The sequence below is a fragment of the Archangium primigenium genome (genome assembly GCF_016904885.1).
In the GTDB taxonomy this organism is placed as follows: Bacteria; Myxococcota; Myxococcia; order Myxococcales; family Myxococcaceae; genus Cystobacter; species Cystobacter primigenius.
In genome coordinates this window covers 6,521,734-6,749,786 of the sequence record NZ_JADWYI010000001.1, presented here as the reverse complement: position 1 = coordinate 6,749,786, position 228,053 = coordinate 6,521,734, and the positions used below count along the sequence as shown (strand labels likewise).

Annotated in this window: 189 protein-coding genes and 4 pseudogenes (2 of these 193 only partly in view); 102 read left to right on the top strand and 91 right to left on the bottom strand. The window is 70.4% G+C overall.

Going from position 1 to position 228,053, the window contains the following annotated elements:
• Together I3V78_RS27580 and I3V78_RS27575 are read left to right on the top strand one after the other, a co-directional pair.
• A pseudogene (locus tag I3V78_RS27580) lies at positions 1-3,511 on the top strand (alpha-2-macroglobulin family protein); it begins 1,209 nt to the left of the window's first position.
• A 7-nt stretch (positions 3,512-3,518) separates the two neighbouring features.
• Entirely contained in the window at positions 3,519-5,735 is a 2,217-nt protein-coding gene (locus I3V78_RS27575) for a SpoIID/LytB domain-containing protein (protein WP_204491696.1), read from the top strand.
• Between the two features lie 9 nt (positions 5,736-5,744).
• Here the strand turns inward: I3V78_RS27575 and I3V78_RS27570 are convergent, their stop codons facing one another.
• Entirely contained in the window at positions 5,745-7,049 is a 1,305-nt protein-coding gene (locus tag I3V78_RS27570; protein WP_204491694.1) for a pectin acetylesterase-family hydrolase, read from the bottom strand.
• A gap of 121 nt (positions 7,050-7,170) precedes the next feature.
• On the opposite strand from I3V78_RS27570, the gene I3V78_RS27565 reads away from it, so the two are divergent.
• From I3V78_RS27565 to I3V78_RS27545, 5 genes are all read left to right on the top strand, one after another.
• Positions 7,171-7,857, top strand: a complete 687-nt coding sequence (locus I3V78_RS27565; protein WP_204491691.1) for a hypothetical protein — start codon at positions 7,171-7,173, stop codon at positions 7,855-7,857.
• Positions 7,858-8,182: 325 nt separating this feature from the next.
• Positions 8,183-10,438, top strand: a complete 2,256-nt coding sequence (locus I3V78_RS27560) for a M4 family metallopeptidase (protein WP_204491689.1) — start codon at positions 8,183-8,185, stop codon at positions 10,436-10,438.
• Positions 10,439-10,588: 150 nt separating this feature from the next.
• A complete protein-coding gene (locus tag I3V78_RS27555; protein ID WP_204491687.1) occupies positions 10,589-13,129 on the top strand; it encodes an Ig-like domain-containing domain in 2,541 nt (846 codons plus the stop codon).
• A 268-nt stretch (positions 13,130-13,397) separates the two neighbouring features.
• Positions 13,398-13,811 (top strand): ribosome-binding factor A, encoded by a 414-nt coding sequence (locus I3V78_RS27550; RefSeq protein ID WP_204491684.1) that lies wholly within the window; start codon positions 13,398-13,400, stop codon positions 13,809-13,811.
• Entirely contained in the window at positions 13,808-14,965 is a 1,158-nt protein-coding gene (locus tag I3V78_RS27545; protein WP_204491682.1) for an RtcB family protein, read from the top strand. The genes I3V78_RS27550 and I3V78_RS27545 overlap by 4 nt, the downstream gene beginning before the upstream one ends.
• 10 nt (positions 14,966-14,975) lie before the next feature.
• On the opposite strand, the gene I3V78_RS27540 is transcribed toward I3V78_RS27545, so the two are convergent.
• Together I3V78_RS27540 and I3V78_RS27535 are read right to left on the bottom strand one after the other, a co-directional pair.
• The gene (locus I3V78_RS27540) at positions 14,976-16,412 is read right to left on the bottom strand and encodes a carotenoid oxygenase family protein (RefSeq protein ID WP_204491679.1); all 1,437 of its coding nucleotides are present in this window, start codon (positions 16,410-16,412) and stop codon (positions 14,976-14,978) included.
• 137 nt (positions 16,413-16,549) lie between these two features.
• Positions 16,550-17,002 carry a hypothetical protein gene (locus I3V78_RS27535; RefSeq protein WP_204491677.1) on the bottom strand — a complete coding sequence of 151 codons (453 nt, stop codon included), beginning with the start codon at positions 17,000-17,002 and terminating at the stop codon, positions 16,550-16,552.
• A gap of 90 nt (positions 17,003-17,092) precedes the next feature.
• Between I3V78_RS27535 and I3V78_RS27530 the strand changes: the two genes are divergently transcribed.
• The gene (locus I3V78_RS27530; protein ID WP_204491675.1) at positions 17,093-18,733 is read left to right on the top strand and encodes an MbnB/TglH/ChrH family RiPP precursor modification enzyme; all 1,641 of its coding nucleotides are present in this window, start codon (positions 17,093-17,095) and stop codon (positions 18,731-18,733) included.
• A gap of 10 nt (positions 18,734-18,743) precedes the next feature.
• Here the strand turns inward: I3V78_RS27530 and I3V78_RS27525 are convergent, their stop codons facing one another.
• Complete coding sequence (locus tag I3V78_RS27525) at positions 18,744-19,739, bottom strand: hypothetical protein (protein WP_204491673.1); 996 nt, start codon at positions 19,737-19,739, stop codon at positions 18,744-18,746.
• Positions 19,740-20,013: 274 nt separating this feature from the next.
• Between I3V78_RS27525 and udk the strand changes: the two genes are divergently transcribed.
• Positions 20,014-20,649 (top strand): uridine kinase, encoded by a 636-nt coding sequence (gene udk / locus I3V78_RS27520; protein ID WP_204491671.1) that lies wholly within the window; start codon positions 20,014-20,016, stop codon positions 20,647-20,649.
• Here udk and I3V78_RS27515 read toward each other — a convergent pair.
• A complete protein-coding gene (locus I3V78_RS27515; protein ID WP_338023767.1) occupies positions 20,646-21,578 on the bottom strand; it encodes an alpha/beta fold hydrolase in 933 nt (310 codons plus the stop codon). The two genes, udk and I3V78_RS27515, sit on opposite strands and share 4 nt — an antisense overlap.
• 118 nt (positions 21,579-21,696) lie before the next feature.
• On the opposite strand from I3V78_RS27515, the gene I3V78_RS27510 reads away from it, so the two are divergent.
• Together I3V78_RS27510 and I3V78_RS27505 are read left to right on the top strand one after the other, a co-directional pair.
• Positions 21,697-22,602, top strand: a complete 906-nt coding sequence (locus tag I3V78_RS27510; protein WP_204491666.1) for a hypothetical protein — start codon at positions 21,697-21,699, stop codon at positions 22,600-22,602.
• 260 nt (positions 22,603-22,862) lie between these two features.
• Positions 22,863-23,540 carry a right-handed parallel beta-helix repeat-containing protein gene (locus I3V78_RS27505; protein WP_204491664.1) on the top strand — a complete coding sequence of 226 codons (678 nt, stop codon included), beginning with the start codon at positions 22,863-22,865 and terminating at the stop codon, positions 23,538-23,540.
• A gap of 24 nt (positions 23,541-23,564) precedes the next feature.
• Here the strand turns inward: I3V78_RS27505 and I3V78_RS39490 are convergent, their stop codons facing one another.
• Both I3V78_RS39490 and I3V78_RS27500 read right to left on the bottom strand, forming a co-directional pair.
• Positions 23,565-24,323, bottom strand: coding sequence for a DUF5953 family protein (locus I3V78_RS39490; protein ID WP_239576649.1), 759 nt, complete (start codon positions 24,321-24,323; stop codon positions 23,565-23,567).
• 1 nt (position 24,324) lies between these two features.
• Positions 24,325-24,966 carry a DUF6310 domain-containing protein gene (locus tag I3V78_RS27500; RefSeq protein ID WP_239576648.1) on the bottom strand — a complete coding sequence of 214 codons (642 nt, stop codon included), beginning with the start codon at positions 24,964-24,966 and terminating at the stop codon, positions 24,325-24,327.
• 512 nt (positions 24,967-25,478) lie between these two features.
• On the opposite strand from I3V78_RS27500, the gene I3V78_RS27495 reads away from it, so the two are divergent.
• The 5 genes from I3V78_RS27495 to I3V78_RS27475 all read left to right on the top strand — a co-directional run bounded on the left by I3V78_RS27495 (position 25,479) and on the right by I3V78_RS27475 (position 30,297).
• On the top strand, positions 25,479-26,081 hold the full coding sequence (locus I3V78_RS27495; protein ID WP_204491659.1) for a Uma2 family endonuclease: 603 nt from the start codon (positions 25,479-25,481) through the stop codon (positions 26,079-26,081).
• 24 nt (positions 26,082-26,105) lie between these two features.
• A complete protein-coding gene (gene hutF / locus I3V78_RS27490; protein ID WP_204491657.1) occupies positions 26,106-27,488 on the top strand; it encodes a formimidoylglutamate deiminase in 1,383 nt (460 codons plus the stop codon).
• Positions 27,485-28,624, top strand: a complete 1,140-nt coding sequence (gene argE / locus I3V78_RS27485; RefSeq protein ID WP_204491654.1) for an acetylornithine deacetylase — start codon at positions 27,485-27,487, stop codon at positions 28,622-28,624. The genes hutF and argE overlap by 4 nt, the downstream gene beginning before the upstream one ends.
• Positions 28,625-28,820: 196 nt before the next feature.
• Positions 28,821-29,534, top strand: coding sequence for a DUF6310 domain-containing protein (locus tag I3V78_RS27480; protein ID WP_338023766.1), 714 nt, complete (start codon positions 28,821-28,823; stop codon positions 29,532-29,534).
• Between the two features lies 1 nt (position 29,535).
• A complete protein-coding gene (locus tag I3V78_RS27475) occupies positions 29,536-30,297 on the top strand; it encodes a DUF5953 family protein (protein WP_204491649.1) in 762 nt (253 codons plus the stop codon).
• 65 nt (positions 30,298-30,362) lie between these two features.
• Here I3V78_RS27475 and I3V78_RS27470 read toward each other — a convergent pair whose 3' ends face one another.
• From I3V78_RS27470 to I3V78_RS27440, 7 genes are all read right to left on the bottom strand, one after another.
• Positions 30,363-30,971 carry a hypothetical protein gene (locus I3V78_RS27470; RefSeq protein WP_204491647.1) on the bottom strand — a complete coding sequence of 203 codons (609 nt, stop codon included), beginning with the start codon at positions 30,969-30,971 and terminating at the stop codon, positions 30,363-30,365.
• 145 nt (positions 30,972-31,116) lie between these two features.
• Positions 31,117-32,985, bottom strand: coding sequence for an erythromycin esterase family protein (locus tag I3V78_RS27465; protein WP_204491645.1), 1,869 nt, complete (start codon positions 32,983-32,985; stop codon positions 31,117-31,119).
• 78 nt (positions 32,986-33,063) lie between these two features.
• On the bottom strand, positions 33,064-33,798 hold the full coding sequence (locus I3V78_RS27460; protein WP_204491642.1) for a hypothetical protein: 735 nt from the start codon (positions 33,796-33,798) through the stop codon (positions 33,064-33,066).
• Positions 33,799-33,969: 171 nt separating this feature from the next.
• Positions 33,970-34,704: a hypothetical protein gene (locus I3V78_RS27455; RefSeq protein ID WP_204491640.1), complete on the bottom strand. Its 735-nt coding sequence runs from the start codon at positions 34,702-34,704 to the stop codon at positions 33,970-33,972.
• A gap of 86 nt (positions 34,705-34,790) precedes the next feature.
• Positions 34,791-35,393 carry a DUF4276 family protein gene (locus I3V78_RS27450; RefSeq protein ID WP_204491638.1) on the bottom strand — a complete coding sequence of 201 codons (603 nt, stop codon included), beginning with the start codon at positions 35,391-35,393 and terminating at the stop codon, positions 34,791-34,793.
• A complete protein-coding gene (locus I3V78_RS27445) occupies positions 35,390-36,541 on the bottom strand; it encodes an AAA family ATPase (RefSeq protein WP_204491635.1) in 1,152 nt (383 codons plus the stop codon). The genes I3V78_RS27450 and I3V78_RS27445 overlap by 4 nt, the downstream gene beginning before the upstream one ends.
• Before the next feature lie 26 nt (positions 36,542-36,567).
• On the bottom strand, positions 36,568-38,673 hold the full coding sequence (locus I3V78_RS27440) for an outer membrane protein assembly factor BamB family protein (RefSeq protein ID WP_338023765.1): 2,106 nt from the start codon (positions 38,671-38,673) through the stop codon (positions 36,568-36,570).
• Between the two features lie 186 nt (positions 38,674-38,859).
• Between I3V78_RS27440 and I3V78_RS27435 the strand changes: the two genes are divergently transcribed.
• From I3V78_RS27435 to I3V78_RS27405, 7 genes are all read left to right on the top strand, one after another.
• Positions 38,860-40,977 carry an HTH domain-containing protein gene (locus I3V78_RS27435; protein WP_204491630.1) on the top strand — a complete coding sequence of 706 codons (2,118 nt, stop codon included), beginning with the start codon at positions 38,860-38,862 and terminating at the stop codon, positions 40,975-40,977.
• Positions 40,978-41,031: 54 nt separating this feature from the next.
• On the top strand, positions 41,032-41,949 hold the full coding sequence (locus I3V78_RS27430; RefSeq protein WP_204491628.1) for a HEAT repeat domain-containing protein: 918 nt from the start codon (positions 41,032-41,034) through the stop codon (positions 41,947-41,949).
• A 29-nt stretch (positions 41,950-41,978) separates the two neighbouring features.
• Positions 41,979-42,611, top strand: coding sequence for a hypothetical protein (locus I3V78_RS27425; RefSeq protein WP_239576646.1), 633 nt, complete (start codon positions 41,979-41,981; stop codon positions 42,609-42,611).
• Positions 42,608-43,933, top strand: a complete 1,326-nt coding sequence (locus I3V78_RS27420; RefSeq protein WP_204491625.1) for a homoserine dehydrogenase — start codon at positions 42,608-42,610, stop codon at positions 43,931-43,933. The genes I3V78_RS27425 and I3V78_RS27420 overlap by 4 nt, the downstream gene beginning before the upstream one ends.
• Before the next feature lie 117 nt (positions 43,934-44,050).
• The gene (locus I3V78_RS27415) at positions 44,051-45,052 is read left to right on the top strand and encodes a biotin--[acetyl-CoA-carboxylase] ligase (protein ID WP_204491623.1); all 1,002 of its coding nucleotides are present in this window, start codon (positions 44,051-44,053) and stop codon (positions 45,050-45,052) included.
• Positions 45,053-45,067: 15 nt separating this feature from the next.
• A complete protein-coding gene (locus tag I3V78_RS27410) occupies positions 45,068-45,838 on the top strand; it encodes a type III pantothenate kinase (RefSeq protein WP_204491621.1) in 771 nt (256 codons plus the stop codon).
• Entirely contained in the window at positions 45,835-46,992 is a 1,158-nt protein-coding gene (locus I3V78_RS27405; RefSeq protein ID WP_204491619.1) for a hypothetical protein, read from the top strand. Before I3V78_RS27410 ends, I3V78_RS27405 begins: the two co-directional genes overlap by 4 nt.
• Before the next feature lie 64 nt (positions 46,993-47,056).
• Here I3V78_RS27405 and I3V78_RS27400 read toward each other — a convergent pair whose 3' ends face one another.
• The 4 genes from I3V78_RS27400 to ald all read right to left on the bottom strand — a co-directional run bounded on the left by I3V78_RS27400 (position 47,057) and on the right by ald (position 51,874).
• Positions 47,057-48,793: a response regulator gene (locus I3V78_RS27400; protein ID WP_204491617.1), complete on the bottom strand. Its 1,737-nt coding sequence runs from the start codon at positions 48,791-48,793 to the stop codon at positions 47,057-47,059.
• Positions 48,794-48,975: 182 nt separating this feature from the next.
• Positions 48,976-49,803 carry an anti-sigma factor family protein gene (locus tag I3V78_RS27395; RefSeq protein ID WP_204491614.1) on the bottom strand — a complete coding sequence of 276 codons (828 nt, stop codon included), beginning with the start codon at positions 49,801-49,803 and terminating at the stop codon, positions 48,976-48,978.
• Between the two features lie 48 nt (positions 49,804-49,851).
• Positions 49,852-50,508, bottom strand: a complete 657-nt coding sequence (locus tag I3V78_RS27390; protein WP_204491612.1) for a sigma-70 family RNA polymerase sigma factor — start codon at positions 50,506-50,508, stop codon at positions 49,852-49,854.
• 232 nt (positions 50,509-50,740) lie between these two features.
• On the bottom strand, positions 50,741-51,874 hold the full coding sequence (gene ald, locus I3V78_RS27385; RefSeq protein ID WP_204491610.1) for an alanine dehydrogenase: 1,134 nt from the start codon (positions 51,872-51,874) through the stop codon (positions 50,741-50,743).
• A 135-nt stretch (positions 51,875-52,009) separates the two neighbouring features.
• Between ald and I3V78_RS27380 the strand changes: the two genes are divergently transcribed.
• Positions 52,010-53,314 carry a radical SAM family protein gene (locus I3V78_RS27380; protein WP_204491608.1) on the top strand — a complete coding sequence of 435 codons (1,305 nt, stop codon included), beginning with the start codon at positions 52,010-52,012 and terminating at the stop codon, positions 53,312-53,314.
• A gap of 10 nt (positions 53,315-53,324) precedes the next feature.
• Positions 53,325-54,773 (top strand): amidase, encoded by a 1,449-nt coding sequence (locus I3V78_RS27375; protein WP_204491606.1) that lies wholly within the window; start codon positions 53,325-53,327, stop codon positions 54,771-54,773.
• Between the two features lie 30 nt (positions 54,774-54,803).
• Here I3V78_RS27375 and I3V78_RS27370 read toward each other — a convergent pair.
• Positions 54,804-55,337 (bottom strand): annotated as a pseudogene (locus I3V78_RS27370) (response regulator); the annotation flags it as partial.
• Between the two features lie 573 nt (positions 55,338-55,910).
• Positions 55,911-56,408, bottom strand: a pseudogene (locus I3V78_RS27365) (response regulator); the annotation flags it as partial.
• A 141-nt stretch (positions 56,409-56,549) separates the two neighbouring features.
• On the opposite strand from I3V78_RS27365, the gene I3V78_RS27360 reads away from it, so the two are divergent.
• Genes I3V78_RS27360 through I3V78_RS27335 form a run of 6 tightly spaced genes read left to right on the top strand, consistent with a single transcriptional unit; the run spans position 56,550 to position 63,713 of the window.
• The gene (locus tag I3V78_RS27360; protein ID WP_204496817.1) at positions 56,550-57,032 is read left to right on the top strand and encodes a chemotaxis protein CheW; all 483 of its coding nucleotides are present in this window, start codon (positions 56,550-56,552) and stop codon (positions 57,030-57,032) included.
• On the top strand, positions 57,029-57,403 hold the full coding sequence (locus tag I3V78_RS27355) for a Frizzy aggregation protein FrzB (RefSeq protein ID WP_204491604.1): 375 nt from the start codon (positions 57,029-57,031) through the stop codon (positions 57,401-57,403). The genes I3V78_RS27360 and I3V78_RS27355 overlap by 4 nt, the downstream gene beginning before the upstream one ends.
• Positions 57,404-57,408: 5 nt before the next feature.
• Positions 57,409-58,635: a methyl-accepting chemotaxis protein gene (locus I3V78_RS27350; RefSeq protein ID WP_204491601.1), complete on the top strand. Its 1,227-nt coding sequence runs from the start codon at positions 57,409-57,411 to the stop codon at positions 58,633-58,635.
• A 59-nt stretch (positions 58,636-58,694) separates the two neighbouring features.
• A complete protein-coding gene (locus tag I3V78_RS27345; protein WP_204491599.1) occupies positions 58,695-61,001 on the top strand; it encodes a hybrid sensor histidine kinase/response regulator in 2,307 nt (768 codons plus the stop codon).
• A gap of 22 nt (positions 61,002-61,023) precedes the next feature.
• Positions 61,024-62,028: a chemotaxis protein CheB gene (locus tag I3V78_RS27340; protein ID WP_204491597.1), complete on the top strand. Its 1,005-nt coding sequence runs from the start codon at positions 61,024-61,026 to the stop codon at positions 62,026-62,028.
• Positions 62,022-63,713, top strand: a complete 1,692-nt coding sequence (locus I3V78_RS27335) for a CheR family methyltransferase (RefSeq protein WP_204491595.1) — start codon at positions 62,022-62,024, stop codon at positions 63,711-63,713. Before I3V78_RS27340 ends, I3V78_RS27335 begins: the two co-directional genes overlap by 7 nt.
• On the opposite strand, the gene I3V78_RS27330 is transcribed toward I3V78_RS27335, so the two are convergent.
• A complete protein-coding gene (locus tag I3V78_RS27330; RefSeq protein WP_204491592.1) occupies positions 63,714-64,034 on the bottom strand; it encodes a polyhydroxyalkanoic acid system family protein in 321 nt (106 codons plus the stop codon).
• 194 nt (positions 64,035-64,228) lie between these two features.
• On the opposite strand from I3V78_RS27330, the gene I3V78_RS27325 reads away from it, so the two are divergent.
• Complete coding sequence (locus I3V78_RS27325; RefSeq protein WP_204491589.1) at positions 64,229-65,374, top strand: DUF1015 family protein; 1,146 nt, start codon at positions 64,229-64,231, stop codon at positions 65,372-65,374.
• Here the strand turns inward: I3V78_RS27325 and I3V78_RS27320 are convergent.
• From I3V78_RS27320 to I3V78_RS27310, 3 genes are read right to left on the bottom strand one after another with little or no spacing between them, the layout of a single operon-like run.
• Entirely contained in the window at positions 65,371-66,495 is a 1,125-nt protein-coding gene (locus I3V78_RS27320; RefSeq protein WP_204491587.1) for a hypothetical protein, read from the bottom strand. The genes I3V78_RS27325 and I3V78_RS27320 overlap by 4 nt on opposite strands.
• Positions 66,495-67,331 carry a hypothetical protein gene (locus tag I3V78_RS27315; protein ID WP_204491585.1) on the bottom strand — a complete coding sequence of 279 codons (837 nt, stop codon included), beginning with the start codon at positions 67,329-67,331 and terminating at the stop codon, positions 66,495-66,497. Before I3V78_RS27315 ends, I3V78_RS27320 begins: the two co-directional genes overlap by 1 nt.
• Positions 67,328-68,236, bottom strand: coding sequence for an ATP-binding cassette domain-containing protein (locus I3V78_RS27310; protein ID WP_204491582.1), 909 nt, complete (start codon positions 68,234-68,236; stop codon positions 67,328-67,330). The genes I3V78_RS27315 and I3V78_RS27310 overlap by 4 nt, the downstream gene beginning before the upstream one ends.
• Before the next feature lie 256 nt (positions 68,237-68,492).
• Here I3V78_RS27310 and I3V78_RS27305 point away from each other — a divergent pair, with 256 nt between their 5' ends.
• The 6 genes from I3V78_RS27305 (at position 68,493) to I3V78_RS27280 (ending at position 74,376) form a co-directional block, all read left to right on the top strand.
• A complete protein-coding gene (locus tag I3V78_RS27305) occupies positions 68,493-68,684 on the top strand; it encodes a hypothetical protein (RefSeq protein ID WP_204491579.1) in 192 nt (63 codons plus the stop codon).
• A gap of 76 nt (positions 68,685-68,760) precedes the next feature.
• Complete coding sequence (gene hemB / locus I3V78_RS27300) at positions 68,761-69,735, top strand: porphobilinogen synthase (protein WP_204491577.1); 975 nt, start codon at positions 68,761-68,763, stop codon at positions 69,733-69,735.
• Positions 69,736-69,807: 72 nt separating this feature from the next.
• Entirely contained in the window at positions 69,808-70,392 is a 585-nt protein-coding gene (locus tag I3V78_RS27295) for a hypothetical protein (RefSeq protein WP_239576645.1), read from the top strand.
• Complete coding sequence (locus tag I3V78_RS27290; protein WP_204491574.1) at positions 70,389-71,033, top strand: RDD family protein; 645 nt, start codon at positions 70,389-70,391, stop codon at positions 71,031-71,033. The genes I3V78_RS27295 and I3V78_RS27290 overlap by 4 nt, the downstream gene beginning before the upstream one ends.
• A 3-nt stretch (positions 71,034-71,036) precedes the next feature.
• The gene (locus I3V78_RS27285) at positions 71,037-73,208 is read left to right on the top strand and encodes an ATP-grasp domain-containing protein (RefSeq protein ID WP_204491572.1); all 2,172 of its coding nucleotides are present in this window, start codon (positions 71,037-71,039) and stop codon (positions 73,206-73,208) included.
• Positions 73,209-73,935: 727 nt separating this feature from the next.
• Positions 73,936-74,376 carry a hypothetical protein gene (locus I3V78_RS27280; protein ID WP_204491569.1) on the top strand — a complete coding sequence of 147 codons (441 nt, stop codon included), beginning with the start codon at positions 73,936-73,938 and terminating at the stop codon, positions 74,374-74,376.
• 327 nt (positions 74,377-74,703) lie between these two features.
• Here the strand turns inward: I3V78_RS27280 and I3V78_RS27275 are convergent, their stop codons facing one another.
• Positions 74,704-75,576, bottom strand: coding sequence for an alpha/beta hydrolase (locus I3V78_RS27275; protein ID WP_239576643.1), 873 nt, complete (start codon positions 75,574-75,576; stop codon positions 74,704-74,706).
• Between the two features lie 152 nt (positions 75,577-75,728).
• On the opposite strand from I3V78_RS27275, the gene I3V78_RS27270 reads away from it, so the two are divergent.
• The 4 genes from I3V78_RS27270 to I3V78_RS27255 all read left to right on the top strand — a co-directional run bounded on the left by I3V78_RS27270 (position 75,729) and on the right by I3V78_RS27255 (position 80,518).
• Complete coding sequence (locus I3V78_RS27270) at positions 75,729-76,454, top strand: hypothetical protein (protein ID WP_204491564.1); 726 nt, start codon at positions 75,729-75,731, stop codon at positions 76,452-76,454.
• Between the two features lie 244 nt (positions 76,455-76,698).
• Positions 76,699-77,205, top strand: a complete 507-nt coding sequence (locus I3V78_RS27265) for a 2Fe-2S iron-sulfur cluster-binding protein (RefSeq protein ID WP_204491559.1) — start codon at positions 76,699-76,701, stop codon at positions 77,203-77,205.
• Positions 77,202-78,188, top strand: coding sequence for an FAD binding domain-containing protein (locus tag I3V78_RS27260; protein ID WP_204491557.1), 987 nt, complete (start codon positions 77,202-77,204; stop codon positions 78,186-78,188). Before I3V78_RS27265 ends, I3V78_RS27260 begins: the two co-directional genes overlap by 4 nt.
• A complete protein-coding gene (locus I3V78_RS27255) occupies positions 78,185-80,518 on the top strand; it encodes a xanthine dehydrogenase family protein molybdopterin-binding subunit (RefSeq protein WP_204491554.1) in 2,334 nt (777 codons plus the stop codon). The genes I3V78_RS27260 and I3V78_RS27255 overlap by 4 nt, the downstream gene beginning before the upstream one ends.
• Before the next feature lie 42 nt (positions 80,519-80,560).
• On the opposite strand, the gene I3V78_RS27250 is transcribed toward I3V78_RS27255, so the two are convergent.
• The gene (locus tag I3V78_RS27250; RefSeq protein ID WP_204491551.1) at positions 80,561-81,805 is read right to left on the bottom strand and encodes a hypothetical protein; all 1,245 of its coding nucleotides are present in this window, start codon (positions 81,803-81,805) and stop codon (positions 80,561-80,563) included.
• A gap of 105 nt (positions 81,806-81,910) precedes the next feature.
• Between I3V78_RS27250 and I3V78_RS27245 the strand changes: the two genes are divergently transcribed.
• Positions 81,911-82,960, top strand: a complete 1,050-nt coding sequence (locus tag I3V78_RS27245; RefSeq protein WP_204491546.1) for a family 43 glycosylhydrolase — start codon at positions 81,911-81,913, stop codon at positions 82,958-82,960.
• Between the two features lie 55 nt (positions 82,961-83,015).
• Positions 83,016-83,753, top strand: coding sequence for an endonuclease/exonuclease/phosphatase family protein (locus I3V78_RS27240; protein ID WP_204491534.1), 738 nt, complete (start codon positions 83,016-83,018; stop codon positions 83,751-83,753).
• 55 nt (positions 83,754-83,808) lie between these two features.
• Here I3V78_RS27240 and I3V78_RS27235 read toward each other — a convergent pair whose 3' ends face one another.
• From I3V78_RS27235 to I3V78_RS27225, 3 genes are all read right to left on the bottom strand, one after another.
• Positions 83,809-84,381, bottom strand: a complete 573-nt coding sequence (locus I3V78_RS27235; RefSeq protein WP_204491530.1) for a hypothetical protein — start codon at positions 84,379-84,381, stop codon at positions 83,809-83,811.
• Positions 84,382-84,546: 165 nt separating this feature from the next.
• Positions 84,547-85,401 carry an SDR family oxidoreductase gene (locus I3V78_RS27230; protein ID WP_204491528.1) on the bottom strand — a complete coding sequence of 285 codons (855 nt, stop codon included), beginning with the start codon at positions 85,399-85,401 and terminating at the stop codon, positions 84,547-84,549.
• Complete coding sequence (locus tag I3V78_RS27225; RefSeq protein ID WP_204491526.1) at positions 85,398-85,844, bottom strand: nuclear transport factor 2 family protein; 447 nt, start codon at positions 85,842-85,844, stop codon at positions 85,398-85,400. The genes I3V78_RS27230 and I3V78_RS27225 overlap by 4 nt, the downstream gene beginning before the upstream one ends.
• Before the next feature lie 75 nt (positions 85,845-85,919).
• Between I3V78_RS27225 and I3V78_RS27220 the strand changes: the two genes are divergently transcribed.
• The 5 genes from I3V78_RS27220 to I3V78_RS27200 all read left to right on the top strand — a co-directional run bounded on the left by I3V78_RS27220 (position 85,920) and on the right by I3V78_RS27200 (position 90,270).
• A complete protein-coding gene (locus tag I3V78_RS27220; RefSeq protein WP_239576641.1) occupies positions 85,920-86,894 on the top strand; it encodes an AraC family transcriptional regulator in 975 nt (324 codons plus the stop codon).
• A gap of 127 nt (positions 86,895-87,021) precedes the next feature.
• The gene (locus I3V78_RS27215; protein WP_338023764.1) at positions 87,022-88,338 is read left to right on the top strand and encodes a ligand-binding sensor domain-containing protein; all 1,317 of its coding nucleotides are present in this window, start codon (positions 87,022-87,024) and stop codon (positions 88,336-88,338) included.
• A 156-nt stretch (positions 88,339-88,494) separates the two neighbouring features.
• Positions 88,495-89,118, top strand: a complete 624-nt coding sequence (locus I3V78_RS27210) for a TetR/AcrR family transcriptional regulator (protein WP_204491521.1) — start codon at positions 88,495-88,497, stop codon at positions 89,116-89,118.
• Positions 89,119-89,278: 160 nt separating this feature from the next.
• Complete coding sequence (locus I3V78_RS27205) at positions 89,279-89,560, top strand: hypothetical protein (protein WP_204491519.1); 282 nt, start codon at positions 89,279-89,281, stop codon at positions 89,558-89,560.
• Positions 89,557-90,270, top strand: a complete 714-nt coding sequence (locus I3V78_RS27200; protein ID WP_204491517.1) for a Coq4 family protein — start codon at positions 89,557-89,559, stop codon at positions 90,268-90,270. Before I3V78_RS27205 ends, I3V78_RS27200 begins: the two co-directional genes overlap by 4 nt.
• A gap of 23 nt (positions 90,271-90,293) precedes the next feature.
• Here I3V78_RS27200 and I3V78_RS27195 read toward each other — a convergent pair whose 3' ends face one another.
• Together I3V78_RS27195 and I3V78_RS27190 are read right to left on the bottom strand one after the other, a co-directional pair.
• Complete coding sequence (locus tag I3V78_RS27195; RefSeq protein ID WP_204491514.1) at positions 90,294-90,668, bottom strand: terminase; 375 nt, start codon at positions 90,666-90,668, stop codon at positions 90,294-90,296.
• Between the two features lie 47 nt (positions 90,669-90,715).
• Positions 90,716-91,483: a helix-turn-helix domain-containing protein gene (locus tag I3V78_RS27190; protein ID WP_204491512.1), complete on the bottom strand. Its 768-nt coding sequence runs from the start codon at positions 91,481-91,483 to the stop codon at positions 90,716-90,718.
• A gap of 54 nt (positions 91,484-91,537) precedes the next feature.
• On the opposite strand from I3V78_RS27190, the gene I3V78_RS27185 reads away from it, so the two are divergent.
• The 3 genes from I3V78_RS27185 to I3V78_RS27175 are packed head-to-tail and all read left to right on the top strand — an operon-like array spanning position 91,538 to position 93,210.
• Positions 91,538-92,557 (top strand): LVIVD repeat-containing protein, encoded by a 1,020-nt coding sequence (locus I3V78_RS27185; protein WP_204491510.1) that lies wholly within the window; start codon positions 91,538-91,540, stop codon positions 92,555-92,557.
• Between the two features lie 9 nt (positions 92,558-92,566).
• On the top strand, positions 92,567-92,890 hold the full coding sequence (locus I3V78_RS27180) for a hypothetical protein (protein ID WP_204491508.1): 324 nt from the start codon (positions 92,567-92,569) through the stop codon (positions 92,888-92,890).
• Between the two features lie 11 nt (positions 92,891-92,901).
• Entirely contained in the window at positions 92,902-93,210 is a 309-nt protein-coding gene (locus I3V78_RS27175) for a hypothetical protein (RefSeq protein WP_204491505.1), read from the top strand.
• Positions 93,211-93,235: 25 nt separating this feature from the next.
• On the opposite strand, the gene I3V78_RS27170 is transcribed toward I3V78_RS27175, so the two are convergent.
• From I3V78_RS27170 to I3V78_RS27140, 7 genes are all read right to left on the bottom strand, one after another.
• On the bottom strand, positions 93,236-95,761 hold the full coding sequence (locus I3V78_RS27170) for a Bd3614 family nucleic acid deaminase (protein ID WP_204491503.1): 2,526 nt from the start codon (positions 95,759-95,761) through the stop codon (positions 93,236-93,238).
• 109 nt (positions 95,762-95,870) lie between these two features.
• Positions 95,871-99,674: a carbohydrate-binding module family 20 domain-containing protein gene (locus I3V78_RS39990; RefSeq protein ID WP_204491501.1), complete on the bottom strand. Its 3,804-nt coding sequence runs from the start codon at positions 99,672-99,674 to the stop codon at positions 95,871-95,873.
• Between the two features lie 148 nt (positions 99,675-99,822).
• Positions 99,823-102,135 (bottom strand): YfhO family protein, encoded by a 2,313-nt coding sequence (locus I3V78_RS27160; RefSeq protein ID WP_204491499.1) that lies wholly within the window; start codon positions 102,133-102,135, stop codon positions 99,823-99,825.
• Positions 102,136-102,151: 16 nt separating this feature from the next.
• Positions 102,152-104,233 (bottom strand): prolyl oligopeptidase family serine peptidase, encoded by a 2,082-nt coding sequence (locus I3V78_RS27155; protein WP_204491497.1) that lies wholly within the window; start codon positions 104,231-104,233, stop codon positions 102,152-102,154.
• A gap of 14 nt (positions 104,234-104,247) precedes the next feature.
• Entirely contained in the window at positions 104,248-104,592 is a 345-nt protein-coding gene (locus I3V78_RS27150) for a DMT family transporter (RefSeq protein ID WP_275583507.1), read from the bottom strand.
• A 24-nt stretch (positions 104,593-104,616) separates the two neighbouring features.
• The gene (locus I3V78_RS27145; protein WP_204491495.1) at positions 104,617-107,097 is read right to left on the bottom strand and encodes a GH25 family lysozyme; all 2,481 of its coding nucleotides are present in this window, start codon (positions 107,095-107,097) and stop codon (positions 104,617-104,619) included.
• A 79-nt stretch (positions 107,098-107,176) separates the two neighbouring features.
• Positions 107,177-109,342, bottom strand: coding sequence for a discoidin domain-containing protein (locus tag I3V78_RS27140; RefSeq protein ID WP_239576639.1), 2,166 nt, complete (start codon positions 109,340-109,342; stop codon positions 107,177-107,179).
• 349 nt (positions 109,343-109,691) lie between these two features.
• Here I3V78_RS27140 and I3V78_RS27135 point away from each other — a divergent pair, with 349 nt between their 5' ends.
• On the top strand, positions 109,692-111,236 hold the full coding sequence (locus I3V78_RS27135) for a CehA/McbA family metallohydrolase domain-containing protein (RefSeq protein ID WP_204491491.1): 1,545 nt from the start codon (positions 109,692-109,694) through the stop codon (positions 111,234-111,236).
• Here the strand turns inward: I3V78_RS27135 and I3V78_RS27130 are convergent.
• From I3V78_RS27130 to I3V78_RS27090, 9 genes are all read right to left on the bottom strand, one after another.
• Positions 111,219-111,764 carry a GNAT family N-acetyltransferase gene (locus I3V78_RS27130; protein WP_204491488.1) on the bottom strand — a complete coding sequence of 182 codons (546 nt, stop codon included), beginning with the start codon at positions 111,762-111,764 and terminating at the stop codon, positions 111,219-111,221. The two genes, I3V78_RS27135 and I3V78_RS27130, sit on opposite strands and share 18 nt — an antisense overlap.
• Before the next feature lie 13 nt (positions 111,765-111,777).
• The gene (gene upp / locus I3V78_RS27125; RefSeq protein WP_204491486.1) at positions 111,778-112,461 is read right to left on the bottom strand and encodes a uracil phosphoribosyltransferase; all 684 of its coding nucleotides are present in this window, start codon (positions 112,459-112,461) and stop codon (positions 111,778-111,780) included.
• Between the two features lie 26 nt (positions 112,462-112,487).
• Positions 112,488-113,684 (bottom strand): questin oxidase family protein, encoded by a 1,197-nt coding sequence (locus tag I3V78_RS27120; protein WP_204491484.1) that lies wholly within the window; start codon positions 113,682-113,684, stop codon positions 112,488-112,490.
• The gene (locus I3V78_RS27115) at positions 113,681-114,130 is read right to left on the bottom strand and encodes a DMT family transporter (RefSeq protein ID WP_204491482.1); all 450 of its coding nucleotides are present in this window, start codon (positions 114,128-114,130) and stop codon (positions 113,681-113,683) included. The genes I3V78_RS27120 and I3V78_RS27115 overlap by 4 nt, the downstream gene beginning before the upstream one ends.
• 3 nt (positions 114,131-114,133) lie before the next feature.
• Complete coding sequence (locus tag I3V78_RS27110; RefSeq protein ID WP_275583638.1) at positions 114,134-114,601, bottom strand: DMT family transporter; 468 nt, start codon at positions 114,599-114,601, stop codon at positions 114,134-114,136.
• Between the two features lie 18 nt (positions 114,602-114,619).
• Complete coding sequence (locus I3V78_RS27105) at positions 114,620-115,294, bottom strand: HAD family hydrolase (protein ID WP_204491477.1); 675 nt, start codon at positions 115,292-115,294, stop codon at positions 114,620-114,622.
• Positions 115,291-116,235 (bottom strand): pseudouridine-5'-phosphate glycosidase, encoded by a 945-nt coding sequence (locus tag I3V78_RS27100; protein ID WP_204491475.1) that lies wholly within the window; start codon positions 116,233-116,235, stop codon positions 115,291-115,293. The genes I3V78_RS27105 and I3V78_RS27100 overlap by 4 nt, the downstream gene beginning before the upstream one ends.
• 27 nt (positions 116,236-116,262) lie before the next feature.
• Positions 116,263-116,487 carry a tautomerase PptA gene (gene pptA / locus I3V78_RS27095; RefSeq protein WP_204491472.1) on the bottom strand — a complete coding sequence of 75 codons (225 nt, stop codon included), beginning with the start codon at positions 116,485-116,487 and terminating at the stop codon, positions 116,263-116,265.
• A 125-nt stretch (positions 116,488-116,612) separates the two neighbouring features.
• Entirely contained in the window at positions 116,613-120,578 is a 3,966-nt protein-coding gene (locus I3V78_RS27090) for an amino acid adenylation domain-containing protein (RefSeq protein WP_204491470.1), read from the bottom strand.
• A 453-nt stretch (positions 120,579-121,031) separates the two neighbouring features.
• Here I3V78_RS27090 and I3V78_RS27085 point away from each other — a divergent pair, with 453 nt between their 5' ends.
• Complete coding sequence (locus tag I3V78_RS27085) at positions 121,032-121,616, top strand: HD domain-containing protein (protein ID WP_204491468.1); 585 nt, start codon at positions 121,032-121,034, stop codon at positions 121,614-121,616.
• A 16-nt stretch (positions 121,617-121,632) separates the two neighbouring features.
• Here I3V78_RS27085 and I3V78_RS27080 read toward each other — a convergent pair whose 3' ends face one another.
• From I3V78_RS27080 to I3V78_RS27040, 9 genes are all read right to left on the bottom strand, one after another.
• A complete protein-coding gene (locus I3V78_RS27080) occupies positions 121,633-123,891 on the bottom strand; it encodes an adenylate/guanylate cyclase domain-containing protein (protein ID WP_204491466.1) in 2,259 nt (752 codons plus the stop codon).
• Positions 123,892-124,122: 231 nt separating this feature from the next.
• Entirely contained in the window at positions 124,123-125,337 is a 1,215-nt protein-coding gene (locus I3V78_RS27075; protein WP_204491464.1) for a glycoside hydrolase family 19 protein, read from the bottom strand.
• A 278-nt stretch (positions 125,338-125,615) separates the two neighbouring features.
• Positions 125,616-126,494, bottom strand: a complete 879-nt coding sequence (locus I3V78_RS27070; RefSeq protein ID WP_204491461.1) for a CheR family methyltransferase — start codon at positions 126,492-126,494, stop codon at positions 125,616-125,618.
• The gene (locus I3V78_RS27065; protein WP_204491459.1) at positions 126,491-127,009 is read right to left on the bottom strand and encodes a chemotaxis protein CheW; all 519 of its coding nucleotides are present in this window, start codon (positions 127,007-127,009) and stop codon (positions 126,491-126,493) included. The genes I3V78_RS27070 and I3V78_RS27065 overlap by 4 nt, the downstream gene beginning before the upstream one ends.
• Before the next feature lie 2 nt (positions 127,010-127,011).
• Positions 127,012-128,682 carry a methyl-accepting chemotaxis protein gene (locus tag I3V78_RS27060; protein ID WP_204491457.1) on the bottom strand — a complete coding sequence of 557 codons (1,671 nt, stop codon included), beginning with the start codon at positions 128,680-128,682 and terminating at the stop codon, positions 127,012-127,014.
• A gap of 26 nt (positions 128,683-128,708) precedes the next feature.
• A complete protein-coding gene (locus I3V78_RS27055; RefSeq protein ID WP_204491455.1) occupies positions 128,709-130,361 on the bottom strand; it encodes a chemotaxis protein CheA in 1,653 nt (550 codons plus the stop codon).
• 118 nt (positions 130,362-130,479) lie between these two features.
• Entirely contained in the window at positions 130,480-131,454 is a 975-nt protein-coding gene (locus tag I3V78_RS27050; RefSeq protein ID WP_204491452.1) for a sigma 54-interacting transcriptional regulator, read from the bottom strand.
• The gene (locus tag I3V78_RS27045) at positions 131,454-132,065 is read right to left on the bottom strand and encodes a cysteine hydrolase family protein (protein WP_239576637.1); all 612 of its coding nucleotides are present in this window, start codon (positions 132,063-132,065) and stop codon (positions 131,454-131,456) included. Before I3V78_RS27045 ends, I3V78_RS27050 begins: the two co-directional genes overlap by 1 nt.
• Before the next feature lie 50 nt (positions 132,066-132,115).
• Complete coding sequence (locus I3V78_RS27040) at positions 132,116-133,351, bottom strand: sensor histidine kinase (protein WP_338023763.1); 1,236 nt, start codon at positions 133,349-133,351, stop codon at positions 132,116-132,118.
• A gap of 275 nt (positions 133,352-133,626) precedes the next feature.
• Between I3V78_RS27040 and I3V78_RS27035 the strand changes: the two genes are divergently transcribed.
• Positions 133,627-134,097 (top strand): FBP domain-containing protein, encoded by a 471-nt coding sequence (locus I3V78_RS27035; protein ID WP_204491450.1) that lies wholly within the window; start codon positions 133,627-133,629, stop codon positions 134,095-134,097.
• A 27-nt stretch (positions 134,098-134,124) separates the two neighbouring features.
• Here I3V78_RS27035 and I3V78_RS27030 read toward each other — a convergent pair whose 3' ends face one another.
• The 4 genes from I3V78_RS27030 to I3V78_RS27015 form a co-directional block, all read right to left on the bottom strand.
• Complete coding sequence (locus I3V78_RS27030; RefSeq protein WP_204491447.1) at positions 134,125-135,993, bottom strand: acetyl-CoA carboxylase biotin carboxylase subunit; 1,869 nt, start codon at positions 135,991-135,993, stop codon at positions 134,125-134,127.
• A gap of 10 nt (positions 135,994-136,003) precedes the next feature.
• On the bottom strand, positions 136,004-137,629 hold the full coding sequence (locus tag I3V78_RS27025; RefSeq protein ID WP_204491445.1) for a carboxyl transferase domain-containing protein: 1,626 nt from the start codon (positions 137,627-137,629) through the stop codon (positions 136,004-136,006).
• A 122-nt stretch (positions 137,630-137,751) separates the two neighbouring features.
• Positions 137,752-138,195, bottom strand: a complete 444-nt coding sequence (locus tag I3V78_RS27020; protein WP_204491443.1) for a hypothetical protein — start codon at positions 138,193-138,195, stop codon at positions 137,752-137,754.
• The gene (locus I3V78_RS27015) at positions 138,192-138,461 is read right to left on the bottom strand and encodes a hypothetical protein (protein WP_204491441.1); all 270 of its coding nucleotides are present in this window, start codon (positions 138,459-138,461) and stop codon (positions 138,192-138,194) included. Before I3V78_RS27015 ends, I3V78_RS27020 begins: the two co-directional genes overlap by 4 nt.
• A gap of 206 nt (positions 138,462-138,667) precedes the next feature.
• Here I3V78_RS27015 and I3V78_RS27010 point away from each other — a divergent pair, with 206 nt between their 5' ends.
• Positions 138,668-139,948, top strand: coding sequence for an extracellular solute-binding protein (locus I3V78_RS27010; protein WP_204491439.1), 1,281 nt, complete (start codon positions 138,668-138,670; stop codon positions 139,946-139,948).
• Here the strand turns inward: I3V78_RS27010 and I3V78_RS27005 are convergent.
• Together I3V78_RS27005 and I3V78_RS27000 are read right to left on the bottom strand one after the other, a co-directional pair.
• On the bottom strand, positions 139,945-141,132 hold the full coding sequence (locus I3V78_RS27005; RefSeq protein WP_204491436.1) for an acyl-CoA dehydrogenase family protein: 1,188 nt from the start codon (positions 141,130-141,132) through the stop codon (positions 139,945-139,947). The genes I3V78_RS27010 and I3V78_RS27005 overlap by 4 nt on opposite strands.
• A gap of 13 nt (positions 141,133-141,145) precedes the next feature.
• On the bottom strand, positions 141,146-142,561 hold the full coding sequence (locus I3V78_RS27000; protein ID WP_204491434.1) for a carotenoid oxygenase family protein: 1,416 nt from the start codon (positions 142,559-142,561) through the stop codon (positions 141,146-141,148).
• Positions 142,562-142,660: 99 nt separating this feature from the next.
• Here I3V78_RS27000 and I3V78_RS26995 point away from each other — a divergent pair, with 99 nt between their 5' ends.
• From I3V78_RS26995 to I3V78_RS26980, 4 genes are all read left to right on the top strand, one after another.
• The gene (locus I3V78_RS26995; RefSeq protein ID WP_204491432.1) at positions 142,661-143,302 is read left to right on the top strand and encodes a TetR/AcrR family transcriptional regulator; all 642 of its coding nucleotides are present in this window, start codon (positions 142,661-142,663) and stop codon (positions 143,300-143,302) included.
• Between the two features lie 85 nt (positions 143,303-143,387).
• Positions 143,388-147,431 (top strand): PAS domain S-box protein, encoded by a 4,044-nt coding sequence (locus tag I3V78_RS26990; protein WP_204491430.1) that lies wholly within the window; start codon positions 143,388-143,390, stop codon positions 147,429-147,431.
• 36 nt (positions 147,432-147,467) lie between these two features.
• A complete protein-coding gene (locus tag I3V78_RS26985) occupies positions 147,468-148,802 on the top strand; it encodes a DmpA family aminopeptidase (protein ID WP_204491428.1) in 1,335 nt (444 codons plus the stop codon).
• 44 nt (positions 148,803-148,846) lie between these two features.
• Positions 148,847-148,960, top strand: a complete 114-nt coding sequence (locus tag I3V78_RS26980) for a hypothetical protein (RefSeq protein WP_002623709.1) — start codon at positions 148,847-148,849, stop codon at positions 148,958-148,960.
• Positions 148,961-149,010: 50 nt separating this feature from the next.
• Here I3V78_RS26980 and I3V78_RS26975 read toward each other — a convergent pair whose 3' ends face one another.
• Positions 149,011-149,502: a hypothetical protein gene (locus tag I3V78_RS26975; protein WP_204491426.1), complete on the bottom strand. Its 492-nt coding sequence runs from the start codon at positions 149,500-149,502 to the stop codon at positions 149,011-149,013.
• Positions 149,503-149,587: 85 nt separating this feature from the next.
• Between I3V78_RS26975 and I3V78_RS26970 the strand changes: the two genes are divergently transcribed.
• The 3 genes from I3V78_RS26970 (at position 149,588) to I3V78_RS26960 (ending at position 153,999) form a co-directional block, all read left to right on the top strand.
• Entirely contained in the window at positions 149,588-150,739 is a 1,152-nt protein-coding gene (locus tag I3V78_RS26970; RefSeq protein ID WP_338023854.1) for an AI-2E family transporter, read from the top strand.
• A gap of 76 nt (positions 150,740-150,815) precedes the next feature.
• The gene (locus I3V78_RS26965) at positions 150,816-152,414 is read left to right on the top strand and encodes a hypothetical protein (protein ID WP_204491421.1); all 1,599 of its coding nucleotides are present in this window, start codon (positions 150,816-150,818) and stop codon (positions 152,412-152,414) included.
• 109 nt (positions 152,415-152,523) lie between these two features.
• Positions 152,524-153,999, top strand: coding sequence for a S1C family serine protease (locus I3V78_RS26960; protein ID WP_204491419.1), 1,476 nt, complete (start codon positions 152,524-152,526; stop codon positions 153,997-153,999).
• 11 nt (positions 154,000-154,010) lie between these two features.
• On the opposite strand, the gene I3V78_RS26955 is transcribed toward I3V78_RS26960, so the two are convergent.
• The 5 genes from I3V78_RS26955 to I3V78_RS26935 form a co-directional block, all read right to left on the bottom strand.
• The gene (locus tag I3V78_RS26955; protein WP_204491417.1) at positions 154,011-154,601 is read right to left on the bottom strand and encodes a DUF4276 family protein; all 591 of its coding nucleotides are present in this window, start codon (positions 154,599-154,601) and stop codon (positions 154,011-154,013) included.
• Positions 154,598-155,833, bottom strand: a complete 1,236-nt coding sequence (locus I3V78_RS26950; RefSeq protein WP_204491414.1) for an AAA family ATPase — start codon at positions 155,831-155,833, stop codon at positions 154,598-154,600. The genes I3V78_RS26955 and I3V78_RS26950 overlap by 4 nt, the downstream gene beginning before the upstream one ends.
• Before the next feature lie 64 nt (positions 155,834-155,897).
• Positions 155,898-156,659: a response regulator transcription factor gene (locus I3V78_RS26945; protein WP_204491412.1), complete on the bottom strand. Its 762-nt coding sequence runs from the start codon at positions 156,657-156,659 to the stop codon at positions 155,898-155,900.
• Positions 156,656-157,939, bottom strand: a complete 1,284-nt coding sequence (locus I3V78_RS26940) for a sensor histidine kinase (protein WP_204491409.1) — start codon at positions 157,937-157,939, stop codon at positions 156,656-156,658. Before I3V78_RS26940 ends, I3V78_RS26945 begins: the two co-directional genes overlap by 4 nt.
• Positions 157,940-158,015: 76 nt before the next feature.
• A complete protein-coding gene (locus I3V78_RS26935; RefSeq protein WP_204491407.1) occupies positions 158,016-158,396 on the bottom strand; it encodes a hypothetical protein in 381 nt (126 codons plus the stop codon).
• A gap of 110 nt (positions 158,397-158,506) precedes the next feature.
• Between I3V78_RS26935 and I3V78_RS26930 the strand changes: the two genes are divergently transcribed.
• The 9 genes from I3V78_RS26930 (at position 158,507) to I3V78_RS26890 (ending at position 163,428) form a co-directional block, all read left to right on the top strand.
• Positions 158,507-159,253 carry a HesA/MoeB/ThiF family protein gene (locus I3V78_RS26930; RefSeq protein ID WP_338023762.1) on the top strand — a complete coding sequence of 249 codons (747 nt, stop codon included), beginning with the start codon at positions 158,507-158,509 and terminating at the stop codon, positions 159,251-159,253.
• A complete protein-coding gene (locus tag I3V78_RS26925; RefSeq protein ID WP_204491403.1) occupies positions 159,241-159,483 on the top strand; it encodes a sulfurtransferase TusA family protein in 243 nt (80 codons plus the stop codon). Before I3V78_RS26930 ends, I3V78_RS26925 begins: the two co-directional genes overlap by 13 nt.
• A gap of 4 nt (positions 159,484-159,487) precedes the next feature.
• On the top strand, positions 159,488-159,760 hold the full coding sequence (locus tag I3V78_RS26920; protein ID WP_204491401.1) for a MoaD/ThiS family protein: 273 nt from the start codon (positions 159,488-159,490) through the stop codon (positions 159,758-159,760).
• A gap of 6 nt (positions 159,761-159,766) precedes the next feature.
• The gene (locus I3V78_RS26915) at positions 159,767-160,378 is read left to right on the top strand and encodes a ThiF family adenylyltransferase (protein ID WP_204491398.1); all 612 of its coding nucleotides are present in this window, start codon (positions 159,767-159,769) and stop codon (positions 160,376-160,378) included.
• Positions 160,362-160,802, top strand: a complete 441-nt coding sequence (locus tag I3V78_RS26910; RefSeq protein WP_204491396.1) for a Mov34/MPN/PAD-1 family protein — start codon at positions 160,362-160,364, stop codon at positions 160,800-160,802. The genes I3V78_RS26915 and I3V78_RS26910 overlap by 17 nt, the downstream gene beginning before the upstream one ends.
• Before the next feature lie 165 nt (positions 160,803-160,967).
• The gene (cysC, locus tag I3V78_RS26905; protein ID WP_204491394.1) at positions 160,968-161,753 is read left to right on the top strand and encodes an adenylyl-sulfate kinase; all 786 of its coding nucleotides are present in this window, start codon (positions 160,968-160,970) and stop codon (positions 161,751-161,753) included.
• 82 nt (positions 161,754-161,835) lie between these two features.
• On the top strand, positions 161,836-162,720 hold the full coding sequence (gene larE, locus I3V78_RS26900) for an ATP-dependent sacrificial sulfur transferase LarE (protein ID WP_204491392.1): 885 nt from the start codon (positions 161,836-161,838) through the stop codon (positions 162,718-162,720).
• 168 nt (positions 162,721-162,888) lie between these two features.
• On the top strand, positions 162,889-163,053 hold the full coding sequence (locus I3V78_RS26895; RefSeq protein ID WP_204491390.1) for a ribbon-helix-helix domain-containing protein: 165 nt from the start codon (positions 162,889-162,891) through the stop codon (positions 163,051-163,053).
• Positions 163,054-163,263: 210 nt separating this feature from the next.
• A complete protein-coding gene (locus I3V78_RS26890; protein ID WP_204491388.1) occupies positions 163,264-163,428 on the top strand; it encodes a ribbon-helix-helix domain-containing protein in 165 nt (54 codons plus the stop codon).
• On the opposite strand, the gene I3V78_RS26885 is transcribed toward I3V78_RS26890, so the two are convergent.
• Positions 163,425-164,252, bottom strand: coding sequence for a tRNA pseudouridine synthase A (locus I3V78_RS26885; protein WP_204491386.1), 828 nt, complete (start codon positions 164,250-164,252; stop codon positions 163,425-163,427). The two genes, I3V78_RS26890 and I3V78_RS26885, sit on opposite strands and share 4 nt — an antisense overlap.
• 64 nt (positions 164,253-164,316) lie before the next feature.
• Between I3V78_RS26885 and I3V78_RS26880 the strand changes: the two genes are divergently transcribed.
• The 3 genes from I3V78_RS26880 (at position 164,317) to clpX (ending at position 167,501) form a co-directional block, all read left to right on the top strand.
• Positions 164,317-165,318 (top strand): AgmX/PglI C-terminal domain-containing protein, encoded by a 1,002-nt coding sequence (locus I3V78_RS26880; RefSeq protein WP_204491384.1) that lies wholly within the window; start codon positions 164,317-164,319, stop codon positions 165,316-165,318.
• Between the two features lie 68 nt (positions 165,319-165,386).
• A complete protein-coding gene (locus I3V78_RS26875) occupies positions 165,387-166,019 on the top strand; it encodes a hypothetical protein (protein WP_204491382.1) in 633 nt (210 codons plus the stop codon).
• A 204-nt stretch (positions 166,020-166,223) separates the two neighbouring features.
• Positions 166,224-167,501 carry an ATP-dependent Clp protease ATP-binding subunit ClpX gene (clpX, locus tag I3V78_RS26870; RefSeq protein ID WP_204491380.1) on the top strand — a complete coding sequence of 426 codons (1,278 nt, stop codon included), beginning with the start codon at positions 166,224-166,226 and terminating at the stop codon, positions 167,499-167,501.
• A gap of 100 nt (positions 167,502-167,601) precedes the next feature.
• Here clpX and I3V78_RS26865 read toward each other — a convergent pair whose 3' ends face one another.
• Positions 167,602-169,125, bottom strand: coding sequence for an Hsp70 family protein (locus tag I3V78_RS26865; protein ID WP_204491378.1), 1,524 nt, complete (start codon positions 169,123-169,125; stop codon positions 167,602-167,604).
• A 337-nt stretch (positions 169,126-169,462) separates the two neighbouring features.
• Between I3V78_RS26865 and I3V78_RS26860 the strand changes: the two genes are divergently transcribed.
• The 6 genes from I3V78_RS26860 (at position 169,463) to I3V78_RS26835 (ending at position 178,109) form a co-directional block, all read left to right on the top strand.
• Positions 169,463-171,733 (top strand): serine protein kinase PrkA, encoded by a 2,271-nt coding sequence (locus tag I3V78_RS26860; protein ID WP_204491376.1) that lies wholly within the window; start codon positions 169,463-169,465, stop codon positions 171,731-171,733.
• A 168-nt stretch (positions 171,734-171,901) separates the two neighbouring features.
• Positions 171,902-172,762, top strand: coding sequence for a S1 family peptidase (locus I3V78_RS26855; protein ID WP_204491374.1), 861 nt, complete (start codon positions 171,902-171,904; stop codon positions 172,760-172,762).
• 97 nt (positions 172,763-172,859) lie between these two features.
• A complete protein-coding gene (locus I3V78_RS26850; protein WP_204491372.1) occupies positions 172,860-173,321 on the top strand; it encodes a deoxycytidylate deaminase in 462 nt (153 codons plus the stop codon).
• A gap of 239 nt (positions 173,322-173,560) precedes the next feature.
• A complete protein-coding gene (locus tag I3V78_RS26845) occupies positions 173,561-174,244 on the top strand; it encodes a histidine kinase dimerization/phospho-acceptor domain-containing protein (RefSeq protein WP_338023761.1) in 684 nt (227 codons plus the stop codon).
• A 66-nt stretch (positions 174,245-174,310) separates the two neighbouring features.
• Positions 174,311-175,738, top strand: coding sequence for an enhancer binding protein Nla6 (nla6, locus tag I3V78_RS26840; protein WP_204491369.1), 1,428 nt, complete (start codon positions 174,311-174,313; stop codon positions 175,736-175,738).
• Positions 175,739-176,096: 358 nt separating this feature from the next.
• Complete coding sequence (locus I3V78_RS26835) at positions 176,097-178,109, top strand: ArsA family ATPase (RefSeq protein ID WP_204491367.1); 2,013 nt, start codon at positions 176,097-176,099, stop codon at positions 178,107-178,109.
• Position 178,110: 1 nt separating this feature from the next.
• Here I3V78_RS26835 and I3V78_RS26830 read toward each other — a convergent pair whose 3' ends face one another.
• Positions 178,111-178,575, bottom strand: coding sequence for a hypothetical protein (locus I3V78_RS26830; protein WP_204491365.1), 465 nt, complete (start codon positions 178,573-178,575; stop codon positions 178,111-178,113).
• 74 nt (positions 178,576-178,649) lie between these two features.
• Entirely contained in the window at positions 178,650-179,318 is a 669-nt protein-coding gene (locus I3V78_RS26825) for a tetratricopeptide repeat protein (protein WP_204491363.1), read from the bottom strand.
• Between the two features lie 97 nt (positions 179,319-179,415).
• Here I3V78_RS26825 and I3V78_RS26820 point away from each other — a divergent pair, with 97 nt between their 5' ends.
• From I3V78_RS26820 to I3V78_RS26810, 3 genes are read left to right on the top strand one after another with little or no spacing between them, the layout of a single operon-like run.
• Entirely contained in the window at positions 179,416-180,384 is a 969-nt protein-coding gene (locus tag I3V78_RS26820) for an acetyl-CoA carboxylase carboxyltransferase subunit alpha (protein WP_204491361.1), read from the top strand.
• A 15-nt stretch (positions 180,385-180,399) separates the two neighbouring features.
• Positions 180,400-181,098 carry a (d)CMP kinase gene (cmk, locus tag I3V78_RS26815; RefSeq protein WP_204491358.1) on the top strand — a complete coding sequence of 233 codons (699 nt, stop codon included), beginning with the start codon at positions 180,400-180,402 and terminating at the stop codon, positions 181,096-181,098.
• Positions 181,099-181,147: 49 nt separating this feature from the next.
• Positions 181,148-182,413, top strand: coding sequence for a glycosyl hydrolase (locus I3V78_RS26810; RefSeq protein ID WP_204491356.1), 1,266 nt, complete (start codon positions 181,148-181,150; stop codon positions 182,411-182,413).
• Between the two features lie 9 nt (positions 182,414-182,422).
• On the opposite strand, the gene I3V78_RS26805 is transcribed toward I3V78_RS26810, so the two are convergent.
• On the bottom strand, positions 182,423-182,914 hold the full coding sequence (locus tag I3V78_RS26805) for a GAF domain-containing protein (RefSeq protein WP_204491354.1): 492 nt from the start codon (positions 182,912-182,914) through the stop codon (positions 182,423-182,425).
• Positions 182,915-183,014: 100 nt separating this feature from the next.
• Between I3V78_RS26805 and I3V78_RS26800 the strand changes: the two genes are divergently transcribed.
• Positions 183,015-183,743 carry an NAD-dependent protein deacylase gene (locus I3V78_RS26800; protein ID WP_204491351.1) on the top strand — a complete coding sequence of 243 codons (729 nt, stop codon included), beginning with the start codon at positions 183,015-183,017 and terminating at the stop codon, positions 183,741-183,743.
• 12 nt (positions 183,744-183,755) lie between these two features.
• Here the strand turns inward: I3V78_RS26800 and I3V78_RS26795 are convergent, their stop codons facing one another.
• The gene (locus tag I3V78_RS26795; RefSeq protein WP_239576633.1) at positions 183,756-185,477 is read right to left on the bottom strand and encodes a serine/threonine protein kinase; all 1,722 of its coding nucleotides are present in this window, start codon (positions 185,475-185,477) and stop codon (positions 183,756-183,758) included.
• A 209-nt stretch (positions 185,478-185,686) separates the two neighbouring features.
• Here I3V78_RS26795 and I3V78_RS26790 point away from each other — a divergent pair, with 209 nt between their 5' ends.
• Positions 185,687-187,651: an ABC-F family ATP-binding cassette domain-containing protein gene (locus tag I3V78_RS26790; RefSeq protein ID WP_204491347.1), complete on the top strand. Its 1,965-nt coding sequence runs from the start codon at positions 185,687-185,689 to the stop codon at positions 187,649-187,651.
• Positions 187,652-187,672: 21 nt separating this feature from the next.
• Here the strand turns inward: I3V78_RS26790 and I3V78_RS26785 are convergent, their stop codons facing one another.
• The gene (locus I3V78_RS26785) at positions 187,673-188,761 is read right to left on the bottom strand and encodes a YXWGXW repeat-containing protein (protein ID WP_204491345.1); all 1,089 of its coding nucleotides are present in this window, start codon (positions 188,759-188,761) and stop codon (positions 187,673-187,675) included.
• Between the two features lie 105 nt (positions 188,762-188,866).
• On the opposite strand from I3V78_RS26785, the gene I3V78_RS26780 reads away from it, so the two are divergent.
• Complete coding sequence (locus I3V78_RS26780) at positions 188,867-190,111, top strand: dipeptidase (protein ID WP_204491342.1); 1,245 nt, start codon at positions 188,867-188,869, stop codon at positions 190,109-190,111.
• Here the strand turns inward: I3V78_RS26780 and lnt are convergent.
• Together lnt and I3V78_RS26770 are read right to left on the bottom strand one after the other, a co-directional pair.
• On the bottom strand, positions 190,093-191,748 hold the full coding sequence (lnt, locus tag I3V78_RS26775; RefSeq protein ID WP_204491340.1) for an apolipoprotein N-acyltransferase: 1,656 nt from the start codon (positions 191,746-191,748) through the stop codon (positions 190,093-190,095). The two genes, I3V78_RS26780 and lnt, sit on opposite strands and share 19 nt — an antisense overlap.
• Positions 191,745-192,302 (bottom strand): hypothetical protein, encoded by a 558-nt coding sequence (locus I3V78_RS26770; protein ID WP_338023760.1) that lies wholly within the window; start codon positions 192,300-192,302, stop codon positions 191,745-191,747. The genes lnt and I3V78_RS26770 overlap by 4 nt, the downstream gene beginning before the upstream one ends.
• A gap of 111 nt (positions 192,303-192,413) precedes the next feature.
• Between I3V78_RS26770 and I3V78_RS26765 the strand changes: the two genes are divergently transcribed.
• On the top strand, positions 192,414-193,292 hold the full coding sequence (locus tag I3V78_RS26765; RefSeq protein WP_204491336.1) for a hypothetical protein: 879 nt from the start codon (positions 192,414-192,416) through the stop codon (positions 193,290-193,292).
• Here the strand turns inward: I3V78_RS26765 and I3V78_RS26760 are convergent.
• Both I3V78_RS26760 and I3V78_RS26755 read right to left on the bottom strand, forming a co-directional pair.
• Positions 193,219-194,361, bottom strand: coding sequence for an SGNH/GDSL hydrolase family protein (locus I3V78_RS26760; RefSeq protein ID WP_204491334.1), 1,143 nt, complete (start codon positions 194,359-194,361; stop codon positions 193,219-193,221). The genes I3V78_RS26765 and I3V78_RS26760 overlap by 74 nt on opposite strands.
• A 140-nt stretch (positions 194,362-194,501) precedes the next feature.
• Positions 194,502-196,724, bottom strand: coding sequence for a sensor histidine kinase (locus tag I3V78_RS26755; RefSeq protein ID WP_204491332.1), 2,223 nt, complete (start codon positions 196,722-196,724; stop codon positions 194,502-194,504).
• Positions 196,725-196,823: 99 nt separating this feature from the next.
• Here I3V78_RS26755 and I3V78_RS26750 point away from each other — a divergent pair, with 99 nt between their 5' ends.
• On the top strand, positions 196,824-199,238 hold the full coding sequence (locus I3V78_RS26750; RefSeq protein WP_204491330.1) for a transglycosylase SLT domain-containing protein: 2,415 nt from the start codon (positions 196,824-196,826) through the stop codon (positions 199,236-199,238).
• A gap of 67 nt (positions 199,239-199,305) precedes the next feature.
• Here the strand turns inward: I3V78_RS26750 and I3V78_RS26745 are convergent, their stop codons facing one another.
• A complete protein-coding gene (locus I3V78_RS26745; RefSeq protein ID WP_204496972.1) occupies positions 199,306-199,443 on the bottom strand; it encodes a hypothetical protein in 138 nt (45 codons plus the stop codon).
• A gap of 194 nt (positions 199,444-199,637) precedes the next feature.
• Between I3V78_RS26745 and selA the strand changes: the two genes are divergently transcribed.
• From selA to I3V78_RS26690, 11 genes are all read left to right on the top strand, one after another.
• Entirely contained in the window at positions 199,638-201,035 is a 1,398-nt protein-coding gene (gene selA, locus I3V78_RS26740) for an L-seryl-tRNA(Sec) selenium transferase (RefSeq protein WP_204491328.1), read from the top strand.
• The gene (locus tag I3V78_RS26735; protein WP_204491326.1) at positions 201,029-201,628 is read left to right on the top strand and encodes an HNH endonuclease; all 600 of its coding nucleotides are present in this window, start codon (positions 201,029-201,031) and stop codon (positions 201,626-201,628) included. Before selA ends, I3V78_RS26735 begins: the two co-directional genes overlap by 7 nt.
• 75 nt (positions 201,629-201,703) lie before the next feature.
• On the top strand, positions 201,704-202,687 hold the full coding sequence (locus tag I3V78_RS26730) for a P-loop NTPase (protein WP_239576624.1): 984 nt from the start codon (positions 201,704-201,706) through the stop codon (positions 202,685-202,687).
• Positions 202,688-202,709: 22 nt separating this feature from the next.
• Positions 202,710-203,738, top strand: a complete 1,029-nt coding sequence (locus tag I3V78_RS26725; RefSeq protein ID WP_204491325.1) for a helix-turn-helix domain-containing protein — start codon at positions 202,710-202,712, stop codon at positions 203,736-203,738.
• A gap of 92 nt (positions 203,739-203,830) precedes the next feature.
• Entirely contained in the window at positions 203,831-204,094 is a 264-nt protein-coding gene (locus tag I3V78_RS26720) for a hypothetical protein (RefSeq protein WP_095981091.1), read from the top strand.
• Complete coding sequence (locus tag I3V78_RS26715) at positions 204,088-205,035, top strand: RluA family pseudouridine synthase (RefSeq protein ID WP_204491323.1); 948 nt, start codon at positions 204,088-204,090, stop codon at positions 205,033-205,035. The genes I3V78_RS26720 and I3V78_RS26715 overlap by 7 nt, the downstream gene beginning before the upstream one ends.
• A gap of 22 nt (positions 205,036-205,057) precedes the next feature.
• Positions 205,058-206,068 (top strand): NAD(P)/FAD-dependent oxidoreductase, encoded by a 1,011-nt coding sequence (locus I3V78_RS26710; RefSeq protein WP_204491321.1) that lies wholly within the window; start codon positions 205,058-205,060, stop codon positions 206,066-206,068.
• 125 nt (positions 206,069-206,193) lie between these two features.
• The gene (locus I3V78_RS26705) at positions 206,194-206,643 is read left to right on the top strand and encodes a hypothetical protein (RefSeq protein WP_204491318.1); all 450 of its coding nucleotides are present in this window, start codon (positions 206,194-206,196) and stop codon (positions 206,641-206,643) included.
• 132 nt (positions 206,644-206,775) lie between these two features.
• Entirely contained in the window at positions 206,776-208,245 is a 1,470-nt protein-coding gene (locus I3V78_RS26700; RefSeq protein WP_204491316.1) for an FAD-binding protein, read from the top strand.
• 176 nt (positions 208,246-208,421) lie between these two features.
• Positions 208,422-210,554: a galactose-binding domain-containing protein gene (locus I3V78_RS26695; RefSeq protein WP_204491314.1), complete on the top strand. Its 2,133-nt coding sequence runs from the start codon at positions 208,422-208,424 to the stop codon at positions 210,552-210,554.
• Positions 210,555-210,636: 82 nt separating this feature from the next.
• On the top strand, positions 210,637-212,022 hold the full coding sequence (locus I3V78_RS26690) for an FAD-dependent oxidoreductase (RefSeq protein ID WP_204491312.1): 1,386 nt from the start codon (positions 210,637-210,639) through the stop codon (positions 212,020-212,022).
• Between the two features lie 10 nt (positions 212,023-212,032).
• Here the strand turns inward: I3V78_RS26690 and I3V78_RS26685 are convergent, their stop codons facing one another.
• The 3 genes from I3V78_RS26685 to I3V78_RS26675 all read right to left on the bottom strand — a co-directional run bounded on the left by I3V78_RS26685 (position 212,033) and on the right by I3V78_RS26675 (position 215,944).
• Positions 212,033-213,355, bottom strand: a complete 1,323-nt coding sequence (locus I3V78_RS26685; RefSeq protein WP_204491310.1) for an HD-GYP domain-containing protein — start codon at positions 213,353-213,355, stop codon at positions 212,033-212,035.
• A 5-nt stretch (positions 213,356-213,360) separates the two neighbouring features.
• Positions 213,361-215,124, bottom strand: coding sequence for a HEAT repeat domain-containing protein (locus I3V78_RS26680; RefSeq protein ID WP_204491308.1), 1,764 nt, complete (start codon positions 215,122-215,124; stop codon positions 213,361-213,363).
• Positions 215,125-215,275: 151 nt separating this feature from the next.
• Complete coding sequence (locus I3V78_RS26675) at positions 215,276-215,944, bottom strand: hypothetical protein (RefSeq protein WP_204491307.1); 669 nt, start codon at positions 215,942-215,944, stop codon at positions 215,276-215,278.
• A gap of 1,804 nt (positions 215,945-217,748) precedes the next feature.
• Between I3V78_RS26675 and I3V78_RS26670 the strand changes: the two genes are divergently transcribed.
• Entirely contained in the window at positions 217,749-218,468 is a 720-nt protein-coding gene (locus tag I3V78_RS26670; protein WP_204491305.1) for a hypothetical protein, read from the top strand.
• A 162-nt stretch (positions 218,469-218,630) separates the two neighbouring features.
• Here the strand turns inward: I3V78_RS26670 and I3V78_RS26665 are convergent.
• Positions 218,631-218,753 (bottom strand): annotated as a pseudogene (locus I3V78_RS26665) (transposase); the annotation flags it as partial.
• A 150-nt stretch (positions 218,754-218,903) separates the two neighbouring features.
• On the opposite strand from I3V78_RS26665, the gene I3V78_RS26660 reads away from it, so the two are divergent.
• The gene (locus I3V78_RS26660) at positions 218,904-219,464 is read left to right on the top strand and encodes a pentapeptide repeat-containing protein (protein ID WP_239576622.1); all 561 of its coding nucleotides are present in this window, start codon (positions 218,904-218,906) and stop codon (positions 219,462-219,464) included.
• Positions 219,465-219,509: 45 nt separating this feature from the next.
• On the opposite strand, the gene I3V78_RS26655 is transcribed toward I3V78_RS26660, so the two are convergent.
• The 7 genes from I3V78_RS26655 to I3V78_RS26625 form a co-directional block, all read right to left on the bottom strand.
• Positions 219,510-221,918 carry an OPT family oligopeptide transporter gene (locus tag I3V78_RS26655; RefSeq protein WP_204491303.1) on the bottom strand — a complete coding sequence of 803 codons (2,409 nt, stop codon included), beginning with the start codon at positions 221,916-221,918 and terminating at the stop codon, positions 219,510-219,512.
• A gap of 18 nt (positions 221,919-221,936) precedes the next feature.
• Positions 221,937-222,827 (bottom strand): RNA polymerase factor sigma-32, encoded by an 891-nt coding sequence (locus I3V78_RS26650; RefSeq protein ID WP_204491301.1) that lies wholly within the window; start codon positions 222,825-222,827, stop codon positions 221,937-221,939.
• 372 nt (positions 222,828-223,199) lie between these two features.
• Positions 223,200-225,227: a transglutaminase TgpA family protein gene (locus I3V78_RS26645; RefSeq protein ID WP_204491299.1), complete on the bottom strand. Its 2,028-nt coding sequence runs from the start codon at positions 225,225-225,227 to the stop codon at positions 223,200-223,202.
• Entirely contained in the window at positions 225,224-226,111 is an 888-nt protein-coding gene (locus I3V78_RS26640) for a DUF58 domain-containing protein (protein WP_204496808.1), read from the bottom strand. The genes I3V78_RS26645 and I3V78_RS26640 overlap by 4 nt, the downstream gene beginning before the upstream one ends.
• A gap of 77 nt (positions 226,112-226,188) precedes the next feature.
• Positions 226,189-227,175, bottom strand: coding sequence for an AAA family ATPase (locus I3V78_RS26635; protein WP_204491297.1), 987 nt, complete (start codon positions 227,173-227,175; stop codon positions 226,189-226,191).
• A gap of 192 nt (positions 227,176-227,367) precedes the next feature.
• Positions 227,368-227,652 carry an STAS domain-containing protein gene (locus I3V78_RS26630; protein ID WP_338023759.1) on the bottom strand — a complete coding sequence of 95 codons (285 nt, stop codon included), beginning with the start codon at positions 227,650-227,652 and terminating at the stop codon, positions 227,368-227,370.
• 245 nt (positions 227,653-227,897) lie between these two features.
• A protein-coding gene (locus I3V78_RS26625; protein ID WP_204491293.1) for a transglycosylase SLT domain-containing protein crosses the window boundary here: on the bottom strand, positions 227,898-228,053 show its 3' portion. The gene runs 558 nt beyond the window's last position; only the last 156 of its 714 coding nucleotides appear in the window; its start codon lies off the right edge, out of view; the stop codon is at positions 227,898-227,900.

Here is a 228,053-nt window from a genome sequence, read left to right as displayed (position 1 = left end):
GGAGCTGCAGCCGGACAAGGAGACGGTGGTGCCGGGCGAGACGCTGCACGCCACCGTGCGCGCGCGGCGCTTCGCGGGCGGCGTGCCGGCGGGGGCGCGCTACGAGGTGTTCCTCTACCGCTCGCTGCTGGACTCGCCGGCGTGGGTGGATGACGCGGGCCTGGGCGGGCAGGGCAGCGCGGTGACGTACGGCAGCGCGTCCACCACCGAGGGTCGCCTGAGCGTGCCCGAGCGCCTGTACTCCACCGTGGTCGAGCGCGAGGCGTTCGAGGATCCGTGGGCGAGCGCGCCGGTGTTCGACGCGGAGGGCAACGCCGTCATCGACATCCCCGTGCCGGCGCTCGCCGAGGGCGAGGATCGGCTGCCCTACCGCTACACGCTCACGGTGCGCGCGCGGGACGATCAGAAGACGTTCGCCAACGCGAGCGCCGCCTTCTTCCTGTCCAAGGTGGAGGTGCTGGGCACGGCGCGCTTCTCGGCGGCGGTGGTGAAGAAGGGCGCCGAGGCGCAGCTGAACCTGCGCGCGAGCACCCTGTCGGGCAAGGTCTACGGGGCCACGCAGGGCCAGGTGGAGTTCGTGCTGCGCCGGGCGGACGGAAGCGAGAAGAGCCTGGGCACGCGGAGCTTCATCACGGCGGCCAACGGCGTGGCGCGCGAGAAGGTGCCCACCGCGGACGTGGGCACGGTGCTGGCGCGCGTGACGATCAAGGACAAGGGCGGCGGCGTTTGGAAGGGCGAGGAGCAGACGCTCGTCATCGGCAGCGCGCAGGAGCCCGTGGCCCAGGTGCCCACGCTGACGCTCTCCGCGCTCGCGGGCACGCTGGCGCCGGGAGACACCGCGCAGCTCGTGGGCCTGCTGCCCCAGGGCTGGGGTCCGGGCGGCAAGGACGCGGGCCCGGTGTGGGTGACGTTCTCGGGCGCGGGCCTGTATGGCACCCAGCTCGTGTCGCTCCAGGGCCGCACGCTCGTGCACGAGTTCCCCGTGGAGAAGCGCTTCGGTGGCGCCGTGTACGCCTCCGTCGCGTACCCCACGGCCACGGGCCGCTGGGAGGAGCGCACGGTGGGCTTCCGCATCGTCCCCACCGAGCGCACGCTCACCGTGTCCCTGCAGCCCCGCCGCGCCGAGGCCACGCCGCTCACCGAGCAGGTCATCGACGTGCGGGTGACGGACCACGCGGGCCAGGGCCTAGTGACGCAGCTGTCCGTGGGCGTCGTGGACAAGGCCGTCTACGCCATCCAGAGCGAGTTCCGTCCCAAGGTGCTCGACTTCTTCTACCCGCCGGGCCGCGACAACGTGGCCACCTTCTTCTCCGCCGAGTTCCAGGGCTACGGCTATGGCGAGGCCCTGGCGCGCAAGCTGTCGGGTCTGCCTGACCATGCCTTCGCCTCCATCAAGCCGCCCACGCGTCAGGCGCGGGACTTGGAGCGCGATACGGCCTTCTGGAGCCCCACCGTCGTCACGGATCGCGATGGCCGGGCCACGGTGCGCTTCAAGCTGCCCTCCAACCAGACGCTCTGGGTGGTGACGGGCGTGGCGGCGGACACGTCGGGCCGCTTCGGCGAGGGCACGGCGGAGTTCGCCACCCGGGGCGGTCTCAACCTGTACGCGGCGCTGCCCCAGTTCCTGCGCCAGGGGGACGAGGCGCTCGCGTCGGTGCGTCTGTCCGCGGGCGAGGCCTCCACGGGGGAGCAGCGGCTGGGCGTGCGGCTCGCGGCGGCGGGCGTGCTCGCGCCGGCCGAGGACAAGCGCCAGGTGACGCTCGCCCAGGGCGGCGAGCAGGTGCTGCCCCTCACCCTCAAGGCCCAGGGCGCGGGAGAGGCCGTGCTGTCGGTGGAGGTGACGGGCGGCAAGGAGCCCCTGCGTGACCGGCGCGGGGTGCAGGTGCGGCCCGGCGCGCTGGAGGAGCCGGTGCGGGTGTCGGCCTGGGGCGGCGGGGAGTTGTCGCTGCCCGTGGCGGCGAGCGCGCGCGTGGCCGGCGCGGAGCTGCTGCTCCAGCCCTCGCTCGTGGACGCGGCGCTCTCCAACGTGCGCGAGCTGCTGTCCTACCCGTACGGGTGCCTGGAGCAGCTCGTGTCCACCACGGTGCCCAACGTGGCGCTGTACCAGACGCTCCAGAAGGCGGGCTCGCTCGAGGCGTTGGATCCGGACAGCCAGGCGCTGCTCGCCGAGGCCCGCAGCCGCGCGGTGCAGGGCATGGCGCGCATCCTGGACCTGTCCGTCAAGGGCGGCGGTTTCACGTGGTTCAGCGGCTACAGCACCGCGGACGTGCCCATGACGCTCATCGCCCTGGACGGCTTGGCCTACGCGGTGGAGGCGGGGCTCGTGGAGCGCAACGACGCGCGCATCACCGACGGCCTGCGCTGGCTGGAGGCCCAGGAAGGCCTGCCCTTCGAGTGGGAGGCCACGCGCGCCTGGGTGCTCGCGCGGCTGGACGGCCCGCGGCAGGCGGCCCGGGTGCGCGCGCTGGTGCAGGCGGCGCCCGCGGGGGACCTGTACCCGCTGGCGCTCGCGGTGCTCGCGGCGGAGAAGGCGGACGTGATGAAGGAGCCCGCGCTCAAGGGCCGCATCGACGAGTTGGTGGCCCAGAGCAACGAGGGCTTCGTCACGCTCGCGAAGATGCCCGCGCCGAGCGACGCCCTGTGGCGCTACCCGCTGCGCCGCGTGGGCCTCTCGGCGATCCTCGCCCACGCGGCCTCCTTCGGAAAGCTGGACGTGGACAAGGCGCGCCGGCGGCTGCTGGAGGCGCTAAGCGAGCCGGACCTGTCCACCTTCGATCGGAGCACGGCGCTCCTGCACTCCCTGTGGCTCATCGAGCGCGACGCCAAGGCCTTCAAGAAGCTCACGCCGCCGGAGGTGACGGGGGCCGAGGGGCCGGTGCGCTTCGTGCCGCGGGGCATGGGCCTGGTGGCGGTGCTCGGGCCCGGCACGCGCGCGGTGCGGGTGGCGGACTTCCAGGGCGTGGCGACGCTCCGGGGCCAGGCGGCCACGCCGTTCGCGGACGTGAAGCCCGTGGCCGAGGGCATGAGCCTCACGCGGCGCTACTACGTGCTGCGCGAGAGCGGCAAGGTGCCGCTCGAGGCCGGTACGGGCGTGAGCCAGGGCGAGCACGTGTACGTGGAGCTGACGCTGGACGCCCAGGGCGACAACCGCAACCGCTCGGCCTACTACGTGGTGGAGGACGCGGTGCCGGCGGGCTTCGTGCCGCTCGTGGAGGACAAGGAGTTCCGCGGGCCGCCCCACGCGCTGCCGCTCGCGCCCGAGTCGCTCAAGCGCCGCGCGCTCAGCCCCGAGCGCGCCACCTTCTTCTTCGAGGAGCCCACGTGGTGGAGCGACAGCGCGCGCACGGTGGGCTACGTGATGCGGGCGCAGTTCGCGGGCAGCTTCGCGGCGCCGCCCGCCTTCATCGAGGACATGTACGTGCCGTCCATTCGCGGCCGCACGGGCGCGGACGTGGTGAAGGTGGTGTCGTCGGGCAAGGACGCGGATGGCGTGGGGCAGGGCGGTTGGTGACGAGGTGATGGGGTGGGCCGCCGTGACGGCCGTGCTGGTGGCGGCCACTCCCGTCTTCATCACCCGGGGAGATCTGACGCCCGAGGCCGCGCTGCGCGCCGAGGCGGACGAGGCCTGGCGGGCGCTGGAGGCCCGCTACGTGGCCGAGGCGGGCGGCGCGCCGGAGCGGGCACCGGCCACCCTCACCCTGCGGCGGGGCGAGGGGCTGTTGCCCTCACGCGACGGGCAGGGGCGGCCGGGCGTGGTGGAGCTGCGGCAGGGCTCGCCCGGGGTGCTGGACGCGCGGCTGCGCCGGGCCCTGCGGCACGAGCTGGCGCACCAGCTCTTGTGGTGGGCGTGTCCGGCCTCGTCGGAGGATCGGCTCTTCCACGAGGCCTTCGCGCTGGCGGTGAGCGGTGAGCTGGCCGAATGGCGCGAGGCCCCATACCAATCGTTGGCGAGCGCCACGGAGGTGCTCACGCGGCTGCCCGAGGTGGACACGCCCCGGGCGCGGCGGGCCCTGGCGCGGGTGCTCACCGAGGACACGGGCTTTCCCCGGGCGCTGACGCGGCGGCTGCGCCAGTGCCACCGGGGCACGCGCTGGACGGTGCCCCTGTCCGTGGAGGAACTGGCGGGCGTGGGCGCGCGCGCGGTGGCCTCGGCCACGGTGGTGCTCAGTCGGCACTCGGGCGAGGTGTTGCTGTCCGAGGGGGACGTGCGCGCGGCGATGCCCTACGGCTCGACGCTCAAGCCCTTCGTGGTGGCGGCGAGCCCCACGCCCCCGCCCGTGCTGCCCGCGCGCGGGGACGCGGCCGAGTGGGCCTGTGGCGAGGGCCGGCCCGCGCGTCTGGACGCACGCGAGGCCCTGCTGCGCTCCTGCAATGGGTACTTCCTGGACTGGGTGGGGAAGGGGAGCGCGCCCGAGGGTTTTGGCCCCTGGGGTCCGGTGCTCGCGGCGGTGGGCCTGTCGGGCGAGCCCCTGGACATGGCGGACGCCATCGGCCTGCGCTCGAGCCTCCACCTGTCGGCGTGGGGCCTGGCCCAGGCGTACCGGCTGCTCGCGGAGGCGCGTCCGGACGTGCTGGAGGTGCTCGGGGACAGCGCCGCGCGGGGCACGCTGGCGGGGCTGCCCGTGTCGGGCGCGCTCGGCGGGGTGGCGGCGAAGACGGGCACGGTGCGCGACGCGGAGAGCCGGCCGGTGCTCGGGTGGATCGTCGCGGTGGACGCGGACGTGGTGGTGGTGCTGGCGCGGCCGGGACGCATGCCCCGGGCCTTCGCCCAGGAAGTGCCCGACGTACTCGCCCGGGTGCGGCGGATGCGCGCGGGCCTGGAGGCCGCGCGGGTGCAGGTGCTGGGGTTGGTGGCGCCGGACGTGCTGGAGGCGCGCTGCCGGGGCATGGGCTTCGTCCTGGAGGGCGGGGTGCCCCGGACGGTCGGCGCGGAGTTCACCCGGCTGGCGCCGCTCGTGGCCCGGGGGCCCGCGGTCTGCCTGGGCAGCCCCTGGCGCGTGCGGCTGCCCGAGGCCCCCGAGGGGCGCGACTACGCGGGGGTGTTCTCGTGGTCCCCGCCGCCGCCCTACGTGCCCCCCGCGGGCGTGCCCACGAGCCCCTCGGCGCTCAAGGCGCGGCGAGGCTCGGACGTGCTCTTTCGCACCACACGCGCGCAGTACACGGCCGGCGTGGTGACGGCGGAGGACGCGGCGCTCAAGGGGGAGGCGCGCGTGGCGCTCGCGCGGGTGGTGGCGCACGACGAGCGCCAGGGAGACAGCCGCCATCCCGGTCGGCCCGTCTGCGACACGACGCACTGTCAGGCCTTCCGAGGCACCGTCCGGGTACAGCCCGAGGACGAGCGCGCCCTCAGGGCCCCGGCCTTGCCGTGGAAGGGCTGGCTGCCGTTCTCGCGGGGGGGCACGGCGCCCTGGCGGGAGGAGCGCTCGCGGGCCCAGGTGGAGGCGGTGCTCGGACGGGGGGCGACGGCGGTGCGCTTCGCGGAGGGCCGGGTGCACTTCCTGCGCACGCGCGGCGAGGGCGGTGCCGTGTTCGACGCGCCGGAGCAGCTGCCCTGCGAGGTGCTGCGCTCGGCGCTCAAGCTGCCCGCGTGTCCCCGGACGGCGGTGTCCGAGGGCACGCGGGTGGTGTTCGAGGGCCAGGGCCAGGGTCACGGCGAGGGGCTCGACGTGGAGGCGGCCAAGGCCCGGGGCTGGAGCCACGAGCGCCTGTTGGAAGACGCCTATGGCTCCCGGTGAGGCGCGGGCCTAGCCGCCGATGGCGCCGTTGATGAGGGGCGCGAGCACCTGCATGCCCGGGTCATCCTCGTTGTAGCCGTTGGCGGGCTCGTACACGCGCACGCGCTGGTTCTCGTTGATGAAGCGCTGCAGGAAGGTGGTCATGGACACCATCTCGCTGTTGCACTTCCAGTCCTGCCACGGCTCGGAGACGTACTCGTACCAGCGCTTCTTCTCCATCTTCTGGCAGGCGTGCGCGCCCACGAAGGTGATGATGGTGCTGCAGTGGCTGGCGTTGATCTGCCGCTCGTGGGGGATGAAGTAGCTGAAGTTGTTGTACTGCTTGAGCTCGTTGACGAACTTGTCCTGGTCCACCTTCCAGTTGGCGAGCACCGACTCCTTGTCGTTGGGCGTCATGAAACGCTCATAGGAGAAGCGCGAGTAGTTGTAGTCGCGCGAGTAGCCCGTGTAGGCGAGCTGATCGTTCGGGAACTCGAGCGCCACCATGCGGTTCATGGTGCCCATGTTGTTGCGATCGAAGGTCGCGGGGAACTGGCTGAACACCGAGTCCAGGTTCCACGACTGGCGGATCTTGTTGTGCAGCGGGCGCGAGAGATCGTTGACGCCGGCCATGTAGATGGGGCCCGAGTCATTGAGGAAGTAGCCGCGGGCCGGGTTGATGGCGCGGCGCACGAAGTAGTACGAGGCCGAGGTGGCGGTGCCGCCCGCGCTGTAGCCCGTGACGAGCAGCTTCTGCACGCGGGGGAACTGCTGCTTGGCGTAGTTGATGGCCGCGATCGAGTTGGTGTAGCCCGAGTGGCTCCAGGTCAGCGGCGGCTGCTGCCCCGTCTGATCCGGATAGACGGCCGTGTTGTTGCCCACGTGCACGTCACCCGTGCAGTAGGGCATGTAGACGATGTTCCAGTCCTTGGTCGCGAGGTCCGTGCGGCTGCGGAACGGCAGGCCCGGGTCCGCGCCATTGACGATGGGCGAGACATATTTGGCCGTGAACTGCTGCATGTAGTCGTCCGCGATGCCATTGGGGTTGGCCGCCCCGATGACGCCCGCGCGCCCGCTGCACGTGTCGTAGTCCCAACACGCGCCGCCGCCCTCGAAGAAGAAGAGCAGGTTCTGCGAGCCCGTGGTGCTGCGGTGCACGAAGAACTTGTACTGGGAGCCGTTGCCACACTTGGTGCCCGGCAGCGTCGTCTTCTCCCACGTATAGGTGTTGCCGCCGTCCACCAGCACGTCGACGATTCCACCCACCAGCACCTCGGCCTGGGCGGCCACCGGCGCCGCCACCATCATCAGACCCAACAGCCATTGCTTGTTCATGAATGCACTCCTTTGGGGGTAAGGGGGCGCGAGTCTATCGCCCTCTGGGGAAGAGCGGAGAGCCCGGAAAGCACCGGGGTATCCAGTTGCGAAACCTCGGGGGCTCGGATACTGCCGCCGCATGGGCGCCACTCCCCGCATGAAGCTCTCGCGATGGCTCGCCGCGTCACTCCTCGTCCTCGGGCTCGCCCTCGCCCTGGTGCTGTCCTGGCGAGCCCCCGAGGTGACGCCGGACCCGACGGATGCGGTGCGTCAGGCCCAGGCCCCGCGTCCTGCCCGTTCCGCCCCGCCGTCCTCGTCCGGGCCCGCCGCGACGCCCACGCCCGGGCCCGCGCCGCTGCCCGAGCCGGCCCGGACGTCGAGCCCCGCTGAGCCGTCCTCCGTGGAGCCCGCGCCCGCCGCGCACCCGGTGGACCTGGTGCGGCTGCGCGAGGTGATGCCCGACAACCTGTACTGGCGGCTGGGCGCGCCCACGCGTGACGAGGCGCTGCTGCGATGGCGCGAGGAGGAGACCCGGCGTTGGAACACGGAGTGGGGCAAGGTGCAGTCCAACACGGCCACCGAGCCGGAGATTCACGCGTACTTCGAGCACCGCCGCGCCGTGTCCGAGGACTTCCTCCAGTTCGCCCGCCGCGTGCTCGAGGACTACGGGCCCCAGCTGTCCGAGCAGGAGCGGGGGCTGTACGAGCTGAGCATCCGCATGCACACCACGCGCTTGGAGGAGATCCCCCGCCAGACGGAGGAGGCCCTCGCGGGCAAGCAGCGGCAGGACGGGTTGCGCGAGGCCTGGCGGGATCGGACGCCTTGATGAAAAACGGTTTTCATGGGACAGTCCGTGAAAGCCGTAAATGCCTGGATGTCATCCTGGACCCAGGTGTCGATGAACTGTCCTCTTGTAGGACAGGGTGCGTTCCTTCCGGCAAACCCGCGTGAAGACGGGCCTTCCCGCGTGGGGTGTCAAACCTCGTTACATCTCGGCATCGGATTGCGCGACCTCGCCGCTCCACCGCCGCGACTCCGAGTGGGCCCAACGGTTGGGATTCCAGTCATTTAGGGGAATGGCACGCATCCTGCTCTAGGTCCGCCCCGTAAGCGGTGACACCCCCGTCACCGCCCACGCGGAGGTTCCCCCTTTGGTTCGCAATCGCATTCTGGCCGCCCTGCTGGCCCTTCCCCTGGCTGCGTGCACCGTCGAGGACTCGGACACCCAGACGTCGGCGCGCGCCGATGACGTGGGCACGCTGTCCACGGCCGACATCAAGGCCGCGCTGAGCGTGGTGCCCAACGCGCAGGTGCTCGGCACCCACGCGGACGGCGTGCCCTTCCTCGTGCGCGGTGAGTTCGGCTCCACCGGCCAGTCCCTCAACGGGCTGGTGGCCCGGGATGCGCACTCCCGCCTGGCGGAGTCCCTGCAGCGCATCGCCCCCATCTTCCGCCTGAACGCCACGGACCTGGTGGTGCGTCGCACCTCGGTGGACGCGCAGGGCAACACCCACGTGCGCTACGCGCAGATGAAGCAGGGGCGGCCCGTGGTGGCCCATGAGCTCGTCGTGCACGTGAACGCCGCCGGCCTCGTCTATGCCGCCAACGGCTCGGCGCGTGACGGCGAGATGGTCGCCACCAAGGCGATGGTCGCCCAGGACGCGGCCTCCAAGGCCGCGCTCGTGTCCACCGAGGGCACGGGCCTGAAGGCCGAGAGCGCCCAGCTCGTCTACTACCGCGCCGAGCAGGACGGCCCGCTCAAGCTGGCCTACGAGGTGGTGGTGACGGGTGAGGGCGCCACGCTGCCCATCCGCGACCACGTCTTCGTGGACGCGGTGGCGGGCGGCGTGCTCGGCCGCGCCACGGACATCCACTCGGCGATCAGCCGCGCGGTGTACACGGCCAACAACAGGACGAGCCTGCCCGGCACGCTCAAGCGCTCCGAGGGTGGCGCGGTCACCGGCGACGCGCACATCGACGAGAACTACGACCACCTGGGCACCACCTACAACTGCTACAAGGAGAACTTCGGCCGCGACTCGTACAACAACGCGGGCGCGCAGCTGAAGAGCACCGTCCACTACGACAGCAACTACACCAACGCGTTCTGGAACGGCTCGCAGATGGTGTACGGCGACAGCAACGGCACGGACGCGGGCCAGCTGGGCAAGTCGCTGGACGTGACGGTGCACGAGCTCACCCACGCCGTGACGAGCTCCGAGTCCAACCTCACCTACTCCAACGAGTCCGGCGCCCTCAACGAGGGCATGAGCGACATCTTCGCCGCCTACTGCGAGAGCTGGACCAAGGGCTGGTCCGTGGACGCGCCCATCTGGATGATCGGCGATGACATCTGGACGCCCAACATCCCGGGCGACGCCCTGCGCTACATGGGCAACCCCACCCAGGACGGCTCGTCCAAGGACTACTACCCCGAGCGCTACACGGGCAGCTCGGACAACGGCGGCGTGCACTGGAACTCGGGCATCGCCAACCTGGCGTTCAAGCTGCTGTCCACGGGTGGCAAGCACCCGCGCGGCAAGACCACCACGGACGTGACGGGCATCGGCGTGCAGAAGGCCGGCGCCATCTTCTACCGCGCCAACGCCGAGTACATGACGCCCTCCACCACCTTCGCCCAGGCCAAGGCCTACACCGTGACGGCGGCCACGGACCTCGGCCACGACACGGCGGCGGTGACGGCCGCCTGGGAAGCGGTGGGCGTGGGCGGCACGGTGACTCCGCCTCCTCCGGCTTGCAGCACCACGGTGGTGCTGGCCAACGGCACGGCTCTCACGGGCATCTCCGTGGGCGCGGGCGAGTGGAGCTGCACCTACACGCTGACCGTCCCCGCGGGCGCCACGGGCCTCAAGTTCGACATGAGCGGCGGCACGGGTGACGCGGACATGTACGTGAAGTTCGGCTCCGTGCCGACCGAGTCCTCCTACGACTGCCGTCCGTACGCCTCGGGCAACACCGAGAGCTGCCCCGTCACCACCGCGCAGGCCGGCACCTACTACGTGAAGCTCAAGGGCTACTCGGCCGCCTCGGGCATCAGCCTCAAGGGCGCGTTCACCACGGGCGGCACCGGCGGCGGCGACGTGCTGACCAACGGCGTGGCGACGGCCCCGTTCTCGGGCGCCACGGGCTCGTGGACCTGCTACACGCTCGCCGTTCCGAGCGGCCGCACCTCGGCGACCTTCACCCAGGCCACCACCGGCTCGGGTGACGCGGACCTGTACGTGCGCCTCGGCTCCAAGCCCACCACCAGCAGCTACAACTGCCGTCCGTACAAGACGGGCAGCGCCGAGAGCTGCACCCTCAGCAGCCCCGCGGCCGGCACCTACTACGTCTGCTCGTACGCCTACAGCGCGTTCACCAACGTGACCCTCAAGGGCGCCTACTAGGCCCCTCGCGCTGAAGCCCTGAAGTTCCGGACGCCCGGGGGCCTCACGGCCCCCGGGCGTCTGTTTTGGGTGGAGCCGGACGCCCGGCCTTTTCACCCCCCCTGATCTCGGGGTGGTGGGGTGGGGCGGGCCAAGGGAGAGTGGGTCCCCATGCGTCCCACACCCACGACCTGGCTCCTGCTGCTCTCGTTCCTGCTCCTGGGGCTCGGTTGTCCGACGGCGAAGCCCGGCACGGGCCTGTCGGATGCGGGCACGGATCCCCAGGTGGACCCCGATGCGGACCATCCGCTCGCCGCCCGCTTCCTGCCCGCGAAGCTGCCCTGGAAGGCCTCGCGCCACGCGCTGGCCAACGACGCCTACCCGGTGCAGCTCAACAGCATCCCGCCCCAGCAGCTCTCCTGGCGCGAGCCGCGCTGGCGGCCGGTGATCCTCGACCGGGACACGGTGGCCGTGGTGTTCCCGCCCGAGGATCGCTCCGGGTTCGACATCGCCTGGGGCGGCTACGAGAAGCCCTGGCGGCGCGAGCCCCTGCTCGATCTGCGCCCCGAGCTCGTCGGCGCGCTGGACGTGGTGGCGGACGCCTCGGGCACGGTGTGGGTGGCCTTCCGGCCGCGCGAGCGCCACAAGCCGCTCAAGCTGGTGCGCTGGCGGCCGGGCGAAGCCGCCCAGGTGGAGGACGTGCCGCTGCCGTTGGGCATGGACACCCGGCCGCTCAAGTACCTCGAGGCCTGTCCGGATCTGACGCTCGGCAGCGCGCCGGATGGGGCGCTGGATCTCATCATGCGCGGCGATCCGTCCGTCTGGAAGCCGCTGCTCTTCCACGGCAAGCGCGTGTCCGGGTCCAAGGCGTTCGCCTGGAACCAGATCTCGGACTCCTCCCAGGGCGAGGGCTCGCGACCGGGGGTCGAGCAGATCTGGGACGTGGGCTGCCGCAACGCGCTCGCCTACGACGAGCTGGGCCACCGCGTGCTCTTGTCGATGATCCGGCCCGTCACCACGAGCTACGCCTCGCCGCTCAAGCACTTCGTGGAGGCGTTCCGCGAGGGCCGCGATGGCCGCTTCTGGCGCGTGGGCCACCCGGTGCTCTCCCTGCCGTCGGACCGGGAGAGCGGCCAGCGGGGCGTCTTCGATCTGCACGATCACCCCTCGGGCTTCCTCTTCGCCGGGCCCTCGCGGGAGATCCAGCGCAAGGCGGGCGAGCCCAACGGCGAGCTGCCGTGGGTCTACATGCGCGCCCTGTCCGACGTGCGTGACCCCCTCGCCTTCAATGCCCAGGAGCGCCGCCCGGACGAGTACCGCTTTCGCGCCATGGCCTCGCACTACCAGACGACCTTGGACCCGGGCGCGGGGGGCAAGCTGCTGGCGGACGGGTGTGGCAACTTCCGGCTCGCCGCGGTGCACTTCTGGGCGCTGGAGGCCGGGTGGACGGAGATGCCCCTGGGCGAGGTCTATCCCCTGTGCGCGCAGGATCCCGCGCCGGCGCCCGTGTTCCGGGGCCGCGAGGGCGGCAGCACGCAGTACCCGTCCTTCGCGCATGGCCGGAACCTGCCCTTCGAGCTGGGCGTGTGCCTGGGTTCGGACAACGGCCTGGAGGTCTGCCACGGAGGCCACGCCGCCGCGGCGGGAGAGGTCGCCTGGGAGCCGTTGGATCCCGCGTCCGGAGGCGGGCTGGCGCGGGTGGTCGCGACGCGGCCGGGCCCGGGCGAGCACGACGTGGAGCCGACCACGGAGGTGACGGTGACGTTCGACCGGCCCGTGGAGCGGCCCGAGTTCAGTGACGTGTCCCTGTGGAACCTGTCGCGGGCCGAGCGGGTGAACGGCCGATGGGAGCCCGTGGAGGGCCAGCCGGCCACCTTGCGCCTGCGGCCCTCGCGACCCCTGGCGGCGGCGCACCGCTACCGGCTGGTGGTCTCGCCCCGGCTCGTGTCGGCGCCCGGTGAGCTGCCCACGTGGAAGCTGCCCGAGGGCCGCAAGGGGGTGATCGACTTCGAGACCGCGGGCGACGCCGGCCTCCAGCCGGACCCCCGCGAGGCGCCGTACCAGCTCGAGTGTTACGGCACCCGGGACGACTCGGGCTGCACGCTGACCGTGGACGATGGCCAGTTCATCCTGCTGTCCAACAACGAGCCGCTGCGGCTGCGCACCACGGGCAGGGTGCTCCACGACTACGGCCGGAGCAACGTGCTGACGGGCCACGTGGAGGAGCTGGACGGCGGGGTGCGCCCGGACAGCGGCGTGCGGGTGGCGCTCAACGAGTCCTACATCGACGTGTTCCCGGGCCTGCCGCTGCAAGAGGAGCACGAGCTGCGCGTCGTCATTCCACCCGTGCACGACCGCTTCGGCCGGGAGTTCGAGGACACGCGGGTGCGCCTGCGGCTCGCCCACGGGCCCATCCGGGTCGTGGAGTTCCAGCCGGCCACCGGCGCGGAGCAGGTGCCGGTGACGACGTCGATCGCGGTGCGGGTGAACCGCCCGCAGTCGCCGCCCCAGTGGAACGCCACCTACTTCCAGCTCATCACCTACGACGCCAAGGGGGGCTCGGTGCAGGACTATCCGCCGATGGACCTCACGCTCGAGCCGCCCTCGACATACCGGCTGACGCCGCGCCAGCCCCTGCGGCCCGGCGCGTACCACGAGCTGCACGTGGCCTCGACGCCCAAGGTCCTCAGCGGCTTCTGGACGGCCCCGTAGCGCGCGGCACGAGGGGGGGAGCGCCGTTGTCAGGTTTCCGGGGGATTTACGTCCCTGTCGCCGACCAGGTCCGCGCGGGGCTTCGCGCGGCGGGAGGTGTGCCATGGGGTCTGTCCTTCAGGGTGTTTCGGATCGTTCCGCGTCGATGCGCGCCTGACCGGGTGTGCGCCGCTCCCCGCTGAAGTCGGGATGAACGGGCTCGCCGCCTCGGTGCGCGGGCGTCGCCGTGGAGTTCTGTCGAACTGATTCACGGGAACCGTTCCTCTTCATGACTTCTTCCAAGCACCCCCGCCGCCGCGCCTCGCGCGGTGAGGCGGAGCCGTCCTCGCTGTCTTCCGATCCTCTTCCCGCGCGTCACCTGCGCGTGCAGTCCGCCCTGTTCCAGGAAGTGGCCCGCCTCTTCCGCGGAGAGCTGTCCGACCCCGTGCTCGAGGGCGTCGCCGTGACGTCCCTGGCGCTCACCCCCGACGGGCGCAATGCCCGCATCGGCTTCACCTTGCCTCCCGAGGCCGCCCTGGAGGGGCCGCGTCCCGTGGAGGACGCCCTGGCGCGTGCCAGCGGCTTCATCCGCGCCCAGCTCGCGCAGGGCCTGGACCTCAAGCGGGTGCCCCACCTGCGCTTCGTCTACGTGGGCGTGGGCGCCCCGTGGGACGCGGGCGATGGGGAAGGGGGTGCGGAATGATGCCGCGCCGCCTCGACGCGCCTCCGGGCGCCCTGCCCATCCTCGCCTGGGCCCGGGACGTGCCCCCGGGCGCGGTGAAGCAGCTCCAGCACCTCGCGCTCCAGCCCTATGTCGTCGAGCACGTGGCCGCCATGCCCGACATCCACGTGTCCGAGGGCGTCGCCGTGGGGACCGTCTTCGCCACCGAGCGGCACGTCGCCCCGGGGGCGCTCGGCGGAGACCTCGGCTGCGGGGTGGGCGGCGTGCGCTTCGACTACCCCGCGGCCGCGCTCGACCGGGCGGCGCTGGAGCGGCTGCTCGCCACGTTCGCGCGGGCCGTGCCCGTGGGCGACGCGGTCCACCGGGGGCGGGGCGTGTCACCACCGGAGGCGCTCGCCGCCCCCGACCTGTCCACCCACCGGCTCCTGCGTGAGTGGGAGCGGCTGGCACCCCGGCATCTGGGCACGCTCGGGGGAGGCAACCACTTCCTGGAGTTGGACCGGGACGCAGCGGGGGACCTCTGGCTGCTGGTGCACACGGGCTCCCGGGGCGTGGGGGCCGCCATCGCCGGCCATCACGTGCGGGTGGCCGAGCGCCTCGGCGAAGGCAGCCTCCCGGCACTGCGCACGGACACACCCGAGGGCGCGGCCTGCCTCGCGGACACCGCGTGGGCCTGCCGCTTCGCGCGCGCCAACCGCGAGCACCTGCTGTCCCGGGCGGCCACGGTGCTCGCCGAGGCCTTGGGGCGGGAGCCGGACCGCGCGTCCCACGTGGACGTCCCCCACAACCACGTCGCGGCCGAGACGCACTTCGGCCGCGCGCTGCTCGTGCACCGCAAGGGCGCGGTGGGGCTGGCCGCGGGAGCGCGGGGCCTCATTCCCGGGAGCATGGGGACGGCGTCCTACGTGGTGATGGGGCGAGGGGAGGCGCGGGCGTTCCGCTCGTGCTCGCACGGGGCGGGGCGGGTGATGACGCGCAAGGAGGCCCGGGCACGCATCCGTCCGGCGTCCCTGTCACATGCCCTGCGGCGCGTGGTGTTCGACGGGGGCCGCGTGGCCTCGCTGGTGGAGGAGGCCCCGGCCGTCTACCGCGACATCACCGAGGTCCTGGAGGACGAGGCGGACCTGGTGACGCCGGTGCTGCGGCTCACGCCGCTCGCGGTCCTCAAGGGCTGAGCGGAGCCGCTCAACGCTTGGGCACCCAGGTGCCGTGGAAGGTGAAGGGGAAGACATGCTCCAGCACCACCCGGGCCACCGGGCCGGACTGGGGCGTCTTCGCGTCCAGCACCGCGATGTAGCTCTGATCCTGGGCGGCGTCGTAGCCCTGGATGAGCAGCCACCCGTCGTCCTCCGCCTTCCCGCCGGGGCGGGGGATGAAGAGCGGCTCGGAGGGGTGGTGCTCGTCGCCCAGGCGCACCACCGTCTCCGCGCCCGTGTCCATGTCCACCTTGATCACCGCGTCCTGGGGGCCTCGCCAGGTCTCGCGTCCCACGTGGCCGGCCAGGTACACGTAGCGGTGGCGGATGCCCGCGCGCAGCGGCGAGACGCCGGGGAACTCACAGCGCCGCTCGGACACCTGTTCGCAGTGCAGCGTGCCCGCCTTCACGTCCAGCGTCGCCCGGTGCAGCGTGCCGTCGATCTCCGTGTTCGCCCAGCCCTTCATCTGCTCGGCGAGCCACTGGTTGGTGCGGAAGTCCGGGTAGCGCACGAAGTCGATGTAGATGCGCCCGCCCTGCTCGAAGCCGTTGCCGAAGTGCCACGCGTGGAAGGGCTCCGCCTGGAAGCGCACCGCCTTGCTCGGCCGATCGATGGGGACGACGATCACCTCGGTGCCCAGCTCCGGCTTCCACTCGAAGTTCTCCGACAGGCTGCCCCGGCCCATCATCGTGCGAAAGAGGTTCATGCGCATGGGCGCCACCAGGAAGACCAGGTGGTTGGCCGTGGCGATGAAGTCGTGCACCAGCACGGTGCCCGGCAGGGGCAGGCCCCCCAGGTGCCGCACGGCGGGCTTGTCGTCGGGCAGCTCGTACAGGTCCAGCCAGGTGACGGCGCCGTAGCGCACGCCGAAGTTGTAGGACGCCTTGCGCGGCACCACCGGGTGGGGATGCGCGGAGAAGGCCGGCCCCACCAGGCCATCCAGATCCGTCTCGCCGAGCGTGCGCAGGTCATCCATCAACAGCTCGGTGGGGCGCGAGGCCTCCACCAGCGCGAACAGCCGCCCGTTCCACGTCATCGCCGAGGTGTTGGCCGCGTTCTTCACCCCACCGAACAGCCGCCGCCACAGCGTGGGGGCCGGCGTGCCGTAGTTGCTGAAGAGCACCTTGCCCGCGGTGCGCTCGGCCCGGATGCTCGGCGTCTCGATGAGCCGCGCCGCCGCGCGCGCCTCGCCGCCCCCCAGGCGCACCGCGAGCACGCCCCCATCCCCGTCGAACCAATGCCCGTAGCGCTGCTCGCCCACGCCGAACGTCACCGGCCCCACGCGCACCAGCGTGCCCTCCAGCTCCGGCGGCAGGCGTCCCTCCACCTTCACCGGTTGGAAGCCATACGTGTGCGGCAGATCGCGGAAGGCCTTCAGCCAGGACGGGGACGCGGGCGGACTCTGGGGAAGAGCGAGGCTCGGCATGGGGACAAACGATCCTAACCCCACCCTCCAGACGCGTCTTATAACTGGCGAGGTTCAGTCCATCTGTCCGATGGGGCAGGTATGACCCGGTGAAGTCGACCCCACTCCGGGTCATCTCCGACAGCCCCTTGGGAGGGCTACTCGGCCAGGGGCAGCTTGAGCTTGAACTCGCCGGGCTTGGACTCCACGGCGTGGCGGATGGCCTGCTCGAACTCCTTGCGGTTGGTGAAGGTGGGGATGCCGCCCAGCTTGATGCTGGCGAGCGACACGCCCATGAGCACCACCTTGGAGCCGAACAGCACGCTCAGGGTGTTGATGTTCGGCGCGAGCGGCACGGCGCGCTCGGTCATCAGCGTGCGCGCCTGCGTGGCGTACAGCTCCATCTCCTCCCAGTCATGGAAGATGTCCACGAGCGGCTCGGCGGCGACGATCTCCTCGATGGCGGACATGGCCAGGTGCGCCAGGTGGGCGTCGTACATGGAGCCCTGGAAGCGCGTCACGATGACATGCGACGCGGGCCTCCACAGTTGCAGCTCTCCGTTCGAGGTGGTCCACGTCTTGGCCCCATGCATCACAGGAGGAACGCGCATGGCGGCCGAGTTACGGCACTCGGCGGCGGGAAGCAAGAGTGGGCTGTCGGGCAGGCGGTGGCTTCGGGTCCACGCTAGGGTGGTGCGCACATGCGTGACCTGACCTGGCAACTGCCCTGGCGTGGCCTGGGGCTGAGCAGCAACCTGGACGCGGCGGAGTCGCCCCATCCCTACCGCCTGCTCGCCGAGGCGCCAGGCCTCTTCGACTTCGTGGAGTACAGCGCCCCCCTGTCGCTGGAGGAAACCCGCGCCCAGGCGTCGCTCTTTCCCGAGTTGTGGACGCGCCGCGGCGAAGTGCCCGTGCTCTTCCATCCGGTGCACCTCAACCTCTACGGCCCGGAGCTGGAGCCCGCCGCGGCGCTCCACGCCCTGGACGCGCACGCGCGCGCGGTGGACAGCGCCTGGGTGGGCAACGACGTGGGCTGGTGGCACGCCGCGGGCCAGCCCTTCCCCGGCTACCTCTACGTCACGCCGCCCTTCAGCGAGGCCGGCGTGCGCGACTGCGCGGCGCATGCCCTTCACGTGCAGTCCTACTTGAGCGTGCCGCTGGCGTTGGAAAACCCCGCCGTCTTCGCGCGCCGGGGCGAGCTGCACGTGTTGGACTTCATGGCCCGGCTGCACGCGCGCACGGGCCTGCCGCTGCTGCTCGACCTGGGGCACCTGCTCAGCTACCAGCTCGCGGCGGGGCTGCCCCTGGACGCGGGGCTCGCGGACTTCCCACTGGACCGCGTCATCGAGCTGCACGTGGCCGGGGGGGTCGTCACCCGGCGCGGGGCGCGGGGCCTCTACGTGGATGACCACACCCAGCCGGTGCGCGAGGAGTTGCTCGCGCTGGTGGAGGCGCTTGTCCCGCGCTGCCCGGCGCTGCGCGCGGTGACGTTCGAGGGGGATGGGCACCCGCTGGAGGTGGCGCTGCTCACGCTGCGGCGGCTGCGCCGGGTGGTGCCCGCGGGGCCCCGGCCCCCGCTGCCGCTCTCCGTGTCGACGCCCCCCGTGCCCGCGCTCGCGGCCGAGAGCGCGCCGTGGGCGCTGTTCTCCGTGGGGTATGGCGCGGCCCCGGAGCCTGGGGAGGACGTGGAGGGGGCGCGCGCGGAGACGGACTTCCGGCTCGCGGTGGTGGCCGAGCAACTGGACCGGGACTGGCCCCTGTCGCGGCTGCTCCTGGCGGGCACGCGCGAGCGGCTGCGCGACTTCACCGCGTCCCCGGAGTTCCGCGCGCTCTTCGAGTCCCCGGAGCGCGCGCCGGGCCATGCCTTCGCGGCCTGGAGCCGGCGCGTGCTGCGCGAGCACCCGGACGAGGGGCTCGCGGCGGTGGTGTCCTTCGAGACGTTCCTGCCCAACGCGTGGCGGATGAGCGCGCCGGGGCCGGGGCCCGGGCCGGGGCAGGTGGGCCTGGCCGAGGGGGTGCGCCTGGGCGGCTTCCCGGTGGATCTGACCGAGGCGGTGTTCGCCGCGCGCGCCCTGCGCCGTCACCTCGCGGGTCGGGCCTGGGCGAGCGAGGCGCTGGAGGTGAGTGGCCTGGACTCGCTCGCGCAGGTGGCGGGGCGTCCGGCGCCGGGCCCGTGGCGCTTCGTGCTGCGGCGCAAGGGGCGGGGACTGGAGGTGCTCACGTGCGCGCCCTCGCTCCTCGCGGGCCTCGAGGCCCTGGCGCGCGCGCCCGGGGCCGAGGCCGAGGTGCCGCCGCGTGTGCTCGCCGAGGGCCTGGCGCTCGGCCTGCTGCGTCGGGGGTGAGCCCCGCGGCTCACTTGCAGGCGCCGCAATCCGCCGCGCAGTTGTCGTACTCGGTGCCGGTGCCACAGGACTCGCTCACCTGGCAGACGCCGTCGCCGCACGTGTAGAGGTCCTCGGTGCGCAGCCGCGTGGTGAGCGCCGGGTAGGTGATGCCGTTGGAGGTACAGGACGCGTAGAAGCGCCCCGTGACGTCCAGGGTGCAGATCGCCGAGCAGTCCGAGTCCACGCGGACGAGGGGCTCGCACACGGGGGGGCCGGACTTCTTGATGGACAGGGCGCAGGCGCGCGGCGTGCTGTTGCGGTGGTTGAGGCCCCGGTTGTCGTTGCCGGCGTAGATGCCCTCGCCGTTGAAGAGGTTGCCGAAGAAGCAGCCCTCGCGCAGGGGAAAGCGCCAGGCCTCGTCGGAGGCCGTGGCGAGCGCCGCGCCCCGGGCGTCACGGCCCAGCACGGACATGGCCACCTGAATCCCGAACTTGTTGGCGTGGGCCGCCAGACACGCGGAGACCAGGCGCTGCTCGGTCAAGGTGGCCGAGGCGCCGTCGCTCCACGTGGGCGCCAGCCCCAGGCCGCCCGCCCACGTCCAGCTCCGTCCGTCCGCGGCCGTGTGGGTCCGCGTCTGGTTCGCCGGGACGGCACAGCGCACGACGTACTTCATCACCTGGGCATGCAGCTCGGCGTCCTCCTGGAACCACTGCGCGAAGGCTTCCGCCGCGAGCCCGTTGAGGGACAGGCCGTTGAGGGACAGGCCGTTGAGCGACAGCCCGTTGAGCGACAGGCCGTTGAGGGACAGGCCGTTGAGCGACAGCCCGTGCAGTGACAGGTCGGCGGCCGACAGCCCTCCGTGGGACTCCAGGGCCTGGGAAGACGTCGCCCAGAGCTCCTCCTCGGGCGGGGTCTCCAGCGGCCCACAGGCCCCCACCGCCAGCAGGGCACACATCCAGACACGGGACAGGATGGTGGACACGCGAGACAGACGACGGGTGCTCCCGGTCAGGACGTTTCTCATGTCTTCCTCCCCCCACTGCGCGAGACAAGGCCCGGATGATGGACTCCACCCCCGGGACAGCTGGCTGTCCGCCCCTGGAAAAGCAGGCGACCTCCCAGTCTTATAGGGTTAACGGGAGAGTCGGGGAATGCACGTGTTTACGCCGACCCCTCGCGCGTCGAGCTCCGGACAGGCCCCGGGTTGAGTGGGGCACGAAGCGGCCCGGAAGGCGCCCGAGATGTGGGGTACCGGACGGAGTCTTGCGCCCGCCCGCCCGCTGCGGTAGTTCGCGCCCATGTCGTCACCTCTCGTCGTTGGCATCGCTGGTGGGACCGCGTCCGGCAAGACCACGGTGGCCCGCAAGGTCCGCGATGCGCTGGCCGACTGCCGCGTGGCCTTCATCGATCAGGACTCGTACTACCGGGACCTGGCGGACCTGGACCTGGCGGAGCGCCGCGAGGTCAACTTCGACCACCCGGACGCCTTCGACACGGATCTGCTCGTCGCGCACATCCGCGAGCTCAAGGCCGGGCGCCCCATCGAGAAGCCCGTCTACGACTTCAAGACGTCCACGCGCCAGGCCCACACCGTCAAGGTGGACCCGGGAGACATGATCCTCCTGGAGGGCATCCTCGTGCTGCACATGAAGCCCGTGCGCGACGAGATGAACGTGCGCATCTACGTGGACACCGATGACGACCTGCGCATCCTGCGCCGGCTCGAGCGCGACATCCACGAGCGCGGCCGTGACTTCGATCACGTGGTGAGCCAGTACCTGCGCCACGTGCGGCCCATGCACATGGGCTTCGTCGAGCCCTCCAAGCACCACGCGGACATCATCGTCCCGCACGGCGGCAACAACGACATCGCCATCGGGATGATCGTGGGCGCCCTGCGCGGGCGGCTCCTGCACCCGCTGCCGTCGCTCTAGCCGCGCCGGCGCAGGAAGTCGCGCAAGGGGGCGTGCAGCCGCCGCGCCTCCGTCAAGAGCGCCCGGTGGGCGAAGGGCTCGGGCAGCTCGTGGTAGTGCGTGCGCAGACCCGCCGCGCTGAGCTGGTGGTAGGTGTCCCGCACCCGCGAGGGCGGGGCGAGCACGTCGTTGACCGCCGCGGCCAGCAGCACCGGCGCGCGCACCTCGCCCAGGCACTCGGACAGGTCCGCGCCCGCGTAGGCGGTGCACAACAGCGCCCAGGCGTGCGCGTCGAAGTGCTCGGCGAAGGCCTGGGCCTCGGCGTCCAGCGCCTGGTAGGCCCGGGCCTCGGCCTCGGAGGGCGCGTCACCGGGCGCCCGCACGAGCCCCAGGTACTCCAGGTACTGCTTGCGCAGGGCGCGCCGGGGATCCGCCTCCATGCGCAGCGTGTGCCGCACCAGCCCGAGCCGCTCGCGCAGGGACTCGGGCAGCACCTTGGCCGCGCCCAGCACCACCACCGAGCCCACCTGCTCCGGAAAGAGCGCCGCGAGCCGCAGCGCCACCATGCCCCCGAGCCCCATGCCCACCACCGCCCGGACGCGCTCCACCTTCATCCCGCGCAGCATCGCCGCCACCGCGCGCGCCATGTCCAGCACCGTCACCGTGGGCAGCGCCGCCCCGTAGGGCTGGCCCGACTGCGGGTCCACCGACACCGGCGACGTGGAGCCGAAGGGGCTGCCCAACAGGTTGGGCACCACCACGTGCAGCGCGGCCGGGTCCAACGGCCGCCCCTCGCCCACGAGCTCCGTGGCCCAGCCCCCGGGCTCGTACGCACCGCCCGTGACGGGCCCCAACGCCTGGTGCGAGTGCGCCAGGTCGTGCAGCAACACCACAACATTGTCGTCCGAGCGCTCGCCGTAGGTACACCAGGCGACGTGGGCCCTGCCCAACAGGCCGCCCTCCTCCAAGGGGAGTGCAACCGGCGACACGTAGCATCCGGTGGTCTGGTACACGCGAAGCAGGTCTCATATCACTAGAGCGGTCACTTCCAGGACAGGAGCCATTCGCTTGAAGCGTTATTTCGGAGTCGCCCTCGTCATCGTCGGCGCACTGCTCGCCGCGGTGATGACGTCCCGCGCCGCGGGCGCCCGGGCCACGGAGGCCCAGCGGGAGGCGGACCTCACGCACGTGCAGAAGGACTACCTCGAGCGCGTGGGGTGGATGCGCATCAACCCCGACGAGTCCGCCTACCGGCAGGAGCTGCCGCCCTTCTTCAAGAAGTACTTCGAGCAGGTCTCCGCCCACCAGGACCGCTTCAAGCTGGGCAAGGACTTCGACGCCTACCTCACCGAGCTCGCCGCGCGCGGTGACAAGGACGATCGCGCCGAGGACCGCAAGGCCTTCTACACGTACACGCGCCGGGTGTTCGATCTGATGCGCGAGGGCAAGTACAAGCCCCTGTGGACGGCCACCGACAAGGGCATGCGCCTGGACGTGGTGGACGCCGAGCTCGTCAAGGTGCTCGACAAGCCGCAGGTGCGCCTGCGCCTGGTGCTCTGGGGCGCCCAGCGCGAGGAGAAGACCGACGGGAAGATGAAGAAGATGATGACGAGCGCCTCCTTCAACACCCACTGGAAGCTCACCGACGAGCGCGGCAAGCTCATTGGCGAGATGAACGCGGACGACCCCGCCATGAAGGTGGACTTCCCCGAGCGCTTCATCGCCGAGTTCCCCCCGCAGATGGTCCTGGGCCACTACGACATGGACCTGATGCCCAGCGAGGTGAAGAAGATGGAGATCGCCTTCCAGGTGAGCTCCCGCGCGGCCTCGGGCGGCGACGCCACGGCCAAGTACCTCTGGAAGCTGGACGTCCCCTCGGATTGGCGGCTCGGCGCGGGCGAGAAGTGGGAGGGCGCCACGGTGTCCGAGCGTCCCGAGGAAGAGATCGATCCGGCCAAGGCGGCCCGGCGGTAATTCCCGGGAAACCGGACAGCCGCGCGGAGTAGGGTGGGGGCTCCATCTCTTGGATTGGAGTCCCCATGTCGAAGCGCGTGAGGCGGTGGTTGCCGGCATGACCTCTGTGCGCAGGCTTGCTGTCGCCTTGGCGGAGCGACCCCGACGAGCGCGCCACGCCGTGCAGTTCCTCTCCGACGCGAGCGGCACGGCGGCGCAGAAGAAGCGCGTGGTGGGCCAGGGAGGACGCCACCTGGCCCACGGAGGCCTTCCCCTTCGGCGTGTCGGTGGAGAACCCCAAGACGAACGGCGTGCCGGGCGCACGCGACGTGGTGTTCAACCGGGTGACGGCGCGCAACAACACGTACCAGAGCGCCGCGGCGGGGGACTACCAGAACGGGGATGGCTTCTCGCTGGAGCGCAGCGCGTCGCGCATCTCCTTCTTGAACTCGGCGGCGTACGACAACACGGACGGCGGCTGGGACGACAAGTCGCAGGCGGCCTACTACGAGAACTGCGTGGCGCTGCGCAACAAGCGCAACTTCCGCCTGTGGAACGACAGCCCCCAGCCCACCACGCTCAACAACGTGCTGAGCGCCTACGCCCAGAAGCACGACAACTACTCCACCGCGGGCCTGTGGTCGCAGGGCTATGTGGAGGTCTACGACTCCACCTTCTTCGGCAACGCGGGCAGCGAGATCGTCCTGGAGAACAACGCCACGCCGGCGGCGCGCGTGAAGGTGACGAACTCCATCCTCTCGGACGCCGGGCCGTGCGGCGCCGTGGTCTCCAAGGAGGGCGGCACCACGCTGGAGCTGGTCGACAGCGTCACCTGCGATGGCGCGGCGGGCACACCGGTGCAGTTGCGCGCGCCCACGAGTACCTGGACAGGCTCACCCGTGGACGCCTTCTCGCCCGTGAGCGCGGCGGTGACCCAGGGCTACCGTCCAGCGCCTTGAGGAATGTTTGGGGGCGGGGTCCCGTCAACTGGAAGCACGCCCTCCAATAAGGGGGAAGCGCTCGTAGGCCCGCCGCAGCGCTTCCAGATGGGCGGGATGGTCAAAATCGAGTGGCGTCTCCGTGAGCCGAACGACCCATCCCCCCGTCGCCGTGCGCCGTGCATGGGCGAGCCACTCCGCATCACAAGTGGGGTCGGGGAAACCGAGGGCGTGCGCGGTGGCAGCCGACCAGTAGTTCAGCCATCCCAGATGGTACGGAATGAGGGGAGACGAGAGGCGCCAAGGCGGCTTGAGCATGGGAAGCCCACGCGGTGAGAGCGCTGGTCCATGACTGGCATGCTGGAGCTGCCGCGCGAGCTCCGACCCGATGCTCTTGCGGGACGCATGTCCCCAGTAGGCACGGGCGCCTTCCGCTATTGCCTCCAACACCTGTGTTGCCGACGCGGCGCTCTCGGTATCGAGCGGCAGTTGCGCATGAACTTCGAGCAGGGGTTGACCGCCTGGACTCGAGGTCGCGGCGCGTCCTCGCCCGGAAATCATCACGGGGGCTCGCGCGTCGTTGTTGCAGAGGAGTGGAAAGCCTCCGGATTTCATCGACCGGACAAGCCATGCATCGCGCCCTGGCAATGCGACGAGCTGGTGCGCGTCGGAAACGGTCCACTCCAGACGAACCCCTGGACGCGCATGTTCCAGCCCTTGAACAATAGCCAAGGGGCGTACGTCTCCCTCCCCGAGCGCAGGCGAGTAGCTAATGATGCCTAGAGCATCTTCCAACTCGGGCATGTCAGCACCAGTCCATGACAACGACCCGAAGTGTGAAGTCTTCACGCTCGAGCAGCGCCTTGTGCGCTTGGGTGCGAACCCCCATGACGAAGTCATAGCCGCAAGCCGCCGCGAGGTCTCGCTCTCTTTGCGCCTCCTCGACCTGCTTTTCGAGCTCGGCCCGTTGAACGTACGGATTGTAGGCTTCTATGTTGGTGGTCTTGACCTCCCAAAGCGTCCGCGAGGCCACTTGGAGTGCATCGAAATTCTTGCCATTGACCCGGACATCTCCTCCGGAGAAACCGTTGTGGGGAACGTTGTCAGCACACTGATTGTGTAATGGATGGCCACCCCGGTGCGCTACTTTGACAGGCCTGCAATCAGGTTGATGCTCACCTACGGGCGCGTCGGGCGGATGGGGAGGCAGCCAGTCTTGACCCGAAGATGATGTCTGGGGTTTTGCCTTCTTGTCCGCCAAGGGGTGCTTGTCGGCAGACTGCGCTCCAGACTGAGTACTCGAGCTGCCGTCCTCGGGCCATACTCCCTTTAGTGCATACTCGCCGAGTTCCTGCTCAATGGCCACCGCCAGGGTCACCACGCCAATGACGACCACGGTCCCGACGATGACCTCGGGCGCCGCCAGGATACACATTCCGATCCCCATGACGGCCACACCTGCGGACGCGAGTGTTGTACATCGCCCTGTGAGATCATGGAAACGGACTCGCTCTTGGTCGAGCGCATGAAAGCACCGTTCCGCGACCACGGACCATGCTCGCGACGCTTCCCTGACCACGCAGCGCCCATCGTCTATCCAAGGCAGCGCAGCCGCTCGCTGAAGATTGGTAATTTTCTGATGAGGGGCGTCAAAAGTCCTTGGCGCCGGCGCCGATGTCGCGCAGGCCAAGAGAAGGACAAGAGGTAATAATACGTAAATTTGCATAGCCTTGTTTGTCTGCTGGGTGTGCGTAGCTAGTTGGTTTCTCGTGGATATTGCCTCTGTGTGGATGAAAATACCGGATGACGGCTTGGCCTCAATCAGGAAGTGGACCTATTCATTCGACGTCGGCCGCTGGTCGTAAACTTGCTTCTGTACGTACGCTCTCGGCATGTCGTTGCTACTCGTGACATCGGGTTGTTGCGCCAACGTTGGAAGTCATGCTGGAGTTTCTTCGCATGGATCCCCGAGACCCCAAGGCCGAGTCCACCGAGCGCAACGCCCCGTCCGTGGAGGCGGCCTTTCAAGCGGTTCCTCCCGAGCAGGTGGCGGAGATCGTCGCGGGTGAGCTCTACGTCAGCCCACGTCCCGCCCAGCCGCATACCCGGGTGGCCTCGCAACTGGGCGTCCTCCTGGGTGGACCCTTCTGGCTGGGGCGCGGCGGCCCCGGGGGCTGGGTCATCCTGGATGAGCCGGAACTCGACCTCGGCCCGCGTCCGGACAAGCTCGTGCCGGACCTCGCGGGCTGGCGGCGCGAGCGCATGCCCCATTCGCTAGAGGGCGAGGGCGCGCCGTCTCACTACGCGCTCGCCCCGGACTGGGTGTGCGAGGTGCTCTCGGCGCGGACGCAGCGCGTCGACAAGGGGCCGAAGATGCGCATCTACGGCCGGGATGGTGTCCGCCACGTGTGGCATGTGGACCCCCTCGCGCACACGCTCGACATCTTCCGGCGCGAGGGCGGCCACTGGCTCCTGGTGGAGTCCTTCTCCACCGAGGAACGGGTGCGCGCCGAACCCTTCGACGCCGTGGACCTCGAACTGGCTCTGCTCTGGGCCGGGTGAGCCGGCTGGCATAGGCTCGGGCGGGTGAACGCCACCACCGTCTATCAACCGGACGTCCTCTTCGCCGAGGGCCGGTTCCACGAGGGACGCGCGCTGACGGTCGGCGCCGACGGCCGCGTCCTGGCGGGGCCCGTGCCCGAGGGCGCCCGCGTCGTCCGCCTGCCCGGACGCGCGCTGCTGCCGGGGCTCGTCAACGGCCACTCGCACGCCTTCCAGCGCCTCATCCGCGGGCGCACCGAGTACGTGCCCTCGGGGGTCGGCTCGGACGACTTCTGGAGCTGGCGCGAGGCCATGTACCGCGCCGCCGAGTCCCTCTCGCCCGAGGAGGTGTACCTCGCCTCGCGCCAGGCCTTCCTGGAGATGGTGCTCGCGGGCATCACCGCCGTGGGCGAGTTCCACTACCTGCACCACCAGGCGGACGGCACGCCCTACGCGGATCCGAACGAGCTCGCGCACGCCGTCATCGGCGCCGCCCAGGACGTGGGCCTGCGCATCGTGCTGCTCCGGGTGGGCTACGCGCGCGCGGGCTTCCGCGTGGCGCCCAACCCCCGCCAGCGCCGCTTCATCGACCCCAACGTGGACACCTTCCTCGCCTCCGTGGAGACGCTGGCCCGGACGACGAAGGGACAGCCCGGGGTGAGCGTGGGCCTGGCGCCCCACAGCGTGCGCGCCGTGACGCGCGAGTGGCTCGCCGCCGCCGCGACCGCGCTGCCGGACCTGCCCCTGCACATGCACGTGGCCGAGCAGCCCCGCGAGATCGAAGCGTGCCTCGCCGAGCATGGCCGGCGGCCCGTGGAGCTGCTCGCGGACGTGGGCCTCCTGAGTCCGCGCTTCACCGCCGTGCACGCGGTGCACGTGACAGAGGCCGAGGCGCGGCTGCTCGGCGAGCGCGAGGCGCTGGTCTGCGCGTGCCCTTCCACCGAGCGCAACCTGGGCGATGGCATCGTCCCGGCGGACGTACTGCTCCAGGCGGGCGTGCGGGTGTGCCTGGGCTCGGACAGCCAGGCCACGGTGGATCTGCTGGACGAGGCGCGACAACTCGAGGGCCACCTGCGGCTCGCGCGGCTACGGCGCGCGGTGCTCGACCCGGGCACGGGCGCGGTGGACGGCCTGGCGGCCCGGCTGTTCGACATGGCCACCGCGCAGGGCGCGCGCTCACTGGGGCTCGACGCGGGGATGCTCGCGCCCGGCGCCCCGGCGGACTTCTTCACCGTGGACCTGAATCACCCCTCGCTCCTGGGCGCGAGCCCGGCCTCGCTGCTGGCCGGCATCGTCCTGGGCGGGGACAAGGCGGCGGTGCGCGACGTGGTGGTGGGGGGCCGCGCGGTGGTGACGGATGGCCACCATGCCCTCGCCGAGGCGTCCGGCCGGGCCTTCCACTCCCTCGCTCGGAGGTTGTACCCGTGAGTGACACCTTGCCCGCGCTGCGGGCTTCCCTGGCGGAACTCGTCGCGGTGGACACCACCTCGGCACGCACCAACCTGCCCTTCATCGAGCTCGTCCAGGCCCGACTGGAGGCCGCGGGCTTCTCCGCCCAGCGCCAGCGCTACACGGACGCGGCGGGCGTGGAGAAGGTGAACCTGCTCGCGCTCAAGGGCGGCGACGAGGGCCGCGCGGCGCTCGCGCTGGTGGGGCACTCGGACTGCGTGCCGTACGACTCGGAGTGGAAGGAGGCCCTGACGCTCACGGGCCGGGACGGCAAGCTCTACGGGCGCGGGGCGTGTGACACGAAGGGCTTCATCGCCTGCGCGCTGCACGCGGCCACGCGCGCCGAGCGCCTGCGCGCGCCCCTGCTGGTGGTGCTCACGGCGGACGAGGAGGCGGGGCTCATCGGGGCCAAGCACCTGGTGAAGGCGGGCCTGGGGCGGGCGCGGCACGCCATCGTCGGCGAGCCCACGATGCTCCGGCCGGTGCGGGCCAACAAGGGCTACTGCCTGGCGGAGGTGGAGGTGCTGGGCAAGGAGGGGCACAGCGCGTACCCGGCCACGGGGGCCTCGGCCATCTTCCGCGCGGGGCGCTTCCTGCAACTGCTCGAGGAGCTGGCGCTCGGCGCGCTGTGCGAGGACCGGGACGAGACGTTCGATCCGCCCTTCACCACGGTGAACGTGGGCCTCATCCAGGGGGGCAAGGCGAAGAACGTCATCCCCGGGGCGTGCCGCTTCACGGTGGAGTGGCGGCCCATTCCGGGACAGCCGGCGGAACGGGTGGCCAAGGCGCTGGAGCACATCCGTCAGGAGCTGATGCGGCGGGAGCCGGGCTTCGAGGCGCGGGTGAACGTGGTGCGCATGGACGCGGGTGTGGCCACGAGCGCGGACGCGGAGGTGGTGCGCTTCGTGTCGGAGCAGACGGGCAACGCGCCGGCGACGGTGTCGTTCGGCACCGAGGCGCCGCAGCTCACGGCGCTGGGGGCGGAGGCGGTGGTGTTCGGCCCGGGCGACATCCGGGTGGCGCACCAGACGGGGGAGTTCGTCCCCGAGGAGGACCTGGTGCGCTGCGAGCAGGTGCTCTCGCGGGCGATCACCCACTTCTGCGGCACGCCGTGAGGCCGGACGCAAAGCCATGCGCTTTCGCGTGTGCCTCACCCTTCTGCTCTATCTCTCCGCCTGCGCGACGTCCTCGCCAGGCCCGGAGGAGCCCGTAGACAGGGGTCCACGGCTCACCAACCTCCAGCGCGCGGCGGCCCTTCCCTGGACGGACGGCGGGCGGTGCGCCGTGCAAGAGGCGTCCCATCCGTGGCCCGTGCTGGCGGAGCGCTGCTATCCGGCCCTCGACCACGGCCAGGTCGAGTTTCACGACCTCACGGGACGGTGCTCCGTGGCTTCCGCCGGGGCCGTTGCCGTGGGCCTTGGGCTCTGCGTCCTGGCGGCACCGGAGCTTGTCGTGGGAGCGGTGGTGGTGACGGGCGTGGTGGTCGTGGGCTTCGCCATCAAAGAGGCGCTCGCGGCCTACGAGTCGAGGCAGGACCGTTCCGAGACAACGTCCCTGTCGCGGAACCTCTCGCTGCGGAAACGACCCAAGCCGGACTCAAAGGGGGCCGCCGGCCCTCCGCTGGAACCACCCGACACCTCGCAACGGGAGCGTCCTCGGTGCGAGCCCAATCCGGTGCCGTACCACCTGGGGGGCAATAAACCGCACGACACGTGCGCCGACAGGGGTCCGGGCAACAGCTTCCCTGGCGGAGATGTGTTCGTGAACGGGAAGAACTTCGACGCGCTCCAACTGGCCATGCGCACGCTGTGGGAGGTCAAGACCGACAATTTCGACACATATCCGCGCGACCTTCGCGGATTCGTGCTCAGTGAGCAGGTGCCGAAGTTGCTGATCGAGCGCGACCTCGCGCGGGCCTGCGGGTTTGACTTCCGAGTGGGCGTGCGCAGCGCCGCCCACAAAGCCGCTTTGGAATCCGCGGACCCCGAGCTTGAAGGACTGATCATCATCATGGACTGGTGCTGAAATGCCTGCCACGCAGCACGATGAACTGGCCATGATTGTCTATGCTCCTGGAAGCGTGGGCACCGATGGTCGCCCCATGGCCGTGGTTCATGGAATGGAGCGCACGTTCCCCGGCTTGCGCCTGGAGTGGACGACGTCCAAAGAGGGACAGCGCACCCTGTTGACGGAGCGCGATGCATGGCTCGCCCAAAAGAAGTGGGTCGGCGAATTTCCGCTCCTCCATAACGGCGACTTGAACGCCTACGTGTCGGTGGCTGGGTGGCAAAAACCGGCGCACAGCGCCCCAGGCGGTCAAGCCTGGTTCGAAGTCCATGCGGTGCTGCCTTTCGCAGCGGAGGGGATCGCAGCGGCTCCGGAGGTCTTGGAGGCTGTCGCGGAGAGTGCTCGCGCTTTCTGGGGGCTCACGACGCCCTTCAAAGCGAGCGTGGACATCGCGCGCCAGACGAAGAATCGGCCCGACGACCTGAGGCCGCCTCCTCGCGGACTGCCGGTGCTCAAGTCCCCCAGTGCCATGCCCTCGCCGGAGATTCCGCATCGCCTCGGGTGGCTGAACTATTGGTCGGCCGCCGCCGCACGGGCCCTCGGCTTTCCAGACCCGACGCGCGACGAGGACCTGCTCGCTCGATCACGGCGCACGGTGTCGGGGGGGTGGATTGTCCGGCTCACGGAGGCACCGCTCGACCTGGACAACCCCGCTCACCTGGATGCGCTCAAGCGGGCGTATGAACGCTTCCCCGAGATTGGCGGGCGTACGACCGCGTGAGCGCGTGAGGCGCCGGTAGGATCGTCGAGGCGCGAGACCCTCGACCGGCGCCTGGTGGGCGCGGCTCAGTAGAGCTGGGTGCAAATGCCCTGCATCTGATCGACGTAACCGCCCACCCGCACGTTGAGCGAGGTGACCACGAAGCCCGGCGAGCACCGATCCTCGAAGCTCGTGCCACCGCTGCTCCCCATCATGGAACCGGACTGGTTCTGCCAGTCGCCGTGCGCCATCCAGGGCGCGGGCGATGCGCACTGAAGGCTGATCGAATCGACGTAGGAGGAACCGCTGCCCTGGAAGCCCACGAGGAACTGCCCGGCCGGACACGCGCGCTCGACGTTGTTCCCGCCGAATCCGCCCTGCGCACCGGCGTAGTAGGTCGCGCCGAAACTGCCATCCGCGTTCAGGACGCGGCACAGCAGGCCCAGCCGGTCGATGTACGTCGCGGCGCGACCATGGAGGCCCACCGCCACGTACCCGCCGGGGCACTCGGTCTGGGTGGGAAAGCCCGTGGTGCCTCCGCGGGCGGTCAGCGAGTAGGTCGCCCCACCGAGGGCGATCGCCTGGCTCGTCTGGACGAGGTTCTCGGTTTCCATCGGGCTCAGGTCCTCACCACCGCAGGCGGGAAGGAAGGAGAGGCCAGCCAGCACCACGGTCATCCAGGCAGTCGTCTTCATGGGCGTGTTCCAATCTCGATTGAGTTGCTGTGGCGTTCGTCGCCCCAGTGAGGAGAACAGTGCCCTGGAGACCGCGCGGGGGCTGTGATGCGGCACACCGCCCACGTGTGCGCGCCGTCACACCCCTTCGGGAGCGCGTGAGGCGTCAGGGATTGGGGCGCGCCCGCGTGGTGCGCTCCACGAACACGAGGCCGTCGTAGCTCTCCAGGGCGCGAACCGAACTCAGCGACGGCGCGCCCTGGTCCGAGGCAACGAAGCCCACGTCGTGGGTGAGGTGGGTGCGACGCCACCACTCGTGGGCGGGGCCGCTCCGGGGCAGGGCGCGCAGGTCCACCGCCAGCAGGGGCCAGCCCACACGGGCGAGCACCTCGTCCAGCGAGCCCTCGGGCGAGGGCGGCACGGAGAACTCCACCATGCCCCGGCGCTCGGGGGGCGGGTTCGGATCCATGTTGAAGGCCTGGAACGCGCCCTGATGGAACGCGAAGCCGAACACGTAGAGTGCCGGGCCCAGCGTGCGCGCGAGGTGCCGCCCCATGGGCATGTCCTTCCACTCGCTCGGCCCCCGCATGACGTGCCCGTTGTGGGACCACACCGCCATGCGCGTCCCGGGCACCCACTCCAGCAGCCAGCGCACGTTGTCCGCCATGGCCTGGTCCCGCTCTCCGCCCGCCTCGTGGAGCACGTGGGCCAGGTACTGGCGCAGCACCCGGAGGTTCTGTCGCGCCAGGGTCCACGCCTCGGGGCGGGTGCGGCGGCTCCAGGCCTCGCGCTCGCGCTCGAAGCGCGCCGAGAGCGTGTCGAGCAGGTCTCGCACCGCCTCCTTCCGCTCCAGGGGCAATCGGAAAAAGGTGCGTGCGCTGGGCTCGGTCAGGGGGGCGAAGGGCTCGCGGAGCGCGGGGACCTGCGCGGGGTCCACCTGTTCCAGATAGGTCAGCACCCGGGCCACGGCCTCGGGCGAGTACTGCATGTCCATGCCCCAGATCCGGAGCTTCCGGGGGTGGGCCGGGTCCTCGTTGTAGCGGCGCATCCACCGCACGAGCGCCAGCACCTCCTCGGTGTCCCAGGTGTCGCCCTCGAGCAGCGCGGCGGGGTCCCCCTTCCCGGTGAGCACGTACTCATCCAGGGGGAGCATCTCGGCGAAGCTGCTCTCGAAGACGAGCGCGGTGAAGCCCAGGCGCGTGACGAGGAACTCGAAGAGGCGGTGCTTGAGCTGGAAGAACTCCCGGGTGCCGTGCGTGGCCTCGCCCATGGCCACCACCCGCGCATCCTGGAGCACGGGCCGCAGGGGCTCGAGATCCTCCACGCCGCGGCCGGGCTCCGCGGACGGGAGCTTCACCCCGCGCTGCTTCATCCAATCCACCGCCGCGCGTTGCATGGCCTCGTCCGCGACCCGCTCCAGACGCACCACGACGGGTGCATCCGGACGCGCCACCTGCTGCATCCGGGTCGTGAAGCCCGGTGCCGAGACGATGAGCCCGCATGCCTCCTCGGGCGGGGTCTCCAGGCGGAAGAGGCCCGGCGCCGAGTCCCCGGGGAATGCCACATCGTCGTAGGGCATGCCGGGCCGCACCACACGCAGCGCCGCGCTGGTGATGGGCACGTCCGCCTCGTCCACCACGGAGACCGTCCAACTGTCGCGCGCCTCGGGGAGCCTCAGTTCCGGGCGAGGAGGAGGCTCGCCCGCCTTCACCGCGAGCCGCGGGGAGAACACGATCGCGCCCTCTCGGGTGACGGCGGACAGGCTGTAGTTCCCGGGGGGAACGGGTCCGAACGCGAAGGCGCCCTCCGCGTTCGTCGTCACGAGGGCCACGGGCGCATCCGTCCGCAGGTTCCACGTGGGCACGAAGGGAACCAGCGCCACCCGAGCGCCGCGCAAGGGCGAGCCATCCGGTGCCCGGACATGGCCCTGGAGTTGGGGGCTGTCCGCATCGGTGGAGCGCGCAGGCGGAAGGACACGGGCCGAGCCGCAGCCGAGCCCCAACGCCAACAGCAGGACGCACGCGGAGGCGCGCATGGAGATGCCTTTCAGTGGAGGGGGAGATGCTGCTCGCGGCCTTGGACAGCGCACCGCACGGAAGGTTCCCGGCGGGTGTCAGGGCTGGACGGAGTTGGGCTCGGGGTCGGGCTTCTTCACGGCCACGTAGCACCGGCCTTGGTGTTCGGCTGTACCAGGAGGGCAGGGGGCGTCTTTCCGGTGGCGCACCCAACAGCCGCCCTGAACCTCGACTTCCGTTTCGGGCATGCAGGGTGGTTTGCGCTGCTCCTTGAAGGGCTTCTCGGGCATCGGGTAGGCGATAGCTGGAGCCGAAGGGCTCTGCCCATTCGTGAAAATAGGAGAGTCGTCGACGGGCCGGTGGAGTGCCGGCGTCGTGGCGGAGCGAGGCCAGAAGAGGAGGGCGAGGCCAGCGGCCAGGGCGATGCCCGCGCCCGTGAGACCCCAGCGCTTCATCCAGGGGCGTGCGCCAGGCTGGGGCTCGCGCTCGAAAGGCGCGCGGATGTCCTCGCGTCCGTCGATGCGCGCCAGGAGGCCCGCGAGGCGGATGAAGCCGAGGGTCAATTCGTGGAACGTGGGCAGCCGCCCCCCGGGCAGGCGCTTGAGGCGGAGGAAGAGGCCGTGGGGCTCGGTGCGGTTCGTGGCCTCCACGCTCCAGGGCGTGTACGTGCGCCAGTCGTCGCCCGTGCCGGGCATCAAGAGCAGCGCGGGCTCACCCGTTTCGACGTGACGTGCCTCATGAAGTCGGCCCTCGTCCTCCGGGATGCCTGGGTAACGCTCCCCGATCTCGTAGCCCCCCAACCGACGCCCCTTCCACTTCGTCGTATCACTCATGTCCGCGCCTCCCGTGTGTCTTCCTACCCGAGATGTCGGGCGGTTGTATAGACTCAAGAGGTCGTTCTTGGTCTATGTCCTGTGGCATACGTGCTTGCTGAGTGTAGATGCCAGCCTGTCTGTGATTGTGTTGTGCTTGGGTTGCTGAGACTGATGGATTGAATACTTGATTCAGTGCTGTATCGAGCGCGGTTGCGGGTCCGGCTTCTTCACGGGGACGTAGCACCGGCCCTGGTACTCGGCCGAGCGGGGAGGGCAGGGGGCGGACTTCTCATGCCGGATCCAACAGCCGCCGCGGACCTCGATCTCCAAGCCTTCGGCGCAGGGTGGCTTGCGCTGTTCCTTGAAGGGAGTCTCGGGCATCGGGTAGGCGATGGCGGGAGTCGACAGGTCCTGACCATCCGTGAAGAGCGGCGAGTCGTCGACGAAGCCGAAGGACGACGGAGGCGTGGTGGTCCGAGGCCAGAAGAGGAGGGCGAGGCCGACAGCCAGGGCGATGCCCGCGCCCATGAGGCCCCAGCGCTTCATCCAGGGGCGTGCGCCAGGTTGAGGTTCACGCTCGAAAGGAGCGCGGATGTCCTCGCGTCCGTCGATGCGCGCCAGGAGGCCCGCGAGGCGGATGAAGCCGAGGGTCAGCTCGTGGAACGTGGGCAGTCGACCTCCGGGCAGGCGCTTGAGGCGAAGGAAGAGGCCGTGGGGCTCGATGCGGTTGGTGGCCTCCACGATCCAGGGCGTGTACGTGCGCCAGTCGTCACCCGTGCCGGGCATCAAGAGCAGCGCGGGCTCACCCGTGTCGACGTGACGTGCCTCATGGAGTCGGCCTTCGTCCTCGGGGATGTCTGGGTAACGCTCCCCAATCTCATAACCCCCCAGTCGACGCCCCTTCCACTTCGTCGTGTCGCTCATGTGCACGCCTCCCGTGAGTCTTCCTTCCTACCCGAGATGTCGGGCGGTTGTATAGACCCCAGAGGTCGTGTTTCGACCGGACTCGATCAAACGTGCCGAAGCAGCGTCTGGATGAACCGTTCCGCGTGGGGAGAGGCCTGTCGCACCTTCGTGGGGTCGATGAGGGCCAGGATAGCGAAGCTGTGCTCACTCTTGGAGTAGTCGCCCTTGGTCTTGGTCTGACGGGTCGCCTTCTTCAATCCGTTGAGGACATCCAGCTTGGAGACCGTCTCGATGCGGGAGTTCTTGGGGAGCGCGGACTCCTGGAAGCCTTGCCCGAAGTACGTCTTCAACGCCGGGACGTCGGCGAGGAACCAGCTCTCCATGCACTGCACCATGAGATGCGTCTGGTCCTCCGAGACCTCCGGGATGGGCGCCCACGTGCCGCTGGCGATCAGGATGTGCCAGACTGTCTGATTCTCGGAGACCGGGCCCTCGGCATCGACGAGGAGGAAGATCTGGTCTCCGCGCGGATGGCGAAGGGCCGTGCAGAAGTCCTCGATCGCGTCGTTGCGGCTCCCGCAGGCGACGATCTTGGGTTGCTTCCCGGCGGGGAGACTCTTCTTGAGGAACTCGGCGAATCCACGTCGGCATTCGGTCCGCAGGGCATTGGAATCCCCCCCGCCTTCGACGTAGATGCGCACGCTCACCAGCGATTTCCTCCCAGCTCGCCCCGACGCCAGAGCTGTCCCAGCGTGTATTTACCGAGCCACTCCGACAGCTCCTCGCGCGTGCACCGGCGCATCACGGTGCTGCCCTGGTGCTTTTCACACACGAGGACGGCCTCGGGAGTGCTCGAGAGCGCATCGACCAGGGCATCCGAGTGGGTGGTGACGACGAGCTGCATGCGCTCGCTCGCCTCGCGCAGCAGCTTCGCGAGCGAGGGCATCAGGTCTGGGTGGAGGCCGATTTCGGGCTCCTCGATGCAGACGACGGACTGCGGCGCGGGGTTGAGGAGGACGGTGAGCAGGCTCAGCCAGCGCAACGTCCCATCCGAGAGACGGGTGGAGGGGATCACCCAGGTGTTCTCATGCAAGAAGACCTGGACCGTGCCGCCTTGCACGCTGACGTCGAAGTCGTGAATGCCGTCGTAGATCAGCCGCAGGTAGCTCAGCAGGGACTGCTTGGCCTCGGGACTGCGGCGGATCCGATTGAGCATCAGCCCCAGATTCCGCCCGTCCTCCATCAAGTAGTCGTTGGGCAGGTCGGCGGGCTGGGGCATTCGTGGCGGGAAGGTCCGGCCGAAGGTCCAGTCCCGGTAGAAACGGATCGAGCGCAGAAGTCCCGCGAGCTGGAAGATCTCGGGATAGCCCTCGGGGTCCTGCCGCTGGGACAGCACCGACTCGGTGGAATTGAAGTCGTGCGAATTCACCACCCGCAGCGACTCGCGATGGAGGATGTGGGTCAGGCCATTGAGCTCACCGAAGTACAGTTGCTGCGCATCCGACATGTGCACGAGCCGTTCCTCCAGCTCGCCCAGGCCTGGGCGCATGACATGGGGCCTCGCCGAGAGTTCGTAGCGCAGGGGGGTCGCGCCCTGGACGAGGGCCTCGAGCCCCGGCTTCGTCCCTTTCCGGTCGCCCTTCCACGACCACTCCTCGAGGCCACCTCCCGCGCGGAGGGCATCGCCCACGCTTCGGGGCGTGGCGGCGAGCAGTCCCAGTACTTCGATGAGGTTGGACTTGCCCGAGCCGTTGGGGCCGATGACGACGTTGAGCTCCCGGAGGGCGAGGGCCTCCGTATCGGGCCCGAAGGACAGGAGGTTCCGGGGCCGGAGGCTCTGGATGTGGACGGGCATGGCGGCAGGTTAGCGAAAAAGGAGCGTCACTCGCCCACGACGGCGAAGTGCGAGCCGAGCTTGTAGGCGGAGAGCGTGCCGAACTCGTCCAGGAAGTAGAGGTTGAGCCGCGAGTCGGCCTGGAGCGACATGAGGCCCACGCCGGCGCGCACCTCGGCGAGCACGTCGCCCCGGACGGGGTCCACCGCGCGCACGCGCTCGCCGGGCACCAGCACCACGCCGCGCGAGACGATGGGCGGCAGGGCCCGCGTGAGCTGCTCGCCCGCCGCGCCCACGCGCCAGTCCACCTCGCCCGCGTCGCTCACCCGCGCCGCCGCCCCCAGCGCGCTCGTCACCAGCACCGCGCCCGGCAGCCGCGCCAGCGCGAAGGGGCCCGGGCCCAGGTTCAACGGCCGCTGCCAGCGCGCCTGACCCGCCGCGTCCACGCACACCAGCACGCCCTCGCCCTCCAGCTCCCCGGCGATGTACAGCCGCTTGCCGCTGGGCAGCGGCGTGGAGGGCAGGGCGAGCGACATCTCATACGTCCACACCGACTCACCCGTGTGCGCGTCCGCCAGGAGCAGCGCCGAGTTGGAGCCCTGGCCCAAGAGCGCCACGAAGCGCTTGGCCCAGGGCACCGGCGCGCCGAGGAAGGGCAGGGACGCGCTCATCCGGAAGCGCACCTGGCCATCCGAGAGGCCCAACCCGTACAGGTAGCCCGAGTCCGTGGCCAGCAGGGCCCGGTGCGCGTGCACGCCCAGGTAGCCGCGCCGTGTGCGCGGAGGTGTCTGGCGCCACACCTCGCGGCCCGTGGCCTCGTGGATGGCGAGCGCCACGCGGTCATCCCCGAGCGTGTAGAGCATGCCGTAGTGGCGCAAGAGCCGCGGGCCGATGCGCATCGCCTCGTGGTCGCGCAGCCAGCTCGCGCCCGCGCCCTTGCCGGGAAAACCGCACAGGCGCACCGCGCTCGCCGCCAGCGTGTAGCCGTCCTCCGCGGCCGCCACGCCGTGGGACGCCGCGCGCCGCCACTGCTGCTTGCCCGTCTTGCGATCGAACCCGCACGCCAGGTCCGGGGACGAATACACGAGGCCCTTGGGGCTCATCATCAGCCGCCCCGCGTCCGCGTTGGCCAGCTTGCGCTGCTCCCACAGACTCTCGAAGCGCAGGCGGCGCAGGCGCCCGGGGACCTTCAGGGGCCGGGACGTGGGGGCCGCCGGCGCCGGGGCCCGCACGGGCGCGGCGCTGCCCTCGGCCTCGGGGCCCACGCCGTCGCGCAGGTGCGACAGGCCCTCGCGGCAGCGCTCGGTCAGCTCCACCAGGTAGGGGTTGGTCGCGAGCGCCCGCTCGTGCTCGGACAGGGCCACCGCGAGGCTCTGCCCCAGGTGGAAGAGGGCCGTGAGCAGCGCCTTGGCCCCGAGCGGAATGACCACCGGGCCCAGGCGCGTCTCGCCCGCCCGGAGGTCCAGGGACAGCTCGGGCCGGACGCCCGCGGGCTCGAAGGCGAAGCGCGGCTCGCCCACCTCCAGGGCCCGCGCCAGGTCCGCCGCCTGGCGCGTGAGCTCCAGGGTGGTGAGCAGCACGGGGCCCTGGGCGCGCCAGGCCACGGGCTTGTCGGGCAGCGCGAGCCACACCTCGCCCGGGCACAAGAGCGAGGCGAGGGCGGGTGCCTTGTCCTTCACCGCGCGGCGCAGCACGTCGTCCGGGTCCTCCAGCGTGAAGCCGAAGCCGGGCATGGCCGGGGGCTCCACCCGCAGGGCGAAGGGCTGGGGCTTGGGCTCGCGGCCGAGGAAGGTGGGGGACTCCAATTGCGCCAGGCTCCGCTCCAGGGCGTGTCCGGGCTCGCCCGCGCGCGTCTCCGGCCGCGCCTGGCCCAGGTCCTGGAGGAAGGACTGGCCGCATGCCCGGGCCGCCTCCGTCAGTTCATCCGCGTCCACGCGCAGGGGAGGGCGCAGGAGCCGGGCCGGGCGCGACAGGCTGGCCACCTGCACCTCGATGTCCGCTCCTGAACGTCTCAGGACCAGCTCCAGGTGGGCCTCGGTGAGGGAGACCTGGGCCACGCGTCGGGTGCCGCGGTGCAGCGCCGCCACCGCCTCGAGCAGCGCGGACACCCCCTCCACGAGGGGCTCCTCGACCGCGCCCGGCAGCAGATTCACGCCGTCGAGTTCCAGTGATACGGAATCGTGTGGCGCTCCCGCGGGTTCGCGCTTCCATCGATGTCCGATGCGAAAGCGGATCATCCCTTCCCCATTCGTTGACAAGCCAGAATAGCGATGGCTAGCATCCGCCGCCCATACGGACCTACATTTTTGTAACCGTTCGAAATTATTGGGGAATCGTCGATGACTTTTTATGAGGCCGCTCTCCGGGTGCTCGAGAGCGAAGGCCGTCCCCTCCATTTCCTCGAGATCACCGAGAGGTCGATCGCCCAGAACCTGCTGTCGCACGTGGGCAAGACGCCCGAGCTGACGATGTTGTCGCGGCTCGCGGCGATGGCCCGTCGCACGCGCGATCGCAAGGTGGTCGTCACCGCCAAGGACACCTTCGCGCTGACGGACTGGTCGCTGCCCGAGGACGCGGAGGCGCTGGCGCACACGGGTGTGATGGAGGCTCATCCCGAGGAAGGTCTGCCGCCCCTGCGGCCGACCGAGCGTCACCCGGAGTCGCGCAACGACAACGTGCGGGTGGCGGGACGGGGGAGCGAGCGCAAGCAGCGGAGGCGCGAGGACGAGGAGGAGGGCCGGGGTGGACGTCGGCGCCGCTTCCCGCCGCTGCCGGAGGTGGTGTTCGAGATCCTCAGCGAGGCGGACCAGTCGCTGCGGCCCGAGCAGCTCTTGGAGCAGGCGCGCACCAAGGAGCTCGCGGCGGAGGACGCCACGGTGGAGGCGCTGCTCACGGCGCTGCTCGAGGACAACCAGCGCCGCATCGACGCGGGCCGTCGGCCGCAGTTCTCCTTCTCTCCGGAGACGGGCGCGGTGACGCTCGAGCGCGCGGGCTCGCCGAGCGAGGCGCCGCCCCTGGAGCTGCAGGCCGCGTTCGCCGCGGCGCTGGGCATTCCGCTGGAGGACGGGCGGCCGGTGCTCAACCGCGCCGCGGCCGCCGCGGCCCCCGAGGCGCAGGCGGATGCCGCGCTGCTCACCACGGCGCGCACGGCCGTCAAGGACGCGCGCAAGGCCGTGGCCCGCGCGGTGCGCAAGCGCCTGGGCGAGCTGGACGTGGGCACCTTCGAGAAGTCCGTGGTGAAGATGATGCACGCCCTGGGCTTCCGCGAGCTCAAGGTGGCCAAGCGCTCCAAGGAAGGGCCCCTGCTCACCGCGCGCAAGCGCGAGGGCAGCGTGGACCTGCGCTTCGCCATCCGCATGCTCAAGGGCGTGCCCGCGTTGGATCGCAAGGCGGTGCAGGAGCTGCGCAAGGACCTCGGCCACTACTCGGCGCAGGTGGGTCTGCTCGCCTGCGCGGGCGAGGCCCGGGGTGACGCGCGCACCGAGGCCCAGGCCAGCGGCTCGCTGGTGATGCTCTGGTGCGGCGACGCGCTGGGCGAGAAGTTCCTCGAGGCCAAGGCGGCCGTCAGCGTCACCACGGTGGAGCTGTACGACGTGGACGAGCGCTTCTTCGAGGTGGCGAAGCTGGAGGCCGAGGAGGCCCAGAAGCGCCGCGAGGAGCGCGCCCGGGAGAAGCAGGCCCGGGCCGACGAGGGCGGCGAGGGCGGCGAGGAGACCGGGGCACGCGAGGCCACGGTGTCCGCCGAGTCCGAGGAGGCCCAGAAGGACTCCCAGAAGCGGCGGGAGGAGCGCCGCGAGGAGCGTCAGCGCGAGCGGGATGCGCGCCGCCGGGAGCGTCAGGCCGCGCGCCAGCAGCAGGAGGCCTCGGGTGAGGCGGCCAGCGCCGCGCCCGCGCCCGCGCCGCTCGAGGCGGCCGAGCCCGTCGCGCCGTCCGTGAACGACGAGGAGGGCGACGAGGAGGGCGACGACGAGGATCTGGAGGCCGCGAGCGCCTTCGTCGGAGGCACGACGGAGGGCGGGGCCACGTCCGAGGAGGGCGCGAGCGAGCGCAAGCGCCGCCGCCGCCGCCGTCGGGGACGCCGGGGTCGGGGCAACCGGCCCGAGGGCGCGCCGGGTGAGGCGGGGGCGAGCGCCGAGGGCACCGCCGCGCCGGAAGCCGCCGCGGAGTCGGCCGTCGTCGTGGCCGAGACCGTCGCCGTGACCGAGACCGTCGTCGTGACGGAGACGCTGGACGTGGTGGCGGTGGTGGCACCGCCCGCCGAGCCATCGCTCGCCGAGCCGTCGCCCGCCGAGCCGCCGCTCGCCGAGCCGCCGCCCACCGAGGGCGCCGTTCCCGCGCCGCCGCCGGAGCCGGCCGCCGCCGAGGCCCAGCCGGTCCCCGAGACGGTCACCGCCCCGCATGGCGACCCCGCGGCTCCCGACTCGAAGGACGGCCCGCCGGAGGGTGGCACGGTCTGACGATCCCGCTCTCCAGGGATGAGGGTCGCGCGGGACTGGGCTAGGGTTGCTCCCATGAAGCCCGCCTTGATCCTCTCCCTGGTGGCGTTGCTGCTCGGCGCCTGCCGCTCGCGCGAGCCGCGCTTCCCGGTGGAGCACGTGGAGCTCGAGGGCGCCACGGTGGTGGACAACGGCCTGCTCGGATGGGGGCCGTCGGACATCCGCTCCCAGTTCACGCGGTTGCTCCAGGACAGTCGGCGCTTCGTGCTGCCCACCGAGGAGGCGCGCGGTGGCGCCTCGGAGTCCTGGGTCCTCACCCTGGAGCTGCCCTTCACGCGCGAGGTGCTCAAGGACGACAGCACCTACGCCTTCGCCGAGGTGGGCGTCACCCTGCGGCTGGAGCGGCGAGGCGGCGAGGCGCCCCAGCGCTATCAGGTGGTGGGCCTGGGCGAGGCGCGGGTGGAGGCGAAGGACGCTCCGGCGCGGCGCAAGGCCCTGCGCGAGGCGCTCCTGCGGGGCCTGCAGCAGGTGACCGATGCCGCGAGCCTGCAACTCGCGGCGGTGGGACGCCCGGACGCGGCGCTGCTCGTGGACATCCAGTCCCCGGACGAGCGGGTGCGCGAGTTCGCCCTGCGGGTGCTCGCCGAGCGGCGCAACCCGGCCGCCACGCCCATGCTGCTGCGCCAGCTCCAGGACGAGGACGTCCAGGTGGCGCGCCAGGCCATGGGGGCGCTGGTGGAGATGAAGGAGCGCGCCGCCATTCCCGCGCTCATCGACCTGGTGAAGGATCGCGAGACGGGCTTCGTGCAGGAGGTCGTCTTCGCCATCGGGGAGATCGGCGGCACCGAGGCCGAGGCCTACCTCTTCACCGTGGCCCAGGGACACGATCAGCCCGCGGTGCAGGCCGCGGCCCAGCAGGCGCTGGATACACTCTACGCGGCTCACAAGCTCGCAACGCCGGAGGCGCGCGGCCCGGACCGCGCGGAACACTAGGAAACATGAAGCGGACCCTGAAGCGGAACATGAAGCTCTCGACCGTCGTCGTACGAATGGGCCTCGGGGCCGCGCTGGTGCTCGGGGCGCAGGCCTGCGCCAGCCGCCAGCCGGTGGCCGAGTCCACCGCCTCCTCGGAGCGCGCGCCCGAGGACCTGTCCGCCTACTACCCGCTCGCGGTGGGCAACCAGTGGACGTACCGGATCAACGGCCGCGCGGACAAATCCGTGACGGTGCGGATCGTCAAGGAGGAGGGGGGCTACTTCCAGGACAACCAGGGCGGGCAGCTCACCGTGGACTCCTTTGGCGTGCGCGACCTCAAGCGCTACCTCCTGCGCGGCCCGCTCACCGAGGGCACCCAGTGGACCAACGTGGTGTCGGTGTCGTCCACCGAGCGCTACCGCATCCTCCAGGCGAACGTGCCCTGTGACACGGCGGCGCGGGCCTTTGGCGCGTGCGTGCGGGTGGAGGCGCGCAACCGCGTGGACGCCGAGACCACGCTCATCAACGACTTGACCTTCGCCCAGGGTGTGGGTCTGGTGCGCATGGAGTTGTTCGTGGAGCGGAGCGGGGGAGAGCGCATGCCCCAGACCTCGCTGGAGCTGACGTCCTACACGGTGCGCAACGCGGGGGCCGAGGCGCGCCCGGGAGACTCGAGATGAAGGAAATCGGCATCGCCCTGCTGGGCCTGGGCAACGTGGGGCTGGGGACGTACCGCATCCTCGCGCAGCACGCGAAGGACATCGAGCGGCGCCTGGGCGCGCGCGTGCGGGTGCACCACGTGCTGGTGCGCGAGCCGGGCCGCGCCCGTCCCGAGGACGTGCCCTCGGCGCTCATCACCCACGACATCCAGACCATCCTCGCCAACCCCGAGGTGTCCGTGGTGGTGGAGCTGATGGGCGGCCTGTCTCCCGCGCGCGAGTACCTCGAGCAGGCCATCGCCTCGGGCCGCCACGTGGTGACGGCCAACAAGGCGCTCTTGTCCGCGCATGGCGAGGCCTTGTTCTCGCGCGCCGTGGAGCGGGGCGTGGAGGTGCACTTCGAGGGCGCGGTGTGCGGCGGCATCCCCATCATCCGCACGCTGCGCGAGGCGCTGGCCTCCGACCGGGTGGAGTCGCTCACGGGCATCGTGAACGGCACCACCAACTTCATCCTCTCGGCCATGGCGGACGAGGGCGCGACGTACGCGGACGCGCTCAAGCGCGCGCAGGCGCTCGGCTACGCGGAAGCGGATCCCACACTGGACGTGAGCGGCATGGACGCGGCGCAGAAGCTGTGCCTGCTCGCCTCGCTGGCCTTCTCCGCGCGCGTGTCCCCCGAGTCCATCCTGGTGGAGGGCATCACCGGCGTGACGCCCGTGGACATCGCCTACGGGCGCGAGGCGGGCTTCGTGCTCAAGCTGCTCGCCCGGGCGCGGCGCACCCCGGACGGCATGGACGTGCGCGTGCACCCGGCGTTCATCCCCGCGGCGAGCCCCCTGGCGGACGTGAAGGGCGGCTTCAACGCGGTGCTCCTGCAGTCCGCGGCGCTCGGGGCCTCGCTCTTCTCGGGCCTGGGCGCGGGCTCCTTGCCCACGGGCAGCGCCGTGGTGTCCGACATCATCGACACCTGCCGCAACCTGCTCGCGGGCGCCACGGGGCGGCTGCCCCTGCCCAGCGCGCCGCACATGCAGGACGTGCCCCTGTTGCCCTCGGGGGACCGGCGCGGTCCGGCCTACCTGCGCTTCTCCGTGAGCGACGAGCCGGGCGTGCTCGGCCGCATCGCCAGCGTGCTGGGCGAGAAGGGCGTGAGCATCAACTCCGTGCTCCAGCGCCCCCCGCGCCCCGAGGACACCCACGCCACCATCGTCGTCTTCACCCACGACACGCGCGAGGCGGACGTCACCGCCGCGGTGACGTGGATCGACTCGCTGCGCAGCACCCGGGCGCCCACCCAGGTCATCCGCATCGAGGAGGGCCCCGGCCTCCTGCTGTCCGGTCGCTAGGTGCCCGAGGAGGCAAGCCTCACGGGCCTCGCCCTCGGGGGCGGGGCCACCCCCCGTTGAAAGTCGGCTCCGCTCTCCCTACCCTGGAGCCCCTTCGAGCGGGAAGAGAGCAGCGCCATGGGTGTCGAGAGCAGCGAGCGGACGTACGAGGAACTCATCCTGGGCTTCCTGGTGGAGGGCCGGGATGACTTCCTGTCCGGCGAGGCCCTGTCGGACAAGCTCGGCCTGTCGCGCACGGCGGTGTGGAAGCACGTGGAGTCCTTGCGCGGCAAGGGCTACCGCATCGACGCGGTGCCCGCGCGGGGCTACCGGTTGATGGACGTGCCGGACAAGCTCTCGCCCCTGGAGCTCACGCCGCTCCTGTCCACGCACCACCTGGGCCAGGGCCTGCACTTCCACGAGTCGCTGCCCTCCACGAACGAGACCGCCTTCCGCCTGGCCACCGATGGCGCCGAGCACGGCGAGGTGGTCGTCACCGAGCAGCAGACGGCGGGCAAGGGCCGCCGGGGCCGGGTGTGGGCCTCGCCCTCGGGGCTCAACCTGTACTTCTCCGCCATCCTCCGGCCGGACCTGCCGCCGCAGCGCGCCCCGGAGCTCACCCTGGTGGCCGCGGTGGCCTTGTGCGAGGTGCTGCGCGAGGAGGGCGCCGAGGCCTCCATCAAGTGGCCCAACGACGTGCAGATCGGCGGCAAGAAGGTGGCCGGCATCCTCACCGAGCTGTCGGCGGAGCCCGAGCGGGTGCACTTCGTGGTGCTCGGCATCGGCGTCAACCTCAACGCGGGCCCGGCGGACTTCCCGCCCGAGCTGGCCGAGACGGCCACGTCGCTGTGCATGGCGCTCGGCCGGCGCATCAACCGCGCCCTGTTCACCGCCGCGCTCTGGGGCCGCCTGGAGGAGTGGCTGGATCTCCACCAGGACGTCGGCTTCGACCCGGTGCGTCAGCGCTGGGTGGAGCTCACGGGCACCCTGGGGCAGGAGGTGCGGGTGCGCACGGACCGCTCGGAGCTGCGCGGGGTGGCCGAGGGCATCGACGACTCGGGCGCGCTGCTGGTGCGCACGGCGGACGGTCGGGTGGAAAGGGTGCTCGCCGGGGATGTGGAGCAGGTGCGGCCCCGCTAGACTGCGCGGCGAGCCATGCTTCTCGCCATCGACGTGGGCAACACCAACACCGTGCTGGGGGTGTACGAGGGCCCACGCCTCCTGGACCACTGGCGTCTGGAGACGAGCGCCCGGCGCACCCCGGACGAGTTCGGCATCCTGGTGCGCCAGCTCTTCCAGTCCAGCGGCATCGACCCGGCCGGGGTGGAGGCCGTCGCCGTGTCCAGCGTGGTGCCGCCCCTGCAGTCCAACCTCGGGCGCATGAGCGAGCGCTACTTCAAGACGCGGCCCATGTTCGTGGGGCCCGGGGTGAAGACGGGCATGCCCATCCTCTACGACAACCCGCGCGAGGTGGGCGCCGACCGCATCGTCAACGCGGTGGCCGCCTACGACAAGCACCACACGGGCCTGGTGGTGGTGGACTTCGGCACCGCCACCACCTTCGACGCGGTGACGCCCAAGGGCGAGTACCTCGGCGGCGCCATCTGCCCCGGCATCCAGATTGGCATGGAGGCGCTCTTCCAGAATGCCTCCAAGCTGCCGCGCGTGGAGCTGGCCCGGCCTCCCCACGTGGTGGGTCGCAACACGGTGCACTCCATCCAGTCCGGCCTCTTCCACGGCTACGTGGCCCTGGTGGATGGCCTGTGCGCGCGCATGCGCGCGGAGCTGGGGTTCGAGACGCGGGTGGTGGCCACCGGGGGCCTGGCGCGCCTGGTGGCCAACGCCTCCACCCACATCCACGAAGTCGACGAGTTCCTCACGCTCGAGGGACTGCGCATCATCTACGGAAGGAACCACGCTTCATGAGCACGACGCCCGAGACCCCCGCCGCCCCGCCGTCTGGCTGTCCCCTCTCGGCGGAGGTCCTCCCGCCCAACACGCGCAAGCACGTGGACCCGGCCGCGCCGCCGCCCCTGCGGATGATGGCGGCCAAGGCCCTGGTGCCGCTGGCGCCCGCGGACATGCTCCGCGCGCTCTTCATGCTCACGTTCGACCCGGACGCGGGCGTGCGCGACACCGCGGGCAAGACGGCCGCCGCGCTGCCGGACCGCTTCTCCGCGGGCCTGCGGGACGAGGACGTGCAGGCGCCGGTGCTCGGCTGGCTCCTGCCGCTCTTGGTCGCCAAGGACGCCTACGCGGAGATGCTGGTGCTCAACCCCTCCACCCCGGACGAGTCCGTGGCCCAGGTGGCGCGCACGTGCAGCACGAAGATCGCGGAGATCATCGGGCAGAACCAGCTGCGCCTGCTGCGCCACGAGGATATCCTGCGCCAGCTGTGCACCAACCCCCAGGCGGGCCCCGCGCTGCTCGACGGCGTGTGTGACTTCGCCGTGCGCAGCGGCCTCACGCTCGCGGACGTGCCCCAGATGCAGGCGGCGCGCGTGCGCCTGTTCGGACCCCAGGCCGTCGCCGCGCCGCCCGATCCCGGCCCCACCGCCGAGGAGATCCTCCAGGAGTTCCAGGACGACCTGGTGAAGGAGAAGGCCCCGGCCGAGGCGGACGCCGAGGCGCCGCCCATGGAGGAGCGCAAGCGCGAGAGCCTCACCCAGCGCATCATGAAGATGACCATCGCGCAGAAGATCAAGCTCGCGACGCTGGGCAACAAGGAGGCGCGCAGCATGCTCATCCGCGACACGAACAAGCTCGTGTGCACCGCCGTCATCCGCAGCCCCCGCATCACCGAGGGCGAGGTTCTCAACAGCGCGGCGAACAAGGCCGTCAACGAGGAGGTGCTGCGCATCATCTACGGCAGCCGCGAGTGGACGAAGAACTACAAGATCAAGATGGCGCTGCTCAAGAACCCGCGCCTGCCGCTCGCCGTGGGGATGAAGTTCCTCAACACCCTGCGCGAGAACGACATCAAGGATCTGTCGCGCGACAAGAACGTGCCGTCCGCGCTCCAGGGCGTCGCCAAGAAGATGCTGGAGAAGAAGAACGAGAAGAAGCCCGAGAAGGACTAGTCCTCCCGGGCCGGGGTGGGGCGGGGGGGGCGGGGAGGAGTGACTCCCCGCCGGGGACCAGGCCTCAGGCCACCGCTTCTTCGTCGTCGTGCACGGCCACCGGCTGCTCCTCGAGCAGCTGGTTGGCGATGGCGAGCGCCTTCTTGGTCTTCTCGCGCAGCTTCTCGTCGGACTTGATGCGCGCGTAGAGCCGGGCCACGCGGTCCTCGTTGCGCGACACCGACTCCTCCAGCTCGGTGATGCGCCGGCGCAGCTCGTCGCCTTCCTGGCCGGCCTGGGCGCGCGTGGCGTCCAGCTCGGCGCGGGTGTTGTCCAGCTCGGCGCGGACGTTCTCCGCGTCCGAGCGCGCCGCCGCCAGCTCCGCGTCGAGCTGATCCGCGCGGGCCCGCGTCTCCTCGGCGTCACCCAGCTGCAACTGGTACTGCTCCACCTCGCTCTGCAGCGCCGCGGCGCGCGCCGTGGCGCCCCGGGCCTCCTCGCGGGCGGCGGAGAACTGCTGCTCGATGCGCCGGCGCTCCGCGGTGAGCTGGTCCGACTTGGTCTGCAGCAGCTTGAGCTGCGAGTCCTTGCGCGTCAGCTCCTCGGAGGCGCCGTTGGACTGCTGCTCCAGCGCGAGCAGGCGATCCTGCTGCTCGACGATCTCCTGCTCCTTCTGGTTGAGCTCCGTCTTGAGCCGGAGGATCTCGCGATCCTTGCGGTTGGAGGCCTCGCGCAGCTGCAGCGTGGCCTGATCGTTCTTGCCCACGGAGGACTTGGTCGTCTCCAGCTCCGTGGTCTTCACGTCCAGCTCGGCCTCGAGCTCCGTGATGCGCGACTCGGCGGTGCTCATCTGGGCGCGGGTGTCATCCAGCGTGCCCTCGAGCTCGGCCACCCGGGCGCGCAGGGTGCGCAGCTCGGCCAGGTCCGCCGCGGACGTGGTGGCGGCCACCGCCGGAGCGGCCCGGGCCACCGGAGCGGGAGCAGGCGCGGGCGCGGGAGCCGGGCGGGGCGCCGCCACGGGCACGGGCGCCGGAGCGGGCGCCGGGGCCGGGGCGGGACGGGCGGCGGCCACGGGCGCCGGGCGAGGCGCCGCCACGGGCACGGGGGTGGGCGCCGGGGCCGGGGCGGGCGCCGGAGCGGGCATGAAGCCCACCATGGTCTTCTCGTCGTCCATGCCGAGCGCGTCGAGCGACCCGTCGTCGGAGCCCCCGAGGCTGTCGAGCGAGAACTCCTCGTTCGCGGACGCCAGCGGCGCGGCCTCGGGCTCCTCCAGGCTGCCCAGCTCCGCCTCGGGCTCCCCGAAGGGCGAGTCGAGCATGGACAGCTCGTCGCCGTGGTGCTCCAGGGGCTCGCCCTCGATGGCCAGCTCCTCGCCGTGCACCGGCTCGTCGCCCGAGCCATCCAGGCCCCCGAGCGAGAACCCGTCGTCGACGACCTCACCCGCGGGCAGCTCGGGGAAGCCGATCAGCGCGCCCACGCGCTCCACCAGGTCGTCGGCGTGCACGGGCTTGGACACGTAGTCGTCCGCGTGCGCCTTGAGCTTGCGGTGCTGGGCGAAGCCGTCCGGGTTGCCGATGATGATGATGGGGATCGTCTTGAGATCGTCGTCCTTCTTGAGCTTGCCGCAGATGAGGTAGCCGTTCTGGCCCGCGGACAGGTCCACCGCGAGCACCACGAGCTCCGGCCGGTCACGGCGGATCTGCTCCACGCTGCCCTTGCCGTCGGTGGTCTCCTGCGCCGTGAAGCCCCGGGCCTCCAGGGCCTCGCGCAGGCTCGCGGAGAGGGCGGTGTCACTTTCGACAATCAGGATGTTCTTGGACATGGAGGGAGTGCCGGAACAGGAGGGGCGGGTGCCCGCCGCGCAGGGAACGCGGGGACGATGAGTCTGAAAAAGTCGCTCGGAAGGCTATCGGTGCCCATCCAGACCGTCAATCTTCGGTCCACTCGCGGCACCAGGCCGTCCGCCTCGTGGGGCAGGCAGGCGATCCCTCGGGACCGCGCGGATCAGGGCTGTAGCGACACGGGGCGCGCCTGGGGCTCGGCCGTCACGGCGACGGGCAGCTCCCGCGGGGCGGCCTGCTGGGCGAGCATGCGTCGGATGTCCGACTCGTCGAGGTCCGACACCAGCTCGTAGACGATCTCCCCCTCGCGCCACATGGCCACGTTGTAGCCAAGGCTGGAGTTCACCTGCACGGCGCGCAGGGGCGGCGCCTCCACTTCACGCCGGGTGTCGTCGAAGACGAACAACCCGATGCGGCGCGCGGGCGCCCCCTGGGTGTCTCCACCGCGCTCGTAGCTGATGTACGCGGCGGGGCGATCCGTCACGTTGGAGATGCGCGCGCCGGACAGGCGCACGTTGGGCCAGTGGGGGACGGACACGCGGTGGTCCAGCTTGCCGTCGAACCAGGCCTCCACCGTCTCGCGCGAGGTGCCCGCCACCTCGGCGGGCAGCTTCTTGGTGTGCCGCCGCACGGCGTCCTCGCGGTAGCGCTGGGAGTACTCGGGCCGGAAGAGCATCCACGCGCCTCCGCTCACCGTCACCAGCACGAGCGCCGCGGCGCCCATCCGCCACCACTCGGCCTGGGACCGGCGGCGGTTTTCCTGCTGGATGCCGCCCTGCAGCCGGGCGCGCAGCGCGTCCGGCGCCCGGGTGGAGACCGTGGCCTGCCGGACGGCACGGCGCAGCGACTGCTGCATCCGGGCCTCCTCATGAACCCGCCGGGCACACTCCGCGCACCCGTTCAGGTGCGCTTCCATGTCCACCCGCTCCTCGGGCTGGAATTCGCCATCGAGGAACGGCTGGAGAACCGAATCGAATTCCTGGCAGTTCATGAGCGCTCAGACAGGGGAGGGAGTGTATCCGGGCCCATCAACCTCGGACTACCCTACCTTCTTCCTGCGCCGATATTCATCGAGGCTCGCGGCGGGGGCCTGGGCCGCGCCGGGCTGCGTCAACTCCTCCGGCTTGAGCACGCCCGTACCGGCCGCGTACTCCTTGAGGGTCTTCTGCAGGAGCTTGCGGCCCCGGAACAGGCGGCTCATCACCGTGCCCACCGGGCACTCGAGGATCTCGGCGATCTCCTTGTAGGAGAACTCCTGCAGGTCCGCGAGGATGACCACCAGGCGGAAGTCGATGGGCAGCGCGTCGATGGCGCGCAGCACGTCGTCCGACAGGAGCCGGTCGAAGAAGTACTGCTCGGGGTTGGCCGCGAAGTCCGTGGCGTCCCGGCTCACGAAGCGCTCGTGCACCGCCTCGCGCTCCACGCCCTCCACCACGCTGCGCTCCTTCACCTTGCGCCGGTAGCGGTTGATGAAGGTGTTGGTGAGGATCTTGAAGAGCCAGGCCTTGATGTTGGTGCCGCGCTCGAACTTGTCGAAGAAGCGGTAGGCCCGCATGCAGGTGTCCTGCACCAGGTCCTCGGCGTCACGCTCGTTCTTCGTCAGCCGCAGGGCCGCCGAGTACAGCGGATCGAGGTGGGCCAGGGCCAGTTCCTCGAACTCCTGCTTGGTCCGATTGTTCTGCCTGAAGTCCAGCATGCTCCCGCCTTCCAGAGGCCCGAAATTACAGGCGAATGAGTCGTTAACCCCCCAGACAATGTATGTCCGGGAACAGAACGGGCAACAACCCAATCACGCCGCGCCGTTCGCACGGCTGCCCTGAAAGGCAGGAGACGCCTGGCGAAAAGTCTTATTCCCCAACCCCCCCGGGAAACACCCCCCGGACAGGGGTTCAGGTGCGCTTTCGCCCTACATCCCGCCGGGGTTTGCCCTAGCGGGGGCCCTTGGCGCCGATGGCGTCGTAGATGGACTGGTAGCTGTAGCCCAGGTCCTTGGCGACGGCCTCGTAGGTGACGTGGCCGTTGTAGGTGTTGAGGCCGCGGGCGAGCGCCTTGTCGGACTTGATGGCCTCCACCAGTCCCAGGTCGGCGATCTTCCGGCCGAAGGGGCGGGTGGTGTTGGTGAGGGCGAAGGTGGACGTCTGGGGCACCGCGCCGGGCATGTTGGCCACGCAGTAGTGCACGACGCCGTGCTTCACGAAGGTGGGGTTGTCGTGCGTGGTGGGCACGCACGTCTCGATGCAGCCGCCCTGGTCCACCGCCACGTCCACCACGACGGAGCCGGGGCTCATCTCGGCGATGAGCGCCTCGGACACGAGCTTGGGCGCCTTGCCGCCGGGGATGAGCACGCCGCCGATGACGAGGTCCGCCTCGCGCACGCTCTTGGCGATGCTCTCCGAGTCGGAGGCCAGCGTGGACACGCGGCCGAGGAACACGTCGTCCAGGTAGGTGAGGCGCTCGAGGTTGATGTCGATGAGGGTGACCTCGGCGCCCGTGCCCACGGCCACCTTGGCCGCGCAGGTGCCCACCACGCCGCCGCCGAGAATGACCACGCGGCCGCGGCGCACGCCGGGCACGCCGCCCAGCAGGATGCCCTTGCCCCCGTGCGCCTTCTCCAGGCACGCGGCGCCCACCTGGATGGCCATCTTGCCGGCCACCTCGCTCATGGGCTTGAGCAGGGGCAGCGAGCCGTCCTCCATCTGGATGGTCTCGTACGCCACCGCCGCGGCCTTCTTCTTCACCAGCGTGCGCGTGAGCTCCGGGTCCACGCCGGCCAGGTGGAAGTAGGTGTAGATGATCTGCCCGTCCTGGATGCGCTCGTATTCCGGCGCGATGGGCTCCTTCACCTTGACGATCATCTCCGAGCGCTTCCAGACCTCGTCCGCGCTCTGGACGATCTGCGCCCCCACGCGCTGGTACTCCGAGTCCGGCAGGCCCGAGCCCGCCCCTGCGTTCGTCTCCACCAGGACCGTGTGACCCGCGCCGGTGAGGGCGCGGACCCCCGCGGGTACCATGCCAACCCGGTACTCACGGGTCTTGATTTCCTTGGGAACGCCGACAATCACGTGGAATGCCTCCAAAAAGTTCCGCGGCTCCGCGCGGAAAAAGCGGGCGGACGCTAGGCAGGGGTCCAGGACGAGTCAAGACGCGCCCCGGCGAGCCATCGAAAGGCGTCAGCGAGGGTGATAGTTAACGTGACCATGACTTTGGCACCCAAGTTGTTGTTCGCCGATCCCAAGGGCCGGGTGATGGAGCACCCCTACCTGCTCGCCACGCTGCGCAGCGGCGAGGAGCTGGTACCTCCCCAGGACAAGCCCATTCCGCTGCCCTCGGCGGGGCGGCTCGTGCACCTGCCGGGTCGGCTGCCCGTGGGGCTCAATCCGGAGACGGGCGAGCTGGAGCTGGTGCGCGAGATGCGCATGGACGGCAAGACGTTCGTGCCCAGCGCCGTGGGGGCGCTCCTGCCGCCGGGCTACACGCGCACGTTCCTGCCCGGCGAGGTGAAGGCGGACGGGCCCGTGCTGCCGCAGTGGGCGTACACCGCCGCGGCCTGGGGCAAGGACGGGCCGGTGGCGTGGGCCATCCACACCGACAAGCGCTCGCACTGGGAGCCGGAGAAGTACTCGACGCCGGAGCTCAAGAAGCTCGTGGACGCGCACCTGGCGCGCTTTCCGGGCAACCGCGTGCTCAAGCAGCTCACCACGTGCGCGATGCTGTACCGCTGCTTCACCTCGCAGAACATCTTCTACGTGCGCGACGAGGGCGCCATCCCCGCCTCGGTGATGTGCAACGCGCGCTGCGTGGGGTGCATCTCGGATCAGCCCGCGGACGGTCCGCCCGCCTCGCACGAGCGCATGGACGACGGCCCCAGCGCCGAGGAGATGGGGGCCATCGGCCTGCACCACCTGGAGCACGCGCCGGGCCGCACCATGGTCAGCTTCGGCCAGGGGTGCGAGGGCGAGCCGCTCACGCGCTGGAAGTACATCGCCGAGTCCATCCGCTACATGCGCGCGCACTCCTCGCGCGGCTCCATCAACATCAACACCAACGCGAGCCTCACCCAGGGCCTGTCGGCCTTGTTCGACGCCGGGCTCGACGCGGTGCGTGTGTCGCTCAACTCGGCGGTGAAGGACCTGTACGAGGCCTACTACAAGCCGGTGAAGTACGGCTGGGAGGACGTGGAGGCCTCCATCGCGCTCGCGCGCGAGCGCAACGCCTACCTGGCGCTCAACCTCCTGCTCTTCCCGGGGGTCACCGACCGCGAGGGGGAGGCCGATGCGCTCGCCCGGCTGGTGAAGAAGTACCAGGTGGATCAGGTGCAGACGCGCTCGTTGTGCATCGATCCCATCCAGTACCTGGAGGTGGCGCGGGACAAGGGCGCGGGCGGCGAGCCCATCGGCATCCGCGAGCTGCTCAAGCGGCTCAAGGCGGCGCGGCCGGGCCTCGTCATCGGCAACTTCGCGCGCGGACTGGACGAGCGCCGCAACGGGGGAGTTCGGGAGTAAAGTTTCTCCCATGCAAGAACTCGCCTTCCTCCCCACGCATCAGATGGCCGAACGCATCCGGGCCCGTCAGGTGTCCGCCGTCGAGCTGCTGGACGCCCACCTGGGTCAGGTGTCCCGCAACAACGTCCGGCTCAACGCCCTGGTGACGCTCGACGAGCGCCGGGCGCGTGCCCGGGCGCGTGAGGCGGACGCGGCGCTCGCGCGGGGGGAGGTGTGGGGGCCCTTGCATGGCGTGCCGCTCACCATCAAGGACGCCTTCGAGACGACGGGGCTGCGCACGACGAGCGGCTTCGACGCCCTGGCGCGCTACGTGCCCGAGCGGGATGCCACCGTGGTGGCGCGGCTCAAGGCGGCGGGCGCCGTCATCGTGGGCAAGACGAACATGCCCCGGCTCGCGCTGGACACGCAGACGCACAACACCGTCTTCGGCCGCACCAACAACCCCTGGGACGTGGCCCGCACGTGCGGGGGCAGCTCCGGCGGGGGCGCGGTGGCGGTGGCCGCGGGCATGAGCTCGCTCGAGGTGGGCAGCGACATCGGCGGCTCCATCCGCATTCCCTCGCACTTCTGCGGCGTGTTCGGCCTCAAGCCCACGGATGGGCGCATTCCCCTGTCCGGCCACATCCCCGGCATGCCGGGCGCGCCCCGGGGCGTGCGCCACCAGGGCGTGGCCGGACCCCTGGCGCGCACGGTGGAGGACTTGCGGCTCGCGCTGCGGCTCCTGGGCGGACCGGACGGCCAGGACACGGAGATGGCGCCCGTGCCCTTCCAGGAGGTGCCCCGCCGGGAGCTGAAGACGTACCGCTTCCTGTGGACGGACGACTTCGGCGGCCTGCCCGTCACCGCGGAGATCCGCTCGGCGCTGGCGAGCCTGGCGCGCGCGCTGGAGGCCGCGGGGTGCGTGGTGGAGCGCCGCACGCCGCCCATCGACTTCGAGCGGGTGTGGCTCGCCTGGGGCATGCTGCTCGGCGCGGAGGTGGGCTCGGAGATTCCGAACGTCGCGCGCGTCATGACGGCCCTGTACTTCCGCTCCATGCGCGGCGACTCCGCCATCAACCGCGGCATCATCCGCGGGCTGTGGGGCCGGATGTCCGACTACACCCAGGCGCTCGCCGTGCGCGATGAGATGATGGCGCGGCTCGAGTCCTTCCTGTCGGGCTGGGACGCCTGGCTGTGCCCGGTGACGATGAGCCCGGCCTTCACCCACCGCCAGAGCGGCGAGTGGCTGGAGGTGGACGCGCGGCGCGTGCAGTACATGGAGGGCACCGCGGGCCTGCCCAGCCTCTTCAACCTGACGGGCCACCCCGTCGTGGCCATGCCCCTGCCGCGCGCGGACGCGCGGGCGCTGCCGCTCGGGGTGCAGGTGGTGGGGCGCCGCTGGGGCGACGAGGCCCTCCTGTCCGTGGCCGAGGCGCTCACGGACGTGACGGGCCCCTTCCAGCGCCCCCCGGGCGTGTAGCGGCCCGGGCGGGGAGGGCGGGCGCCGGGACTACTCGGCGCCCGTGACCACGGGGTTGAGCTCCTTGGCCACCAGGTTGCCCAGCACGGCGTCCTTGGGCACGTAGCCATCGGCGCCGGCCTCGCGGCAGATGCGCTGCAGCTCCTCGATGTTCTCGCCGGAGCACAACAGCACCTTGATGCCCTTGAAGAGGCTGTTGCTCTTGATGAAGCGGCAGAACTGCTCGCCGTTCACGTTGGGCATGCGCACGTCGAGCAGCACCAGGTCCGGACGCGTCTGCTTCTTGAGGATGATCTTCGTCGCCTTGTCCGCGGAGTCGGCGATGTGGACCTCGAAGCCCTTGGACACGAGATCCGCCTCGATGATGCGGGCCGTCATCTCGCTGTCGTCGACGATGAGGATGCGGGGCTTGCGGCCGGCCGCCGCCGCCATCTTCGCCGCCGAGGGGAAGCCCCCCGAGGAGACGGCCGGGGCGGTGGGCCCGGGCGCCGGGGCCGTCACGGGCGCCGGAGCGGGCGCGGCGGTGGCCACGGGCGCGGCGGTGGCCACGGGCGCGGGCGCCGGGGCGGGCGCGGCGGTGGCCACGGGCGCGCTCGCCGCGGGACGCACGGCGGGCACCTGAGAGAGGGGCGACAGGGTGGTGCGCGGCGGGGCCTCGGCGGGGCCCGCGGGCCTTGGCGCCGGGGCGGCTCCGGCCGGAGTCGCCGCTCCGCCCGGGGGAGGCGCCGTGGGGGCGGGGCGGGTCGCGGGCGCCGGGGCGGCGGGACGGGCCCCGGGAGCGGTCGCTCCGGCGGGGGCCGGTTGTCCGGGCATCGCCGGACGCGGCGCGGCCCCGGGCGCCGCAGCCGGGGGCCGGGGCGCGGCGGGGGGCGCGGTGCCCGCGGGAGTGGCGGCGGGACGGGCGACGGGCGCGGCGCCGGGGGCGCTCACGGGGGCCCGGACGGGGGCTGTCGCGGCGGGCGTCGTGGGCGCCGCGCCCGGAACGGGGGACGCCGCGGCGGGACGCGGGGCCCCGGGCTGTCCCGCGACGGGCGCGGGACGGGCGACGGGGGCCGCGCCGGGCGCCGCCGCCGAAGCGGGCGCGAGGGGGCGAGCCGCCGGAGCCCCCGTGGGCGCGGTGCCGGGGGCCGCGACGGGCCGGGCGGCGGGCGCGGGCGCTCCGGGCGCGCGGGGAGCGGCGACCCCTGGCGCGGCGGGCCGGGGCGCGGCCGCCGGAGCAGCGGGGCGGGGGGCGGCCGCCGAAGCGGCGGGCCGGGGCGCGGTCGACACGGGCGGCGCGCCCAGGATGCGCATGATCCCGCCGATGACGGCCTCCAGGCCGCCGCCCTTGAGGATGTAGGCATCCGCGCCGGACTGGCGCGTCTTGGCCGCGAGCTCCTCCTCGGAGATGTCCGAGTAGAGCACCAGCTTGGACGTGACCTTTTTCTGCGTGCGGAGGTACTCGACGACGTCGTCGCCGAACATCTCCGGCATGTTCACGTCCATGAGGATGAGCGAGAACGGCCCCTCGGAGAGCTTCACTTCGAGGCTCGCAAGGTCGGTCGCTCCGGTGGCGTGGTAGCCAGCGGCGGAGAGCGCCCTCACCGTCAGTTCCACCAGCATCGGGCTATCATCGATGACCAGTACGCGAGACATCTTCCTCCCCTGGAATACGGCAGTCACCCTACACCGTTGAGAAGGCCCGGACCATGTGATTCGGTCCACTCTTGACCCACTTCGCTCGCCTCCGGATACTTTGGCGCCTTGACCAACACTCCCCTCCAGCGTGCGCTCCGAATGGCCCCCGACCGGGCCATCGCGAGTCAGGCCCGACCCGAGCAGGAATTCTTCTGTTTCCGCGCAGGCGAACTCCGCCTCGCGGTTCCCAGTGAGAACGTGCTCGAGGTCATTCGGACAGGGCCGATGACGCCCCTGCCCCGCACTCCTTCCTTCCTCCTGGGCGTCACGGGACATCGCGGCGAGGTCATCCCCGTGATGGATCTGCTGCGCTTTCTCGGCAAGGGCGAGGCTCGGGTGGGGCCGCGTACCCGGCTCTTCATCGGCATGAGCGGCAACTACCGCGTGGGCGTGGTGGCCGACGCGGTGCTCGGCCTGCGCCGCGTCCCCGTGGCCGACATCCTCCCGCCGCCCCTGGGCGGGGACGCCGCCGCCGAGCACCTGATCGGCGTGTACGAGGTCGCCGCCCTCCAGGAAACCATGGCGCTCATCCACTTCACCAAGCTCTTGCAGAGTGCTCGCCAGCGCGCGGTGGTGAGATGATCTACGACGATGTCGCGCCCACGCGCGACGAGGTGGACGTCCTCTTCTTCATGGTGGGGGATGTCCTGTATGGAACGGATGCGTCGCAGGTGTTGCGCATCGAGCGTTCACTCCCCGACGACCTCAAGGTGCCGGAGCTCGGCGCCTTGCGGCATGGCAATCGCGCGCTCGTCTTCGATGCGCCCGAGGGCGAGGGTCATCTCAAGGTGGACGCCATCCGGGGAGTGCGTCCTGTTCCCATCCGGGACTTGAGGCGGTTGCCGCTCGTGGCGGGCGCCGCGACCTATACGGTGGGTGTGTTCCTCGATCAGGAGCGTCCCGTGATGCTCATCGATCTTCTCGAAACCTTGAATGCTCAAGGAAGGCACTGAAGGCAATGTCGCTCGTTGATTCCAAGAACGAAGTGTTCGCCGCCGAGGGCGCGGCCGCCCGCGCTCCGAAGAAGCCCGGCACCCTCAAGCCCCTGACCGACACCGTGATCGCGGTGCTCGCGGGCAACCTCGACGCGCGCGTGGGCAAGAACGCGGTGGACGAGGAGTCCTCGGATCTGGCCAACCTGTTCAACCAGCTGCTCGATCGCTATGCCGTCTCCGAGCACCGCAAGCAGGTCGCGGCCCAGGAGATCGATCAGGCCATCGACGCGCTCATCACCCTGGTGCGCGAGGGCGACCTGGCCTCGTGGAACACCACCACCGAGGACGCCCAGCTCGGGCCGCTGCTCGAGGGCTTCGGCAAGGTGATCGAGACCCTGCGCACCTTCGTGCGGGAGATCAACGAGGCGGCGCTGCGCCTGTCCTCGTCCTCCAACCAGGTGCTCGCCGCGTCCACCCAGCACGAGACGAGCTCCACCGAGCAGGCGGCGGCCATCCACGAGACCACCGCCACCATGGAGGAGCTCAAGCACGCCTCGGCGCAGATCGCCGAGAACGCCGGCAGCGTGGCGCGCGTGGCCGAGGAGACCCTGGGCGCGGCGCGCGCCGGCCGGGGCGCCATCGGCGAGTTCATCCAGGCCATGCAGCAGATCCGCAGCGACGGCGTCGCGGTGGCCGACTCCATCACCAAGCTGTCCAAGCGCGTCGAGCGCATCGGCACGGTGGTCGAGGTGATCGACGAGATCGCCGACCGCTCGGACCTGCTCGCGCTCAACGCGGCGCTCGAGGGCAGCCGCGCGGGTGAGGCGGGCAAGGGCTTCTCCATCGTGGCGGCCGAGATGCGGCGCCTGGCGGAGAACGTCATGGAGTCCACCAAGGAGATCAAGAACCTCATCACCGAGATCCGCGAGGCCACGGCCGCCGCGGGCGCCGCGGCGGAGGCCTCCAAGGAGGCCACCGAGTCCGGTGAGAAGCTCGGCGCGGTGGCGGCCCAGGCCGTCGAGGGCATCCTCGCCGGCGTGCAGGAGACGAGCGACGCGGCGCGGGTCATCAACCTCGCCACCCAGCAGCAGCGCACGGCCACCGAGCAGGTGGTGGCCTCCATGGCGGAGATCGAGGACGTGACGCGCCAGACCACCTCGGCCTCCAAGCAGGCCACGGGTGCCGCCGCCGAGCTCAACCAGCTCGCCGGACGGCTGGCGGAACTCATCAAGCGCTTCAAGGCCGACTGACGACAGGAGCGGGAGGGCCCACCCGGGAGGCGTGAACGTCGCCCGGGTTCCCTCCGGTCATGGATACCGAAGCCCTCAAGAGATCCCTCCTGCAGAAGTTCCAGGAGGTCAGCGCCGACCGTCTGCAAAAGATCCAGCTGGGTGTTCTCGACCTCGAGAAGCCCACGGCGGATCAAGCGGCGGACGAGGTCGCGCGCGAACTGCATACGATGAAAGGCGAGGCCCGCATGCTGGGCCTGGCCGCCATCGGTCAAATCGCCCACGCGGCCGAGGACCTGCTGCGCGCCGAGCGGGACGGCAAGGCGGCCACCGAGGTGGCGACCGACCTGCTGCTGCGCGCGTGCGACACCATCTCGGACCTCTTGGAGGATCACTCCGGGGCCCAGGGAGGCACGCCCGCCTCCCAGGAGATGTGCGAGGCCCTGTCCGCCGCCTCCGGTCACGCGGTGCCGCCCATTGGCGGCGTCAAGGGGGCGTCCTACACGGCGCTGCCCGCGATCCGTCCGGCCGCGCCCCCCGCGGAGCCCGTGCCGCACGCGCCCAACGTGCTCGAGGTCACCGCCGAGTCCGTGGAGCCCTTCCCGGCGCCCGCCGCGCCGCCCCCGGCCCCCCTCGCTCGCGCCGCCAAGGCCGAGCACCACGAGGAGCCGCACGCGCACAAGGCCCTGGCCGACCGCAGCATCCGCGTGAACGTCGAGGTGCTCGACTCGCTCGGCCTGCTCGCGGGTGACCTGCTCGTGGAGAGCGCCCGGGGCCGTCTGCGCGCCTCGCAGATCGAGTCGCTGCTCCAGCGCTTCTCGCGCCTGGGCGACCGCTTCCTCAAGCTGGCCGAGCGCCTGGACGTGCCCAACGTGATGCGCAACGACCTCGAGCACATCGAGGGCGACCTGCACATGCTGCGCGACGACGCGTTCCGCTTCGTGCGCACCAACGGCGACGGCATCGAGACGCTGCACAGCAGCCTGGCCATGATGGCCGACCACGTGGCCGAGGCGCGGCTGGTGCCCCTGTCCACCGTGTTCGACGCCTTCCCCCGCGCGGTGCGAGACCTGTCGCGCGCCCAGGGCAAGGAAGTGGACCTGGTCATCGAGAACGCCGACCTGGGCGTGGACCGCTCCATGCTCAACGACGTGCGCGACGCGCTCGTGCACCTGCTGCGCAACGGCGTGGACCACGGCCTGGAGACGCCCGACGAGCGGCGCATGCTCGGCAAGCCCAACGCGGGCCGCCTGCGCATCCGCGTGCGGGTCGACGGCGACATGCTCAGCATCGAGGTGGACGACGACGGCCGCGGCATGGATCCGCAGCGGCTGCGCGAGGTGGCGGTGCGCAAGCGCCTGCTCACTGACCACCAGGCCGCCGCCCTGTCCGAGCGCGAGGCCATCGAGCTCGTCTTCCGGCCGGGCTTCTCCACCCGCGAGGAGGTCACCGACATCTCCGGGCGCGGCGTGGGCATGGACGTCGTGAAGAAGAAGGTGGAGTCCCTGGGCGGCTCGGTGGGCATCGTCAGCCGCCTGGGCCGTGGCTCCACCTTCACCCTGCGCCTGCCCCAGTCGCTGGCGCTCATGAAGGTGCTGCTCGTGCGCCTGGGCGACGACGTGTACGGCATCCCCGCCGCGGACGTGGTGGCGGTGATGCGCGTGAAGCCCGATGATCGCATGGAGGTCTTCGGCACCCTGGCGGTCAAGCACCGGGGCAAGCCCATCGCGCTGGTGGGCCTGGGGCCGCTGCTCGGCGTCAACGGCGGCAACCGCTTCGACAAGCCGCCCGCCGTGGTGGTGCGTCATGGCGACGACCATGCCGCGCTGGTGGTGGACGGCTTCGTGGACGAGCGCGAGGTGGCGGTCAAGCCGTGTGGCGGCGAGTTCCTCAAGGGCGCCGCCTTCATCGCGGGCACCGCCGCGCTGGAGGACGGCCGCATCGCCGTGCTCCTGCACGTGCCGGACATCATGACGGAGGTGCGCCGCATGGCGCGGCCCGTCACCCAGGGCACGTCCATCAAGCGCCTCAAGGTGCTCCTGGTGGACGACTCGCCCATCGCCCGCGCCACCGAGTCCGCGCTGGTCAAGGCCCTCGGCCACTCCGTGGACGAGGCCCAGGATGGCGAGGAAGGCTACCTCCGGGCCCAGTCCCAGCCGTATGATCTGATCCTCACGGACGTCCAGATGCCGCGGTTGGATGGCTTCTCGTTCACGCGTCGACTCAAGTCGACGGCGGGTCTTGCCCGCACCCCGGTCATCGTCCTTTCCTCGCTCGCGTCTCCGGAAGACAGGCGGCGCGGGGCCGAGGCGGGAGCGGATGCCTACCTGGTCAAGGGCGAGCTGGGCGTGGAGAGTCTGGCGCAGACCATCGATCGGCTGACCTGAGCGGGCACGAGGAGGGGAGACATTGGACGTGGGCGCGTCCGCATACCGCGTGCTGCTCGTGGGCGAAGTGTTCCGTGGCGCAGCACGCGGCCTGTTCGACGGGGCGGTGCTGGCCCCGTCCGGCACCGTCTGCGCGTTCTCCGATGCCCTGGAGAGCGTGCAGCGCCAGCATCCGGACGTGGTCATGGTGGACCTGTCCAGCCCCGAGTCCCTCAAGGCCATCGCGCGGGTGATGGGCGAGCGCCCCGTGCCGGTGCTCGCGCTGCACCCGGGGCTCCTGTCGGACGCCGAGGCCTTCCAGGCGCTGGCCTCGGGGGCGGTGGACGTCCTGCCGCGCCCCGCCGAGCCCGGCCTGGATTTCTGGCAGGCGGTGGGTCGCAAGCTGCTCCTGCTCGCCGAGGTACGGGTGACGCGGCCCGTGGGCCAGTCCAAGCCCGTGCGGCCCACGGCCGAGGCGGCCCCCTATCCCCTGGTGGCCATCGCCTCGTCGCTCGGAGGCCCCAAGGCGCTCTCGGTGCTCCTCAAGACGCTGCCCGCGGACTTCCCCGCGCCCGTGTGCATCTGCCAGCACATCAGCGAGGGGTTCACCGAGGGGCTCGCCCAGTGGCTGGGCTCCAGCTCGGTCCTGCGCGTGGTGGAGGCCTCGGACGGCGAGGCCATGGTCCCCGGGAGCATCTACATCGCCCGCTCCGGGGCGCACCTGCTCGTGCGCCCCCGCGGCCTCCTCTCCCTGGAGCCGAGCCCACCGGTGCGCGGCTTCCGGCCCTCGTGTGATGTTCTGCTCATGTCCGCGGCGGAAAGCTTCTCCACGCGCGTGCTGGGCGTCATCCTCACGGGCATGGGACGGGACGGGGCGCGGGGCCTCAAGGAAATCCGCGAGCGGGGTGGGCGCACCATCGCGCAGGACAAGGCGACGTGCGCCGTGTATGGCATGCCCAAGGAGGCCGTTCGTCTGGGCGCCGCCGAGGAAGTCTTGCCACTCGACCAGATCGGACCAACGCTGACCAAATGGGTGCGGACATGCTGACAGTGACCTCCCGGGCCCTGCAGCAACTGGCCTCCCTGCTGCTCGAGCGCGCGGGGCTGAAGATCACCCCGGACGGCTACCACAGCCTGCGGCTCGCCCTGTCCACGCGCATGCCCATCGTGGGGCTCGAGGACTCGGAGGAGTACGTGCGGCGCCTGCGCGGCATGGAGGACGAGCTGCGCGCGCTCCTGCCGCTCGTCACCGTGGGCCACACGGAGTTCTTCCGCGATCCCAAGCAGTTCCGCGCCCTGGAGAGCCGCATCCTCCCCGAGGCGCTCGCGCGCGCCCGGCGGGAGATGCGCCGGGTGTCCATCTGGTCCGCGGGCTGCGCCACCGGGGAGGAGCCCTACAGCCTGGCCATGGTGCTCGCCGAGCTGGGCGCGCTGCCCATCGAGGTGGACCTGTGGGCCACCGACCTGAACCTCGCCGCCGTGCAGGCCGCCAAGCAGGGGCGCTTCGCCGCCCGGCGCGTGGCCGGCATGGCCACCGAGCGCCGCATCCGCTTCTTCCGGCCCGTGGAGGACGGCCAGGAGATCGTCTCCTCCCTCAAGGACTACGTGCGCTTTGACGGGCAGAACCTCGCGGTGCCCGTCTTCGAGAAGGTCAAGCCCGAGTCGCTCGACCTCATCCTCTGCCGCAACGTCATCATCTACTTCGACCTGCCCACCATCCGCGCCCTGATGGACCGCTTCCTCATGGCGCTGCGGCCCGGGGGCCTCTTGCTGCTCGGCTATTCGGAGAGCCTGTTCAAGGTCTACGACCGCTTCGAGATGGTGGAGGTGGAGGGCTCGTTCATCTACCGGCGGCCCCTCAAGCCGCTGGAGCCGCGGGCGCCCGGCGCCGGGCCCAAGTCCCAGACGCTCAACGCGCTGCCGCCCATCACCGCCGCCGAGCGCGCGGCGGTGCTCGCCGCCGCCTCGTCCACCGCCTCGTCCCTGGGCAAGCCCAAGCCCCGCAAGGTGGCGCCGCGCCCGGTGCTGGCGTCCACCCAGGCCCTGCATCAGGCGCTGGACGCGGGCGAGTCCAAGGCCCCGGTGCTGGCGGCCTCCGAGCTGCCCCAGGCGGAGACCACGCCCACGCGCAAGACGCCCCGGCTGACCGCGGAGTTCCTCGCGGCCTCGCGCGAGCGCCCGGCGCCGGAGATGCCCGCCTGGTCGTTGATGCTCTCGCCCGGCGAGCGGCTCAACGCGGCCGTGCGGATGATGGAGCGCGGGGACTTCGTGTCCGCGGTGGCCACCGTGGAGCAACTCCTGGTGGACGAGCCCAGCCACCTGGACGCGCTGCTCACCGTGGGCAACCTGTACTCGCTCACCGGGCGCATGTCCGATGCGCGCGATGCCTTCGGTCAGGCGCTCAACCGCGAGCCGTTGTGCGTGGAGGCCCGGGTGTTCGGGGGGCTCGCGGCGCTGCAGGCCGGAGAGCTGGCCGAGGCGCGCGCCGAGCTGGGCAAGGCGCTCTTCCTGGAGCCCTCGCTCGCCATCGGCCACTACCTCATGGCCCAGGTGCACGAGCGGCTCAGTGACAACGAGGCGGCGCGGCGCAGCTACCGCAACGCCATCGCCCAGCTGCGCTTTCCCCAGCGGCCCCTGGCCGGCCACTACCCGGAGCTGCCGGACTCGGCCGAGGCCATCTCCCGCGCGGCGCGCTACGCCCTCGCCGCGCTGGAGGAAGGCCCGCTGCTGTAGCTAGGCGAGGCCCTTGTTCACGTCGTCCAGGCTCTTCTTGGGGTCCAGCACCGTGCTGAACTTGTCCTGGATGTAGGACTTGGCCTTGCCGCGCAGCAGCATGCCGGGGTCGGTGCCCTCGCCCTGGATGACGCCGTCGGTGATGGTGAAGTTGGCGTCCAGGCTGATGCCCATCACCTTGCCGTTCACCTTCGCTCCGTCACCGCTCCAGTTGGACTGCACGCCGTACTTGTCCTTCCAGTACTTGAGCAGCTGCTCGACGCGCTGCCGGGCTTCGTCCTTCGACAGGGAGTGGGGGACGTCGAACTTCATCATGCCCATCGGTTGCTCCTTCGCGGTTATTCCGTCCTTTACCGGGGGTAGTGAGCCCGGCCAGGGATGGGAAGTCGGGTCTCGCCGCGAGGCGCCTGGAAGTCAACAGTGATGCGAGGCCGCCTGGCGCATGGCCCCCTGGCCGCCGCTCGGGCGAGAAACCTCCACGGGCGGGTGGGCGAGCGCGTCCCCAGATTCGCGGCATGGCGCGAGTCCTTCCTTTTTCCGCTCTGATTCCGTCGCTCGAGTCCCATCTGTCGGCCGATGCCGCGGGCGCGGCCTTCAATGCGCCGCCCCGAGCCAGTTCGGTCCGGCCCTTGTTGGATCGCGTGGATCCCACCGCGGAGCTGGGCCGGTGGCGGGAGGCGGGCTCGCTGCTGCGGGATGCCCGGCCCGCGCTCTACCTCGCCGAGGTGCACAACCCCGAGGGCGTTCTGGGCGCGCCTCCCGTGCGCTTCCTCTTGTGCGCGCTCGCGCCGGACGCCGCCGAGCCCCTGGAGAGCGAGCCCTACCGTCCGCGCTCCGCGCAGGTGGAGCCCACCGTCACCCTGGCGGCGGACGACCACGGCGTGCTCAAGGGGCTGCTGGCGGAAGCCGCCGAGCGGGGCAGCGTCGTGTGGCAGGGCACCTTCCAGGGCGCGCCCATGTCGCTGCGCCGCATCGAGCCCTCGCCCGTGGCGCGGCGCATCCAGGCGGTGCTCGATGACGCGCCCCTGCGGCCCCTGGCGGAGCTGGACGCCCGTCGGCCGAGCCTCGCGGCCGTGGTGCCGCTGTCGGATCCCGGGCTGCACTTCGAGCCGGTGCACCGGGCCATCAAGGGTGTATCGACCTTCCAGGAGGACACCTTCCTGCGCCTGGTGACGGCGTACGCGCGCGTCTACGAACTCGACGAGCCGCTGACGTCCGCCCGGGGCGTGGCGCTGGCGAGCGAGCGGCTGGCGACGATGGTGCGCGGACAGCACGCGGTGCTGCTGGTGTTGCCCGAGGGGCGGGGGAAGATCCTCCGCTTCCGGCAGGGGCTGGACCTGGCGCACCTCAAGGCCGCGCCGCGCAACCCCACGCTGCGCAGCCTGGACCTGGCGCTGCTCAACGCGCTGGTGCTCCGCACGGTCATGGGCATCCAGGAGCCCGAGGCGCCGGGGCACCCGCAGGTGTTCGCCATCCAGGGGCTGGACGCGCTGGTGCGCGACGTGCGGGCGGGGACGTTCCAGGTGGGCTTCGCCCTCAACCCGCCGCCGCTCTGGGAGGTGCGCGCGGTGATGGAGGCGGCCCAGAGCCTGCCGCCCAAGACGCTGCGCGTGGAGCCCGCGCCGCCCGCGGGCCTGCTCTTCCTCGACCCGGAGGCCTAGGGCGCGGCGCGCGCGGGGGGCGGGGCGTCCTTGTCCTGCTGCTCGCGGCAGATGGCGAGCTGGTTCTTGATGACCTCGAGCGGCACGGCCATCTCCAGGTTGAAGGAGTCCCCGTCTGGCCGCACCTTGGCGAAGTCCAGGAGCTGCGCGAGCTTCGTGTCGCCCTCGGCCTGGGCCCGCATGCGCGCGAGCGACAGCGCGCCACCGAGGGACTTGCCCAGGTCCGTCAGCTTGTTGGCGTCCATGCCCCGGACACGCGCCGTCATGGCGAAGTCCCTGCTCGCGTCCACGTGCAGCTCCACGTTCTCGGCGACCTCCGCCAACCGCCGCGCCAGCTCCTGTTGATCCGGCGGCAGCAACTGCTGGAGCTGGGCCACCGAGAGCACCCCGTACATCTCCCCGTACGTCTGTTGCTCGGAGAGCACGGGCGACTCCTCGGACCCGCGTCCCTCCACCCGGTCGAGCACGTCCTTCACGTCGGACGTCGTGTCCCCGAGCACCAGGATCTGGTCGTTCCACATGCCGATGGGAGACGCATCGCGCCGCCGCTTGGTGCCGTCCGCCAGGGTCTTCTCCTCGGACGGCTCGAAGAGCCGCCCCCCCTTGCCGTAGTCGTAGGTCGCCTGGGACTCGCCCGTGAGGAGCTTCTTGAGCCGGGGGTCCCCGAAGTTGCCCGAGAGGATGATGCCGTCGTCGGTGATGACCATCCGGTCCAGGTCCTGGAGCGGATCCACGCCCGTGTCCTGCTTGAACTTCTCCAGCTGCGCGCTTCCCCGGCGCATCAGGCACTCGAGCACCATCTCCCCGAGCGGCGAGTGCCGCAGGGCATTGGCCTCGATGACCACGGCCGACTTGCCCTTGCCCCGGGGCAGCGCCGCGAGCACGGGATCCCTCGGCCGCACGGGCTCGGGCGTCGCGGGGGCCTCGCTCGCCGCCACGGGCGCGATGTACGTGCGCCGGCGCTCCAGGCGCTGGACCTCGGGGTCACGCAGGCGGCGGGGAAACTCCACCCTGGGGCGGGGCGGGGCCTCCTCCTGACCCTGTCCGGACATCATGAGCCACGCGGCGAGACCGAACAGCACTCCCGCGACCACCAGCCAGCGTCCACGGCCTGCGCGCATCAGTAGTCCCTCCCCTCGAACCACCAGAAGCCCAGGGACAGCACCCCCAGGCTGAACACCAACACCCCACCCAGCAGCAGGGGCAGCGAGTGCACCTCCATGGGCCGCGAGGCCGCCAGGTCGATGCTCGCGTTCGCGAGCGAGGACAGCCGGGGCATCATCACCGTCACCGCCTCGAAGGCCGAGCGGGAGACCCCCCCCTCGATGAAGGGGGCGATCTGCGCGCGGTAGCCCGCGACCACGCCCAGCACCAGCGTGACGCCGCCGAGCGCCGCGCACAGGGCCGCGCTGCGCACCAGCGTCGCCGTGGTGAGCATCACCGCGTACACCGCCGCGAAGCTCACGCACGCGAGCAGCGCGGCGATGATGGGCCCCACCGTCCAGTAGCCCGTCTTCACCCCGAAGATGAGCACCAGTCCCAGCGAGCCGTACACCGCGCCGAGCACCGCGAGCGTCATCACCCCGAGGAAGGTGCCCGCCAGCAGGTGCCAGCGGCGCAGGGGCAGGGCGAGCAGGTGCTCGATGCGGCCGGGGGACAGGAGGCTCGGCGCGAAGTCCGAGCACGCCACGATGCCAAAGAGGCTGCCGCCGTAGAACACGATGGCCGCGGCCACCATGAACACCGGCCGCAGGGCCATGTCCACCGCGCGGATGTCCGTGGGCATCAACTCGCCGAACAGCCGCGAGGCGGCCAGGGCCCCATCCACCACCTCGATGCGCAGGCTCAAGGAGAGCGTCACCAGCAGGCCGGTGACGCCCAGGAGGAAGGCCAGGATGAACTTGCGGGCCGCGGCTTCGCGCAGCACGTACCCCGCGATTCCCATCACGGCGCTCATGCCGCCACCTCCATGGCCGACGTCAGCACCGTCTCCAGGTCCCTCGCCTCGCGCTTGAGCTCCACGAGCAGCGCCCCGGTGGCCCGGGCCTTGTCCAGCGCCAGGTTGAGCGCCGTCACGTCCGAGGCCTCCACCTGGTAGATGCCCTCGGACGCCGTGCGCTCGAAGCCCGCCGCCGCGAGCGCGGGCGCCTCGGCCCCGGGCGCGAAGCGCACCGTCCAGCGCTCGCCCTGGCTCGACAGCTCCTCGAGCCGTCCCTCCCGCAGGATGCGGCCCCGGGCGAGGATCGCCACGCGATCACACACCCGCTCGGTCTCCGCCAACAGGTGCGAGTTGAGGAAGAGGGTGACGCCGCGCTTGACCTCCTCCTGGAGCAGGCGCCGCACCTCCATCCGGCCCATCGGATCGATGCCGTCGGTGGGCTCGTCGAGGATGAGCAACTCCGGCTCGCCGACGAGCGCCGCCGCGAGCCCCAGGCGCTGGCGCATGCCCTTGGAGAAGCCGCCGATGCGCCGGCCCTCGGCCTCGCCCAGGCCCACGCGCTCGAGCAGGCGCCGGTGCGCGGCGGCGTCTGGCTTCAAGCCCTTGAGCCGCGCCACCGTGGCGAGGAAGGCGGGCGCCTGCCACGAGCCCGGCAGGTGCAGGCGCTCGGGCAGGTAGCCGATGCGCGCCCGGATGCGGGGCTCCTCGGGCGAGCCCCCGAGCACCCGCACCTGTCCCGCCGTGGGCTGCACGATGCCCAGGATGCTCTTGATGAAGGTGGTCTTCCCCGCGCCGTTGGGACCGATGAGTCCGAACGCACTGCCTTGGGGGACGGCCAGGTCCACACCGCGAAGGGCCTCATGCCCCGGCTTCCACAGGCGCTGGTAGCGCTTGCGCAAGCCCACGACCTCGATGGCGATCACGCCTCACTGTACGACGCTCCCGGCCCGGCATTGCGGCCTTCGCGCGGGGCGGGCGGAGGGCAGGGGAGCGGGCGGGCACCTGTCCTCACGTCTTGCTCCAGGATTTGCGCACCCCGGGAACAACCTTTCGCACTTTCTTCCAGGCTCTCCCGGCTGCCCTGTCCTGCGGCCATCGTGGTTTCGCACCCTTGGGGGGTGAGCCCGTGTGGCGTGGGGTGTGCAATGGCTGGGGCTCAATCGGGGAGAGAGCACACCTATGTTCACCAACGAATGGATGGAGAAGGAACTGCGCGCGGCGCGTCGGGAACTGGCGGACGCGGAGCGCGGGCTGGCGGCGAACACCGAGGCGGCGCGCATCCGCTACGCCCGGGCACTCCACGAGGCGGACCTGGCCGAGGGCCGTGCCGCCCGCATGGCTCGGGAGACGGCCCAGTTCGTGAGCAGCTGACCCCCTGGTCGCTGTCGGGCCGGGCCCGGGGTGACAATTCCTGCCCGGCGGCGCCGGGCGGTTTATACCGTCGCCCATGGCTTACCCCATCCACCGGCCCCGGCGCCTGCGCCGCACGGCCGCCCTGCGTGACATGGTGCGCGAGACCACGCTCGCGCCCTCGGACTTCATCTACCCGCTCTTCGTCGTGGAGGGCCGGGACGTGCGCCGCCCCATCGGCTCCATGCCCGGGGTGTTCAACCTGTCCCTGGAGCACACCGTGGCCGAGGCCCGCCGCGCCCAGGCGCTGGGCGTCAAGGCGGTGCTGCTCTTCGGCATTCCGGACTTCAAGGACGCCCACGGCTCCCAGGCCTACGCCACCGAGGGCATCGTCCAGAGGGCCGTGCGCGAGCTCAAGAGCGCCCTGCCGGACCTGCTCGTCATCGTGGACGTGTGCCTGTGCGAGTACACGGACCATGGCCACTGCGGCCTCATCGAGGCGGGCCACGTGGCCAATGACGCCACGCTGCCCCTGCTCGCGCGCATGGCCGTCACGTGCGCCCAGGCCGGCGCGGACATCATCGCCCCCTCGGACATGATGGACGGGCGCGTGGCGGCCATCCGCTCGGCGCTCGACGCGGCGCGCTTCACCGACGTGCCCGTCATGTCCTACGCCGCCAAGTACGCCTCGGCCTTCTACGGGCCCTTTCGCGAGGCCGCCCAGAGCACCCCCCAGTTCGGCGACCGCCGCGGCTACCAGATGGATCCCGGCAATACCCGCGAGGCCCTCAAGGAGGTGGACCTGGACCTGGAGGAGGGCGCCGACCTCATCATCGTCAAGCCGGCCCTGGCCTACCTGGACATCATCCGCCAGGTGCGCGACCGGGTGGACGTCCCCGTGGTGGCCTACAACGTCTCCGCCGAGTACGCCATGGTGAAGGCCGCCGCCCAGAATGGCTGGGTGGACGGCAATCGGATGACGCTGGAGATTCTCACCTCCATGAAGCGCGCCGGCTCGGACCTCATCATCACCTACCACGCGCTCGAGGCCTCCCAGTTGCTGGGTGCCTGACACCGCGACGCCCCCGTGCACACGGGGCTTGCGTCCACCCCCCTCCTTGAGGGCAAAGATCCCGATCGGCCCATGCCCCCCCGCAAGAAGAAGAAACGGCCCCCCACTCGTAAGGCGTCCCCTCCGAAGACGACCGCCCGGCGCCCCACGCCGCGCGCGGGCAAACGTCCGGGGGCCGCCCGTCCCGTCATCGCCGCCGCGCCCCGGCTGCTCCAATACAAGGTCGTCGAGCTGTCCACGGTGGACGAGGGCACGCTCGATCGCACCGTGAATGAATGGAGCGCCCGGGGCTGGACCCTGGATGGCGTGCAGTTCGCCATGCGCGAGTCCTCCAAACGGCCCGCCATGGCCTTCGTCTTCTTCACCCGCGAGGGCGAGCCGGCGGCACCGGACACGGACGCCGCGCGCGACCGGCTCCGGGAGATGTCCGAGACGGGCTCGCCCACGGCCAGGCTCGTGGCCTCCCCGGACTTCACCGGCAACGCCGCCGCCAGCGAGTACGTCTACGCGCGCCCGCCCGGCATGGTGAGCGCCCACGAGCGCCTGGCGCAGCTCGCCGGTCTGGACGAGCCCCAGCGCCCCGAGCGCGGCCTCATCCTCGAGCCGGAGCCCGAGTCCGAGTTCGAGTCCAAGGTCGACGGGGAGTCCGGCACGTGAGTGTCCCCGCGCCCGTGAGACCCCACGCCGCCGAGCGACCCAAGAGCCTGCGGGTGGTGCGCCAGGACGAACAGGAAGGCTCGCCTTACCCCAAGGCCTCGCTGGTGCTGCGCCTGGGCGCGCGCCTGGTGGACGTGTCCGTGGCCTGGGGCCTGTTCGTCGTGGGCGGCGCCACCGGCGGCGTGCTGGCCATGCTCTTCCTCCTGCTCGCCGACGGCATGCTCCAGGGCCAGAGCGTGGGCAAGCGCATCTTCGGCGTGAAGGTGATGCACCTGCCCACGCGCTCGGCCGCGCGCCACCGCGACAGCACCCTGCGCAACGCCCCCCTGGCGCTCATCGTCGTGCTCGGGATGATGCCCGAGCCCCTGGGCCGGGTGGCCTTCCTCGCCGCGCTCGTCGTCCTGGGCGGCGTGGAGACGCTGCGCCTCGTGCGCGACCCCCTCGGCTGGAGGCTCGGAGACACCTGGGCCCAGACGCAGGTGGTGGACGGCAAGGTCGTCGCCGGGGCGACCACCGCCGTGCGCTCGCCCGTGACGCCCGCGCGCGTCCCGGGCCGTTTCCTGTCCGCGGCCCGGGTTCGCCGGAGCCGCGCGATCACACAGTCTCCCACGCAGTCCCCCACGCAGTCCCCCAAGGGGTAAGCCGTGCGCATCGCGCTGACGTACAACCTCAAGCTGTCCGACGCCGAGGAAGAGGCGGAGTTCGACTCCCAGGAGACGGTGAACACCCTGGCCGGCGCCATCGAGCGGCTCGGCCACCGCCTGGAGCGCTTCGAGGTGAGCGGGCCCGCCAGCCGCACCGTGGCGCGCCTGGAGGCCTACAGCCCGGACCTCATCTTCAACATCGCCGAGGGCCGCCGGGGCCGCTTCCGCGAGGCCTTCTACCCCGCGCTCTTCGAGGAGCTGGGCTTCGCCTACACGGGCTCGGACGCCTACGTGCTGGCGCTCACGCTCGACAAGCACCTCACCAAGCTCGCGCTCGCCGAGCACGGGGTGCGCACCCCGGGCTGGCAGTTCGTCGAGCAGCTCGCCGCGCTCAAGGTCGAGGAGCTGCGCTTTCCCGTCATCATCAAGCCCAACTTCGAGGGCTCCTCCAAGGGCATCACCCAGGACTCGGTGGCCGAGACGGTGGAGGAGGCCCGCGAGAAGGTGGCCCAGGCGCTCGCGCGCTACCCCAACGGGGTGCTGGTGGAGGAGTTCATCCGGGGCGTGGACATCACCGTGCCCTTCCTGGCCGCGGTGGCCAACGAGCAGGACGGCGTGCTCAACCCGGTGGGCTACGACTTCGACCCGGCCGCCATGGCGGGCCGCAAGCACGCCATCTACGACTACGAGCTCAAGGTGAAGCGCGACCAGCTCGTCAAGGTGCGCGCGCCCTCGGGGCTGCCGCCCAAGGTGGCCGAGGAGATGCGCGCCCTGTCCAAGAAGATCCTCCAGGTGCTGGACTGCCGGGACCTGGGGCGGATCGACTTCCGGTTGAGCGACGCGGGCGTGCCGTACTTCCTGGAGATCAACGCGCTGCCGAACCTGCAGCCGGGCTCGGGCATCTACGCCGCGGCGGACCTGGAGGGCGTGCACCTGGACGGCGTGGTCAACGCCATCATCCAGAGCGCGGCGCGGCGCTACAAGATCAAGGACGGCAAGCGCGCGGGCAAGCCGACGCGCAAGACGGGCCCCCTGCGCGTGGGCTTCACCTACAACGTCAAGCGCGTGAAGCCCATGGCGGACGCCGCGTCGGTGGAGGACAGCGAGGCCGAGTACGACTCGCCCACCACGCTGCAGACCATCCGCGAGGCCATCGCGTCCTGGGGCCACGAGGTGGTGGACCTGGAGGCCACGGCGGAGCTGCCCAGCGTGCTGGCGAGCACGCCGTTGGACATCGTGTTCAACATCGCCGAGGGCTTCAAGGGCCGCAACCGCGAGAGCCAGGTGCCCGCGATGCTGGAGCTGCTCGACATCCCCTACACGGGCAGCGATCCGGCCACGCTCTCCATCGCGCTGGACAAGGCGCTGGCCAAGAAGATCGTCCGCCAAGCGGGCATCCACACGCCCAACTTCCAGCTGATGATCACGGGCAAGGAGCGGCTCAACAAGGACTTCGGCAGCTTCCCGCTCATCGTGAAGCCGGTGGCGGAGGGCTCCTCCAAGGGCGTGCTCACCAAGAGCGTGTGCAACAGCGAGGCGGAATTGCGCGAGGTGGTGAAGGAGATCGTCACCCGCTACAAGCAGCCGGCGCTCATCGAGGAGTACATCGGCGGGCGGGAGTTCACCGTGGGCCTGCTCGGCGAGCGGCGTCCGCGCGTGCTGCCGCCCATGGAGATCGTCTTCCTGGACAAGGAGGACAAGACGCCGGTGTACAGCTTCCAGCACAAGCTGGAGTGGAATGACCGGGTGCGCTACGACGCGCCGGCCAAGCTGGAGCCGGCGCTGCTCGAGAAGCTGCGCACGGCGGCGCGCGGCTCGTTCATGGCGCTGGGGTGCCGGGACGTGGCGCGCATCGACTTCCGCATGGACGACAAGGGGCGCATCTACTTCATCGAGTGCAACCCCTTGCCGGGGCTCACGCCGGGGTGGAGCGACCTGGTGCTCATCGCGCAGGGCGCGGGCATGGACTACCGGGGGCTCATCGGGGAGATCATGGCCCCGGCCATCCGCCGCTACAAGGAGCGCGAGGCGCGCCGGGCCGCGGACGAGAGCGCCCTGACGAAGCTGGCGATGGAGAAGTCCGCCCAGGAGAAGGCCGTGCTCGCCGAGGAGAAGACGGCGAATGGCCCGGGCGGCGGGTCGGCCGCGCCGCGTCTGGAAATGAAGGCCTGACGGGTAGGGGAGGGCGGCGGGCTCACCATGAAAACCCTGACCGTTGCCGCGCTCGCCTTGCTCGGGACCGGGTGCGCCACCCACGGCACTCGGTCCCCACATCTTCGCCAGGCCGTCGCGCCGCCCACTCCTTCTCCTGTCCCTGCACCAGGGTTTGCCCGTCCCGGGTACGCGCCCGCCGGAGCGGGTGCATCGTCACTCGGACAACCGTGGTCGCGCCCCGACAGCCCGGTGGAGCGCTCCCCGAACCGACGACCGCTTCCTGCATCACCGGAGCCTGGACTGTGGGCCGCGGACGAGGTGGAGGCGGTCAAAAAACACACCCCAGAACGATGTCTGCCTTTCTAGCGGGCGTTCGCCTCCCATCTCCGAGCGGGGAGAGCACGGAGGCCACACGCTGGTGTGCGGACTCCATGAACGATGCGCTCTGGGGCGTACGGCTTCATGAGGCGATGGCGCGGCTTGCTCCGGAAGTTCGTACGTGTGTGGTGGCCCGTCTGTTCGAGTATTGAGCCATCCGGCGAGCCTTTCGACTGCATGAAAAGCTCGTGGCGTCGGAACGGGAGTCCTCCCGCGCAATGGACAGCCGCGAAAAGGCGGTGGAAGTCGCCGTCCGATTCGTGGAGAGCGCATGCAACGCCCAAACGTACCCACGCGAGGCTGCGGACATCTACAACAAGGCTTCCGATGAATGGGCCAGACGGAACCGGATGAAAAAGGAAGTGCCATGAGCCAACCGCCCGATCCTCGAGCCCCCATGTCCGCTCAAGAGGCGGAGGAGTTTGATAAGTGGGACGCCTACCTCGGGAGTCTGATCAATCTCTACTGCACGAAAGCCTGGGCGGAGCGGAAAAACTACAACGATCTCTCCGATGAACTCATTCGCCTGGGAAGACCTTCACCCGACTCGGGCCACGAATTCTGGCGAGTCAAATGGGTGTCAGGAGAAGACCCCGAGGAAGATGCATTGTTCCTCTGGGCCCAGAACAAATCCCTGGAACTGAAGCAACGAGTTGCCGGACTGGACTGGTTGACCCTGACGACACAACTCTACGAGGGCGATGTGGCGAAGGAAGCCTGTCGTCTGTTTCCAGGACTCTCGGACGACTCGCATCTAGGTGCTGGACTGGTGTTCTTCCACCTGCGTGGCCTGATTTTCTGGGACTGAGCCGCCTTTGTAGGCGACCTCGTAAGTCGGCGACTCGGGAGGTGTTTCTCAAAGAGAAACTGGGGAATGCTTCTGCTCCCGAGCAAGGGGTGCCCCGTCCTTGGCGGCTTCGATTCCCGCCGCCTCCACACGAAGTTACCCGCCGCTGTGAGCCGCGCCCTCTGCTGCCAGGGGGGCGCGGTTTGCCGATGGGGACCTGAACGTGACGGTTGAACTTGGGCAGAACGCGAAGGCGGGTGAACGGAATCTCGGGCCGTCTCCACCCCTACGAGGCCCAGCGAACATTTCCGCTCTTGTGGAGACCCTAGAGGGTGATCTTCGCGAGGCCTACACACCCAGCGTGTTCAAAGTGTCCGTGAGAAGGTGGGTGATGTCCGTGACATGCGTGTTGAGCATGTTGATGGAGGCGGCGGGAATGTGGTGTTCGGTATAAGAGGAGGCGGCGGAGAATCGCGCCGCGAGCCTGGCTTTCTGCTCGGTCATTCGAAGGCCGATGGCATCGAAAAAAGCGACGCATTGCTCGCCAAACGTGCACAGCACGGGGCACTTCACCTGCGCGGCGAACCGGGTGAAATCGAAGAGCTGCGGCTCCTGGATGTGAATCTGGAGCGGACGGCGCAGGTTGCGCTTGAGGCGGTAGACGGCGTCGTCCACCACGCAGCGCGTATTGAGGTCCGGGGGGAGGAAGGCGCTGCGGAGTTTCCAGAGGTCCGTGAAGTGGCTTCCGTCTGGTTTGGACTCCCACTCGGCCCCCGGGCTCTCCGAGGCGGCCTCGCCGCGAGCCTTCTCCACGGCCTCGTCCGGCCACAAGTAGGGGTTGTAAAGGAAGAGCCCCGCGCAGCGCTCGGGAAAACGCGCCGCCAGATTGATGCTCATGTAGCAACCCATCAGGCTGCCCACCAGGCAGAAGCGCTGGATGCCCAGGTGCTCCACCACACACATGACGGTGTCCGCCAATTGCTCCAGCGTCACCGATTTGTCCGGGTTGTCGCTCGCGCCGTAGCCCAGTTCATCGAGGGCCACCACGAGGCGCTCCTCCGTGCCCAGGAGTTCCTGCAGTTCGCGGAATTCATCCACGCTCCGTGGGCTCATGTGCAGACACACCAGCGCGGCACGGTCTGGTCGCGCGAGCGCGCCTTTCGCCACGAAATGAATCAGCCCATGGGGTGTCTTGATCAACCCGCGTTGTGTCGGCGCCATTCGTGCGATCCCTTTCCTTACATGAGGAGTAGCGCGGGGGCCCCCGCGACGCGCTTCATGCCTTCCACGGGATTAGCAGACGCCTCCCTCTTGGGAGAAGTGCTTCCACCTTGAGGCGGGGGGGTGTTACTCCCGATGCGCGAGCCCCCACCATGCGCCCCACCACCTCCGAGCTGCCGATCGGTGCCATCATCATCAGCGCGCGGTCCGCTGACGACTGCCTCGCCCACTTCTCCCTCGCGGAGGCGGACCTGCTGCGCGGACCGGTGCTCGACTGCCCTGGCGGCGCGAGCGACTTCGCCGTCCGGGTCCGCGCCCTCGGCGGACGGGCCGTCAGCGTGGATCCCGCCTACGACGTGCCTCCAGAGCGCTTCGCCGAGCGTCTGCGCGCCGATCTCGAGCGGGTCCGCGCCTGGACATCCACCCGGCCCGACCGCTTCCCCCAAGGCCCCGACGGTCGCTGGCATCGGCTCCCGAGCTGGGAGCACGCGGCCGAGACCTTCATGGCCGACTACCGCCGCGACCGTGACGAGGCGACCGGCCACTATGTGTCCGCCCTCCTGCCCTCGCTCCCGTTCGCGGACCGCACCTTCGCCCTGGCCACCAGCGGCTTCCTGCTCTTCACCTATCCCGACCACTTCGACCCGGCGTTCCACCTCGGGGCTCTGCGCGAGCTGCTCCGGGTGGCCGACGAGGTGCGCGTCCACCCGCTCAACGACTCCGCCCGCAGTCCCTACCCCCACATCGCCCCGCTCCTCGAGGCCCTGCGCGCGGACGGTGTTCATGCCGACATGCTCGCCGTGGAGAGCCCCACCGACCGCGGCGACACCCACACCTTGCGCCTGCGCCGGCCCGCCGCACCCGCTGACTGCACGTAGGGTCTAGAGGCATTGTCGGCGGAGGGAGATCCGCCGGTCACATCCCGGCCATCTTTTCGTCAGGGACTGGATTCAGCGCTTCTGCCCAAAAGCACACAGACGGCGTGCGCGCGCCTATCCTCCGTGCGACATCCGCCTGGAAATACCGTTTTCCCAGGAACCCGGCCGCAGTAAGGGACCCCTCTGCTCATCACGCCGAGACCCGCCGTCGTGCAACGGGCACGGGCTGGAGGGAGCGCACAACATGCCAATCAAAATCAACGGGGCCCAGGCCGAGCTGCCAGCGGACCCCCGCGTGTCACTGCTCGATCTGCTGCGAGAGACGCTGCAACTTCACGGGACCAAGAAGGGGTGCAACCAGGGCGCGTGTGGCGCTTGCACGGTGCTGGTGGATGGGGAGCGGATCGTGTCGTGCCTGGCGCTCGCGGTTCAGTACGACGGGCGCGAGGTGACGACGATCGAGGGCCTGGCGGGCGAGGGCGGGCTGCATCCGCTCCAGCAGGCGTTCATCGAGCATGACGGCTTCCAGTGCGGCTATTGCACGCCGGGGCAGATCTGCTCGGCGATTGGCATGGCCGCCGAGGCGCGGCGCGGGGTGCCGAGCGTGGTCACGCCCGATCTCGCCGCGAAAGCGGTCGCGCTGACCCATGACGAGCTGCGCGAGCGGATGAGCGGCAACCTCTGCCGCTGCGGGGCGTACAACGGCATCGTCGCCGCGATCGCCGAGACCTATGGGGAGGGCGCGAAATGAATCCCTTCCGTTATACGCGCGCGGGTGATGTCACCGAAGCGGTCCGGCTCGGGGGCGCGGCGCGGACGAAGTACCTCGGGGGGGGCACCAACCTCGTGGACCTGATGCGCGAGACGCTCGAGCGGCCCACCTCGCTGGTCGACGTGACCGGCCTGTCCTCCGCGATCGACGAGCGGGAGGATGGCGGCCTGCGGATCGGCGCGGCGGCGAAGAACACCGCCGTGGCCGAGCATCTCGCGGTGCGCACCCGCTACCCGGTGCTCTCCCGGGCGCTGCTGGCGGGCGCCTCGGCGCAGATCCGCAACATGGCGACGGTGGGCGGGAACATCCTTCAGCGCACGCGCTGCACCTACTTCTACGACGACGACGGCTCGCGCTGTAACAAGCGCGTGCCGGGCCAGGGCTGCGACGCCCTTGACGGATTCAACCGGAGCCACGCGATCCTGGGCGCCTCGTCCGCCTGCATCGCGACCCACCCGTCCGACATGTGCGTCGCGCTCGCCGCGCTCGACGCGACGGTGCACCTCGAGGGCGCGCGCGGCGCGCGGACCTTGCCCTTCACCGAGCTGCACCGGCTGCCGGAGGACCGTCCCGAGCTCGAAACGGTGCTGGAGCCGGGCGAGCTCATCACCGCGATCGAATTGCCCGCGTTGGCCTTCGCGGCGCGCTCGACGTACCGCAAGGTGCGTGACCGGGCGAGCTACGCTTTCGCCCTGGTCTCGGTCGCGGCCGCCCTGGACGTGGAAAACGGCACCGTGAAGGACGTGCGGCTCGCGTTGGGCGGCGTCGCGCACAAGCCCTGGCGGGCGTGGAAGGCCGAGAAGGTCTTGCGCGGCCAGCGGGCCACCGCGCAGGCGTTCCGGGCGGCGGCGGACGCGGAGCTCGCCGACGCATCCCCCTTGCGTGACAACGGCTTCAAGGTCGAGCTCGTCAGGCGGACCCTCACCGCTGTCCTTGGCGAGCTCGCGGGAGGTGGCGCATGAGCCTCGTGGACAAGGCCAAGCAGGCCGCCCAGGTGGTGCAGCAGACGGTGGTGAAGAAGGCGGTCGAGCTGGCGCCCGACAGCTGGGTGCCGGGTGGCAAGCCGGACCCCTTGATCGGCCATGCGCACGCGCACATCGGCAAGCCCGTGTCGCGCGTCGACGGCCCGCTGAAGGTGCGGGGCGAGGCGACCTTCGCGGCCGAGTTCGTGCACGCGGGCATGGTCTACGCGTCGGTCGCGTTCAGCTCGGTGGCCAAGGGCCGGATCGCGACGCTCGACACGCGCGAGGCGGAGGCGGCGCCCGGCGTCGCCCTGGTGATGACGTACCGCAACGCGCCGCGGATGCAGCCGATGCCGCTGTTCCTGACGGGCGAGAAGGCGGCGGGCGGCGACAACCTGCCGGTCATGCAGGACGACCGCATCCACTGGAACGGGCAGCCCATCGCGCTGGTGCTCGCCGAGACACAGGAACAGGCCGACCACGCCCAGTCGCTCATCCGCGTCACCTACGCCCAGGAGCCCGCCGTCACCACCTTCGCGGAGGCGAAGGCGCAGGGCACCGAGCCGGGCGTGTTCGCGGGCCAGCCCATGAAGAAGGAGATCGGCGACGCCGAGGCCGCGCTGGCGGCGGCGGCGGTCAAGGTGGACGCCATCTACCGCACGCCGCGCCACAACCACAACGCCATCGAGCCCCACGCGGCGACGGTGGCGTGGAACGGCGACGAGCTGATCGTGCACGACGCCTCGCAGGCGGTCGTCCATACCGCCTGGTCGCTGGCCAGCGTGTTCGGCCTGGAGGAGAAGCAGGTCCACGTCACCTCGCCCTTCGTCGGCGGTGGCTTCGGCGGGAAGTGCTTGTGGCAGCACCAGGTGCTGGCGGCGGCGGCGTCGAAGCTCGTGGGCCGTCCGGTGCGCATTTCCCTGTCGCGTGAAGGCGTGTTCCGGATGATCGGCGGACGCACCGTCACCGAGCAGCGGGTCGCGATCGGTGCCAGGGCGGATGGGCACTTCGACACGATCATCCACACCGGCACCGCGGCGATGTCCCGCCACAACGCGCTGCCCGAGCCGTTCATCCAGCAGACGCGCGGCGCCTACGCGGCGAACCACTTCAAGCTCGAGGTGGAGGTGGCGCACATGGACATGCTCGCCAACACCTTCATGCGCGCGCCCGGCGAGTCAGTGGGCACCTTCGCCTTGGAGTCCGCGGTGGACGAGCTGGCGGTGGCGCTGGGGATGGACCCCATCGAACTGCGGATCCTGAACGAGCCCAAGGAAGACCCGACCGAGGGACTGCCCTTCTCGTCCCGCCACATCGTCGAGGCGTGGCGCACGGGGGCGGAGCGGTTCGGCTGGGCGAAGCGCGACCCGAAGCCGGGTGCGACGCGCGAGGGGGAGTGGCTGGTCGGCATGGGCTGCGCCGCCGCGACCTATCCCTATAACCGGATGCCCGGGGGCGCCGCGCGCATCACGCTGACCCGGGACGGCCATGCCCGCGTGGAGATCGCGGCGCATGAGATGGGCATGGGCACGGCGACCGCGCAGACCCAGGTCACCGCCGAGCGGCTGGGGCTGGAACTGGACCAGGTGACGGTCGTCTATGGCGATTCGACGCTGCCTGGCCTCGTGCTGGCCGGTGGTTCCCAGCAGACCGCCGCGATCGGCGCGGCGGTGGCCGCGGCCCAGCATGCGCTGGTCGCCGAGCTGCTGAAACTCGCGGGCAAGGATTCGCCGCTGGCCGGGCTGAAGCCAGACGAGGTCGGGGGTCTGGACGGCGGCCTCGCCAAACTCGACGCGCCCGAGCGGCACGAGAGCTACCGGTCCCTCCTCGCCCGAGCCCAGCGTGACGAGGTCACGGTGGAAGCGAACGCGCCGCCCTCGATGGAAGGCATGCACTGGTCGATGCACTCCTACGGGGCGATGTTCTGCGAGGTGCGGGTCAACGCCATCACCGGGGAGACGCGGGTCAGCCGCTTCCTGGGCGCGTTCGACTGCGGGCGCATCCTCAACCCCAAGACGGCGACGAGCCAGTTCCGGGGTGGCATCATCATGGGCCTGGGCCTCGCGCTGATGGAGGAGGCGCAGTTCGACGAGCGCAAGGGACGGATCATGAACCCCAGTCTCGCCGAGTACCACGTGCCCGTGCACATGGACGTGCCCACCATCGACGTCATCTGGAACGACATCCCGGATCCGCACACGCCGATGGGCGCGCGCGGCATCGGGGAGATTGGCATCACCGGCACGGGCGCGGCGGTCGCCAACGCCATCTACCACGCGACCGGCAAGCGCATCCGCGACCTGCCGCTGACGCTCGACAAGCTGCTGTAGCCGTCACCGGGGCGCTCCCGTTCGTGGGGAGCGCCCCGTGGCTCAATTGTCGAAGTACGGCGAGAGGGGACCCGCCCAGAGGCTGGGGACGTCTCGCGCGTTGGTGCCCGAGGCCGGGTTGGGTTGGTAGGCGCGAAACTCGCCGCCCGGGGTGCCGACCTGCGGAAACAGCAGGCGCTGCGAGTAATCCATCTTCATGATCTCCACGGCGCCCGTGGCGCTCACCGTGTAGCTCTGGCCCACGGCCACGGACACGGAGGCGGGCAGGGTGCACTTCCTGAAGCCATAGCCTTGCGAGGGCGTGCAGGACGACTGCGCGCCCGTCGACGTGTTCTTGAGCGTCAGCGTGCCCACGCCCGTATTCGCCGCGATGAAGCCGCCGAGCTCGGTGAAGGTGCGGGCGTAACGCGCGTTCGCGTACGCGACGGTGCAGCCCACGCAATCCGTCAAATAGGCATAGTAGGGCTGTCCTCCCAGGGTCGACCCGTCCGACAACCGGAAGCCGTATTGCGGCATGCGTGTGGCCGGGTGCGCGGTGTCCCGGTCGTTCATGTAGGAGCGGTACTGGCCGTTGGCGGAGCCATACCGCCACGTGGTGCCACTGTCCTCGGACCACGCCACGTGCTCGCGGGGATCGAGCGACAGCAGGGCGCCGGTCGCCGTCGCGTTCAATTCGTTGCGCGCATGGGGGCCCGCCAGGGTGGTCTCGGCGAGCGGCGTGTTGAACGAGAAGAAGTTGGCCGCCGGATTGGCGTGCACGTTGCTCACGATCAAGGCGTACATCGTCCCGCCCTGGAGCGTCGCGGGGGTGTTCACCCAGGCCAGGACCGGGATCGCGTCATTGAACTCCGCCTTGGCCTGGTTGTGCCGGGTGCAGCCGTTGATGGTCTCCGTGGCGATCACGCTCGCCGGAAGCCCCGTGGTGGGGTTGATCTGCACGAGCCGCCCTTGGAGGAGTCCGCCATCTCCCGCGCCATACTCCGCCTTGTTCGCGTCCCAGCAGTTCGCCCCGCGCAGTTTGAAGCCGAAGTAGAACCGGTCGATGGTGAGCGTGCGGGTGGGCACGAAGCGCAGCAGTGCCCGGTAGTTCGCGGCTTTCAAGGGCGAGTCGTTGACGTTCTCGATTCCGATGGGAATCGAGGCGGCCCGTCCTCCCGCCGCGAGCGCCTGGGCCGTGCTGTCGCCGGTCAGGGGGGTCGTGTTGTCATCACCGCCGCCGCATGCGGTGAGCAGCGTCACCGCCGAGACCAGCGCGGCGCTCCACGTCGAGGATCGAGAGAGGGTCATGGGTCGACACCAGGGTGACGCCTCGCGTCTCGATTCTAAAGCCGAAAAACGAGTCTAGTCATTTTAACCAGGAAATTTAGTAGGAGGCATTCAGGAGGATTCACCGTGAAGCCACTCCGCCGTCGCGCCGCGGGCGCATCCGTCGTCTTCGTCGCTTGCCTGGGCGTCTCGGCCCCGGTGCTCGCCGCGCCCCGGCCCGTGTACGCGCCGAGCGGGAGCAGTTTCGCGGACCCCTCCGTGGTCAGTCACGACAACCGGTTCTACGGCATGGCGACGGGAAGCCTCGTCCCGTCAGCCCAGGGCACCGTCGCCTCCGGTCCCTGGACGGCCCAGGGGCCCGCCCTCACCGCGAAGCCCTCGTGGGCCACGGGCGGCGGCATGTGGGCCCCGGATCTGGAGCGCATCAGCGCGAACGAGTGGGTGCTCTACTTCGCCGCGCCCGTGAGCGGGCTGGACGACAACCAGCGCTGTATCGGGGCGGCCACCGCCAGCTCGCCGCTCGGACCGTTCACTCCGGTTCCGGGTGGACCGCTCGTCTGTCCGGGGCGGGCTGACGTTCCCACCCCGGATGACACCATCCCGGGTCGCCCCCTGACGAACGCCGGCGTCATCGACCCGTCGGGCTTCAAGGACAGCGATGGGGCGCGCTTCCTGCTCTACAAGACCCAGCAGTTGCCCTCGTCCCTGCGCATCGTCCGGCTCAATGCGGCCGGGACGCACGTGGCCAGCGGGGCCACCAGCCGTCAGTTACTGCGCTCGGAGCGCATCGTGGAGAACCCGGTCCTGGTGAAGCGCGCCGGGGACTACTTCCTGTTCGCCTCGCGTGGGCCGTACAACCTGTGCTCCTACGAGACCATCTGGATGCGGGCTGGCGGCCTGGGCGCCAACGCCTTCCAGGACGTCACGCAGAACCCCCTGCTCACGGACGGCAACACCGGCGGCGTGTGCGGACCAGGCGGTGGGGACATCGCCGCCGCGCTCGACGGCGGACAGCGGCTCTTCTTCCACGGCTGGCTGTGTGGGGGCGGTCCCTGCCCGGTCAACTTCAACGCGCAGACCGACGAGGGAGGCCGCCGAGGCCTGTATGTGGGCGTGCTGGGCTGGGACGCCCGTGACAACCCGGTCCTCCACAAGTTCCTCGGTCCGGGAGAGTAGTCCGCGCTCACTTCCCCGCACCGGGATGCGGCCCGGTGCTCACCCCTGAGATCCCATGCTCCACCTCTTGTCCTCGGCCTTCCTCGGTCTTCTGCTCTCACTGGGGCTGCTGCCCTCCAACGGCTCGGAGCGCATGGAGACGCTCGCGGCCACGACGACCACCGTCGCGACCCACAACACCCTGTATGGGCAAGCGACTTTCAAGCCGCTCGCGGACGTCATCGGCTGGCAGGAGGTGAGCACCAACGAGGGGCACGGCAAGCTCGACGCGCTCGAGTACTACGATCACTTCCGTCCGGGCGAGGGTCGGCTGGATGCCCGCAACTCCATCGCCATCTCGTGGCGCAAGAACAAGTACGAGAATACGGGGGACGGCTCCCGGCTGACGCACGGGGGCGAGGCGGGCGTCACGCCCTCGCGCTTCGTGAACTGGGTGGTGCTCAAGAACAAGGACACCGGCGCGAAGCTGGCGTTCGTCAACACCCACTACATCTCCGGAGCCTGGAACGGCGAGCACCCCGAGCGCCAGGAGCGCTGGCGGACGCACAACACCGTGGTGCGTGAGGTCGTCGCGGACCTGCTCTCGCGCGGGCTGTCCGTCGTCCTGGTGGGCGACTTCAACCGGGCGCTCTCGCAAGACATCCCGGGGATGAACCACCTGCGCACGGCGGGAGTCGACGGCGTGCCCATCGATCAGATCTACGTCACCCGGGGCATTGGCACCGGTCCCGCCGAGCGCCTGGAAAAGTACGGCTCGGACCATTTCGCCTACACGGCGACCGTCGCGTACTGACGCACCGTGGGTTCTCGCGCCGTCCGGGCGATGGCGCGAGAACCCAGACGTCAACTCACTGGAGGCCGACGCCCACGAAGAGCTGGCAGCTGGCGGGGTCGACGCCCGAGTTGCCATCCAGGATGCAGCTCACACCCTGCGTGCCATAGGCATTCGTCGTGACATTCGCCGTGCAGGCGCCGTTGACGACACTGACGTCGATCTGCCAGATGCAGGTCTTCGCCGCGCCCGTGGGGTCCGAGGGATTGGTCGTGTACCCAAAGACCTGGGTCCACGGCGTGAGCGCCGGGACGAGTGCCTGGCCCGCGCCCGAGTAGTAGTACGGGGCCGAGGGGTTCAGGCCGGCAGGCAGCGGGTACGGCACGCTGGAGCCCGTCAGGCTTCCTCCGGCATAGACGACCGTGCCGGTCCAGTTGCCGATGTAGAAGGTCTGCGTGACGTCCGCGAGCAACTGCGAGATCCGGTCGCTGTCGCTCAGCGCGGGCAACTCCACCGTGGTGGCCGGGCGGAGGCTGACGTACTCCGAGCGCTTGGAAACGAAGTCACCCGCGTCCACTTCCGCAGCGGCCGCGAGCATCGGGGTCAGGGACAGCATCGGGATGACGAGGTAGGTCTTCAGATTCCGCATGAAGAGACATCTCCTGGGCGTGTTTAGGTGTGTGTCTGGCCAAGGGCCGCCATCTCCCTAACATATTGGACCTCACACGGGCAACACTCGGAGTGAACACTTTCTGTCTGCCGTTCGGGCGGAATTTTTGAGTGTGTTTTAAGCTGTCTGGGTGAGGGGGACTGCTCACGCGCGCGCTCGCGCGGCGTGCTCCCGCGCGAGCGCCTCGAAGGAGCGGGGCGCCCGGCCGGTGACCCGCTCGACCGTCGGGGTGACCCGCGCCTCGGCGCCTTGGGCGATGGCCTCGTCGAGCTGGACGAGGAAGCGCGCGTAGCGCTCGGGAATCCCGCTGGCCACCATGTACCGCTGGGCCGTGTCGGCATCCACGGGCTCGTGCCGGATGGGGCGCCCGGCCACCCGGGAGAGCACGGCCGCGACGTCGTCGTAGCGCAGGGCCTCGGGGCCCGTGATGACGTGCGCGGTGTCATGGGCGGTCTCATCCGCGAGCGCTCGCGCGGCCACCTCCGCGATGTCCCGGGCATCGACGAAACCCACGCGCCCCTCGCCCGTCACCGTCCGGAGCACGCCCTCGCGCTGGAGACTGCCGCCGTGGAAGTGCCGCGCGTCGAAGAAGTTCTGCATGAACCAGGAGGGCTGGAGCACGGTCCACTCGGGTGCGCGTTCGCGAAGCGCCCGGTGCACGGCGCCGAGCCCCGCGTTGCTCTCGGGCACGGCCGAGGCGCTCAGCAGGACGACCCGCCGGACGCCCCGCGCGAGGGCCTTGTCCAGGAAGGACAGCATGGGGCCCGAGGGGTCCTCCACCCCGGCCGGGGCGATGAGGTACATCCGGTCCACTCCCTCCAGGGCGGCCTCGTGGCTGGACGCATCCGCCCAATCGAAGCGCACGTGCTCGGTGGCGCTGTCCGGCGAGGGCCCGCTGCGGTTCGCGGTGCGGACGGTCATTCCCCGCTCCAGGAGGCGCGTGACGATGACGCGGCCCGTGTTGCCCGTCGCTCCGGTGACGAGGATCCGAGGCGTCATGACGCGTCCACCATGCGCCGCAGGTTCTGGGGGCCGCCGAACGCCTCGAGGCCGGGGAGGGGATCCCAGTACTCGCGGTAGAGGGAGATCCGCCCCTGGCGCGTCTTCACGAAGAAGACGTAGTCCTGGGCGTAGGGCTTGCCCGTGGTGGCGATGGTCGCCGTGCCGTGCACTTCCGCGATCGCGAGCTCCGGGTCGGTGGTGAGATAGCGCCGGACGTTCGTGAAGGCGAGCCCGAGGAAGTGCTTCGGCGTCTGCGCGAAGTACCCGCGGATCGCCGCGATCCCCTCCAGGCGCTCGGGCACGCCGAGCGAGCGGGCATAGGGGAATTCGACGACGGCATCCTCGGCGAAGAGCGCCAACCAGCGCTCGATGTCGGTGCCGATGAGCGCCAGATGCGCGTCCAACAGCGCGCCGGCATCGTGAGGGGAAGGGGGGGTCATGGGGACTCCGGGTTCGAGATGGACGGAAGGTGCCCCGGGGGCTATGGATTCTCAATGCCAGCGAGTCCAAATCTCTTGCCCGAGCGTCCAGAGCACCTGGACGGGCGCGTGGATGTCATCTCGGACGTCCTGGAGACGTTGCGGTTCACGACGCTCCTCTTCGGCCGCTTCGAGCTGGGCGCGCCCTGGGCCACCCGCCTGCCGAAGAAGCCCAACGCGACCTTCTACGTGCTGGTGCGCGGCCACCTGCGGCTGCGGGTCGAGGGCCTGGCGCAGCCCCTTCACGTGTCCGCGGGGGACGTGGTGCTGGTGCCACGCGGCTCGGCGCACGTGCTCGACGATGGCGCGCGGCCCGCGCCCCTGCCTCGGGACTTCGTGCCCCCGGAGCGCATGCGCGGCTCGTTGCTGGAGCCGCTCCGGCTCGGGGGCGCGGGCCCGGTCAGCACGCTCATCACCGGGTGCTTCCGTTTCGGCGAGGGCTCGCACAACCCGCTGCTCTCCTCGCTGCCTCCGGCCCTTCACCTCGCCGCGCACGATGGCCGGGTGGCCTCCTGGCTCGCCTCGACGGTGCAGCTCATCGCCGCGGAGAGCGCGGCGCCGGGACCGGGCAGCGCCATCATCCTGGGACGGCTCGCGGACGTGCTGCTCGTCCAGGCGCTCCGCCTGCGGGCCGAGACCGCCCGCGCGGAGGACGCGGGACTGCGGGCGCTGGCGGATCCCTCCATGGGCAACGCCCTCGGGCTCATCCATGGGCGGCTGGGCGAGCCCTGGACGGTGGAGCGCCTGGCGGTCGCGGTGGGCATGTCCCGCTCGGGCTTCGCGGCGCGCTTCCGGGCGCTCGTGGGCGAGCCCCCGCTGCAGTACCTCGCCCGGTGGCGGATGGCGAAGGCGGCGCGGTGGTTGCGCGAGACGGACGACAGCCTCCCCCTCGTCGCCGAGCGCGTGGGCTACGTGAGCGCCGTGGCGTTCCACAAGGCCTTCAAGCGCTTCCACGGGGTGGGCCCGGGCGGCTACCGGCGCGCCCAACGTTCCGGGGGCCGCGCGGGCTGACGCGGGCCTCGCGAGGGTTGGCGTCTGGCTTGCTCTGTCTTCGTCTGGCATTGGACGTGGTGTCCAATCGCGAGCGGTGAAGGTGCACGTGGGGGCGAGTCGAGTGGCGAGGTGGGGGTGGAGTGGGGTGGCGCTGGTGCTGGTGTGGGGAAATGCGTTCTCCACGCGGAGCTGGGCGCAGGACAACCCTCCGGGGTGGACGTTCCTCGGGCCCGAGCGGGGCGCGCCCCACGAGGTGTTGTCGGTCTCCGAGGACGCGGGGGGCAACCTCTGGGTGGCGGGCGGTGAGGAGGGCCTGTTCCTGCTGCGTCCCGGGGCGGAGCGCTTCGAGCGCTTCACCATGGCGGACGGGCTGCGTCCCTATGGCTTCCTGCCGGAGGGCGGCGCGCCCGTGGGGCCCAAGTACCTCAACGTGCTCACCGTGACGGGAGGGCCGCCGGGGACGGTGTTCGTGGGCTACGCGGGGCAGGGCGACTGCGAGAGCAACTTCTACGCGCCCTCCCGCCGGGATCGGGATCCCAACATCTACAAGAGCGGAGACGCGGACAAGGTCACCCTCACGGACACGGGGCTCCAGGTCGTCCACTACGACATCTCCTCGGGTCCCGGCGTGGTGGCCGAGGAGCAGAAGGGCCGCGAGAAGATCTGCTCCGTGTCCCGCATCGCGTGGGACGCCGAGCACGGCAACCTCTGGTTCGGCGCCAACCATGCCTTCGCCTGGGGGGATCCGGACTATCAGGGGGATGCCGCGTGCAACGGGCAGCGCGGGTGCTCGGGCGTGCAGGAGCACATGCATCCGCACATCACGGCCAAGGACGCGACGGGGCACGAGTTCCGGCTCACGGATGCCTACCACGGCCTCGCCGTGCGTCCGGACGGCGACGTCTGGGTGGGCGGGGCCAACCGCACCACGCGCTTCCGGTTCATGACGGTGAATCCGCCGCGCGACTTCGAGAAGGCCCGCAAGAAGTCGGAGAACCGCTCCGCCGTGGACAACCGCATCGACGTCTGGCCGGACCGGGTGGACGAGGTGGCCATTCCGGGCCCCGCGGATCGCGTGGACGACAACGTCTCGGGACTGGCGCTGATGCCGGATGGCTCGGTGTGGGTGGGCTCCTACGTCTGGGGCCTGGCGCGGATGGATGCCACGGGACGGGTGCTCCACTACGCGCTGGGCACCACACCGCGGCGCTTCGTCTCGTCCCTGGCGCGAGATCCCCTGGATGACAGCCTCTGGGTCGGCCACCGCTGGGGGGGCGGCATCACCCGGCTCGTGGGCGATCAGGAGCTCAGCCTCGCGCCGACGCTCGGCCCCATCATCTCCGGACTGCCCGTCTGGGACATCCGGGCGGCGGGCACGGGCGCCCAGCGGCGGCTGCTCGTCGCCTTCGGGCGGGACGAGGACGGGCACGACGGCGTCGTGGGGATCTACCACGGCGAGTAGGCGGTAGCTTCCGGCGGGACGACTCGCCCTCCTCACGCGGAAGCTCGCGCAGCGGCTGGGCGAGGGAACACGGTGGCTTGCACGCTCAGGGGGACGCGGCTACATCCAGCGCTTCGCCTCATGCCCAAGCCATCGAAACAACAGGCGTCCAGGGGGTTGGGTCCGCGCGCGCCGGGCACGACCGCGCCCGAGGATCCCCGTGTCCTGCGCAGCCGTGCCCTGCTCCGCGACGCGCTGCTCGCGTTGATTCGCGAGCGGGGCTTCGACGCCATCCACGTGCGGGACCTCACGGCGCGCGCCCGGCTCAATCGCAGCACCTTCTACCTGCACTACCGCGACAAGGATGATCTGCTCACGCACGTCATGCGGGACATGCTCTTGGAGCTGTCGCGCGGCCATCAGCGGTTGGAGGCGTCGCACGAGCGCCTCCATCAAACCCTGCGCGGGTGGTTCGAGCACGCGGCCGCGCATGCCGAGCTGTATCAGCTGATGCTCGGCCAGCGGAGCCTGCACGCCTACTCGCTCCAGTTGCGCGGCATCCTCGAGCGGCTCATGAACGCCGAGCTGAAGGACGCCGCCGAACTGCCGGACCGGCTCAAGGGCGTACCGCTTCCCGTCATGAGCCGCTTCATGGCCTCGGCCTACCTGGGCGTGCTCGAGTGGTGGCTGGACCGGCGCGCCCCCCATCCTCCCGAGGACATGGCGCGCTGGTTGGCGACGCTTTCCTCCTTGCTCGACAGCCCCGTGGATGTGCCCCGGGACGACACACGGGGCGGGTGACGCGGCCCCTGGCGGGAGGACTTTCTCGACAGTGGCGCGTGCGTGTCGAGTAAGCGGCACCCCGCCGGGGATTGTGGGTTGAGCGCCCGCTCACGCGATGCCAGAGCATGGGGGTGGTCCATGCCGCGGCCAGGGGGCCGCGAGGAATGCGAGCAGAGGGATGCTGACCGAAGCACGAAAGGATGAGCTGGCGCGGCTTCTGCGCCCGGTGGCGCCGCCGCGCGAGTTGACGCGGGTCTATTCACAGGACCCGCTGCGCTTCGAGCGGGTCTTCGACACGTTGCTCCAGGACGTGCGCGCCAAGGGGATTCCCGTCGAGACCCCCACGGATCCGCTGCACGATCCGGTGTTCATCCGGACCATCAACGCCGCCTACGACAGTGGTGGCCCGACGTCCTACCCACCCGAAGCCCCCGTGTCGCGACGCCGGAGCGTGGCATGAGCCGTTCAACCTCGAGCAAGCCCATGCCTCAACCCAGTCCCCTCCCGTCGCCGCTTCCCGAAAACCCCTCGGTGTTCACGCGCCTGAAGGTGGGCCTGCGCGCGCTCAAGGTGCTCCAGGTGGAGCCCACCGATCCCCTCCACGGGGCCCTGTTCTATGACAGCGTGGAATGGGGCCTGTGCACGGCGATGGCTCGGGAGTTCGCCCAGCACGAAGAGGGCCGCGGACTGCTGAGCGAGAAGCCGTCGTTGAGTGTGTCGAACCTGGATTTGGATGCGATGGAGGCGCTTCCCGCCGGGACCCTGGGCCATACGTTCGCTCGGTATTTCCGGGAACAAGGGCTGACGCCGATCGATACGCTCAGCCCACCGAGGAACGACGCCCAGTACATCGCCACGCGGCTCCGGGAGACCCACGACTTCCACCATCTGGTGACCGGCTACGCCACGGATGTCCTGGGCGAGATGGAACTGCAGGCCTTCACCCTCGGCAACCTGCACCTGCGCACCTCGCTCCTCATCCTGCTCCAGTCGGCGAAGGCCGCCCGGATGGTGCCCGGATTCGATGCGACCACCTACGCCCGGCGGCTGTGGAGCGCTTTCCGGCGGGGCTGCCAGTCCCGGCGATTGGCCAGCTTCCGGTGGGAATCCCACTGGACCACGCCGCTGGCCACGCTGCGTGAGCAGCTCATCGCGCCCGCGCGGCACTGAGCGTCAACGAAGTGGGGCGGCGCTCACGGCGTGGGGGAGGACGCGCGCGTCGCACGCCAGGCGCGGGCGAACCCCCCGGACAGCACGAAGCGGGGGAACGTCACCCACTGCTCCACGAAGATGCGGGCAACCCCGTCCCCGGGGCCCCGGAAGGGCACGGGAGGCGTCGTCTCCATGCGGTGGCCCCGGCCCTGGAGCGCCACCGCGGCCCCCATGGCGACGAGACCGGGCAGGGCCCCGGCCAGGCCCAGGAGGGGCGAGGCCACGAGCAGCACCGTGCCCATCTGGAACACGGGCACCGTCACCCCGTGCAGCAGCAGGTTGCGGCGCTCGGCGTGGTTGCCCGGGTAGAGCTTCCACTGCCAGGGGAGGAGGGCTTCGGTCCGTTCGGTCGTCATGAGGGGGGGTGTACCGCACGCCTCGGGGGCGGGCTTGAACGAGTTGGCTACGACCGGGGCTTGAGCGCCGAGGGTGGCAGGCCCAGCATGCGCTGGAAGGTGCGTGTCATGTGGGCCGCGTCGGAGAAGCCCGCCGCGTGGGCGGCCTCCCCCAGGGGCATGCCCGCCACGATGCCCGCCGCGGCGCGCTGTAGCCGCAGCCAGGCGAGGTAGGGCCTCCAGGGCAGGCCAATGGACTCGGTGAAGGCGTGCATCAGGCGTCCGGGCGACAGGCCCACCTGGGCGGCGAGCGCCTCCAGGGAGGTGTCCGCCTCGGGAGGCAGGTCGCGCAGCAGCCGGAGGACCTTGCGGACCCGGGGATGGATGGCCCGAGGCGCGGAGGGCATCGGCGCGCCCAGCACCTCCATCACCCGCCGGGTCCACGCCGCGCCCTCAGGGCCCATGAGCCGCGCGGGCTCGGCGCCCGGGAGCAGGGCGTCCCGTTCTTCGTTGGAGAGGGCACGGAGGGGGCCGGAGAGCCGCGCCGCCAGGGCCGCGCCCACCTCGCTCTCCGGGTCCAGGAAGACCAGCAGCACCTGCCGGCCCTCCGCGTCGAGGGCATGTGGCACGTCGGGTGCCGTCAGCACCCCCGCCATGCTCTCCCAGGGCCCGCCCTCGCTCCGCACGCGGAGGGGCCCATCCAATCCCAGCACCAGGTGCAGGGCGTGGTGGGCATGGCCCGAGCTGCTCGTGCCCGGTCCCCGCGCGGCGAGCAGGGGCGGCCAGAGCGGCAGGGCATTCTCGACGGGGGGCAGGGGAGCCGAGGCGAGGCGCACCGCTCCATGCTACCTCAGGGCACCCGGTCTCCGCCCACCACGTTAGGCTGGCGCATGCCCAACGTCCCCTCGCCCCGCCGCTCGCTGCTCGCCGCCCTCCTGCTTTCGCTGGGCGGCGGATGCTCCAACTCCGCCGACGACATGCTGCCCGCCTACCGCTGTGTCGAGGTCATCAACGGCGCGAACGAGAGCGGGGGAGAGATCGCCTCGGTGGGCACGGTGGCGTACGTGGCGGGCTTCGCGACGATCGCGGTCTTCGACCTGAGCGACTCCCGTGCGCCCCGGAAGCTCGCGCCCCTGTCCATGCCGGCGCGCGTGGAGTCGCTGGCGGTGGCCAATGGTCGGCTGGTGGCCGCCACCGCCAACACCCTGCACCTCTTCGACGCGAGCCGCCCCGAGGCACCCGTGGCGATGGGCGAGCTGCGGGGCCTGCCGTCGCTGGCGCCCAACGCGCTCGCCACGGATGGCCGCTACGCCTATGTGGGGACGAGCACCGGCCTCGTGCTCGTCTTCGACCTGACGAGCGGCACGCCGGTGCAGGTGACGGCCCTCTCCTCGGGCGGCACCCTGGCGCTGACGGATCTGCTGCTCGTGGGGGACGTGCTGTACGTGGCGGGCGGGGTCAAGGATTCGCTGGTGACGCTGGACGTGCGCGAGCGCACCCGGCCCGTGACCCAGCAGCCCCCGCTGAACGTGTCGGGCACGGTGTTGGGATTGACCTCCGCCAACTCGGCCCTCTGGGCGGTCTCCGCCCATCCCGAGGGGGCCCGGGGCCTGCGCATGGACACGAAGACGCCGCTCGCGCCGAAGCTGACCGCCTCCTCGGCCGAGGTCTGCGCGTGCTACGTGCCCTTCTTCGCCAAGCAGGTGACGGCCGCCCATGGCCACCTGTTCGCCGTCGACTACGGGGGCACGGGGGTGGAGGTCTGGAAGCAGGGCTCGCTGGACAAGAGCACCTCCAACGGACTGGAGGCCTCCTGCTTCTCCGCCACGTCGGCCCTGGTGAACGTGCACGCCGTGGGCGAGACGCTCGTGGTGACGGGCGGCTCGTTCATCACCTTCATGGCGCCCTGAGTCCTCTTCGTGAGCGGCCATCTGGATGGGTGGGGGCTCGGGGCGTCCCTCGCGCTGGTCGTGCTCTGCGCGCTGGGCGTCGTCACGGGATGGCTCGCCTACACCCCCCGGGGCGGTGACGCCGCGGGCAATGGCCTGGCGCGCGGCTGCTTCGAGATCGTGCGTTTCATCCTGTTCGGCCTCGCCCTGCTGAGCGGGGCCTGTTTCGGCCTGGCGCTCGGGTGGCCGGAGGGGGGCCTCTTCTTCCGGGTGCCAGGCGGGCTCTTCCTGCTGGCGGCCCTGGGCCTGCTCGGCGCGCATTGGATGAGCCATCGAGCCCCGGGCGCCCTGTAGACTCGGCGCCCATGACAGGTGATTCCAACAAGGTGGCGCTCTGGGTCTCGCTCGCGCTCATCGCCCTCGGCGGGCTCAGCTTCCTCACCGGGTGGCCCGCCTACTCCTCCTCGGGAGGCGACGCCGCGGGCAACGGCATGGCGCGCGGCTTCCATGAGCTGTTCCGCGTCGCCATGCTCGTCGCGGCCCTCCTGGGCGCGGCCGGCTTCGGCCTGGCCCTCTATGTCCCGGAGGGAGGCCTGCACGTCGCGGCCCGCGCCCTGGGCTGGGGGATGTCACTGCTGGCCGTGGGGCTCTTCGGGTTGCTGCTGCTCGGGTGACGTTCCTCCAGGCCCTCGGTGGGTATCAGACGAGCTCGGTGGTTCCGTCACATTTGCTCCCCCCGCACCTGCGGGTCCGGGAGAAGGTGGATTGCCACTCCATCTTCGACCCACACGCCCCACAGTAGTGGTTCCGGCAGCGCTTGCAGGCATGCCATTGGCTCATGAGCGAGGTCTTCTGCTTGAGGGTCTGGGTGCAGTTCTTGCCCGCGCACGTGATGGGCGTGGTCGCGGCGTCTCGATTGGACTTTGCCTTGTTCAAGGCCAAGGCGGTCTTGGTGTGAGACGTCTTGACGTCCTTGATGGCGTTCTTCAGCTCATCGCGTTTGGCTTGTGTCTCCTTGTGCAGTTGCGCGACGGTCTCCTGGGCGGAGGCTTTCTTGAGCCTTCCCAGGAGTCCCTCCAACTCCCCGCTGAGCTTCAGCACGGACTGCGCGCCGAGGTGGGCTTCCTCGTGGCTTTCTCGCGCGAGCCTGACGTTCTCCTTGGCCAGCTCCAACGACTTGTTCGCTTCTTGGATGGCCCTGGCGGACGTGAATTCACTGACGGCCTTCTCGGCTTCCTCCAGGACGACTTGCGCTGCCTGTGCCTGCTTCTTGGCCTCCTCCGCTCCCTCCAACGCGTTCTGACGAAGGGTCTTGATGGACTCGCTCGTGTACGGATCGAACTCCGCGACGAGCCGCTTGTTCTCGACGAGCAGGTTCGCCCGCTCGGCCTCGGCCGCCGCGCTTTTGCACTGCGTCTCGGTCTCCAGGATGGCGCGGGCCGCGGTGGGCAACAGTTCGCTCAGCTTCGTGCTCAAGACGCTCGCACTTTGCGCGGAGTCGTTGGCCAGGGCGGCCCGGGTCGCGGCGTGCTCCACCTTGTGGGCCAGGGACGCGTTGGGCGTGGGTGCGCCTTGTTTGTCCAGGAAGCCCACGACGGTGCGGACCTTGGCGCGTGCGAGGGCGCTCTGGGCGGCATTCTTCGCGAGATTCGCGCAATTTCGCGCGTCCTGGGCGAGCCGATGTCCCTCCTCCGCACCGGTCTTCAGTTCGCCGCGGACCTCTCGGGCCTCGTCGAGCGCATCCTCCGCCTGGGTGGCGAGCTTCCGGGCCTGCTCCGCTCGTAAGCGGGCCTCGGACACCTTGTCCAGGGCGGACGCCTCTTGCCGTGCGGTCGTTGCGGCGCGGGCCGCCTGGGTGGCGATCTCCCGTTGCCGCTGGATGGCGGCCAGTTGCTGCTCCGCCGCGGCATGCAGCTTCCCCGCCTTGTTCAGGTCCTCTTGTGCTTGCTCGGACAATTCATGGGCGCGGTCGCGCTGCTCTTGCACGAGCTCGCTCGCGCGTCCGACATTCATCTCGTCGAACTGCGCGCCGAGGGTGTCGGCCATCGCGAGGAGCCGCTGGAACCCGTCGTTGGTGGCCAGACCCTGCTCCGCCACGATGAGCAGGAGTTCCCGGCAGTGCATCAGCAGGGTCTGCTCGGACTTCTTCTCCGACTTGCGTTGGCTGAGCGTGTCGAACGCGGGCATGAACGCGTCCTTGATGTCGCCGTCGCGCAGGAACTTGGTCGAGGCGCCCTGCAGGCCTCCCTTCTTCTTGTTGACCGCCTCGATGAGCGCGGTGCTCTCGGAGGAAAGCCAGGGCCGCTCCACGGCCTTCAGGCAGGTCTGCAGTTGGTTGTCCTGCATGCCATAGACGACCCTGACGCCCTGGGCCATCTGGGCGATGAAGCCCGCGCACATGTGGCAGGGCTGGAGGGTGGAGTAGATGACGCACCCACTGGGAAGCGCCGCTTCACCCGTTCGCTCCAGATACGCCTGGATGGCCAGGGTCTCCGCATGAAGCGTCGAGTGCTGTCCGCCCACGTTGATGCCCCAGGAGATGATCTGCTGGTTCTTGACGATCACCGCGCCGACATTGTTGCCGCTCAGGGTCGGCGCCACTTTTTTCTCGTAGGTGCCCTTGTCGTACCAGCTCAGCGCCACGAGCGAGAACGCGAGCAACATGAAGGAATTGTCCGCGAAGGGCTCCGGCGCCGCCGCGCCGCGGAAAGGCGGGGGTGGGGGAACCTTGGCCAGGGCGATGGCATGGGGCTTGGGAATGGGACGGCGTTGGGTATAGGGGGCCTTGGCCAGGGCGTCGAAGCCGCTCGCCACTGTGTGCACGTCGCCCCCTCGCTTCTTGGCGGAGGCCAGGAGCTTCTGGAGCGACGAGACGTCGACCCCCTTGGTGTCCAGCTGGGCGCCCTCCTTGAGTTCCTCATCGCTGGTGTTGAACACCTCGAGCCGCACGACCTCTTCACCGCCCGAGGACTTGAAGTTGTTCAACATGCCCAGGCACATCGCGGTGGGCTTGTAGGTGACGATGAACTTGTCGGTCGCGCGCACCCTGTTGTGGTTCTGCAGGATGTTGACGATGGCCGAGTGGGCGGTGCTCCGGGTGTCCGTGGTGGGGTGGACGCCCACCGCCAAGGGCACGTCATGGCTGTCCACGAGCACGGCGTAGTCGCTCTTGGTGTCCTGCTTGGACAGCTCGGCGAGCTTCGCGATGAATTCGAGCGTGTGCATAGTCCCCCTGCCGCAGGAGGCCCATTGTAGTTGAACCCGCGAGGATTTCACCAGGGTTGGCCGGGTGAGACACGGCGCACACCGCGCCGTGTCTCGCCCCTCGCCGAGGCTACTTCCAGGTGTCGTTGAGCGTGGCGGTGCCCGAGGCGGGCGTCGTGGTCGTGCGGTTGGCGCCGCTCTCCCAGGTGACGTTCCCGGAGCCATCTTTCTTGATGTACTTGTATTCGAGCGCGGTGGAGCCGGGCAGGTTCAGCGTCACGCTCCACTTCGGGTAGGCGGCCGAGGACAAGAGCAGCGCCGAGCCGGTATTCCACCCGCCGAGCGCGGTGTGGTTGCCCACCAGGTAGACGTTCTGTCCCATGACGGTGCTGGCCGTCACGGTGAAGGTGACGCTCGTGCCGGTGGTGCTGCCCGTGGTGACGCTCAGGGCGGCGCTCGGCGCGGAGGCATTGCCCGCCGTGTCGCGCGCGCGCACGGTGTAGCTGTACGTGGTGCCCGCGCTCAGGTCGCTGTCGGTGTAGCTCGTGGACACGGGCGAGCCCACCAGGGCCCCCGCGCGGTACACGTCATACCCGGCGATGCCGCTGGCATCCGTGGAGGCCGTCCACGCGAGGGACACGCTGGTGGCCGTCTGGGTCGCCGTGAGGCCCGTGGGGACGGAAGGCGCGGTGGAGTCGAGCGTGGGCGCGCCGCGGGTGACGACGCCATCCTTCACGGTGGAGGTGCCCGCGGGCAGCACGTAGTTGTTGCCCTTGTTGTTGTCCCAGGTGCCCTTGCCATCGTTGAAGACACACTCGAGCGTCGTGGCGGCGCCCAGGTTGACGGTGTACTTGGCGTAACCCGCGACCTCGGCGGCGGCCATGACGTAGCCGGGCGCGGTCGTCCACGTGCCGCTGCCCGCGCGGAAGTGGATGTATTTGGAGGCGAAGTTGTTGTTGAAATAATAGACGGTGGCGCTGTTGCCCGCGAGGGTGGTGATGCTCAGGCTCGCGCTGTGGGCGGACGTGTTGCCCGCGGCGTCCCTGGCCCGCACCGCGTAGCTGTAGGCCGTGTTCGGCAGCAGGCCGGTGTCCGAGTAGCTCGTGCTCGTGACGGTGGCGACCTGGGTCGTGCCGCGGAACACGTCGTAGCCCGTGACGCCGTAGTTGTCGGTGGAGGCCGTCCAGGTGAGCGCCACCGAGGCGCTCGTCGTCCCAGAGGCCGTCAGCCCCGTGGGGACGGAGGGCGCGGTGGTGTCCGGGGGCAGGGTGGCCACGGCCAGGGCGGTGCTCCGGCCAGACACGTTGCCCGCGGCGTCCTTGGCCCGCACGGTGTAGCTGTACTGGGTGCCGGGTGTCAGGCCGCTGTCCGTATAGGTCGTGCCCGGGCTCGAGCCCACCTGCGTGCCGTCACGGAACACGTCGTAGCCCGTGACGCCCACGTTGTCCGTGGCCGCGCTCCAGCCGAGCGTCACCGAGCGATCCGTCTTCGCCGGGACGCTCAGGCCCGTGGGGACGGAGGGCGCGGTGGTGTCCACCACCAGGAACGGGTGCGTGCCCTGCACCGCGCCCTGGGGATCCTCGATGTACTTGCCCCCCACCAGGCTGTAGCGGCCCGAGCCCACGTAGACGGACTGGATCTCGCTCCGGGTGACGTTGCCCCGGCTGTCGGTGGCCTCGATGTAGTAGTCGAGCAGTTGGTCGCGGTAGTTGCCCAGGTAGACGTAGTAGAGGTCGCCGATCTCCTGCGCGGGCACCTTCGCCATGACGGGCAGGTACGCGGGCTGCCAGGCCACGCCATTCATCACCGGCTTGAGTTCGCGCCGGGTGAGCGGGTAGTCCACCCAGGTGCCCACGCGCGAGGTGTCGATGTTGGGCACGCCCGCGGCCTTGCGCCCCGCCGGGTCGTACACCTTGTGGGTGTTGTCGAGCGGGTCGATGCTCTTGTTCGTGTGCACGCGCACCCGGGCCTTGATGCTGGTGATGCCGCTCACGTCATAGGCATAGGTGTAGAGGGCGAACTGGTTGTTGAAGAAGTGCAGCGTCCAGCCCTCGGACTTGTCCGTGTTGGCGCTGCCCGGGTTGTAGGGCCAGCGCTGCGGCCACCACACGGACGGGCCCGTCTTGTCCTGGGCGAGGCGCTCCTGCACGTAGGGCTTGGAGAAGTAGAGGGACTGGTTGAAGGCCAGCGTGGGCTTGACGTTGTCGTCCTGGTTCTCGTCGTAGTAGCCGAAGCCGGAGTCCAGCGCGGGCAGCAGGAAGTACCAGGCGAGCTCGGCGGGGTTGGCGCCGCCCGCCCAGTCATTGGCCGCGTCTCCCTTGACGGGATAGGACAGCATCCAGGGGTTGAGCTGGTTGCCCGTGTGGGTGATCTGCCGGTCCATCGCGGTGCCCGGAGACCAGTGGTTGGGGTGCGCGTCGAGCCAGATCTGCTCGGCCGTCTTCGCGTGGTTGAGCGCCGCCTGGAGCAGGGCGAAGTTGCGCTCGAGGTAGTGCCAGCCGTGCTCGAGCGAGACCGTCATGCCCTCCTGCACGCCATGGAGGTTCGTCTTGGGGGCCAGGTTCAGGCCGGTGGCCTGGTTGAACGCGGGGAACTGGCCCTTCCAGATGCCGAAGGGCAGCTTCCAGTGGTGCCACTGGGGATCGGACGAGGAGTCGCGCGTGTCCACCCACGAGCCGTCCTGCACGTGCACCACGTCGGTGGCGGCGGGGGTGTGGTTGAGGAGGTACTCGGAGATGCCCATGCACTGCACGCCGCTGGCGCACGTGACGGAGCGGCCGTTGTACCAGGTGGACTCGGAGCCCGCGCGGCCACTCGAGTTGTCACCGTCGTGCGCGATGACGAAGAACTGCTTCTGGGGCACCAGCCCCTCGAAGCTCTTGAGGTTGACCACGTCCACGGTGGCCTCGCCCTCCCAGCCCTCCAGCCACGAGCCGTTCTGGTTGACGGGGACGCCCACGACGCGCGACTCGGCGCCCGTGGCGGGGTCCACGTAGCGCACCCAGTGCGGCGTGGACGCGAAGGGGTACTTGTTCTTGATGACCTGCTGCTCGTGCGCCATGGCCAGGCTCACCCACGAGCCCACCGTGCTCGTGTTCTGCAGGTCCGCGCGGTTGGGCGGAGACACGAGCGTGTCCGAGCCCGGCTCGTTCAGGTACGGGTAGTCCTTGAGCGTGCGCGAGAAGTGGTTGTCGCCGATCACCGCCCACTGCACGCCCAGCTTCGCGAGCGTGGGGATGAGCCGCTCGGAGAAGCCCAGCTCCGTGGGGAAGAAGCCCTTGGAGGACTGGAAGGCGCCGCCGAGGAAGTAGGGCTGGGCGAGCGTGACGTTCTGGTAGATGAGATCCTTGAGGAAGTACTCCGGTCCCACCAGCGGCCCCATGGAGTGGTGGCCGGTGAAGTGGATGAGATCCAGGGTGCGGTGGCCCCCGGGCGTCAGCAGCGTGCTGGCGCGATCCTTCCAGGACGCGCCCCAACCGCTGTTGTCGTAGCCGGACACGTTGCGCAGGGTGTTGAGATCCTGCACGTTGTTCACCACCGCGCCGGACATGGTGACGTGCACCTGGCCGGTGGGGGCGTTGGCCTTCATGTCCGCCGCCACGCTCTGCGGCCAGGACTGGTAGGCGCCCGTCTTCGCGTGGTGCGAGTAATAGGTGACCAGATCGTCGTGCGGCATGGGCGCGCCCGACGGCAGGTAGTACGTGTAGTTGGGCGGCGGGTTCTTCTTCAGCTCGATGACCTGCGCGTCATACATGTACCGCACCGGTCCTCCGACCGGCGTGGACGCGTACTTGCTCACGTCGTAGTAAGCCCAGAAGTTGGGCATGTGGTTGTGATAGACGTGCGCCGCCGCGATCTGGGCACTCGCCGAGGAAGCGCATAACAGCGCGAGCGCCGACAGCGAGGGTCCGATCAGGGACTTCACTCGTTGCATGCAGTTGCTCCGGGGTAGGGGGGCGCGCCACTGTACCCAGAGCGTCAGGTTCTTTCGGGGAATCCCAGTGACCCGGGAAGTTGTCGCGTCGCGGCAATGCTTCGAGGTCCAGCAAGCCGCGACCCGATGACACGTGTCCGCGCGGGGCCTAGCGCGCGGGGGCGGGCGGCGGCGCTTTGTCCTCACGGCCGCGCAGCAGCACGAGCCCGAGCAGCAGCAAGCCCACGAGGCTCGCCTGGACGCCGGACACGAGCCCGGGGTCGGTGAACGCGAAGTCGATCCGGTGATCGCCCTCGGGCACCTCGATGCCCATGTGCGCGCCATTGACGGCGTACACGGGCACCTCCTCGCCCTCCACGGTGGCCGACCACCCTGGGTAGAACGTGGTCGCGAAGACGACGAAGGTGCCGCCCGGGCCCGCCACCACCCGGGCCCGCGCGCTCCGGGCGTCGAGCTGCATCTCCTCCACCCGCGCGGCGCCGTAGGTCCTCGCGGCGCCTTGCTCCACGGCGACGTGCTGGAGCCCATCGAGTCGTTCGGTTCGCAACAGGGCGAGCGCCTCGTTCGGCTCCGCCACGGGGGTGGTGCGCGAGGCCGTGCGCAGCCGCGCGGGGCAATCGCTCAAGCGCCGCACGTCGATGGACGCCGGCCCGGACGCGACGCGCGTCAGCTCCTCTCCGAAGTGGAAGCGCGGCGCGGAGGAGGTCGTCCACAGGCAGGTGCCATAGAGCCGCGCCATCAAGGGCGGATTCACGGCGAGCGCGCTCGTGAAGGCCCTCCACCGCCACAGCTCCACGCCGCCGTAGGTGGTGAGCTCCTCCAGGCCATGGACTCCAGGCAGGTTGCTGACGAGGGATTCCACTCCGTACTGGCTCAGCCGGATCACCTCCTCCAGGGTCCGGCTGCCCGGGGCCTGCTCGGCGAGCATCGCGTCCATGCGCAACAGCCGCGTGGGCGGGGTGCCCACCTCCTCGCGCAGCCGGGAGAGCAATTGGGGCTCCTGGGTGTAGAGCGAGCGGGGCCCGAGGATCACCGTCGAGCGCGCCGTCCACAGCAGATCTCCCGCCACGAGCAGGGGAAGCAGGACGGGCAGGGCACCGCGGACGGCGGGCACACGCCGCGCGAGCGCCACGAGCCCGAGCAGGGCGACCATGAAGACCAGCGCCGTGCGCACCGAGCGCGCCGCGAGCAGGAGCACCTCCTGGGGCGGACGGGTGCGCAGGCCCGCCCTCACCCACGCGAGGAGCGCGGGAGGCTCGGCCCAGAGCAGCCCGAGCACGACCCCGAGCAGCAGGGCCGCCACGCCGAGTCCGAGCAGTCGGCGCCACGGGACGTCCGCGAGCACCGCCCTCGCGCCCGACGCGGCGAGCCCCGCGCCGCCCAGCGCCACCAGCACGACGTACTTCTCCGGGTAGCGGAAGAGGCTCAGCGGGGCATGCGCGAACAGGAAGGACAGCGGCGAGTCCTGGCCCAGCGCCAGGAGCACGCCGCCCCCGCACAGGGTCAGCGCGAAGCCCGTGAACCGCTCGCGCCGCGCGCCCAGCACGGCGAGCACCCACACGGTGATGCCCAGGTAGACGCTGAACGCGAAGGGGGTGGGGCTCGGACCGTGGATCATGGACCAGGCCCAGAACGGGGGCTGCCCCAGGTACTCCCCGAAAGGGTAGGGGATGGCGAACTCGAGCAGCCGCGGCCAGGGCAGGCTCCAGCTCGTCACGTGCGCGGGCGTGTCCGCGTTGCGCGTCGACTCCGCCAGCAGCCAGAGCGTGGGGACCACCTGCGCGCCGGCGAGCAGCAGGCCCAGCACCCCGGCGCCCGCGAGCGTCACCCACTGGCGGATGCGCCCGGGGTACCACAGGACATGCACCGCGGCCGCGATCGCCGCGTACAGGCCGGACTGGGGGTCGCCCGAGAGGAGCAACAGCAGGATGAGCAGCGCCAGCAGCGCGAGCTTGCGCGGACGCACGAGCGGCGCCTGGAGCGTGGCGAGCACCCAGGGCACCCAGGCCAGGCCCGACACGAGCGGGCCCAGGTCACACAGACTGGCGACATAGCCCGACAAGCCGAAGGCCAGCGCGCCGGTGAACGCGGCGGGCGGCTCGAAGCCCTGGCCCCGCAGGAAGGTGAACATGCCCCACTGGCCCACGGCGTGGTGCAGCACGAGCAACAGCGCGTAGGCGGTGGGGAAGGAGAGGACGGCGAAGAGGAGGTTGGGCGGGTAGAGCACGCCCGAGTGGATGTCCGCGAGGAAGGGCAGGCCCCCCTGGTGGAAGGGGTTCCACTGCGGCACGGCGCCGAGCCGCCAGTGCGTGGCCTGCATGGGCCAGTAGTAGCGCAGCACGTCGCGCACGAAGAAGGCCCGGTCGGGCAGCAGGCCCCCACCGTAGAGGGCCAGGGACGCGAGCAGCAGCACGCCAGGCGCGGCGAAGCGGCTGGACCGCCAGGAAGAAGGAAATGCCATCGCGAGGCCGGGTATATCACCCGCCCCGCGCGCCGCTCCCGTCGAGTGCCCAGCGGTAGAAGCTCAACTCGTCGACGTCCTGCTCGATGAGCGCCGTCAGCGTGGTGCCCCCCGCGTGGCCCGAGTCCCTCAGGGGCAGCAGGAGATAGGGCCCCCCGCGCACGCCCTCCGCCTGGAGGCGGGCCACCATCTTGAGCGGATCGTGCGGCGGCGCGGTCTGGTCGTTCATCGCCGGCACGAAGGCCATCACGGGGTAGGGCCGGTCGGCGCGGACGTTCTCGTAGGGCGAGTAGCCGGCGAGGCATGCGCCCTCGAGGGGATCCTCGGGCGAGCCGTACTCGACCGTCGCCGCGCTCAGGTAGCCGAAGCGCGGAAAGCGCAGCATGTCGAGCAGGGGCGCGCGGCAGTACACGGCGCCGAAGGCCTCGGGCGCTTGCAGGGCCGTGACGGCGACGAGCAGACCCCCGTTGCTGTTGCCGCGCGAGACGAGCCGGGAGGGCACCGTGTAGCCCGCGGAGACGAGCCACCGGGCCGCGGCGATGTAGTCGTCGAAGGACTTCTGGCGCCGGGTCCCTCGGGCCGCCTCGTGCCAGTCCCGGCCGTACTCGCCGCCTCCCCGCACGTGGGCGAAGGCCAGCACGCCGCCCAGGCTCAGCCACGCGGCCTGGAGCGCCGTGAAGCGGGGCGCCTGGGCGATGTTGAAGCCGCCGTAACCACTCAACCGCACGGCCTGACGTCCGTCGCGCGGTTGCTCCGCGTGACGCACGAGGAACAGGGAGACCCGCGTGCCATCGGGCGACGTGTACCCGATCCGCTCCGTCACGTAGGCGGAGGCCTCGAGGCCGATGTCGGGGACGTGGTAGGGCGACAGGACATCCGTCGCGAAGTCATAGCGGTAGACCGAGGGCGGCTGGACGTACGACATGAAGCGCACCCAGACCGTGTCGCTCGTCCAGGAGCCGCTCAGGCCGCTGACGACCCCCTCGCCCTCATCCCGGTTCACCGCGCCGAGCGCGGGCAGTACCAGGTCGCGCAGGAAGCCGCCGTCCTCGGCGTGGATGCGCACGTGGTGCGCGGCCCCCCGCGAGTAGACGGCGTAGAGCCGGCCGCCCAGGCCAGTCACCGTCTGGAGGATGTCCTCCGGGTGCTCGGCTATCAGCGTGCGCCACGCCGTCGGCTCGGCCAGCGGCGCGACACAGAGCCGACCTCGTGGGGCGTCCAGGTCGGTCCGGATGAGCAACGTGTCGCCCAGCACCTGCACCTGGTTGATGGCGCGGGGCGTGGGCACCACGGCGATGCAGGTGTCATCGGCGAGCCGCAGGAGGAAGACGGCATTGGCGTGCACGTAGTCCCACTTCGTGAGCACGGCGAAGCGGCCACACTCACTGACCTGGACGGTGCACCAGTAGTCCTTCACCCGGTCATCGCCGAAGATCCGGCGGGCGGGCGCCTCCGCGCCGAGCCGGTGCTCGTAGATGGCGTTCCAGTGCGCCTCCTCTCCCGCGGGCACCTCACCCGGCTCGGGGCACGCCGCGTAGAAGAAGCCGGAGGAGTCGGGCCGCCAGGCCAGCGAGGCGTGGTGCGTTCCCCAGGGGCGGTCGGGCAGCAGCCGTCCGGTCTCCACGTCAAGGACGTGGATGCGCGCGGCATGGGTTCCGCCCACCGCCTTGCCGAACGCGACCCGCGTGCCATCAGGCGACGGCACGGCGAAGACCAGGGCTTCCTCGGGCGCCCAGGTGTTGGGATCGAGCACCGCCTCCCAGGGCGCGCCCTCCGCCCGTTGGCGCATGAGCTTGAGCTTGTCGTCGTGGGCCTCCGCCCACCAGAGGAACGTCTGCCCCGGGGAACCGGCGGGCATGGGGGGCGAGCAGCGCGTGTGGTGCGCGGCGCGGGCCACCGCCGCGCGCAGGTCCTCGCGCCCGGGCACCGCGCGCAGGACCTCGTGCGTGGCGGCTTCCTGGGCGGCGAGCCACGCCTGGGTCTCCTCGGCGCTGAGCCGTTCCATCCAGGCATAGGGATCGGCGAACCACCTGCCCCCCAGCGTGTCACCGCTCGTGGGGTCTCGGCGGGCCGGGGGGAGGGGAGGCGGCGTCTTCATCGCGGGCTTCTGGCTCAGTGCGAGACCGACTTCGAGAAGACATTCACGATGATGACCCCGAGCACGATGAAGCCCAGGCCGAGCACCGCCGGGGCATCGAGCTTCTGGTGGAGGAAGAAGACGCCGATGAGGGAGATCAGGACGATGCCCAGACCGCTCCACATCGCGTAGGCGATGCCCACGGGAATGGTCTTCAGCGACAGCGAGACGAGGTAGAACGCCCCCACGTAGCAGACCGCCATGATGGCCGTGGGCACCGGCCGGGTGAACTGCTGGGACAACTGGAGACAGGTCGTCCCAGCGACTTCCAGGACAATCGCCACGGCGAGCACGCCATAGGTCATCCAGGTGGGGTTCATGGCTTCACTCCTTCTCGTCAGGGGCTAGTCCAGCAGGTTCGCCAGACCCGCGTAGGTATTGGGCCCGGGCAGGCCGTCCAGCGGGCCCGCGTAGCCGCCGCGGCTCGCCAGGGACTGGAGCACCTTGTAGGTCTGCGTGCCGGGCACGCCGTCGATGGGACCCGAGTATCCGGCGCCGCTCAGGAAGGTCTGCAAGCCCTTCCACGAGTTCACGCCCATGGCGCCATCCACGGGGCCCATGTAGCCGCCCAGGCGGGCGACGCGCTGGAGCGCCGCGTAGGAGTTCGTGCCCATGACGCCGTCGATGGGGCCCGTGTAGCCGAAGCCGCGCAGCACGGTCTGCACGCCCTTCCAGCCGTTGGTGCCCATGACGCCATCCACGGCCCCGGTGTAGCCGCCCTTGGCGGCGAAGCGCTGGAGCGCCTTCCACGAGCCCGTGCCCATGACGCCATCCACGGGGCCCGAGTACGCGTAGCCTCCGAGGACCTGCTGGAGGCCCTTCCAGGTGTTCGCGCCCGGCACGCCATCCACGGCGCCGGTGTAGCCGCCCGCCCACGCGATCCGCTGCAGCGTCACGCCCTGTGCGTTGCTGAGCGGCGGCACTCCGCCGGACGAGCCGTTCAGGTACTCCTGGAGGCCGTTGTAGGTATTGGGGCCGGGCATGCCGTCGATGGGGCCCGTGTAGCCGCCATCCTGCGCGAGCAGTTGCAGGCCCTTGTACGTGTTGAGGCCCGGAGCGCCGTCCACGGGTCCCTCGTAGTAGCCCAGCTCCCGCAGGACCTTCTGCACGCCCGTCCAGGTGTTGGCGCCGGGGACGCCGTCGATCGCGCCGGTGTAGCCGCCGCGCCGGGCGAGGGTCTGCAGGATCTTCCCCTGCTCGACGGTGAGGGTCGGGGCGCTTCCTCCGCCCGAACCGCCTCCACCGCCCGGGATGGCCGTGGGCGGCGGCGACGTCTCGCCCTCCGGCGGCTGGCTCAGGCCCGAGAAGGCGGACAGCCGGGCGACGTTCAGGTCGAGCGGAATGCCATTCTGGTTGCCCGAGGACGTGTACTGATGGATGTCCCACGAGGGCCAGGCCGTGCCGATGTTCGGGTTGCCGGGCGTGCCGGTGTAGTGGGCGATCCACAGCTTCGAGCCCACCGCCCGGGTCTGGCTCCAGGTGTTGGCCGTGAGCAGGCCGGAATAGGTGTACAGGAAGGGCGCCTTGCCCAGGCGCGTCTTGACCGCCTGCATGAAGGTCGCCGTCCGGGTGTCGTTCCAGAAGATGCCGTCGTCGATCGCCTCGTTGTCGAGCACCAGCAGGTCGCCCGGGCGATGGTCATACAGATGGTCCACGAAGTACTGGGCATCCGCGGCGGGGTCGGTGGAGCCGGCCATCCAGTAGTGCCCGACGATCAAGCCCGCGGCGCGCGCGCGGGCGACCTGCTGGGTGTAGTACGGCGCGGTGTAGCGGGGCGAGACGTTGGAGCCCCCCGCCTTGACGATGGCGAACTGGTAGCCCGCGCCCCGGATGGCCTGGAAGTCCAGGTCGCGCTGGGTCGTGCCCACGTCGATGCCGTAGACGCCGCGCATGCCCGTGGGAGGAGGCGTCGTGGTGTCCTGGGAGAGCCAGGCGTTGAGGCCCGCGTAGGTGTACGGGCCCGGAAAGCCATCCACGGGTCCCGTGTATCCGCCCAGCTGCGCGAGCCGCTGGACGCCCTTCCACGTCAACTCGCCCGGGGCGCCGTCCACGGCACCGGTGTAGAAGCCCTTGTTCTTGAGGACGGTCTGCACGCCCTTCCAGGAGTTGGTGCCCAGGACGCCATCCACGGGGCCGGTGTAGCCGCCCCGCTGGGCGACGCGCTGGAGGATCTTCCCCTCCTCGACGCTCACCTGGATGCCGCCCGAGCCGCCGCCCGGCTCGGTGCCGCCGCCCGAGCCGCCGCCGAGCACGTTGCGGATGAGGGGCGCGGGGTCGCTGACGTTCTCGCCGAAGGCACAGCGATCCGTGGAGCCCCGGGTCATGTGCAGGTGCGCGCCCGACCATGCCGAGCCATGGTCATCCCCGGCGCCCGCCGCGTAGGCGATGATGTCGCCCTGCTGGACGTCATCCCCCACGGAGACCCGGGTGCGGATGACGTGGGCGTAGCCGGAGTAGTCACCGGGCGCGGACTCGATCGTGAGGGTGTGGCCCACCACGGAGGAGTACTGGACGCGGCGCACGGTGCCCGAGCGCAGCGCGGGAATGGCCTGGCCGGCGCCCGCCGCGATGTCGAGCCCCCGGTGCCCCAGGGGGCCGTAGTAGGGGCCGGTGATGCCGAAGCGGTTGCGCCATTGGCCTTCCCCATAGAAGGCCTGCACGTTCGCCGTCGCGGCGCGCGACAGCGTGGCGGGGGACTCGGTGTCGCCGGGGTCTCCCGGCTCCATCGCGCCACAGCCCGTCAGGGCCACCAGCCCGAGCAGCAGGGGCACGGCGGTCGCCGTGACTCCCGGAAGGATTCGCGTGAGGAGGGCTCGCTTCGTCATGGTGCTCCTTCGAAACACGACGGCCCCGCTCCGGAGTGCATCCGAAGCGGGGCCAGATGAGGACTGGGATGCTACCCGGTCAGTAATAGACGTTGAACTCGCGCATGGACCACCAACTGGAGGCGGTGCCCGTCTGCACCACCCGGATGTAGCGCGCCGAGCGGGCCGTGAAGCTCACCGTCACCACGGGCCCGGAGCCCGTCCCGGTGGCGATGGCGCTGCCCCAGTTGGTGCCATCGGCCGACACGTACACGGCGTAGCCGCGCGGGTAGTCGTCGTTGCTGCCCGTGCCGTCCATCACGATCTTGTTGAAGGTCGTCGTCGCCTTCATGTCGAGCGTGAGGGACTGGTTGGGCACCATGGCCGTGCCCGTGCTCCACCGCGTGGACATGCTGCCGTCCAGGAGGTTGGCCGGCACATCCCCGCTCGTCGGGCTGGAGGTGGCCGTCCACCCCGTGCGCACGAGCGCCGCGCCCGTGCCGCCGTTGCCCGTGCCCGTTCCGGTGCCCACGAACTCGGCCACCGTCTGCCGCATGGCCGTGGCGGGCGTGTTCGCGTACACCCGGCCGCCCGTGCCGTTGATGACGTGGGTGATCTCGCTGCCCGGCGTGCCGGTGAGCCAGATGGTGGTGGCGCTGTGCAGCTTGATGCCCGAGACGTTGGGCACCTCGATGGCGCTCTCGAGCTTCACGGCCGCGTCCCGGAAGAACGAGTACACGCCCAGACCCCAGGCCTCGTGCGTCGTCACCGAGTCGGCGACCTTGTACGACGCATAGCCATTCACCGTGCCGTTCTTGCTCATCCACACCGGCTGGTTGGGCACGTCATACGGAATCTCGGACTGGTAGAAGTACACCCGCCCGCCGTTGCCGTTCCACAGCGTCTGGTACTCGTTGTGGTGCTCGTTGAAGAGGCCGTAGAGGGTGACCTGCTGGCCGTTGACCACCAGGCCGTTCTTGGACACGTTGGACGTCCAGCCCGCGCCCGTGCCGTGGTCCGCGCGCCACAGCCAGAAGTGATCGCCGATGACCTGGTTGCTGTTGATCTTGATGCCCACGTCGTAGCGGCCGTTGGTGGCGCCGCCCGTGCGCACGGTGATGTCGTGCAGCGAGGTGGGGTTGGCCGTGTGATCCCGCGAGCTGCCCGTGGGACCGACCTCGAGGATGGTGGGGGAGTTGACGGGACCCGCGTCGAAGGTGAGGCCCGCGAGCTTCACGCCGTCCACGTCCGCCACCGCCATGGCCACCTTGCCGGTGGTGGGGATGATCGTGGCCACGCCAATGCCGAGCACGATGGTGTTGGCGTTGTTGACGCGCAGCGTGTCGTCCAGCCGGTAGATGCCCGGCGTGAACAGCAGGTGCTTGCCCTGGCTCAGCGCGGTGTTGAGGCTGGCGGCGGTGGCCGTCTCCGGCCGCGCGATGTGGAACTGATCGATGGAGACGGACTGGCCCGGCGTGGTGCCATTGGCCCAGCTCACGCCCTGGGTGTTGGTCTGCAGCGCCGGCACGAAGACGTCGTACTGGCCCGAGTTGCGCACGTAGAGGTAGGGCTTCTCGCGGATGATGGGCGTCTTGGTGATGACCGTGTAGGGCGGCTCGGGGAACTGGCCCGAGGGCGCGTTGTTGCAGCCCACGAACACCATGTTCCACACGCCGTTGTTCCAGCTCGCCCACTGGCTGTTGCGCGACAGCCACTGCTGCTGCGAGGCGGGGACGACCTGGCTGTCCACGATGGAGTCGGCGAGGAAGCCGCCGCTGGCCCAGCCCGCGTTCCAGTTCGAGTCGAAGTCGAACAGGTGCAGCTGCCCCTTGATGTGCAGACGCCGCAGCGGCGCCGCCTGGGAGACGGCGATCTGCGTCTGCCCATTGGACGGGGTGACCGAGTAGTTCTCCAGCGCGCGCCAGAAGTTGCGGGTCGCGTTGCCGTTGTCCCAGTCGGCGTTGACGTTCACGCCGCCGTTGAAGTGCACGTCATCCGGGTTCTGCCCGAGGCCGGCCACGTGGGTGTAGAAGCCCACGTTGAAGTTGACGTTGTAGTTGCCCGGCTTGAAGAGCAGCGCATAGCGCTCGCTGCTGAACTCGGCCGACTCCAGCTTCTGGAAGACCGTGTTGGCGACGTTGGTGATGTCCCCGGCCGGCATGGTGGGATCGAAGACATAGACGCGAGGACCGAAGATCGTCGTGTTGGCCTCGCCAATGCCCGCCGCCAGGGCCCCTTGGGGCGCGAGCGCGAACAGACCCGCCATGGACGCCCATACGGAAATCGGAGCAGTAGACCTTCTCTTCATTGCATGTCCTCTCGGAGGGGAGCCCGTCCAGGCGGTCGACGACACGGGGGCAGGGCACAGGCCTCGCTCGGTCCGCTGTCTGTCTGATGACGGCCGCGGATGCTTCTAACAGAAACTTTCGGGGAATTCTCAGAAAAATTGAATAAACCGTTTTCGTTGCCGCGGGGCTGTTGAACGCACACCACTCGGGTGCGTCCCCCGGGCCGTGGTGACGGGGCGCGTGTGTGGCCACTTCTCACATCGGATTTGTTCGCCATACATGGGAGACCCGATGGTCCGTTGTCCTCGTTCGTGTCTGGGGCCGCTGTTGGCCTTGCTGTCCATTCCTGGCTCCGGGCTCGCGCAAGAGCCCCGGCCGACCGAGGGCTGGCCCTGGGATCCCGACGTCACCAATGTCTCCGCGAGCAGCCGCCATCCCCGGCCCGCGGGGCGCATCGACAACCACCGCCAGGTGATCGCCACGGAGTTCCTGGGCGGCTGGCGGACCTATCTGGGAGATCTCCACGCGCACTCCCGGGGCCACGCGGACGGCGGCACGTCCACGCCCACCATCCGGCGGGACGAGGTGAACCGCTCGGCCTGGTCCTTTGGCTATGACTTCATCGCCATCACCAATCACAGCACGTCCTGGAAGCTCTACGACGAGCTCGCGCCCACGGTGCAATCCCTCTCGGGCACCCGCTCGATCCAACCGCCGGACCTGCTGGCGCTCAAGGGCGTGGAGAGCTACACCGGCCCCCGGCACTCGGTGCACTTCAACGTCTTCAACCGGCTCATCCTGATGAACTCGGAGCGGCTGGAGACGTGGCACGACGCCATCCTCGCGCGCTACGCGGACGACCCCGTGCTCAGCACCCACGTGCAGCTCAACCATCCGGACCCGGAGGATCCGTGGTTCCGCCTGCCGCCGGAAGATCAGCCCGAGCGGCGCCAGCGGGTGCGCGAGGCCGTGGAATTGGCCGAGTACAAGGGCCTGCCGTCGTACTTCGAGTTGCTGCGGCGGGGCTTCCGCGTCGCGCCCGTGTCGAACACGGACTCGCACGCGAACTTCGAGCCCTGGCGGGGCGCGGACTCGCGGGGACGGACGTTCGCGGAGGAGCCCGGCGTGCCACCGGAGAAGTGGAAGGACGCGGAGTCCGGACAGCGCACGGGCTTGCTGCTGCCCGCGGACGAGACGCTCTCCTACGAGGGCCTGCTCTGGGCCATGCGGCTGCGGTGGGCCTTCAGCACGTCCGTGGCCGGGGCCTCGGGCTTCTTCGTGGTCAACCAGCGCACCATGGGCTCCGAGCTCACCCTGGCCCCGGGCGAGGCGCGGCTCGACTTCACCATCTGGGGCGCCACCCGGGGGGGCCGCGTCGGCCACGAGGTCTGGACGCGGCTGGAGGTGTGGTCTCCCTCCCAGCCCGAGCGGCCCCTGCGGGTCATCGAGTACCAGGACGCGACGCGGGTGGACCTGCGCGAGGAGTTGAGCCTGACGCCCTACGAGTCCATCTACGTGGTGCGCCTGGAGCGCGAGCGTCCGGAGGCCGAGGTCATCCTGGCGCCCGTCTGGATCACCAACCCCATCGCCCGGCCCCGGCTCGTCCTGGAGGGCGACGCGCGGTCGGGCGTGGCCTCGTCCTGCCTGCGGCTCGAGGGAGGAGGGCCACACCTGTTGCTGCAGCGGCAGGCGCCGGGTGACGAAGACGGGGACTGGCGGACCGTGGGGCCCCTGGAACACGGGGAGGGGTGCATCCCCCTCGCGCCCGAGGCCATGTCCCCCCGGGCGCGATGGCGGGTGGTGGATGCGCTCCAGCCGGAGGTCGTCTCCGCTCCCGTGGAGCTCCCCGCCCGGTCACTTCCCGCGCCGTGACCTCCAGGTGTCGCGGTCCTGGCCCCAGGCCTCGATGGGCGTGGTGTCGTAGGGCGGGGGCAGCGTCACCGGCCCCAGCAGGCGCGAGCCCAGCCGCTGGGCCACCCGCTGGGACGGGGTGTTCTCCGGCGCGATGCAGTGGATGATCTCCTTCCAGCCGAGGTGGTCGAAGGCCCAGGTCATGGTCGCCGCCGCCGCCTCGGTGGCGTAGCCCTGGCCCCAGCCCTCGCGCAGCAGGCCCCAGCCCACCTCGGTGCCCGGCCAGCCCTCGGGCTGCCACGGGCCCACCCGGCCGAGCCACCGGCCACTGGACTTCTCCACCACGGAGAACATCGCGAAGCCCCGCAGGGTCCACGCGCCCGCCATGGCGCACATCGCCCGCCAGGCCATGGAGCGCGGCTGCACGCCTCCAATGAAGCGCGCGGACTCGGGATCGCCCGCCAGGGTGACGAAGCCCTCGAGGTCCTCCAGGGCGGTGGGTCGCAGCAACAGCCGGGGGGTCTCGAGCGTCGGGCCGGGAGCGATCATGGCCCGTCGAGCCTCACACATCCGTTCCGAAGAAGCGATCGCCGAAGTCGCCGATGCCCGGCAGCATGTAGGCGTTCTCGTTGAGGCGCTCCTCGATGGAGGACGTCACGAGCCGCAGCTTGGGATGGCGCTGGCACACGGCGGTGATGCCCTCGGGCACCGTGAGCAGGTTGATGAAGATGATGTTCTCCTCCGGCACGCCCTTGTCCAGCAGCACCTGGATGGCGGCGAGCGCGGAGCCGCCCGTGGCCAGCATGGGGTCCATGAGCAGGACCTGCCGCTCGGCGATGTCCGCGGGCAGCGACGCGTAGTACAGCTTGGGCAGCTTGGTGACCTTGTCGCGCTGGATGAGGATCTTCCCGATGCGGATGGAGCGGCACACCTCGCGCAGGCCCGCCTCCATGCTCTCGCCGGCCCGCACCACGGAGACGCCACAGAGCTTCGAGGCGAAGCGCAGGCCCTCGTACGTGCGCCCCACGGGCGTCTGCACGTCGTGCTTCTCGAAGGGCAACAGGTTCAGGCTCGCCTCGACCAGCATCCGGATGATGCGCTCGGAATAGAAGACGAAGTCCTCGCGGCGCGCGTTCCGGTCGCGGATGACGGTGTGCAGGGCGCGCAACTGGTGCGTCTGCGGCAGCAGGTGCACGTTCTTGCCGAGGTACTGCTCAATCGATGGGGCGGACGGTATCTGGATCATGGTCGTGATGTTCCCGGGGCACGCGGCTACTCGTGGGGCGCTTCCTCGAAGGTCTTGGGCAACTCGGGCGTCGTCGTGAAGTGCGAGGCCGCGATGCGGTAGAGCGAGCGGCGGCCCGTGCGCTTCCAGACCCGCTGCAGCACGTAGACCATCTTGGGGTTGTGCTCCTCCTCCTCCTCGACCGCCCGGGCGATGATGCGCTCCCAGTCCTCCTGGTCCGCGGGCAGCACGTCGCCATCCACCGCGTCCCGGTACGTCGCGCGCAGGCGCGCCAGCGTCGTCGCGCTGGGGAAGGTTCCCCGCGAGAAGAGGATGCACAGGATGCCCACCCAGAAGCACCGCACGACGTCCCGGCGCTGGGCGGCGGGCAGGTGCAGGGAGATCTGCTCCATCGCGTGCAGGGAGGTGATGAGGTGCAGCAGGACGAAGTCACCCGGCTGGGCCAGGTACAACAGCGTCGTCACCTCGTAGAGCTGCTCCCAGCTCACGGTGACGTCCTGGGTGTCGATCCACGTCGGCAGCTCGTAGATGAGCGGGTGGCCCTGCGCGGACATCCGGGCGATGCGGTACTGCAAGCCCGAGCGCGCCAGCTCGGGGTGGATGCCCGCGGCGATGCCCACCGCGGTGTCGGCCACCAGGGCCTCCACCCACGCATGGAGCGCCGCGTGGTTCTTCTCCCATTCGCCCGCGATGCGCAGCAGCGAGTCCTGGGCGCACGTGTCGCGCAGGTGCTCGCTGCGGAAGGCCCGCTCCGGATGGCAGGACACGTCCGAGAACACCATGTACGCGAGCCCCTCGATGGTCATCCACCGGCTCTGGATGTCCAGCGCCCAGCCCAGGTGAATGGTGGCGTGCGTGAAGGCGCCCACCCAGCCGGCCAGCAGTTCGGGCACGTACAGCTTGAGCAGCGCGTCCGTGCCCAGCTCCTTCTGCCGACGATCGAAGAACTCGCAGTACGAGCCGTAGCTCGTCCGCCGACCGAGGAACTGCTTCCAGTTGTCCTCGGTGATGGTGTGCTTGGAGCGCTTCGGGGCCTCCAGCCCATAGCCATAGGGCGTCAGCCGCGCGTAGTTGTCGTAGTACGCCTTGATCTTCCCCGGGGACGCACCGAGTCCGGCGAGCGCGACCACCGCGTGCTTCACGTGGTTGGTCAGGTGCCCGTTGAACTCGATGTGGTGGGCCTGATCGTTCAGCATGTCCTCGACCAGCGTGGTGTCAGTCATGGTGCCTTGTCCTTCTTCGGGGCGGACTTCGAGACCCGGGTCAAGTAGATGCCCAGGAGCACGATGGCGACGCCCAGGCAGCGGATGGGCGAGGGGGCCACGCCCTGGTTGCGGTAGTCCATCAAGACGGCGGCGATCATCTGGCCGCTGATGACGAGCAGGGCGGCGTTCATCGCGCCCAGGCGGGGAAACACGTAGCTGTTGACGGCCACGAAGAGCGCCCCGAAGAAGCCGCCGAGGTACGCGGCCAGGGGCGGCGCGGGAACGGCCTGGAACCGCCAGTCACCCAGGGCCAACAAGAGCAGGCTCAGGAACAGGAAGCCGACGACGTGGTTCCACAGCGAGGCCTTGAAGGGCCCGGCCTCCACGCTGAGCCGGCCATTGATGGCGCGGCTCGTGCCAATGACCGTTCCGTTGAGCAGCGCGAGCAGGATGTAGAGCGTCACGCGTCACGCCCGCCCATAGATGATGAGCGCGCTGCCCGTGAGCACCAGGAGCGCCACCAGGAAGTCCGAGGCGACGATCTTCCGCTGAGGCGTGCGAAACAGCCCGAAGTGATCCGACACGATGCCGAAGATCACCTGGCCCACCAGCATGAAGGAGATGGTGCCGGACAAGGACAGACTGCTGTTGACCGTGATGGCCGCCAGGATCACCGTGAGTGTTCCGGGAATGCCTCCCAGATAGAACCAGAGCGGTGCCTTCGCCCGGACGGCGGGCGCTCCCGCGCCCGCGGGCCGCAGGACCGTGGCATACACCCCGACGAGCACGAACGCCGCCGCCGCGCCCAGCCCGTGCGCCACCCACGACGCGAACATGGGTGTGGTGTGCCTCGCCAGCAGGCTGTTGTAATTGATCATCAACGCGAGAAGCGCACCCCCCGCTACGGCCAGAAGCCAATCCTTGGAACGCCCCATCATGATTGCCTGCACCCGTCAGTTCCGCGACAGCCCTGTCTGGATGCACTGAAGCACATCGTCGAATGTATTGGCGAGCCAGGTGGGCTCGGAGGACTTCAGCTCCTGCACGCTGTGCACGCCGTAGCTGACGGCCACCGAGCGCATGCCCGCGGCCCGGGCCATCTTCAAGTCATGCGTCGTGTCGCCCACCATCACCGCGTGCTCGGCCGAGACCTTCAACGTCCGCATGATGAACTCGCCCATCTCGGGGTGGGGCTTGGGCTGGGAGACCTGATCCGCGCCCACGACCAGGTCGAAGTGCTCCCGGATCCCCGCCGCCTTGAGCAGGGCGTCCGCGCTCGCGTAGTACTTGCTCGTCGCCACCGCCAAGGCGATGCCCTGTCCGCGCAGCGCCTCCAGACCCTCCACCACCCCGGGGAAGAGCAGGGTGGAGGCCTTGGGCAGGATGAGCTCCTTGAAGAAGGCCTGGTACTGCTTGACGCCCTGGGCAACCTGGGGGTCGGTCAGGGGCACCTCCAACAGACGGCTGAAGGCCTGCTCGAGCGGCAGCCCGATGGTGGCGCGAATGGCCGCGGGGTCCCGGTCATGGACCCCCATGGAGGCGAAGGCCGCCGTGAACGTCTCGACGATCGCGCGAGGCGTGTCCACGAGCGTCCCATCCAGATCGAACAGCGCGGCGCGGGGGGTCATGACGGCCTCGGCTGGAGCTGGGCGTGGGCCACGGCGATACGGCCCGCCAGCTCCGCCGTGCTGATGAGCACCGACATGTTCGCCTTGGCCGAGCGCCCCTCGGTGACCTTGTCCACGGCGCGCATGAGGTACTTGGTGAGCGCGTTGCCCCGGACGCCTTCCTTCTCCGCGGTGACCATCGCCTTGGAGATCACGGCGTCGACCTCGCGGCTGTCGATCGCGTCCTCCGCGTTGATGGGGCGGGTGATGAGGATGCCGTTGTCATTGCCCAGCGCCCAGTGGTTCTCGATGGCCCGGGCGATCAGCGCCTCGTCGTCCATCCGGTGGGGGCTGCGCAGTCCGCTGGACAGGCAGTAGAAGGCGGGGAAGTCGTCGAACCGGTAGGAGATGACCGGCACGCAGTGCGTCTCCAGGAACTCCAGGGTCAGGTTCAGGTCGAGGATGCTCTTGGCGCCCGCGCAGACGACCGCCACCTTCGAGCGGGTGAACTGGATGAGGTCCGAGGAGATGTCCATGGACCGCTCCGCGCCCCGGTGCACGCCGCCGATTCCCGCCGAGGAGAAGAAGGGGATGTGGGCCAGCTCGGCGGCCACCAGGGACGAGGCCACGGTCGTCGCGCCCATGCCACCCTGGGCGAGGATGACGGGCATGTCCCGGCTGCTGACCTTGGGGATGCCCGGCGTCGAGGCGAACCGCTCGATGTCCGCCTCCGTCATGCCGATCAGGATGCGGCCGCCCTCGATGCCGATCGTCGCGGGAACCGCGCCCCCGGACCGGACCGCCTGCTCGACCTTCCGGGCGGTGGCCGCGTTGTCCGGGTAGGGCAGGCCGTGGGTGATGACGTTCGACTCCAACGCGACCACCGGCTTGCCCGTCGCGAGGGCGTCCGCGACCTCATCGCTGAACACCAGCGGAACGTTCCCATGTGCATTGCGACGCATCGTCATTTCTCGTTTCACTGCAAAAAGTCAGTAATTGGGGATCTTGCACAGCAGGTGCTTGCGGTTCACGATTTCCGGAACGTAAACCTGCTCATTCCAGACATCCTTCTCGACCGGCTCCAGGGCGATGGAGACCGCCCCGTCCCTGCAACCCAAAGCGCTCGTCACCGCCTGGGTGATCGCCTCGGACAGCCGGGCCCGCTGCTCCTCACTGAGCTCCGCGGGAAAATGCTTGATATTGACGTGGGGCACGCGCGTCTCCTCATGGGCGCCAGGGGATGTCGTGGATTAGCATTGGCACCCAGGTCCCTTCAAGCCGGATTTACGGTAAAACAAGTCTTACCGGCTTGTCGGGACGGGGAGTACATGGACGCCGCTCAGGCCGCCGCGGCGTGGGGGCGCAGGGTGAAGCGGATGGCGCGCAGCAGCTCGCCGATGTCCGATTCCTTGAGCAGGGTGTAGTGGTCGGCCGCGAGGTCGATCACGGTGGGCTCGCGCGCCGAGTACCCGCTGCTGTTCTCGATGAACGAGTAGTCGTCCCCCGAGGCCTTGAAGAGGGTGATGGGGGCGTTGAGCCGCCGCTCCGCCAGCTCGCGGAAGGCGTACTTGAACTCGTACGTCTGGCGCACGATCCGGGTGATGCGCTTGACCAGCTCCAGGTCGAGGTTCGGGGAGCGCGCGTGGATGAAGGCCGCGAAGGTGTCGTCATCCGTGGCGACCCGCAGGCACTCCTCCAGCGCGGGGTCGGTGATGCTGCCCGCGAAGACCGAGAAGAGGATGGTCACGAAGGTCTTGTTGTCGTAGCGCGGCTCCCGGGCGAGATCCGACGTGTCCGCCGCGCGGGCCTTGGGCGAGCCCGGGGCGATCAAGAACAGGTGCTCCACCTGCTCGCCGGCCTGCTCGAGCTGGTACGCGGTCTCGAAGGCCACCCGGGCCCCGAAGGAGTAGCCCCAGAGCGTGTAGGGCCCCGTGGGCTGCTGGCGCTTGATGGCCTTGATGTCCTCGGCGGCCATCTCCTGGATGGTGGCGTAGGGCGTCTCCCCGGGGTTGATGCCGTGCGCCTGGACGCCGAAGAAGGACTGGTCTCCGCCCAGCTTGCTGGCGAGCACCCGCAGGTTCATGGTGAAGCCGCCCAGGCCCGGCCAGCAGTAGATGGGCCGTCCGGCGCCCTGGGCCCGCAGCTTGACCAGGCGCGAGGTGGGCTCGGTGTTCTGCCCGTCCACCTTGAGCGCGAGCTTCTCGATGGTGGGCGACTCGAACAGGACCTGCAAGGGCAGCGTGAGCTGGAACTCCCGGTTGATCTTGTTCACCAGCCCGACGGCGATGAGCGAGTTGCCCCCGAGCTCGAAGAAGTCGTCCTGTACCGAGACGGCGTCGCGCTTCATCTCCTTCATCCACAGCGCGCCGAGCCGCTCCTCGGTCCGCGTGCGGGGCGCCACGAAGGGCCGGTCGATGAAGCCGACGTCCGCCACCTCCAGCGCCTTGAAGTCGATCTTCCCGTTGGCGGTGAGCGGCATCTGGTTCAGCACGATGACCCGGTTGGGCAGCATGTAGTCCGGCAGGAAGTGGATCAGGTCGTCCTTGATCATCTCCGCGGGGCCCTTCATGTGGACCAGGTCCTCCTTCATGCCCTCGCTGAGCCGCTGCTCCTCGCTCACCCGGCCGCCGACGAAGAAGTAGGAGGGACCGCTCTCCAGGCCCCGGGCCTTGAGGATGCCCTCCAGGCGCCGGGCCGACGGCAGCGCGTTGCCCGTCTTGGAGCTGTAGCCCGAGGACATGAAGCCCATCTGGGCGTCGTTCATCTGCAGGTGCTGCAGCTTGCGGCCCAGCTCGATGTAGCCCATCCAGTCCTCGCGCGGCTTGCTGACCACGGAGATGCCCAGGCTGGCCCGCTCGTAGACCTGCTGGTTGAGCGCGATGACGTGCTTCTTCAGGACGAGCTCGTCCGAGATGCGCTCCAGGGTTCCGTTCTTGTACAGGTACTGACCCGCCGGCAGGTCCGCGATCCGGCCGGGATGGGCCTGCACGAGCAGCTCGAGCGTGTCGTCCGGCCGGGGGGCCGTGTAGGGGCCGATCTCGAACGTGCCCAGGTAGTAGTCCTCCTCCGCGCACTCCAGCGACGCCTGGGTGGCGGGCGCGAACGCGAGCGGCTGGATGTTCAAGCCATACGCGGGGAGGATCTCCTCGAAGAGGCCCACCATGTGGCCGGTCTCGATCTCGAGCACCTCCTGGATGTTGTTCTTGTAGACCGGCTGGATCGCCCGCTTCTTGCCCACGAAGTGCAGCGTGATGCGCGGCGTGGACGAGCCCTCCGTCTCCCGGATGAGGACCAGTTGGTGGTGCACGGGGTGGTAGTAGTAGTACCCGGACGTGAGCGTGCCCACCTGGTGGAGCTCGAAGTACATCTGGGTGGCGGACAGCGCGCCCGGAGACGCATAGCCGTACTTCGGCAGCAGCCGCTCGCCACTGAGGTACTGCCCGAAGTAGCGCAGGATCTCCCCGAAGGTGGCGAAGTCCAGGTCCTCCAGCCGCCGCGCGTGGGTGCCCGTGACCTGACGGCCCAGCAGCCGCAGGACGTCCGCCTTCGTGACGTCGCCGCCCTCGAAGAAGCGGTACGTCTTGCGCGCGAACACCCGCCGCCGCTGCTCCTCGGTGGGCGTCTGGCCGGGGAGGTCCACCACGGGCTTGCCGCTCAGCTCCGCCGCCTCGCGGCAGCCCAGGTTCATCAGCTGCGTCTTCACCTGGAGCTTGTTGGACTTGGACTGGTGGTGGGCGCCGTGGTTGCCCTGGTCCATCAGGGCGGCCTCCTTCGGGTTCAGCTCGATGAAGGCGATGAGGTTCTGGAAGCCGGTGCGCGGATCATTCCGGACGGTGACCGCGGCGTTCTTGACCCAGTCGTGGTTCTCGATCGCCACGCGAATCTCATCCAGCTCCACCCGGAAGCCGCGCAGCTTCACCTGCTTGTCCGTGCGGCCGGCGAACTGGACCGTGCCGTCGGCGTTCCAGAAGGCCAGGTCGCCGGTCCGGTACAGCCGGGCGGAGCGGAACTCGGTGAAGAACGGGTTGTCGATGAACCGCTCGGCGGTGAGCTCCGGCCGGTGCAGGTAGCCCCGCGCGAGCTGGACACCCCCGACGTACAGCTCGCCGATCTCCCCGAGCGCCACCGGCATCCGCTCGGCATCCAGGATGTAATACTGGGTGTTGTGCACGGGCGCGCCGATGGAGATGGTGCCCGGCCCGGTCTTGACGGTGCTCCGCTCCACGGTGAACGCGGAGGAGTTGATGGTGCACTCGGTGGGCCCGTACAGGTTCACCAGCGCGCAGCCCGGCATGGTCTGGAGGCATTGCACGGCGAGGTTGCGGGTGAGGGCCTCTCCGCCGCTGAAGATCTGGGTGAGCGACCGGCACTCCGGGAAGGTCTCGGTGTCCACGAGCGCCTGGAGCAGGGTCGGAACGCACTGCAGGGTGGTGACGCCGTGCCGGGCGATGGTCTGGATGAGCCGCTCGGGGTCCCGGTACACGCCCGGGCCGCCCATGACGACGCGGGCCCCACAGGCGAGCGCGAGGATCTCCCACTGGGCCGCGTCGAAGCTCATGGGCGTCTTCTGCAGCACGACCGTGCTCTCGTTGAGCCCGTGGACGGTCTTCAACCAGTGCATCTGGTTGACGATGCTCCGGTGCTCGATCATCACGCCCTTGGGTTTGCCCGTGCTGCCCGACGTGTAGATGATGTAGGCGAGGTTGCCCGGACGCGGATGGATGTCGGTCTCGAGGGAGGGGGCCCGTGGCTGGGCGCGAGCGAAGGCGGCGGCCTCCTCCAGGGTGACGATGCGGGTGTCGCGGGGCGCCAGCTCCGCCAGCTTCGCCTTGAGCGTGTCCTGGCAGAAGAGGATCCGGGACCGGCTGTCCTCGATCATGTAGCGCAGGCGCTCCTCGGGATACTCCGGGGACAGCGGCAGGTAGGCGGCTCCGGAGAGCAGGATGCCCCAGGCGCCCACCATCAGATCCAATGACGGCTCGACGAACAAGCCCACGCACTCGTCCGGGGCCACCCCGAGCCACCGCAGGTACGCCGAGAGCTCCGCGGCGCGCTCCGCGAGCGCCTCGTAGCTCAGACGCTCCTCCCCGTAGACCACGGCCGTGGCCTGGGGCCGCAGGCCCACCTGTTCCCAGAGCAGGGCGGGAAGACTCTTGTCCTTGGGAAACGCGTGCGTCGTCTCGTTGAAGCTCTGGACGAGCCGTTGCTTCACCTCGGGTCCGCTCACGCAGACGTCCGCTGGCCTGGCCTCGGCGGGCTTGAGCACGTCAGACGAATAGGCTTTCGCCAGAATTTCCGTATTCATTTCATGGCCCTGGGTGGAGAGCGCACGGGACAGAGGAGCCCCTGGGTCTTGAAGACCCTCGGACCCGTGACCCAATGACTCGCGCGTGGACGGACGCGCGCAACGACTCGCCTGCCGCGAGGGGTCGCGGAATGGGCTGTCGAAGCGCGTCAGTGTTTCTCTTTCGGGCGTTGAATATAGGAAAAGCTGTCTGTCCTTCGCAAGCGGTTTTTAAGGTTTCGCTCGTTTTGCGGTTACCACTCGTTTTACTGTTTGACACGATTCATCAAGAAATCCTTGATAAGTGTGTTGATGTCAATCCATGACCTCGGACGTTGTCAGTGTTTACCGTGAGTGTGCGTTGTTTGAGTCTCGCGGTAATGGTTGGAGATGAAGCGGTGACTTCGGGATGGGCGAGCGCGCGCCGGGGAGGGTAGGGTGCCGGGCCTGGTGGAGAGGTCTTCCCCTGGAGGCATGACGGTGGATCAGATCGTGGGTTTCATCCTGGAGTTGGACAAGCTCAAGGGCGTGACGCGCAAGGTGCGTCCGCTGGGCCTGGAGCGTTACGAGAACTCCGCCGAGCACAGCTGGCAGATCGCGCTGCTGGCCGCGTCCCTGGCCCACCACGCCGCGGCGCCCGTGGAGGCGGATCGTGTGGTGCGCATGCTGCTCGTGCACGACATCGGGGAGATCGACACCGGCGACACGATGGTGTTCGTCGAGGGGGGCTGGGAGGAGCGCAAGGCGGCGGAGCTGGCGGCGGTGAAGCGGATCTTCGGCCTGCTGCCGGAGCCGCAGGGCGCGGCCTTCCTGGCGCTGTGGCAGGAGTTCGAGCGGGGCGAGACGCCAGAGGCGCGCTTCGCCCAGGCCGTGGACCGGGCCATGCCGGTGCTGCTCAACCTGGCCAACCAGGGCCAGAGCTGGCGTGAGAACGGCATCAGCCACGAGCGGGTGGTGCGCCGCATCGAGGCGCCCATCAAACAGGGCTGTCCCTCGTTGTGGAGCTACCTGGAAGGGCGCCTCGAGGAGGCGCGGCGGCAGGGCTGGTTCGGCGCCTGAGCCGCGCCTCGGGGGCCTACTTGTCCAGGCTCGTCACCCCGTCCCAATCGGCGGGGGGTGGGGTCTTCTCGTACTTCCGGCAGCGCTCGAGCAGCGCCGCCGTGGGCCCATCGTCGAAGTCCCGCGTGAGCTGGGCCTCCAGCACCGCCGCCGCCTCCGTGAACCGGGCGCTCCGGTAGAGGCCGAGCGCCTCGTGGTAGCGCTCGACGGTCTCGCGCTTGTCCGCCGGCAGCTCGCCCTTGAGCGCCAGCAGCTCGTAGACCTGGACCGCCTCCGTCTTGCCGGCGACACGGACGCGGTCCAACTCCCGCACCTCGATGTGCTCGCGCGCCAGCTCGTAGGTGCGTGGACCGATCATGATGAGCGAGCCATAGGCCTTGTTGGCGCCCTCCAGCCGCGAGGCCAGGTTCATCCCATCGCCCATGGCCGTGTAGTCGAAGAGCTGCTCACTGCCGAAGTTGCCCACGAAGAGCCTGGCGGTGTTGATGCCGATGCGCGTGTAGACGTCCGGCAGGCCCTCGGCCCGGAACTTCACGCGCAGCCGCGCCACCTCGGCCTGCACCGCCAGCGCGCCCTGGCAGGCCCGGAGCGCGTGGTCCGTGTGCCCGGTGGGCGCGCCGAAGAGGCACACCACGGCGTCTCCAATGTACTTGTCCAGGCAGCCCCCCTCGCGCACCAGCGCGGAGCTCACCCGGGTCAGGTACTGGTTGAGCACGCTGACGAGGGCCCGCGGGTCGTCCCGGAAGCGCTCGGAGAAGGTGGAGAAGCCCCGCACGTCGCTGAAGAACGCGGAGATCTCCCGCTCCTCGCCGTCCAGCCGGGGCAGCTCTTCCTGCTCGATCATCTGCTCGATGAGCTGGGGTTCCATGTACCGGTTGAAGGCCTGACGGATGAAGTTGGCCTCGCGGCGGGCGAAGAGGTGGTTGGAGGCCAGGGCGCCGAGGCTCGCGAGCAGTCCGGCCAGGGCGGGCATCGCCACCAGGGGATGGACCCGGGCCCACGCGAGCGACAGGCCCACGCCCAGGTAGAGCACGGGGACGAGCCCCAGGAGCCAGGCGACCTCCAGCGTGGGCTCGCGGGCCATCATCAGGACGACGGTCGACAGCAGCGCCAGGCTCAGGGCGAGCAGCAGGCTCATCCAGAAGGGCGTCTCGGTCACGAAGCGGCCCACCAGGAGGTTCTCCAACACCGTGGCTTGCTGGATGACCCCGGGCGTGGCGCCCCCGAAGGGGGTGAGCTGGTAGTCGCCCTCGCCCAGCGCCAGCGCGCTCACGAGGACGACCTTGCCGCGCAGCAGCTCTGGCTCCAACCCCGAGGGTTTGCCCGCCTCCCGCAGCGCGGCGGCCTCGAGCACGGACAGCGCGGGCAGCAGGGGAAAGCGCTGGTGCAACGAGCCCCGGAAGTCCAGCTCCGCGCTCCCATCCGGGTTCACGTCGAAGGTCCGCTCGCCCAAGCGCATCGTCCGGCCGGAGAACACCAGCTCCGTGGCGCCGAACAGATCCGCGGCCACCGCCACCGGCAGCGTGACATAGGTGTTGTGCCCATCCGTGTACGCGAAGCGCGTGCGCCGCAGGATGCCATCCCCATCCCGCTCCCGCTCCACCAGGCCCACGCCCTTGGCCTCCACCAGCAGCGAGGCCGCGGGCGGGACGACGTGGCTGGGGACGCGCAGGCCCGGGATGGGTTGGAACTCCAGCTCGGGCAGCGCGCGGCCCTCATGGCGCACGGGAAACGCCAGGCGCCGGGCCACCCACGTGGGATCCTCGCCGTCCTCGGCGGTGCGAGGCGCGCGGGGATCGTGCGTGGGCGTGACCTGGGGGAGGGGAACGGCGCTGGGGTGCAGCCGCATGCCCAGGTAGACCGGCAGGCCGGTGTCTCGCAGCGCCTGCGCGAAGGCCTGGGTGTCCTCGGGCGTGTCGGAGTCCGGGTCCAGCACGCCGTCGAAGAGCACGGCCCGCGCGCCTTGCCGTGACAGCTCTCGCACCACCCGTCCCCACAGCGAGGCGGGCCAGGGGTAGGGGCCAACGTCCCGCACGCCCTCGAGGCTCGGCTGATCGACGGACACCACGACGAGCTGGTTGGATTGCACCCGCCGCTGCTGGGTGAAGCGGGAGAGCGCGCTGTCGTACAGGAGGCGCTCGAGGCCCCTCACGCCCCCTCCGCCCAGGAGCCAGAGCGCGGTGGCCACCCCCGTGGCCACCGCCGCGATCAGCACCATGCGCGGCAGTTGATGGCGCAGACGCCGCTCCAGCATCGCCGTCCGCTCACTCGCCATGAGAGATTCCCATGGCGCGTGACTCTACCGTGGACTGACTCAGGACGAAGTCGTCGCCGGGAGTCAACGCCGGGGGAAGGGGCGCTCCGGCGAGATCGTTTGGCTCGGTACCAAATGGGTCCTCGAACTCCGCGGTCACCGGGTCGAACGCGATGAACGCTCCGGACACGACGAAGCCCCGGGAGGACACTCCCCCCGGGGCTCGTTCACGTCAGGTGTTGCGCGTGCGGCCTAGCAGCCGGTGTTGCCGCCGGCGCTCACGCCGATGATCTGGGTGAAGCGGTTGTAGTTGTCGATGCGGCTCTGGACCTGGCCGGGGTTGCGGCCCCCGCACTCCAGCGCGCCGTTGATGGTGCGGATGGTCTCGCCGAAGCCGACGCCGTTGGCCATGGCGTTGTGCGCCGTCATGGAGCCCGCGCCCGTCTGGGTCATCCAGAACCAGAAGCCCGTGCGCCAGGCGATGGTCGCGTCACGCGCCACGCGGTCCGGATCGTTCTTCAGGTCCACGCCCAGGGCGTTGCCCGCGGCGCAGTAGTTGCCGTTCCACGACAGCTGGATGGGGCCACGGCCGTAGTACTGCTTGCCCGCGGCGCAGCCGCAGCCCGGGGGGCCCCAGCTGGTGTCGCACATGGTCGACTTGGCGATCTCCTCGATGTAGACGAGGTTGCCCGTCTCGTGCGCGACGTTGGCCAGGAACGCGGCGACCTCACGCTTCTGGTTGTCCACGCTGCCCTGGGTGGCGAAGTCCGGGAAGGTGTTGGCCGCGGCCACCAGCGCCGAGTAGGAGTAGAAGCCGTTGCGGCCGGGGAACATCTGGTTGAACTGCGACTCGCTCAGGTAGGCCGAGATGCCCTTGCCACCGGAGGGCGGCGGCGTGGTGCCACCCGACGTGCTGTCGAAGGTGAAGAGCTGGTTGGCGGTGCCCGTGTACAGGTACTGCACGAAGCCCGTGCCGTTGTTGGCCGAGCCCCACAGCAGGTCCATGACCATGTCCGTGTGGCGCGCGTGCAGGCTGAACTGGTTGTTGCCGCGGCCCACGATCTTCCACTGCTGGTTGTTGCCGCCCACGTACGACCACTGGTGGATCTCGGCGTTCTGCGCGGTGCTCACGTCCTTGACGTCGATCGCCTTGTTGCTGTTGACGTTGAGGATCTTGAAGTAGCCATCCGAGGTGGCGGAGACGGCGAACTTCTGGGCATTGGTGCCGTTGCAATCCCAGAGCTGCAGCTTGGTGCCGTCCGCGGTGCCGGAGTTGGCGATGTCCAGACACTTGTTGTTCTGCGCGGAGCGGATGACATAGGTCCCCGCCGACACGCTCGACACGATGGCCGCGCTCTCGAGCTTGGCCACCTGCTCGGGCGCCTTCGTCTCCTCCACCGCGCATCCACTCAGGCCCGCCAGGACACCCACCAGGGACAGGCCACGCGACACGATCTTGCTGGTCATGAGCAGCTCCTCGAAAGAGGGGGACACGACACCCGCGCGCTCGCGCTGTCTGGGTTTGCGTCCCCGGATTCCGGGCCGCCGTAAAACATGAAACGAGCATTCCCGCTAGACCTGTTTTCGCTGAAATTGGATGAAGGCGAGAGAAATAAGCCTTTCGCGATTTCGCCGCACCGCGTTGGCTTCACTCTCCGTGTAGCCTGAGTGTATTTGTGTGAGCGCACGGTATCCGTGGCAGGAATTGTCCACTGCCGGACACGGACAGGGCTCGACTCAATGCCTTACGGGCGTGGGCCGTAGACGGTGGGAATCACCGGGCGCAGGCGCGCGCCCAGGCCCACGAGGCTCTCGGAGTGGCCGAGGAAGAGCAGCCCCGAGGGCGACAGGTGCCCGAGCAGCCGCTCCACGGCCCGGGCCCGGGACGCCTGATCGAAGTAGATGAGGACGTTGCGGCAGAAGACGAGGTCGAACCGCCCCACCACGCCGAGGCCGTCGTTCAGGTTCACCCGTTGGAAGCGCACCAGTTCGCGCAACTCGGCGCCCGCCTTCATCCACGCCTCCTGGGCGCCCACTCCCCGCAGCATGTAGGCGCGCAGGTAGGGCGTGGGAATCTCCTGGGCCTTGTCCACGGGGAAGCGGGCCTGGCGCGCCTGCTCGAGGATGCGGGTGGAGAGGTCCGTCGCCAGGATGTCGATCTCCCAGCCCTCGGACACGGGCAGGTGATGGCGCAGCACCATGGCCAGCGAGAAGGGCTCCTCTCCCGTGGAGCACCCCGCGCTCCAGACCCGCACCCGCCGCGCTTCCCCCCGACCCGTGTCGCCCTGGGCGCGCCAGCGCGGCAGCAGCTCGCGCGCCAGGAAGTCGAAGTGCCGGGGCTCGCGGAAGAAGTGGGTCTCGTGCGTGCACAGCGCGTCGAGCAGCCGCACCCGCTCGGCGCCATCCGCCTCCACCTGCCGCAGGTAGGCGCCGAACGAGGGGCTCTTCAGCTCGCGCAGCCGGCGCGACAGCCGACCCACGACGAGCGCCTTCTTGGCCGGCGACAGCCAGATGCCCGCCTCGCGGTAGAGCAGCCGCTGGAACCCGGAGAACTCTCGATCCGACAAGGGCGGGGACTCGAGGAGCGCGCCCGGACCGGAGAGCTCCCGCGGCCGCGGCCTCATCCGCGCTCTCCGGACGCAGGCGGGGCCGCCAGGGCCAGGGCGATCTCCTGGGCGTTGAGCACCCGGTCGATGTCCAGCAGCAGCACGAAGCGCGCGTCCGTGGCCAGCCGGCCCAGGCCCAACAGGTAGTCCGCGTGCACCGGCGTGCCGAAGGACGGGGGCCGCAGCACGTCCTCGGGGCCCAGGTCGAGCACCTGGCCGATCGCGTCCGCGAGCAGCCCCAGGACGATCGTCTCGCCCGCGCGGTGCGCCTCCACCACCACGATGCAACTGCGGCGCGTGAGGGTGGCGGGCGGCAGGTGCAGCTTCACCGTCAAGTCCACCACGGGCACCACGCTGCCGCGCAGGTTGAACACCCCGCGCACCCACGGGGGCGCGCCCGGCACGGGCGTGACGGTGTCGTACTCGATGATCTCCTTCACCCGCAGGATGCCGAGCGCGTACTCCTGCGCGGCGAGCTGGAAGCTGAGGTACTGCGTGGCGGCGGCGGACGGCTCCTCGATGGGATCGCTCATGCTCACACCTGGAAGCGCTTGAAGTCGCGATCCTCGTCCCCCAGGGCCGTGGCGGCCCGGGAGGGCGAGGCGGGCTCCAGGCCCCGCGCGACGGACCGGAGGCCCGAGGCGAGGGGCGCGCCCTCGGAGAACCGGGACGCCAGGCGCCGCGTGTCGCGCGGGGACGCGCCCGTGACGTGGAAGAAGGCCACCAGGTGCTGCAGGGCCTCGGCCTGGGCGGACAGTTCCTCGGCGGTGGAGGCGAGCTCCTCGGAGGCCGAGGCGTTGCGCTGGGTCACCTGGTCCACGTGCAACATCGCCTTGGTCATCTGGGTGACGCCGCTGGCCTGCTCGGCGGAGGCGGCCACCACTTCCTGGACCAGGTCGGCCGTCTTGCGGATGGAGGGCACGAGCTCCGAGAGCAGCAGCCCCGAGCGCGAGGCCACCTTCACGCTGTGCGAGGCCAGACTGGAGATCTCCCGCGCCGCCGTCTGGCTGCGCTCGGCCAGCTTGCGCACCTCGGTGGCCACCACCGCGAAGCCCTTGCCGTGCACGCCCGCGCGCGCCGCCTCGATGGCGGCGTTGAGCGCCAGCAGGTTGGTCTGGTAGGCGATCTCCTCGATGATGGAGATCTTCTCCGCGATGGAGCCCATGGCCTCCACCGTCTCCTTCACGGCCCGGCCGCTCTCGTCCGCGTCCCGCGCGCCCTGCACCGCCATGCGCTCCATCTGCCGGCTGTGATCGCGGTTCTGGGTGATGGTGGCCGTCATCTGCTCGAGGCTGGCCGTGGTCTCCTCCACGCTGCTGGCCTGCTCGCTGGTGCCCTGGGACAGGCTCTGCGAGGAGGAGGACACCTGGGCCGCGGCGGAGGCGAGCGTGCCGGCGCCCTCGCGCACCTCGCTGATGACCTGCCCCAACCTGTCCACCATGCGCTGCATGGCCAGCAGCAGGCGGCCCGTCTCGTCTTGCGTCATGTGCGGCAGGCGCACCGTGAGGTCGCCCTCGGCGATGCGGTCGGCCACGTGCACCGCCTCGGAGAGCGGACGGGCGATGAGCCGGGAGATGATCAGGCTGAGCAGCGTGCCCGCCAGCAGGCTGACGCCCACGACGGAGGCGATCCACACGCGCGCGCTGTCGTAGACGCGGTCCAGGTCATCCGAGGCCTGGCGCGAGGACTGCCGGATGGTGGTCACCAGCTCCTCCAGCTTGTCGCTGGCGGCCTGGAAGGTCAGCTGCGCCACGCCATGCTGGAGCGTGCGCGCCTCGTCCTTCTGGTTGGCGCGCGAGAGCACCATCAGCCGCTCGTGCTCCTCGAGGTAGAGCCGCCAGAGCTTCTGGAACTCCGCGAGGTCGCGCCGCTCCTGCTCGGAGAGGATCAGCGCCTCGTAGTTCTGGATGTTGCGCTCGAGCGAGTCCTGCTCCCGGCGCATGCTCCGCTCGTAATCGGCCATGCGCAACGCGTCCGTGGACAGCAGGTGCTGCTGCTCGAAGGTGAGGAAGTCCGAGGTGTCGGTGTTGGCCGCCGACACGAGGGCGATGCTGGGCATCCGGTATTCGGTCACCACGTCGCTCGCGTCGTTCATCAAGCTCAGCTGCCGGCTGGCGAACAGGCCCAAAAGGACGTTGAGCGCGCTCAGACCGAGGAAGGCGAGGAGCAGCTTGGAGGAGATCTTCAGGTTGGCGAACCAGGTCATAGGGGTGTGGGACGAGGAAGAGGGACTCACGCCGAGGCGGCGGGGTTCGGGGACTTCACGGTCTGCTGGAGGAGCGCGGGGACGTCGAGGATGAGCGCCACGCGGCCATCCCCCAGGAGGGTGGAGCCGGAGAGGCCCGGCAGTCCCTGGCAGAAGGTGCCCAGGGGTTTGATGACCGTCTGGCCCTGGCCGAGCAGGGCGTCCACGGCGAGGCCCGCCTGACCGCGGCCCTGGCCGATGACGACGAGGCTCTCGCGGGCGGGGGGACCGCCGCCCAGCCCGAAGTGCTCGCGCAGGCGCAGGTAGGGCAGCGCCGTGCCGCGCAGCTGGATCATCCCGGTGCGGCCCGGCTGGCGTTCCGCGTCGGGCAGCTCCACGCACTCGTGCACGTGCTCCAGGGGGATGACGTAGGTCTCGTTGCCCACCGCCACGCTGAAGCCCTCGATGATGGAGAGGGTGAGCGGCAGGCGGAGATGGAAGGTGGTGCCCTGGCCCGGGGTGCTCTCCACCTGGAGGGTGCCGCGCAGGGCCTCCACGTTGCGCTTCACCACGTCCAGGCCCACGCCCCGGCCGGACAGCTCGGTGACGTGCGCGGCGGTGGAGAAGCCCGGCTCGAGGATGAGCCGCAGGAGCGTGTCGTCGTCGGACGGCGCCTCCGCGCCCAGCAGGCCCACGGCGCGCGCGCGCGAGAGGATGCGCTCCCGGTCCAGGCCCGCCCCGTCATCCGCCACCTGGATGACGAGCGTGCCCGCTTCATGGAAGGCCCGGACGGACAGGGTGCCCGTGGGCGCCTTGCCCCGGGCCCGACGGCGCTCGGGCGTCTCCAGGCCATGGTCCACGGCGTTGCGCACCAGGTGGGTGAGGGGATCGCGCAGCAGCTCGGCGACGGTGGTGTCCACCTCCACGTCCTCGCCGCTCACCTCCCAGCGCACCTGCTTCTCCAGGCGCAGGGCCAGGTCGCGCACCGCGCGGGCGAAGGGTTGCAGCGTGCGCCCGATGGGCACCATCCGCACCTTCATCACCAGCTCCTGGAGATCCAGGTGCAGCCGGTCCCCCTCGTGATGTGCCTCCAGCAGCTGCTGGGGGGTGTAGCGGTGCGCCTGGGACAACATCGTCGCCAGGCGCCCGCGCGCGATGGCGATCTCCCCGGTCAGGTCCAACATCCGATCCAACCGGCTCAGCCCCACCCGCAGGGTGTGCTCCGGGGCCTGCTCCGGGGCCGCCGGGGACTCGGGCTCGGTAGGGGCGGGGGGCTCCGGCGCCCGTTCCAGCGGGGCGCCGCCGACGGGGCGGGCCGCCTTCACCAGGTTGGCCAGCAGATCCTGCACCTCCGCCGCGGGCAGGCTCAGGGTGGAGTCGCCCGTGGCGCTCAACCCCACGCGCTCGCGCAGCGCGTCCACCGCCTGCAGCAGCAGCGAGCCCAGCCCCGCGTGCAGCACCACGGCCCGGGTCTCCACCAGGGTGAGCAGATCCTCCAGGGTATGGGCCAGCTCCGCCGCCTCGGGGTGCCCCACCGAGGCCGCGCCGCCCTTGAAGGTGTGCACCGTGCGGAACACGGCGCGCAGGACCTCGGGGCCTGGCGAGCGTTCGAGCGCCAGCAGCTCCCGCTCCAGGGTGGCGAGCTGTTCCTCGGCCTCGACGAGGAAGATGGCGTGGACCTGCTGCAACTCGGGAGTCATGGGTGCGGGATGCAACAGCAATTCGCACGCCAGTCCTCCATGTGTTCAGAACCGTTCGTAACTCTTGACCCTTTGAGTGGGAAGCACTCGCATGAATCGAGAGAGCGGAGTCTGAAGTCTAGACTTTGGATGAAAGACCGAGGGCCTTCAGCTTTTGATACAGCGAGCTGCGGGGGATGCCGAGTCGCTGGGCGGCCCGGCCGACGTGGCCTCCCTCGGCCTCCAGCACGCGGACGATGTGCCGGCGCTCGACCTCCTTCAGGGTGAGGCGGAGCTCCTCGGTGGGCGTGTCGTCCCCGGCGAGGGGGTCGCCGCGGTGGAGGATGGCGGAGCCGTTGAACTCCAGGTCGGACGTGCCCAGGGTGGGGTGCGAGGACAGGAGCACGGCGCGCTCCAGCACGTTGCGCAGCTCGCGCAGGTTGCCCGGCCAGTCATAAGCCCGCAGGGCCGCCTCGGCGCCCCCGGTCATCCCGAGCCCCGGCCGTCCCAGCTCCAGGGCCAGGCGCTCCAGCAGGGCGTGGGCGAACGGCACGATGTCCTCGGGGCGCTCGCGCAGGGCGGGCACCCGCAGGGTCAGGGTGCTGATGCGGAAGTACAGGTCGCCCCGGAATCGCCCGGTGCGCACCCGCTCGACGAGATCCTGATGGGTGGCGGCGATGAGGCGGATGTCCACCGAGCGCTCCTCCACCTCGCCCAGGCGCCGGAAGCGCCGATCCTCGAGCACCTTGAGCAGCTTGGGCTGGACGAGGGGATCCATGTCCCCCAACTCGTCGAGGAACACCGTGCCCCGGTGGGCCCGCTCGAGCAGGCCCTGCTTGCGCTGGATGGCGCTGGTGAACGCGCCCCGCTCGTGGCCGAAGAGCTCCGTCTCCAGGAACGGGGGCGAGAGGCCCGCGCAGTTGAGCTGCACCAGGGGCTCCTGGGCGCGCGGGCCATGCTGGTGCAGCCAGACGGCGAGCACGCCCTTGCCCGTGCCGGTCTCGCCCTGGATGAGGAGGGGGCGGTCGCTGTCGAGCACACGCCGCGCCAGGGTCTTCAGGTGGCGGATGAGCGGGCTGGTGCCCAGGAAGGGATCGAGTTCGGGGGGTTGCATCACCCGCCCTGGGCGCGCAGCCCCGCGAGGAACTCATCGTGGTTCATCGGGTGGGAGAACATGGGGAAGTTCTTCTCGACCGCCATGCGCTGCTCCTCCTCGCTGAGCGTGGCCGTGCAGTCCTTGAGGGTGACGACCTGGTAGCCCTTCTCGTAGGCGGTGCGCATGGTGGACTCCACGCAGCAGTTGGTCAGGAAGCCGCCGAGCGCGATGTCGGTGATGCCCCGGCCGCGCAGCACGAAGTCCAGGTTGGTGCTGGCGAAGCCGCACAGGCCCCGCTTGCCCTCCACCACGATGTCCTGGGCCTGGGGCTTGAGCACGTCCACGATCTCCGCGCCCCAGGTGCCCTTGCGAAAGGAGCGGCTGTCCACCACGCCCTTGAGGATGCCGTAGGGTCGGGGCGACAGCTCGTGGTAGTCGGGCGTGAAGGTGATGGGGGCGTGGATGATGGTGGCGCCCAGCGCCCGCGCGCGCGCCACCGTCTCCACCGTGTTGGCGAGCATCCGCGTGCGCTCCATGACGGGCTTCACCGCGGCGTGGAAGTTGCCTCCCTCGGAGGTGAAGTCGTTCTGGTACTCGATGAGCACGACGGCGGTCTTCTTGGGATCCATGGACAGGTCCTTTCGGGAGAGGGGAACGCGAGACGAGGATATACGCGGCCTCAGACGGACGCGGCATCCGTGGGCGCGGGGAACTCAAGACACAGACGGGCGCCGCCCTCGGGGCGGTTGCTGGCGGAGAGCTCGCCGCCGAACTGCGCCACCAGCTCGCGTGACAGGCTCAATCCCAGACCCGTGCCCTTGTCCGGGCCCTTGGTCGTGAAGAAGGCCTCGAACACGTGCGGCAGCACCTCGGGGGCGAAGCCGGGGCCGTTGTCCTCGATGAAGAGCAGGATCCGGCCGCCCCGCGCCACGCCCCGTACGTACACCTCCGCGTCGGGTCCGCCGCGCTCGCTCAGCACGTCCCCGGCGTTGACCAGCAGGTTGAGCACCACCTGCACCAGCCGCTGCCGCACGCCGAAGACCTCGGGCAGGTCCCGGGACACGTCCACCCGCAGCCGCGCCACGTGCTTGAGCCGCAGGGACGCCAGCCGCAGGGCGTCCGCCACCACGTCGGCCAGGACGCACCGCACGGGCTCCGGAGCATCCATGCGCGCGAAGCCCTTCAGGTCCGCGACCACCCGTTGGATGTGCAAGAGCCCCTCGCGGGTCTGATCGAGCACCTCGCAGAGCTCCGCGGGCGTGGCCGAGGCCGGGGGGCGCAGGGACTCCTGCACGAAGTCGACGTTGGCGCCCACGTAGGCCAGGGGGTTGTTGATCTCATGGGCCACCTCCGAGGCCAGGCGGCCAATCGCCGCCAGCTTCTCCGCCTGGGCGCGGCGGTGCTCACTGACGGCCAGGGCCTCCATGGACTCGCGGCGCGCGCGCTCGAGCCGCGCCTGCTGCTCCATGTTCTGGGTCAGCCGCACCTGATGGGCCAGGTGCAGGGAGAAGAGCGTGACGGCCATGACGATGGACGTGTGGATGGTGGCCAGGAGCAGCGAGAGCTGCTCCCCCCAGGACATGAGGAAGGTGCCCAGTCCCCCCACCGCGCCGCCGAGCAGCGCGGCCCGTCGGCCCTGGCGGTAGAGCAGGCAGTTGGCCAGGGGCAGCGCGGTCACCAGCACGAAGTAGGGGCTCGCGGTCCCGCCCGTGGTCCCCACGATGCCGAGGATGCATCCACTGACGATGAGGACGTGCAGATCCTTGAGGCGCCGCTCCCAGACCTGGCTGCCCGAGGCCGCGAAGAACGCGTAGCCCAGCATGCTCAGGGCCCAGCCCGCGCGGCACGCCAGCGTCCAGGGATTGACGCGGCCGAGCAGCAGGACGTCGACGAAGGAGAAAACGAAGATCAGCACGGCGAGGATTCGCGCCGTTCGGACACTCCACAACCCCCCGGTCGTACTCATGGACAGGTCCATTCGCCTGGAGCTCATCCTAGCAGCCTGGCGAAAGGTTCCATGCATGACACAACACTCGGCCCACCGCGTCATCACGGTGCGTGGAGGGGCCGTCTTCCCCTTGTCCGTCTGGCCGCCCTCTCCCGGGAGGCGAGCATGGCCGCCGCGCCCCGTTTATGTAGGAGGTGTTCCCCGCGTCCGGCGGGAACGCCGGACGCCCGAGAAAGACCTTCATGTTCCTGATCGAGACCGAAAAAGATCTGCTGCAGTCCTTCCGCCCCCGGGACCGGGAGAAGGTGGAAGTGCCCAAGGGGCTCAAGTTCCCCCTCTTGGTGCGGGACTACTTCGCGTGGGTGGAGCCCGCGGGCACCCGGGTCTTCCTGGTGTGCCCCTCGCCGGACAAGAAGCGGCCCATGGGCCTGGCCTTCCGTCGGGAGTCCCAGGGCTCCAGCATGCCCTCGCAGATGTGCGACTGGTGCCACACCTACGGTTCGTCCAATGAGATCGGCCTGCTGTCCACGGACGTGAACTCCAAGCGCCGCGTGGGCGTCAACCTGTGCCTGGACCTGCGCTGCAAGGAGAAGCTGGAGTCGGCCGCGGACCTGTCCGGCCGATACTCCCGCGACCTGCTGCCCCCGCTCATGGAGCGGATGAGCCGCTTCGCCACCGAGGCGCTGCGCATCCACTCCGTGCCGGAGCCCTAGCACTGAGCCACCGCGCGGCCCGACCGCTCAGGACGCCGCGGGCTCCAGGCGCGCGAGCACCACGCCCTCGGCCACCTGGGCGCCCGCGCGCGCGGTGAGCTCCACCACCACGCCGTCGAAGGGCGCCAGCAGGGTGTGCTCCATCTTCATGGCCTCGAGCGTCACCAGGGGCTGGCCCTTGCGCACCGCGGCGTTGAGCGCCACGGACACCGCGACGATGCGGCCCGGCATGGGCGAGAGCACGCCGCCGCCTCCCGTGCTCGCCTCGCCCGCGAGGGCCTCCGCCCGGAAGGGGTTGAAGGCGTAGGCCTGGCCCCGCTCGAAGACGATCGTCTGCTCGCCCGAGATGAACACGGGGAGCGCGGGCGCTCGCGGGGTGGCCGCCACGGGGATGACGTGCCGGGTGCCCTCGGACTCCAGGCGCACCTCCACGCGGGGCGGGGCGTTGAGCCGGAAGCCCGAGGGGGCCGCCGCCGGGGGCGTCAGGCGCGCCGCCGCGGCCGCCTGGAGCACCGCCTCGGACGGCTCCGCGCGCGGCACCAGCGCGTCCAGCCGCGCGCCGATGAAGCCCGTGTCCACCGTGCCCGCGAGGAAGTCCGGGTGCTCCAGGCAGCGCGCGAGGAAGGCCGCGTTCGTCTTCACCGGCCACACCCGCACCGCCCGGCACGCCGCCGCCAGCCGCGCCGCCGCCTGGGTGCGCGTGGGCGCGTGGGCGATGAGCTTGGCGATCATCGGATCGTACGTGGACGTCACCTCGCCGCCCTGCTCCACGCCCGAGTCCACCCGCACCGCGTCCGTGGGCAGCACGAAGTGGGTGAGGGGGCCCGTCGAGGGCAGGAAGCCCGTGGCGGGGCTCTCCGCGTACAGGCGCGCCTCCATCGCGTGGCCCTGGATGCGCAGCTGGTCCTGGGTGAGCGGCAGGGGCTCGCCCGAGGCGATGCGCAGCTGCCACTCCACCAGATCCTGCCCGGTGATGGCCTCCGTCACCGGGTGCTCCACCTGGAGCCGGGTGTTCATCTCCATGAACCAGATGCGATCGGCGCGCAGGCCCTCGCTCGCGTCGGCGATGAACTCGATGGTGCCCGCGCCCTCGTAGCCCACGGCCCGAGCGGCCCGCACCGCCGCCTGGCACACGGACTCGCGCGTGGCGGCGTCCATGCCCGGTGCGGGCGCCTCCTCGATGACCTTCTGGTGGCGGCGCTGCAGCGAGCAGTCGCGCTCGAACAGGTGCACCGCCTGGCCGTGCGTGTCCGCGAAGACCTGCACCTCGATGTGCCGGGGCCGGGTGACGTACTTCTCCAGGAGCACCCGGTCATCCCCGAAGGAGGACGAGGCCTCGCGCCGACAGGACACGAGCGCCGCGGGGAAGTCCTCGGAGCGGTCCACCTTGCGCATGCCCTTGCCGCCACCGCCCGCCACCGCCTTGATGAGCACCGGGTAGCCGATGCCGTCGGCCTCGCGGTGCAGGCGCTCGGGGGCCTGGTCCTCGCCGAGGTAGCCCGGGGTGGTGGGCACGCCCGCGTCCGCCATGCGCTTCTTGGCGGCGTCCTTGAGGCCCATGGCGCGGATGGAGGCGGGCGGCGGGCCCACCCACACGAGCCCCGCGGCGAGCACCGCCTCGGCGAAGCCCGCGTTCTCCGACAGGAAGCCGTAGCCCGGGTGGATGGCCTCGGCGCCCGTCTGGCGCGCGGCGGCGATGAGCTTGTCGGGCACGAGGTAGCTCTCGCGCGCCGGCGCGGGGCCGATGAGCACCGCCTCGTCCGCTTCCCGGACATGGGGCGCGTTCGCGTCCGCCTCCGAGTACACGGCCACGGTGCGGATGCCCAGGCGGCGGGCGGTGCGGATGATGCGGCGGGCGATCTCCCCGCGATTGGCGATGAGCAGGCTGGAAATCATGGCGAGGCCCTCACATGCGGAAGACGCCGAAGCGGGGAGCGTCCGGCAGGGGCGCGTTGAGCGACGCGGACAGGGCCAGGCCCAGCACGTCGCGCGTCTGCACCGGATCGATGATGCCGTCGTCCCACAGGCGCGCGGTGGCGTAGTAGGGGTTGCCCTCGGCCTCGTAGCGCTCGCGGATGGGCGACTTGAAGGCGTCCTCCTCCTCCTTGGACCACGTCTGGCCCTTGGCCTCCATGCCGTCGCGCTTGACGGTGGCCAGCACGCTCGCGGCCTGCTCGCCGCCCATGACGCTGATGCGCGAGTTGGGCCAGGAGAAGAGGAAGCGCGGCGAGTAGGCCCGGCCGCACATGCCGTAGTTGCCCGCGCCGAAGCTGCCGCCGATGAGCACCGTGAACTTGGGCACGCTCGCGGTGGCCACCGCCGTCACCATCTTGGCGCCGTCCTTGGCGATGCCGCCCGCCTCGTACTTGCCGCCCACCATGAAGCCCGAGATGTTCTGCAGGAAGACGAGCGGCGTGCGGCGCTGGCACGCCAGCTCGATGAAGTGCGCCGCCTTCTGGGCGCTCTCGGAGAAGAGCACGCCGTTGTTGGCCAGGATGGCCACCGGGTAGCCCCAGATGCGCGCGAAGCCGGTGACGAGGCTCGTGCCGTAGAGCGGCTTGAACTCGTGGAACTCCGAGCCGTCCACCAGCCGGGCGATCACCTCGCGCACGTCGTAGGGCGCGCGCACGTCCGAGGGGATGAGGCCGTAGAGCTCGGCCGGGTCGTAGCGCGGCGGCACGGGCCGGGCCATGTCCAGCTGCTGGGGCTTGACCGTGTTGAGCCGCGAGACGATGTCGCGCACGATCTCCAGCGCGTGCTCGTCGTTGGCGGCCACGTGGTCCACCACGCCCGAGCGGCGGCCGTGCGTGTCGGCGCCGCCCAGGTCCGTGGCGCTGATGACCTCGCCGGTGGCGGCCTTCACCAGCGGCGGGCCCGCGAGGAAGATGGTGCCCTGGCTCTCGGTGCCCGAGCCCCGGACGATCACCGTCTCGTCGCTCATGGCGGGCACGTAGGCGCCGCCCGCCGTGCACGAGCCCATGACGCAGGCGATCTGCGCGATGCCCTTGGCGCTCATGTTCGCCTGGTTGAAGAAGATGCGGCCGAAGTGCTCCCGGTCCGGGAACACCTCCGCCTGGTGGGGGAGGTTGGCGCCCCCGGAGTCCACCAGGTACACGCACGGCAGGTGGTTGGCCTCGGCGATCTCCTGGGCGCGCAGGTGCTTCTTCACCGTCATGGGGAAGTAGGCGCCGCCCTTCACCGTGGCGTCGTTGGCGACGATCATCACCTCGCGGCCGGACACCCGGCCCACGCCGCCAATCACCCCCGCGCCCGGGGCCTCGTCGCCGTACATGCCGTGGGCGGCGAGCTGGCCGATCTCCAGGAAGGGCGAGCCCGCGTCGAGCAGCCGCTCCACGCGCTCGCGGGGCAGGAGCTTGCCGCGCGACGTGTGCCGCTTGCGCGCGTCCTCGGAGCCTCCCTGGGACACCTGGGCGACGCGGGCGCGGAGTTCCTCCACGAGGCGGCGGTTGAGCGCCTCGTTGCGGCGGAAGGCGTCCGAGGTGGGATCGATGGCGGTGGTGAGAATGCTCATGTGCTCTCCCTCGCGGTTGTCGTAGAGCGCGAGGTGACGCCTGTCATGCCTTTTCCACCCTAGGGGCCCCCGATTCCGTCCAGAACAGGATGACGGGGCGCGTCGAATGCGCCTGGATCGCTTCAGCGCAGGCGGAGCAGGCGCCGGGTGACGACGCAGGCCACGCGGCCCTCCAGGGCGTGCAGCCCGTGCTCCCGGCAGCAGTCGTCGTAGGCCGAGGGCCGCTCGCTCTCCAGGGTGAAGAGCGCCCGGGGCAGGGGCACGTCGGCCAGCTCCGCCGAGGGCGTGAGGTCCACGACGCCCAGGGTCCGGACCACCAGCTCCTCGAGCGCGTCCGAGCCCTCCACGGGCGTGCGGGAGAGGACATAGGAGAGCGCGCCCACGGTCTCGGTGGGCGCCACGGGGCGCACGTTGCTGGCGGAGAGCAGTTCCTCCCAGAGCACCTCGTGGAGGTCCCGCGCGGCGGCCCCCAGGGCCATGGCCACCACGAGGCCGCCACTGACGACCACGCCCCGTCCGTGGCCGAGGTCGAAGCGGTGATGGTCCAGGTGGATGGGATGGGTCACCAGCAGTTGGGTGGACAGCGCGAGGTTGGCGGTGATGCCCAGGGGCCGGGCGAAGCCATGCAGCAGGAGCTGCCCCGGCGCGAAGGGCTCCGCGCCGCTCGGGGCCAGGGGCGGAAGGACTCCGGCTGGCGTGGGTAGAGCTCGAGCTTGTCGAGCGAGAACACGGCGACGTCATCGCGCACGCGCACCAGCCGACGGTGGGTCGTCACGACGGCGCGCTTGCCGTCCCCGGTGTTGCGCACCTGGCGCACTTGGATGTCCAACAATCCGCGGGCAGCCGCGCCGCGCGCTCGAACGCGAACTGAGGACTGAATTGACGGACAAACAGTGTTGCTCGCGTTGACTGTCATTGGTGGCTGTCATTGAACGTGTCATCACCCGCCAGTCCGATTCCCCAGGCGATGACCTCTTCCCGGCCCGCCGTCTTCCCATCTAAATGGCCGGGCGGTTCTTCCTGGTCGAGTGAGGCTTCATGAACAACGTGGCGCGTGTGTGGTGGCGGAAACAGCGGGGACTCTGGGGCGTGGCGGTGCTCTCTGGCGTGCTCTCTGAAATGGGCTGTGGCGAAGCGCCGCCCCCCGAGGAGACGCCGCCCCCGGCGAAGACACTCCTGCGGGTGCCTCTCTATTCCTACATTCCCGACGCGGCGGGCGACCGCTTCCAGGCGCTCAACGCGCGCATCGAGGCCGAGTTCGAGCGGGCCCACCCGGAGGTGGACCTGGTCGTCAATCCGCCGTGCTTCCAGGACGACCTCTACGAGCCCGCCCAGCTCGCGGCGTCGCTGCGGGGCGAGGGGGCGTGCCCCTACGAGATGGTGGAGGTGGACACGTCCCTGCTCGGGGAGCTGGTGGCCACGGGGGCCGTGCGCTCCTGGAGCGCGTTGCCCGAGGGCCCGGAGTGGCAGCCCGCGGGCCTCACCGCCGTGCGCGTCGAGGGCCAGCTCTACGGCGTGCCCCACTGGCAGTGCGCGCACTACGTGCACTCGCGCAGCGACACGGTGAGCGCCGCGCGCACCGTGGACGAGCTGCTGGCGGCCCTCGAGAGCCTGGGCACACCCCAGACGAACCTGGCCGGCAACCTGCTCGGCAGCTGGAACCTGCCCTCGCTCTACCTCGATGCGTGGACGGACACCCATGGGCCCTCGGGCGTCCAGTCCGCGGTGAGCACCGCGCGCTACGACACGGACGTGATCGCCGGCATGAACCGGCTCGCCCGGACCTGCGATGCCCAGGGCCAGAACCCCTGCCTCGACGGCACGTACGACGACGACATCGACCTGCCCGAGAAGCGCCTGGCCCGGGGCGAGGTCGACGCGTCCCTGGGGTTCTCCGAGCGGCTGCACGTGGTGCTCAAGAACCTGCCCGCGGGGGCCCCGGCCTCGGCGCTGCGCCTCGCGCCCGCGCCCCTGGGCCAGGGCAACCAGCCCCTGCTCTTCACCGACGCCTTCACCCTGAGCGCCCGCTGCACCGGCGCATGCGAGCAGGCCGCGCGGGACTTCGTGGCGTACATGACCCGGGCGAGCACCTACCAGTGGATGGTCCTCTCGGAGGACGCGCCCGCCGAGGGCCGGGTGCCGCGCTACCTCATGCCCGCCAACCGGGCCGTCTACGCACTGCCCGCGGTGGCGGCGGATGCCTTCTACCCCGTCATCGGGGCGGCGAGCGCCACGGGCGGCGCGTTCCCCAACACGGGGCTGTACGGCATCCGCAAGCAGATGCGCGACCACCTGCGCCAGGCGCTCCAGGCGCGCTAGAGCGTGACGGTGTTGGCCTCCACGCCCAGCAGCACGGCGCCGATGGTCTCCAGGGTCGCGGGGGCCACCATGGCGTGCTGCGTGGCCACGTGGATGTCGCGGAAGCAGCGCTGCAGGGGGCTCGCGCGGTAGACGGAGGCGCCCCCCGCGGCCTCGTACATGCGGTCCACCACGCGCGCGGCGCTCCGGGTCGCGTGCGTGTAGGACAGGCGCAGCTCCGCCCGGTGGCGCAGCGTCACCTCGCGGCGCTCGCCCGCCGCGTAGGTCGCGTTCACGGTCTCCATCAGCAGGGCCCGCGCGGCGCGCAGCGTGCCCTCGGCCTCGGCGACGGCTTCCTGCACCGCGCCGCGCGCGGCGATGGGCCGGCCGGTGAGCGGCGTCTTCTTCTGCTGGGCCAGGGCCGTCAGCTCGTCCACCGCCCGGCGCGCGATGCCGAGCGCCACGGCGGGCAGGCCCACCCCCAGCAGGCCGAACGCCGGGAAGGCGTAGAGCGGGTGGTCCACGCGCGGGCGCTCGGCGATCATCGAGAAGGTGCGCTCGGCGGGCACGAAGATGTCGCGCACCTCCATGTCCCCGCTGCCCGTGCCGCACAGGCCCGAGGCGAACCAGGTGTCGTGCAGGGTGGCGTCCTCGATGGGGAAGCACACCAGGCGCGTCTCGGGCACGCCCTCGCGGATCATCCGGGGCGCGCCGCCCTGGGTCACCACCACGCCGCCCGTGAGCCAGCGGCAGTTCTGGCTGCCACTGGCCCAGGACCAGCGGCCCGTGACGCGGTAGCCGCCCTCCACGCGCTCGGCGCGGCCGGTGGGCGCGGCCACGCCGCCGATGATGGCGTCGGGCGCGCCGAACATCGTGCGCCCGGTGTCCTCGGGCAGCCACGCGGCGCACATGGCGGTGAGCGCGCCGATCATCACGCACCAGCCCGTGGAGCCGTCCGCCTGGGCCAGGGTCTCCACCACCTCGATGACGCGCGCGGGGTGTAGGGCCGGGCCGCCCAGGGACTCGGGCAGCACCATGCGGAAGAGCCCGGCCTCGGCCAGCTCGCGGGCGAGGTCCGCGGGCAGACGCCGGGCGGCCTCGATCTCCTCGGCGCGCGCGGCGATCCGGGGCGCGAGCCTCCGGGCCTCGGCGAGGAGGGCGTCAGCGGTGAGCGGGGAGGGAAGGGACGCGGGCAGCGAGGTCATGCCCGGACGTTACCTAGGCCGTGGGCACGAAGTCGCCATGGAAGGTGAGGGGGAAGGCATGCTCGAACCAGACCCGGGCGAGGGGAGGAGCGTCAGGTGCGCGCGCGTCCAGCACCGCCACGTGGGTCAGCCGACTCGGTGCGTCGTACACCTGGGTGAGCACGTAGCCGTCGTCGTCCCGGGTCGCGTGGGCCCGGGGCGTGAAGACGGGCTCGGACACGTACTGGCCGGCGGGGCCCAGGTTGAACAGGGTCTCCTGGCCGGTGTGCATGTCCACCCGGCCCACGGCGTCATGGGGCCCCCGGAGCGCGCCCGCGCCCGTGTACGCGCTGACGTACAGGTGGCGGTGCTCCTGGGTGCGCGCGGCCGGGGCCACCCGGGGAAACTCGCAGGCGCGCGTCGAGCGCTCCTCGGAGCGGAACGTCCGGGTCTGGAGGTTCAACGTGGCCCGGTGGAGCACGCCGCCCGTGTCCGTGGTGGCGCCGCCCCGGCCCACCTGCTGCAGCCAGCGGTGGGTGCCGAAGTCGAGGTGGCGCACGTAGTCCACCACCAGCTCCTCTCCGCGCTCGAACGCGTTGCCGAAGTGCCAGGCGAAGAAGGGCTCGGTCTCGAACCACAGCGGGCGCGACAGGTCGTCGATGGGCACCACGAGCACCTGGGTGCCCAGCGCGGCCTTCCACTCCAGGTTCTCCGCGAACGCGCCCAGGCCCAGCAGCATGCGCGGGATGTTGAGCCTGAGGGGGCTCACGAAGAAGACGAGGTGGCGCGGGGTGGCGATGAAGTCGTGGATCATCGTCGCCCCCGGCAGGGGCACCGCGCCCAGGTAGCGCGCCGCCGCCCCGTCTGGCAGGGCGTACAGGTCCAACAGGGTGGTGCGCCCATAGCGCATGCCGAAGTTGTACGACGCGTGGCGCTCGGGCACGCGGTGGGGGTGCGCGGAGAAGTGGTGCACGATGACGCCCAGGTCCGTCTCGGCCAGGGTGCGCAGGTCCTCCGTCGACAGCTCCGTGGGCACGCCCGCCTCGTACAGGGCATAGAAGCGCCCGTTCCACGCCATCACCGACGTGTTCGCCGCGTTCTTGCCCAGCACCTTGCCCGTGAGCCGCCGCCACCAGGGCACCGTCGAGCCGTAGAGGGAATGGCCCAGCCGACCCGCCTCGCGGTCCGCCCGGATGCTCGGGGTCTCGATGCGCCGGGCCGCCCCCTGGGCCTGGCCGCCGCCAAAGCGCACCGCCAGCACGCCCCCGTCCCCGTCGAACCAGTGCTCATAGGGCCGCCCGCCCACGCCGAAGACGACCGGCCCCACCCGCAGCAGCGTGCCGCTCAGGTCTTCCGGCAGCCGCCCCTCGACCCGCAGGGGCTCGTAGCCATGGTCCCGCGTGAAGTCCTGGAACGCGCCGCGCCAGCCCTCGAGGTTCGTCGTGCTCATGATGATGACACTGAAAACATGGGGGACCTCGCGCCGTCAACCTGGCCCGTGGGCCCCGTGCCGCTTGCGCCGGGCCGCCGGTTGGGCGAGGAGGACGGCATGGCGCTGCGACGCACGCGGAAGAAAACAGCGGACAAGCCGTCCTACCACCACGGAGACCTGCGCCGGGCCTTGTTGGATGCGTCCCTGGCGCTCATCACCGAGGAGGGCTTCGGGGCGCTGTCCCTGCGCGAGGTGGCGCGCCGAGCCGGGGTGACCCACGCGGCGCCCTACCGGCACTTCGCGGACAAGGAGGCCCTGCTCGGGGCGGTGGCCGAGGAGGGCTTTCGCGCGATGACGTCCCGGATGCGCGAGGCGATGGCGCGCGAGAGCTCGCCCCAGATGCGCCTGCGGGCGTGCGGGGTGGCCTATGTCCTGTTCGCGGTGGAGAACGCGTCGCACTTCCGGGTGATGTTCGGCCCGCACTTCACCCGGCCCCTGGCCCTGTCGGCGTCGAGCGAGCAGGTGGATGCGTTCGGCGTGCTGGTGGGGGCGCTCGTCGAGGCCCAGCGCGCGGGCGACGTGCGCGAGGGCGAGGCGCAGGATCTCGCCCTCACGTGCTGGTCGCTCGTCCACGGGCTGGCCTCCCTGTTGGTGGACCGCCAGTTGGATCCGCGAGGAGCGACGGGGGGCGTGGAGGCCCTGGTCTGGGCCCAGACCCATCTGCTGATGAGTGGACTGTCGCGCCGTTCCTCGGATTGAGTCACCCGGCCGCCCTGTTTCTCATTGCATGAGTGGGCGCGAGTGGGCATGAGAGACCTCCTCCCCCCGCTCCCCCGTGCACGCGATGAGTTCTCCTGAGTCCGACGAGTTGAGCGCCCTCCGGGCCGAGGTCGCGCGTCTGCGAGGGGCCCTTCACGCGGCCGAGGCCACCACGGGCGCCGCCAGTTACCGGCAAATCGTGGAAAGCGCGATCGACTTCGCGGTGATCGCCGCGGACCTGGACGGTCGCATCACGCACTGGAACGAGGGCGCGCGGCGCATCCTGGGCTGGACCCCGGAGGAGATCCGGGGCCAGCCCCTCTCCCGGCTCTTCACCGAGGAGGACCGGGCCCAGGGTATTCCCGAGTGGGAGATGTGCCAGGCGCGCGAGGATGGACGGGCCCTGGACGAGCGCTGGCACGTGCGCGCGGACGGCTCCCGGTTCTGGGCCAGCGGCGAGCTGACGCGGCTCAAGGACGACGCGGGCGCGATCGTGGGCTTCGTGAAGGTGCTCCGGGACCGCACGGCGCACCGGGCGCTCGAGCAGGAGCGGGAGCGCTTCCTGCGCCTGGCCGAGCAGTCCGCGGACTTCGTGGGCATCGCGGACCTGGACGGACGCGGCGTGTTCCTCAACCCGGCGGGGCGCCGCCTGGTGGGCCTGGGTGAGACGGACACGGGGGTGTGCTTCCTCTCGGAGCTGTTCCTCCCGGAGGAGCAGGCCATCGCCCGCGACGTCATCCTGCCCGCCCTGCATACCCAGGGGCAGTGGCGCGGGGAGCTGCGCCTGCGGCACCAGGGCAGCGGCGAGGCCATTCCGGTGGACTGCAACGCCTTCGTGCTGCGCGACGCGGCGGGCCAGCTGTCCGGCTACGCGACGATCACCCGCGACATCTCGGGCTCCAAGCGGGCCGAGTCCGCCCTGCGCTGGAGCGAGGAGCGCGTGCGCCTGGCCCTGAGCGCGTCCGGCTCGGTGGGCATCTGGGACTGGCACATCACCGCCGACCGCGTCCACGTGGAGGCGCACTTCGCCCGGCTCTATGCCCTGCCGCCGGAGGCGGTGGCGCGGGGGGCGTCCCTGGAGGCCTTCCTGAGCGGCATCCACCCCGAGGACCGGGAGCAGGTGCGACAGGAGGCCTGGCGGGCCATCGAGGCCGACGCGGGCTATGACGCCGAGTACCGGCTCCTGGACGGCCAGCACTGGGTCCACGCCCGGGGGCGCGTCTACCGGGATGCGCGGGGCCGACCCGAGCGCATGGCGGGCACCCTGGTGGACACCACCGCGCGCAAGGCGACGGAGCTGCGGCAGGTGGCGCTGCTCGACCTGAGCGACCGGTTCCGCGACCTGACGGAGCCGGGGGACATCGCCTCGTGCGCGGCGGAGCTGCTGGGCCGCACGTTGGGGCTGTCCCGCGCGGGCTTCGCCGTGGTGGACCTGGACTCGCGCACGCTGCGCATCGAGCAGGATTGGTCCAACGGCCAGGTGGACCGCATCATGGGCGCCTATCCCTTCGCGGCCTTCGGCGCCGCCATGGAGCGCATGCTCCGGGGCCTGCCCGCCATCGAGAAGGACGTGGAGGCCGCGGCGTGGATCCCCGCCGAGGAGCTGTCCAACTACCGCGCCTTGAGCAAGCGGGGCTTCGTCAAGCTGCCGTTCATGCGCCAGGAGCAGCTGGCGGGCTTCGTCTTCGGCCACTCCACCGTGCCACGGGACTGGTCGGACGCGGACGTGGGCTTCATTCGCGAGGTGGCCTCGCGCACGTGGGAGGCCATGGAGCGCGCCATGGCCGAGCGCGCGGTGCACGAGCACGAGTTGGATCTGCGGCTGCTCACGGACGAGGCGCCGGAGATGATCGGCTACCTCGACCGGGACCTGCGCTACCTCTTCATCAACGACACCTACGAGGAGTGGTTCGGCATGCCCCGCTCGCGCATCCTCGGCGCGTCGGTGTCCGAGCTGCTCGGCGAGGAGGCGTTCGCGCTGCGCGAGCCCTACTTCCGGCGCGCGCTGGCGGGCGAGGCGGTGCACTTCGAGGCGCCGTTGGACCTGCCCGGCATCCACCGCGACCTGGAGCTGCGCTTCTTTCCCAGGCGGGATCTCAAGGGCACCATCCAGGGCGTCTACACCTTCGTGCTGGACATCACCGAGCGCAAGCGCACCGAGCGCATCCTGCGCGAGGCGAACGAGCAGCTCGAGCAGCGCGTGGCCGCGCGCACGCTCGAGCGCGACCGCATCTGGCGCAACTCCGCGGAGCTCATGGGCGTGGCGGGCCTGGACGGCTACCTCAAGTCCGTCAACCCCGCCTGGTCGCGGCTCCTGGGTGTCGGTGACGCGGAGATCCTGGCCCGGCCCTTCCTGGAGTTCATCCACCCGGGGGACCACGCCGCGGTGAAGGGGGCGCTGGCCCAGCTCACCCAGGGCGAGCGGCTGGCGCGCTTCGAGGATCGGCTCCTGCGCGCCGATGGCACCGAGCGCGTGGTGGCCTGGACGGCGGTGCCTGGCGACGATGTCTTCTATGTCATTGGCCGCGACGTCACGGCGGAGCGCGAGAACGAGGCCCTGCAGCGGCGGCTGTTCGACGTGCTCGACGCGTCCCCGGACTTCGTGGGCATCGCGGACGCCATGGGCCGGGTGGTCTACGTCAACGCGACGGGCCGGCGCATGGTGGGCCTGGCGGATCTGGCCGAGGTGCGCCGCAGCTACGTGCTCGACTACTTCGTGCCCGAGGACCGGGCGCGCATCGAGAACGAGGCCATCCCCACGGTCCTGCGCGAGGGCCGCTGGGAGGGCCGCTGCACCTTCCGGCACTTCACGTCCGGCAAGACGACGCCCGTGCAGTACAACGTCTTCGTGACGCGGGACGCGGCGGGCGCGGTGGTGGGGCTGGGCACGGTGACGCGCGACATCTCCGGGCAGTTGCAGCAGGAGGAGGCCCTGCGCGAGACGGAGGCGCGGCTGCGCCAGTCCCAGAAGATGGAGTCGGTGGGGCAGCTCACCGGCGGCATCGCGCACGACTTCAACAACCTCCTGGGCGGCATCATGGGCTCCATGGAGATGCTCAAGCGCCGGCTGGAGGCGGGCCGCTACGCCGAGACGGACAAGTACATCCAGGCCACCATGGCCTCGGCCCAGCGCGCCGCGGCGCTCACCGCGCGCCTGCTCGCCTTCGGCCGCCGCCAGTCGCTGGACGTGAAGCCCGCGGAGCTCAACACGCTCGTCTCCTCCATGGCGGACCTGCTGCGGCGCACCCTGGGCGAGCACGTGGACCTGAAGATCCTGCTCGAGCCCAAGCCCTGGCTGGCGATGACGGACGCCAACCAGTTCGAGAACGCGCTGCTCAACCTGGCCATCAACGCCCGGGACGCCATGCCCTCGGGGGGCCTGCTCACCGTGGAGACGAGCAACAGCCGGCTCGACGAGAGCTACACGCGGGGCTTCGAGGGGCTCAAGCCCGGCGAGTACGTGGTGCTCAGCGTGAGCGACACCGGCCAGGGCATGTCCCCGGAGGTGCTCGCGCGCGCGTTCGAGCCGTTCTTCACCACCAAGCCCATCGGCCAGGGCACGGGCCTGGGCCTGTCGATGATCTACGGCTTCGCCCGGCAGGTGGGCGGGCACGTGCGCATCTATTCGGAGGAGGGGCGGGGCACCACCGTCAAGCTCTTCACGCCCCGCTACGTGGGCGCCGGGGTGGGGGAGGCCGAGTCCGCCACGCGCATCGAGCCGCCGCGCGCGCGGGGCGAGCGCGTCCTGGTGGTCGAGGACGAGCCCGCGGTGCGCATGCTGGTGATGGAGATCCTCGAGGACCTGGGCTACGCGGCCCTGGAGGCGCCCGAGGCCCGCGCGGCGCTCGGCCTGCTGGAGCAGGCGGACCGGGTGGACCTGCTGGTGACGGACGTGGGCCTGCCCGGGGGGATGAACGGGCGCCAGCTCGCGGAGGTGGCCCGGCAGCGCCGGCCGGGGCTCAAGGTGCTGTTCATCACCGGATACGCGGAGGGGGCCTCGGTGCGCGGCGGCTTCCTCGCCCCCGGCATGGAGATGATCACCAAGCCCTTCGCCCTGGACGCGCTGGCCGCGCGCATCCGGGAGATGATCGAACGGCCGGCCGAGGCCTCCGCGCCCTCGGGCGATTGATTGACCCACGGTGGTGCTCGGCTAGGTTGGCGCCCCATGGCCAACCCGCCGGAGACCGAGTCCCCCGAGAAGCGTGTACGAGCCCGGGACCTGGGCCTGTCCCTGGGCCGGTTCAAGCCGGGCAAGCACAACGCCATCACCGACGTGGAGGGCGTGCTCGTCGGGCACAGCACCATCATCCAGGGCGAGGGCGCGCTCACGCCCGGCAAGGGCCCGGTGCGCACGGGCGTCACCGCCATCCTGCCCAACCGCCGCGACATCTTCATGGAGCGCATGACGGGCGGCGGCTTCGTGCTCAACGGGGCCGGCGAGGTGTCCGGCATGACGCAGCTCATGGAGTGGGGGCTGGTGGAGACGCCCATCCTGCTCACCAACACCATGGCGGTGGGCGCGGTGAGCGACGCGGTGGCCCGCTACATGGTGGAGCAGAACCCGGGCATCGGCGACGAGCACGACGTCATCATCCCGATCGTCGGCGAGTGCGACGACAGCTTCCTCAACGACATCTCCGGCCGGCACGTCAAGCGCGAGCACGTCTACGAGGCCATCCGCTCCGCGTCCGAGGGCCCGGTGGCCGAGGGCAACGTGGGCGGCGGCACGGGCATGCTCACGTGTGACTTCAAGGGCGGCATCGGCACGGCGTCGCGCAAGCTGCCCGAGGCGCTGGGGGGCTACACCCTGGGCGTGCTCGTCATGAGCAACTTCGGCCGCATGCACAACCTGCGCGTGGGCGGCCTGCCGGTGGGCGAGGTGCTGGCCGAGAAGTTCAAGCACGTGCCCCGGCGCACCCAGAGCTACGGCTCCATCATCGCGGTGGTGGCCACGGACGCCCCCCTGCTCAACCACCAGCTCAACCGCCTGTGCAAGCGCGTGGGCCTGGGCATCGGCCGGGTGGGCAGCTACGCGGCGCACGGCTCGGGGGAGATCGTCGTGGGCTTCTCCACGGCCAACATCATCCCCCGGCGCACCCAGAAGATGGTCTACAAGCTGAAGATCCTCCTGGATCAGCGCCTGGACCCGCTCTACGAGGCGGTGATGGAGGCCACCGAGGAGGCCATCCTCAACGCCATCTGCATGGCCACCTCCATGACGGGGGTCAACGGCAACTTCGTGCCGGCGCTGCCCCTGGAGGAGATCCGGCGCTTCGTGACGGCCAGCCGCCCGCTGTTCACCCCGGCACGCAAGCGCTCCGGGGAAGGGGGAACTCCCACCCCCACCCCCGGTCCGGCCTCCGGGGCCGCCCCCGGCTCGCCCCCCGGCGCTCCCCCCGGCCCCAAGGTGCGCCTGTCCGAGAGCAGCTTCCCCCAGCCCACCCGGCCGGCCCCGGACGACAGCGAGGACTCCTCTTCCGGTGGAACTTCTGGTACGTAGGCGCTCTTTGCCTCTGTCCTACCTTCACCCAGGAGACACCTGACATGGCCCGTAGCAAGAGCAAGCACCGCCGCGTGCAGAACATCATCCGTCAGAAGTGGAAGCGCCAGCTGAAGCGCAAGGCCGCCGCCGCCAAGGAAGCCGCCGCGAAGAAGTAGTCCCGCGGAGCCGTTCCCGGCCCGCCCCCCACGTGCCGCCGCCCGTCAGCCTACTGACGGGTCGCCGTGAAGGGGCGGGTCACCGCGCAGCGCCGGACCGTCCCCGACGAGGTGCTCGCGAAGTTGCCCAGCCACTCCCCCTCCAGCCGCGGCACCCCGCCATCCCCCTCGGCGGCCACGTAGCGTCCGGAGAGGCTCACCGACTCGGGCCCCGCCGCTGGCGTGCCTCCGTCCGGTGACAGCGTCCGGTTGCCCACGAGGCTGAAGTCCCCCGAGGCGTACGCGGTGCCATTGAGCGCCATCCCGTCCAGCTGTCCCGTCAGGGCGCTCTCCTGGCGCTGCACCTCGAGCGGCCCGCGCGGCAGCGTCACCGTCACGCCCTGACAGCTGGAGGGCGTGCTGCCCGTGCCCAGCGCCAGGCCGTAGGTGCCCTCCAGGGGCGGACACTGGGAGCAGCCCGGGGCATTGCCGCCACAGGCGGCGAGCGACAGGGACAGCAGAAGCACGGAGCCGCAACGAAGCGCGAATCGTCCAGTATTCATGGATGGACTCCCTCGGAAGGGGGGGTTGGACTTCCCGCGAGGAAGCGACGTTCCTACGTTCTGTTGCGTCCTGGGCGGGGCCGAAGTGGGCGGGGGTGGGGTTGTGACGGGGTTCGACACGAAGCGTTGTTCCAATCTTATCTTCGCCGGACTGTTCGTCCTGGCGCTGGTTCTCTTTTCACGCATTCTCCTGCCGTTCTTGATGCCGGTGCTGCTCGGCGGCTTCCTGGTGGTGCTCTTCCAGCCGATGCAGCAGTGGCTGCTGCGCACCCGGCTCAAGCTGTCCCCATCGGTGTGCGCCGGCCTGTCCACGCTGGCCGTCTTCCTCCTGCTGCTCGTGCCGTTGGTGGTGGTGGGGTGGATGGTGGTGCGCGAGGTGCTCGGGCTGATGGAGCACACGCAGGAGGTGTTCGAGCACGTGGACCTGCGCGAGCGCGTGGTGGCGGGCCTGCCGCGCGGCCTGCAGCGCTACGCCGCGGCCCTGCAGGGCTCGCGCACGGAGCAGGCGCTTGAGGGCGCCATGTCCAACGGCATGCTCATGCTCTCCAACCTGCTGGGCGCGGGCACCGAGCTCATCATCGACCTGTTCCTGATGATGGTCGCCATGTACTACTTCTTCCTGGATGGGCGCCGCCTGTGGAACGACGGCACGCAGCTCATCCCGCTCGACAAGCGCTACATCCAGGCGTTCGCCAAGGAGTTCACCGACGTCGCCCACGCCATCATCTACGGCAACACGCTCACCTCGCTCATCCAGGGCGCGCTGGGCACGGTGGGGCTGATGCTGGCGCGGGTGCCCCACGCGGGCGTGTGGGGCGCGGCCATGGTGGTGGTGGCCATGGTGCCCGTGGGCGGCACGGCGCTCGTGTGGGGGCCCATCGGCGCGGTGCTCGTGCTCATGGGCAAGGTGAACGAGGGCATCTTCCTGCTCGCCTGGGGCGCCTTCGTGGTGGGCAGCATCGACAACGTCATCCGGCCGCGGCTGTGCGGCTCGCGCATGACGCTGCACCCGCTGCTCGTCTTCCTGTCCATGTTCGGCGGCCTGGCGGTGTTCGGCATGATGGGCCTCTTGGTGGGGCCGCTCATCGCCTCGCTCTTCATGGCCATGGTGCGCATCTACCGCCGGGACTTCCTCGGGCTGCGCTCCAGCGTGGCGCCGCCCCCGAGCACCCTCACGGGCACGCCCGGGGTGTCCAGCGAGGTCGTCGCCCCGGCCCGTCTGCCCGTGGAGGCCTGAACGTCCGGGAAGCCTGGACAAGCGCCCGCGCGCCGGGTGAGGCTTCCCGGCATCCATGAAGGCCCCTGGACGCACGATGTGTCGCCGCGGCGCGGCGTTGGCTCTGTCACTGGCCGTACTGCTCACCGCCCAGGTCGCGCTCGCCGCGCGGCTGGCCGTCTCCGCGCTGGAGGGCGACCCCAAGGGCAAGCTGCGCGCCCAGGTCACCGCCGCCCTGCGCAAGACGCGCAAGGCCCAGGTCCTGCCGCCCACCGCCTGGACCCAGGCCGCCGCCAAACAGGGACTGACGGGCCCCGCCGCCGTGGGCCCGAGCGCTTTGAAGCTGCTCGCGCCCCGCTTGAAGGTGGACGCCGTGCTCACCGGCTCCGTCGGGGCCACGTTCAACGCCCGGCTCCTGGATCGCGAGGGCCGGGAGGTGTGGGTGGGCAGCTACCCGCTCAAGCGCGGCGCGCTCGCGCCCAAGGATCTGGCGGCCCTGGCCCAGGCCGTGGCCACCTCCCGCCTGCAGCCGCTCGCCGCGCCCGCGCCCGACATCAAGCGGCCTCCGGTGTCCGAGGTGCCGCCCCCGGCGCCGCCCGCTCCGCCCGCTTCGCCCGAGATGAAGCCGTCCCCGGCGCCCCAGGCGAGTGCCCCGAAGGAGACGCCGCCCCGCGCGCCGGAGGCGCCGGCGTCCAGGCCCGTGCTCACTCCCGCCGAGCCGGCGCCCGTCGCCGCGGCCGTGCCCGCGGGGCCCGCCGCGCCCGTGGCCTGGGTGGAGCTGGATGCCGAGTCGCACACGTATGGCGTGGATCCCTCGGGCAGCGGGGGCGGTTTTCCGGAGACCCCGGCGGTGGATGCGCGCCGGCTGCCCCCGCGCGTGCGGCTGCTGGTGGGCGCCACGGCGACCTGGCGCAAGTACTGCGCGCGGCCGGGCGTGGCGTCCTGCGCGGAGTATGACGCGCGCCCCGAGGAGCAGCGGCAGGGCGACACGTCGGACTTCACCTCCACCGCGCCTTACCTGGGCTTCGCGGCCGAGGCGGAGGTGTTCCCCCTGGCGCATCGCCCGTCGTTGATCCGAGGCCTGGGACTGACGCTGGCCTTTCAGCGCGGCTTCGCGCCGACGACGGTGCGGGTGTCCTCGCCCACGGGCTCCACGCCCACGCGCGAGGTGGCCGCGACGGACACCGCCTTTGGCGCCACGCTCGCCTACCGCGTGTTCTTCGACCTGGGCAGCGAGCAGACGCCGCTGTGGGGGCACGTGGGCGTGCGCCTGGGCGCGTACGACCATGGCTTCGCCGTGGAGGATCCGCTGGACGTCCCCGTGCCGGTGGTGCACCGACTGACCCCGGTGGTGGCGCTGGAGGCCTCGGTGCCGCTCATGCGGCTCATCCGCCTGGAGGGCGGGGGCCGGCTGTTCTACCAGCCCGTGCCGGGCGGCGCGTTCGCGGGCCTGGGCAAGGGCCCCTTCCTGAGCGAGGTGCGCGACTACGGCACGGCGGTGTCGAGCGTCGGCTGGGAGGCGCAGTTGGGACTCGCGGGCGACCTCTGGGGCCCGTTCGGCTACAGCGCACGGCTCAAGCTCGAGCACTACTCGGACACCTTCACCGGCGCGGGCACCCGGCGGGGGTGGACGGAGGGCGGCGTGGCGCGGGACGCCTATTCGAGCCTGTGGGTGGGCCTCACCGCCGCCTGGTGACGCGGGGCCCCCGCCTGGACGGGGACGGGCGGCCAGTGCGAGAGTCGCCGGAGGGGACGCGCGGGATGCCCGCCGCGCCTCGCGGCTCCCCGGAAGGACGTTTCCTCGGATGCTGACCGCTCTTGGAATCGCCGTGGGCCTGCTGCTCGCCCAGCCCTCGTCCCCCGCCGCGCCCGCGCCCCCCGTCAGCGCGCCGTCCCTGCCCGAGGTCGTCCGGGTGGCGGGCCGCGCCGTCGTGTCGCTGCGCACCTATGACGTCGAGGGGAGCCCACTCGGCCAGGGCAGTGGGTTCCTCGTGGAGAAGGGCCGCGTGGTCACCAACGCGCATGTGGTCCAGGGCGCGATGCGCGTGGAGGTGTACGACTTCGAGAACACGCTGCTCGGGACGACGGACTACGCGGAGAGCCTCAGCACGCGCGCGGACCTGGCGGTGCTGCCCGCCCTGGCCAGCGCGCCCGGAGAACTCCGGCTGGCGGCCGAGGAGCCGCCCGTGGGCACGTCGCTCGTCGTCATCGGCGCGCCCGAGGGGCTCACCAACACGGTGTCCACGGGCATCGTGAGCGCCTTCCGGGAGCGGGAGGGCCAGCGGATGATGCAGATCAGCGCCCCCATCTCCCACGGCTCGAGTGGCGGGCCCGTCCTCAACCCGGAGGGCGCGGTCGTCGGGGTGAGCGTCGCGATCCTCGAGGTGGGGCAGAACCTCAACTTCGCCATTCCGGGCCGGGACGTCCGCGCGTTGTTGACCAGCCCTCCGGGCCACATCCCCTTCACCGGGAAGCCGTCCGCGGACGCGGCGTCCCTCCAGGCGACCTCCGCCACGCCGGAGGCGCCGGCCCCCTCGAAGCCGACCTTCCGGGACGCGCTCGCCACGACGCCTCGGCTCACCGTGGGCAAGCTCGCGTCCGGGACGCTGTCCGCCGACGACTACACCTCCTCGGAGGGGCGGCATGGGGACGTGCTCCATTCGGAGGGAAAGGCGGGCGAGGTCTACACGGTGATGGCGGGCGGCTCCTCCTTCGCCGCGCGGCTCGTCGGTGTGGGCTTGAACGCGCGGGGCGAGAGCGAACCCCTGGGCACGGCCGATGCGGACACCGTGGGCGGCGTCGCCCGGCTCGTGTTGCGACTGCCGCGCGACGGGGTCTTCGCGGTCATGGTGCTCTCCGTCTCCGCCGGGGCGACGGGGGAGTACACCGTGGGGATTCTCCGGGGGGACGTGCCGGTGAAGACGGACACGGGCACGCAGGCGCTCAAGGACGGCCGGTGGTCCCGGGTGGCGCGCTCCTCGGACACCACGATGTACATCGACAGGAAGACCGCGCGGCGCACGAGCGCGGGCGCCATCCAGGTGTGGACCTGGTCCGTCCACGACCGCTGGGAGGGGCGCGGCAAGCAGCGCTACAACAACAGCAAGAGCCTCCAGGAGTACGACTGCGACGCCCGCCAGTACCGGATCCTCTCGCAGTCGCGCTTCGCCAAGGAGACCTTCGCCACGGGCATCAACACGCCCTCCGACTGGGTCTACTGGCTGCCGGGCTCCGTGGGCGAGACGATGGCCACCGAGGTGTGCGCGCTCGCCCTGGAGTAGCGCCGCATCGGTCAGCGGGGAGGGACGGGAAGCCCGAAGAGCCGTCCCACCTCACGCACGAGCTTGTCGAAAGAGTCCGAGCGGCGCGCCGCGACCAGGTCGAACAGCATGGTCAACGCCGGCTGGTCGATGGTCTCGGTGTAGCCGTCGGCCATGCGCTGGCCCAGCCACTCCTTGGCGCCTTTGATTCCCTCGGGATGGCTGGGCGCCTCCAGATCCAGGGGCAGTCCCCGGTGGCCACGAAGCGATTCCGCCGCGGACAGGAACCACGTCTCGTACTCTCGCGTGGCGACAACCACCGAGATGTCACGGTCCGGTCGATGGGTCCTGGCCATCGTGAGCAATCGAGGACCCAACTGGCAGGGCAGATCATCATCGGCATCGAGCACGATGAGGATCCGGCCTTCGGAGCCCACCTTTCCGGCCATGTGCTCGACCGCGCGCCGCAGTTCCTCTTGCTTGACCAGCTGTCCACGAGGAACGCGATGTGGATTCAAGACGGAGACTTGAAGCTGAGGGTCGAGGAATTGGAGCAGTCGTCGCAGGAGAAGAGGGAGTGCGTAGACGTCCGCATGGCCTTCGACGATGAGACCGACCTTCATGCGCCTTCCAGATCGAAGAGCCGGAGTTGTTCGGGCGAGGGAACCTCCTCGAGCTCCGGAGTCAGCTGGTTGGTCTTCAGCAATTCGCCGGCCGTGTAGAGCCGGTCCTTGAGCGTGGTTCGGGTGGCCTCGTCGAGCCGGGCGATGAGCGTCTTGCCCTGCTCCGCGGAGACCGAAACGATCTCCCGTGCGGAGATTCCCGGATCATCGAGAAGCTCGGGACTGTGGCTGGTGACGATGATCTGTGCGTGCCGCGCGCCATCGCGGAGCGCGTCGCGCAGGATGCCGGCGGCGGCGGGATGCAAGGCCACCTCGGGCTCCTCGATTCCCACGACGCGGACGTCCTTCTCGGTCCGGGCCTGGAGCAAGGCCACGAGGACGCCCAGGGCACGCAGGGTTCCGTCCGACATGTTGATGGCGGGAAAGCGCCAGGGCTCCTTGGCCCCCTCGACGTGCTGCCGGAACTCCAGCGTTTCCAGATGTCCGACCCGCTTGGACTCGACGCCCTCCAAGCCAGGCACGATCCGGCTGAGGTAGTCCTCGATGCGGCGCTTGGTGCTGCCCGCATCCGACTTCTCCAGACGCTCCAGCACACTGGCCAGGTTGAGACCGTCGCGCGCCAACAGCTCCCCTTTATCGGGAGACTGGAAGGCGCGGATCTTGTCCGGGTTCAGGTTGTAGAACCCCATGTTCGAGAGCGCGTCGAAGACGGGGCGGAACTCCGCGAGGCCGGCGGCGTTCACGAGGTAGAGCCGGTCGGCCGAGCCAGGAGGCGCGAGGGGCGCGGGCTTGTGGATGACCGTGCCTTCGCGCACGAGGTAGTTCGCCGCGCCAACAGCGCACTCTTCCCGCAGGACGACGTAATCCCCATGTGGGCGGGCACCGACCTCGAACGCGAAGTGCCCGAAGTCTCCCTGGGGGAGCTGGAAATCGAGCCGGACGGCGAAGTTCTTGGGATGGCCGCTGGAGCGCTGCCGGACCTCATTGACGCCTCCGCGATCGCGCAGGGCGTGATCGAGGGAGGTCCTCAAGGCGTCCGTGACGAGCCTCAAGGCGTCGAGGAAGTTGCTCTTGCCCGAGCCATTGGGGCCCACCAGGAACGTGAGGGGGCCGAGCTCCAGGTGACAGGCCGCGATGCTGCGGTAGTTGCGCAACTGGACCCGCTTCAGGAACGGGCCTGGGGTCCCGGTCATTTGAAGCGGCGGCTGCCAGGCGGTCTCGGGGGAGGACATCAGGGCTCTCCAAGGCGTGTCACGCCGCTCCCGTAGCGCATGCCGCGCGCCGCATCCAGCGCCGTCACACCGAGATGAGGCCCTTGCGGATGCCCTCGGTCACGGCCTCCACGCGGTTGGTGACCTCGAGCTTGCGGTAGATGTGCTCCAGGTGCGTGCGGATGGTGGCCTTGCTCAGGTTGAGCACGCGCGCCGCCTCGCTGTTGGACACGCCCTTGGCGATGAGCTGGAGGATCTCCGTCTCGCGGTCCGACAGGGGCTTGAGCAGCGGCTCGTGGGCATCGTCCAGGGCCGGGGTGGGCCCGGGCGCGGCCACCTCGGCGGCGCCCGTGCCCTCGTCGACGGGCTTGGGGCCGGGCCGGGTCGTGTTGGGGCCCATGAAGTGGCGCAGCAGGCGGCTCGCCAGGTTCGGCTGGATGACCGAGCCGCCCGCGCGCACGTCCTTGATGGCCTCGATGATCTTGTCCACGGGCGTGCCCTTGAGCAGGTAGCCCGAGGCGCCGGCCATCACCGCCTCGAGCACTTTGTCCTCCTCGTCGAAGATGGTGAAGATGAGGATCTCCACCTCGGGCCACTGCGCCTTGACCTTGCGCGTGACGTCGATGCCGCTCATGCGCGGCAGCCCCAGATCCAACAGCAGCACGTGGGGCTGGGTGCGGGGCACCTCGTCGAGCGCCGCCTCGCCGGACAGGGCGGTGCCGACGATCTCGATGTCCTGCCGACCCTCGAGCAGGCGCAGCTGGTTCTTGAGGATGCGCGTCTGATCCTCGACCACGAGGACGCGAATGGGAGCGGCGGAGGCGGGGGAGTCGATCACGTCGGTCATGGAGAGAGGGCCGGGAGGGAGAAGGAGACGCGGGTGCCGTTGCCGGGAGAGGAGTCCACGAGGAGCGTGGCCCCGAGCTTCATGGAGCGCTCGCGCATGTTGAGCAGGCCGTAGTGGCCGCGCGGCGTGCGCTGGGGGTCGAACCCCTTGCCGTCATCGCGCACGAGCAGCTCCACCCGGGTGGCGTCGTAGTCCAGGTGCACGTGCACCTGGGTGGGAGAGGCGTGCTTGAGGGCGTTGGACAGGCACTCCTGGAGGATGCGGAAGAGGGCGAGCTGGGCGTCCGGCGCGAGCTTGCGCGGCAGCCCCGTGCGCTCGAAGCGGATGGGCAACTGGGTGCGCGCGCCGTACGTCTTCACGTAGTCCTCGAGCCCCTGCGCCAGCTCGAAGTCCTCGCGCATCATCTGCAGGCTGCGGCGCAGCTCCTCGATGGACTCCTCGGCCGTGGCCCGGAGCTCCTGGATCTCCGAGTGGAGCGCCCCGTCCTTGGCCAGGCCGAGGATGTACTCGGACTGGATGATCATCGAGGAGAGCGAGGCGCCCAGGCCGTCGTGGATCTCCCGGGCGAGCCGGTTGCGCTCCTCCACCACGGCCATCTCCTTGAGGTCGCCCTGCAGCTCCACCACCTCGCGGTGGGCGAGCGTCTCGCGCTCGTTGAGGTAGGAGAGCACCGAGATGATGATGAGGTTGAGGCCCAGGTACCAGAAGAGGGTGAGGAACTCGACGGCGGTGAAGCTGCGCTCGAGCAGCAGGTCCAGGCGGATGATGACCAGCAGGGACATCACCGCGGGCAGCACCGCGAGCGGCTTGGGGTAGAGGATGGCGAAGAGGGTGGTGAAGAGCAGCTGCGTGGCCAGGAGCGGGCTCTGCAGGCCGCCGCCCACCTGGGGCTTGGCGAGCACCACCACCATGATCACCACGTCCAGGCAGAGCGTGATGTACGTCACCCACCGGCCCACCTTGGGGTGATCGATGACGAGGAAGTTGGCGACGCTGTAGAGCAGCATCGCGAAGTAGCCCACGAAGGAGATGACCCCCTGCAGGCCGAAGTAGGAGGACCAACTGGGCACCGCGAGCAGGAGCAGGCCCAGGGTGAGGAACATCAGCCGCGCGTAGAAGAGGCTGCGCGCCCGGGTGACGAAGCGCTCCTGTTCCCAGGACTGGGCGGCCTGGGCGGCCGAGACGTTGTCCGTGAGCTTGCGGCGCTCGAGCACTTCACGCACGCGGGCACGCCGGTGGGACTCGGGGCTTTGGGCGTCCAGGGTCAGGGCGGGATCCATCGGTCCGGCGAGCTTAGGGGAGTCGCCGGGTTCTCGGGAATCCCTCCCCTCGATCGTCCGCCCTCCGGCCGAGGATTCAGTTCCCCGCGGGGGCCGGGCAGGCCTTCTGGGCGTCCGGCTGGCGGGCGAAGACGTGCGCCAGGCGGTCCTGGGTCTCGCCGGTGGCCTCGTTGAAGAGGGGCGAGCCGCCGGCGTACATGGTGCCCTCGGGGTGGCCGTAGCGGTCTAGCTTGTGCTCCTTGAGCCACTGATCCACACACGCCTCCTGGGCGGCGGGCAGGCCGCCCTGCACCCGGGTGCCGGAGTCGGAGGGGGCGCCGGAGTCGGTGGGCGTCAGCGCGCCGGTGGTCGTGCCGGTGTCGGCGGGCGGCGAGGCAGGCGCGGGGGCGTCGGCGGTGTTCTTGTGGCACCCGGTGGCGAGGCAGAGGGCGGCGAGCAGCGGCAGGGCGAGCTTCATGGTGTCCTCCGGAAAAGCGTGAGAGCGGGGACCATAAGCACGGCCTCGGGGAGACGGGCAGCTTTTCACGTGGGCCGGGGTTGACGGAGGACGGAGGCTCGGCGAGGGTCGTGCGCGTGCGAAACGGGGTGTCGGTGCTGGTGGTGGGGGCGGGAGGCCTGGGCTGTCCGGCCTCGTTGGCGCTCGCGCGCGCCGGGGTGGGGCGGCTGACGCTCGTGGACCCGGATCGGGTGGACGTGACGAACCTCCACCGGCAGCTGTGGCACCGCGACACGGACGTGGGCCGGTCCAAGGTGGAGTCGGCGGCCGACGGCCTGCGGCGCGCCTTTCCCTCCCTGGCGGTGGAGCGCGTGTGGGGCCGGGTGGACGCGGCCAACGCCGAGGCCCTGTTCCGGGCGCATGACGCGGTGGTGGACGCCACCGATGGCACGGCCACCAAGCTCTTCCTGTCGGACGTGGCGGTGGCCACGCGGGTGCCGCTCGTCTATGGCGGGGTGCTGCGCCTGCAGGGCCAGGCGATGCGGGTGGTGCCCGGCGGCCCGTGCCTGCGCTGCCTCTATGAGGAGGCCCCCGACGCGGACTCCGTGCCCACCTGCGCGCAGGCGGGGGTGCTCGGGCCCATGGCGGGCCTGGTGGGCGCGCTCCAGGCCGCGCTGGTCCTGGAGTGCCTGGCGGTGGGCCTGGAGTCCGGCCTGGACGGGCCGTCTGGAGCGCCGGGCGAGGCCGTGCTGCACGTCCTGGACGGCGCCACCCTGCGTGGCCGTCAGGTGCGCGTGCGCCGGGTACCGGATTGCGCGGGGTGCGCCCACCCGCGCGCCCCTGTCTTTGCCGAGGAGTCCGAGCGATGCACGAGGTGACGCGGACCGTGGACATCACCCACGAGGTCTGCCCGATGACGTACGTGCGCACGAAGCTGGCGCTGGAGGCGCTGGGCCCGGGCGCGGTGCTGGAGGTGTGGCTCAAGGGCACCGAGCCCCTGCGCAACGTGCCGCGCAGCGCGCGCGAGGACGGCCACGAGGTGCTCGCCCTGGAGCCCCGGGGCGATGGCAGCCACCGGTTGCTCCTGCGCAAGCGGGAAGGGGTCTGAGGTCATGGCCACGGTTCGTATTCCCACGGCGTGGCGGAGCCTCGCGGCCCACCAGGGCGAGGTCCGGGTCGCCGGCGCCACGGTGGGCGAGGTGCTGGACAACCTGGGCCGCGCCCACCCGGGGCTGGGCGCGCGGGTGCTCGACGAGAGGGGCGAGGTGCGCCGGTACGTGAACGTGTTCCTCGGGGACGAGGACATCCGCGCCTTGCAGGAGCGGGACACGCCCGTGACCGACGGGGACCGGCTCCTGCTCGTGCCGGCCATGGCGGGAGGCTAGCGGGGCATGGCGCTCGGGGAGGCGGACATCCTGCGCTACTCGCGGCAGATCCTCCTGAGGGAGGTGGGCGGTCGCGGTCAGGAGCGGCTGCTCGCGGGCGGGGTGCGCCTGGGGGCCTCGGGCGAGGCGGGGCTGACGGCCGCGGCCTATGTGGTGGCGGGCGGCACGCCGGTGGTGCCGGACGCGCGGCCCCTGCGCGAGGGGGCCGAGGGCTTCCTCGTCCCCGCGGGACACACGGGCGAGTCCGCGGCGGACGTGCTCGCGGCGCACCTGCCAGGGGTCCCCCCAGGCGCGCTCGCGCCGGGCGGCGGGGGTCGTCTGGCGGAAGTGCCCGCGCAGTGGGACGGCGAGGGCCCCTGGGTGGCGCTGGGCGGGGACGGGGCCCGGGGCGTGGTCGTCTTCCGAGGTCCGGAAGGGTGCGCGGCGTGCTTCGCGGCCACCGTGGCGGGGCTGGGGCCGCCGCCGGGAGGCCTTCCCGGGGTGGGCTTGGGCGCCCTGGGGGCCTTGATCCTCCAGCGGTTGTTGCTCGGGCTCGGGCCCGCGCTGGGCGCGCGCGGCTGGCAGGCCCCCGGGATCCTGACGGAAGGGACGGTCCACGCCTGTGGCCGATGCGGGTGAGGGCCTTGCCCACCCCGGCCCCGAGATCCTGGACGCGGTCGTCCGGCACCTCGAGTCGGCCTGGCCCCTGGAGGGCTGCGGGGTGGTGCTGCGCCAGGGGGCTCGGGGCCCGTGGCGCTGCCGCCCCCTGCGCAACGCCCTGGCCGCGCGCGACGCCTACGCCTTCGACCCCGCGGAATGGTTGGGCGTGCTCCGCGAGGCCGACGCCCGGGGCGAGCACCTGATGTGGGTGTTCCACTCCCACGTCTCGGGGGACGGGGACGCGGGGTTCTCCCGGGAGGATCGTCGCCAGGCGGCTCCCGGTGGCGAGCCCCTGCTGCCGGGGGTGTCCTACCTCGTGATGGCCCTGCGTCACGGCCGGGTCACCGCCCGGCGTCTCTTCCGTTGGGAGGGCAAGGATTTCCAACCGGTGGAAATCCCTTGAGAAGTCGAGCGCCCGCCTGCTTTCTCCCTGCACCTGCGGAAAGGTAGGCACGAATTGTCAAAGGCCGGGTTTTTCGTCTATAACGCCCCCGACTTTTGATCTGCCGCGCTCTGGGGGCTCCTGAAGGCATATGCGCCCTGGGAAGCGCAGGGAGTTAGAACCCGTATGGTGCAGACGCTTGGATTCACCGTGTGGCTGACCGGCATGTCCGGTACTGGCAAGAGTACGATGGCCGCCTACATCGCGGCCCGGCTCCGTCAGGTCGACCGCAACGTCGAGATCCTGGATGAGAACGAGCTCGGCAACGAGCTGTGGCAGGGGCTGGGCGACAGCAAGGACGAGCGCATAACGGTCGTGCGCCGCCTGGGCTTCGTGGCCGGGCTGCTGACCCGCAACAACGTCGCGGTGCTGGTGCCCTGCGTGAGCCCCTACAAGGCGGGCCGCGAGGACAACCGCCGACAGGTGGGCCGTTACATCGAGGTCTACGTGGACTGTCCGACCGAGAAGCTCATCGAGCGCGACAGCACGGGCCGCTACAAGAAGGCCCTGGGCGGGGAGATCCCCAACTTCATCGGCATCACCGAGCCGTATGAGCCGCCCGCGTCCGCCGAGGTGGTCATCCACTCGGAGCAGGAGAGCGTGGAGGAGGGGGCCGCGAAGATCTTCCAGTCGCTGCTGGACCTCGGCTACGTGACGACCGACGAGCTGATGATCATCACGGGCAAGAAGATGAAGCCCCAGCCGCCCACCAAGACCGAGGTGACGCCGCGTCCGGCCACGGCCAAGACGCCCAAGGCGGCGGCCAAGGTGGCCCCTCCCGCCAAGGTGGCGGCCAAGCCGGCCAAGGAGGGCAAGGGCGCCAAGGCGCGTCCGGCGGCCCGGGCGGCGCGCGTCGCCAAGCCCCCCAAGGCGGCGGCCAAGAAGGCTCCGGCCAAGCGCAAGGCCCGCTGAACCTTCGTTCCGGCGTCATTCAGGACACGAGGACCCTCGGGGTGCATGGGCAACCCGGGGGTTCTTCGTTTATAGAGCCCGCATGCTGACCCCCGAGCGCATCCAGGCCCTGTGTGATTCCTCCCGCCCCAAGCTGGACGCGATGCGCGCCCAATTGAGGGCCCATGGCTCGGCGCTGGTGGCCTTCTCCGGCGGGGTGGACTCCACCTTCGTGCTGAAGATCGCCGTGGAGGAGCTGGGCGAGCGCGCCCTGGCGCTCACCGCCCTGTCCGCCTCGGTCGCCCCCGAGGAGGAGAAAGAGGCGCGCGAGCTCGCCCAGCGCCTGGGCGCCCGGCACGTGGTCGTCTCGAGCGACGAGCTGGCCAACCCCCAGTACGCCGCCAACCCCACCAACCGCTGCTACTTCTGCAAGACGGAGCTGTACGACCTGTGCGAGGCCCAGCGCCGCGAGCGGGGGATCGAGGTGGTGCTCGACGGCTTCAACGCGGACGACTTCAAGGATCACCGCCCCGGCCACAAGGCCGCCCAGGAGCACGCGGTGCGCTCGCCGCTGGCGCTCGCGGGGCTGACCAAGGAGGAGATCCGCGCCTGGAGCCACGCCCTGGGCCTGCCCACCTGGGACAAGCCCCAGATGGCGTGCCTGGCGTCGCGCATCCCCTATGGCACCTCGGTGACGCGCGAGCGGCTCTTCCAGATCGCCGGCGCCGAGTCCGAGCTGCGCAAGCTCGGCTTCCGGCAGTTCCGCGTGCGCTACCACCAGGAGGTGGCGCGCATCGAGCTGGCCGCCGAGGAGTACGAGCGCTTCCTGTCCGCCGAGGTGCGCCGCCAGGTGGACGGCGCCTTCAAGGCCCTGGGCTTCAAGTTCGTCGCGTTGGATCTCGAGCCCTTCCGCTCGGGCCGGATGAACGACGCGGCCGGCATCTCCCGGCCCTCGCCCGACGTGCACCCGCTGCCCGTCGTGAGCTGATCCGCTCAGGAGCGTGGCAGGATGTTGGATCCTGTTGCGGATCAGACGTAGATCCGCCGCGCGCGAACGCGAGCGCCACCAGGCGGAGTGATCTCCTGGGTCCGGCGGTTTCTTGCGATCTCCCGCGCATGTGCGACCTTGTGCGCACCTGTAGGAGACACAGCACGCATGGACATGAATCCTCGCCTCACCTCGGTGGTGTTCCGTCTCAACCGCGAGAAGCTGGACGCCCTCAAGGAGTTGTCGCGCTCCACGCGCATCCGCCAGAGCGAGTACCTGCGCGAGGCCATCACCGATCTGCTCACCAAGTACGAGGATCGCTCGGTCGAGTAGCTGGGCACACACGGGAAGCACAGAGGGTGGCCGCGGCCCGGGGGAGGGTCCGCGAGTCACCCTTCGTCGTTTCTCGTCGTTGCTCGTCGTTGCTCCAGGTCCGTCGCGTGAGTCTCCGCGCTCCCGGAGGTGATCTCCCCAGTCGGGGGTTTTCTTGAGATCGCCCCGACGTGTGCGACAGTGTGTGCACCTGTAGGAGGAGATACACCCATGGACATGAATACGCGCCTCACCTCGGTGGTGTTCCGTCTCAACCGCGAGAAGCTGGATGCCCTCAAGGAGCTGTCGCGCTCCACGCGCATCCGCCAGAGCGAGTACCTGCGCGAGGCCATCTCCGACCTGCTCACCAAGTACGAGGATCGGCTGGTCGACTAGCGGAAGGGGGGCCCCTCCGGCAGACCCGGGGCCTGGCGCCGGAGCTCGGCGGGGAAGGGCTCCTTGTCGGGCGGGTAGTGCACCTCCCACAGCAACAGCCCGTGGGCGGGGGCCTTGAGGCCGGGAATGGGCGTACCCGTGTCGAGCGCGGCGCGGTAGTCCGCCTCGGGCAGGCCTCCCGCGGCCGCGAGCAGGGCGGAGCCCACGAGGTAGCGCACCTGGTAGCGGCCGAACCCGTCGCCCCGCAGCCGCGCCTCGAAGAGACCGTCTCCCAGCGCGTGCAGGGTGGCCGACTCCAGGGTCCGCGGCTTGCGGGGGCTGGAGTTCTCGTGGAAGGCATGGAAATCCCGGCGCCCCACGGCGGCCTCGAGCAGGGCCGCGAGCCGCTCCGGTGAGGGCACCCGCCCCTCCAGGCGGGGCTCGGCGCCCGGGTCCATCACGAAGGGCCGCCACGCCTCGGCCACGGCGCCCCCGAGCTGGAGTCGGTAGCGGTACTCCTTGCCCGCCGCGCTCCACTGGGAGTGGAATCCCTGGGGGGCCCGGCGGACCGCGCACACCCCCAGGTCGGGGGGCAGGAGAGGGACGAGCCGCTCGGCGAGTGTTTCCGGGAGATACCCGGGAGGGAGCCGGAGGCTGCCCACCTGCATCCGGGCATGCACGCCGCGGTCCGTCCGTCCGGCGGGCATGAGCGAGGCGTCCACCCCGGCGGCTTGCAGGGCCCGTTCCAGGCTCTCCTGGACGGTGGGCTCACCCGGCTGTCGCTGGAATCCCTTGAAGGAGCCTCCCCGGTACCAGATCCATAAGACGACGGGCGTTCTTTTCACGGAGCGTCAAGGGGGCGGGAGGGGCGTTGCGGTGGTGCGCGGAGCCTAGGATACTTCGCGCCCCATGTCGGCCGCACAAGATCTCCATGACCCCGAGCGGGCGCAGCAGGACTCCCAGTGGCTCTTCCGCCAGGGAGACCTCGTCCTCGGACCCCTGACCGGGCAACAGCTGGTGGACAAGCTGTACGCGGGAGGACTCACCGGGGACACCGAGGTGTCCTCCTCGGGCCCGGGCGGCTTTCGCAAACTCAAGGACGTGGAGCCCTTCCGGCTGCACGTGGCCCAGGCCGTGGTGCGGTTGCGCGTGGAGGCCGAGGCCCGCGAGGCCCGAGCGCGGCGCACCCGCTCGCGCCTCATCACCTCCGTCATGGGCGTCGTCCTGCTCGGGGTGCTGGGCCTCGGGGCCTGGCAGCTGTCGCGCTACGTGAAGGTGTACCTGGCCAGCCAGGCCGCGCTGAGCGAGCTGGACATCCAGGTGGAGGCCCCGGTCATCACCCCCGCGCGGCGCTCCCTTCCCGAGGAGCTCTTCGAGTACCCCGGCGAGCCCAAGCGCGCCCCGGTGCGCCCCGCCGAGCCCCCGCCCGAGAAGACGGATACGCCCGAGAAGCTCGCGGACGCGGACAAGCCCGAGAAGGACAAGCTGGACAAGGACAAACTGGACAAGGACAAGCCCGAGAAGCTCGCGGCGCTCGATCCCAAGCCGGGACGCGCGGGCAAGCCGGGCCGGCCCACGGGCAAGGTGACCACGGATGCGGACGGGCTCTCCACCGAGGTCAACTACGACCTGGGCGCCATCAACCGGGTGGTGAAGTCCAACCAGGCCACGCTCCACCACTGCTTCAAGGAGGAGGCCGAGCGCAGCCCGGGCTTCTCCGCCAAGGTGCCGCTGGAGTTCACCATCGGCAACGACGGCCGGGTGGCCCAACTGTGGATCGACAACCCGCGCCTCAAGAAGGGCGCGCTCTTCGAGTGCCTGCTCGGCGAGATGAAGAAGTGGCCCTTCAAGGCCTACACGGGCGAGCGCGCCACGGTGAGCCTGGCGTTCACCATCGGCAAGAAGGGGTAGGGCGGGGTGGGTCCGGGAGGGCGGGCGGCTTTTTTGCCCCCTCCCACATCCTGACGGATACAGGGTGCATGCTCTCTGTAGCCGAAGCCGACATCGAGAAGAAGGCGGCTCAGGTGCCGCCGGGCACCTTCCGCCACACCGTGCTGGTGGCCGCCAAGCGCTTCAAGTCCACCTGGGCCGAGCTGGGCAAGCTGCTCGTGCAGGTCAAGGACGAGAACCTCTGGGAGGCCTGGGGGCACGCGTCCTTCGACGCCTACTGCCTCAAGGAGCTGCACATCAAGAAGCAGACGGCGCTCAAGCTCACGCGCTCCTTCAGCTTCCTGGCCCGCCACGAGGACGCCGAGGAAGTCGCCCAGCCGGAGTTCCCCCAGAAGGCCCCCCCCTTCGAGGTCATCGAGGTCCTGGCGGACGCCGAGGAGCGCGGTCAGCTCTCGCCCCAGGAGTACCGTTCACTGCGAGACAGTATCTGGGACGCGGACAAGCCTGTCAGTGAACTCAAGAAAGAAGTGACGGAGCGCTTCCCCCGGCCGCCGCCCGAGCCCCCCCCGGAGAGCTTCCAGGTGAGGAAATTGGCCCAGATGGCGCGCAAGCTGGCCGCCGAGGTGTCCGGCTGCCGTCGAGTTCCCCACGCCATCGCCGAGCGGGCGAGCGCACTCGCGGAAGATTTGGAGGAGTGCGCTTCGGGCGTGAATGATGCCTGAACGAGTGTTACTCAACGCTGACCTCGTCCGCCGGTGCACAGCCCGGGGGACGACTCACCTGGGATGGGCTTCCTGTCGATGCAATGGGGGCCTATATTCGGCGGACGGTTGACCGAGACGTGGGCAGCCGGGCGACTTGGGTGTGGTGAGGGTGTCGGCTAGGTAGGCTCCGGGGGACCGGAGTCGGTGAACTCGGAGGCGGCAGTGAAGAAGGAGCACCACGTCAACCTGTCCTGCTCGTTCTGCGGCAAGTCGCAGCGGGAGGTCCGCAAGCTCATCGCGGGGCCCACTGTCTACATCTGCGACGAGTGCATCAAACTCTGTAACGACATCATCGCGGACGAGAACGAACGCGAGGAGGGCAAGCCGCAGGTCAGCCTGCCCACGCCGATGGAGATCAAGGCGTTCCTCGACGACTACGTGATCGGTCAGGACCAGGCCAAGAAGGTCCTGTCCGTCGCGGTGTACAACCACTACAAGCGCATCTACCAGAAGAAGCCCGCGGCCCGTCCGCGTCCGGGGATGAAGCCCTCGGGTGCCGAGGACGTGGAGCTGAGCAAGAGCAACATCCTGCTCGTGGGCCCCACCGGCAGCGGCAAGACGCTGCTCGCCCAGTCGCTCGCGCGCTTCCTCAACGTCCCCTTCACCATCGCGGATGCCACCAGCCTCACCGAGGCCGGCTACGTGGGCGAGGACGTGGAGAACATCATCCAGAACCTGCTCCACAACGCCGACTACGACGTGGAGAAGGCGGCGCGCGGCATCGTCTACATCGACGAGATCGACAAGATCGCGCGCAAGGGTGACACGCCGAGCGCCACGCGCGACGTGGGCGGCGAGGGCGTGCAGCAGGCCCTGCTCAAGATCATCGAGGGCACGCGCGCCAACGTCACCCCGCGCGGCGGCAAGAAGTACAACCAGCAGGAGTACGTGCAGGTTGATACGACCAACATCCTCTTCATCTGCGGCGGTGCCTTCCACGGCATCGACGGCGTCATCAAGCGCCGCGTGGGCGAGAAGGGCCTGGGCTTCGGCGCGAAGATCACCCATCGCGAGGAGCGCAGCGTCGGCGAGCTGCTCGCCATGGTGGAGCCCGAGGACTTGATGAAGTTCGGAATGATTCCGGAGTTCATCGGTCGTCTGCCGATGGTGGCCACGCTCAACGACCTGAAGGAGGAGGATCTCATCACGATCCTCACCCAGCCGAAGAACGCGCTCATCAAGCAGTACCAGAAGCTCTTCGAGATGGAGAAGGTGAAGCTCACCTTCACCAAGGAAGCGCTCAAGGCCATCGCGCGCGAGGCCATGCGCCGCAACTCCGGCGCCCGTGGCCTGAGGGCCATCCTCGAGGACGCGATGCTCGAGATCATGTACGACGTGCCGTACCGGGATGGGGTCAAGGAGTGCAAGATCACCGAGACGGTGGTCACCAAGCACGAGCCTCCCCAGCTGGTGATGGAGAAGGAAAAGAAGTCGGCCTGAAAGCAGCGAAGGGACGGTCCTCCACCCGAGGCCGTCCCTTTCGCGCTTCGGGGCTCTTCTGTCGGGTCCGGCGTTGCCGCCGGACCCCCGGGCGCCGCGGCTAGCCGCCGGAGCTCACCCGCACCGTGGTGTTCATCTCCCGGCCGGTGGCGGGATCCCGCGCGCGCATGGTGAGGATGCCCTCCACGCTCACGTCGAAGGTGATCTCCACCTGCACCGCGCCGGCCTTGGCCTGGCGGATGCCGGAGAAGGTGAACTCGCCGAGCAGATCGTTCTTGGCCACCTGCTCGTTGTCGCCCTGGAAGATGCGCATGGCCAGCTCGGTCTGGTTGTCCATGCTCGTGGTGGCCACCAACTGCTTGGCGTTGGGGATGGGGGCGTTGCGCGGGAAGACGGTGTGGAAGGCCCCGCCCGCGCGCTCCAGGCCGATGGCCATGGGGATGACGTCCAAGAGCTGCAGCCGCAGGCTGGAATTGTCCTCGAGCGACTTGGCGTAGAGCGCCGCGCCCACCGCCACGGCCTCGTCCGGGTGCACGCCCTTGCTCGGCGTCTTGCCGAAGAACTTGGTGAGTCGGTCCTGCACCACGGGCATGCGCGTCTGGCCGCCCACCAGCAGCACCTCGTCGATGTCCTTGGTGGACAGCCCCGAGTCCACCAGCACCCGCGCCACCATCTGCAGGGTGCGGTCCACCAGGTGGTTGGTCAGCTGCTCCAGCATCTTGCGCGTGAACTTCATCTCGATGTTCAGCGGCTGGCCCTGGGCCGTCATCGTGATGAAGGGGATGTTGAACTGCACGTCGTCGCGCGCGGACAGATCGATCTTCGTGCGCTCGGCCAGGTCCTTGATGCGCTGCATGGCCACCGGATCCGTGGCCAGGTCGATGCCCGCCTTGGACGCGAAGTCCTTGAGCACGTGGTGGATGATGGCGTTGTCGAAGTCGATGCCGCCCAGGAACACGTCACCGCCCGTGGCCTTCACCTCGAAGACCCGGTCGCGGATCTCGATGATGGACACGTCGAAGGTGCCGCCGCCCAGATCGTAGACGAGCACCTTCTTGTTGACGCTCTTGCCCGCGCCGTAGGCGAGCGCCGCCGCGGTGGGCTCGTTGATGATGCGCACCACCTCCAGGTCGATGAGCTTGCCCGCCTCCTTGACCGTCTGGCGCTGCCGGTCGTTGAAGTACGCGGGCACCGTCACCACGGCGCGCTTGATGGGCGTCTTGAGGTAGTTGGCCGCGACGTCGCGGATCTTGTTGAGGATCTTGGCGCTGATCTCCTGGAGCGAGAATTCCTTCTTGCCCACGTCCAGCACCACGTCGCTCTTCTTGCCGGGGCGCACCGAGTACGCCACGACCTTCTTCATCGCCCCCACCACGTCGCTCTGGTAGGTGCGGCCCACCAGGCGCTTGGAGCCGTAGATGGTGTTCTTGGGGTTGAGCTGCCACTGGCGCTTGGCCTCGTAGCCGATGAGCTCGTTGCCCTTGTCGTCGATCGCGAAGATCGAGGGAATGGTGTACTCGCCGCCCTTGTAGGGGATGAGCTTCACGTTCCCACCGTCCTCGACGATCGCGGCGCACGAATTGGTCGTGCCGAGGTCGATGCCGATGATGGGATCCTTGTTCACGCGCGGGACTCCGAGAAAGGGGCTCGAGGCGGAGCGGAAAGCCCCGGCTTATCAAGCGGCGACGTTAGTGCAACTTCACGGGGGCCGCGAGCGCGGTGATACCCGACGGCGCCGGTCTGTCCACCCCGGGGCCCTCCCCAGCGCCCGCGGGGAGGGGTCCGGGCCCCCGGCGGCGGCCCCCCCGCCCGGACCGCACGCCCCTGGACACAAGCGCACAAGGGACCTGGACTTCCCGGGGGCCGGGAGGAAATGTCCTGGCAGCCACCGCGTTTCCGTGGAGGCAATCCCCCCGGGCAGCGCGGGCGGGGGCCACCCACCGCACGAGAGGAGTCACCCCGTGGAAGCCAAGCGATACCTGCAGGAGGTCGGCGCCCAGGTCTCCGACGACTTCGTCAAGAATCGCTCCATCCTCTCCTTCGAGGAGTACCTGGCGCTCTTCATGGCGGACCCCCGGGCCCAGGCGCGCAACGCCGCCCAGTACCTGCGCGACGTGATGGACCACTACGGCACCGAGACGGTGTCGCACCCCACCGGCAAGCTGCGCCGCTTCAAGGTCTTCGACGTGCCCTCCAGCGACCGTGACGGCCGCGTCGCCGGCCAGGAGGAGGTGCAGAACGCCGTCTACCGGATGCTGGGCAACTTCACCCGCGCCGGCCGCATCAACAAGCTCATCATGATGCACGGCCCCAACGGCAGCGCGAAGTCCACCTTCGTCAACGCGCTCAAGACGGGCATGGAGGACTACTCGCGCCAGCCCCAGGGGGCGCTCTACCGCATCAGCTGGATCTTCCCCTCGTCCAAGCTCGTCAAGGGCTCCATCGGCTTTGGCGGCGAGCGCGTGCCCACGAGCGAGGAGGACCTGTCCTCCTTCGCGCACCTGGACGCGGAGTCCATCGACGTGCGCATCCCGTGCGAGCTGCGCGACCCGCCGCTCTTCGTGCTGCCCCCCGCCGAGCGCCAGCGCCTCATCGAGGGCGCGCTCAAGGAGGGCGCGCTCAAGAAGAAGGGGACCCCGGAAGGGCAGGGCGCCGACGGGGACTTCGTCGTCTCCGACTACATGCGCCACGGCGAGCTGTGCCACAAGTGCCGCAGCATCTACTCGGCGCTGCTGGCCAACTACAAGGGCGACTTCATGCAGGTCGTCCGCCACGTGCGCGTGGAGCGCTTCTACATCTCGCGCCGCTACCAGGTGGGCACGGTGATGGTGGAGCCGCAGATGAGCGTGGACGCCATGTACCAGCAGGTCTCGGCCGACCGCGCCCAGATGCTCAACATGCCGCCGGCCCTGCACAACGTGGCCCTGTTCGAGCCCCACGGCGCGCTCGTGCACGCCAACCGCGGCGTCATCGAGTACTCGGACCTGCTCAAGCGCCCCCTGGAGGCCTTCAAGTACCTGCTGGGCTTCGTGGAGACGGCCCAGGTGCCGCTCGAGCACTTCGTGCTGCAACTGGACGAGGTGCTGCTCGCCTCGTCCAACGAGAAGCACCTGGGGGCGTTCAAGGAGCTGCCGGACTTCGCGTCCTTCAAGGGCCGCATCGAGCTGGTGCGCGTGCCCTACCTGCGCCGCTACAAGCAGGAGCAGCAGGTGTACGACGCGCAGATCACCTCCACCACCGTGGGCAAGCACGTGGCCCCGCACGCCACCCAGGTGGCCGCCATGTGGGCGGTGCTCACGCGCCTCAAGAAGCCCATCCCGGACCGCTACCCGCCCGAGGTCAAGGAGCTCATCGATCAGGTGACGCCGGTGGAGAAGATGCACCTGTACGAGGACGGCGTGGTGCCCGACCGGCTCAGCCTCGCGCACGGCAAGGAGCTCAGGAAGCTGCGCACGGACCTGTACGAGGAGTCCGACGCCTACCCCAACTACGAGGGCCGCAGCGGCGCGAGCGCCCGGGAGATCAAGACGGCGCTGTTCAACGCCGCCCAGCACCCGGACTACAAGTGCCTGCACGCGCTCGCCGTGATCGAGGAGCTCGAGGCCATCTGCAAGGACAAGAGCGTCTACGAGTTCCTCCTGCAGGAAGTGGTGGACGGCTACCACGACCACGAGGAGTTCGTGCGCGCGGTGCAGGCCGAGTACCTCGACCGGGTGGACGAGGAGGTGCGCGAGAGCATGGGCCTGGTCTCCGAGGGCCAGTACCGCGAGCTGGTCGAGCGCTACGTCTACAACGTGAGCCACTGGGTCAAGGGCGAGAAGATCCGCAACCGCCACACCGGGGCCATGGAGCGCGTGGACGAGCAGCGCATGGCGGAGATGGAGGCCATCGTCATGCCGCGCGGCGAGGATCCGGGCGAGTTCCGCCGGGGCCTCATCTCGCAGATCGGCGCGCACAAGCTGGACAACCCGGACGCGGAGATGGACTACCCGCGCATCTTCCCGGACCTCTTCCGCCGCCTGCGCGACCACTACTTCGAGGAGCGCAAGCGCGTCTTGCGGCGCAACAAGGAGAACGTGCTCAAGTACCTCTCCGAGGACCGGGGCACGCTGTCCTCGCGCGAGCAGACCCAGGTGGAGAGCACCCTGAAGGCCATGAGCGAGCGCTACGGCTACTGCGAGCACTGCGCCAAGGACGCCATCCTCTTCCTCATGCGGAAGCGCTACGGCTGAGCCGTGCTCCCCGGGGAGCAGGCGGACGGGCGGGCGGCGCGCGGGCCCGATGCTTCCTGAAAAGCGCGTGACGTGGGGATGATGGGTGCTTCGGTGATGTTGAAGCCCGAAGCACTCCTCCGAAGTTCCCTTGCCTGAAGTCCTCTTGCCCCCGCGTCCGGAGCCTCGATGACCCGTTTCACCCTCGGCCTGCCCGCCTTCCTCGCCATGCTGTCCTGCGCGGCCACGCCGACCCCGCACGAGGCGGCCAGGCCCTCCCCGAGGGTGGAGCACGAGACGCCCGCCCCGGTGACCGCGGCGCCGGCGGCGGTGGCGCCCCGGCCCACGCGCAAGGAGCAGGTGCGGCGCATCCTGCCGCACAACGTGCGGCTGTCGGTGCTCGAGGGCGGCAAGGCGCGGAGCGCCGCCTCCGGCGTGGTCATCGGCAACGAGCGCACGCCCGAGGGGCCCGTGAGCTACGTGCTCACCAACGCGCACGCCGTGGACATGGAGGGCTTCGAGGCGCCGCGGCTGCTCGTCATCGTGGACGCGCGGGGCGACGCCACCGAGTACACGGCGAGCGTGGTGGCGACGGGCTCGGTGCCGGACATGGACCTGGCGCTCGTGCGGGTGGCGGGCCTGGAGCTCGCGCCGGCCCAGCTCGCCGCGGACGCGGAGCTGGAGCTGGGCGAGGACGTGGTGGTGGCCGCCTCGCCCTACGGCCGGGCGCTGTCGCTGTCCGGCGGCATGCTGTCCCAGGTGGAGTGGGACAAGACGAACAAGCAGCCGCGCATGGTGAAGACGGACGCGCCCATCGGCTACGGGGCCTCGGGCGGCGGCATCTTCAGCCTGGAGTCCGGCAAGCTGCTCGCCATCGTGGAGGGCTACCGCACCGCCAAGGTGGGCTTCGCCGTGGCCGAGCAGAACTTCAGCTTCGACGTGCCCATGCCCGGCGAGACCTTCGCCGCGCCCACCGCCAAGGTGCGCGCCTTCCTCGGCCAGCACGGCTTCGGTCGGCTGCTCGGCGCGGCGCCGCTCGCCAGCCGCTAGCACGACGCCCCACGTCCGCCGTCCGGCACTGTCGGGTGCCGGACGGGAAAACTCGACACGCCGAGCCTCCACGGTACATGCCAGGGAGGAGGCAGACATGGCCGAGCGCAGCGCGTGGGATCAGTACTTCATGGACATCGCCCGCCAGGTGGCCAGCCGGGCCACGTGTGATCGCAAGCACGTGGGGGCGCTGCTGGTGCGGGACCGGACCATCCTCTCCACCGGCTACAACGGCTCCATCCGCGGCCTGCCGCACTGCTCGGACGTGGGCCACATGATGGAGAACGGCCACTGCGTGGCCACGGTCCATGCCGAGGCCAATGCCATCATCCAGGCGGCCAAGAACGGCGTGCGCATCGACAGCGAGCGCGACAAACCCACCACGCTCTACACGACGGCGAGCCCCTGCTGGCCGTGCTTCAAGCTCATCGCCAACACGGGCGTCCAGCGCATCGTCTACGGGGAGTTCTACCGGGATCCGCGCATCTTCGAGGTCGCCTCCCGATTGGACATCGAACTCGTGGGTCCCGGCCCCGAAGAGCAACCGTCCGGACGTTAATTACTGGCACCCGGTGTCCTCCAGCACACGCAACTCGCGTGCACTCCCGATGTTCGCGCGACAAAGCGTCGGAGGATGAACAGTTGTTTGGGTGGGTGGCAGACGTTTCAGCCTGGAATGCCTCCCGTCCAGCAAGAATTACCGGCTCAGGGTTGACGGTAAATACGCCAGTCCCTAGATCCTGGGAGTGGACGGGGCGGTGGAGTCACGGGCGCCCGCCAATCTCATCAGGAGCATGCGTGATCAACTCCATGGCTGCGAGCAGCGGCGCGCCCTCGGTGCGCGAAGGGACCGACACGGTGGTGGATGCCGCGCGCTACAGCACGGTGCCCTCCCTGATGGACAGCCTGCTGCACGACGTGCGCAATCCCTTGAATGCCTTGTCCATCCACCTGGAAGTGCTGACGGAGAAGCTCAAGGGCGAGGCGGGCGTGGTGCCGCCCTCGCAAGAGAAGAACCTCAAGTCCATGCGCGAGCAGATCCAGCGCGTGGACGGCATTTTGCGGCGCTTCGCCGAGTTCATCGTGAGCCGCCCGGGTGGGGCGGGTGACACCGACCTCACGGAGACCGTCACGCGCGCCCTGGATGTGCTCTCCCACGAGAGCCGCAAGAACCGCCTGCAGGTACGCTCCACGCTCACGCCGGGTGTGAGGGCGCGGCTGTCGGACATCGGGGAGCTGGGCTTCCTCGTGGTGCAGGCGCTGGTGCGCGGCTATGGCCGCTCGGCTGCGGGCGCCGAGGTGACGGTGGGCGTGCGGATCGAGGACGCCCGGGCGGTGTTCGAGGTGGTGGACGCGGACGCTTCCCCCGGGGCGGACGGCCCCGCGGAGGCGTCGGCGGCCCTGGAGCTGCGCTGTGCGCAACTCGGCGTGGACCTGCACCTTCGGGGCGGGACATGCCGGATGACTTTCCCGCTCGCCTGAGGGCGGCGGACGACTTTTTCCCAACCCTTTTCTTCATCCCGAGCAGTTGAGATGTCTGGAGGTCCCGTGGGCAGCGCGCGAATTCTGGCGGTGGACGACGAGCGCGATACGTGTGAGGCGCTGGCGGAGATGTTGACCGCCTGGGGTCACAAGGTGGAGACCGCGTTCGACGCCAACGAGGCGCTTCGCAAGGCGGGTGAGTTCCGTCCGGACGTGGTCCTGTCGGACCTGGCCATGCCGCAGACGGACGGCCTGGGGCTGCTGCGCACGCTGCGCGACGAGCTGCCGGACTGCCCGGTGGTGCTGCTGACGGGCCACGGCACCATCGACGCCGCCGTGGCGGCCATCCGCGAGGGCGCCTACGACTTCATCGTCAAGCCGCTGGACACCGCGCGGCTCAAGGTCTGCATCGACCGGGCGCTGGAGAAGAAGGAGACCATGCGCGAGGTGCAGGGCCTGCGCCGGCGCCTCAAGCAGCTGGGCTCCTCGGACTTCATCGGCCAGTCGGGCGTGATGCGCAAGGTGTTCGAGCTCATCGAGAAGGTGGCCCCCTCCAAGGCGAGCGTGGCCATCTCCGGCGAGTCCGGCACGGGCAAGGAAGTGGTGGCGCGCTCCATCCACAACCTGTCGCAGCGGCGCGACAAGCCCTTCGTGGCCATCAACTGCGCCTCCATCCCCGCCACCCTCATCGAGTCGGAGATCTTCGGCCACGAGAAGGGCGCCTTCACGGGCGCGGATCAGCGCCGGCCGGGCGTGTTCGAGCTCGCCCACGGCGGCACGCTCTTCCTGGACGAGCTCGGTGAGATTCCCATCGAGCTGCAGGCCAAGCTCCTGCGCGTGCTCGAGGAGGGCCGCCTGCGCCGCCTGGGTGGCAAGGTGGAGCTGGAAGTGGACGTGCGCGTGTTGTGCGCCACCAACCGCGATCTCAAGAAGGAGATCGAGGCCAAGCGCTTCCGCGAGGACCTCTACTTCCGCCTCAACGTCTTTCAAATCCACCTGCCGCCGCTGCGCGAGCGCCGGGACGACGTGCCCATGCTGGTGCAGCACTTCGTGGAGAAGTTCCGCGGGGACTCGGCCAAGCGCGTCACGGGCGTGCACCCGGACGCCATGGAGACGCTCAAGAACCACGAGTGGCCGGGCAACATCCGCGAGCTGCGCAACGCCGTGGAGCGCGCCGTCATCCTCTGCGACGGCGAGCTCATCATGCGCGAGCACCTGCCCCCCGACATGGCGGGCAAGAGCCCCGAGCGCCACACCTTCCGCCTGCCCTTCGGCCTGTCGCTGGACGCCGTGGAGCGCGAGTACATCCTCGGCAGCCTGCAGCGCAATGGCAACAACAAGGCCCGCACGGCGGAGATCCTCGGCGTGAGCGAGAAGACGCTCTACAACAAACTCAACCGCTACGCGGCCGAGGCGCGTCAGGGCAAGAACGAGAGCAATACCCTGTCGGGCTCCGCCGGCTCGCTGCTCAGCAACAATCCGGAGTTCCGCTAAGTCCGGGCCGTCCGCCCCCGGAAGCTACCTCGGCGGCTCCTCCCCGGGAGCCCACCTGTCAGGTCGCTTGAGCGGGGGCGGAAGTTTCACGCCCGGTGGCCGCGGGACGGCTCTGGGTGCGGATGTCCCTCGCGAGGGGAAAACATGATGCGGCGCGTCGGACGGGCGAGGGAGCACCCCGTCTCCGCTTGACTCATGGGGTCGCGGCGGGCGATCCTTCTGGTCACACAAACCCACGAGGCAGCCGGTGTTGTCTGTCCCCAGTCGGGGAAGACGATCGGCGTGTTGCCTCCGTGGCACTCCGGTCGGTGGACGGAGTTCAGCCACGCTTGGGGGCGTCAAGGAAGGCCACGTTTTCATGAGCGACGCGCGAGTTCTTCACTTCTTCGGCGGCAAGGGCGGGGTGGGCAAGACCACGCTCGCGGCGGCATACGCCCTGCGGCTGGTGGATGAAGCGCCCAAGGAGCGGGTTCTACTCGTCTCGTTGGATCCAGTGCGATCCCTGTCGGACCTGTTGCGCAAGCCCCTGACGGCCAGGCCCTCGCGTGTGGACGCCGAGGAGGGCGCGGAGCCCAAGCCGGAGCCCAAGGTCAAGAAGGGCGCCAAGGCGGGCAAGGGGGAGGCGGGGCTGTGGGCCATGGAGCTGGAGCCGGCCGCGCTCGCCAAGCCCTTCCTGCAGAAGTACCTGCCCGCGCTGCAGAAGGCGGCGGTGAAGGGCACGCACCTGTCCGAGGAAGAGCTCGGAAAGTTGTACAGCCAGGCCACGCCCGGGCTGGAGGAATTGCTGGCGCTCTGGCAGGTGGCGGAATTGGTGGAGTCGGGGGAGTTCGACCGCGTCGTCGTGGACACGGCGCCCACCAGCCACACGCTGCGGCTGTTCGACATGCCGGTGGCGCTGCGCAAGTTCCTGGGCATCGTGAAGGCGGGCGGGGACCGGGCCGCGGGCGGCAAGGGCAAGAAGGCGGCGGCCGTGTCCGAGGAGCAGGCCTTCCTCGAGGAGCAGCTCGCGCGGGCGGAGAAGCTGCTCGGGCTGCTCAAGGACGGCGCGCGCTCGGCCTTCCACCTGGTGACGCTGGCGGAGCCGGTGCCCGAGGCCCAGACGCGCATGTATTTCACCCAGCTGCGCGAGCGCGGCATCCCCGTGGTCGAGGTGGTGGTCAACCAGGTCGAGGACCGGGAAGGCTGTCCCACCTGCCAGGGCCGCCGGGGACTGCAAGCCCCGCACGTGCGCAAGTACCAGGCGCTGGACAAGAACGTCCCCGTGCACCTGGTCTGCAAGCGCGAGGTGGCGCCGCGGGGCCTGGAGCTGCTCAAGCCCTTCGCCCAGGAGTGGGCGAGCGGCAAGGAGACCAAGGCGCTGGAGTTCGCCGCCGCCGAGGGCCCGCCCGCGCTGGTGCGCGCCCCGTCCATGCCGCCCATCGCGGCGCCGCCCCTGCCGCCCACCCGGCTCATCTTCTTCGTGGGTCAGGGCGGCGTGGGCAAGAGCTCGTGCGCGGCCGCCGCGGCGGTGACGCTCACCGAGAAGGAGGGGCCCGTGCTCCTCATCTCCACGGACACGGCGCACTCGCTCTCGGACGTGCTGCAGAGCCGGCTCACGGACGTGGAGACGCAGGTCAAGGGCACCAAGGGCCTCTACGCGCGCGAGCTGGACGTGCCGGGCTGGTTCACCGCCCTGCGCAAGCGCTGGAAGGAGAAGGCGGAGAAGGCCTTCGAGGGCGCGCCCAAGACGGGCAACGACGTGCCGGTGGATCTGCTGCTCTTCCGCAACCTCCTGGACGCCGCGCCCCCGGGCATCGACGAGCTGGCGGCCCTGTCCTGCCTCACGGACGCCCTGGTGCAGGAGCGCTTCAAGCGCATCGTCGTGGACGGCGCCCCCATGGTGTCCAACCTGCGGGTGGTGGAGCTGGCGGGCATCGCCAAGGGCTGGTTCAGCGCCCTGCACTCCGTGCTCTCCAAGCACAAGGCCAAGGGGCTCGGGGAGCTGTCCGACGACATGGCCGGCTTCATCAAGCACATCAAGCGCTTCGAGGAAGCCCTGGCCTCGCCCACCGAGTCGCGCTTCGTGGTGGTGACGCGCGGCGAGGAGCTGGCCACCGAGCGCTCGGCGCGGCTGGTGGAGTACCTCAAGGAGCGCAAGCTCCAGGTGGAGCGCGTGCTGGTCAACCGCGTGGGGCCCAAGGCGGACTGCCCCAAGTGCGAGAACCGGCGCAAGAACGAGCTCAACGCGGCCAAGGTCATCGAGAAGCAGATCGGCCTGCCCGTCACCGTGGCGCCGGCGCTCGGCCGTCACCCGGCGGGCCTGCGCGAGCTCAAGGCGTTCCGGACCGCCTGGTACGCCCTGAGCGCCACCGCGAAGACGAAGGCGGCCTGAGTCAGCGCAGCTGCAGGCCCTTCACCGCGGGGAGCAGCCGCGGCAGCTGCGACAGCAGGCCTTCCATGAGCCGCTGAGGGGCCGAGCGCGTCGGCTCCTCGCGGACGACCTCGGTGCCGCGCTCCAGGCGCAGCGCGAGCACCGGCCCCGACAAGAGCAGGCAGAGCGCGGGAATGAGGCAGAGCGCCACGGGCACGAGCGACGCGGCCGTCAGATCCAGGGCCCGGCGCGTGCGCGAGGCCTCGGCCCCGGACGCCGCCGACAGCGTGCTCAGGCACCCGGCGAACAGCGCCGCGCCCACCAGGCCCAGCAGCGCCGCCAGCGTCCAGCTCGCGCCGCCGAGCACCGTGCCCAGCACCGGCTCCACCAGCTCCGGCATCGCGCCCGCCAGCACGAAGGCGAAGAAGAAGGGCGTCAACGCCACCAGTGCCACCAACCCCCACTGCCGACCCTCGAGTCTCACCATCCCCCGGCACCTCCCTGAATTGAAGGGTGCGCAGGGGCTTCCGGGTCGCCAAGTCCGCCGCCGGGCGAAGCGTTCTATGCATCGCACTCGGGCGGGTTGTCCACGAACGTCCCCAGCGCGCCCAGCTTCAGGGCGCCCTTGTCCGTCAGGCTGCCCCGGACGGGCGCGCGCTGGGGCAGGGTGAGCGTCACGGCGCGGCCCCGGAGGGTGTAGGTGCCGCGCTCCTCCCGCCTCCCGTCCACGCCCACCGTGGTGAGCAGGGCCTGCCCGGGCGCGGGAAAGGTGAGGGTGACGCGGGGCGCCACGCCGCCCGCGGTGAGCTGGGACCAGGTCACCCGCTGGAGGATCTCCGGCACGTCCGCGATCCGGCCCGGGGAGCGCCCCTGGAGCTCCTGCCAGGCCAGCGTGTCGTGGATGACGTCCAGGTCCGCGTCCTCGCGGGCCCGTGCCAGCCGGCGCTTGTCCAGCGCCACCGCGCGCTGGAGGTACTGGACGATCGTCTCCCGGTAGGCCTCCGCCTCACACACCTGCCCCCGCTTGCGCAGCACCCCCAGGGTGGCCGCGACGTTGTAGTGCGCCAGGGCCATGCGGGGGTTGGCCCGGGTGGCGGCGCGGAACTTCTCCAGGGCGTCCTCGTAGCGGCCCGCCTGGTACAGGCGGAAGCCCTCGGTGTTGAGGGTGGCGGCCGAGGGCGGGGGCGCGGCGCTCATCCACAGGGTCAGCAGCAGGGGCAGGGCGTTCATGGGGGCTTGGACGGGTGGGGGAGGTGGGAATTCCGCGCACCGCGTAAAACGTTGCGCGTTGTCAGGGCCGGGCGGCGGGTGATAGGGCTCCCGCGCCATGGCGACCGGCATCAATTATCCCCTCGATTTCGAGCGCCCGCTCATCGAGTTGGAAAAGAAGATCGACGAACTCAAGGCCCTCTCGACGAGCGGCTCGGTGGACTTCTCCTCGGAGATCTCCAAGCTGGAGAAGAAGGCCAAGAAGCTGCAGACGGAGATCTTCAGCGACTTGTCGCGCTGGCAGGTCGTGCAGCTCTCGCGGCACAGCTCCCGGCCCTACTTCCTGGACTACGTGCAGCTGCTCTTCACGGACTTCCTGGAGCTGGCGGGCGACCGGCACTTCGGGGAGGACCCCTCCATCGTGGGCGGCTTCGCGCGCTTCGGCGGCCAGGTGGTGATGATCATGGGCCACCAGAAGGGGCGCAACACCAAGGAGAACATGGCGCGCAACTTCGGCATGCCGCGCCCCGAGGGCTACCGCAAGGCGCGCCGGCTCATGGAACTGGCCGAGCGCTTCGACAAGCCCATCCTCACCTTCGTGGACACGCCGGGCGCCTACCCGGGCATCGGCGCCGAGGAGCGCGGCCAGGCCGAGGCCATCGCCGTGAACCTGGAGGTCATGAGCCGGCTCAAGGTGCCCATCGTCTCCACCGTGGTGGGCGAGGGCGGCTCGGGTGGCGCGCTGGCCATCGGCGTGGGCAACCGCGTGCTGATGCTGGAGAACAGCATCTACTCGGTCATCTCCCCGGAGGCCTGCTCCTCCATCCTCTACCGCGACTCCAGCAAGGCGGAGAAGGCGGCGGACGCGCTCAAGCTCACCGCGCGGGACTTGAAGGACATGGGCATCATCGACGAGATCATCCCCGAGCCGGCCGGCGGCGCCCACCGCGACCACCCCAAGGCGGCGGAGAACCTGCGCAAGACGCTGCGCAAGCACCTGGACGAGCTGTCGGGCCTGTCGCCGGACAAGCTCGTCACGGACCGCTACGCGCGCTTCCGCAAGCTCGGCGTGTTCACCGGACGCTGAGGCCAGGGAGCACGCATGTCACAGAGACCCTTCATCGTGGCCATCGACGGCCCGGCCGGCGCGGGCAAGTCCACCGTGTCCAAGGTGCTGGCGCGCCGCCTGGGCTTCGCGCTCGTGGACACCGGCGCCATCTACCGCTGCGTGGCGCTCAAGGCCCGGCGCGAGTCCATCGCGTTCGATGACGACGGGAAGCTCGGCGATCTGCTCGGCCGGGTGCGCGTGTCCTTCGAGGTGGTGGGCGAGGACAACCACGTCTTCCTGGACGGCGAGGACGTGTCCGCGGAGATCCGCACGCCGGAGAACTCCATGGCGGCCTCGCAGGTGTCCAGCCGCCCCGTGGTGCGCGAGGGCCTGCTGGCGCTCCAGCGGCGCCTGGCGCTGCAGGCCCCCAAGGGCGCCATCCTGGAGGGCCGGGACATCGGCACCGTGGTGTTCCCGGACGCCGACGCCAAGTTCTTCCTCGAGGCCAACCCGGAGATCCGCGCCCGCCGCCGCTTCGAGGAGCTCTTCCAGAAGGGCGTGGACCGCTCGCTCCACGACGTGCTGACGGATCAGGTCAAGCGCGACCAGGACGACACCTCGCGCGCCGTGGCGCCCCTCAAGCCCGCCGACGACGCCCTCCGGGTGGACTCCACCGAGCTGCCCCTGTCCGAGGTCGTCCAGACGCTCGAACAGGCCATCCTGGACCGGATGGCCCGGCCGCCGGGCAAATAGTCCCGGTTTGCCTGTTTCACGGGGAAAGAGGTGTTAGGGTCCGCGTCCCATGACCCTCTTCTCTCCCTCGCGCTTCGCGGTGTCCCTGGTGGTGTCCCTGTGCCTCGCCGGCGTGTCCACGCCGGCGGAGGCCAAGAGCGCCAAGCGGGGCCTGGGCTATGGCTACCACTCCGCCGACGACATGCGGGCGCTCTCGGGCGGCATGAGCTGGTGGTACAACTGGTCGCCCAAGCCCGAGACGACCGCCGCGAGCGTGGCGCCGACGGTGGGCGTGTCCTTCGTGCCCATGGTGTGGGGCGGCACCCCCAAGGCGGACGAGCTCGCCGCGTCCATCCCCACCGGGGCGCAGTACCTGCTGGGCTTCAACGAGCCCAACTTCCTCTACCAGGCGAACAAGACGCCCTCCCAGGCCGCGGCGCTCTGGCCGGTGCTGGAGGACGTGGCCCGGCGCAAGAACCTCAAGCTCGTGTCCCCCGCGGTCAACTACTGCGGGGACTGCGTCTCCGAGGGCGGCGTGAAGTTCACCGATCCCGTCGTCTACCTGGACGCGTTCTTCGCCGCCTGCAAGACGTGCCAGGTGGATTACATCGCCGTGCACTGGTACGCGTGCGACCTGAGCGCGCTCAAGTGGTACGTCGGCCTGTTCAAGAAGTACAACCGGCCCATCTGGCTCACCGAGTTCGCCTGTGGGGACCGGCCGCACGATCAGATCACCCTGGACGTGCAGAAGAAGTACATGACCGAGGCGGTCGACTACCTGGAGAACGAGCCCGCCGTCTTCCGCTACGCGTGGTTCTCCGGCCGCAACAACGAGATCCCCCACATCAACCTGCTGGGCGCCTCCGGGCAGCTCACGGAGCTGGGCCGACTGTACGTGAGCCTGCCCGAGGCGGGCAGTGGGGGCGGCACGCAGCCGCCCACCGCCGGCAAGCTCACGCCCGTGAGCGCCACGGCGTCCTCCAGTGAGAACGCCGGCACGGGTCCCGACAAGGCCATCGACGGCAACCTGGGCACCCGCTGGAGCAGCGCCTTCGCGGATCCGCAGTCCCTGGTGCTGGACTTCGGCGCCACCAAGAAGATCACCGGCGTGAAGCTCCAGTGGGAGGCCGCCTACGGCAAGGACTACCAGCTCCAGGTGTCCGGCAACGGCTCCACCTGGACCACGGTCACCACGGTGACCAACGGGGACGGGGGCGTGGACGAGTTCACCCACCTGTCCGCCACCGGGCGCTACCTGCGCCTCTATGGCACGAAGCGCTCGAGCGGCTACGGCTACTCGCTCTTCGAGGTGGACGTCTTCGGCGGCACGCCGTAGCGCGGGGCCTCAGGCGCGCCGGGAGAACCACCCCAGGAGCTTCTCCAGGGCGCGCCGGTCCACCTCGTCGAAGGTGGCCTTGTGCTCGGAGTCGATGTCGAGCACGGCGATGAGCTCGCGCTGGGGCCCGAAGACGGGCACGACGATCTCCGAGGCCGAGCGCCCATCACACGTGATGTGGCCCGGAAACGCGTGCACGTCCTCGACGACGACGGTGCGGCCCTCGGCGGCGGCGGTCCCGCAGACGCCCTTGCCGAAGGCGATTTCCAGGCACCCGAGCGTGCCCTGGTAGGGGCCCACGCGCAGCAGCCGGCCCGGCTCCACCACCCGGTAGAAGCCCGTCCAGAGGTGGCCGAAGGCATGGTGCAGCAGGCAGCTCATGGTGGCCATGGCGGCCACCTCGTCGCGGATGCCCTCCAGGACGGCTTCGACGTGCTGCTCCAGTTCGGCGTAGGCCTCGGCCTTGGGCTGGCCGCGCAGATCCAGGGTGACTTCAGCCATGGTGGTGGTTCCTCGACACGCGCGCCGAAGGGGGATGGCTCCGGCGGAGGCGCAGGTGTATCCCGAACCCGGCCCGACCGCGATACCTGGGAGGCAACACGTGGACAGCCTGCACCTGGATGACAACACCCGGCTCCTCGTCCTCACGGGCGCGGGCGTCTCCGCCGAGAGCGGCATCCGGACGTTCCGGGGCGCCGATGGCCTCTGGGAGGATCAGCCCGTGGAGAAGGTGGCCACCCCCGAGGGCTTCGCCGCCGACCCCCGGCTCGTCTGGCGCTTCTACTCCGAGCGCCGCGCCGCCGCCGGTGCGTGCGAGCCCAACGCCGGCCACCGGGCCCTGGCCGAGTGGGAGCGTCGGCTGGGCGAGCGCTTCCTCCTGGCGACGCAGAACATCGACGGGCTGCACCAGCGCGCGGGCAGCCAGCGCGTGGTGGAGCTGCACGGCAGCCTGTTCCGCACCCGCTGCGCCCACTGCACCCGAAAGCCCTTCGAGGACCGCACCGTCTACCCCGTGGGCCACCTCGAGCGGTGCGACGAGTGCCGGGGCCTGCTGCGCCCGGACATCGTCTGGTTCGGCGAGATGCTGGAGGAGGAGAACCTGCGCCAGGTGCGCGACTTCCTGCTGCGCGGGGACACCCGGCTGGTGTTCCTGGCGGTGGGCACCTCGGGCGCGGTGTGGCCCGCGGCCGGCTTCGTGGATGGCGCGCGCGGCGTGGGCGGACGCACGTGGCTGGTGAACGCCGACCCCGCGGACAACACGGACCGCTTCCACCACTTCGTCCAGGGCCGCAGCGGGGAAGTGCTCCCCCGCCTGGCCGTCTTCGACTGAGCCCGGGCGGCCCTACTCGAAGATGGTGATGGAGTCGTCCTTGTCCTTGGTGGGGCGGGACGCGGGCCGGGCGGGCCGGGACGTGGGCTCGGCCGCGGGCTTCACCGTGGGCGAGAGCGTGACGTTCACCGTCTCCTCGCTCGAGGCGCTGCCCTTGAAGTCCAGCTTGCGCGTGGCGCCCTGGTACGTGGTCATCCGGAAGGACAGCTCCACCGGCTCGTTGCGGTTCTGCCGACGCACCGTGGGCGTGGTGCCGATCTGCATGTCGCCGATGAACACCGCGGCGCCCGGAGGCGTGGAGTGGATGTGCAGCAGCAGCTCGTCCGTGGCCGGGGCGGCGGCCGTGGGGGCCGGTGTCGGGGCGGCGGTCGTGGTGGACGGCGCCGGGGCCGCGGGCCGCGCCTTCATCTCCACCCGGGCGGGCGGAGTGGCCTCGGGATGCGAGGGCCGCAGGGCGACGAGGGCGCCTCCCGCGGCGAAGAGCACCAGCGGCACGGCGATGAGCGCGATCTTCTTGCCCGAGCCCCCGCCGCGCGGCTCCTCCACCAGCTCCTCGGGCGGCGCCACCATGGCGGGCGCGGGGGCCGGGCGCGGCGTGCGCTGGCGGACGCCCGAGGCCGAGGGGCTCCCGGGACGCGACGCGCCCGAGCCCTGGGCCGGGCGGGCTCCCGTCGGCCTCACGCCGGACGGCTGGGAGCCGCCGCTCCGGGCCGCGGCGGGCGAGGGCGTGGAGCCGCGTGCCGCGCCAGCGGCGGCGGGGCGGTTGCGCACGGCGCTCGGCGAGGAGCGGCCCGGGCGCGACACACTGCGCTGGCTCGGCTTGCTGCCCCCGCCGGCCTCGGGCACGGAGTTGGCCGGCACGGCGTCGAGCTCCTGATCGCTCGCGTCCGCCACCGCGTCCTGCATGGCGTCGAGGAACTCCGACGCGCTCTGGTGGCGATCCTCCTTCTCCCGCGCGAGCGCCTTCTGGAGGAAGTCCTCCAGGGCCGGGGGAATGGGCGCGCCCTGGCGCTTGGCGGCCACCTTGGGCGGCGTCTGGGTCAGCGCGGCGGTGAGCGCCTTGCGCACCGTGTTGGCGCCGAAGGGCGAGGTGCCCGTGAGGCAGTAATAGAGCACGCCCGCCATGGAGTAGAGGTCCGAGCGGTGGTCCACGTGATCGCCCCCGGCCTGCTCGGGCGGCATGTACTGGGGCGTGCCGAGCACCTGGCCGGTGGAGGTCAGCTGCATCTCCTCCTCCTGCTCCAGCGCCTTGACCAGACCGAAGTCCAGCACCTTGACGAAGTCGCGCCCGTCCAGCTGCTGCACCATGATGTTGTGCGGCTTGATGTCGCGGTGGATGGCGCCCTGCTCGTGCGCGTGGGCCAGGCCCCGGCTCGCCTGCTCGATGACGTCCAGCGCGCGGCGCAGGGTCATGGGCCCCTCGCGCTTGACGAGCTCGCGCAGGCTCTCGCCCTCCAAGAGCTCCATGACGTAGTAGCAGGTGCCGTCCTGGGAGCGGCCGAAGTCGTAGATGGTGATGACGTTCGGGTGGCGCAGCCGGCTGGCCGTCTCCGCCTCGCGCCGGAAGCGCTCGAAGAACTGCGGCGCGGCCGCGAGCGAGGGGTTGAGCGTCTTGACCGCCACCGGCCGGTGCACGGACGTCTGGGTGGCGCGGAAGACCATGCCCATGCCGCCCTGGCCGAGCACGTCTTCGATCTGATAGCGGCCGTCGAGCACCTGGCCAATGAGCGCCATCTGCGCGGCGCCACAGAGATGATCGGGACCTTCGGTGCTACCGCAATGAGGGCAGGGGGAAGCCATGGGCTCGGGAGTATAGGCAAGCCGCGCGGCGTGGGGCAGGGGGCCTGACGGACCGCGAGGGCGGATTCCCCGGGGGCGAGGAGGCAGGCGGGCTTCTTGCCCGTTCCCGTCGCGCGAGGGGGCTGTTACACCTCCGCCCCGCCATGAGTCTCGTCATCGCGCAGGACATCAGCCTCTCCTATGGGAAGAAGGTTCTCTTCGACGAGGAGAGCTTCTCCCTCGGTCCCAAGGACCGTGTCGGCCTCGTGGGGGCCAACGGCACGGGCAAGAGCACCTTGATGAAGATCCTCGCCGGCGTGCAGCACGCCGACTCGGGGACACTCGTCTTTCGGCGGAAAGCCCGGATCGGCTACCTGCCCCAGGAGCTGGCGGGCTTGCCCGAGGGCTCCGTGGTGGACGCGGTGCTGAGCACCGTGCCTGGGCGGGACTCACTGGAAGTGCGCCTGCGTGACACGGAGGCCGCGCTCGCCCAGTCCGCCTCGGAGGAGGAGCAGCTGGAGCTGGCCCAGTCGCTGGCGGACCTCCACACGGAGCTGGACCACTTCGACGACCACTACGGCCGCCACCACGCCGAGCGCATCCTCAAGGGGCTGGGCTTTCGCGAGGCGGACCTGCTCAAGCCCACGAGCGCGCTGAGCGGCGGCTGGCGCATGCGCGCGGCGCTCGCGGGCCTCTTGCTGCAGGACCCCGACCTCTTGCTCATGGACGAGCCCACCAACCACCTGGACGTGCCGACCCAGGCCTGGTTCGACGGCTTCCTCAAGCGCTCGAACAAGGCCGTGGTGCTCATCTCCCACGACAAGGACTTCATCAACCGGCAGGTGAGCCGGGTGCTGGCCCTGGAGCTGGAGGGCCTGCGCTCGTACTCGGGCAACTACGACGACTACAAGCGCCAGCGCGCCGAGGAGAAGCTGCAGCTGCAGGCCCAGGCCGAGCGCGTCGAGGCGCGCAAGGCCGAGCTGCAGGGCTTCATCGACCGCTTCGGCGCCAAGGCCACCAAGGCCCGCCAGGCCCAGAGCCGCGCGAAGATGCTGGAGAAGCTGGAGGACGTGCAGGTGCTCGAGGAGCGGGCCACCATGCACTTCCGCTTCCCCGAGGTGGCGCGCTCGGGCCGGGACGTGGTGACGCTCGAGGACATCCACAAGCGCTACGGCGAGGCGGTGGTGTACTCGGGCCTGTCGGGCCGGGTGGAGCGCGGCCAGCGCATCGCCGTGGTGGGCGCCAACGGCGCGGGCAAGACGACGCTCCTGAAGATCGTCGCCGGGGAGCTCGCGGCGGAGGGCGGCACGGTGACGCTCGGGCACAACGTGGTCATGGGCTATTACGCCCAGCACCACGCGGACAAGCTCGACAAGCGCAACAGCATCATCGAGGAGGTGCGCCCGCTCGCGGCGGACAAGCCGGAGAGCTTCGTGCGCGGCGTGCTCGGCGCGTTCATGTTCTCCGGGGACGACGTGGACAAGCCCGTGGGCGTGCTCAGCGGCGGTGAGCGGGCGCGCGTGGCGCTGGCCAAGCTCCTGCTCGTGCCCTCCAACCTGCTGCTCATGGACGAGCCCACCAACCACCTGGACCTGGACTCGACGGAGATGCTCATCGAGGCCCTCAAGGGCTACGGCGGCACGCTGCTGTTCGTGTCCCACAACCGCAGCTTCGTCAACGGCCTGTCCACGCAGGTCTGGGACGTGGTGGGCGGCAAGGTGGAGACGCACTCGGGCAACCTGGACGACTACCTCTACCACCAGGAGCAGCGGCGGCTGGAGGCCGAGGCGGCGGGCCAGGGCGAGAGCCCCTCGGGCCGGGGCGGCGCGGTCGCGGCGCCCTCGGAGAAGGACCGCAAGCGCCTGGAGGCCGAGGCCCGGCAGCGGCGCAGCACGGTGGAGGGGCCCCTCAAGAAGGAGATCGCGAAGCTGGAGGAGGCCATCGCGAAGCTCGAGTCCTCCCAGAAGGAGCGCGAGGCGCAGCTGGCCGATCCGGTGCTCTACAACGACTTCGCCAAGGCCAAGCCGCTCATGGACGCCCACCGCGATGGCAAGACCGAGCTGGAATCGCTCTACGCGCGGTGGGAGACGGCCCAGGAGAAGCTGGCCGAGGCCTCCGCCTCGCTTTGAGGCGGAGACCCCCGGGGCGCCTTAGCGCCGGCCGCCCCGGTCGTTCACGGGCGTCGCGGAGTGGCCGCCCCGGTCATGCCCGCCCCGGTCCCAGCCGCCCCCGCGGTCCGAGCCCCGGTCCGGGCCGCGGTTCGGGCCCCGGTCGTGGTCCCGGTTGGGGCCGCGGTCGTGGCCCCGGTCAGGGCCGCGATCGTAGTCCCGGTTGGGGCCGCGATTGGGACCCCGCTCCCAGCCGCCACCCCGGGAGGGAGGAGCGGAGTGGCGCGGGCCGGGCCGGTAGGGCGCCGGGCGGTAGGCGCGCGAGTCCCAGTAGTAGCGCGGCGCGTGGCGGTAGCCGGAGTAGCGGGAGGGGTGCACCACGGCGTAGTTGCGCCAGGTGTGCACGAAGTAGCTCGGCCGACCCCAGCCCACGTTCACGTGGGCGTAGCGGTACTCGGGCACGACGATGCGGGTGGTGCCGCGCATCGCCCAGCCTCCGCCCATGAAGTGCCAGGAGCGGCCGCGCTGGTACCAACGCGGGGAGACGAAGATGAGGCCGGCACGGGGCGGGGCGATCCACGAGCCGTCGATCCAGGTGTAGGTGCTGCCCGTCCAGTACCAGTAGCCCGGGGCCCAGGTGTAGTTCGGGTCCGGCGCCAGCGGCCGCGTCTCCGCCTGGATGGCGGGCGGGGCCTGGGCCGTCATGACGTCCTCGTCGGTCACGGAGACGGGGATCTCCACCTGGGTGGAGCCGGGCTGGGCCCAACCGCCCGAGACCCAGGCCCACGTGGAGGGGCCCTGCTGCTGCCAGTAGCCGTTGACGAACTGGTAGCCGGGCATGGAGGCGATCCAGCCGCCCTGCTTGTAGCGCCACTGGCCGCCATCCCAGTACCAGTGACCCGAGGTCCACACCGCGTCCGCGTAGGGACGGGACGAGGCGGCCTCGCGGGGCAGGGCGGGGGGGGCCGAGGGCGCCATCGGGGCGTAGTCCTCACCCGACTCGTCGTAGCCCTGCGAGTCGTCGTAGCCCTGCGAGTCGTCGTAGTCCTGCGAGTAGGTGGGGTTGGTCTGACCGTGGACCACCGGGGCCGCCAGTCCAATCATCGCGCACAGCAACCATCGAGGCGTCATGACATCTCTCCGCTAACCTGTGACCTTGGCGTGTGGACGCGCCTGCCCTGGACTTTATTCATCGCCGCTCGCCCCTTGCCTCGAAAAGGGGCTAAGCGGAGGGCCATGAGACCCTTCCGCGCCTTCCTCGGCCTGTCGCTGCTCGTGAGCTCCGCCTGCGTCCATGGCGGGAATATTTCCACGCCTTCCCCGGACCTCTCCGAGCGGAGCCAGCGCCTGGCCCAGCGGCTCATCATCGCCGACGGACACATCGACATGCCTTACCGGCTCAACGGCGGCCGGAGTCCCGAGGGCGTCTTCTCCGAGGACGTCGCCCAGCGCACGGCCCAGGGCGACTTCGACTATCCGCGCGCCCGGGAAGGCGGCCTGGACGTGGCCTTCATGGCCATCTACGTGCCCGCCGAGCTCCAGGCCACCCCCGGCCGCTCCAAGGCCGTGGCGGACGGGCTCATCGACATGACGGAGACGATCGTCCGCGCCGCGCCGGACAAGTTCGCCCTCGTCGCCTCGCCCGACGAGGTCGAGCGCAACACCCGCGAGGGGAAGATCTCCTTCGCGCTCGGCATCGAGAACGGCTCGGCGCTGGAGGACACGGTGGCCAACGTCGCGCACTTCCACGCGCGGGGCGTGCGCTACATCACCCTCACGCACTCCAAGGACAACCTGCTGGGGGACTCCTCCTACAACCGGGAGACGCGCACCTGGAACGGGCTGAGCCCCCTGGGCCGCCAGGTCGTGGCCGAGATGAACCGGGTGGGCATCATGGTGGACGTGGCCCACGTGTCCGACGACGTCATCCGCCAGGTGCTCGCGCTGAGCCAGGTGCCCGTCATCGCCTCGCACTCGTCCTGCCGGCACTTCACGCCCGGCTTCGAGCGCAACCTGAGCGACGAGCTCATCCAGGCGGTGGCCGCCAAGGGGGGCGTGGTGATGATCAACTTCGGCTCGGGCTTCCTCATCCAGGCGGCCCACGACGCGGAGGCCCGGGTCCACCAGGCCGTCCAGGACTTCAAGGCCCAGAAGGGTCCCGCCGTCACCCCCGCCGAGATCGAGGCGTTCGTGAAGGCCTACCTGAGCGAGCACCCCATGCCCCGCGCCCGCGTGGAGGACGTGGCGGACCACATCGACCACGTGGTGAAGCTCGTGGGCATCGACCACGTGGGGTTCGGCTCGGACTTCGACGGGGTGGGGCCCACGCTGCCCGTGGGCCTCGAGGACGTGTCCAAGTACCCGAACCTCCTGCGGGTCCTGCTGGAGCGGGGCTACAGCGAGGGGGACCTGGAGAAGCTCGCCTCGGGCAACGTCTTTCGCGTGTGGCGCCAGGTCGAGGCTCACGCCCGGGGCAGGTAGGCCGCCTTGCGCGCGCGCCACCGCGCGAGCAGGCCCGGCGCGAGCAGCCACACCAGGGCCATGCCGAGCGCGGTGGGCCGCGACCAGTCGCCCCAGGCCATCATCACCGTGGACAGGTGGGGCGTGGGGGGCACCGTCAGGGCGAGGCTCGCGCGGTGGGCATCCGGTACCTCGGCGAGTACCTCGCCCGTGGCGCTGATGAGCGCGGAGATGCCCGAGTTGGTGACGCGCACCTGGGGCAGCCGGGTCTCCACGCTGCGAAAGCCCGCGTGCATCAGGTGCAGTCGCGGCGCGGGCGTGCCCTGGAACCACGAGTCGTTGGACAGCGTGACGATGAGCTCCGCGCCCTGGCGCGCCTCCTCGGCCACGTAGCCCGGGAAGATGGACTCGTAGCAGATGAGCGGCGCGAGCGAGAGCGGCCGACCATCGCGCAGGCGCACGTCGAGCGTGCGCGGTCCCGGCCCCCGCTTCCAGTAGCCCGTCCACGGCAGGCGCTCACGCAGCCAGGGCGAGTCGAGGGGCTCGGGCACCCACTCCGTGAGCGGAAAGAGCATCGTCTTGCGGTAGGCCGAACGCGTGAGCGTCCCCTCCCTCCCGGGACCCAGGAACATGGCGGCGTTGTACTCGTGCCCGTGCTCCAGGTCGTAGGTGCCGAACAGCAGGGGCACGCGGCGCTCGGAGACGAAGTCCGCCAGCTCCGCGTCGAACTCGGCGCCCACGTCGCTCTTGGGCGAGCCGAAGGTCGTCGGGTACACCGTCTCGGGCCAGATGAGCAGATCCACCGGCCGGGGGCCCTGGAGCAGCGCGTCCGATAGCGCGTAGTGCGTGTCGAGGATCATCCGCACCACGTCGTAGGTGCCCACCTCCGCGGCGAGCTTCTCGTACTTCGTGATGTTCGCCTGCACGACGCCCACCACCACGGGCCGCTCGCGGGCCGCGGCGCGCGCCACCTGCTCGAGGCGCCACGTGCCGTAGCCCAGGCCCCCGAGCACGAGCGCCGCGAGCACCGCCACCGGGGTGAGCACCGCCCGCGCGCCCTGGCGACGCCCCAGGGCCGTGAGCGCCGCGAGCACGCACTCGTTGCCGAGCAACAGGAGCAGCGTGAGGCCATGCGCGCCGGCGAGGTCCGCCACCTGGCGCAGGGCGGGGGAGGGGAAGAAGCCCTGGCCCAGCGTCTCCGCGAAGAGCTTGGGGCAGAGCGCCTCGGTGCCCACGTACACGAGCGCGCCGAGCAGGGGCACCTTCCACGCGGCGCCCCGGGTGACGGTGCGCCGCAGGTGGTGGCGCACGAGCGCGAAGGCGAGGAGCTGCGCCTCCATGAAGGGCGCGAGCACGAGCAGCGCGAGCCAGCACACCGCCAGGGGCGCCTGGGAGTAGCTGTGCAGGGCCTCGGGGAACCAGCCGAACACGGCGGCGGTGAAGGCCAGGGCGAACGCGACGCCCGCGCCCACGGCCTCGCGCCAGGAGCGCACGCGGTCCAGCACCGCCAGCCACGGCACGAGCGCCACCCAGCACACGGCGACCCAGCGCGCCTCCAACTGGGAGAACCCCGCCACCAGGGCGGCGCTCGCCAGGGCGCCGAGAATGCCCAGGAGCACGGGGCCCGCCTGGCGCGCGCGCGCCGCGAGCGGACTCATGGAATGGGCTCCACCCCTTCGGGCCCGGAGGGCAACTCGAGCACGTCCAGGGGCAGGCCCGGGGGCGCCATCTCCGGAGGCACGACCCGGTTGGAGGGCAGCTCCACGGGCTCGCCCCGCGAGTCGAGCGGCTTGTAGTCCGGATGGAACATGAGGATGGGCCGCACGCGCTCGCCATCGTCCGTGGCCTGGTAGTGGCGCACGTAGCCGGGCGGCAGCTCGAAGTCCTCGGGCACCACGAGGCCCTGCTTGAGCGGCTTGGTGCCCGGCCGGTAGAGGTCGACGCCCTCCCGGGGGGCCTCGGCCATGGTCGAGCCCAGCGTCGGCGGTGGCGCGTCGGGCGAGGCCGTGGGCGCGCCCCGCACCGGCCGCGTGGGCGCGGGGGGCTCGGGCGCCACGACACGGGGCGCCTGGGGCTCATGAGGCGGGGGCGGTGAGGCGGGGGGCTCGGCACGCAGCCACAGGCTCAGGCCCACGCACAGGACGGTGAAGCCGAGCGCCAGGCCCACGAGCCATGCCCTCGGGCCCGTGCGCTGCTTCGGGATGCGGACCACACCGTCTGAATCGACTTGTCGCTCGTGAATGGGAGGCCGCGCGGCCATTGTCGCCCCTGTTCTTCGGGCTGCGTATGCTACGGAGCCCTCGCCGCCCCGGCAATCCGCCCCATGAGCCCCCCGTCCCCTCCGGCTGACGCACCGCGTTTCCACCTGCATGCCTGGACCCCCGCCGCGCGGCTCGCGAGCGCCGTGTTCCGGGGGCTCGCCCTGCTCACGCTGCTGCTCGCGGCGGTGGTCGTCGCCGAGTTCACCTTCACCGGGGTCGCCAACCCCCGGCCGCCCCGGCTCGCGGGCGTGCTCGCGCTGGTGTCGGCCCTGTGGCTCGGCGCCGAGGGGCTCGTGCGCCGCCTCACCGCCGCCACCCTCGACGTGGAGCCGGAGCGCCTCGTGCTCGAGCGGCCCGGCGAGCGGCTGGAGGTTCCCGTCGCGTCGGTGGCCGCCGTGCGCGTGTGGCGTCTGCCCTGGCTGGCGGCGGGCCTGTCGGTGCGCCTGCGCTCGGGGCGCTCGCTCGGCGTGGGCCTGCGGGTGGAGGATCCGCTGCCGGTGCTGGCCGCGCTCGGACGGCACCTGCCCGAGGCGCGCGAGGTGGCGCGCCAGCCCCTCGCCGCGTTCGCGCATGCCCGGGCCACGGTCCTCCGGCCGGGCGTGGGCCTCTGGGTGCTCCAGTTCGTCCTGTTCCCGCTGTTGCCCGGCGGCATCATGTTCCGGGCGGACCAGTACATCACCTATGGCGGGCCGTTCGCGCAGTACCAGATGTACGGGCTCGGGCCCTACCTGGGCAGTCTCTTCACCTACTGGGTGTCGTTCATCGCGATGCTGGTGCTCTACGCGACGCTCTGGCGGCTGCCAGCGGAGGCGCTGGCCCTGGGCGCCACCTGGGTGAGGCCGGACCAGGCGCGGGGCGTGCGGCGCTTCACGGAAGTGGGGTGCGCGGTGCTGTACTACGCGGGCTCGCTGTCGCTGCTCGCGGCGCGATTCCTGGCGTGACGTCCGACAGCTTCCAGCCCATGCGCTCGTGGCCCCAGGCGTTCCACTGGGGGTTCTTCCCGTCGACGATCCGCGTGTCCGCGAAGTCCGGGGCGCCCGCGCCCGAGCCGGTGCCCGTGAGGAAACCCAGCGAGATGCTGGCCGAGGAGTAGTGGGTGGGGTGCACGTCGTCCGACTGGAGGTAGTCGTAGCTGGTGGTCGCGTCGACGAGGTGCGTGTTGGCGTCGCGCAGGGTGGCGCCGAGCGTCTGGGTGATGCGGGTGACGTAGGCGGACTCGCTCTCTCCGGGCACGTAGCGCAGGGCCTCGCTGTCGCGCCGACCATCCCCGTTGGTGTCGGTGTCGGCGGCCATGAACTCGGCGAACACGTCCGCGCACGCGAAGCCGTACTGCTCGGCCAGGTGGCACGTGCGCCAGTTGCTCCGCACGAGGTAGGGCAGGAAGCGCGCGCGCTTGTTGACGGGCTTCTTCTTCTGCGTGTCCGTGCAGGTGGTGGGCACGTCGTCCGCGGCGAAGCCCGGGTAATAGAGGTTGGCGACGACCTTGAACGCGCCCGAGGGGGCGTACTGGTTGATGGCCTGCATGGCCTTCTCCGTGTACAGCGTGCACTGCGCCAGGGCGGTGTCGAGCACGCCGAAGTCGCAGGTGCCCCGCTGGCCCGTGAGCGCCGTGCGGGCCTGGAGATAGTCGTTGCCACACATCTCGAACGTCACCCCCCGGGTGTTGCTCGCCTGCATGAACGACTTCTCCGCGAGGATCTTGTTCGTGTAGACGTCATCGGCCCGGGCACCCGAGCGGGCGCGGCGCACGACCTCGACGCTCGCCTTCCACTCGCTCGCCAGGTACTCGCCGTCCACGAGCGGCGCCGCGCGTTTGGCCACGCTGAACAGGCTGCCGTTGTAGCCGGCGTAGAGCGAGTCCCCGTAGGCCACGACCCGGAAGGTTTTCGAGGACCCCGGGCGCTGGAGGGTCCAGGACGTGTTCTGGTTGATGGTGGTGGCGGGGGCGCTCGCGCACGCCAGGACGGCGGTCAGCGCCAGGGCGCGCGACCAGGTGCAACGACTGAACATCTCGTGACTCCTTCAGTGGAATGGCCACCGGAGAGGCGCTCGTCACGCCTCCCCTGTGGCGTGTCTCCACCTTGCAAGTCTGGTGCGCCGCGCGCTGTCCATTGGTCGAAGCGCGCCGAGGCGAATGAGGCGTGGGCTTCTCACACCGCCCGGCGCTTTTTCTCCTTGCGGGACTTCCGCTCGGGCTTGGAGGGCCGGGCGGTGCCCTCGGAGGCCTGCGCCTCGGCGCTCCGGTCCAGCGGCGCGGGCTCCGGGAGCAGGGGGGGCTCGGCGTGGGGGGCGGGCAGGCGGATGATGAAGGTGGCGCCCTCGCCCGGCTTGCTGCGCACGGCGAGCGTGCCGCCGTGGTTCTTCACGATGCGCTGGCTGATGGCCAGGCCCAGGCCCGTGCCCTTCTGCTTCGTCGTATAGAAGGGGACGAAGATGTGCTGCTGCTGCTCCACGGGGACGCCCGGGCCCGTGTCCGACACGTGCACCTCGACGAACGAGTCTCCCGCCGGGCGGAAGTCGTTGAAGCGGTCCGGCCGCACCGTCTTCACCGTGATGCTGCCCGCGGCCTCGGACCCCAGGGCCTGCATGGCGTTCTGCACCAGATTGATGAGCACCTGCTTGAGCTGCTCGGCGTCCGCCTCCACCCGGGGCAGGGCGTCCGACAGCTCCATCTTGAACTCGAGCCCCCGGGGCATCTCGTTCTGGATGAGCCGCACCGTGCGCGTCACCACCTCGTTGAGGTCCGTGGGACCGAACGTCTGCTTGAGTGGCCGCGCGTAGTCGAGGAACGCGGACACCACGCCGTTGAGGCGGTTGACCTCCTCGACGATCACCTCGAGGAACTCGCCTTCCTCGCCCGGCATGCGCTGGGGGTCCAGGCACTGCGCCGCGCCCTTGATGGCGCCCAGGGGGTTGCGGATTTCATGGGCCAGGCCCGCGGCCATCTCGCCCAGGGCGGCCAGGCGGTCGCGCTCGCGGATGGTCTCGTAGAGCTTGGAGTTCTCCAGCGCCGTGGCCAGGCGCTCGGCCATCTCCAGCATGAGGGCGATCTCGTCCGAGGCGTACGCCTCCGGCACCCGCTCGTCCCAGAGGTTGAGGAAGCCGATGACCCGGTCGCCGCCGAACAGCGGCACGGTGATGCCGGCCTTCATCTGCACGAGCGCCGCGCGCGTGTCGTTGAGCCGCTTGAGCTCGTCGCGGAAGCGCTTGCCCTCCACGGCCTGCTGCCGCATCACCGCGCTGCGCCGCTCCACGTTCTCCAGGAGCACCGCCTTCTGGCCGGAGGCCACCGCGAAGAGCACGCCTCGGGCCGCGCCCGTGTCCAGGAAGGGCACCGGCGCCGGCCCCCGCGCGCCCAGGAGCCGGTAGCCGGGCCGGTCCTCGGCCAGCAGGTAGAGCGAGGCGTGGGTGATGCGCCCCGACTCGTGCAGGGCGTCGAGCACCAGCCGCGCCAGCTCGGAGATCTCGATGACGCCCGCCATGCGCGCGCGCGTGGCGTTGAGCACCCGCAGCAGCTCGAAGCGCTCGCGGAAGAAGAGCGCCACCACGCGCTCCTCCACCTTGGCGCGCAGGGGCTCGAGCAGGATGAGCAGCACGAAGGCGGCCACCACCGTGTTGAAGACGAAGAGCGAGGTGTTGTTCTTGTCCACCCACATGGTCAGCACGGTGAAGACCGCGGCCACCAGGGTGGCGAGCACCGTCTGCGAGACGATCTTCCCGAGCAGCTCGTGCAGGTCCATCAGCCGCAGCCGCAAGAGCGTCTGGGCGAGGAAGAAGAGGTAGAGCGTCGTGAAGACGGGGCCCAGCGGGGTGGGGAAGGGCAGGCCCACGCGCTCGAGCAGGTCCAGGGCGCTGAAGAGGATGGCCGCGCCGGCGCCGATGGCCAGGTACATCTGCCGCAGCCGCTCGATGCGCGACTCGGTGGAGCTCATACGGCGCAGGAGCAGGGACACGGAGGCGAGCAGGGCGCCGAGCACCCACGTCCCCACGGCCACCCGGGCCCAGGGCTTCTGGGCCAGGGGCGACACGGCCACGGCCAGGCCGAAGATGGCCGACAGGAAGGCGAGCCGCCGGCCGAGCAGGTGGGTGCCCTTGCTGACCCCGAGGAACTCCAGGAAGAAGGACACGGCCGCGCCAGGGACGAGCGAAGCCGATAGAATGGTGGCACCCACCGCCACCCGCGCCACCCAGGGATAGCCCGCCGACGCGAACAGGCTATGGAAGGAGATGGACAGATAGTAGCCGCTCACCGTCAACGCGAAGACGGAGTAGAGCGTGAGGACGCGCGGACGTGCGGCCCTCAACAACATGGACACGCCCAGTGCCAGACCGATGATGGATGCGAGGAGCGCGCTCTGTGTCCGGATGTCCATGCGGGTCGAAGAGTCTAACCTTCCTGGCGTCGCGGAAATTTTTCCCCTGCTGCCCGTTGTCTCCGCTGTCTTGGCCCCCGCCCCGAGGGCCCCGCCCGTATGAAAGCCTTGTTCCCCCTGCTCGTCGCCGCCGCCGCCGCCACCTCGCTGGCCTTCACCCAGGCTCCCGCCACCCCTCCGGCCTCCGCGTCCGAGGGGCCGAGCGCGCCCCCCCGTGCCCTCACCGGCACCGCGCCGCCCGAGGCCCAGCTCTCGCCGCCCCCGGACGCGGACAAGGTCGTCATCCCGCCGGGCTACGTGGAAGTCTTCAACCCGGCCTTCCCGGGTGAGCCGCCGCCCGCGCCGCCCCTGGCCCCCGTGGCCTCGCCCGGCCGCGCCTATGGCCTGGACGAGCTCGCGCCGTACTTCGCCAGCGGCCCGCTCCAGCAGGCCAAGGAGGCCTTCGACAAGGGCTTCTACAGCCGGGCCCGGGAGCTGCTCGCCCCCAGCGGCGACGCGCCCCCCGTGCGCTACCTGCGCGCCCTGAGCGCCGTGCGCGGTGGGGACTCGGCGCGCGCCGCCGAGGAGATGCGCGCCCTGGCCCAGGACTACCCGGCGCTGCGCGACCGGTGCCTCACCCACGCGGGCGTGGCCCTGGAGTCGCTCGGCCGTCATGCCGAGGCGGCCCAGGTGCTCGCCGAGGTGCCCGACACCTCGCGCCTGTACGCGGATGCGCGCCTGGCGCTCGGCCGCGTGCTGCGCAAGGCCAAGGACACCGAGGGCGCGCTCGCCGCGCTCGCGCCGCTGGCGGGCCGCACCTCGCCCTCGTGGGGCCGCAACGTCGCCGCCGAGGCCCTGCTGGCCAGCGCGGACCTGGCCGCGGAGAAGAAGGACAAGACGCGCGAGCGCGACTTCCTCTGGCGGCTGTGGGCCGCCCATCCGCTCACGCCCCTGGCCAGGCAGGCCGAGGCGCGGCTCAAGGGCCAACAGCCGCCCCTGGACATGAAGGTGGTGCGGGCCGAGCAGCTCATCGAGCTGCACCGCAACCGCCAGGGCATCGAGCTGCTCGAGCCCCTGCTGCCCGCGCTCAAGATGCCGGACGCGCTCGCGTGCCGGGCCCACTTCGCCTACGGCAAGGCCCAGCGCAAGGAGCGCCAGCACACGCGCGCCATCGCCGCGCTCACCCCCGTGGCCAACACGTGCCAGGACCGCGACCTGTTGCCCCGCGTGCTCTACGTGCTCGGCTCCTCGCGCTCCATCGTGGATCAGGTGAAGGGCCCGGAGACGTACGAGCGGCTGGCGCGCGACTTTCCCGAGCACTCGTTCGCGGATGACGCGCTCTTCTTCGCCGCGGACCTCTACGTGAAGACGGGCCGCCTGGAGCAGGCCTCCGAGCGGCTGCGCACGCTCGCCCAGCTCTACCCGCAGGGTGACTACCTGGGCGAGGCGCTGTTCAAGGACTACTGGATCTCCCGCACGCTCAAGGCCGCGGACGGGGGCCTGCCCACGCTCGAGCGCATCGAGCAGCGCTTCGCCGAGGCGGACGACACCAACGACGTGGAGCGCGCGCGCTACTGGCGCGCGCGGACGCTGCAGGAGCAGGGCAAGAAGGAGCAGGCCGCCATGCTCTTCGAGTCGCTCGCGCTCGAGTTCCCGGCGACCTACTACGGGCTCATCTCGCGCTCGCGCCTGGAGGAGATGGACCCGGTGCGCCTGCGGCTGCTCGTGCCGCAGCTGGACTTCACGAAGCAGGAGCGCCGCGCGCCCTGGCCGCTGCACGCGGGCACGATGGAGAAGGATCCGCACTTCACCGCCGCGGTGGAGCTCTTCCGCCTGGGCTTTCCGGAGGCGGTACCCTCGGAGCTGCTCGCCGTCAACCGGGTGGGCCTGCCCTCGGAGAACCTGCGGCTGCTCGTGCACCTGCTGGCGCTGTCCGGAGACGAGCGCGGGGCGCACGGCGTGGCGCGCATCGCGCTGCGCCGCGAGCTGAGCGGCCCCATCACCCCCCAGACGCGGCCCCTGTGGGAGGTGGCCTACCCCAACGCGTTCCGCGAGCTCATCGAGAAGCACACCAAGGCCGCGGGCGTGGAGCCGGACCTGCTCCAGGCGCTCATGCGCGAGGAGAGCGCGCTGGACCCCAAGGCGCTCTCGTGGGCGGGCGCGCTGGGGCTCACCCAGCTCATGCCCACCACGGCGCAGGCGGTGGCCCGGCAGCTCAAGCTGCGCGTGCCCACCCCGCAGGCCCTGCTGGAGCCGGACCTCAACATCCGCATCGGCGCGGCCTACCTGGGCTCGCTCCTCAAGCGCTTCCCCGGCCAGACGGCGTACGCGGTGGGCAGCTACAACGCGGGGCCCCTGGCCATCGACCGGTGGCGCGCGGACCGGCCCGGCATGCCGCTGGACGCGTGGGTGGAGGAAGTGCCCATCGCGGAGACGCGCGGCTACATCAAGCGGGTGCTGCGCTCGTACAACACCTACCAGCTCCTGTACGCCCAGCCGCCCCAGGCGCCCGCGATCGAGGCGGCGAGCCGGTAGCGCGGGCGCGCGTGTCTGGCATTGGGCGTCGTCGCGGGTGCGCGCGACGACGCCGGAGCCCGCCGGCTCACTCCTGCTTCTTCGGGGGCTCCTTCGGCGTGGACTTCTTCTCCTTGAGGGTTCCGCGGCTCGAGCTCCACCACTCGCCGCCCAAGAGCAGGAAGGCCCCACCGAACGCCACGATTCCGATCAGCGACACCGCCATCACTCCCATTGCATTCTCCTCCTCGCCGAGGCGGCCCATGACGCCGGACTTCCCACGGTCCAGCAAGTGGAAAGGACCGGGAATCTAGGGAAAACGGGCGGGGCTGGCAATGGAACCGGCGGCCGATGATGGCCGGTGGACAGGCGCGCGCGGTGGGATGGCGAAGGCCCGCCCGGGCTTTTACACTTGTCTTCATGGGTGCCCCCTCGACCAGCGACGGAGGGAAGAACGCGCGGCTGCGCGCGCTGCCCTCCATCGAGCAGCTGTTGAATCGTCCCTCCCTGCACGCGCGTCTGGCCTCGCTGCCGCGCGCCCGGGCGGTGGCGGCGCTGCGGCTGGCGGTGGCCACCGCGCGCGAGCGGCTGCTCGCCGGGGCGGAGCGCGCCTTCGAGGACGCGGACGTGGACGAGGCGCTGCGGGAGCTCGCCACGCCGAACCTGCGGCCCGTGCTCAACGCCACCGGGGTGGTGCTGCACACGAACCTGGGCCGCGCGCCCCTGGCCCCCGAGGCCGTGGCGCGCGTGGCGAGCGTGGCGCGGGGCTTCAGCAACCTGGAGTACGACCTGGACGAGGGCGAGCGGGGCAGCCGCTACGCGCCCGTGGTGGAGCTGCTGCGCGCGCTCACCGGCGCGGAGGACGCCCTGGTGGTGAACAACTGCGCGGGCGCGGTGCTGCTGGGGCTCGCGGCGCTGGCGGCGGGCCGCGAGGCGCTCGTCTCGCGCGGCGAGCTGGTGGAGATTGGCGGCGGCTTCCGGGTGCCGGACGTGATGCGGCAGTCCGGGGCGCGGCTGGTGGAGGTGGGCACCACCAACCGCACCCGGCGCGCGGACTACGCCCAGGCGCTCACGCCGGACACGGGCGTGCTGATGAAGGTGCACCGCTCCAACTTCGCCCTGGTGGGCTTCACCGAGGAGGTGGAGGTGGAGGCCCTGGCGGCGCTCGGCCGCGAGCGGGGCGTGCCGGTGATGGTGGACCTGGGCTCGGGCGCGCTGCTGCCGCTGGAAGGGGAGGGGCTCACCCCCGAGCCCACCGTGCCGGCCACCGTGGCCGCGGGCGCGGACGTGGTGCTCTTCTCCGGGGACAAGCTGCTCGGCGGGCCCCAGGCGGGCGTCATCGTCGGCCGCTCGGCGCTGCTGGCCCGCATCCGCGCGCATCCGCTCACGCGCGCCCTGCGTGTCGACAAACTGACGGTGGCCGCCCTGGAGGCCACGCTCGAGCTGTACCGGGACGGGTGCGCGGACGCCATCCCCACCCGGCGCATGCTCTCCTGGCCGGGCGCGGTGCTCGAGGCCCGTGCCCAGCGATTGCTCACCCTGTTGAGTCGCAAAGACATACACGCCCGGGTGTCTCCCGTTTCCGGACAGGTAGGGGGAGGAGCGATGCCATTGGCGCGCTTGCCGTCCTTCGCGTGCGTCCTCAACTTCGAGGAGCCCGCTGTTTTTCTGGAATGTCTTCGCCGGGCACCGGTTCCGGTGATCGGGCGGATCTCGGACGGAGAGGTGGTGCTCGACGTTCGTTGTCTGGCGGAGGAGGACCTCGAGCCGGTCGCCGATGCCGTCGCCAGGGCTTCGCAGGGAAGGCAACCATGCTGAACAGTGCCGTTCTCGTGTTGAACCGTAACTACCAGCCCGTTCACGTCACCTCGGTGAAGCGGGCCGTGCTGCTGCTGTATCTCGGAGTGGCCAAGGCCATCGACTCGCAGTACCGGTTGTACGAGTTCGAGGACTGGGCGGCGCTGAGTGCATCCACCGCGCACGATTCCATCCACACCATCAATCGCAGCATCCGCGTGCCCCGGGTGGTGGTGCTCTCGGCCTACGAGTACCTGCCCCGCGGTCGGGTGCGCTTCTCGCGGCTCAACATCTACGCGCGCGACCATGACACGTGCCAGTACTGCGCGCGCCAGCTGCCGCGCTCGGAGCTGAACCTGGACCACGTGATGCCGCGCTCCCAGGGCGGCAAGACGAGCTGGGAGAACGTGGTCTGCTCGTGCGTGCCGTGCAACCTGCGCAAGGGGGGCCGCACTCCCGAGCAGGCGGGCATCAAGCTGTTGCGCACGCCGGTGCGCCCGCGCTGGACGCCCTTTTTTCGCGGAGCGTCACGCCGCGTCACCTACCGGGAGTGGTTGCCTTTCCTCAACCTGGCGGATGCCTCGTACTGGAACGTGGAGCTGCTGGATGACTGACGGGTAACGGTTGGGAGGGCCGCGCCGGGTCGAGGAGTCGACGGCGGGCCCGGGACGGGCTTTGATGGGGACTCCTTGAGCTCCTCTCGTTCCGCCACCGCGCCGTCCCTCCCTCCCTCCGCGTCCGAGGGGCCCTCGGGCAGTGCCCGCACGCGCCCGCACCGCATCATCGCGGTGGGCGGGGGCAAGGGTGGCATTGGCAAGTCGCTCGTGTCCTCCAACCTGGGCGTGGCCCTGGCGGCGCGCGGCCAGCGGGTGCTGCTGGTGGACGCGGACCTGGGCGGCGCCAATCTCCACACGTGCCTGGGCGTGCCCCAGCCCACCGCGACGCTGTCCGACTTCCTGCTCAAACCCAAGGCGCGGCTCGAGGACGTCATCCTCCCCACCGGCGTGCCCAACCTGTCGCTCATCGCCGGGGCGCTGGACGTGCTCGACGCGGCCAACATCAAATACGCCCACAAGCAGCGGCTGTTGCGCAGCCTCCAGGGCCACGCGGTGGACTACCTCATCCTCGACCTGGGCGCGGGCTCCAGCTTCAACACGCTCGACTTCTTCATCATCGCGGACCATGGCGTGCTGGTGCTCCTGCCCGAGCCCACCTCCGTGGAGAACGCCTACCGCTTCGTCAAGGCCGCCTTCTACCGGCGCCTGCAGCAGGTGGAGTCCGAGTACGGCATCGAGCGGCTGGTGGAGCGCGCCCTGTCCACGCGCGAGGGCGCCCACAAGACGCCGCTGGAGATCGTCCAGCACGTGCGCCAGCAGAGCCCCACGCTCGCCGCCCGTCTGGAGAAGGAATTGACGGAGTTCCGGGTGAAGGTGGTGCTCAACCAGGCCCGCTCGGACGCGGACCTGAAGGTGGGCGCCGCCGTGGTGTCCGCGTGGAAGAAGTTCTTCGGTCTGGACATGGATGACCTGGGTGCCATCCGTTATGACGACGACGCGTGGCGCGCGGTGCGCAAGCGCCGTCCCATCGTGCTCGACAAGCCCGAGTCTCCCGCGGCCCAGGGAGTCCAGGCCATCGCCGAGCGCTTGTTGTCCCTCGATGGTGTGACGCGATGAGGAGCACGGCATGGAGCACGGCATGAGCCCCTTCGAGCAGCAGTCGTATTACGACCTCCTGGAGGTCCCCCTCTCCGCCACCCCGGCGCAGATCGAGGACGCCTACGCGCGCGCGCTGGAGACGTACTCGCCCGACTCCGTCGCCATCTACACGCTGGTGGACCCCGGTCAGATCGATGCCCTGCGCGATCGCCTGACCCTGGCCAGGAACGTGCTCTGCGCGCTGGAGCAGCGCCTCGACTACGACCGGACGCTGGGCGTGACGCGCTCGCCCGAGGAACTGGCGGTGCTGCGGGCCGAGTCCCTGCGCCGCGCGGCGGGGGGCGATCTGCCCGAGCCCGAGACCGTGCCCGAGGCCGTCGCGGCGCCGACCCCCGCGCCGGTCGAGGCCGTCGTCGAGATCCAACTCCAGGACGTGCTGGAGGAGGTGGCGGTCGAGGTGAAGCCGGAGCCCGCCGCGCCGCCGGTCATGCCCGCCGTGCAGCCCGCCACGCCGCTCCCGAACAAGCCCCTGGTCCATGCCCGGCCGTCCGCGCCGGTGGGGCGTCACGGCGGAGGGAGCGTCGTGCCGCCGCCCCTGCCCACGCGCAAGTGGGCCGCCCGGCCCGCCGCCCCGGGACCTTCCGAAGGGGATCGGCCGCGGCTCCGGCCGTCCTCGGGGCCCCAACTGGGGGACGCGCCCGTGCTGGCGCAGGCCTCCGCCATCGCCACCGCGGAGTCGGCGCTCGCCCAGGTGGCGATGAAGGTGCGCGACTCGCGCACCCGCCTCAAGACGATCGTGGATGTGCCGGCCGACGCGGAGTTCAATGGCGAGCTGCTGCGCAAGGTGCGTGAGGGTCGCAGCGTGTCCCTGCAACTGCTCGCCGAACGCACCCGCATCTCGGTGAAGCACGTGGAGAACATCGAGGCGGACCGCTACGACGTCCTGCCGGCCAGCGTGTACCTGCGCGGCATCCTCATGAGCATCGCGCGCGAGCTCGGGCTGGACCCCCAGCGTGTCTCCCGAAGCTACATGGAGCTGGTGTCCTCCACGGACAAGAAGCGGCGCTGAGGCACGGGGCCTTCGGGGCCCGGGTCCCTCTTGTTCAGCCCTCCCGTGAACGAAGTTGACACCCCCGGAGGGGGTGCCTAGAAAGTGCGCAAATGACGGAAGAAGAAAAGATCAAGGCGATGCGGTTGGCCCGCGCGATTGCTTCGGATATCTCGCTCTACAACGAGCAGAAGATCATCAAGGGCATCGAGCAGGACAACCTCTTCGAGGTCCTCAAGGAGGAGCTCGAGGAAGGCCGCGAGCTCTACAAGAGCCGCGTCAGCTCGGAAATCTTCCAGCGCATGAACTTCTTCGAGCGCGCCATCAACGACATCGTCCTGCGCTCCAAGGCGCACGTGAAGTCGAAGATTTGGTAGCGACCGGCGCGCGCGAGCACCTGGCCCCTCCCGAGTCCCGGGGTGAGCGGCTGGATCAGGTCCTCGCGCGCCTGTTCCCGGAGTTCACGCGCTCGCGGCTGCAAGGCCTCATCGAGGCGGGGCACGTCCGGGTGGACGGCAAGCCCGCCAAGGTGGCGGCGCGGCTCAAGGGCGGCGAGCGGCTGAGCCTCGAGGTCCCCCCGCCCACGCCGGCGGTGCCGGTGGCCGAGGAACTGCCGATCGCGGTCCTCCACGAGGACAAGGATCTGGTGGTGGTGGACAAGGCGGCGGGCATGGTGGTGCACCCAGGCGCGGGTCATGCGTCGGGCACCCTCGTCAACGCGCTGCTGCACCGGGTGAAGGACCTGGCGGGCGTGGGGGGCGAGCTGCGCCCCGGCATCGTGCACCGCCTGGACAAGGACACCACGGGCTGCCTGGTGGTGGCCAAGCACGAGACGGCCCTGGTGGCCCTGCAGAAGGCCTTCAAGACGCGCACGGTGGAGAAGACGTACCTGGCGCTCGTGCACGGGGTGCCCAAGGCGGCCCAGGCGCGCATCGAGACGCTCTACGGCCGCCATCCCGTCAACCGCCAGCGCTTCACCGGCAAGGTGAAGGAGGGCAAGCCCGCGCTCACGGACTACCGGGTGCTGGAGTCCTTCGATGGCGCCGCGCTGGTGGAGGTGGACCTGCTCACGGGCCGCACGCACCAGATTCGCGTGCACCTGTCCGAGGCGGGCCACCCGCTGCTGGGCGACACCCTCTATGGCGCGGGCCGCAAGCCCAAGGGCCAGGGCGCCGAGGCGCAGGCCATCGTCGGCCGTCAGGCCCTGCACGCCTGGAAGCTCGCCTTTCCCCATCCCCGCACGGGCAAGGTGCTGCGCCTGGAGGCCCCGCTGCCCCCGGACTTCACCGCCGCGCTGAAGGTGCTGCGCGGCCGGTAGCGTCCCGGATTAGATGGAGGCCATGGCCTCCTCCTCTCCGGACTCCGTCTCCGCTGCTCCTCCTTCCGTGGCCGTTATCGGCGCGGGCCTGGCCGGGCTCACGCTCGCCACCCGGCTCACCGAGGCGGGCCTCGCCGTGACCGTCTTCGACAAGGGCCGGGCGCCCGCGGGCCGCATGTCCACGCGCCGGGGCGAGGCGGGCGGCTACGATCACGGGGCCCAGTACTTCACCGCGCGGGACCCGGACTTCCAGCGGCAGGTGGACGCCTGGGTGGCCCGGGGGCTCGCCGCCGAGTGGACCGGGCGCTTCGGCACCCTGGAGCACGGCGTGCTCACCCCCAAGGCGGACAACCCCGTGCGGTACGTGGGCGTGCCCGGAATGAACGCCCTGGCCCGAGACCTCGCCACGCCCCTGGACGTGCGCACGGGCGTGCGGGTGGAGCGGGTCCAGCGGGAGCAGGGCGCCTGGCGGCTCACGTCCGAGAAGGGCGAGGACCTGGGCCGCTTCGCCCGCGTGGCGGTGGCGGTGCCCGCGCCCCAGGCGGTGCCCCTGCTGGCCGAGGCCCCCGCCCTGGCGGCGCGCGTGGCCGGGGTGGGGATGGAGCCCTGCTGGGCGGTGATGGCCCGCTTCGCCGAGCCGTTGCCGCTGGCCGTGGATGGGGCCTTCGTGCATGGCGCGCCCCTGTCCTGGGCCGCGCGGGACAGCGCCAAGCCGGGCCGGGCGCCCGGGGAGCGCTGGGTGCTGCACGCGACGCCGGAGTTCTCCCGCGCGCACCTGGAGGAGACGCCGGAGACCGTGGCCCCGCTGCTCGTCGAGGCATGGCGCCAGGCGGCGGGGGTGAAGGTCGCGCCGGTGGAGGCCGTGGCGCACCGTTGGCGTCATGCCCAGGCGGAGTCCGCGCTCTCCGAGGGCGCCTTGTTCGACGCGGGCCTCGGGCTCGGCGTGTGTGGCGATTGGTGCGCGGGCTCGCGCGTGGAAGGCGCGTGGCGCAGTGGCGTGGCGCTCGCGCGCAGGCTGCTCGAACGGACCTAGGGCGAGCGGGCAGGGGGGTCCACGCGCTTCGCGCACGGTGCTAGAAAGGCGGGTCGTGGATGCCGCCCGTGGCCGCGCCAAGGCCCGGTGGTGTCCCGCTCCCGACTCCCGACAAAGGATCCCCCATGAAGCTGTCGTCCGTGTTCGTCGTCCCCGTGGTGCTCGCGCTCTCCGCCGGCTGTGCCTCCACGGAGAGCCGGTTCAAGAAGGTCTACCCCGGCATGTCCTCGGCGAGCGTCGCGGAGACCATGAAGGGCGGCCCCAGCCGCGCCCAGGAGTTCGGTGAGGGCTCCACCGCCTGGTACTACGGCGACGACTTCTGCATGTTGCTGCGCGAGGACAAGGTCGTGGCCAAGGAGAGCTCGCGCGAGAAGGTCTCCGTGAATGCCGGCGTGGTGGCGCTCAAGGACGTGCAGAAGGCCCAGTGCGCTCCCGTGGGCATGGAGGGCCAGGTGCGCACCGAGCAGATGATCCACACCCCCATGGGCTCCTTCAAGGGCAGCATCGATCCCAAGGCCCTCAAGGAGAAGGCGCTGGAGACGAAGGAGGCGCTGGTGGGTGACGGCGTGAAGTGACGGCTGCCCGACATCGGGGTGGGACAAGGTGCGTTGACTACAAGTCAGTGCCATCACCCCGGGGTCTATACTTGGGACGCCCGCCTGCTCCCCGAGCAGGCGGCGCACTCCCCCAAGAAAGGCAGTCCCCCGATGTCGTCCTCGTTCCTCCCGCGCCGCACGGTGCTGCAGGGAGCCCTGGTGGCGGCGGTCACGGCGTTCAACCCCGTGTCGCGCAGCTGGGCTTCCGAAGTGCAGTCTGGCTCCATTCCTCTTCCCACGTTGGACGGCCAGCTGCTGCTGGACGACGCGACGCGGACACAGGCCGCCGACGACTACGGCCACATCATCAGCCGCAAGCCCTGGGCGGTGCTCGTGCCGGGCTCGGTGCAGGACATCGTGAAGATGGTGCGCTTCGCGCGCGCCAACTGCCTGCGCATCGCCGGCGCGCGGGGCGTGGGCGATGACGACGAGAGCCACTCCACCCTGGGCCAGGCGCAGGTGGCCGCCGGCATCGTCATCGACATGTCCGGCCTGTCGCGCATCCGCTCCATCGGCGCGACGAGCGCCTGGGTGGACGCGGGCGTGCGGTGGATCCAACTGCTCACCGCCACGGTGCCCCAGGGCAAGAGCCCGCCCACGCTCACGGACTACCTGGAGCTGAGCATCGGCGGCACCCTGTCCGTGGGCGGCATCGGCGGCCAGGCGTTCCGCTCGGGGCTCCAGGTGGACAACGTGCTGGAACTGGAGGTGGTCACCGGCCGGGGCGAGCTCGTGTGCTGCTCGCCGCTGCTCAACCCCACGCTCTTCAACGCGGTGCGCGGCGGCCTGGGCCAGTTCGGCATCATCGTGGGCGCGCGCGTGCGCCTGGTGTCCGTGCCTCCCCAGGCCCGGACGTTCACGGCCACGTACACGAGCCTGCCCGCCTTCCTCGCGGACCAGAAGAAGCTCGATGACGACGGCCGCTTCGACTACGTCGAGGGCTCGGTGGTGACGGCGGCCGACGGCACCCGGACCTTCCAGCTCGAGGCGGTGAAGTACTTCGCCCCGGCCTCGCCGCCCAACAACGCGGCGCTGCTCGCGGGCCTGGCCTTCGTGCCGGGCTCGGCCCAGACGGCGGACTCGAGCTACCTCGACTTCGTCAACCGGCTGGCGCCCCTGGTGGCTTTCCTCAAGGCCCAGGGGCTCTGGGGCCTGCCGCACCCGTGGATCAACATGTTCGTGCCCCAGGCGTGCGCCGCCGAGTTCGTGCGCTTCGTGCTCGACAACACGCCCCCGGCGGAGATCGGCCAGGATCCCGTGCTGCTCTACGCCTTCCGGCCACCCAAGATCACCGCGCCCTTCGTGCGCGTGCCCGAGGGCGCCCACGCCTTCCTCTTCGCGCTCTTGCGCACGGCCAACCCCGGCACGCCCCAGAACGTGGCGGCGCTGATGGCCAAGAACCAGCTCTTCCTGGACCGGCTCAATCAACTGGGCGGCAAGGCCTACCCCGTGAGCCAGGGGCCCCGCACGCCCGCCGAGTGGCGTGAGCACTTCGGGGTGCGCTGGCTCGAGTTCGCCAGCCTCAAGCGCGTGTTCGACCCGGACAACGTCCTCACCCCGGGCCAGGGCATCTTCCCGTGAGTCGAGGCCCCGGGTGCTCCCCGCGACGACGGGGGCCGAGCCCGGGGCCGCCGCTCCCGACGGGAAAATGCAGGAGGGCGATAACCCAGAATTAATCGGCGTGAATCTCCTGGGAGCCGGCTTTCGGAATGAAAGCCGAGAAGTTCCGCATCCCCAAGAATCAGGAGAAGACCCGAATGAATCCCTTCAAGTTCCGGCGGTCGAACGCCTCGGTCCAGGGCGGCGTGGGCGCCGCGGTCTCGGCGATGATGTTCCTGCTGCCCGGCGCCGCCTCGGCGTTCTGCATCTACAACCAGACGGGGGGCACCGCGAACGCGCGGGTGTCGCAGGGCAACTTCTCGGCGAACATCGGCGGCGGCGGGGGCAACGCCTGCTGTCACTGGAGCGACACGAGCTGCAACCCCTCCGGTTCGCAGGACGCCATGCTCAGCGCGCAGATCGAGCTGGGCTCCTTCAACTGCGTGGTGTCCTTGCAGGCCGGAGGCTACGCGCAGATCGAGCAGGAGGATCGCTCCGCCCTGGGCGTGGGGCCCAACTACTTCTGCAACTCGTACGACAAGAACCACCAGCGGGTGAGCTCGGCCAACACCTATGGGCTTGGGGCCACGACGCGCGACGTGCGGTTCCTCGCGACGGCCGATCCCCAGTACGACAACGGCTCCCCCAACGCCGAGGCGAATCAGACGCTGAGCACCATGGTGAACCAGCTGCGCTCCAGCGGGCAGCAGGTGCGCGGCATCCTGATCGCGGGCGACCTGACCCAGAACACCCGGACCAAGGACGAGTTCAGCTGGTACAAGAACGCCCTGAGCGGCTACTCGCGCTTCATCTATGACGGCCTGGGCAACCACGACGTGGTCGAGCCCACCCTCTGGCAGAAGGCGGCCTGCGACTTCGGTGACAGCGCGTGCGTGGATCCCGGGGCGCTGCGCTCGGACATCGCCGACCGCAAGCGCTCCACGGTGAAGACGTTCGGCATGGGGCCGCACTACTCCTGGGACTGGCAGGACGTGCACTTCGTGCAGCTCAACCTCTATCCGGGCAACGGCACGGTGCCCGAGCAGTTCTCGCAGTCCTCGCCCGACAACAGCCTCGCCTTCCTGCAGTTGGATCTGGCCATGTTCGTGGGCGCGTCGGGGCGGCCCGTGGTGCTCATGCACCACTACGGCTTCGACTCCTTCTCCATCGGCGAGGACGGCGAGAAGTGGTGGACGGAGGCGCAGCGCACCGCCTACTGGGACGCCATCGCGGCCTACAACGTCGTGGGCATCTTCACGGGGCACAAACACCTGGAGGCCTCGGAAAACTACAAGGTCCCCTTCCACCGGCCCGCCAACCGCGTGTCCGGCCCGGAGTTCATTCCGACCTTCGTGTCGGGTGCCGCCAAGAATGGCGCCTACCTGGATGCGCAGTTCACCCAGGACGCGCTCCAGGTGACGCGCCGGGATCAGAACGGCACGGCCCAGCCCGGCCTCGCGCGCTACGGCCTGCGCGCCAACCTGGCCCTGCGCAAGCCCGCGAGCCAGGCGTCCACCGCGTACGGCGGTGACGCGGCCCGGGCGGTGGATGGCCGGCTCGATGGGGCCTTCAACAACGGCTCGGTCACCCACACCTCGGACAGCGGCGTCCAGCCGTGGTGGCAGGTCGACCTGCAGTCCGCGCAGCGCATCGGGGAGGTGGTGCTCCACAACCGGACGGATTGCTGCTCGGATCGCCTGAGCAACTTCAGCGTGCTGGTGTCCGAGAACGGCGCCTCGTGGACGACGGCCGTCGTGCACCCGGGCACCGCGGGCGGCTATGTGACGCTCCCCGTCAACCGCGTCGCGCGCTACGTCAAGGTCCAGCTCAATGGCGCGGGCGTGCTCAGCCTCGCCGAGGTCCAGGTCTTCCCCCAGCGCAACCTCGCGGCCGGCAAGCAGGCCTGGCAGTCCTCGACCTATCACTCCGGCGGCGGGGCCATGCTCGCGGTGGATGGCTCGCGGGACGGCAACTACTTCAACGGCTCGGTCTCCCACACCGCGGAGAGCGGCGATGTCCGGCCGTGGTGGCAGGTGGACCTGAGGTCCGTGCGCGCGGTGGGGGACGTGGTGGTCTACAACCGCACCGACTGCTGCTCGGCGCGTCTGGGCAACTTCACCGTCGAGGTCTCCGACGACGACAAGACGTGGACGGTGGCGGCCACCCACTCGGGCACGGTGGGCACCCAGGCGACGATCGCCGTCAACCGCAACGCGCGCTTCGTGCGGCTGCGGATGCAGGACGCCACGCCGCTGTCCCTGGCCGAGGTCGAGGTGTTCGCGCGGCCGTAGGCGGTGACGTCGGGCCCCCCTGAGGCCCGGGGGGCGGGGCGCGGCGGCGGGGGCGGTGGCACCTGCCCTATGCTGCCGCGCCATGAGTGCTTCGACGGAGCACGCCATCGTCTATGGCGGCAGCATGGTGGGGCTGGTGACCGCGGGGGTGTTGTCCCGCCACTTCGCGCGGGTGACGCTGGTGGAGCGGGACGTGTACGGGGACGCGCTCCAGCCGCGCAAGGGCGTGCCCCAGGCGCGGCTCAACCACGCCCTGCTCACGCGGGGCATGCGCGTCTTCCAGGAGATCTTCCCCGCGCTGGAGCAGCGGCTGGTGGAGGCGGGCGGGCCGCGCTTCGACATGGGGTCGGACCAGGGCTGGTTCGCCCATGGCGGTTGGCGGCCCCGGGTGGACTGTGGGCTGCGCGCCTTCAGCGTGAGCCGGCTCCTCCTGGAGTCCGTGGTGCGCGAGCAGCTCCGGGCCATCCCCCACGTGCGGATCCTCGACGGCCGCGAGGTGACGGGCTTCCTGACGCGCCCGGAGCGCGCGCGGGTGACGGGGGTGCGGCTGCGAGCCCCCGGGGGAGGCGAGGAGGAGGCGCTGGAGGGGGCGCTGGTGGTGGACTGCACGGGGCGCGGCTCGCGCACGCCCCAGTGGCTGGAGGCGCTGGGCCAGCCGCGCGTGGAGGAGACGGCCATCCGCGTGAACACCGTCTACGCCTGTCGCCTCTACCGCAAGCCCGAGGGCTTCGCGCCGGGGTGGAGCAACCTCACGCTCGCGCCCCAGATGCCCCGGGAGCGGGCGCTCGGCATCATCCAGGAGATCGAGGGCGGGCGCTGGCAGGTGCTCCTGGGCGGCTGGCTGGGCGAGGGCCCCGAGGCGGACGACGCGTCCTTCCTCGCGTTCGCCCGGGGGCTTGCCCAGCCCCACCTGTACGAGGCCATCCGCGAGGCCGAGCCCCTGGGGCCCATCCACCGCTACGCGTTCGCCCACAACCAGTGGCGCCACTACGAGAAGCTCGCGCGCATGCCGGAGGGGCTCGCCGTGGCGGGGGATGCCTTCTGCTCGTTCAACCCCATCTACGGCCAGGGCATGACGACGGGGGCCCTGCAGGCGGAGCTCCTCGGCCAGTGCGTGCGCGAGGGCCTCGCCGGGGTGGGGCGGCGCTACCACCAGCGCGCGGGAAAGATGCTCCAGGGGCCCTGGGGCATGGCCACCTCGGGCGACCTGCGCTTTCCCGAGGTCGAGGGCCGACGCCCGCCCGGGTTCGGGCTGATGAACTGGTACGGGGACCGCTTCCAGCGGCTCGCGGGCCACGACGCCGAGGCCCTGCGCACGCTCGTGCGGGTGGTCCACATGCTCGAGGCGCCCTCGGCGCTCATGTCGCCGCGCCTGCTGCTCAAGGCGCTGACGGCCTCGCCGCCCGCGGTCCTCCCGGCGGGCCCCGTGCCCCTGTGTGCCCCGCGGCGCGCGCTGACCGGGGCGTGAGGCGTGGGGGCTACAGGCCGCCGAGCGTCATGGAGCGCTGCCGGCGGCTGAGCACCTTGACGGGCTGGATGGCCATGACGCGCATGAAGACCTGGAGCAGCTCCGGATCGAACTTGTTGCGCATCTCCGTCCACATGAGCATCAGCGCCACCTCGGGGCCGTAAGCATCACGGTAGGGGCGCTTGGAGGTGAGCGCGTCGTAGGCGGCGCAGATGGCGATGATCTTCGCGTAGGCCCCCAGGTTCGTCTTGGGGATGATCATCTGGATGTCGCCCTGGGCGTCGCGCACGGCGGTGCCGAAGTCCGCCTTGTGCTCGAACGTGGTCACCACGCGCAAGAGCGTGGAGCGCGAGAAGCCCTTCTCCATGAGGATGTTGCGGATGGAGATGAGGGGCGCCTTCTGGATGAGGGCCTTCTCCTCGGCGCTCAGCGCGCCGCGCTTGGTGGACAGCTCCTCGGGGATGGTGGCCATGCCCGCGTCGTGGAAGAGCGCGATGTAGCCCAGGTCGCGCAGCTGCGGCTTGGTGAGCCCCAGCTCCTGGCCGAACACGATGCTCATCAGGCACACGTTCACCTGGTGGTACACGAGATAGTCGATCTCGCGCTTCATCGTGGTCATGCCCAGGAAGTGCGTCTTCTGCTCGTAGGAGATGTCCACGAAGTCCTGCACGAGCCGCAGCGCGCGCGAGGTGTTGAGCGGTTTGCCCGCCTGGACGGACTCCAGGTACTTGGTGAGGAAGAAGACCGCGCGGGCGTAGACCGTCATCGCGTACTTCTTGCGGTCCACCTTCTGGTCGTTCTTGTCCTCGTGCTCGTCCTTGCTCATCTTCTCGCGCAGGCGCGAGAACTTGGCCACCTTCATGTTGAGCAGCTTGCGGCCCGCCAGCCCGTCCTCCTCGGCCGAGCCCGTCTGCTCCTTGCTGAAGATCCAGATGAAGTTCTTGAGCTCGGGCACCGTGATGGCGCGCGTGAGCGAGATGCCGCCCACGTCCTTGGCGCGCATCTCCCCGAGCAGGTAGCGCTGGTTGTCGATGGAGTTGAGGTCCACCTTCACCAGCATGTTGTTGAGGTAGAAGGACTCCTTGACGCCCACCAGCTCCAGGCGGCCTTCCTTGGAGATGATCTGGTTGATGACGTCCTGGAGCTGCAAGAGGGGCTTCTCGAAGACGGCGTTCTCCGGGTCGTACATCTTCACCGATCGGATGAGCATGTAGAGGCCCGAGACGAGTCCGCGCGCGAGCGTCTGCAGCTTCTCCGAGTAGGCGCGGCCCACCTCGTTGATGTTCTCGCCCGCGGTCTGGGCCTGCGCCTGGACTTTCAGGTTGTCCGCCATGGTGCTCAGGCCTCCTCGCCCGGGGTGGTCTCACCGAACAACGTCTTCTTCGTCTGGTACATCGCCTTGCGCGCGGCCGTCAGCACCTCGACGGGCTGGGCCTTGTCCTCCACCACGCCCTGCAGCGCCTTGAAGGAGGGGATGGAGCAGGCGCCGGCCAGACCCGCCACGGCCAGCAGCTTGTCCTCCAGCACCTTCTTCTTGTTGAGCAGGGTGGGCTTCACCGCGAGCGTCTGCAGCATCAGGGACACGGCCCCGGGCAGCGCCGTGGCGCCCAGGGCCACGTAGTAGGCCGTGCGCTCCTCGAAGGCCTTCTTGTCGAAGCCCGCGTCGCGGATCATCCGCACCAGATCCACGTAGGCCTTGTCCCGGTCGAACTCGGGCAGCAGCCGCGCGGCGAGGATGCGCACCTGGGGGGCGGCGTCGTTGAGCGCCTCGGTGATGAGCTTGCGCGCCTCGGGGGTGCGGCCCCGGGCGATGATGTTCATCACCTCCAGCTTCACCGCGAGGTTCTTGTTGAGCATCACCAGGCCGAACATCTTCACCCGGTCCGGATGGTTGCTCTTCTCCAGGATGTAGACCATGTCGCGCACGGTCTGCGGTCGTTCCGACTCGAGCCGCTGCACGAACGGGTGGGGCGTGTCCTGGGCGAAGCGCGCGAGCGCGTCGCACATGAGCATGCGGTTCTCGGAGATCTCGATCGTCTCCAGGGCGTTGAGCAGGGCGAACACCGCCGAGGGATCCAACGCCTGGAGGTAGCGCGTGATGTCCACCGGGTTCTTGGGCCGCGTCGTCTTGAGCGTCTCGGCCATGCGGATGACGCGCTGCTCGTCCCCCATCTTCAGCGTGAAGTAGGACACCAGCCGGTCCAGGTGGTGCGTGGTGTCACGCTGGGCCATGGCCTTGAGCTTGAGCAGCATCTGGTTGATGGTGCCGAAGTCGTCCTGGATGAGCATGGCGTCGAGCAGCTGCACGAAGACCTCCTCGAGCAGCTCCATGTCATCCACGCCCCCCTCGATGACGAGGAAGATGGCGCTCACCAGCTTGGGAAACAGGCGCGAGCCCTCCTCCTCGGAGATCTCCCGCTGCAGCCGGGACTTGAGGTCGTCCGAGGCGTAGTTGCCCGCCACGACGAGGCCGCGCATCTGCTCCACGCCGTCCAGCTTGGAGTCCAGGTCCTCGGTGTTCAGGCGCGCGAAGCGCAGGAAGTCGTCCGAGCTCGTCTTGAGGCGCGAGTAGAGGTAGCCGACCACCCGGTCGACCTCGACCTCGACCTCCTGCTCGCCCATCTCGTCCATCCGGAAGCCCTCGACGACCACGTACTCGAGGTGCTCCAGGCCCGAGCGCCACAGCTGCGAGAGCACGTCCTCGGCGCCGCGCTCGGGCTCGGACAGGGCGATGAGGGTGAAGGTGACGAGCTCCTCCAGTTGCAGCCCCGCGCGCAGGATGAGCTGGCGGATGCCGTCGCGGAAGAACTTGTAGGGCAGGGGCGTGTCCTCGGTGAAGAGGGGCTCGCCCTGGAACATGAAGTTCTGCTGCTCGACCTTGATGTACAGCGGCCCGTGCTTGTCCGTGTGCGCCCGGAGCGCCTCGTGCGCGCGGGTGAGGAACTCGGGGAACTTCGCCTCGTTGTGCCGGTACATGCCGATCTGCTTGATGCCCTTGAGCAACTGGAAGGCGAAGTTGCGCGCGGATTCCACCCGCTCCTGGGCGGCGGGATCCGCCACGGGGGCCGCGGCAGCGGCGCTGTCGGTCTGTACCTGGGCCATGAAGTCCTGAGGGCTGCGGGTGGGGGATGGGGGAGGCCCAGTCTACCCCGATTTCTCCCGTCCAGCCTCTCTCCCAAAGGACCCGGCGGCCCGCCTTGTCGTCAGGCCTTCCTGGGAAGTCGGGTTTCGGGCGCCGGGGGTGCACGCCAAGTCACGGCTCCAGGGACGTGGCGTCCGGCGCCCCGGTGGTGCCTCCATCCACGCTCCCTGTCCCGGCATCGAACGGCATCGAGGAGGCCCCCAGCGCGTTCTCGGGTCCCTCGGGGGCGGGTTGAAACGCCTCCAGCCGCTCGATGACGAGCACTCCGGGCATGTCTACGGGCTCCGTGACGACCTTCAGGACGCCACTGTCGGGTGCATCCAGGTGACTGGGATCGGGAAGCACGCCAGGCTCCGTGACGACGGTGACGGTTCCCCCGTCGGAAGTGCCAAGACGCCAGACCGTGTGATCGTCGTCGACCCCGTCGATCATGCGACGGAGGATGCGTCCATCCGTGTGGATCGCGTACTTCGCGCCCGAGTGGATGGGGCGGAGGGTGTCATCGCCACAGCGAGCGAAGTCCTCGTTCACGTAGACGAAGATGATGTTGTCTCGACGGGTGAACCGGTAGTCGAGGGAGTCGAGTCGGGTCGAGCAGGACGAAGGCGCGACGCCCAAGGGGAGGTAGTCGTTGCCGGCGATCATGAGTGCCTGAAGCACGTCACCCTCCAGGTCATACGTGGCTTGCCGCGCATCCACCTCGACAAGCGCCCGGCCGATCGATAGCGGGAAGATGACCGACGTGTCGTTCTCCGTCGGAGCAATGAACCGTTGGGGCATCCGGACGCAACTCACGAGCACGAGGGCGCCCGCGAAGATCAACGCTCTGGAGGACATGAGGCGCCTGCGTGCAAGGGGGGATGGAGACGGCAAGCACTACCGCTCGTCGATGTGGTACCGACGGTCATCCAGCCATTGGACGATGCCATGAGCCGTCTTCCTCCATTCGCCCTGACGCTGAGTCCATGTCATGAGTTCGCGCGTCGCGGGAATGTATTGATGGAACCCATTTCAGGTGGGCGTGCCGGGATCGGACCTTACGGGCTTGGGTTTGGGCTTCCCCAGCATGGACTTCCGCGGCTCGCTCGATGGATTGAAGATCTCGAGCTGACATGCTCATCATCAAGCACGGCGGCTATAACTCCACGCTCGTAGGTGAGCGAGGCGACTCGCGCACCGGTACGTAGCACCGGCCCCCGTGCTCGTAGAACTGGCCGCACGGGGGCCTTCGTACGACACCCATCCAGCAGCCGCCGTTGATGTTCACCTCTCCGGACGGCTCTGGCGCGCACGGCGGGGCCTGCTGCTTGTCGAGGCGCCTCGACGGCATGGGGACCGCGACGCCACCGCCCCCGTCACGGGTCAGCCAGTCAGTCGGCGGTTCCTCCAGCAGTAGGCGGGTGGGGGGAGGCGCGGACGCACTGGGGCGCTCGACACGGGCTACGACAAACGTCACGGACAGGACCACGGCCAGTAGGCCGAGCACGCGTGGGGGCCACACGCTGAGCCACCAGGGCACCCAGCAAGCCGACAGAGCGCGCGGGGCTATGAGCCGGATCATCTGCCGGACACGCACCACGTCCCGCCCAGGCGCTCGCTCACGACGCCGGGCAATCTGGCAGGCCACGAGTATCGGCCCGAGGAGACCCGTCTTGTGCGAGACCTCCAGCGAGAAGAGGAAGATTGCCGCCTTGGAAATCCCCTGTTGCCTGGCGCTGAGAAATGCGCGTGCCCACTGCCGCCTGTTTCGTTGGGTCATAGCTGCGTAGGTGACTTAGCGCGTGGTGTTGTGGTTCGTCCAGAGTCCGCACGGACGGACGAGACCATGCACCAAGGGCGTGGAACTGATCCACGTCAGCGGCTCTCCCGTACTTTGTGTGCACGATGCGGTTGGTGGACTAGAGTGGCTGCGTTTGGGAGAGGGGCTACTCAGCGGAGTCGGTGCTGGACGACACGGAGTTGGTGGGGCGGCTGCGCTACATCCTCGCCTATACGGTGAGGGAGGGTCTGGTGAAGAGGAACGCCGAATGGTCGGGCCTCATGTGTCTGCCGTAGTTACTGGGACTAGCGAGACGGCTGTTCCGGTGGTTTCACAGGTCTTGGGTCACGGACGCGTCATCCACACGACTCCTTTGATGTCTTCCACTGAGCCGTGAGGCTGGAGGTACTCATGCAGTGGCGTTCCAGCAGCGAAGTCCAGGTTTCGTGGGCCTGCATCTCGGAGGATAGAGAACTTCGGAGCATCCACATCTCCGACACTCCGGAGTCCCTTTCCGAGCGTCGCAAGTGCCGGTATGTGTGTTACGGGTGCGGAGACCGGCTTATCGTCCATAAGCGCACACAGAAGGCGGACTCCTTCGTCCACGAGGCTGCCCCCAACTGCCCACTGACCTCAGTCGATGGATCAGAGGCTATCCATCTCAACGCGTTACTGCATTTGAAGCACTTCCTCGATAAGGGGGTTGCGCGCGTGGCAACGCTTACCGTCGCAGCTCCATGCCCGCGCTGCGTGGAATCACAGGCACAAAGTGTCGCTCGTATCCCCGCGCTACGGCTAACCTTCCAGCCCGGGGATCGCGTGGTCATGCGCGAGCGAGGAGTGGGGACGCAACAACCTGATATCCGCATCTTGCGCGGCTCCCAGATGCTGTTAGTGCTGGATATCTTCGCCCAGCAGCCCTGTATGAATGAAAGCTGGGTTTCGCGGGACATCTTTGGAGCCCCCGTGGTTGAGGTAAGCGCCCGTGACATTTTGGGGCGCCAGGACGGCGGGCACGGAGAGCGGTGGACATCCGAGCTGCCTCTGCTCGCGCACAGGACCCGGCAGTTGAAGATTCCCGACTGCAAGGTGCCCCACAGGTCAGAGCCGCTACCTGCGGGCACGTCATCGCGTGAACCTGCCCTGCCCGTCGGGCAATCGTTGCCTCCCGTGCCAATACGCCCCCTTCCTCCCATTGCAAGTCGCCCGCCAGTGACACCGGCCTCATTACCCGGCGGTCTGATAGAGTTTCGCCTGAACTTCTTCGTGAAAGGTCAAGGGCGGAGGGCTTTCTATTGTCTGGTCTGGGTGCCGGACGGTGATGGTGGTCATGGCGAGTTGAGAGAGTTAGATTCCAACGCAACCAAGCCATATTCAAGAAAACTCATGCATCGCTATGATGCCTGTCTTTCAGGGGAGATGCTCAAGGCAGCCGCGAAGGCGGACGTCGAGAAGCTGAAGGAACGATTTCGCCGAGAACGCGGGGCGCAAGATTTTACCCTCAAAGAGATTCCTCTGACAGGTGTCGTAACGGATTTTAGTTAAATGTTCTTAACGCAAGTCCCAGTTGAACTGAGGAAAGGCAGCGGCGAAACTAGGCGGACAGCTTGGACAGGGGCATCGCGGCGCGGAGCCGCCGCACAGCCCGAGCCAGTTCGGCCAGAGCACGAGGCCCGAGTCTGCCGGGGTGGCGCTTGAGGTTCGCCACAGTTCGATGGGGTTGAAGTCCGGGCTGTATGTGGGCAGGTACACTACGCGGGCGCCCACCGCGTCAATCGCCTGGCGCACGCCGCGCACCATGTGTGCGCTTAGGTTGTCCATCAGGACGATGGGCATGACCCGCTGACGTGGCTATCCTGCGGTTTGTGTGCATCCCGCGTGCGGTTGGCCGGTTGCCCGAGAGCGCCTGCCTGCTTGCCTTTTCGAAGCACATGAAGTGCGGGAGAGCCACGTCAGCGGGCCAAGCTCAAGCGGCTGGAGTTGACGGACAAGACGGCCATCTATTGGCTCGGGCCGAACGTCACGCTCAGGGGCTGTACGCTGATTCTCGGCGTTTCGGCGCGGTGGCTTCACCTGGTGTCGGGGAAGCTGATCGACTGTACCCTCCAGGCGAAGGGCGAACTGAAGACGCTGCCTTGGACGTCCCTGGGGTTGAAGGGATGCAGCTTCAAGGGACGCTTCAGCGGAAACGATTTCGGTTTCCGCGTGGAGGGGGACGACACGCGGACGCACGGCGGCATCGAGGACTGCGACTTCTCGGAAGCCCGCCTCAATGGCTGCCGCTTCTTCAACTGCGACATGCGCACCATTCACCTTCCGCGCTGGCCGTGCTTCACCTTCATGGACCCCATCGGGCGCGCGGAGGAACTGGCTCGCCGAGAGTGGCCCGGTCAAGTCGGGCTCCTCGTTGAAGGACTCGCGAAGAATCCCAAGGGCACGGTCGCGGAAACGTGGCACGCGCCCTCCATGGCCGAGAAGATGGACACGACGGTCGAGGCGTTGCGTGTGGCGCTGGAGCGGGCGCCTGGGATCTTCATGTAGCGCCTGGCTCTTGCCAGGGCGGCAATGACGGGACCGTGGGCGTGTTCAGGCCCGCCGCCGCAGGGCGGTGACGAGCAGCCCCAGGGTGAGCGCGGTGAAGACGGCCAGGCCCCAGGCATCCGACTCCTGGAAGAGGTGCGCGAGCGCCGTGTCCCCCAGCCAGCCGGGGATGTCCAGGGCGCGGGTCCAGGCCCCATTGCTCGCGATCTCCACGCCCGCGATGAGCACGCCCGCGATGGCGCCGCCGGCGATGTAGCCCGAGGACAGGAGGCTGCCCGGGGAGAAGTCGGACTCGCTCTCCGTTCCAGCGGTGGCGCCACCCCGGGCCCGGTCCGCGAGCGCGCGCACCAGGCCGCCCACGAAGATGGGCGCGCTGCTGGACAAGGGCAGGTACACGCCCACCGCGAAGGGCAGCGAGGACACCCCGCACAGCTCCAGCATCAGCGAGATGAAGACGCCCACCAGCACCAGGTCCCACGGCAGCTTGTGCGTGAGGATGCCGTCGATGATGAGCGCGAAGAGCTGCGCCTTGGGCGCCGGGTAGCGGGTGAGCGGCTGGCCCTCGTAGCTGGTGACGCGGCCGCCAATGCCGGGGTCCACCACGTATTGGATGCGCTCGGCCTCGTCCACCAGGTAGGTGCCCGGCGGCACCGAGGTGTCGGCGCCCCGCACGTGCCCCACGCGCCAGACGCGCTCGGGCGCCTGGCGCACCGCGCCCAGCGCCGCCACCTTCACGCTCTCGCCCGAGGGCAGGCGCACGTCCGTGTCCGCGACGTCCTCCACCCGCAGCGGCGTCCAGCCGCGCAGCTCCCACCCGTTGGGCGCCGCGCCCAGCTCCAGGCCCTGCCGCCACAAGGGGCCCTTGAGCTGCTCGGCCGTCACGCCCCGCGCCGCCAGGGACTCGGCCGACACCGCCCAGGGGTAGCGCTGCTGCGTGCGCGTCGCCTCCGTCAGCACGCTCACGCGCTCGCCCGGGTGGGGCTCGGGGAGGATGGCCGTGGCGCCCCGGTTGAGCACCACCAGCACGCCGCCGATGAACAGCGAGCTGGTGAGCACGCCCACGAAGAGCGCCACCTGCTGGCTCCTCGGGGTGCCGCCCACGAGGAACGCCGTCTTGAGATCCTGCGCCGTGGTGCCGCCGTTGGACGCCGCGATGCCCACGATGGCCGCCGTGGTGAGCGCCATGAAGCGATCCTCGGCGCTCGTCCAGCCGAGCAGCAGGTAGACGAGGCACGTGAACAGCAGCGTCGCCACCACCATGCCGGAGATGGGGTTGGACGAGGAGCCGATCTCCCCGGTGACGCGCGCGCTCACCGTCACGAAGAAGAAGCCACACACGACGATGAGCAGCGCGGACAGCAGGTTGATGTGCAGGGGCGGGGCCCACCACATGGCGAGCACCAGCAGGGCGCTGCCCACGAGCACCACGCTCAGGGGCAAATCGCGCTCGGTGCGGGGCAGGTGGAGCACGTCCGTCCGGGCGCGGCGCGAGGCCCGGAGCGTGGCGAGGCCCCCCCGGAAGGCGCGCAGCAGCGTGGGCAGCGAGCGCACGAGGCTCACCAGGCCGCCCGTGGCCACCGCGCCCGCGCCGATGTAGAGCACGTACGCGTCGCGCACCGTGTCCGGATCCATGTCCCGGATGAGCTGGCCGTCCGGCCGCAACAAGGGCGTGTCCAGGCCCGCGCCGATGAAGGTGATGAGGGGGATGAGGATGAGGTAGCTGAGCACGCCGCCCGCGAAGGTGATGCCCGCCACCTTGGGGCCGATGATGTAGCCCACGCCCAACAGCTCCGGACTCACCTCCAGGGACAGCGAGCCGCCCGCGTAGCCCACGCGCTGGCTCACGCCCGCCGCCGTGGTGCGCACCCAGCTCAGGGGCATGCCCACCACCTCCTTGAACAGGCGCAGCCCCGCGTAGGCGAACTTGTAGAGCCCCCCCACCGCGAAGCCCCAGAGGATGGTGCGCGCGCTCGTTCCGCCCGACTCGCCCGCGATGAGCACGTCCGCCGCCGCGGTGCCCTCGGGGTAGGTGAGCGTGCCGTGCTCCTGGACGATGAGCCCCTCGCGCAAGGGGATCATCATCAGCACCCCCAGCACGCCGCCGAGCGCCGACACCAGGAAGGCATGCCACAGGTCGATGTCGTAGCCGAGCAGCAGCAGGGCCGGCAGCGCCGCCGCCACGCCGAACGCCAGCGACTCGCCCGCCGAGCCCACCGTCTGCACGATGGTGTTCTCCAGCACGCTCGAGCGGCCCCACGCGCGGAAGATGGCGATGGACAGCACCGCCACCGGGATGGAGGCGGACACCGTCAGGCCAACCTTCACCGACATGAAGACCGACGCGGCGCCGAACACGATGCCCAGCACCGAGCCCAGCACGAGCCCCCGCGGCGTCAGCTCGGCGGGAGATTCAGTGGCGGGCACATGGGGCACGGGGGGCGGGGAGTGGCTCACCCGCGCCCTTGTAGCAGACTACTGCACCGCCTCGGTCGCCTCGGGGTCCACCTCGGCCATCAGCGCCGCCAGCTCCGACTTGAGCTTGTCCTTGGCGCGGATCTCCAGCTGGCGCGCGCGCTCGCGCGAGAAGCCGAAGTGCTCGCCCAGCTCCTTGAGCGTCATGGGGCGCTCGTTCATCACGCGCTGCTCGATGATGAAGCGCTCGCGGGGATCCAACCGCATGAGCGCCGTGCGCACCCGCGTGTTGATGAGGCCCGTCTCCTCCTTGTCGGCGAACTCGGCGTCCTGCGGCGCGGTCTCGCTCGCCACGAAGTCCACGTGGCTGTTGCCCCCGTCCTCGCCCATGGGCGCGTCCAGCGACAGATCCCGCCCGCCCATGCGCTGCTCCATCTCGCGCACCTCGGTGGCCTTCACGTTGAGCTTGCGGGCGATCTCGTCCACGTTGACCACCGAGCCGTCCAGCGTGCCGAACTTCTCCAGTTCGCGCCGCGTGCGGGCCAGCGAGAAGAAGAGCTTGCGCTGGGCCTGGGTGGTCCCGAGCTTCACGAGGCTCCAGCTCTTGAGGATGTAGTTCTGGATGTACGCGCGGATCCACCACACCGCGTACGAGATGAGGCGGATGCCCTTGTCGGGATCGAACTTCTGCACCGCCTTCATCAGGCCGATGTTCCCCTCCTGGATGAGGTCGGACATCTTGATGCCGTAGGAGCGGTACTCGTAGGCGACCTTCACGACGAAGCGCAGATTGGAGGTCACCAGCCGGTGTCCCGCGGCCAGGTCCGCCTGGAGGAAGCGGCGCGCCAGGGCCTGCTCCTCGTCGACCGACAGCAGCGAGTACTGGTTGATCTCCGAGAGGTACATGGCCAGCGAGCCCGAGTTGGACGACTGCTCCGTGGTGAGCTGCATGGGGTGTCTCCCGAGGGCCTCCCGAGCGGAGGCCGATGAAAAGAGGTTGTTCCGCGTTCCCGACCAACAACCACCGGACGCGGGGTGCGTAGAGCAACGTGCGTGCCACACCTTCACGCGAAAATTCGTCAATCCCCACGCACACTTGGCTTGTGGGATAGCCGCGTCCGGGGTGCGCCTCCGTAAGCGTTACAGGGAGGAAAAACCTTTCCGGGCAGCCAAGCCTGTAGGGCACTGGGGATTGTCGCCACCTCGCCTTCCCGCCATCGCTCCCGCCTCCCACAGGGACGGGTAATGGGGGACGGGCGCGATGTCAGGGTCACCGGGTCGGGCCCGCGCGCCCCCTCGGAGGACGAGGGGCGCGGCGGGGGCTCACGACGCCCGGGCGGTGGGACGCTGCGAGGTGTCGAGGGCCTGCTTGAGCTCGGCGAGCAGCCGGGCGCTCTCTCCGGAGGCGAGCGGGCGCTGGCCGAAGCGGGCCTCGAGGTAGCGGCGGGTGAGGGTGGCCAGGAGCGGGGCGAGGGGATGGGCCTCGCGCGACAGGCGCGCCGAGACGTCCTCCAGGGTCTCGCCCTCGCGCGGAGGCAGGCCCGCGCGCGCGAGCAGCCGCTCCACCGCGTCCACGAAGCGCGTGGCCTCCTGGCGGGTCGGGCGCGCCCGGCGTCGGGACAGCACGCGCACCAGGCCGTAGAGGGCGAGGCCCACCGCGGCGGCCGTCACCCAGGCCCGGAAGGGCGGCAGGGCGGAGCGGGCCATGGGCTTGCCACTGGGGTCGCGCGGCGGCCGCGTCAGGCCCCGGACGAAGTCCATCTGATCCCGGAACGAGTAGTCGACCACGGCGTTGCGCCACATGGCCTCCATGGACTCGTAGAGGGAGACGAGCGTCTCGAGCACCTTGGAGGACTGGTTGGTGCGGAAGTCCGCGGGCGTGGCGTCCACGGTGACGAAGCCCCGGCCGGGCACCAGCACGTGCGTCCAGGCGTGCGCGTCACCGGCGCGCACCATGTACTCGTCGCCCACGCGCTCGCCGCCGAAGAAGCCCGTGGCCAGCCGGGACTCGAAGCCCTGGGTGCGCAGCATCACGGTGAGCGCCGTGGCGAAGTGCTCGCAGTGGCCCGCCTTGCGCACGAAGAGGAAGTCGCGCAGCGGATCCGCCACGTCCCCGCCCAGCTCCAGCGTGTACTGGTACTCGCGCTGCAGCCACGCGGACAGCTTCTGGGCCGCGGCCAGGGGATCCTTCTCGTCGCCCACCACCCGCCGCGCCAGCTCCTCCACCCGGGGATCCAACGTCTCCGGCAGCGCCAGGAGCTGGTCCGTCTCCTGCTCGTTCATCTTCCCGGGATCCGTGTCCGTGCCGGGTGGCACGCTGTAGACCTCGTAGGAGTAGCCGAGCCCGTCGTCCACGAAGCGCAGCTCGTCCCCGCCCTGCTCGCGCAGCTGGGTGCGGCGGTCTCCCGTGGCCGTATGCGCCAGCGCGTTGCCCAGCTTGGCGGGCGTCTCCAGGGCGATGAGCGTGCGGCTGCCGTAGGCGGGCAACAGCTCGATGCGCTGGTACACCTGCTTCTCCGCGCCCGGACGCAGCGTCACGCGCGTGCGGTTGCGGCGCGAGGGCGCGCCCAGGGTGGTCCACTCCACGCCATCGAAGGTGTCGTAGGTGCGGCCCACCCAATAGGAGGACAGCCGCTCGGATTGGGGATCGGGCTTGAGGCGCGCGCGCAGCACGACGCGGGGGTTGCTCTTGAGGGTGCCCGAGCCCCCCAGGCGCACGGTGTCGGAGAAGCCGCTGGTGGCGGTGCCCAGGCCCGGGCTGGCGCGGCGCACGCCCATGTTCCAGTTGAGGCGCGGAATGAAGACGAAGAAGGCCATGGCGCCCACCATGGCCACCACGGTGCCCCGGCCCAGCGGGCGCATCACCGCGCGCACCGGCACCGGCTCACCCGCGGGCACCGACGACTCCACCACGGCGAGGCCCAGCGACAGGCACGCGAGCACCGCGAACGCGAGCAGGCACACCGCGAAGAGCAGCTCACCGGAGAGCGCCGCGCCACCGGCGATCATCAACAGGCCCGCGAGCAGCACCTGCCCATCCGTGGCCGGCGAGCTCTGGGACAGCACGCGCTGGCCGGCCACGAGCCCCGCGAAGGAGCAGGCCGCCACCACCAGGTCCATCTGGCCGGCGGCCACGGCCAGGTAGATGGCGCCGGCCACGGGCACGAGCAGGGCGGACGTCAGGCGCGGGTAGCGCGCGAAGGGCCGCTTGCCCCAGAGGCCTACCCCCACCGCCAGCAGCACGAGGCCCAGGGCCCAGAGGGGCACCTGGCCGGACACCGCCATGGAGGCGAACGCCGCCGCGACGCTCAGGTCGCGCAAGAGCAGCCTCAACCGCAGGGGGCGCGTCATGCCGCCTCCTCCTCGCGTTGATCCTCGAAACCCAACCACGCCAGCGCCCGGAGCAGGGCGCGCTCCTGGCCCGTGCCCGCGCCCGGACGCAGCCGCTGGCCGGGCAGCTCCAGGCCCACCTCGTGGCCCGCCTCGAGCAGCCGGTGGGCCTGCTCGGCCACCTCCTCGCACCGCCGATCCAGCGCCTCCGGGGCCAGCCCCGAGGCCACCGAGAGCACGTAGGTGCGGCGCTCCTCGCGCTCGCGCTCCACCTTGAGCAGCCGCTGGGTGGCGGCGCTCTTGAGCCAGTGCACGCGCCGCGTGTCCTCGTGCTCGCCCAGCTCGCGCAGGCCCGCCAGGTCTCCCGTGCCGTCCAGGCGGCGGGGACTCGGGGACTCGCCCACGTGGCCCACCGCGGCGTCCTCCGGAGGACCGCACGCGAAGCCCCGCCGGGGGTAGACCAAGAGCGTGCCCGGCAGCGCGAAGACGCGCGTCTTGGCGAACAGCCCCAGGGGCCACAGGGTGGTGACGCGCACGCCGGACAGCTTCATGGGCCCGCGCCGGGCGGCGGTGAGGTCCGCGCGCACCACGTGCTCGGCGCCCGCGGCCAGGTAGCCCACGCCGCCCTCGCCCGTCAGCGCGCAGTCCACCTCGGCCAGGGTGAGCGCGAAGGCATGCCCCGAGCGGCGGGTGATGCCCCAGCGCAGCGCGAAGGGCTCGCCCGCGAACGCGCCGTCCATGCCCACGCGCCGCACGGCCAGATCCTTGAGGCAGCGCTCGGACAGCACGCCCGAGAGGATGATGATGCTCAGCAGCAGACCGAGCACCAGGTAGAGCAGGTTGTTGCCCGTGTTGAGGGCGCCCAGGCCCACGCCGAACGTCACCACCAGGTAGGTGCGCCCCATGCGCGTCACCTTGAGGGTGCGCGGGGGCCGCAGCTGGGCGCGCAGCGCGCGCCGCCAGGAGGCCAGGGGGGAGGCGCTCACCGGGGGGCCGGCACCTTCCGGGCCACCTCCTCGACGAGGTGCAGGGCCTCGTCGCGGGTGTAGGCCCCTTGCGTGCCACTGCGCAGGAGCAGCCGGTGCGCCAGGCACGGCCCGAGCACCGCCCGCACGTCGCCGGGCGTCACGAAGTCCCGCGCGTCCCAGAGCGCGTGGGCCCGGGCCGCCATGCCCAGCGCCAGCACCGCGCGCGTGGACGCGCCCCGCTCGATGTCCCCGTGCGCGCGCGTGGCCTGGGCCAGCCGCACCACGTATTCGGCCACGGCGGTGTCCAGCCGCTGCGCGGCCACCTGGGCCCTCAGCGCGGTGAGCTCCTCCGGCGTGCTCACCGGCTCCAGCACGTCCACGGACGAGGCGGTGTCGCGCTGCTGCGTGAGCAGCCGGGCCTCCACCTCGGGCGCGGGGTGGCCGAGCGACAGCCGCATGAGGAAGCGATCCAACTGGGAGTCCGGCAGGGGGTAGGTGCCGGAGAAGTCCACCGGGTTCTGCGTGGCCACCACCGTGAAGGGGCGAGGCAGGGGGTGGGTGGTGCCATCCAGGGACACCTGCCCCTGGGCCATGGCCTCCAGCAGCGCGGACTGGGTGCGCGGCGGGGCGCGGTTGAGCTCGTCGGCCAGCACGAGCTGGCGGAAGATGGGACCGGGCCGGAAGGAGAAGGTGGCCGAGGCGGCGTGGAAGACCTGGGCCCCGAGGATGTCGGTGGGCATCAGGTCCGCGGTGAACTGCACGCGCGACAGGCTCAGGCCGAACGAGCGGCCCAGGGCCTCCACGAGCGTGGTCTTCCCCACGCCGGGCACGTCCTCGAGCAGGAGGTGGCCGCCGGCGGCCACGCAGGTGACCGCCAGGCGCAGCTCGCGCTCCTTGCCCTGCACGGCGAGGGACAGGTTGGCGGCCACGCGCTCGAGCGCGGCGCGCGCGGTGGCGGCGGAAACGGGAGGGGTGACGTCGGCTCGGGCAGGGGCGTTCATCGGGCGGCCCACTCTACTCCAGCCCGAGCGCGATCCTGGGCAGGTGCGACACCTTCCCCGCGATGCCCGCTCGGGGGAAGTGGCCGGCGGCGTGACGCTCGCCAGGCCGACTGGTGGGCCCCTGGGGACCGCGAGGCGCTTCTCCCGGGGCGGGGAGGAGGTACGCCTCGAGCGGCCTTCAGGGCCCGCGAACTACGCGAGGACTTCTTCGGGCCGGTAGTACGCGTTGGACGGGGTCGTCTCGCCGAGGCTCAGGCCGAAGTAGCGGAACATGCGCTGCTGGTGCCGGTCCAGGCCCCGCATCCGCACCTTGCGATCCACGAGCCCGGTGGTGAGCACGCCCACCGCGGAGTCCCGGAATTCACGCAGGTGGGTGAAGTCCACTTCGACTTCCCGCGTCGTTCCCAGCGCGTCCAGCGAGCTGCGCAGCAGCCGGGCCGTCTGCCCGTCCAGCGTGCCCTTCAACCGAAGGGTCATGCAACCCGCGCGCTCTTCCTGCTGAATTTCCAGCCCCACCATGGCTCGTCTCTCCGTGCGTCTCGCGGCGTCTCGTGAAGAGAACCAGCGCCTGTCGGGGGCGTCCGGCCCGAAGTGGAACCACCCACCCCGGCGCACAGCGGAACGGAACGTAAGATGCGCGGGAAAACCCAGAAAGGGCAGTCACTCGTGGGCGAAACCCGGATCATTGTCGGCCACTGGGCGTGCGGAGTGTTGGCCAGTCATCATCCCGGGCCCTTGGAGACCTTCTGCGCGTCCAGTCGGGTGAGTTCGCGGGCGGGCGGCTGGGTCTTGAGGCGGCGGAACTCGCGCATGACCTTGGCGGGGTAGCCCGCCATGAAGCGCTCGCGCACGTCCGTCTGGCCGAGGATCTTGCGCGC

What these genes read in the sequence shown, in the direction of transcription:
- I3V78_RS27575 (WP_204491696.1), top strand. Translation starts at nt 3,519, where the DNA reads ATGGGGTGGGCCGCCGTGACGGCCGTGCTGGTGGCGGCCACTCCCGTC.
- I3V78_RS27570 (WP_204491694.1), bottom strand. Translation starts at nt 7,049, where the DNA reads ATGAACAAGCAATGGCTGTTGGGTCTGATGATGGTGGCGGCGCCGGTG.
- I3V78_RS27565 (WP_204491691.1), top strand. Translation starts at nt 7,171, where the DNA reads ATGGGCGCCACTCCCCGCATGAAGCTCTCGCGATGGCTCGCCGCGTCA.
- I3V78_RS27555 (WP_204491687.1), top strand. Translation starts at nt 10,589, where the DNA reads ATGCGTCCCACACCCACGACCTGGCTCCTGCTGCTCTCGTTCCTGCTC.
- I3V78_RS27550 (WP_204491684.1), top strand. Translation starts at nt 13,398, where the DNA reads ATGACTTCTTCCAAGCACCCCCGCCGCCGCGCCTCGCGCGGTGAGGCG.
- I3V78_RS27545 (WP_204491682.1), top strand. Translation starts at nt 13,808, where the DNA reads ATGATGCCGCGCCGCCTCGACGCGCCTCCGGGCGCCCTGCCCATCCTC.
- I3V78_RS27540 (WP_204491679.1), bottom strand. Translation starts at nt 16,412, where the DNA reads ATGCCGAGCCTCGCTCTTCCCCAGAGTCCGCCCGCGTCCCCGTCCTGG.
- I3V78_RS27535 (WP_204491677.1), bottom strand. Translation starts at nt 17,002, where the DNA reads ATGCGCGTTCCTCCTGTGATGCATGGGGCCAAGACGTGGACCACCTCG.
- I3V78_RS27530 (WP_204491675.1), top strand. Translation starts at nt 17,093, where the DNA reads ATGCGTGACCTGACCTGGCAACTGCCCTGGCGTGGCCTGGGGCTGAGC.
- I3V78_RS27525 (WP_204491673.1), bottom strand. Translation starts at nt 19,739, where the DNA reads ATGAGAAACGTCCTGACCGGGAGCACCCGTCGTCTGTCTCGCGTGTCC.
- udk (WP_204491671.1), top strand. Translation starts at nt 20,014, where the DNA reads ATGTCGTCACCTCTCGTCGTTGGCATCGCTGGTGGGACCGCGTCCGGC.
- I3V78_RS39490 (WP_239576649.1), bottom strand. Translation starts at nt 24,323, where the DNA reads ATGCCCGAGTTGGAAGATGCTCTAGGCATCATTAGCTACTCGCCTGCG.
- I3V78_RS27500 (WP_239576648.1), bottom strand. Translation starts at nt 24,966, where the DNA reads ATGGGGATCGGAATGTGTATCCTGGCGGCGCCCGAGGTCATCGTCGGG.
- I3V78_RS27495 (WP_204491659.1), top strand. Translation starts at nt 25,479, where the DNA reads ATGGATCCCCGAGACCCCAAGGCCGAGTCCACCGAGCGCAACGCCCCG.
- I3V78_RS27475 (WP_204491649.1), top strand. Translation starts at nt 29,536, where the DNA reads ATGCCTGCCACGCAGCACGATGAACTGGCCATGATTGTCTATGCTCCT.
- I3V78_RS27470 (WP_204491647.1), bottom strand. Translation starts at nt 30,971, where the DNA reads ATGAAGACGACTGCCTGGATGACCGTGGTGCTGGCTGGCCTCTCCTTC.
- I3V78_RS27465 (WP_204491645.1), bottom strand. Translation starts at nt 32,985, where the DNA reads ATGCGCGCCTCCGCGTGCGTCCTGCTGTTGGCGTTGGGGCTCGGCTGC.
- I3V78_RS27460 (WP_204491642.1), bottom strand. Translation starts at nt 33,798, where the DNA reads ATGAGTGATACGACGAAGTGGAAGGGGCGTCGGTTGGGGGGCTACGAG.
- I3V78_RS27455 (WP_204491640.1), bottom strand. Translation starts at nt 34,704, where the DNA reads ATGAGCGACACGACGAAGTGGAAGGGGCGTCGACTGGGGGGTTATGAG.
- I3V78_RS27445 (WP_204491635.1), bottom strand. Translation starts at nt 36,541, where the DNA reads ATGCCCGTCCACATCCAGAGCCTCCGGCCCCGGAACCTCCTGTCCTTC.
- I3V78_RS27435 (WP_204491630.1), top strand. Translation starts at nt 38,860, where the DNA reads ATGACTTTTTATGAGGCCGCTCTCCGGGTGCTCGAGAGCGAAGGCCGT.
- I3V78_RS27430 (WP_204491628.1), top strand. Translation starts at nt 41,032, where the DNA reads ATGAAGCCCGCCTTGATCCTCTCCCTGGTGGCGTTGCTGCTCGGCGCC.
- I3V78_RS27425 (WP_239576646.1), top strand. Translation starts at nt 41,979, where the DNA reads ATGAAGCTCTCGACCGTCGTCGTACGAATGGGCCTCGGGGCCGCGCTG.
- I3V78_RS27420 (WP_204491625.1), top strand. Translation starts at nt 42,608, where the DNA reads ATGAAGGAAATCGGCATCGCCCTGCTGGGCCTGGGCAACGTGGGGCTG.
- I3V78_RS27415 (WP_204491623.1), top strand. Translation starts at nt 44,051, where the DNA reads ATGGGTGTCGAGAGCAGCGAGCGGACGTACGAGGAACTCATCCTGGGC.
- I3V78_RS27410 (WP_204491621.1), top strand. Translation starts at nt 45,068, where the DNA reads ATGCTTCTCGCCATCGACGTGGGCAACACCAACACCGTGCTGGGGGTG.
- I3V78_RS27405 (WP_204491619.1), top strand. Translation starts at nt 45,835, where the DNA reads ATGAGCACGACGCCCGAGACCCCCGCCGCCCCGCCGTCTGGCTGTCCC.
- I3V78_RS27400 (WP_204491617.1), bottom strand. Translation starts at nt 48,793, where the DNA reads ATGTCCAAGAACATCCTGATTGTCGAAAGTGACACCGCCCTCTCCGCG.
- I3V78_RS27395 (WP_204491614.1), bottom strand. Translation starts at nt 49,803, where the DNA reads ATGAACTGCCAGGAATTCGATTCGGTTCTCCAGCCGTTCCTCGATGGC.
- I3V78_RS27390 (WP_204491612.1), bottom strand. Translation starts at nt 50,508, where the DNA reads ATGCTGGACTTCAGGCAGAACAATCGGACCAAGCAGGAGTTCGAGGAA.
- I3V78_RS27380 (WP_204491608.1), top strand. Translation starts at nt 52,010, where the DNA reads ATGACTTTGGCACCCAAGTTGTTGTTCGCCGATCCCAAGGGCCGGGTG.
- I3V78_RS27375 (WP_204491606.1), top strand. Translation starts at nt 53,325, where the DNA reads ATGCAAGAACTCGCCTTCCTCCCCACGCATCAGATGGCCGAACGCATC.
- I3V78_RS27360 (WP_204496817.1), top strand. Translation starts at nt 56,550, where the DNA reads ATGGCCCCCGACCGGGCCATCGCGAGTCAGGCCCGACCCGAGCAGGAA.
- I3V78_RS27355 (WP_204491604.1), top strand. Translation starts at nt 57,029, where the DNA reads ATGATCTACGACGATGTCGCGCCCACGCGCGACGAGGTGGACGTCCTC.
- I3V78_RS27350 (WP_204491601.1), top strand. Translation starts at nt 57,409, where the DNA reads ATGTCGCTCGTTGATTCCAAGAACGAAGTGTTCGCCGCCGAGGGCGCG.
- I3V78_RS27345 (WP_204491599.1), top strand. Translation starts at nt 58,695, where the DNA reads ATGGATACCGAAGCCCTCAAGAGATCCCTCCTGCAGAAGTTCCAGGAG.
- I3V78_RS27335 (WP_204491595.1), top strand. Translation starts at nt 62,022, where the DNA reads ATGCTGACAGTGACCTCCCGGGCCCTGCAGCAACTGGCCTCCCTGCTG.
- I3V78_RS27330 (WP_204491592.1), bottom strand. Translation starts at nt 64,034, where the DNA reads ATGGGCATGATGAAGTTCGACGTCCCCCACTCCCTGTCGAAGGACGAA.
- I3V78_RS27325 (WP_204491589.1), top strand. Translation starts at nt 64,229, where the DNA reads ATGGCGCGAGTCCTTCCTTTTTCCGCTCTGATTCCGTCGCTCGAGTCC.
- I3V78_RS27320 (WP_204491587.1), bottom strand. Translation starts at nt 66,495, where the DNA reads ATGCGCGCAGGCCGTGGACGCTGGCTGGTGGTCGCGGGAGTGCTGTTC.
- I3V78_RS27315 (WP_204491585.1), bottom strand. Translation starts at nt 67,331, where the DNA reads ATGAGCGCCGTGATGGGAATCGCGGGGTACGTGCTGCGCGAAGCCGCG.
- I3V78_RS27305 (WP_204491579.1), top strand. Translation starts at nt 68,493, where the DNA reads ATGTTCACCAACGAATGGATGGAGAAGGAACTGCGCGCGGCGCGTCGG.
- hemB (WP_204491577.1), top strand. Translation starts at nt 68,761, where the DNA reads ATGGCTTACCCCATCCACCGGCCCCGGCGCCTGCGCCGCACGGCCGCC.
- I3V78_RS27295 (WP_239576645.1), top strand. Translation starts at nt 69,808, where the DNA reads ATGCCCCCCCGCAAGAAGAAGAAACGGCCCCCCACTCGTAAGGCGTCC.
- I3V78_RS27280 (WP_204491569.1), top strand. Translation starts at nt 73,936, where the DNA reads ATGAGCCAACCGCCCGATCCTCGAGCCCCCATGTCCGCTCAAGAGGCG.
- I3V78_RS27275 (WP_239576643.1), bottom strand. Translation starts at nt 75,576, where the DNA reads ATGGCGCCGACACAACGCGGGTTGATCAAGACACCCCATGGGCTGATT.
- I3V78_RS27270 (WP_204491564.1), top strand. Translation starts at nt 75,729, where the DNA reads ATGCGCCCCACCACCTCCGAGCTGCCGATCGGTGCCATCATCATCAGC.
- I3V78_RS27265 (WP_204491559.1), top strand. Translation starts at nt 76,699, where the DNA reads ATGCCAATCAAAATCAACGGGGCCCAGGCCGAGCTGCCAGCGGACCCC.
- I3V78_RS27260 (WP_204491557.1), top strand. Translation starts at nt 77,202, where the DNA reads ATGAATCCCTTCCGTTATACGCGCGCGGGTGATGTCACCGAAGCGGTC.
- I3V78_RS27255 (WP_204491554.1), top strand. Translation starts at nt 78,185, where the DNA reads ATGAGCCTCGTGGACAAGGCCAAGCAGGCCGCCCAGGTGGTGCAGCAG.
- I3V78_RS27250 (WP_204491551.1), bottom strand. Translation starts at nt 81,805, where the DNA reads ATGACCCTCTCTCGATCCTCGACGTGGAGCGCCGCGCTGGTCTCGGCG.
- I3V78_RS27240 (WP_204491534.1), top strand. Translation starts at nt 83,016, where the DNA reads ATGCTCCACCTCTTGTCCTCGGCCTTCCTCGGTCTTCTGCTCTCACTG.
- I3V78_RS27235 (WP_204491530.1), bottom strand. Translation starts at nt 84,381, where the DNA reads ATGCGGAATCTGAAGACCTACCTCGTCATCCCGATGCTGTCCCTGACC.
- I3V78_RS27230 (WP_204491528.1), bottom strand. Translation starts at nt 85,401, where the DNA reads ATGACGCCTCGGATCCTCGTCACCGGAGCGACGGGCAACACGGGCCGC.
- I3V78_RS27225 (WP_204491526.1), bottom strand. Translation starts at nt 85,844, where the DNA reads ATGACCCCCCCTTCCCCTCACGATGCCGGCGCGCTGTTGGACGCGCAT.
- I3V78_RS27205 (WP_204491519.1), top strand. Translation starts at nt 89,279, where the DNA reads ATGCTGACCGAAGCACGAAAGGATGAGCTGGCGCGGCTTCTGCGCCCG.
- I3V78_RS27200 (WP_204491517.1), top strand. Translation starts at nt 89,557, where the DNA reads ATGAGCCGTTCAACCTCGAGCAAGCCCATGCCTCAACCCAGTCCCCTC.
- I3V78_RS27195 (WP_204491514.1), bottom strand. Translation starts at nt 90,668, where the DNA reads ATGACGACCGAACGGACCGAAGCCCTCCTCCCCTGGCAGTGGAAGCTC.
- I3V78_RS27185 (WP_204491510.1), top strand. Translation starts at nt 91,538, where the DNA reads ATGCCCAACGTCCCCTCGCCCCGCCGCTCGCTGCTCGCCGCCCTCCTG.
- I3V78_RS27175 (WP_204491505.1), top strand. Translation starts at nt 92,902, where the DNA reads ATGACAGGTGATTCCAACAAGGTGGCGCTCTGGGTCTCGCTCGCGCTC.
- I3V78_RS27170 (WP_204491503.1), bottom strand. Translation starts at nt 95,761, where the DNA reads ATGCACACGCTCGAATTCATCGCGAAGCTCGCCGAGCTGTCCAAGCAG.
- I3V78_RS39990 (WP_204491501.1), bottom strand. Translation starts at nt 99,674, where the DNA reads ATGCAACGAGTGAAGTCCCTGATCGGACCCTCGCTGTCGGCGCTCGCG.
- I3V78_RS27160 (WP_204491499.1), bottom strand. Translation starts at nt 102,135, where the DNA reads ATGGCATTTCCTTCTTCCTGGCGGTCCAGCCGCTTCGCCGCGCCTGGC.
- I3V78_RS27155 (WP_204491497.1), bottom strand. Translation starts at nt 104,233, where the DNA reads ATGAAGACGCCGCCTCCCCTCCCCCCGGCCCGCCGAGACCCCACGAGC.
- I3V78_RS27150 (WP_275583507.1), bottom strand. Translation starts at nt 104,592, where the DNA reads ATGAACCCCACCTGGATGACCTATGGCGTGCTCGCCGTGGCGATTGTC.
- I3V78_RS27145 (WP_204491495.1), bottom strand. Translation starts at nt 107,097, where the DNA reads ATGACGAAGCGAGCCCTCCTCACGCGAATCCTTCCGGGAGTCACGGCG.
- I3V78_RS27140 (WP_239576639.1), bottom strand. Translation starts at nt 109,342, where the DNA reads ATGGCGGGTCTGTTCGCGCTCGCGCCCCAAGGGGCCCTGGCGGCGGGC.
- I3V78_RS27130 (WP_204491488.1), bottom strand. Translation starts at nt 111,764, where the DNA reads ATGATCGCTCCCGGCCCGACGCTCGAGACCCCCCGGCTGTTGCTGCGA.
- upp (WP_204491486.1), bottom strand. Translation starts at nt 112,461, where the DNA reads ATGATCCAGATACCGTCCGCCCCATCGATTGAGCAGTACCTCGGCAAG.
- I3V78_RS27120 (WP_204491484.1), bottom strand. Translation starts at nt 113,684, where the DNA reads ATGACTGACACCACGCTGGTCGAGGACATGCTGAACGATCAGGCCCAC.
- I3V78_RS27110 (WP_275583638.1), bottom strand. Translation starts at nt 114,601, where the DNA reads ATGGGGCGTTCCAAGGATTGGCTTCTGGCCGTAGCGGGGGGTGCGCTT.
- I3V78_RS27105 (WP_204491477.1), bottom strand. Translation starts at nt 115,294, where the DNA reads ATGACCCCCCGCGCCGCGCTGTTCGATCTGGATGGGACGCTCGTGGAC.
- I3V78_RS27100 (WP_204491475.1), bottom strand. Translation starts at nt 116,235, where the DNA reads ATGCGTCGCAATGCACATGGGAACGTTCCGCTGGTGTTCAGCGATGAG.
- I3V78_RS27090 (WP_204491470.1), bottom strand. Translation starts at nt 120,578, where the DNA reads ATGAATACGGAAATTCTGGCGAAAGCCTATTCGTCTGACGTGCTCAAG.
- I3V78_RS27085 (WP_204491468.1), top strand. Translation starts at nt 121,032, where the DNA reads ATGACGGTGGATCAGATCGTGGGTTTCATCCTGGAGTTGGACAAGCTC.
- I3V78_RS27080 (WP_204491466.1), bottom strand. Translation starts at nt 123,891, where the DNA reads ATGGCGAGTGAGCGGACGGCGATGCTGGAGCGGCGTCTGCGCCATCAA.
- I3V78_RS27075 (WP_204491464.1), bottom strand. Translation starts at nt 125,337, where the DNA reads ATGACCAGCAAGATCGTGTCGCGTGGCCTGTCCCTGGTGGGTGTCCTG.
- I3V78_RS27070 (WP_204491461.1), bottom strand. Translation starts at nt 126,494, where the DNA reads ATGAGGCCGCGGCCGCGGGAGCTCTCCGGTCCGGGCGCGCTCCTCGAG.
- I3V78_RS27065 (WP_204491459.1), bottom strand. Translation starts at nt 127,009, where the DNA reads ATGAGCGATCCCATCGAGGAGCCGTCCGCCGCCGCCACGCAGTACCTC.
- I3V78_RS27060 (WP_204491457.1), bottom strand. Translation starts at nt 128,682, where the DNA reads ATGACCTGGTTCGCCAACCTGAAGATCTCCTCCAAGCTGCTCCTCGCC.
- I3V78_RS27055 (WP_204491455.1), bottom strand. Translation starts at nt 130,361, where the DNA reads ATGACTCCCGAGTTGCAGCAGGTCCACGCCATCTTCCTCGTCGAGGCC.
- I3V78_RS27050 (WP_204491452.1), bottom strand. Translation starts at nt 131,454, where the DNA reads ATGCAACCCCCCGAACTCGATCCCTTCCTGGGCACCAGCCCGCTCATC.
- I3V78_RS27045 (WP_239576637.1), bottom strand. Translation starts at nt 132,065, where the DNA reads ATGGATCCCAAGAAGACCGCCGTCGTGCTCATCGAGTACCAGAACGAC.
- I3V78_RS27035 (WP_204491450.1), top strand. Translation starts at nt 133,627, where the DNA reads ATGTTCCTGATCGAGACCGAAAAAGATCTGCTGCAGTCCTTCCGCCCC.
- I3V78_RS27030 (WP_204491447.1), bottom strand. Translation starts at nt 135,993, where the DNA reads ATGATTTCCAGCCTGCTCATCGCCAATCGCGGGGAGATCGCCCGCCGC.
- I3V78_RS27025 (WP_204491445.1), bottom strand. Translation starts at nt 137,629, where the DNA reads ATGAGCATTCTCACCACCGCCATCGATCCCACCTCGGACGCCTTCCGC.
- I3V78_RS27010 (WP_204491439.1), top strand. Translation starts at nt 138,668, where the DNA reads ATGAACAACGTGGCGCGTGTGTGGTGGCGGAAACAGCGGGGACTCTGG.
- I3V78_RS27005 (WP_204491436.1), bottom strand. Translation starts at nt 141,132, where the DNA reads ATGACCTCGCTGCCCGCGTCCCTTCCCTCCCCGCTCACCGCTGACGCC.
- I3V78_RS27000 (WP_204491434.1), bottom strand. Translation starts at nt 142,561, where the DNA reads ATGAGCACGACGAACCTCGAGGGCTGGCGCGGCGCGTTCCAGGACTTC.
- I3V78_RS26995 (WP_204491432.1), top strand. Translation starts at nt 142,661, where the DNA reads ATGGCGCTGCGACGCACGCGGAAGAAAACAGCGGACAAGCCGTCCTAC.
- I3V78_RS26990 (WP_204491430.1), top strand. Translation starts at nt 143,388, where the DNA reads ATGAGTTCTCCTGAGTCCGACGAGTTGAGCGCCCTCCGGGCCGAGGTC.
- I3V78_RS26985 (WP_204491428.1), top strand. Translation starts at nt 147,468, where the DNA reads ATGGCCAACCCGCCGGAGACCGAGTCCCCCGAGAAGCGTGTACGAGCC.
- I3V78_RS26980 (WP_002623709.1), top strand. Translation starts at nt 148,847, where the DNA reads ATGGCCCGTAGCAAGAGCAAGCACCGCCGCGTGCAGAACATCATCCGT.
- I3V78_RS26975 (WP_204491426.1), bottom strand. Translation starts at nt 149,502, where the DNA reads ATGAATACTGGACGATTCGCGCTTCGTTGCGGCTCCGTGCTTCTGCTG.
- I3V78_RS26965 (WP_204491421.1), top strand. Translation starts at nt 150,816, where the DNA reads ATGTGTCGCCGCGGCGCGGCGTTGGCTCTGTCACTGGCCGTACTGCTC.
- I3V78_RS26960 (WP_204491419.1), top strand. Translation starts at nt 152,524, where the DNA reads ATGCTGACCGCTCTTGGAATCGCCGTGGGCCTGCTGCTCGCCCAGCCC.
- I3V78_RS26955 (WP_204491417.1), bottom strand. Translation starts at nt 154,601, where the DNA reads ATGAAGGTCGGTCTCATCGTCGAAGGCCATGCGGACGTCTACGCACTC.
- I3V78_RS26950 (WP_204491414.1), bottom strand. Translation starts at nt 155,833, where the DNA reads ATGTCCTCCCCCGAGACCGCCTGGCAGCCGCCGCTTCAAATGACCGGG.
- I3V78_RS26945 (WP_204491412.1), bottom strand. Translation starts at nt 156,659, where the DNA reads ATGACCGACGTGATCGACTCCCCCGCCTCCGCCGCTCCCATTCGCGTC.
- I3V78_RS26940 (WP_204491409.1), bottom strand. Translation starts at nt 157,939, where the DNA reads ATGGATCCCGCCCTGACCCTGGACGCCCAAAGCCCCGAGTCCCACCGG.
- I3V78_RS26935 (WP_204491407.1), bottom strand. Translation starts at nt 158,396, where the DNA reads ATGAAGCTCGCCCTGCCGCTGCTCGCCGCCCTCTGCCTCGCCACCGGG.
- I3V78_RS26925 (WP_204491403.1), top strand. Translation starts at nt 159,241, where the DNA reads ATGCACGAGGTGACGCGGACCGTGGACATCACCCACGAGGTCTGCCCG.
- I3V78_RS26920 (WP_204491401.1), top strand. Translation starts at nt 159,488, where the DNA reads ATGGCCACGGTTCGTATTCCCACGGCGTGGCGGAGCCTCGCGGCCCAC.
- I3V78_RS26915 (WP_204491398.1), top strand. Translation starts at nt 159,767, where the DNA reads ATGGCGCTCGGGGAGGCGGACATCCTGCGCTACTCGCGGCAGATCCTC.
- cysC (WP_204491394.1), top strand. Translation starts at nt 160,968, where the DNA reads ATGGTGCAGACGCTTGGATTCACCGTGTGGCTGACCGGCATGTCCGGT.
- larE (WP_204491392.1), top strand. Translation starts at nt 161,836, where the DNA reads ATGCTGACCCCCGAGCGCATCCAGGCCCTGTGTGATTCCTCCCGCCCC.
- I3V78_RS26895 (WP_204491390.1), top strand. Translation starts at nt 162,889, where the DNA reads ATGGACATGAATCCTCGCCTCACCTCGGTGGTGTTCCGTCTCAACCGC.
- I3V78_RS26890 (WP_204491388.1), top strand. Translation starts at nt 163,264, where the DNA reads ATGGACATGAATACGCGCCTCACCTCGGTGGTGTTCCGTCTCAACCGC.
- I3V78_RS26880 (WP_204491384.1), top strand. Translation starts at nt 164,317, where the DNA reads ATGTCGGCCGCACAAGATCTCCATGACCCCGAGCGGGCGCAGCAGGAC.
- I3V78_RS26875 (WP_204491382.1), top strand. Translation starts at nt 165,387, where the DNA reads ATGCTCTCTGTAGCCGAAGCCGACATCGAGAAGAAGGCGGCTCAGGTG.
- I3V78_RS26855 (WP_204491374.1), top strand. Translation starts at nt 171,902, where the DNA reads ATGACCCGTTTCACCCTCGGCCTGCCCGCCTTCCTCGCCATGCTGTCC.
- I3V78_RS26850 (WP_204491372.1), top strand. Translation starts at nt 172,860, where the DNA reads ATGGCCGAGCGCAGCGCGTGGGATCAGTACTTCATGGACATCGCCCGC.
- I3V78_RS26835 (WP_204491367.1), top strand. Translation starts at nt 176,097, where the DNA reads ATGAGCGACGCGCGAGTTCTTCACTTCTTCGGCGGCAAGGGCGGGGTG.
- I3V78_RS26830 (WP_204491365.1), bottom strand. Translation starts at nt 178,575, where the DNA reads ATGGTGAGACTCGAGGGTCGGCAGTGGGGGTTGGTGGCACTGGTGGCG.
- I3V78_RS26825 (WP_204491363.1), bottom strand. Translation starts at nt 179,318, where the DNA reads ATGAACGCCCTGCCCCTGCTGCTGACCCTGTGGATGAGCGCCGCGCCC.
- I3V78_RS26820 (WP_204491361.1), top strand. Translation starts at nt 179,416, where the DNA reads ATGGCGACCGGCATCAATTATCCCCTCGATTTCGAGCGCCCGCTCATC.
- cmk (WP_204491358.1), top strand. Translation starts at nt 180,400, where the DNA reads ATGTCACAGAGACCCTTCATCGTGGCCATCGACGGCCCGGCCGGCGCG.
- I3V78_RS26810 (WP_204491356.1), top strand. Translation starts at nt 181,148, where the DNA reads ATGACCCTCTTCTCTCCCTCGCGCTTCGCGGTGTCCCTGGTGGTGTCC.
- I3V78_RS26805 (WP_204491354.1), bottom strand. Translation starts at nt 182,914, where the DNA reads ATGGCTGAAGTCACCCTGGATCTGCGCGGCCAGCCCAAGGCCGAGGCC.
- I3V78_RS26795 (WP_239576633.1), bottom strand. Translation starts at nt 185,477, where the DNA reads ATGGCGCTCATTGGCCAGGTGCTCGACGGCCGCTATCAGATCGAAGAC.
- I3V78_RS26790 (WP_204491347.1), top strand. Translation starts at nt 185,687, where the DNA reads ATGAGTCTCGTCATCGCGCAGGACATCAGCCTCTCCTATGGGAAGAAG.
- I3V78_RS26785 (WP_204491345.1), bottom strand. Translation starts at nt 188,761, where the DNA reads ATGACGCCTCGATGGTTGCTGTGCGCGATGATTGGACTGGCGGCCCCG.
- I3V78_RS26780 (WP_204491342.1), top strand. Translation starts at nt 188,867, where the DNA reads ATGAGACCCTTCCGCGCCTTCCTCGGCCTGTCGCTGCTCGTGAGCTCC.
- lnt (WP_204491340.1), bottom strand. Translation starts at nt 191,748, where the DNA reads ATGAGTCCGCTCGCGGCGCGCGCGCGCCAGGCGGGCCCCGTGCTCCTG.
- I3V78_RS26765 (WP_204491336.1), top strand. Translation starts at nt 192,414, where the DNA reads ATGAGCCCCCCGTCCCCTCCGGCTGACGCACCGCGTTTCCACCTGCAT.
- I3V78_RS26760 (WP_204491334.1), bottom strand. Translation starts at nt 194,361, where the DNA reads ATGTTCAGTCGTTGCACCTGGTCGCGCGCCCTGGCGCTGACCGCCGTC.
- I3V78_RS26755 (WP_204491332.1), bottom strand. Translation starts at nt 196,724, where the DNA reads ATGGACATCCGGACACAGAGCGCGCTCCTCGCATCCATCATCGGTCTG.
- I3V78_RS26750 (WP_204491330.1), top strand. Translation starts at nt 196,824, where the DNA reads ATGAAAGCCTTGTTCCCCCTGCTCGTCGCCGCCGCCGCCGCCACCTCG.
- I3V78_RS26745 (WP_204496972.1), bottom strand. Translation starts at nt 199,443, where the DNA reads ATGGCGGTGTCGCTGATCGGAATCGTGGCGTTCGGTGGGGCCTTCCTG.
- selA (WP_204491328.1), top strand. Translation starts at nt 199,638, where the DNA reads ATGGGTGCCCCCTCGACCAGCGACGGAGGGAAGAACGCGCGGCTGCGC.
- I3V78_RS26735 (WP_204491326.1), top strand. Translation starts at nt 201,029, where the DNA reads ATGCTGAACAGTGCCGTTCTCGTGTTGAACCGTAACTACCAGCCCGTT.
- I3V78_RS26725 (WP_204491325.1), top strand. Translation starts at nt 202,710, where the DNA reads ATGAGCCCCTTCGAGCAGCAGTCGTATTACGACCTCCTGGAGGTCCCC.
- I3V78_RS26720 (WP_095981091.1), top strand. Translation starts at nt 203,831, where the DNA reads ATGACGGAAGAAGAAAAGATCAAGGCGATGCGGTTGGCCCGCGCGATT.
- I3V78_RS26710 (WP_204491321.1), top strand. Translation starts at nt 205,058, where the DNA reads ATGGCCTCCTCCTCTCCGGACTCCGTCTCCGCTGCTCCTCCTTCCGTG.
- I3V78_RS26705 (WP_204491318.1), top strand. Translation starts at nt 206,194, where the DNA reads ATGAAGCTGTCGTCCGTGTTCGTCGTCCCCGTGGTGCTCGCGCTCTCC.
- I3V78_RS26700 (WP_204491316.1), top strand. Translation starts at nt 206,776, where the DNA reads ATGTCGTCCTCGTTCCTCCCGCGCCGCACGGTGCTGCAGGGAGCCCTG.
- I3V78_RS26695 (WP_204491314.1), top strand. Translation starts at nt 208,422, where the DNA reads ATGAATCCCTTCAAGTTCCGGCGGTCGAACGCCTCGGTCCAGGGCGGC.
- I3V78_RS26690 (WP_204491312.1), top strand. Translation starts at nt 210,637, where the DNA reads ATGAGTGCTTCGACGGAGCACGCCATCGTCTATGGCGGCAGCATGGTG.
- I3V78_RS26685 (WP_204491310.1), bottom strand. Translation starts at nt 213,355, where the DNA reads ATGGCGGACAACCTGAAAGTCCAGGCGCAGGCCCAGACCGCGGGCGAG.
- I3V78_RS26680 (WP_204491308.1), bottom strand. Translation starts at nt 215,124, where the DNA reads ATGGCCCAGGTACAGACCGACAGCGCCGCTGCCGCGGCCCCCGTGGCG.
- I3V78_RS26675 (WP_204491307.1), bottom strand. Translation starts at nt 215,944, where the DNA reads ATGCCCCAACGGTTCATTGCTCCGACGGAGAACGACACGTCGGTCATC.
- I3V78_RS26670 (WP_204491305.1), top strand. Translation starts at nt 217,749, where the DNA reads ATGCGCGAGCGAGGAGTGGGGACGCAACAACCTGATATCCGCATCTTG.
- I3V78_RS26650 (WP_204491301.1), bottom strand. Translation starts at nt 222,827, where the DNA reads ATGCAGCTCACCACGGAGCAGTCGTCCAACTCGGGCTCGCTGGCCATG.
- I3V78_RS26645 (WP_204491299.1), bottom strand. Translation starts at nt 225,227, where the DNA reads ATGACGCGCCCCCTGCGGTTGAGGCTGCTCTTGCGCGACCTGAGCGTC.
- I3V78_RS26640 (WP_204496808.1), bottom strand. Translation starts at nt 226,111, where the DNA reads ATGGGGCGCACCTACCTGGTGGTGACGTTCGGCGTGGGCCTGGGCGCC.
- I3V78_RS26635 (WP_204491297.1), bottom strand. Translation starts at nt 227,175, where the DNA reads ATGAACGCCCCTGCCCGAGCCGACGTCACCCCTCCCGTTTCCGCCGCC.
- I3V78_RS26630 (WP_338023759.1), bottom strand. Translation starts at nt 227,652, where the DNA reads ATGACCCTTCGGTTGAAGGGCACGCTGGACGGGCAGACGGCCCGGCTG.